The sequence below is a fragment of the Rhizobium sp. TRM95796 genome, from assembly GCF_025779995.1.
Classification (GTDB): domain Bacteria; phylum Pseudomonadota; class Alphaproteobacteria; order Rhizobiales; family Rhizobiaceae; genus Rhizobium_E.
The window spans coordinates 56,674-283,969 of sequence record NZ_JAOXHE010000006.1 but is presented as its reverse complement, the minus strand read 5'-3'; the positions used below and the strand labels follow the sequence as shown (position 1 = coordinate 283,969).

Below are 227,296 nucleotides of genomic sequence, written 5' to 3'. Positions count from 1 at the left end.
GCTGACAGTTGATCATCTTTTTGTCAAGTAGGGGCGCAGAGGGAAGGGCCGCCGAGGCATGCAGGATCTGGATTCCAATTTGAGGCGTTCTCCGAAACAGGATCGCAGTCGGGAGCGCGTCGAGGAAATACTGGCCGCCGCCAAGCAATTGATCGGAGAAAAAGGAATCGACGCGGTCAAGATGCGGGAAATCGCGGCGTTGGCCGGGGGACCGATCTCCTCGCTCTATCAGTATTTTCCCAATAAGTCCTCCATCGTGTCGATGCTGCATAACCAATGGATCTCGGAACTGGATTCGGTTCTCGGCAGCGGTCTTGGAAAAGCTGGAGATCTCGACGAGATCTGCAACGCCGCCGTCGCCCTGCTCGACTATTACTACCGCCGCATTGTCGGCGATCCCGCCATTCTCGACATGGTAAACGCGGTCCAGGCCGACAAGAGCTCCAAGGGCGCCGATATCGCCGCCACGCGCCGCCACGCCGACCAGTTTTCGCAGAGCGCACGACCGTTTATCGCCGAAGAGCAATTCGAGGCGTTTCAGCGCGTGACGTTCCTGATGTTCCAGCTGGCGAGCGGAGCTGTGCGACTGGCCCTTTCGCTCGGGCCCGACGAAGCCGATGCGGTCATCAACGACTACAAGATCATGATCCGGACCCAGCTCGCCGCATTCGCGCGCTGAGATCCGGATCACGGAGCCCGCGCCCGGAAAATCGGCAGAAAAAAACCCGGTGCATCGCTGGGAGGCAATGCGACCGGGCAAATGGCAGGGTCTGCTTGGCGAAACCCTGCGGGGAAACGCGTGCGCCTTTCAGCAAAGGCGAAATTTCTCAGAAGCGGCGCATGCCGCGGACGGTCTTGTCGCGCGCCTGGATCAGAGCGGCGTAGGGGTTATCCCTGAACGCCCGTTCCAAAGCATCGTCGATGTCGCGCCGGTTCAAGCCGATGTCGGCCAGTTGCGCGTCATCGAAGTCGCGCATCGACGCAATCACGCGACGGTTTTTGTACGTCCGATAGATTTGCACAAGCCCGCGCAAGGGGAGTACCGTCCAGTTCTGCAAAAAAATTTTTATGCCGGACTCTGCGCTTGCCGCATATGTGTCGCGCGTCGCCATTGAACTCTCCCCGGTCGGGCCATCGCCATCGTCTGTCTCGATGATGGCCACATAAAAAGAATCCTATTGATCAGTCCAACGAATGTTTCTAATCGTTATCATCAACGGTTCTTATGTGTAGGGGGTGCGCATGTCCACGCCGCTTGATATCGATCAGTTGCAGACCTTCGTCGCGATTGCGGATGCGGGCAGTTTCACCAAGGCCGCCGAACGTGTGTTCAAGACCCAATCGGCGGTGTCGATGCAGATGCGGCGGCTGGAGGAACGCATCCGCAAGCCGTTGTTCGTGAAGGACGGGCGCGGCAACCGTCTGACGCCCGAAGGCGAGAAGCTGCTGAACTATGCCCGACGGATGATCCGCCTCAACAACGAAGCGGTCGCCGCCTTCGACGACAACCGTCTCGAAGGCACGCTCAGGATCGGCACGCCCGATGATTATGCCGACCGTTATATGCCGGAGATCATCCAGCGCTTCGCGCGATCGCATCCAAACGTCGAACTCTATATCGAATGCGAGCCCTCGGTGGCGCTGGCGGAGAAGATGGCGCGCGGCGAACTCGATATCGCGCTCGTCACCCACAATCCGCTGGAGCGCGAATCGGAAGTGGTGCGCACCGAACCGCTCTGCTGGGTGACCTCGGCCAACCATCCGCTGCCGGACAACGCTCCGGTGCCGCTGGCGTTGGGCCGTCGTGATTGCCAGTGGCGGCGGCTCGCCTGCGCCTCGCTCGATTCCATCGGCCGCGAATATCAGATCCTTTTCACCAGCTGGTCGTCCACCGTCGTCGCGGCCGCCGTGCTGGCCGGCATGGCCGTGTCGGTGCTGCCGGAATCGGCGCTGCGCACCGGCATGAAGGTTTTAGGGCAGCCGGACGGCTTCCCGCCGCTCGCGCCGGTGCAGATCGGCATCATGAAGCGCACGGGCCTGTCGACCTCGCTGACCAACGCCATTACCGCCCATATCTCCGCCTGCCTCGACAACATCACGCCCGCCAATGTCGACGACGAGCTCGATCGCGACGTGAAGATGTGGCCTCGCATGCCGCGTCTGAAGGCGGGGCATATGCTGCCCGGCTGGTGAAGTCTGGCGTCGGCGGATGGCGCATATTACGAAGTTATGATCTTATCAGCAGGCCGCAAATCGGCCTGACCGGGGCGCATTTGAAATGACATTCGGCGCCCCGGATCCTAGAGTCGTCGCCGACGACTGCTCCTTTCACATGACGGAAACACCATGGCCGACCGCTCCTTCACCACGATTGAAAATCAATGGATCACGCTCAAGGACGGCACGCGTTTGGCGGCCCGCATCTGGATGCCGGACGATGCCGAGGCCGATCCGGTTCCGGCGGTGTTCGAATTCCTGCCCTATCGCAAGCGGGACGGGACCAGCCCGCGCGACGAATCCACCTATCCGGTCTTCGCCGCAGCCGGCATCGCCGGCGTCCGGGTCGATATCAGGGGTTCGGGGGAATCCGACGGCGTGATCGACGGCGAATACACGCCGCTGGAACTCGCCAACGCCTGCGAACTTATCGCCTGGATCGCCGAGCAGCCCTGGTGCAACGGCTCGGTCGGCATGATGGGCATTTCCTGGGGCGGCTTCAATTCGCTTCAGGTCGCGGCGTTGCGGCCGCCTGCGCTCAAGGCGGTGATCTCCATCGCCTCGACCGTCGACCGCTACAACGACGACATCCATTACAAGAACGGCTGCCATCTCTCGGCGCAATTGTCCTGGGCGGCGACCATGCTCGCCTATCAGTCGCGCTCGCCCGATCCGGAACTGACCGGCAATCGCTGGAAGGAAATGTGGCAGGAGCGGCTCGACGCCGAACCTTTCTTCATGGAGGAATGGCTCGAGCATCAGCGTCGCGACGACTTCTGGAAACATGGGTCCATCTGCGAGAATTTCGACGACGTCGAAATTCCGACGCTGGTGATCGCCGGTTGGGCCGACGGTTACCGCAATACGCCCCTGAAGGCGGTCGAGGGACTTGGCGAGAAGTCCAAGGCGATCATCGGCCCCTGGGTGCATAAATATCCGCATTTCGCCTGGCCCAAGCCGCGGGCCGATTTTCTCGGCGAAGCGATCCGCTGGTGGAGCCGATGGTTGAAAGGCGAGGAGAACGGCGCCGAAGATCTGCCGCAGGTGCGCGCCTATATCATGGACGCCGTCAAGCCGGCGCCGCGCCGCGATTTCGACCCGGGCTTCTGGATCGCCAAACCCCGCTGGACCGCGCCCGAGATGGACGTGCTCCGGCTCGACGGCGCTCGCACGCTGTCTATCGACGGCGCAGCCCGGGCTGAGGAACGGATCGAACTTCGTTCGCCGCTCGCCACCGGCACGGCGTCGGGCGAATATTTCACCCTGAAGCCGGACGCCGAAATGGCGGTCGACCAGAGAGGCGACGACGCCGGTTCGCTGGTGTTCGAAACCGCGCCGCTGACGGAAGCCCACGACTATCTCGGCATGCCCGTCATTCGTCTCACGCTGAAAGCCGATGCGGAGCTCGCCAATCTCTGCGCCCGCCTAGTCGACGTCCATCCTGACGGGACGGCGTTGCGGGTCAGCTTCGGGGTTCTAAACCTGGCGCACCGGATTTCCAATGAGCGCCCCGAGCCGCTCGTCCCCGGCGAAGACACGGAGATCGAGTTGACGCTGGACGCCTGCGGTTACCGGTTCGAGCCGGGCCATCGCATCCGGCTGTCGCTGTCGACCGCTTACTGGCCGATGATCCTGCCGCCGCCGACCGACGTGACGCTCGATATCGACCTCGGCTCGGTCGAACTCATGCTGCCGAAGCTGGGCGAGGCCGAGCGGATCGTCATGAAGGAGCCGGAGGATCCGTCGCCGCTGCCGACCTATATCGAGCATGCGCCTGGCGACACCAGCCGATCCGTGACGCGTGACCTGACCCATGCCCGCACCGAATACCGCATCCATGAGGACACCGGTCTGCACGAACATCCCGGCACGGGATTGTCGAGCCGGCAATTGCGCGAAGAGCTCTGGACGATCGCAGACAACGACCCGACCTCGATGAGCGGCGTCTCGGTGTGGACCTGCGACATGTCGCGGCCCAACTGGTTCGTGCGCACGATCTCGACGGCGCGCATCGCCTGCACCGCCACGGACTGGATCATCGACGCCGAAGTCGTGGCGATCGACGGAGAGGACGAGTTCTTCCGTAAGTCCTACGCCAAGACTGTCCCGCGCGATCAAATGTGAGATCAGGCGGACTCGACCGGGACAGGCGGCGGCAGCGAGTTGACGAAGGGCGCCGGCGCCTCTCCCCTTTGGCGCCGCCGCAGTCGGAACAGGATGTCCGTCTCCCATTTCGACGAATCCGGCTCGGTCAGATCACAGACTTTGAAGATGTTGAGAAGACAGCCGAAATGCAGGCCCTTCTCGTCACGCGTGCTGTCGATCGTGTACTTCATGTAATTGGCCCATTGGATGGCGATCACATGAACGTCGCGCAGACGATCATAGGGGCCGTGCCAACTCGCCTGCAGATAGTCGGCGGCCGGCAGGCTGCCGGCATGAAAGGGGCCGTTGGCGCGCATGGGCCTGTCGGTGAAAAAGCCGAAATCGGCTTCGAGATTTTCAAAATCCCGGAAGGTTTCCAACCGGAGAAACGCGGCGCCGATGTCCTTGACGCCTTGCTTGACCGCTTCTTCCTTCGCCTCGTGGAAGAACACCCGACACTGCTGGCTTATCAACCGCGCCGAAAGCCTCGACCGCAGGGAAATGAAGTTCTGTCGCTTGATGTGGATTTTCTGCGGCATGGACAACATTGGGCGGGTCGCTCTCTTGCGGGGCTGTCGGCTTTAAATCGGCGCGAATATTCCAGTTGCCGAAAATACATTATCTGATAGGCGCCTTTCCCGCTTCCGGCAAGAGCTTTAGGCCCGCATAAGCTTCTTGGCTCAAGACTTGGACAGATGGCCCATCGAGCGGCAGGATGATTCGCGGGTGAAGCAGACATGAAGGCTGTGATTTTGGCGGGCGGGCTCGGCTCCAGACTGGCCGAGGAAACGCATACGCGTCCCAAGCCCATGGTCGAGATCGGCTCCCGGCCGATACTCTGGCATATCATGAAAATCTATTATGCGCATGGCGTGCGCGATTTCGTGATCTGCTGCGGCTTCAAGGGCTATATGATCAAGGAATACTTCGCAAATTACAGCCTGCACATGTCCGACATCACCTTCGATCTCGGCGCGAACAGGTTGGAGTTCCATCGTCAGAACGCCGAATCCTGGCGTGTCACGCTGGTGGATACGGGCGAGAATTCGATGACCGGCGGCCGCCTGAAACGCGTCGCCGCCTATCTCGATCCGAACGAACCCTTCTGCTTCACCTATGGCGACGGCGTGGCGGACACCGACATTTCCGCGACGATCGCGTTTCACAAGAGCCATGGCAAGCTGGCGACCGTCACCGCGGTGCGTCCGCCGGCCCGCTTCGGCGCGCTGCGCTTCGAAGGCGACGACGTCACCGGTTTCGTCGAAAAGCCCGAAGGCGAGGGCGGCTTCATCAATGGCGGCTTCTTCATTCTGGATCCCAGCGTCATCGATCGCATCGAAGGCGACGCCTCCAGTTTCGAGGGCGAACCTCTCGGCAGCCTCGCCGCGGACGGACAGCTGAAGGCCTGGTTCCACAAGGGCTTCTGGCAGCCGATGGATACGCTGCGCGACAAGATTCAGCTCGAAAATCTCTGGGCGTCCGGCAATCCACCCTGGAAGGTGTGGTGATGGACGCAGACTTCTGGCGCGGAAAGCGCGTCCTTCTGACAGGACATACTGGCTTCAAGGGCGCCTGGCTCGCCTTTTGGCTCAAGCGACTGGGGGCCGAGGTTGCGGGACTGGCGCTCGATCCCGCCTCGGATCGCCCGGCGCTGCATCTGCTGCTGGGCGGATCGAGATATGGCTCAGACATCGTCGATATCCGTGACCGCGACGCGGTGAAGGCACGCGTCCAAGCGGTCGAACCCGACATCATCCTGCACCTGGCCGCGCAGCCTTTGGTTCGCGCCGGCTATCGCGACCCGCTCGACACATTCGAAACCAATGTGCAGGGCACGGCCAACCTGTTGGACGCGGCGCGCTCGATCGGCAGCCCGCGCGTCATCGTTTCGATAACCACGGACAAGGTCTACGAAAACGCCGAGACCGGCACGGCGTTCACTGAAACCGATCCGTTGGGCGGACATGATCCTTATTCCGCATCGAAAGCGGCGGCCGACATCGTCACGTCGAGCTACCGACGGTCATATTTTCTCCCGCGCCAGATCGGCGTCGCCACGGCGCGGGCCGGCAACGTCATCGGCGGCGGCGACTGGGCCGACGACAGGCTTATCCCGGATGTGATCAGGGCGTTCGAGTCCGGAAGCGCGCTGGACATCCGACGGCCGCAAGCGGTGCGGCCCTGGCAGCATGTGCTCGAGCCGCTGCATGGCTATCTGCTGCTGGCGGAGAGACTATGGCGCGATCCCGGCGCCGGGCCTGCCTATAACTTCGGTCCGGGTTCTGAAAGCGCCGCCAGCGTGCGCGACCTCCTGGAGCGTTCGTCCGATCATTTCGACCTCTCGCGCATCCGCTGGGGCGATGGCGGCGAGGGGCCGCATGAAGCAGGGCTCTTGACGCTCGACAGTGATCGCGCCCGAACCGAACTTGGCTTTGCGTCGCGCTTCGATCTCGACGAGACGATCGACCGGACCTGGCGCTGGTACAAAGGTCTTGCCGGCGGCGTCTCCGCCGAAACTCTGTGCGGCGACGACATCGACGCCTTCGAGGCGAGGGCGGCCCGCGCCGAGGCCAAGGAAAGGACATCCGCATGACCGGTCGTTTCGACGCCAGCCGCACGCCGCTTTCCGGCCTGATCCTCCTGAAACGCAAGCGGCTCGCCGACGATCGCGGACATCTCAGCCGGTTGTTCGACGCCGAGGGATTGACGGCCTATGGCTGGCTCGGCGGCATCGCCCAGGTCAATGAGACGGTTACGCTGAAGCGGGGGACGGCGCGCGGCTTTCATTTCCAGAAGCCGCCCGTGGCCGACGCCAAGCTCGTCACCTGCCTGCGCGGGGCAGTGCTCGACGTCGCCGTCGACATCCGCAAGGGCTCGCCGACATTCCTGCAGCATTTCGCCGCTGAACTCACCGCCGACAATTGCGCCTCACTCCTGATCCCCGAAGGCTTCGCCCATGGCTTTCAGGCGCTGAGCGACGACGTCCAGTTGCTCTACGCCCATTCCGCCCCCTATCAGGCGGAGTCGGAGGGGGCGCTCAATCTCGCCGATCCTCGACTGGGCGTGGACTGGCCGTTGCCACTCGCAAACCTGTCGGAGCGGGACCGGACCCATCCCCTGCTCGGCGAGGCCTTCGAAGGAATAGAACCATGAAATGCCGGCATTGCGGCGGCGGGACATTCTGGCCGTTTCTCGATCTGGGGACGGCGCCGCCCTCCAATTCCTACCTTTCGGCGGAAAAACTCGCGGAACCCGAACTCTGGTATCCGCTGGTGATCAGGACATGCTCGACCTGCCTGTTGACCCAGACCGAGGATTTCGCCAGCCGCGAGACATTCTTCTCGGACAGCTATGCTTATTTCAGTTCGTTCTCTATCTCCTGGCTCAAGCATGCCGAGGCCTATGTGACGGCGATCAAAGCGCGATTCGGCTTTGCCGATGGGGCGCGACTGGTCGAAATCGCCGCCAATGACGGTTATCTCCTGCAATACGCCAAGGCGGCCGGCTTTTCCTGTCTGGGCGTCGAGCCGACTGCGAGCACGGCCGCCGCCGCCCGAGACAAGGGCCTCGACGTCGTCGAAGAGTTCTTCGGGCTCGCGCTCGCCGAACGCCTGAAAGCCCAGGGCTGGAGCGCCGACCTGATGGCCGCCAACAATGTGCTCGCCCATGTGCCGGATATCAACGATTTCGTCTCCGGCTTCGCCTGCCTGCTTCAGCCGGAAGGCGTGGCGACTTTCGAATTCCCGCATCTGCTCAATATGGTCGAGGAGCGGCAGTTCGACACCGCTTATCACGAACACTACTCCTATCTCTCGCTGCATGCGGTCAAGCGGGTGTTCGACGCAAACGGTCTCCGGATCTTCGATGTCGAGACGACGCCGTGGCATGGCGGCAGCCTCAGGGTCTTCGCCTGCCGTGCGGACGCGCGCTCAAGGCCTGAGCAAGCCTCCGTGGGCATGATGATGGCGACCGAGGAACGAGCGGGGCTGCTTTCGGCTGAATTCTATACGGGATTTCAGGCCGAGGCGGAGCGGGTGCGAAACGATGTCGTGGCCTATCTGATCGATTGCCGCCGGAAGGGCCTCAAAGTCGCGGCCTATGGCGCGGCTGCGAAAGGCAATACGCTTCTGAATTTCGGCGGCGTGAAGCGCGACCTTCTCTCGTTCGTGGTGGATAAAAATCCGGCCAAGCAGGGCGCGTTCCTGCCGGGCAGCCGGATTCCCGTGGTCGACGAAGCGAGGCTGAAAGCCGAAAGGCCCGACAGGGTGGTGATACTGCCATGGAACATCCAGAACGAAATCATGACGCAGCTTTCCTATATCAGAGACTGGGATGGGAAGTTCGCGACAGCCATACCGACGCTTCGGGAGATGTGACGACTCTCGCCGTCATCGACGCCGTCGCCCCGATCCTCAAGCCGGTCGACATCGCAGTCGAGGCTCCCAAGAAGGGTCCGCGCCGGGCTCATGCCTGATCGCAGGCCGCGACTGTCGCTCTGCATTCCCACGCGCAACCGCCCGGCTTGCGCGCAACGCACGCTCGTCGATCTCCTCGGCAATCCCCGAGGGGACGTGGAGATCATTGTCGCCGACAATTCTGACGCGGCCCTGTCGCTGGCTGCCTTGGCTCAGACCATCGACGATCCTCGTCTCATCTATCTGCCGCCGACAGACCGAGCGCTGTCCATGCCTGACAACTGGACCCGCGCCGTCGCCGCCTGCCGGGGCGACTGGATCGTCGTCATCGGCGACGACGATTTTTTCGATCTCGACATGGTCGGTTGCCTCGACGCGATCGAAGCGCGAGCGACCGATGTCGATTGCATCGGTTGGAACCGGCTGTCCTTTGCCTGGCCGGACAGTCGCCGCATCCCCGGCAATATGGCGCTGCAGCTCGGCAACCGCGCCGCCGAGACCCCGCGCGCCCAGTTTTTCGACAGGCTTTTCGGCTGGCGCGGCGCGAGTCATGTTCCGTCGAGCGCCTATTCCATCTATCACGGCGCCGTCAGGCGCGATCTGGCCGAAAGGATCGCCGGGCGCTATGGCCGCCTGTTCGAACATGCCGTGGTCGATTACGAATGGTCCTGCAAGCTCGCCGTCGATGCGACGCGCTTTCTCTATGTCGAGCGGCCCTTTTCGGTGGCGGGCGTCTCCGCGGAAAGCAATTCCGCCGCCGCCGGTGATTTCACCAGGTCGCAAGCCAATTATCGGGCCATGATCGCGGAGCATGGCGTCGGCGAAGAGACGAGCGATCGGACGAAGGATTTTCCCTTCGGCCCCCATCTCGGCGTCGCCGGCTGCATCCTCGGCGTCCAGCACTGGTTCAAGCAGAAATATGGGGTCGCCTATGAGGGATGGCAGGAAAACTTCGTAAAGGCCCTGGTCCGCGACTGTGAAAACGGCGACGGTCGAGACGGCTTCGACCAGCAGGCGGCGGCCTGCCGCTCGGCGCTCGCTGCGTTCGAAGACGGACGGTGGCTTGCTGAATTCCGACCGTGCTATCGCAGCCGCAAACAGGCTCAGGCCTTGACTGGCTTGCGCGGCCGAACGCTTTATATCGACGAAACAGTAGCCGACACGCCGGCCCAAGCGTTGCAATTCACCCGACAGATCGTCGAGCCGCTCGACAGGCTGACATTTCTTTTCGAGCCGGCGGACCGCTCTCCGCCGACAGCCAGTTTCGCTTAAGCCAAAACGGCTAGTCTCCGGCGATCACGGAGTTCTCCCATGCCGGCCCCAAAGCCCGTCCTGTCCATTTGCGTGCCGTCCCGCAACCGTCAGCCCTATTTCAAGCAGACGATCGAGGCGTTGCTGCGATCGGATCGAAGCGATGTGGAATTCGTCTTCGTCGACAATTCCGACCAGCCCCAAATCATGGACGACTTCATGCAGGCGCGGCGCGACGACCCGCGCATTCGCTATGTGACGAGCGGGGAGAAGACCCGCTCGATGCTGGAAAACTGGAATGTCGCCATGGAGGCCTCGACGGGGCGTTGGGTGACCTTCATCGGCGACGACGATTACGCCGATCCGGACGCGGCCGGCGTCATTCTCAAGATCGAGGCGGAGCGGCCGGGCGTCGAAGCCATCGACTGGGCGAAACTCTTCTACACCTGGCCAGACGGCGAAAAACCCGCCTCCGGACAGATCATCCAGACGCTGACGGCGGTGCATGACGTCTCGCATGACCTCATCAAGGATCGCGCCTATCGCTTCCGCCAGGCGAGCAATATCATCGTCTCCGGATTTTCGATCTACCATGGCGCGGTTTCGCGCAAACTCATCGATCGCATCAAGGCCCGCTATGGCGGCGCCTTCTTCGAATTTCCCGTGGTCGACTATGAGAGCATCTACAAGATCATCGCCAACGGCAAAGGCTTCGTCCATTGCGCCCGGCCGCTGTCGGTGCTCGGCGTCTGCCCGATGTCCAACACCGCGGGCATCAAGAGCCTCAAGGATCAGGAAGCGAAGCAGGCGTTGTTCGACAAGGAGCTCGATGCGCCGCTTGACCAGATGGACTGCTTCAAGGACTATCCTTTCAAGAGTCGTTTCGGTCTGATGGCCTGCATCGGCATGGTGCATCACTGGTTCTCCAAGCGCCATGGCGTCGCCTTTTCCGGCTTCGAGGACAATTTCGTCCAGGCCTGCATGAACCAGTGCGCGGCCGCCGCCTCGGCCGAGGATTTCGAGATCACCGTCGCCCGCTACCGCACCGCCTTCTCCAAATGGAAGGGTGGTAAATATCTGCGGCAATTCAAGCCGGTCTATCCCGAACGGCCGGGCAAGCTGCCTCCCTTTTCCGGGTTGACGCCCGACAGATTGCTCGTCGTCAACGCCGACAACCCCCATTGCCGCACATGCGAGGATTATTATCGCTTCGTCTCGTCGGCGCTTCTACCGGTCGGAGAGATCGTCGCCGACTTCCAGTTCGTGGTCGACGAAAAGGCGAAAAAGCGCGCATGATCAGGGTCCGGCATAAAAGCTTTGTTTGCATTTGCGGACCTATAGTTAACGCAGCCGAAAGACGGGCTGTCACCGAGGCGGAGAAGGAACGTTCGACATGCTGACATTCCAGCAAGCCAAGGATCCGCAATTCATGGCGATCCGGGCGCGCAATCTGACCGCCGCCCTGCTCGATCGCAAGATCCTGACGCTGGTCATCGAGGCTGCCTCGGCCTGCAATCTCAAATGCACCTTCTGCGACGCCCATTCCGGCCGCGCGCCGAAATTCCGCGAGCACGCCGGCGTGATGAAGGAAGAGACCTGGGAAAAGATCCTGGCCGATCTCCGCGTGTATGTCGCCGAGCGCGGGCCGCTGGCGATGATCCAGTTTCACGGCAATGGCGAGCCGCTACTCAACAAGAAGATCGGCGCGATGATCGCCAGGGTGAAGTCAGAAGGCTTCGCGCTCAAGACCCGGGTCATCACCAACGGCATTCTGCTCAACGAGGCCAAGGCGCGGGAACTGATCGCCGCCGGTTTGGATGAGATCCATATCAGCGTCGATACGCTGGACCGCGACAAATACAATACGGTGAAAGTCGGCGACTACGCCGAACGGGTGCTCGCCAATCTCCGCGCCGTTATTCCGGTCGTCGAAGCCGAAGGCAGGACCGAACTCTACATCAAATATTTCGCCGCCGAGGAGGACAATTCCTACGGCATCACCCAGGCGGATTCGGATTCTGTGTTCGATGAATTCGCGGAAGCCGCCCGAAAGTCCAATGTCGTGCATCTCAAGCAACAGCCGCTGGTCGATGTCGGCAAGGGCATGCTGGACGGCAAGGACGGCATGGCCGCCCCTTGCGAAATCCCCTTCTACCTTCTCTATGTCATGCACAACGGCAAGGTTTCGGCCTGCTGCTCGGACGTGTTCAACGGCCTGACCGTGGGACATCTGATGGAAGAATTAGCGCCCGCCAAGGCGCATCTGGGCGGTTCGATCCTCGAGGTCGTCGATTCGGTTGCTCTTTACGAGATCCGCCGCAAGCATCTGAACGGCGGCTGCAACGACATCAAGCTCTGCGCCGGCTGCGGCAACCGCACCGCCGTCGACGTCTCGCAACTGCCCGCCGATATCAGGCGGCAGCTGGATGCGGCGATCGTGCCCCCGAGCGCTGCGCAGGCGGCGGAATAGCTCCACATATCACTATGACGTGAAAAAGCCGGGCGTTCGACCCGGCTTTTCTCATTGCCAAGCGTGGCTTGTCTCATACCCGCTTGAGGAACCCATCCGGCGACGCGGTGATGGCGATCTTGTGTTCGATCGTCAGGTCGATGTCGAGGTTCAGCGGCTGGCCGTCGCGGCCCTTGCGGCCCTCGCTTTCGAGGCGCTTGCGATATTCCCAGACGGCGGTCTTGGGATTGTCGCCCTTGCCCCAAGGGCGGTCGGCGGTGAAGCCTTCCGGCAGGTCTTCGACGCCGGTGTCCCACACCACGCAATAGGAGCCCTTGCTGACATAGGGCGCGTAAAGCTCCAGTTCCTCAAGCACATGCTCATGCGTATGGTTGGAATCGAGGAAGACCATGATCCGCTCATAGCCTTGGGCATGCTGTTCGATCTGGGCCATCACCTCCGGGGAGACCGACGAGCCCTCGATCAGGAGGATCTTGTGGCGCATCGGATGAGCGTCGATCGCGGAACGGTTATGGGCGCGGATGTCGATGTCGACGCCGATCACCTTGCGGCGGCTCGCCTTGGGGTCGAGCACCTTACCTTCGACGACGGCGTCGCAATAATCCATGAGCGCCAGCATCGAAGCCGAGGTCACCAGCGAGCCGCCATGGGCGATGCCGGTCTCGATGATCAGGTCGGGTCGGCAGGCCCAGATCAGTTCCTGGATCGCGTAGAGGTCCTGCGGCACCTGGATGACGGGACGTCCGAGCCAGGTGAAATTCTGCGCATAGCCATGCCGGATCGATTCCCGCACCCAAATATTGGACAGGCCGAGAAAATCTCTGTCTTCGCCGATCTTGCGGATATTGTTGGCGACCAGTTGGCGGAAATGTTCGACGGGATCCATGACGGCTTCCTTTCAGGTCTCGACCCAGGCGTAGAGCACCGTTTCCATGAACTGCGGCGAGTGATGCCGCAGCGCGAAACGATAGTCGGGAACGAGCGATTTGATGGCCCGGCTGATGACCGGAATATCCGAGGGGTAGTGATAGACGCAGATGGCGAGTTTGGGCCTGTGACGGCGGATGGTCTCGGCCGCGCCCTTGAGCAGCGGCATTTCCATGCCCTCGACATCCGCCTTGATCAGGCTCACCCGCTCGCCGGCGAGATGCGCGTCGAGAGACAGGATCTTGAACGGGTGCTCGCCGGTGTTCGACAGCGCCAGGCTGGTCATGTCGCCGCTGCTGCTCGCCGCCGATCCGGTTTCGTCACTCTCGCCGAGCGCTGCGGGAATGACGGTAATCTGATCCTCGTCGAGCGCCCATTCGCTGAGCAGTCTGCGGCGGCGATTGGCGAGCGCGCGGAACTGGCGCATGCCCGGTTCGAAACACAGGGCGCGATGAAAGACGCCGTTCTGGCTCCAGAGAAAGCGTTCGAGACTGTCGCCGACATAGGCGCCGGCGTCGACATAGATTTCCTTTTCCGACCCGCAGAACTGCGGCAGGCAGAAATACTGGTCGCGCTCGAACTGGGCTGCGACATGCGCCTTGTCGCCCGTCAGCATGGTCGCCATCACGGCCCGCAGCGTTTCTCGGGATCGGTCGTCGTCCAGCCAGTCGTCGTGAATCTGCTTGTAGGCGTCTATATCGTGCGCAACATAATGGGCGTCGACTGAAACATGCGGGATGCCGAACGCGGCGAGCTTGGCCGAGACTTCGCGTACCGCATGCCGCGCGCTGATGAAGACGAAGGCCGGTTCGTCGGTGGCGAGATGCGCGGGCGCGCGAATTTCCAACCCGTCGACGATCTGTCCATCGAGATCCGGCTTGCCGTCATAGGCGCATTGGAGCGTGACGCCCCGGCTTTGAAGGTCCTTGTGGGCGAAGCGCCCGAGAAAACCGTAGCCATAGAGCGCCGCAGGCCTTGCGCCCGTCAGCACGCTGTCCGGCGTGGACTGCCGCACCTGCGCCGCCCAGTCGGCCAGCCTGTCGAAATCGGGCGTCATGCCTCTGACCTTTCGCGAGGCAGGGCGTAGAGCACCGCGCCCGTGCCGCACCAGGCGTGCAGCCGAAGGAGAAAGCGATAATTCTTAAGCGTCTGCATCAGGTAGAGCGGCGTGCGCCAGACGCCGTCGTCGTTGTGATAGATGGTGGCTGCGATGATCGGGCGGTGTTTGGCCAGTGTTTGGCTGGCGCCCTTGAGGGCGTCGAGTTCGCCGCCTTCGAGGTGGAGCTTCAGGAAGCTCGGCGCGAGATCGAGGTCATCCAGCGCACGGAGTTGCGCCAGCAACCCGCCTGTGACCGAAAGCTGCGAGGCGTAACCGAGGCCATGATGGAAGGCGGCTTCTCCATTGGCCGCGCCGAGCGCGCAGTCGAGGTTGATCGGCTGCTTTTTGATATTCGGAAATGCGGCTGCAAAGCCTTGCTCCATTTCGGCGCGATTGAGCGGATCCGGCTCAATCGCGGCAATGCTATCCCAATCGGGCCGCCGTCGCGCAAAATCCATTGAGACATTCCCGCGATACGCGCCGGCATCCACGAAGCGCTCGCCAGGTCCAAGAAGCGTCTCCACCTCCGGAATGAAATAGCGATTGGATGGATCGATGGGCGCGCCGTCGAAGGTCCACTCCTGGCGCAGTCTGCGCCAGGCGAGAAACTGCAGGTGGTGGGCGCGCGATACGTCGTCTTCGAGACCCTGCAGGACATGGACGATCATTGCCTGATCATGCGCCGCCAGTGTTTCGAACCGCCAGCCGTTGGACAGGGGATGAATGTGACGATAGCGTTCGGAGAAATCGTAGAACGGGGCGACATGCTGAAAGCCATGGTCGTAAAGGGCGCTCTCGATCGGCGCATAAGCCGCCGTCGCCACCGTCACGAGGATCTGCGCCTGGTCCTTCAGCGCGTCCGGCGTCTCCTCCGGGGCGTAGATGGGAATGCCGTCAAAGACGGGATTGCGGCGAGCGGCGTCGGGATTTCGGTCGATGAGGAAGGCGGGTTTGATCCACAGCGCCGTCAGCACGTCCAGCGCCATGCGGCCGAAATCGCCGGCCCCGTACAGGCCGATGCGAAGATCGTCGCGAATGGGCGCGACGTAAGGCGATCCATTGGCGATCTCTTCGAGAAGACCCACCGATCGGACGACGCCGGGCAGGGTGGAAAACGCGCGCGCGCCATGCCGCATCCGGGCGCTGCCTGTCATATCCAATAGCTGCGGCATCCTACGAATCTCTGGTTAACGACGCCCACCATATTCCCACCATCCTTGCACGGAGCTATTCATCGGACTGATATCGCCATTTCGAGAATGGAACCGGAGGATTGCTTGAAAACGGTGCTTGTGACAGGTGGGACCGGCTTTGTGGGGCGCCAGATCGTCAAGTCGCTCCTGGCCCGCGGTCACGCCGTACGGATGACGGCCCGACCGGGGCGCGTGAACCCCAGTGACCTCGTGGGGCGGATCGAGATCGTGCCGACCCTCGATCTCTTCGACGAGAACGAGGATTGGTGGCTGTCGCGGCTCGAAGGTGTCGACGCCGTGATCCATGCCGCCTGGTATGTCGAGCCCGGCCTGTATCTCGATTCTGCGGAAAATATCCGTTGCCTGCGAGGCAGCCTTAGGCTCGCCGATGCGGTCTGTCGCGCCGGCGTGCAGCGGTTCATCGGGGTCGGCACCTGTTTCGAATATCGGCTGCCCAACGCCGCGATCACCGAAACATCTCCGCTCGGTCCAGTCACCGTTTATGCTGCGGCGAAACTCGCCCTCTATCTTGCCGCGCGTCGTCGGTTTGCGGCGGCGGGCGTGGATTTCGCCTGGGCGCGCTTGTTCTATTTGTACGGGGAGGGGGAGCATCCGGCGCGCCTCTTCCCGAGCCTGCATCGCAGGCTCGGGGCCGGCGAGCAGATGATCCTGTCGGCAGGCGACAAGATTCGCGACTTCCTGGATGTCGAGATCGCCGGAGCCGACGTGGCGGGATTGATCGACACCGGCCAGACGGGCGTCGTCAATGTCTGCTCCGGCGAGCCGGTGACTTTGCGGGACGCGGCAGAGCGGATCGCCGATCTCTACGGCGCGCGACACCTGCTAAGCTTCGGCGCCGCGCAGGTGCATCCGCGCGATCCGCAGGCGGTTGCCGGGGTTTGCAACGTCGCCGAACGTTGAACCGTGCACCGGCGGACAAATGAGAAGCGGCGGAGGTTGTCCCCCCCGCCGCGTGTTCTGAAGCTGTCGGGCGTGCTCAGCCGGCGCGACGGGCGTCGACCGAATAGGCGCCGGGGCCAGCCACGGCGAGCAGGATATAGCCGCCGGCAAGCGTGATATTCTTCATCAGCATGATCGAGTTCAGCGCGTTCAGCCAGCCGAGCGCGGCTTCCGGCCAGCCGGGAACGGCGATCGTGCCGCTGTGAAACACGGCGCCCGTGAACACGCAGAAGACGGCCAGAGCGAAGCCGGCAATCTTGGTCTGGAAGCCGACGAGCACGGCGAGACCGGCCACGAGTTCGAACAGACCGGCGAGATAGGCCAGCGCTGTGGCGGCCGGCATGCCGGCTCCGGCGATCATGCCGGCTGTCTGACCGGGATCCATCAACTTGCCGAAGCCGGCCATGATGAACATGAAGGACAGAAGGATACGCGCGATGAGAATGAGGATGTTGTTGGTCATTGGACTCTCCATTTCGATGGAGGGACTAAACCACGTCTTAATTGTTTAAGATATATCCAAGACTGAAGACGTTTTGTCTCTATATTGTGAACAGTCCAATTGGAATCCGAAACGACGCGATCGCTCCGGAAGAGCAACGACCCCAGATGAGAAGAGCCGCTGCGCCTGCGGCGCTCAATGAGACCCTTGAGCAGGAATGATCCGCGGAAAAATGAACACGCCGCGCATGGCGCCGTGGACCGTATCGCCGAAACCCATCGATTCCCCGACGCACATGACCGGTTGTCGTTCTTCCGGACCGCAGATGATATAGGTCGAGAAACAGAAGGACGACGGGGAAGACGACGCGTCTTCCAGCAGTTCGAGAATATGGACGCGATCATTCGGCTCGTAGCAGCGCAGCAACGTCAGAAGCCCGCATTCACCTTGCTCGAGTCCGTGGAAATAACCACTCACCCGGCCGATCTGGAATAAACCGTTCGCCAGATCGCCAACCCAGGCTTCCGTCGAGCAGAACCGATCGATGTCGTGGGCATCGCTGTCGCCGAGATCGGCTACGAGGGATTGACGAAGAAAGCTTGTCGATTTCGAAATCCTGAACACGTCGATTCCTGCCCGATCAATGATTCAACATATGGGTTGAACACCACAAACCGCGTACCCTCGGTCGCATCGACCAATTCAAAATACGAGGGCGCGCCTATGTCTACGATTAAGTCACCACAAACCAGATACGTATAGGCCGGAAACCTACATTGTCACAATATGCCCGGCGCCGCGCATCATGATGATTCGGTGCTCTTTTATAAGTTGTTTTAGCATCCGCACAAGCCATGAATAACACCCTAATCGTCGCTTTGAAATAGGGTTCGGTCATGTTTACTCGGGAAAAACTACCGGTCGTCCCAATCTTTGCTAAAGTTCGAAATCATAATTCCATGATATATAAACAAATTCAATACGCCTCACAGATAAAAATAAGAAAAAATCGAGAAATAATCCAAATTTGCTTCGAAGCGCCTAATGAATATTCAGTTTCTAAATGCTCCACTCAAACGACGAAGACCAAAAAATTAGACGATTCCAAGTTTTTTGGCAGATCGCTTTTACTTGTCTTCATTAGTGAGGCAGCATCGCCGATATATTGATGGTGAGTTTTTCATCAAGTCTAAATGAGAGGCATCCGACATCTTTCGCGCATGGTTGGGTTTCGTCGCTCCTTCTGTCAACATGATCGCCTGCATCCGAGTTCGACGGTGATCCATTCTCAACCTGTCGACGTCGGCGAAAGGCAGGTCTTTCGCCGACGTCGCGAAACACTTGCGGCCCGTCAGGCCCGCATGCGGCGCGCGACCGCCTGCAGTGTGTTTGCGCCGGCGGAGCCGGAGGTGCGGAAGCGGGCGACCAGGTTCTTCAAGCTCTCGGCTTCCTCGCTGAGCGTCATCGAGGCCGCCGTCGTTTCTTCGACCATGGCGGCGTTTTGCTGCGTTACCTGGTCCATCTGGTGCATGGCGGAGTTCATCTCCTTGAGGCCCGTCGCCTGCTCGCTGGCGGAGACCGAAATCATCTTGATCAAGCCATTGATCTGCAAAACCTGCTGCGCGATCGCCTGCAACGTTTCGCCGGTCTGCGCCACCAGATTGACCCCGTCATGAACCTGCGCTTCGGAGGCGCTGATCAGCGTCTTGATTTCCTTGGCGGCGGTCGCAGAACGCTGGGCGAGTTCGCGCACTTCCTGCGCCACGACCGCAAAGCCCTTGCCGGCCTCTCCGGCTCGGGCGGCTTCCACGCCGGCGTTCAAGGCGAGCAGATTGGTCTGGAAGGCGATTTCGTCGATGACGCCGATGATGTTGGAGATCTGGCCCGACGACTGCTCGATGCCGTGCATAGCCCCGATCGCGCTCTGGACGATCTTGCTGGAATGCTCGGCGTCGTTCGAGGCCTTCTGCACCGCGCTCGCGGCGTTTCGGGCGTTTTCGGCGCTCGATTGCACCTGTTCGGTCAGTTCGTTGAGTGCGGCCGCGGTTTCCTCCAACTGCGCCGCCTGCTGTTCGGTGCGACGCGACAAATCGTTGGCGCTGTTGGAAATTTCGGTCGTGCCGCCGTTGATCGCGCCGACTGCGGCGTTGACCATCTGCACCGTCTGCTCGAGGCTCTCCACGGCGGAGTTGAAGTTGTCGCGTAGGCTCTGATATTCCCCGGGGAAGGCTCCGTCGATCCGGCAGGTCAGGTCGCCGCTCGACAGTTTTTCGAGCGCCTTGCCGACTTCCGTCACCACGAGGGTCTGAACGCGGGCGTTTTCAGTGCGTTCATGCTCGGTCCTCGAGCGTTCGGTCTCGCTCGCCTGGCGATGCGCTTCGGATTCGCGCTCGACCTCCTGAGAGCGGGCTAGCTTGTGGCGGAAGCCTTCCAGCGCGCGCGCTACATCCCCGGTTTCATCGGTATGCTGCTGGCCGGAGACCGCATGCGCATAGTCGCCCTTTTCGAGCCTGACGACATCGGCGATGATGCCACGGATCGGACGTTGAACGAAGGCGCGGACGGCGTAGTAGAGACCGCCCAGGACCGCGAGCAGCAGGGCGACGCCGCCGGCGACCATCATGATCGTCTGGTCGCGCACCGGGCCGGCCAGCGCCGATTGCGGAACGTCGATCAGCAGCACCCAACTGACGCCGAGTCCCGGAAGCTCGAAAGGATAGACCAGGCGGTTGAAGCTCTCGCCGTCGGCGCCGTCGAGATCGTCGATTTCGGCCAGCTTGCCGGACTGCATCGCGGACGCCACCACCTCGGGCGCGGCGCCGTCATAGGCCTTCATCATTTGCTCCGGCTGCGGCGCGACGAGCCATTTGCCGTCCTGAGACACGAGCATCACGCGACCGGTGCCGAACGGCTTCAGCGCCGAAAGCGAGTCCGCTAGCATGCGTAGCGAGATGTCCACGCCGCCGACGCCGATCAGCTTGCCGTTGGAAAGCACCGGATAGGAGATCGAGCTCATCAGGGTCGGGACTTCGGTGCCTTCGGCGCGATAGGGTTTGGTGATCGAACCCTTGAGGGTTTTTGCCGAGACCGCATACCATTCCGCCGGATAATCGGCGCGGAACGTCGAATAGAAGGCTTCGCCCGTCTTGCCCTTGGACCAGTAGGGCGTGAAGATCCCCTCCTCATTGGCGCCGAGATCCTTCTGGTTCTTCACTTCGTCCTTGCGGCCGTCGAAGGCCTTTGGTTCTTCGGCGAACCAACTGCCGAAGGCCATGGGGTGCTGTTCGAGATTGGCCTGGAGAATGGCGATCACGCCTTTGCGGTCGAGCGATTTGTCCTGATGCGCGCGGCCGATGACCCCGGTCATGGTGCGGGCGGCGCTCGCGAGTTCGCTGGTCTGCCCGGCGATGAGCGAGGCGATGGATTTTGCTTCGGTCTCCGCCTGGTTCTGGATCAGCGACTGCACGCGATCACGGGTCTGGGAAATCAGGAAGAAATTCGATGCGATCAGCAAGGCTGCGATCGTCGCTCCGGTGACGAGCAGGAGCTTCATGGCGAGTGATTTCGGCGCAAAGGACGTCATTGGCGGTCTAACCTCGGGAGACGACGGGGTGGACACCCTGTCTTCGACAACTGCGCCATGATCAGTCGCAACTTGTTTCCAATTCGCTAAATTTTGCCGCGACCATATTAGATTTCATAAACCTGTCATATAAAATGGCCGGAAAAGCATCGCTCTCCCGGCCGAAATGCGGAAATATTGATATTGCTGCTCAAATATTGCGCAGCTCGGCTATGAAGGGGATGGAAGGCTGGGCGCCGGGCTTGGTGCAGGCCAGCGACCCGGCGACGGCCGCCTGACGCAGGCATGATTCGAAATTGAGGCCGGCATCCAGCCCGGCCGCGAAATAGCCGCAGAAAGTGTCGCCGGCGCCGACCGTGTCGATAGGGTCGATGTCGAGGCCGGCCGCCGTCAGATAGGCCCCCTTGTGCATGGCCGCGACGCCGTCCGCGCCGAGAGTGACGATGAGCGTTTGCTGGAACTGCTTGTGGCGGGCTTCCATGGCCTCCTTGCGCTGCGTCGCCGAAAGGTCGGGACGGCCGACAAGCAGTTCGAATTCGGTTTCATTGGCGATCACGTAGTCCGCCATCGCCGCGAGCCGGGACGCGTCCTCTGTGAAGGGAGCGATATTCAGCAGCGTGCGGACCCCGCGGGCGCGGGCGGCGGCAAGCGCGGCCTCGATGGTCGCCGCCGGAATTTCCAGCTGCAACATCAGGATGTCGCCACGTTTCATCGACCCGACAGCCGCTTCGGCGTCCTCCACGCCGACCGTTCCGTTGGCCCCGGCAATGATGGAGATGACGTTTTCGCCATCGCCGCCGACGAAGATCAGCGCGACGCCGGTCGCGGTGGCGGCGCTCTTGATGCGCGCCAGGTCGACGCCGTCATACCGGAGATAAGTGAGGGCGGGGCCGGCGAATTCATCCTCGCCGCAAGCGCCGGCCATCGCCACCTGTGCGCCGGCGCGCCGAGCCGCCAGCGCCTGATTGGCGCCCTTGCCGCCCGGCGCGGTCGTGAAGCGGTCGCCGGTCACCGTCTCGCCGGGCTTCGGCAGGCGCGGCACATTGGCGATGAGGTCCATATTGATGGAGCCGAGGACTGTGATCATGGTTCTTCCCGCAGGTCGCTTGTTTTTCTTGATGCGCCTTTGTCGCCCGCCGCTCAGTCCTCGTCAACCAGCCTCAGCTTGAGAAGGCCGGTCTTGCTCTCGGCCGCCTTCTGCGCCGGAGGCTCGACCGGCGTCTCCGGCGCGTCGAACTCCATCGCTTCGATTTTCTGCCCGCGTCGCGATACTTTGTCGGTGGCCGCGATCACCATGTCGACGTCCTTCTGAGCCGCAAGGAAATGCCCCTGCAGCTTGCGCACCCGATCGTCGAGGCGACCGACATCCTCCATCAGTCTGATGACCTCGGCCTGGATCACATGCGCCTGTTCGCGCATGCGCTGGTCCTTCAGCATCGACTGGATCAACTGGATCGACAGGAGCAGGAGGGACGGAGAGACGATGACGACCCGGCTGCGATGAGCGGTCTGCGCCACGGCTTCGAACCGCTCGTGCAGATCCGCGAAGATGGATTCGGACGGCACGAACATGAAGGCCGTGTCCTGCGTCTCGCCGGCCAACAGATATTTCGAGGCGATGTCGCGGATATGGACTTCCATGTCGCGGCGAAATTGCTGGGCCGCCGCCTTGACCCGTTCTGGACCACCCTCGCGCATCGCATTCCAGGCTTCGAGTGGAAATTTGGCGTCGATCACCAGCGACGGCTGTCCGTTCGGCATGCGGATCAGGCAATCGGGACGCGCGCCGTTCGAAAGCGTGGCCTGAAAGCGATAGGCGCCTTGTGGAAGCGCATCGGCGATGATCGCCTCCATGCGTCCCTGACCGAAGGCTCCGCGCGTCTGCTTATTCGAAAGGATCGACTGTAGCGAAACGATGTCCTTCGCCAGCGTCTGGATGTTGGTCTGGGCGGTGTCGATCACCGCCAGCCGTTCCTGAAGGCGGCGGAGGTTTTCATGCGTGGCGCGGGTCTGTTCGGTAATCGTGGCGCCGATCCGCTGCGTCATGCCGTCGAGCCGCTGATTGACCGTCTGGTTGAACTCCGCCTGGCGCGCGCCGAACATTTCGGTCATCGCCGCGATACGGCCCTGCATTTCCGTCTGCGCCTTGAGGATCTGGTTGAGCCTGAGCGCGTCGTCCTCCGCCTTCGCCTCGAGCGCGTCCGCGAGCTCTTCCGCCTCCAGCCTCTGGCGTCTCGATCGGAGCAGCAGAAGCCACAATATGGCAATGGCGGCGCCGACGGCGAGAACGGCGTGGGTCGGCGTGATCATGTCCAGCCCGATACCAGGCGTCGTCAGGAATGCGTTCATGGAGCAATCCTAGCAGATTCGCGGATTCAATCCAGATCAAAACGGGAACACGCTTATGGAGGCATCAGCTTAAACTTTCGTAAACCAAATATGGAAAGCAAAGATCACCCGAAAGGCGACGCGACATTGTTTTGATCTTGATCAAGATTGCCGCAGAAACGCCGGCTACTCTCCAGGACATGTTCGATATTCGCGACATGGCTAGGGGTTTCTCCGGGTTTTTTTAAGAAAACTAATAAGACATAGCTAATATGCGATTAACCAATCGGGCCTACCCTCAAAAGCTAACGGGCTGCCGACATACAACTCAATCCGTGGGAATTCCGCATCATGACTTCTTCGTCTCAACACACGACCGCGCTTCGCCAAAGACTGGATTTTCTGGGGGTGGATGCTGCGGCGCAGAAGGAGTTGCAGAAGCTCAGTCCGCTGGTGTCCGAACTCATCGGCCCCGCCCTAGACATGTTCTACGCCAAGGTGCGCGCCAATCCCGAAACCGCCCGGTTCTTCAAGAACGAGTCCCATATCAGCGGCGCGAAGAGCGCTCAGGCGAAGCATTGGGCCATCATCACATCCGGCGCGCTGGATGACGCCTATGTCAATGGGGTGACCGCGATCGGCAAGACGCATGCCCGGATCGGCCTCGAGCCCCGGCTCTATATCGCCGGCTATGCGCTGGTGCTGGAACAATTGATCCATGGCGTTGTGGCCAGGAAGCAGAGCGGCTTTTTCTCGAAGTCCAAGAACAAGTCTGTCGCCGAAGACATTTCCGTGATCGTCAAGGCGGCGTTGCTCGACATGGATTACGCCATCAGCGTCTATCTCGATGAACTGGCGTCGCAGCGCGAACGGGCCGAACGCGAGAGAGCCGCCGCCGAGGCGGAGCAGACCGATGCGATGAGCAAGCTGGGGCGGATGCTGGAAATGCTTTCCGCCGGCGATCTCCAGACGCGTTTCGCCAGCGAGATGCCGGAAAAATTCGGCGCCATGGCCGGCAATTACAACAACGCCGTGGAAGCGCTCCGGCAGTCGATGGAAAACGTCCGCATCGCGGCTCAACAGATACTCGACGGCGCGCAGGAAATCGCCAAGGCGACCAACGACCTTTCCGGCCGGACGGAGCAGCAGGCCGCCAGCATAGAACAGAGTTCCGCCGCGCTCCATGAACTGTCGGAAAACGTCACCTCGACTGCGACCGGCGCTCGTACGGCGTCCAGCGTGGCGCAGGAAACGCTCGGCGTGGTCAAGACCTCGGGCGCGACCGTGCTCGAAGCCGTCGCGGCCATGAGCGCGCTCGAAAAATCCTCGACGGAGATCTCCAAGATCATCACCGTCATCGACGAGATCGCCTTCCAGACCAATCTGCTCGCGCTCAACGCCGGCGTCGAAGCCGCGCGGGCGGGCGAGGCGGGTCGCGGTTTCGCCGTCGTCGCCCAGGAAGTCCGGGAGTTGGCGCAGCGCTCGGCCAACGCCGCCAAGGAGATCAAGGGGATCATCGCCGAAAGTTCGAACCAGGTGCAAACAGGCGTTTCCCTGGTCAATCGCTCCGGCGAGTCGCTCGGCGACATCACGACGCGCATCGTCGAACTGACGAGGATCATTTCCGATATCGCGTCCGCCGCGGACGAACAGTCGTCCGGCCTCAAGGAAGTATCCGCCGCGATCAGCAGCCTCGATACGATCACCCAGCAGAATGCCGGCATGGTGGAGAAAAGCTCGGGCGAAGTGCGCGCGCTCGCCGCCGAAGTCGAGCGGCTCAACGGCGTTCTCGACGAATTCAAGACCGGCGAACCGACCCGCGACGCGAAGCGAGTGACGAGCGCCGCACGTCAGGCCGCCTGACGTTCACTTCGTGCCGAAGGGAAGCGCCCGGCCTGTTGCGCAAGCCGGGCGGCTGTATTATGGAGGCGAAATGACGATCAAGCCGCTCATTATTTTGCCCGACCCGATACTCCGCCAGACTTCGGCCCTGTTCGAAGACGTGACGCCGGAGGTGCGGACGCTCGCCGCCGACATGCTGGAGACGATGTATGACGCGCCCGGCATCGGGTTGGCCGCCATCCAGATCGGCGTTCCCAAGCGTGTCGTGGTGATCGACCTTCACAAAGAGGGCGAGGAAAAGAAGCCGCAGGTCTTCATCAATCCTGAAATCCTGTCGTCGAGCGACGCCAGGTCCAGCTATGAAGAAGGCTGCCTGTCGATCCCGGATTACTACGCCGAGGTCGAACGTCCCGCGACCATCCGCGTTCGCTACGTGGATCTCGACGGCAAGGCGCAGGAAATCGAGGCCGAAGGCCTGTTGGCCACCTGCCTGCAGCATGAGATCGACCACCTGAACGGCGTGCTCTTCATCGACCATATCTCGCGCCTGAAGCGCGAGATGGTGATCAAGAAATTCACCAAGGCCGCCAAGCTCCGCGCCTGATCATTGCTCGCGGATCGTGGTCCTGACCATGTCGCCGCGGATCTGGATCTCCGGTTTCGCTCCCGGCGTGTTGGGCAGCGCGCTGTCGATATAGGATGCGACTGACTGCACCACATAGCTGATGGCCGTACCGGCCGGAAAGATCAGCGTCGCATCCATCATCTTGCCCATCAGCCGGATGGTTTCTGATTTCCGCACCTCGTCGAAGGCGATCCGGGCCCTGAGCGCCGCGCCGGACAGTGAGATCGCATCGGCATGCCCTTCGACATCGACATCTCCGGCATCAGACTTGATATCCAGCACCGAGAAGTCGCCGGCGAGCTTGATCGCCGAGGCGCGCTGGTCGATCAGCACGGCGGCGTCCGCTCTGAGATTGGCCTCGAGCTCCAGCCGGCAATCGTCCCAATCGAAGTCAAAGGGCGCATCGCCGGTGTCGACGATCAGCGAACCGCGTTCGACGCGCATGGAGCCCGTCATGGCGCAACCGTCGTCGAACCAGCTCGAACGCCAGAGAGCGCCCCAGCCGCTTCGGATTCCCAAGAGTTTGGCTTCGAACGGAGCGGCCGCGTCCGTGTTCACCGTCACGCGGCTTGCGGCGCCGCGAACTTCGACGCGGTTGACGCTCGAGAGATCGACGGGATCTGAGGCCCGGGCTTCCGACGTCCAGAGCGACACGGCGGCGTCGAGGGCGATGATTGCCGCGACGCTCGCGGCCAGTCCAAGGAAGAGAGTTTTCTTGCGCATGCTGCGCCTCCTGTTGCGATGAAGAATGGAAACGAGAATGACGATGCAGCTGGAAACGGCGACCTGAAACGCGTTTGAGGTCGCGCAGGATCGCGATTAAGGACAGAAGCATCGCACTTCTGTATTTGCCGATGGACTGCCGATGATTCTGCTGCCGCTTCCCTTTGTCGTCGCCTTGTTCCTTGCGGTCTTTGCGGTTCGCTATGCGCGGACCGCGCGTGAGCGGGGCGATGACGCATTCGCCTTCGTCGCATTGATGACGCTGTTTGCCTTCCAGTCCATTCTGGTGGGCGCGCGTTGGGGATATGGCGCGACGGCGCTGCAGCCCTTCATGGCGGCGATGGCGAGTCTGTTGCCGCCTGCGGCTTTCCTTGCTTTTCGCGGATTGACGGGGGGAGCGGCGCGGCCGGGTCTCGCGGACTGGCCGCATGCGCTCTGGCCGGTATTGGTTTCCGGTCTGCTGTTGATGTCGCGGGATTGGGTCGGCGCGGTGATCATTCTCGATTTCCTCGCCTATGGCGTGCTGCTGCTGGCGATGAGTCGCGGCGGGCCGGACCGGCTGATCTCGTCGCGTCTCGACGGCGTCGTCACGTCCTATCGGGCGCTGCAGATCACGGGGGCGACGCTGATCGCCTCGGCGTTGTCCGACATGCTGATCAGTCTCGATCTCGCTGTGTTCGCCGGCCGGTATTCGGGGGCGATCATCTCGTTTGGAACGACGGTCAGTCTGATCGTCTTGTCGACCGCGGCCGCGCTTGTCGATCCGGCGCGGATGGACAAGCCGGAAGACGACGATGCCGGCGGAGAGGGAGAGCGCGGCGAAACGCCTTCCTCTTCCTCGGCGGCCAACGAGGAAGACCGGGCCATCGCCGCCGCGCTCGACGCGCTGATGGAGAAAAACGCGCTCTATCGCGATATGGAACTCAATCTCGTCAGGCTCGCGCGCAAGCTCGGCAAAACCACCCGCGCCGTTTCTCGCGCCGTCAATCGCTGCCATGGCGTGTCCGTCTCGCAATATGTGAACGGCTTCCGTGTAAAGGAGGCCCAGCGACTGTTGCGCGACACAGAGGAGAGCGTCGTGCAGATCGCGCTCGAGGCCGGGTTCATGACCAAATCCAACTTCAATCGCGAATTTTTGCGCGTCTCGGGCCAGAGCCCGAGCGACTGGCGACGCGCGGTCGGGAGCCAAGGGGCTTGATCTTCTCCGCTCAAGAGGCTTGAAGGGGCGATCAGCCGGAGATCCGCCATGCCGCTCAGAATCATTTTCATGGGAACGCCCGATTTTTCCGCGCCCGTCCTCAAAGCGCTGCAGAGCGCAGGTCACGAGATCGTCGCCGTCTATTCGCAGCCGCCGCGGCCTGCCGGTCGCCGCGGGCTGGAGCTGACGCCGTCGCCGGTCCACAAGGCGGCGGATGAACTGGGTATCCCGGTGCGCACGCCGGTGAATTTCAAGGCCGCCGAGGATGTCGAGGCGTTCAAGGCGCTCGGCGCCGATGTCGCCGTCGTCGTCGCCTATGGCTTGCTGCTGCCTGTGTCGATCCTCGAGGGAACGCGGCTCGGCTGCTACAACGGCCATGCCTCGCTTCTGCCGCGCTGGCGTGGCGCCGCGCCCATCCAGCGCGCCATCATGGCCGGAGATGCAAAGACCGGGATGATGGTGATGAAGATGGACAAGGGGCTCGACACCGGCCCGGTGGCGATGACCCGCGAGATCGCTATCTCCGAGACAATGACCGCCGGTGAACTGCATGACGCCTTGTCGGAGATCGGCGCAGGCCTGATGGTCGAGGCGATGGCTGCGCTCGAGGCGGGAACGCTGACGCTGACGCCGCAGTCCGAAGACGGCGTGCTCTACGCCGCCAAGATCAGCAAGGACGAGACGCGCATCGACTTTTCCAAGCCCGCAGCCGATGTGCACAACCACATTCGCGGCCTGGCGCCTTTCCCGGGCGCTTGGTTCGAAGCCGATTTCGGCGGCAGGACCGAACGGGTCAAGGTGCTGGCGTCCGAGCGCGTTTCGGGGGCGGGGGAGCCGGGAACGGCGCTCGACGACCGCCTCACCATCGCTTGCAATGAAGGCGCGGTGCGCCTGTTGAGGCTGCAGAAGGCGGGCGGCAAGCCGCTCGACGCGGGCGATTTCCTGCGCGGGCTTCCCATCGTCCCAGGCGCGAGGATCGGCTGATGCCGCGTTACAAGATGATCGTCGAATATGACGGCGTGCCCTATGTCGGCTGGCAGCGCCAGGACAACGGCAAATCGGTGCAGGGCGCCATCGAAAAGGCCATCTTCGCGATGACCGGTGAAGAGGTGAGTTTGCGCGCCGCCGGCCGCACCGATTCCGGCGTGCACGCTTTCGGACAGGTCTGTCATGTCGATCTCAGCCGCGACTGGAAGGCGGCGACCGTGGCCAATGCCGTCAACGCCCATCTCGCCATGGAGGAGGAGCGGGTCGCCATTCTCTCGGCCGAGCAGGTCCCGACCACCTTCGACGCTCGTTTCTCCGCCACAAAACGCCATTATCTCTATCGCATCATCAACCGCATGGCGCCGTCGGCCATCGACGCCGAGCGCGCCTGGCATGTGAAGAAGCCGCTCGATGCGGAGCGCATGCATGAGGCGGCGCAGGAATTCGTCGGCCATCACGATTTCACCACCTTCCGCTCGTCGCATTGCCAGGCGAAGAACCCGCGCCGCACGATCGAGCGGGTCGATGTCACGCGCAACGGCGACTATGTCGAAATCCGCGCCTCGGCGCAGAGCTTCCTGCACAATCAAATCCGCTCCTTCGCCGGCACATTGAAGATGGCGGGTGAGGGGAAATGGAGCGCGCTCGACATTCGCGAGGCGCTGCTCGCGCGTGATCGCGCCCGCTGCGGACCGGTCGCGCCGCCGCATGGTCTGTTTTTCATGCAGGTGGATTACGGCGACCTGTCGACGCTTCTGACGCTCGATGACGACGAGTCAGCCGAAGGATAGGCCGAGCGCGTCGATGGCGTAATATTGGGTGAGCATCGAACCTGCCGTGATGGCGATGACGAAAGCCGTGGCCGGCAGCGCCTTGCGTTCGGTCAGCTGCAGCATGACCATGACATGCGCATAGCCGGAGACGAGGTAGAGAACGAGCGCGATCGAGGCTTGTACGTCGATATTCTCAGGCGCAACGACCATTGATGCGGAAATGGCCATCAACATCCATTGCACCGGGACGCTCAGCCAATTGAGCAGAATGACAGCAGGGCGAAAGCGCGAGGCATAGCCTGCGGCGCTCATGGCGGCGTAGAGAATGGCGTAGGGCGCGGTCCAGGACAGAAGGTCGAGAAACAGCAGGCCCGACCAGAAACCATTGCCGAGATGGGTGTTTTCCGGCATGCCCTGTAGATAGACGGCCCGCGTTCCCCAGAGATCGAGGAGAATGGGCGGCAGGCAATAGAAAATCGCCCACCATGACCGCCAGAACCCGCGGTCGCTCAGGTCGAGCCACTGAAAGCCCTCGCTGCGGCCGCGGATCAGCAGCCACAGGCCATTCAGATAATAGAAGACTTCCTCACGCCCCGGCATCTCTGAACCAGTCGGCGATGAACGTTTCATAGATCCGCGTCAGCGCTTCGAGTTCCGACACGCTCACGCGCTCGTCGACCATATGCATGGTCTGGCCGACCAGGCCGAACTCGACCACCGGGCAGTAATCCTTGATGAAGCGGGCGTCCGACGTGCCGCCCGTGGTCGACAGTTTGGGCGTGGTCCCCGTATGCCGCTCGATCGCGCGCGACAGCGTGCCGATCAGCCGCTCGTCGCGGGTCAGGAACACATGGCTCGGTCGCTCCGCCCAGACGAGTTCATAGCGGGCGGGTTCGCGGCCTGGCCGCAGCGCCAATGATGCTGCGCCCTGATCCAGCCGCCGGATGATTTCCGCCTTGACCGTGTCGGCGGTCCAGGCGTCGTTGAAGCGGATGTTGAAGGCGAAACTGACCTTGGCGGGAATGACATTGGTCGCCTTGTTGCCGGCGTCAATCGTCGTCACTTCCATGTTGGACGGCTGGAAATCATCGGTGCCGTGATCGAAGGGCGCTTCCATCAGTTCCGTCGCCATGGCGAGTGCGGCGCGAACCGGATTTTCCGCCAGATGCGGATAGGCGACATGGCCCTGCACGCCATGCACCGTGACCGAGCCGGAGACCGAGCCGCGGCGGCCTATCTTGATCATGTCGCCGAGATTGTCCGGATTGGTGGGTTCTCCCACCAGGCATGCGTCCCAACGCTCGCCCTTGGCATGCGCCCATTCCAACAATTTCACCGTACCGTTGACGGCGGGACCTTCCTCGTCGCCGGTAATCAGGAAAGAAATCGAGCCCCTGGGCGCGCCATGCTTTTCGATATGGCGGGCGACAGCGGCGGCAAAGCAGGCGACGCCGCCCTTCATGTCGACCGCGCCACGGCCGAACATCACGCCGTCATGGATTTCGGCGCCGAAGGGCGGGTGGCTCCAGGCGGCTTCGTCGCCCACCGGCACCACGTCCGTGTGGCCGGCAAACATCAGATGCGGACCTCCGTCGCCCAATCGCGCATAGAGATTGTCGATATCGGGCGTTCCGGCCTCGCTCATCGTCATCCGTTCGACCTTGAAGCCGAGCGGCGTGAGGAGCGTATCGAGCAGCGCCAGCGCGCCGCCCTCGTCGGGCGTCACGGAGGGGCAGCGAATGAGCTTTTGAAGATTATCAATCGGATCGGTGACAGGCATGATGGTCCAGCGTTAGCCGATGAATGCGGCTCTGTCACGGGGAAAAAACGGCGCGCCAGGCAGCGCGCCGCGTGGCGTCGCTGCGCCTCAGTCGCGCAGCAATTCGTTGATGCCCGTCTTGGAGCGGGTCTGGGCGTCGACGCGCTTGACGATGACGGCGCAATAGAGGTTCGGAGCAACAACGCCGTTCGGCATCAGATTGCCGCTGCCCATCGAGCCGGCGACGACGACGGAGTAGGGCGGCACTTCGCCATAGGTGACTTCGCCGGTGGCGCGGTCGACGATCTTGGTCGACTTGCCGATGAACACGCCCATGCCCAGCACCGAGCCTTCGCGCACGATGCAGCCTTCGACGACTTCAGAGCGGGCGCCGATGAAGCAATTGTCCTCGATGATGGTCGGGCCGGCCTGCATCGGCTCCAGCACGCCGCCGATGCCGACGCCGCCCGACAGATGCACATGCTTGCCGATCTGGGCGCAGGAGCCGACGGTGGCCCAGGTGTCGACCATCGTGCCTTCGCCGACATAGGCGCCGAGATTGACGAAGGACGGCATCAGGATGGCGTTGGGGGCGATATAGGCCGAACGGCGGACGACGGCGTTCGGCACGGCGCGGAACCCTGCCTTCTCGAATTCGTTGGCGCTCCAGCCGTCGAATTTCGACGGCACCTTGTCCCACCAGGTGGAATCGCCCGGGCCGCCCTTGATGATTTCCATGGCGTTGAGGCGGAAGGAGAGCAGAACCGCCTTTTTGAGCCACTGATGCACGGTCCAGGAGCCGTCCTCGCCGCGGGTCGCCACGCGCGCCTTGCCGGCGTCGAGCAGGTTCAGCGCGGTTTCGACGGCGTCGCGGATCTCGCCCTTGGTCGAGGTCGAAACGGAATCGCGGTTGTCGAAGGCGGCGTCGATGGTCTTTTCGAGCGAGGCGAGGTCATGGACGGTCATGGGAATTCCTTAAGCTTTGAAGGATTATCCTGCCAGAATAACGAAAAACTGGGCCGGTCGCGGCTCTATAGCGGATGGAAATAGGCATGGCAAAGGGGAAAACCGACGAACTCAGGCGCAAGGACGGCGTATGGGACCCTCTGCGGAGCAGCCGCAGCGACCTCAAGCGCGCCGAGCGCATTCCGGGAACGCCGCAATCCCTGTCGCCAGCCTATCGCCTCGCTTTCGCGGACAATGATTTTCTCTGCCGCGAGGAGTTGCGTCCGGTGCGGCTGCAGCTCGAATTGCTCAAGGTCGAGATGATGCTGACCGAATATGGCATCCGCTCGACGGTGGTCATGTTCGGCGGCGCTCGCATTCCCGCCCCCGGCCAGAAGGCTTGGGCGGCCAAGAACGCCGGACAGAAAGCCAATCTCGAGGCAGCCTCGGTTTTCTACGAAGAAGCGCGCAAATTCGCCCGCCTGTGCTCGGAATGGTCCGCAGGCCATGACTACAAGGAATATGTCGTGGTCACCGGCGGCGGCCCGGGCGTGATGGAAGCGGGCAATCGCGGCGCTGACGATGTCGGCGCGCCGTCGATCGGGCTCAACATCGTGCTGCCGCATGAACAGGCGCCGAACCCTTACGTCACGCCGGAGCTCAGCTTCAACTTCCACTATTTCGCCATTCGCAAGATGCATTTCCTGATGCGCGCCAAGGCGGTGACGGTGTTTCCGGGCGGCTTCGGCACGCTGGACGAATTGTTCGAGACGATCACGCTGATGCAGACCGGGCGCATGGCGAAAGTGCCGCTGATCCTGTTCGGCGAGCAGTTCTGGCGCAGGGTCGTCGATTTCGACGCGCTGGCCGAATTCGGAACGATCGCCCCCGAGGATGTCGAGTTGATCAGCTTCGTCAACACCGCCGAAGAAGCCTGCGCCATCATCAAGCGTTTCTATGAAAAGGAAAACGGCGCCTCCTGACGGAGACGCCGCGAGGTCATGGCTTGAAGCGGGTCAGCCCTGCTTCTTGCCCTTTCCGGCCAGGAATTCCTGGGCGGTGATGAAGCCGTCCTTGTTGGCGTCGCGGCGCTGGAACATGCGGTCGGCGACGCGGTCGAGCTCCTCTTTCGACAGCTTGCCGTCCTTGTTGGCGTCGATCCGGTCGAAATGCTTGATCACGCCATTCGGCAGCCGGGCCGGTTTTACGGGCGCCGCATTCGGTTCGGCCTTCACCTTCTGGCGATAGGCCTTGAGCGCGTCCTTGCCGGCTTCGACTTCCTGCTTCGACAGGAAGCCGTCCTTGTTGGCGTCCACCACCGAAAGGGTGGCGTTCATTGCGGCTTGCATTTCCTGCTTGGAAACCTTGCCGTCCTTGTCGGCGTCGAGCCGCTTGATCATGAAGGCGACGCGCTGTTCGCGCTTGGCGGGATCCTTTGCGGCGCCGGTCGGCGTGGTGGATGCGGCAAACGCGGCGCCGCTGGAGGCTGCGACGGCGAGCGCGAGTGTGGAGGCGATGAGGGTCTTGGCGTTCATGATGTCAACCTTTCTCTGGTCGTGGCCGGGCAGGGGGAGGAACCGGCTTTGTCATCGCCGCGCCTGAGATATCCGGCTGCGACGTTGACGACATGAATAGAGGAAGGGCGCTGAACGGGGCCTGAATGACCCGTTCAGTTTCGGGATCAGACGACAGCGCGTAGAAAATCCGCGAGATTATCGGTGATGTGATCGATCGTCGGATCGTTCTCGTCGGGGATTTCCCACCGTTCGAGGTAATGTTCCTTGCTCTGCGGAACGATCAACACCGTCTTCATGCCGAGCGCGCGCGGGATTTCGAGATTGCGCGGAAGATCCTCGAACATCGCGGCTTTTCGGGTTTCCACCCGGTGCAGGCTCGCGAATTTGTCGTAGGTCGAACCGGCCGGCTTCGGCACGAAATCCGCCGCGACGATATCGAAGATGTCTTCGAAATGATGGAGAATGCCGAGCGCGCGCGCCGCTTCCTCGGCATGTTTGACCGTGCCGTTGGTGAGGATGAATTTTCGTCCCGGCAGCGCCTTGATCGCCTCGCTCAGGCCTTCGTCCACGGCCAGCCCCGAATAGTCGATGCGATGGGCGGCTTCCAGAAAGGCCGCCGGCTCGATGCCGTGATGATGCATCAAGCCGCGCAATGTCGTGCCGTGGTCATAATAATACTGTTTCTGCAGCTTGCGCGCGTCCTCGGGCGCAAGGTCGAGAAGCTCCGCCACGAACGCGGTCATATTGCGGTCGATCTGCGCGAAGAGATCGACGTGATGCGGATAGAGCGTGTTGTCAAGGTCAAACACCCATTCGGTGACATGGGCGAAATCGGATTTTTGAGGCAAGGCGCGTTTGTCGGTCATGCCACGGGTTATGACAGGGATCGGAAAATTGGCAAGTCTCTTCGGCTACGCCGATTAGAACGCCTGCCCGACCAGCACGCCGGCGCCGGCGAGAAGGGCCAGCGTCCTGAACACGCCGAGCCTGAACCTGAAAAGTGCGATGGCCGCCAGCATCGTCAGTGCAAGTTGGACGAGATTCACCGACGTCGGGTCCGGGAGGCTCGTGCGGAAGGGGCCGGCCTCGATCGCGACATGCCGGCCAAAGACGACATGCGTTGCGAACCAGAGCGCCAGATTGAAGATCACCCCGGTGACCGCCGCCGATATGGCGGTCATCGCTCCCGAGAGCGCCCGATTGGCGCGCAGTCGCTCGATCCAGGGCGCGCCGAGGAAAATCCAGAGAAAGCAGGGCGCAAAGGTCACCCAAGTCGTGAGCGTCGCCCCGAGCGCGCCGCCCGCGAGCGGCGACAACGCGCCTGATCCGCGAAATCCGGCGATGAAACCGACGAAGCTCAGCACCAGAACCAGCGGCCCCGGCGTCGTCTCGGCGAGCCCGAGTCCATCCAGCATCTCGCCCGGCTTCAGCCATTGGTAATGATCGACCGCCTGTTGCGCGACATAGGAGAGAACCGCATAGGCTCCGCCGAAGGTGACGACGGCCATTTTCGAGAAGAACAGGCTGATGTCGACATAAACGCTCGATTCGAGGCCGAAGGCGAAGAGAAGTCCGAAAGGGGCGGCCCATAGCGTCGTCCACACGAGCGTGGCGAGAAGCGAGCCGCGCCAACTGGCCGGCCGTCCTGGATGATCCGCATCGATGACGGCCGGCAGATCCGCGCCGGCGGCGTGATGCCCGCCGGCTGAAAACACATCTGGCGCGAAGCGGAAGCCGGTATAGCCGATCAGCGCCGCCGCGAGGATCACCAGAGGAAAGGGCGCCGCGAAGGCGAAGAGCGCAACGAAGGCCGCGACTGCGACGGCGCGCATCACATTGTTCTTGAGCGACCGTTTACCGACACGGATCAGCGCCTCGACGACGATCACCAGCACAGCCGCCTTCAAGCCCATGAAGGCGCTGTCCAGCAGCCCGGTCTGGCCCCAGACGGCGTAGATGGCGGAAAGAGCGAGAATGACCAGGAAACCCGGCGCGACGAAGAGCAGACCGGCCATCAGGCCGCCGCGCCAGCCATGTAGAAGCCAGCCGATATAGGTCGCGAGCTGTTGCGCTTCCGGGCCCGGCAGCAACATGCAGAAATTGAGCGCATGCAAAAAGCGGCTTTCGGAGATCCAGCGCCGCTCGTCCACGAGTTCGCGATGCATCAGGGCGATCTGTCCGGCCGGGCCGCCGAAGCTGAGCACGCCGATCCTGGCCCAGACGCGCACGGCGTCGCCGAAACTCGGATGGGCGGGGCGTGCGGGGAGCTGTTCGAGATCGCTCATTCTGGTCCCGCATTTACCTTGTCGAAATATTTTTCCGACGGCGGAACCTTGACTCTCGCCCGCCTCGAACCTAAATCCAGGCCGCTAGCACTCCACAGGAGGGAGTGCTAACAACCTTTCCCCCGGGCCTGACCCGGTAATGTCATTTGATCGAGGAAACAGACAATGGCAAGCACCAATTTCCGTCCGCTTCATGACCGCGTCGTCGTTCGCCGCGTTGCATCCGAAGAAAAGACCAAGGGCGGCATCATCATCCCCGACACCGCCAAGGAAAAGCCGCAGGAAGGCGAAATCGTCGCCGTGGGCTCCGGCGTTCGTGACGACAAGGGCAATCTCGTCGCTCTCGACGTCAAGGCCGGCGACCGCGTCCTGTTCGGCAAGTGGTCGGGCACCGAAGTCAAGCTCGATGGCGAAGACCTTCTGATCATGAAGGAATCCGACATCATGGGCATCATCGGCTGATTGCCGATCTCGTCAAATTCCAAGCAAACCAATGGGCAATGAGCCCGGGAGTTTTCCAAAATGGCTGCTAAAGAAATCAAGTTTGGCCGTAACGCGCGCGAAAAGATGCTGCGCGGCGTCGACATCCTCGCTGACGCTGTAAAGGTCACGCTCGGCCCGAAGGGTCGTAACGTCATCATCGACAAGTCCTTCGGCGCTCCGCGCATCACCAAGGACGGCGTCTCTGTCGCCAAGGAAATCGAACTCGAAGACAAGTTCGAAAACATGGGCGCCCAGATGGTCCGCGAAGTCGCGTCCAAGACCAACGACATCGCCGGCGACGGCACCACCACCGCCACCGTCCTGGCCCAGGCCATCGTTCGCGAAGGCGCCAAGGCCGTTGCCGCCGGCATGAACCCGATGGACCTGAAGCGCGGCATCGATCTCGCCGTCTCGGAAGTCGTCAAGGATCTCCAGGCCAAGGCCAAGAAGATCTCCACGTCGGAAGAAGTCGCCCAGGTCGGCACGATCTCCGCCAACGGCGACAAGCAGGTCGGCGCTGATATCGCCGAAGCCATGCAGAAGGTCGGCAACGAAGGCGTCATCACCGTCGAAGAAGCCAAGACCGCCGAAACCGAACTCGAAGTCGTCGAAGGCATGCAGTTCGACCGCGGCTACCTCAGCCCCTATTTCGTGACCAACGCAGAAAAGATGATCGCCGATCTCGACGACGCTTACATCCTGCTGCACGAAAAGAAGCTCTCGAACCTCCAGGCCATGCTGCCGGTGCTCGAAGCCGTCGTCCAGACCGGCAAGCCGCTGCTGATCATCGCTGAAGACGTCGAAGGCGAAGCTCTCGCCACCCTCGTCGTCAACAAGCTCCGCGGCGGCCTCAAGATCGCCGCCGTCAAGGCTCCTGGCTTCGGCGACCGCCGCAAGGCCATGCTCGAAGACATCGCCATCCTGACGGGCGGCACCGTGATCTCCGAAGACCTCGGCATCAAGCTTGAAAACGTCACCCTCGACATGCTGGGCCGTTCCAAGAAGGTTTCGATCTCCAAGGAAAACACCACGATCGTCGACGGCGCCGGCCAGAAGTCCGACATCGAAGGCCGCGTCGCCCAGATCAAGGCCCAGATCGAAGAAACCACCTCCGACTACGACCGCGAAAAGCTGCAGGAACGTCTTGCCAAGCTCGCTGGCGGCGTTGCCGTGATCCGCGTCGGCGGCTCCACGGAAATCGAAGTCAAGGAACGCAAGGACCGCATCGACGACGCGCTCAACGCGACCCGCGCTGCCGTTCAGGAAGGCATCGTCCCCGGCGGCGGCACCGCTCTCCTGCGCTCCTCGACCAAGATCACCGTCAAGGGCGTCAACGACGACCAGGAAGCCGGCATCAACATCGTCCGTCGCGCCCTGCAGTCCCTGGTTCGCCAGATCGCAGACAACGCTGGCGACGAAGCTTCCATCATCGTCGGCAAGATCCTCGAAAAGGACAACGACAACTTCGGCTACAACGCCCAGACCGGCGAATTCGGCGACATGATCACCATGGGCATCGTCGACCCGGTCAAGGTTGTCCGCACCGCTCTGCAGAACGCAGCTTCGGTTGCTTCGCTGCTGATCACCACCGAAGCCATGATCGCCGAACTTCCGAAGAAGGAAGCTGCCGGCGGCATGCCGGGCGGCATGGGCGGCATGGGCGGCATGGACATGATGTGATAGGCGCTAGCCTATCACACACGTCCATAAAGCCGCCCATCAACTGGGACGGTTCAGCGCGTCAAGCGCGCTGAACAGGCGGCATGGACATGATGTGATAGGCGCAAGCCTATCACTCTGATCTGCCGATCAGAATTGGGGAGCGGTCTTCGGGCCGCTCCCTTTTCATTTGTTGGAATAAAAAAACGGCCCCAGTTTCCTGAGACCGCTTTGACTCGCTTACGGATGCAATCAAAGGCGTCCGACCCGCTCCGTCAACAGGTCGAAGAAGGCCTGGGCGTCGATATCCTTCATCACCATGGCGTTCTTCTCGCGCTTGGTCACGCGCCACCAGTCCACCACGGTCATGCCCAGCGTCAGTTCAGAAGCAAGTTCGATCTCGACATTGCAGTGGCGACCGGAAAAGATTTCCGGCTTTATGAGATAGGCGATCACGGTCGGGTCATGCAGCGGCCCGCCGTCGGAGCCGTATTTCTCTACGTCGAAACGCTCGAAGAAATCGAGCATATCGGCGAGCGCCACGCCCGCGCGGCTGCCCAGCGCGCGGATCTTTTCGACACGCGCTTTCAACGTCAAAACCTTGTGCGTCAGGTCGAGCGGCATCATCACGATGGGCACGCCGGACTTGAAAACGATGTCGGCGGCTTCCGGATCGACATAGATGTTGAACTCGGCCGCTGGCGTGATGTTTCCGACTTCGAAATAGGCGCCGCCCATCATCACCACTTCCTTCACGCGCGCGATGATGTCGGGCGCATGCTGGAAGGCGGTGGCCACATTCGTCATCGGCCCGAGCGTGCAGAGCGTCACGGTCCCCGCCTCATGCGTCCGGAGCGTATCGATGATGAAGTCGACGCCGTTCATGTCCTGCAGCGGCATGGTGGGTTCGAAGAGTTCGGGACCATCCAGGCCGGTCGGTCCATGGACATATTCCGCCGTCACCGGCGGCCGCTTCAAGGGACGTTCGCAGCCGGCGAAGACCTTCACGTCGGGACGACCGGCAAACTCGCAGACGATGCGGGCGTTGGTTTGCGTGCGCGACAGCGGCACATTGCCGGCGACCGTCGTGACGCCGAGAAGGTCGAGCTCTAGCGGCGAACCGAGCGCGAGCATGATGGCGGCTGCATCGTCCTGGCCGGGGTCTGTGTCGATGATGATCTTTCTCGGATTGGCCATGTCGGCGCCGGTCCTCTTCTTATTGATTTCTCGGCGACTATTGCCTGTGGGCGCCCCGAGCGCAAGCGTCTTGCAACTCTATCGCCAAGTCACCATATGTCGTTCTGCCGGACGCTTGAACGAGGCCCGGCGATTGTCGCTTGCAGCCAAGGACATGAACGGAATGAACACGCGCATTGCCCCTTTCGCCAGCCCGCTTCTTCTGGGCTTCGACGCCATGGAGAAGACGCTGGAGCGTCTCGCCAAGAACAATGACGGCTACCCCCCGTACAATATCGAACGTCTGAAGGCCGACGCCCCCGCCGGCGAGCCCGAACGCCTGCGCATCACGCTCGCCGTGGCGGGTTTCGGCGAAGACGATCTCGACGTCACCACCGAAGAGAACCAGTTGATCATCCGCGGTCGCCAGGCCGAACAGGGCGAGCGGGAGTTTCTCTATCGCGGCATCGCCTCCCGCCAGTTCCAGCGTTGCTTCATGCTGGCGGATGGAATGCAGGTCATCGGGGCCAGCCTCAAGAACGGACTTCTCTCGATCGACCTCATCAGGCCGGAACCCGAAAAACTTGTGCGAAAAATTAACATCTCTGTTTCAGAATGATGGTTGGACGGGATTGGCCCCGCGTCTTCCGAAGCATGAAGGAGGCAATAGAATGGCCGCTAGACCCACACTGGATAGCTTGACACGTAGCGAGTTCGCGCATCTCGGCGCTGGTAAGCTCGGCTATATCCGCAAGATGCGTTCCGAAGACGTGTCGCGCGTTTTCCCCGAAGCCCCGAACCTCAATCCGGGCCTCGATCTCTGGGCGTTGTTCGGCGCCGACGGCACGCCGATCCTGCTGACCGACAACCGCTCCTCGACCTTCTTCAAGGCCGCAGAGGATGATCTGCAGACAGTCAGCCTTCACTGACAGAGAATTGCCGCAGCCCGGTCGATATGCCGGGCATGCGGTCTTCCCGACGGACCCGATCCCATGCTCGCGCCTCAACTGCTGGATGGCGCGACGGGCGGGCAGGGTGTCAATGGCGCGATGGATTATGCCGCGCCGAAAAGGCAGCCGTACGGGATGATGCGGCCGCGCGAAGCGTTTCCAGATTTCGATAGAGTGAAAATCAGAGGCGACGGAAGGTGAGATAGGCCGAGGAGCGGCCTTCGCGCCGGGCTTTCGCTTCGTATCGTGTGCCCGGCCAATTGGGAAAGGGCGCAAGCCAGTCGCCGGCGTTGCGCGCCGTCCATTCGAAACCGGGATGGCGGTCGAAATGTTCGAGCGTCCAGTTCACGTAGGTGTCGATGTCGGACGCGAAGCAGAAATGTCCGCCCGGCTTGATGACGCGATGGAACCGCTCGACATTGACGTCCGACACGAAGCGGCGCTTCCAATGGCGCTTTTTCGGCCAGGGATCGGGATAGAGCAGATCCACCTGGTCGATCGAGGCCTCGGGCAGCCAATCGAGCACCAGCGTCGCATCGTCGTCGAAGACGCGGATGTTGCGAATGTCTTGCTCCTCGACACGCGCCAGCAGTTTCGCCATGGAATTGACGAAGGGCTCGACGCCGATAAATCCCGTCTCCGGATTTTCCAGCGCGCGATGAAGGAGATGTTCTCCGCCGCCGAAGCCGCTTTCGAGCCGGATCTGCGTAACGGGAACTGGAAACAACGCGGCCAGCGAAGATGGAGCAGGCTTGGAGAGATCGAGTTTCAGCGCCGACAGGGTTTGGTCCATCACGCGAAGCTGATTGACTCTGAGCGCCTTGCCCTTGCGCCGACCGAAGAAAGCTTCGGTCGCGCGCGAAGGGCGCTCGTTCTGATCGTCGGACGCGCTCACGAAGCCAAGGCTTCCTTGAGCGGCTTGACGAGATCGAGCTTCTCCCAGGAGAAGGACCCGTCACGGCCCGCCTTGCGGCCGAAATGGCCATAGGACGAGGTCTTCGCGTAGATCGGCTTGTTGAGGTTGAGATGGCGGCGAATGCCGGTCGGCGACAGATCGATCACCTTGCGGATCGCAGCCTCGACCTGATCCTCGGTGACCTTCTTGCCGGTGCCGTGCAGATCGACATAGATCGACAGCGGCTGGGCCACGCCGATGGCGTAGGACAACTGGATCGTGCAGCGATCGGCGAGACCGGCGGCCACGACATTCTTGGCGAGATAGCGCGCGACATAGGCGGCGGAACGGTCGACCTTGGTCGTATCCTTGCCGGAGAACGCGCCGCCGCCATGCGGGGCCGCGCCGCCATAGGTGTCGACGATGATCTTGCGACCGGTGAGGCCGGCGTCCCCGTCGGGTCCGCCGATGACGAATTTGCCGGTCGGGTTGATGTACCAGACGCAGTCCTCGGCGACGGGCAGGTCGCCGAGAGCCTCGTGAATGAAGGGTTCCACGACGCTGCGGACCTTCTGGGAATCCCAGGACGCGTCGAGATGCTGGGTCGAAAGGACGATGGAGGTCGCCTCGGCGGGCTTGCCGTCGACATAGCGCACCGTCACCTGGCTCTTGGCGTCGGGGCCGAGCTTGCCGGCGTCGCCTTCGCCTTTGCGGCGAGCTTCCGAGAGCAGTTGCAGGATGCGGTGGGAGTAGTAGATCGGCGCCGGCATCAGGTCCGGCGTTTCGCTGCAGGCGTAACCGAACATGATGCCCTGGTCGCCCGCGCCTTCCTCGCCCTGCTTGTCGGCGGCGTTGTCGACGCCCTGGGCGATGTCGGCCGACTGCGAATGCAGCAGCACGTCGATCCTGGCGGTCTTCCAGTGGAAACCGTCCTGCTCATAGCCGATGTCGCGGATTGCCTTTCGCGCCGCGGCCTTGAACTTCGACGGATTGATCTGGTCGACGCCGTTCTTGTCCTTTTTCATCAGGCTCGGGGGGAGCCGCACTTCGCCGGCGATCACCACGCGATTGGTGGTGGCGAGCGTCTCGCAGGCGATCCGGACCGACCAGGGGTCGATTCCGGTCTTGATGGCTTCACGATAGACGAGATCGACGATTTCGTCGGAAATACGGTCGCAGACCTTGTCTGGATGACCTTCAGATACCGACTCGCTGGTGAACAGATAGCTGGAGCGCATGCGGGATTCCCCTCAATGAAAGACCGAAGCATGTGTAGTCATTCGCCTGTGGAAAAACAAGCGTAGAAGGACATAAATATATCTTTATATGAGGCTGTTTACGCTTCGTTAACGGAGAGGGGCGCGAGCAGGTTTCACCGCTGCGTCGAAGGCGACGCGGCGTGTAGGGACCAGCGATTTCGGGATGTTCGTTTGCGACAGGGTGGCGCGCGTAGACGCGGCCGGATGCGGGCTTCGCTTCGGAAACCCGCAATCCAGATGCGGCGTTATTCGGTTTCCGCCTCTGCGGCGAGAGCCTTGACGAGGTCGACGAGCTTACGGCGAACCTTCTGATCGGTGATCTTCACGAAAGCGCGGTTGAGCTGCAGACCTTCGGAGGACGACAGGAAATCGACGACGTAGTTCGAGCTGGAGGCTTCAGCCATGCCCGACGCGGTATTGGCCGGATTTCCGTCGGGAGCGTCTTCGAAGAAGAACGACACGGGCACATTGAGAATGCCCGAAATCGCCTGCAGCCGGCTGGCGCCGACGCGGTTGGTGCCCTTCTCGTATTTCTGGATCTGCTGGAAGGTAATTCCCAGGCTCTCGCCCAGCTTTTCCTGGCTCATGCCCAGCATGGTGCGGCGAAGGCGAATCCGGCTTCCCACGTGAATGTCGATCGGATTCGGTTTCTTCTTGTTTTCTATCATTTTTTGGTTCCGGTGATGTGTGCCCTGCAGTTCTGCCGCCAATACGGGAGGATTCGCAAACCGAACGTTGCATGTCGTTAATCGATGACGTGTTCCAGCATTTTCCTGAACTCGTCGATTACACTATGCCTTTCCATGGGTTTTTGGTCAATTGCGTTCGAAAACAAAACCCATGCGAGCAAGCAATACAATCAAAAAACTAGATAATAGCAACAACCCGAAGAGGAGTGTGCGGTAGGCTTTTGGCACAATTGTGTCGATCTTGGCCGGAATGGTTGTATCGATGAAACCTTTTGCGCCAAAAGCGAGACCGGCCGTGACTCTTCCTCTCGGATCGATGACGGCGGAAATGCCGCTATTGGCGTCACGGATCACCGGAAGGCCGGTTTCCACCGCCGCCAAACGCGCCTGCAGGAAATGCTGCCACGGACCGGGACTGACGCCGAACCATTCGTCATTGGTGATATTGAGGATCACATCGGGCGCATCGGGGCCCTCAGCCGTGATCTCCGAGGGAAAAATGATCTCGTAGCAGATCAGCGGCAACAGCTTGAAACCGTCGGGCAGCGTCAGCATGCCGCGCTGGAGGGCGGCGGAGAAGCCGCCCGGCATGGCGGCGACCGCCTGCAGGTTCAGCTTGCGGAAGAAATCCTCGAGCGGCAGAAACTCGCCGAAGGGCACCAGATGCACCTTGTCGGCGGCGCCGATGATCTGGCCCTGGGAATCAATCATATAGATCGAGTTGTAATAGCGCTCCTCGGCCCCGCCGCCTTCCACCCGCACCGCTCCGGCGAACAGGATCTGGCCATCTTCGAGCGCGTCCGAGATCAGCGCCAGCGCATCCGGGCTCTGCGTCAGAATGAAGGGCACGGAGGTCTCTGGCCAGACGATCAACCGCGGCGCCTTGCCGCCCTCGGCCGGCGGCGCCTTGGTGAGATCGAGATGCGCCTGAAACACCGCGGCGCGCTGGTCGTCATCCAGCTTATCGGCCTGCGAAATGGCCGGCTGGACGAGCCGGACCACGCGGTCGGTCTGCGCCGCCTGCGGTGCGATGTAAAGCGCATAACCGCCATAGCCGAGATGCGCGGCAAACAGCAGCGCTGCAAGGCTGAGGCCTGCCGCGCGGCCTCGATACGAGGCGAACAGCGCCGGGGCGGCGAAGACAAACACCGCCGCCATGTTCATCGTGTGTCCGCCGACCAAAGCAAGGCTCTGCATCATCAGCGGGAAGGGGGTCAGGCCCTGGCCGACCGCGTTCCAGGGGAAGCCGGTGAAGACGACGCCGCGCAGCCATTCGGCGAGGCCGAAGCTCGCAGCGAGCGCCACGATGCGCAGAAAGCCGTCGGTCCAGAGCATTCGGGCCAGCGCCGCCGCCAGGCCATAATAGATCGCGAGATAGGCGGGCAGCCCGACAGCCGCCAGCGGCACCGCCCAGGCGAATTCGTCGGCGTCCACCAGAAGGGCATTGGCGGTCCACCACAGGCTCGCGACGAAATAACCGAGCCCGAAGGTCCAGCCGATCAGGAAAGACGGCCAGCGCCTGAGGATGACGCCGCGATCCGGATTTCCGGACGCGCCGTCGATCAGCCAGACCAGAACCGAGAAAGACACGAAGCCGGCTGGAAACAGGCCGAAAGGCGGCAACATCAACGCCGCGAACGCTCCCGCTGCGAGAGCGATCGCCAAACGCCTCCATCCGGCGCTCAACATGACCATCGCCGCGATGCGCTCCATGCCCGTCTTCCCTCAAATGCGAATCAATTGCCGAAGTTTTGCAGCATTCGCCGCACTTTGTCCCGTCTGACGCAGATGCTTGTTTCGACAGGCAAGAATATGCCAATGAAGATTGGAAACGTGATTTGGCCGTCTGCTTGCGTCTTTCCTGCCGCGCAGCGGATCGGGCCTCATTGGGAGCAAGGTTCACATGTCTCAAGATCTCATCGTCCCGGTTATTCTGGCCGGCGGCAAGGGCACGCGGCTCTGGCCCATGTCGCGTTCGGCGCGGCCGAAGCAGTTTCTGGCGTTGACCGGCGACGACAGCCTGTTCCAGCTCACTCTGAAGCGGCTCAAGGATCCCCAGCGCTATGGCAGGCCGATCGTCGTCACCAATTCCGAATATCGTTTCCTGGTCGCCGAACAGGCGCTGGAAGCCGGCGTCGAACTCGAAGCGGTGGTCCTGGAGCCGATCGCCCGTAACACGGCGCCCGCGATCGCCGCCGCGGCGCTGATCGCCGCGAAGAATGGGCCGAGGCTCGTGCATGTGCTGGCCTCGGATCACAATATCCGCGTCGACGACGCCTATGTGACGGCGATCGACACCGCCACGGCCGCCGCGCGCGCCGGACGGCTGGCCACTTTCGGCATCACGCCGACCTCGCCCGCCACGGGCTTCGGCTATATCGAGGCTGGAGCCAAGGAAGCCACGGGCGCCCATGTCGTGCAGCGCTTCGTCGAAAAGCCGAATGAAGAGCGCGCCAAGGAAATGCTGGCGACGGGGAACTATTACTGGAACTCCGGCATGTTCCTGTTCAACTCCGACGTCTTCCTGAGCGAATGCGCTGCCTTCGCGCCCGACGTCCTCGCGGCCGCCAAGGCTTCGGTCGACCATGCCCGCATCGACCTCGATTTCGTCCGGCTCGGCGAAGCCGAGTTCGCCAAATCGCCCGACATCTCCGTCGACTATGCGATCTTCGAACACACCAAGCTCGCCTCGGTCGCGCCGTCGCCGATCCAGTGGTCGGATCTCGGCGCCTGGGACGCGGTGTGGAAGGAAAGCGAATGCGACACGGACGGCAATGTCGCGCGCGGTCCGGTCAATCTCTACAACACCAAGAATTCCTTCGTCTTCTCCGAAAGCGCCCATGTCGCGGTCAACGGCGTCGAGGATGCGGTGGTGCTGGTGTCGGAGGACGCGGTCTATGTGGGCAAGCTCACCGATGCGCAGGATGTCGGCAAGGTCGTCAAGGATCTGATGAAGAACCCGGCGACCGCCAAGCTAACGGAAGAGCATCGCACCAGTTACCGTCCCTGGGGCGGATACACCTCCGTGCTGATGGGCGAACGTTTCCAGGTGAAGCGCATCTTCGTCAAGCCCGGCAAGCAACTCTCGCTGCAGAAGCATCACCACCGCTCAGAGCATTGGATCGTGGTGCGCGGCACGGCGGATGTGCAGATCGGCGAGACCAAGCAGATGCTGCGCGAAAACGAGTCGATCTATATTCCGCAGGGCGAGTTGCACCGTCTCTCCAACCCCGGCAAGATCCTGCTGGAACTCGTCGAGGTTCAGACGGGATCCTATCTCGGCGAGGACGACATCGTCCGTATCGAGGACACGTTCGGGCGGACTTGAGGTCCGCCCGCGCCGAAACAGGCTGTCTCAGCCTGAGGTCGACAACGCGACGAGGCCAGTCCTGCCCTTGTGCAGGAAGTAGGCCTTGTCGAACAGGTTGGCCCCCAGCGCATCGGCCCGCCTGACATCCGTGTAATCGGGCAGGGATTTTCCCGACAGCTCGAAGCGGCGATCTATCTGCGACAGGCAAGCGATGCGCATGCGCTTTTCCTGCGCCAGCGCGCGCAGGCGGGTGACTTGATCCCGCAGTGGCGGCGACCGCCGGTTCTGGTCGAGCAATTGAAGGTAATCCACGATAGCGATATCGCCTGGCTGGGCCGCGCCGAGCCGCGAGATGATGTGATCGGCGTCCAGCCCATCCGTCAGATCGATCTGGAGTCGATCGGACGTCACGACGTCTCGGCGATCGAGCCGCAGCAAGCGCGCTTGAATGGCGGGCTCGGTTTCCTCCAGTGAGAAGATGGAAGCGCGATGACCAGATCGCACGGCGTCGGCGGCCCAGATCAGGCCTGTCACTGTCTTGCCCTGGCCGGGTCGTGCGCCGATCAGCAGCAATCCTCCAGGGGCCGAGACCAGATTTGGTTCAGGGTCCGCCTGCCGGGTGATCGCGGATGAGAGGTGGCTCCAGGCTTGAAAGCCTTCTCGCCGGGCGATCTGGTCGAGCGCATCATGCAGTGGAATATTCTTTGCGCGCGACAGCCGCCGCGCCTGACGTTTGAGCAGATAGATCGGATATGTCATCGGAACCTCGCATAGCGAGCGGATACGCAACCCCTCCTTATGCAGCGCTCGCGGCTGTTCCAACGAAAGACGCCCGGCATGATCATGCTTCCCCGGCGGAGGGAGGGAGGCGCGGGCCGCGCCTGCCTTATGCATAAGCGATTTAACGCCGCTTCGCCAGAGGGCGAATGGTCCCCGCCGACGGTTCGGTCCGCGCCGTTACTTTTTGCGGACCGTGAAGCTCCAGTACCGATCCGGGCCGGCGGCGAGGTTGAAGCCGATTTCGCGGACGCGCACCGAGGAGTAGCCGACACGGCGGATCAGTTCGAGCCACATCGAGCGACCGAGCACCGAGTAATGATTGGGATTGGTCTGATGGTTGGCTGCGGTGTCGGGCGCCGGAACTTCCATATAGAGCACCCCGCCGGGCTTCAGCACGCGATAGGTTTCGGCCAGCGAGAAATAAGGGAAGATGCTGTGCTCCAGCACATGCCGCGACCAGACCATGTCGAAGGTCTCGTCTTCAAAATCCAGGAAGGACAGATCCATTTCGACGGCGTTGTAGCCCTTTTCGCAGCAGATCCGCACATCCTCGCCGATGGCGATGCCGACAGCGTCGAGCTTGTCGGCGGCGAAATGCTTGAGCGCGACGCCTTGGCCGCAGCCGATGTCGAGAACCTTGGCGCCTTGCGGCAACGGATGCTCCTCTTTCAGCGCCTTGTAGGAAGAGGCGGTGATGGAGTCGTGAAGCTCGGTGGCCGTCTCGGGATAGACGTCCTTCCAGAGGCTTTTCAGGAATTTGTCGAAGCGTGCGTATTTCGCTTCCAGTGAATAGGTTTCCGGCTGAATCTCGGAAGAGATGATTCTTTTCGTTGCCTGCGCGGCCATTGGACTTGCCCCTGTGAAGCGATCGCCCTGTCGATCGCTGAGACAAAAAGTAAACAAACATGGTAAATGAAGACTTAAGAAAACTATACAAGTCGTTAATGTAGTTTTTCTTATAAGCGTCCATGCGCGGCGACACATTCCGAAATAGCGTGGCTCCGCATCGGCGCGGTCCTGTGTGCGCACGCGCGACAGACCAAGAAAATCCGTCTCCGAAGAGTCATGCAAACGCACAAGCTTCGCCTGTCTTGTGGACGCAGGCGCGACCTGAAAGCGGTGTAGCTCCGCGCGACATGCGCCTGATCGGGGGAAGCCGAGACCGCGCGCCGAACCGTGTCTTCCGGCGACTGCTCTCTAGTTGTGCGTCGCTCCTCCATCTTCAAAAAATACCGGTGCGCAATGAGAAAACGCCGTGGCGGGAACGGCTTTCGGCCCGAGGCGTTGTGCGGAATGAAAGCCAAACCGGAAAACCGCATGACCCAGGACGCCCTTGAGACGCGCGCAGACAAGAGCCCCGCCGGCGGCTCGGGCGAAGACATGTCCACGATCCTCGCCCGTAACATCGAAGCGCTGACCCAGAGGAAGGCTGAGGACGACCGCAAACGGTCGCGTCAGACCCGAATCGCAGCCGGCATCAGCGCATTTGCCGGCAGCATGACCTTCGTCTATCTGCACATCGCGATTTTCGGGCTGTGGATCGTCGTCAATCTCGGCTGGTTGCCTCTGATTCCCGCCTTCGATCCCACCTTCGTGGCGCTCGCCATGGTCGCTTCTGTCGAGGCGATCTTCATCTCGACCTTCGTGATGATCAACCAGAACCGCATGGCGGCGCTGGAAGACAAGCGCGCCGAACTGAGCCTGCAGATTTCGTTGCTCGCCGAACATGAAACGACGCGGCTGATCAGCATGGTCGAATCGATCTCGCGTCATCTGGACGCGCCGGTGACGGTGGCTGATCACGAACTCACGGACCTCAAGAAAAACTTGCCGCCCGAACAGGTGCTGTCGGAAATCGAAAAACAGACCCGCTGACCGGAATCGATAGGGGGTGTGGCGTTGGAGTGTGGATACGCAACCGTCGATGATCATGGCGCGGCTGAAGCGATGGACGGAGCCATTGTGCGAAAATCGGCGTGGACCGGTTCGCTGACGCCTTGGCCCTCCACGAGCTCAAGGGTCTTGGCTTTCCAATCATCTCTATGGATGCTCGGCGTGCCGCGGATGGCCGTATAGCTCAGCTTGGAAGACGGACGAGGCGGAAGCGCATACTCTTTCGGAGATTCCGACGAGCGGTCGGCGTTCACCGGTGCGAGGACTAACCGACTAAAATGTCGTGACATTCTGCAGTGACGTAGTTTCTGTGAGTTCTGGGAAGTAAATTTGGTGGAGTAGCCAGTTCCACCAGTTTTGGTCTGGAAACAGGCGAAACCTTCAGGGGCTCTGGTCTCAAATAAAACCCGAAAAATCAAATATGTAGGCGAGTTCCGAGTTTTTGGGTCTACACAAAGCCACTGGAAAACAGGTCAAATCGTTGTCGTTATCTGGGATCGGATTGCTGTTCCGTGAGATGAAATTGCCGGTAGCTGAGCCGCCTTTGCATTCTGTCTCGATCCCATTGCAAATAAACGAACGGCCGTTGCCGCCTCACGGACGCGTATTGCTGTATAGTGGACCGTCTTTGCATCATGCCGCATGCGGGGTGTCGTTATCCGAGTTCCTCTGCCAAGCAGCTGACGACGGCCATTTGGCAGACGTTCTAAACTGAAAAGCTACCGGAAATGGGGGCAGAACAATTGGGTGGGCGACCGGCAGACCGCCCTCTGCTGCAGCCTACGGAGGGCCGCCAGCGGCCACGTCTGCAGCTCCATTGGTACTCAAGGGGCTATGCTCACCACCCCATAACAGCATCTATGCTACAGGGCATAATTGCTCAACTTGACCGGCGATTTGCCGGTCATTATGGGTGACTTTCAATGTCATCGCGTCCATCCTGGCATAGCCAAATCGAACGGCGGGAATTCCCAAACTCAGGAGTGGATATTATGCGCTAGCTGACCCCGCTTGTTGATTTCCACTGAGAGCTGACCCGGCGCAGCCAGATATTTCCATTGAGAATTGACCCATGTTTCAACCGTCCCTCGCATGTTTTCAGCGGGGGCTCTGGAGTGATCGACATGGCGTTACTGAGCGTAATCCGACGCTGGCATTTTCGAGAGCATCTATCGATCCGGGAGATTTGCCGCAGGACCGGCTTATCCCGGAATACCATCCGCAAATATCTGCGAGCCGGCGGCGTGGAGCCGAAGTTCAACGTCCCAGAGCGGCCGAGCAAGCTTGATCCGTTTGCAGATCGGTTATCGGCCTGGCTGAAGACGGAGTCGAAGAAGAGCCGCAAGCAGAAGCGGACGATGAAGCAGCTACACGCTGATCTTGTCAGCCTCGGCTACGAGGGGTCCTACAATCGTGTGGCGGCATATGCGCGGGAATGGCGCAATGATCGTCAGAGGGAATTGCAGACGACGGGCCGCGGGACATTTGTGCCCCTGGCGTTCGAACCAGGCGAAGCCTTCCAGTTCGACTGGTCGGAGGACTGGGCGATCATCGGCAATGAGCGCACCAAGCTGCAGATCGCCCACACGAAGCTGAGCTACTCCAGGGCCTTCATCGTCCGGGCATACCTCCTGCAGACGCACGAGATGCTGTTCGATGCCCATAATCATGCCTTCCGCGTCTTCGGTGGCATTCCTGGTCGCGGCATCTACGACAACATGCGTACGGCGATCGATAAGGTCGGTCGTGGCAAGGAGCGCGACGTCAATGTCCGCTTCATGGGGATGGCCAGCCATTATGTGTTCGAGCCCGAGTTCTGCAATCCGGCTTCCGGCTGGGAGAAGGGACAGGTCGAGAAGAACGTGCAGGATGCGCGTCATCGCTTCTTTCAACCGATCCCGCGCTTTCCATCACTGGAGGCCCTGAACGATTGGCTTGAGGAGCGTTGCAAAGAGTTTTGGGCCAAGACACTCCACGGTCAGATGCGTGGCACTATTGCCGACATCTGGGCCGAGGAAGTTCCTGCTCTCATGCCGCTCTCCAGGCCGTTCGACGGGTTCGTCGAATATACGAAGCGGGTCACGCCCACCTGCCTCGTGCATCTGGAGCGCAATCGCTACAGCGTTCCGGCATCCTTCGCCAATCGACCGGTGAGCCTCAGGGTCTACCCGGATCGGATCGTGGTTGCCGCAGAAGGCCAGATCGTCTGCGAGCACCGCCGCGTCATCGATCGTTCCCATGATCGGCCAGGACAGACCATCTACGACTGGCGTCACTATCTGGCGGTGGTGCAGCGTAAGCCCGGAGCTCTTCGTAGCGGTGCACCGTTCATCGAGCTTCCCGATGCATTCCGGACCTTGCAGCAATACCTGCTCAAGAAGCCGGGTGGCGATCGAGAGATGGCCGATATCCTGGCACTCGTCCTTCAGCACGACGAACAGGCCGTGCTGTCGGCTGTCGATATGGCGCTGAAGTCTGGCGTTCCGACCAAGACGCATGTGCTGAACCTGCTGCATCGGCTCGTTGACGGCAAATCCTTCACGCCGCCAACCCTCGACACCCCTCAGGCACTGACGCTCACCAATGAACCCAAGGCTAATGTTGAACGATACGACACCTTGAGAAAGACGGAGGCTCGCCATGCGTCATAATCCAGCAAGCGGCGCGATCGTCATCATGCTGCGGCAGTTGAAGATGCATGGCATGGCCCAGGCCGTCGGGGAACTTACTGAGCAGGGATCGCCCGCGTTCGAGGCTGCCCTTCCGATCCTGTCGCAGCTTCTCAAGGCGGAGACAGCCGAACGAGAGGTCCGATCGACCGCGTATCAACTCAAGACGGCACGCTTCCCGGCCTACCGTGATCTGAACGGCTTCGACTTTACCAGCAGCGAGATCAACGAGGCGCTCGTGCAACAGCTTCATCGCTGTGACTTCCTCGATGACGCCAACAATATCGTTCTGGTCGGCGGACCTGGCACGGGCAAGACGCACATTGCCACCGCGCTCGGCGTTCAGGCCATCGAACACCACCACAAGCGAGTGAGGTTCTTCTCGACGGTCGAACTGGTCAACGCGCTTGAGCAAGAGAAGTCGCAAGGCAAGTCGGGACAGATCGCCAATCGGCTCGTTCACTCTGATCTCGTCATTCTCGACGAGCTGGGATACCTGCCATTCAGCGCTTCAGGCGGGGCGCTGCTCTTCCATCTGCTTAGCAGACTTTATGAGCGCACCAGCGTCATCATCACCACCAACCTCAGCTTCAGTGAATGGGCAAGCGTCTTCGGCGACGCAAAGATGACCACCGCACTGCTCGACAGGCTCACCCACCACTGCCACATCCTCGAAACCGGAAACGACAGCTTCCGCTTCAAGAACAGCTCGGCCCATCAGCCCAAAACATCAAAGGAGAAACGCAGGAACTTGACCCCGACCAACAACACGAACAATACCTAAAGGCGAGTCAATTCTCGGTGGAAACGCCGGGTCAGCTCTCAGTGGAAATCAACATCCAAGCTCACCGAAGCCTTCGCCTATAGCAGCGATGACAACATCACCTCGCGCGGCCGGAGAAACATAACTTACACATATGCAAACGCCCGACCGCACGCCATCTCCTCCTTCACGATCGGCAGCGGCGACAGCGCCGGCTGCTATGTCGTAAACTATGACGCAAACGGCAATATCACCAAGGAAACCAACGACGCTACAAAGGAGGTTCTGCGCACCTTCTCCTGGGATGCGCTCAATCGCCTCTCCACCGTCAATATGACCGGCGGCAGCGCCTTCACCACCTATGTCTACGGCCCCAACGGATCGCGCGCCAAGAAGATCACCAAGAAATCCAGCGCCGACAATGCGGCGATCGTCTATCCGATCACCCTTTATCCCGACGCCACGACCGAAATCTCCATCAGTTCCACCGGAGCCGCAACCTTCACCCGCTATCCGTCGCCCGACTTCAAGGTCGTCGGATCGACAAAGCGCTTCCTCTTGCGCGATCATCTCAACTCCGTCCGCAAGATCCTCGACAGCTCAGGCGCAGAGGTCGAAAAGACCCTCTACGCCGCCTATGGCGAGATGACCAACACCGACATGCAGTCCCAGATCGGCTATATCGGCGAACGATACGACCCCGAAACCGGCCTGCTCTATCTCAACGCACGCTATATGGACCCCATCAAAGGCCGGTTCATATCACCGGACAGCTACGATCCGACCGAACAAGGCGTCGGCACAAACCGTTACGCCTACGCCGGAAACGAACCCATTAATTATAGCGATCCAAGCGGGCATAGCTTCTTTGGCGACATCAAGGATGCGCTCGGTCTCACAGGTGACGACAGCGATGTTGACACAGCGACATCATCGGTCGGCGATCCCGGCGTGAATGCAAGCTCGCGAGATCAAACGTCGGCTTCCGCCGATGTCTCCAACGTCAGCCTCGACGTCGAAGATGACCCGAATGAAGAGCCCACAGAACTGAAAAAATTGGTGGTTATTTCGGACTATGAAGATAAGGATATAGAAGACCCCGATCGCCAGAATTTGGATGCTGTCTCCGGTGCCCGAGATACACCAAGGGACGTGGAAGTTGCTGGCGTAAAGGATGTTTGTTGTGCGTTAAGCCTTTTTCTTAGCGGTATAACAGGTGATCCGGTAATAGGTGCAAAAGATCCCATGGCCCTAGAGTCGGTAAAAGAGGTTGAGCCCGAACTGAATTTTAGCCTGACACGAAAGGGAAAGAAAAAGAAGTAGCGGTAAAACACAAAATTTCGCGCGGAGGTTGATATGGGCGATTCTGTTGAAATTCTAGAAAACCGGGCTCTCGAGCTTATAAATTCAGGAGCTGGCGAAGAAGCTGTTAAGATATATGAAGCAATTGGCAGAAGCAATCATGAATTGTATGGGGCCTCCAACTATAAGATTGGATCCATTTACCAGAATGGAAAGGGAGTTACTCCTAATCTTGAGTTGGCTTTGCACTTTTACGAGAAAGCCGAGCAACAAGGATTAAAAGTAGCTTCATACAGCCTTGGTGTAGTGCGCCAGGAGAGAAAGGATTACTCCAAGGCGTTGGAACATTTTAGAAGTGTTGCTGATTTAAATCCGTCTGCAGCCTACTGGTGTTACCGCATATTGCTAAATTACCCCGATTTGAGGTCGTCCGAAAACGAGGAATTGTACTATCTGGATCTTGCGTGCTCTCTTGGACATCTTGTGGCCAAGCGGGCATATGCGCGCATTTGTCTGACGGGCCAGCGCGGTTTGATTGACTTTTTATATGGAGCGATGATCTACATCAGGTTTCCATTTGAACTGTTCTTCGCTATAAAAAACAAGAAAATATTCTATTTTCAATAATCTTCGGCGAAGAATTCGCACATCACTGATTTCGCTTTGTAATATTCCGCTTTCAACTATTGAATTCTGCAGGATTTCGCGGTTGTGGGCGGCGGAAACTTGCAGTTGCGCGACCTTGCAGATCATGATTCTCTGTGTCCGGCAGGGTGTTCATGGGAGCATTGGCATGCGTCCGAGGGGGGGTAATTGCCCACCCCCTTGCCAACGGTTGAAATTGCTGAATCCATGGCGCGATGGATAGAGGTGATTTGCAGCGTCTTACGAAGGACGAATTGATCGAGCTGGTGTTGCGGATGCAGCACCCGGAGAAGACATACCGCACGTCCTCGAAGCCGCCATCGACTGACCGCAAGAGCGTCGCGAGCAATCGAAGCCTGGCGGCGCCAAGCCTGGGCATGAGGGTCACAGTCGTGCGCTGACCGACAAATTTGACCGCATCGTTGAACATCGCCCCGATCAATGCGCCTGCTGCGGAACTTTGCTGGCGCACGATCTTGCCGCTGTGATCGTCAGCGAACATGACGCGATCGAACTGCCCGACATCAAGCCGTTCGTCGAGCGCCATCAGCGCTTGATGGTGAACTGCCCCTCTTGCGGCGAGCGTATTGCTGCGCCCCCGCCCGCTGCTGCAAAAGGCACGCCATTCGGTCCGCGCCTGCATGCGGTGGCGACCTATCTCAAGACCTTCCAGGCTCTGTCCTATGAGCGGCTTCAGCGCGCGTTGGCCGACCTGCTTGGGCTGACCATCAGCCAAGGCGGCCTCATGAATATGCTGCGCCGGGCGCAAAGGGCTTTCGTCGCCGAGCGCGATATCGCTGTTGCGGCTCTGCGCCAGGCCAAGGTTGTTGCATCGGATGAAACCGGCGTGCGGATCGAGGGCAGCAATTCCTACCAATGGGTGTTCCGCTGCGCCGAGGCTATTGTCCATCAGGCTGCCCCATCGCGCGGCGCTGTCGTTGTCGAGACCCTGATGGACGGCCACCGCCCACAGGTTTGGTGTTCCGATCGCTATTCGGCTCAGCAAGGCCATGGCGCTGCCCATCAGACATGTCTTGCTCATCTGGCGCGCGATGTCGCCTACGCCGAACAGGCCAGCGAGGACCTGCTCCCCTGGCGACTTCGGTTCTGGCTCAAACAAGCCTTTTGCCTGGCCAACGGCATCGCAAGCCTTGCCGCATCGACCATCGCCGCCAAGCGGCGGGCTCTGGAGAAAAGTCTCTATGACATTCTCACGACATCGACGCACTGCGCGTTTGCCGGAAAAGTGCAGAACAAGTTCCGGCGAGCCCGCGATCAGCTCCTGACCTTCGCCCTCCATCCGGGCTTGGTCGAACCGACGAATAACGCCTGCGAGCGCGCTTTGCGACCCGCCGTCATCCAGCGAAGGGTTACCAACGGCTATCGCGCCATGTGGGCTGCAAAGGGAGAGGCCGATATCCGCACCGTCGTCGACACGGCGCGCCTAAAGCCGGGAGCCAATACCTTCGCAACCATCCTCCAAACCATCACAGCCTGAAATCGGCGCGAAATGGGCCGTGGGCAATTACGTCCCAACGACCACCATCGGGTAGGATACAGCGGCTAGCCTGGCAACCTTCGCGCTAAGCTTGGATGTCCGCTTGTCGTTAGCCGGCTCCCAAAAGCCGCTAGTCTATATTCGGCCCAAAATCAGACGTCTGCCGACCAACTTTGGAAGCTGATCCTTTAAATTTGCTTCCTGGTCATGTCTTGCAAAATAGGATCACGTATTCAGGCTACTGAAGGCACATATAGTTGTTTTTATTATTCTAAGTTATCCACATATTCTTTCATATTGTCTTTTATAACCATTTCCACCCCCTGGTCGAACATTTCTTCAAAGCGGCTTTAAGACCCCTTCAAAGGCGCTTCAAAGCCAGTTTCAGACCAAAGCCGGATTTTCCGATTTTGCAGCTCGCATAGGTTGAGTTTACCACCTTTCCTCACTTGCACCTGACCTCACCATCGCAAATCATGAAGACGTGATTTGTTTGACGCTTTTGAGGTCTCTCATGAACACGCATTCGCCTTCGATTGAACTGCTGCCGGTCGGATCTTTGCGACCCTATGCCGGCAATGCCCGCACCCATTCCAAAAAGCAGATCGGCCAGATCGTCGAGAGCATCAGGCGGTTTGGCTTCACCAATCCGGTGCTGATCGGTGATGACGGCGAGATCCTGGCCGGCCACGGCCGGGTGAGGGCGGCCAAGGAATTGGGATTGACGGACGTGCCAGTGGTGCGGCTGTCGCATCTGACGCCGGCCGAGCGGCGCGCCTATGTGCTGGCGGACAACAAACTGGCGCTGAATGCCGGTTGGGACAGCGAGGTCCTGGCGATCGAGCTGCAGGGGCTCATCGATCTCGATTTTGACGTGACGTTGACTGGCTTCTCGCTGGCGGAAGTCGACTTCGCTCTCGATCATGCCCGTGAGGCGTCGCCGGCGACGGTGGATGATGACGCCGATCGGATTGTTGCGCCATCGTCCGGGCCGTCGGTCAGCCGGATGGGCGATCTCTGGCGGCTCGGCCGGCATCGGCTGCTCTGCGGCGACGCGCGGTCGAGCGAAGATGTCGATCGGCTGGTGGAAGGAGAGAGCATGGATCTCATCTTCACCGATCCGCCCTACAATGTGGCGATCGACGGCAATGTCGGCGGACTGGGCTCTATGCGTCACCGCGAATTCGCCTTTGCCTCCGGCGAAATGAGCAGGGAGGAGTTCACCCACTTCCTGACAGTGACCTTGAACAACGCCGCCCGCGTCGCCAGGGATGGAGCCATCGCCTTTGTCTGCATGGACTGGCGTCACATGCGCGAGATGCTCGACGCCGGCGAGGCGGCATTCTCGGAGCTGAAGAACCTCTGCGTCTGGAACAAGACCAATGGCGGCATGGGCACCTTCTATCGCTCCAAGCATGAGCTGGTCTTCGTGTTCAAGGTTGGCTCTCAGCCGCACACCAACAGCTTTGGTCTGGGCGACAGCGGTCGCTACCGCACCAATGCCGGCATCAGCAGCCTCGGGGCTAAGCGCATGGAGGATCTGGCCATGCACCCCACCGTCAAGCCGGTGGCGCTGGTGGCGGACGCCATCAAGGATTGCTCGCGACGCGGCGAGACGGTTCTGGATCTCTTCGGCGGATCCGGCTCGACGCTGATCGCCGCCGAGCAATGCGGAAGGGCCGCCCGTCTCATCGAATATGACCCGCTTTATTGCGACACGATCATCGAGCGCTGGCAGCGATATACCGGCAAGCAGGCGGTGCTGGAGGGCAGGGGAGATCAAGCCACATTCGAGAGATTGCGAGAAGAGCGGCTGGAGGGGCGCGTTCACAGTGACGCCGGCGAGGAGGTCCTAACCCAACCGTCAAGCACCTCACGCTCCCAACCAACTACCACAGCCAACACCCGCAAGCCGAGGAGCCGCCGCCATGGATGAAGAGGCGATCAAAAGACAGATCTTGTTCGGCGAGTATAGCGAGCCTAGGCGTCCGGCCAATCGCGGCCAGTTCCAGAAGGGCAATCCGGCAATCCCAAGGGGCGGCCGAAAAAGGCTGTCGCCGATCAGGCGCTGTTCGATCAGCCGATGCTGTCGGCGGCGCTCGCTCTTGCCGATAGCCATGTGCCGGTCCGGGAGGGCGGGGAGACGCACTCCATTCCCTGGCGCGAGGCGATCATGCGCTCGATCTTCACCAATGCCGCCAAGGGTAATGCCCGCTCTCAAACTCTGGCCGTGCACACCATCATGCGCGCCGACGCGGAGAGGGCGCGCAAGCGCGCCGAGGAGATCGCCTTCTGGCGGGATTATCAGCAGAAGACCTGGGCGGAGATCGAGACCGCCAAGACGAAGGGGCTGCCGCCGCCAACGCCTCTGCCTCATCCTGACGATATCATTCTGCATGAGAAGGAGGGCGTCCGCTTCCTCGGTCCCATTGACGAAGTCTGGCAGGCAAAGTTGGAGGAGACTATTCGCTATAGGGATGTGCTGATCATGCAGGACGCGCTCGACCAGCGTAGCGACAGCCGTCTCGACGGCGAGCCGATGCGTGAACCCGGAGCGGCAGGTTTGTGCGCCCATCTCCTGGAGAAGGGCATTCCGCCACGCATGAGGCTCAGCGACACCGAATGGGTTCTGCGGATGATGAAATATGAGAACATGCCGAAGCGGGTGCTGATGAAGGAGCTCTATGGCGCCTGGCGCAGCCTCGGCAAAGACCTGCCGCGTGGCTATGTCTTTCCGGAGAAAACGGTCATGCTTGAGAACGTGGAGATCATTATGAACGAAGTCCGTGAGATCCTGGCCGCCGAGGCATGATCGCGGCGTCGGCGGCGCGGGGCGGAGGAAAAAGTTTTTTCGCGCAGCAGGGCTGGCTGTCTTGTCCCAACAGCCCGCGCCGCCGGCCCCACCTCGCCAAGACGGGGTGGGATCTGGGATAACTTACTACCGAGCGAACTTCCCGCGCAGGCGACTGGACTTCAGCCGCAAAGGAAGCATTGCTGTGCAGGCGGAGAGGAGCTCGCCTCCGCCTGCCCACGCCCGCCACAACTATGCGGGCTTTCGTCAGTGCAAGCGCTGGATGGTCCGGCGCATGGACTTTGACAGAGGCTTACATGTCGATCATCACCAATATCCGCAAATCGGTTCGCAGCCATATCGCCGGCGCAAGAGCCGCGCAGCTGACGGCGCCGGCAGAGCACATCACCTTATCACCCGCCGCTCCGATGGCGTCTGTAGGCGCCGACACGCCACCGTCGGCATCCCGCAAGGCTGGGAAGAAGTCGCCGAGATCCGCAAAGGACGCAGCCGCCGTCGACAACCAGGAGCAAGTTCGTGGAACGTTGGCGCCATCCGCTTCCAGAACAGATGCCCAGGCAGAGCAGATGGTCCAGGCAACCAAGACCGCCGAGATAAACTGCGCCTCAACGGTCAAAGCCCGTAAGACCGATCTCGTCTGGACCTGCTCAATCGTGACGCCGGTGCCTCGATGGCCGACCTGATGGCGGCGACCCAATGGCAGGCCCATTCGGTGCGCGCCTTCCTCTCCAGCGTCATCCGCAAAAAGCTCCAGCATCAGGTGATCACAGAGAAAGGGGAGGATGGCGTCAGTCGTTATCGGCTGGTTCGCGATGATGATCGGGGCCATGGTGGCGCCGCCGACGAAGTTGATGGGAATGCGCTGGAGAGCGACGCGAAGGCTGCTGCCAAGACTGCGGCTGCCACAGCCCTGCAGAGCGCCGCCACGACCGAGGTTCTCTGACATGGCCAAGCGCAAGCCAATGCTGGAACACCAGCTGCAAGCCCTCGATCGTCTTCCCCGTGCCGATCTCATCGATCTCTGGCGCAAGCGCTATGGCGCGCCGCCGCCATCAGGCGTGCGCCAGCCTTTGTTGATACGTTCGGCGGCCTGGCGCATCCAGGAAGATATGCTCGGCGGACTGTCCGTCAGCGCCACGCGGCTGTTGAAAGCAGCCATCAGAGCTGCCGAAGCCAAGCTTGCCGCCCGGTCGGCTGCTGCTTCGGTTGCGGTGGCCTCTTCAGAACCTGCTGAAGCTGTCCCTGCTGTTCTTGTCTCCGAAGCAGCAGATCGGCAGCCTCACATCCGATCCATTCCTGTCTCCGGCGCGCGGCTGATCCGCGAGTGGAATGGCAAGCGCTATGTCGTCGATGTCTTGCCAGAGGGATATCTGCTGGATGGCAAGATCCACCGCTCGCTGACAGCCATCGCCTATGCGATCACCGGGGCAAAGTGGTCCGGCCCGAGGTTCTTCGGACTATGAGCGAGAAGGGCCGACTGCGCTGCGCCATCTACACCCGCAAATCGAGCGAGGAGGGGCTTGACCAGAGTTTTAACTCGCTCGACGCCCAGCGCGAAGCCTGCGCCGCCTTCATCACCTCGCAGGCGAGCCTGGGATGGCGTCTGATCCCGGAACCCTACGATGATGGCGGCATCTCCGGCGGCACGCTGGAGAGGCCGGCCATCCAGCGCCTGCTCCAGCATATTCGCGAAGGTCGGATCGACATCGTTGTCGTCTACAAGATCGACCGTCTGACCCGATCGCTGATGGACTTCTCCAAACTCGTCGATGTCTTCGACCGCCATTCCGTCTCCTTCGTCTCGGTCACCCAGCAGTTCAACACCACGACATCGATGGGGCGCCTGACGCTCAATGTCCTTCTGTCCTTCGCCCAGTTCGAGCGCGAGGTCACCGCCGAACGCATCCGCGACAAGATCGCCGCCTCCAAACAGAAGGGCATGTTCATGGGCGGCCGCGTGCCGCTCGGCTACCGTCTCGACAATCGCAAGCTGGAGGTGGATGAAGCCGACGCCGATTATGTTCGCCATCTCTTTCGTCGCGTGGTTGAGCTCAAATCGGTGAGCGCGGTCAAACATGAGATCGACGCCGCCTGCGAATCCTATGCGAGGAGTAAACCCGAAATGGAGACGCCGCGTCGCTGGCGGGCCATGACCCATGGCCAGCTGCGCTATCTTCTCTCCAATCCGACCTATATCGGCAAGATCACCCATAAGGGACGCATCCATGACGGGGAGCAGCAGGCGATCGTCTCCCAGGACCTCTTCGATGCGGTCCAGGCCGAAATCAGCGAGATCCGCACTGGGGGCCGTCGCGGGCGCGGAGCGCCCGACATCCATCTGCTCAACGGCATCGCTTTTGACGAAACCAGTGATCGCCTCAGCCCCTCAAGCGCAGCAAAGGGCTTGAAACGCTATCGCTACTATCTCTCTCATCGCCTGCAAAAGAACTCCAGGGGCAGAAAGGATGGATGGAGACTTCCAGCCGACGAGCTGGAGCGCATCGCGCTTTGCCAGGCCAACGCCGTTCTAGAGAATACCAATATAATCTCGACCTGGCTGGAACAGGCGGGAGCCGGAACCGCCATCGCCGCCGCACTGGACCGGCTCAACGATCTCAAGGACGATCTCGCCTCGCCGGATCCGTTCCGCCGTCGGGATTGCATCCGCCTGATCTTCAAGGCGATCACGATCGCTCCCAGCGACATCCGATTTGACATCAATCGGGACGCCCTTATCAAAGCCTTGATTCCCGAAGATCAACAAGGCGCGATAAAACCAACAATCCCCAGCGACGATCCCCAGGATGACGAAACCTCCACCATCACCATTCCGATGACCATGAAGCGCCGCGGCGTCGAGATACGGATGGTGGTTCAAGCAGGCGCCGGGCGAGAGCCGGATCAGGCGCTGATCGATCTCATCGCCCGAGCGCATATCTATCTCAACCGGCTCACCAATGGCTCGGCATCATCGATCGCCGAACTCGCCGATCAGCTCGGTGTGCATCGCGCCGATATCAGCCGCATTCTGCCGCTGGCCTTCCTGTCGCCGCAGCTGACCGAATCGATTCTCTCCGGTCGTCAGCCTGCTGATCTCACCGTCCGCACCCTCTCAAGGCTGGTGGACATTCCTGCAAGCTGGGCGGAGCAGGCAACGCTGCTCGGCGGGTAAAAATACCACCAGACTGTCCCAAACGATCATCCGCAGTCCGTGTCTTCAAGGCGCGGGCTGCCCTCATTGCATGCGGACGTATCTAGACCACCACGCCCACCCGGCAAAATTAGTGGACGCAGGTGAGGGCCGACAGAGACTGCAGCCGGGAAAGGGCGGAAAGAGAGGAGATATCGGCAGGCGTCTGGGGGAGATAAAGAGACAGCGCGAGCTAACCCACGGAAATGTCAAGTCTCTTTGGATCGGTGCAGCTTTGGTGAGTTCTGGGAAGAAAATTTGGTGGAGCTAAGCGGGATCGAACCGCTGACCTCTTGCATGCCATGCAAGCGCTCTCCCAGCTGAGCTATAGCCCCATCCTTGCCGTGTCCGGCGGGTGGTCCCGACCTCGTTTCCGTGTCGGTGGGCGCTGTATATTGTCGCTTATTCGGATTGGCAAGCGATAAAATGAAATCGGGCCGATTTTTTTTATCGGCCCGGAAAAGTCAGCAAAATCAAACTTCGTCTTCGTCGGAGCCGACGCCGATCAGGCCGGTCATGTCGTCTTCGTCCTCATCCTCGTCCTGTTCGAGGAAGGTGTCGTCGTCATCGTCGCCGATATCCACGTCGTCGTCGCCGAGATCCGGAATTTCCTCGGAGCCGGCTGCTTCGTCGTCGGCTTCCTCGAGCGAGACGAGTTCGACTTCCGTGGTTTCGGTGTCGACTTCCGCCACATCCTCTTCCTCGTCCTTCTCCAGAACCTTGGCGACGGAATGCTCTTCGAAGAAGGAGAGCGGGTAGGACTTGCCGGTATAGGGCGACACGACCGGATCGCGGTTCAGGTCGTAAAATTTCTTGCCCGTTTCCGGGTCGATGCGCTTGGTTCCGAGTTCGGGTTTTGCCACGTCTAGACCTCTTGAGTGGTAAGCTTGAAAAGAAGCCGTCCGAAATGCCGGAAACGGCGGGCGCCACGAACGGCGATGGTCATTTTCAGGGATCACGCCCTTATCTTTGTTGGGCGCGTCTGTCAAAGCCTAATCGCCCCGCGAATCAGCGGCGCGCCTCGATTATGGTCGAAAGTCAGGGGCCGCCGATACGGCTTTCTCCGGTCTCCGGCGTCTATGGCCTATCGTCGGGCGTCGCAGCTCTTGCCGATGCCGACGCCTCGGAGGATAAGGATGGACGCCATACCGAGAAAGGCCGATCATGTACACGTTCTTCTTCACGCCCGGCACCTGCGCGCTGGCCGTCCGAATCGTCCTCGAAGAAATCGGGGCGCCACATGAACTGGTCCGTGTGGATTTCTCCACACAACAGCAGACCTCGCCCGACTATCTCGCGGTCAATCCCAAGGGGCGGGTGCCTGCGCTCATCACGGATCGCGGCGTGCTCACCGAGACCGCGGCGTTGCTGCCCTATCTCGCACAGGCATTTCCCGAGGCGGGGCTGGCGCCGCTCGACGATCCCTTCGCCTTCGCCGAGATGCAGGCGTTCAATGCCTACCTCGCCTCGACCGTGCATGTCGCACACGCCCATGGCAGGAGAGGCGCGCGCTGGGCGTCGGAACCGTCCTCGCTGGAGGACATGAAGCGCAAGGTGCCGGAAACCATGGCGGCCTGCATGACGCTGATCGAGCGCGATTTGTTTCGCGGCCCTTGGGTAATGGGACAAGCCTATAGCGTGGCGGACGCCTATCTCTTCACCGTCGCGACCTGGCTGGAAAGCGACGACGTCGATATCGCCGGCTTCCCGCGGATCGCCGAGCACTACCGCCGAATGGGAGAACGTCCCGCCGTGCGCCGGGCGCTCGCCTGAAGCGAAGTTCGGCCGCGATGAGGTAAAGTTTTGTAAGAGTTTCGCCTTCGCCTTTGACGCGCCCCAAGCCTCTGCCTACATCCCATCCAGGACACAATGCGCGTTTCGTCCCGAACTATCCGGTCGCATCCCGGCGATCATGGACGAGCGGACCGGTCGCGCCGGATGCCATGGAGTACCAGGACGATGAAGAAATGGGCGGGCTGGCTGACGCTGGCGATCCTGCTGATTGCGGCAGCCGGGGGGTATATCTGGCTCAACAGGGCCGAAACCGGCGATCCCCTCGCCAATGTCATCACCGCCAAGGCCACCCGGGGCGACATCGAAGTCGCGGTTCTGGCGACCGGCGCGGTGCGGCCGGCAAGGCTCGTGGCGGTGGGCGCGCAGGCGTCGGGCCGTATCACCGATCTGCATGTGACGCTCGGCCAGAAAGTCTCGGAAGGCGATCTGGTCGCCGAAATCGACAGTCTCACCCAGCAGAACGCATTGAAGACGGCGGAGGCCGCGCTCGCCAATGTGCGGGCTCAACGCACCGAAAAGCAGGCCACGCTCACTTACGCCGAATCGGCGCTCGAGAGATCGCGACAGGGGCTGGCCAGCCGCGCCACCTCGCAAGACGCATTCGAGAACGCCCAGACGGCGGTGTTTACGGCGCGGGCGCAGATCGCCGCCCTCGATGCGCAGATCGCCGAGGCGCAAGTGGCGGTCGCCAGCGCAAGGGTGGATCTGGGTTACACCCGCGTCACCGCGCCGATGGATGGAACCGTCCTGCTGGTCGTGGCGCAACAGGGGCAGACGGTCAACGCCGCCCAGACCGCGCCGACCATCGTCGTCCTCGGCCAGATCGACCGGATGCTGATCCAGGCCGAGATCTCGGAAGCCGATGTCGTCAATGTGAAGCCGGGCCAGGACGTCTATTTCACCGTGCTCGGCGACGGCGCCCGTCGCTGGGAAGCCAAGCTCGATTCCATCGACCCGGCGCCGGACAGCCTGCGCTCGGATTCGGAGATCTCGACCTCCAGTTCCTCCAGCAGCGTCGGCAGTTCGTCGTCGACGTCGGAGGCCATCTATTATTTCGGCCGTTTCACGGTTCCCAACACGGACGGCGTTCTCAAGACCTATATGACGGCGCAGGTGCATATCGTGCTCGGGCGCGCCGAAAATGTGATCCTGGCGCCGGCCTCGGCGATCCAGCCGCCGGCAAAACCCGGAGGCAAGAGCCGTGTCGAGGTGGTCGGGCCGAACAAGACGATCGCATTCCGCGAGGTGGAGACCGGCCTGAGCGACAAGCTGCGCACGGAAATCAAGTCGGGGCTGGAAGAAGGCGACGTGATCGTGACCAGCCGCGGCTCGACGACGGCTGCGGCGGCGGACGGCGTCGGTCGCCCTCCGATGAGGCTCTGACCATGACCGACCCGCTCATTTCCCTGACCAAGGTCCGCCGCGAATTCCCCGCGGGCGAAGATGTGATCACGGTGCTCAAAGATGTCGATCTCGAAATCGCGGCCGGCGAATTCGTGGCGATCATCGGACCCTCGGGATCGGGCAAATCGACGCTGATGAACATTCTCGGCTGCCTGGACCGGCCGAGCGGCGGCGGCTACCGCATCGGCGGCAGGCTCACCACGGATCTCGATCCGGACGAACTCGCCCAGCTTCGACGCGAGCATTTCGGTTTCATCTTCCAGCGCTATCACCTGCTCGGCGAACTCTCGGCCCTGTCCAACGCCGAGATCCCGGCGATCTATTCCGGCATGTCGGCGTCCGAGCGGCGCAGCCGCGCCAGGGCGATGCTGGAACGGCTGGGAATGGGCGAGCGCCTGAGCCACCGTCCGGGCCAGCTGTCGGGCGGCCAGCAACAGCGGGTCTCGATCGCGCGCGCTCTCATCAATGGCGCCGACGTGATCCTCGCCGACGAACCGACCGGCGCGCTCGACACCAGGACCGGCGAGGAGATGCTGAAGATCCTCGAAGAACTGAACGCCGAGGGCCACACGGTGATCATCGTCACGCATGACATGGCCGTGGCCCGACGCGCTCATCGCGTGGTGGAAATTTCCGATGGACGCATCGTTTCGGATCGCCGGACGGAAGAGGCGGATGCGGCCGAGGCGGTGTCCGATGGAGATTCCCGACGAAAGGTTTCGGCGGGAAACGCCGTCATGGCCGGGTTGGACCGGTTCGGCGAAGCCTTCCGCATGGCCCTGATCGCGATGAACGCGCATCGTCTGCGCACGTTTCTCACCATGCTCGGCATCATCATCGGCATCGCGTCCGTCGTCAGCGTGGTGGCGATCGGCGCGGGGTCGCAACAATTGGTGCTGCAGGAAATATCGCGTCTCGGCGCCAATACGCTGGAGATTTTTCCCGGCAAGAATTTCGGCGACGTGCGCTCCGAAAAGGTCCAGACTCTCACCCTCGCCGACGCGGAGGCGCTGGCGGCCCAGCCTTACGCGGCCGGCGTCACGCCCACGGTCACCAAAAGTCTCACCCTGCGGCGCGGATCGCAGGAAGCCTCGGCGCTGGTCAACGGCGTCGGCCCCGGCTTTTTCAGCGTCCGCAACGCCGCGCTCGCGTCGGGCCGATTTTTCGATATTGCGAGCGTGAACGCCCGCGCCCAGGACGTGGTCATCGACGACAACACCCGAAAGACGCTGTTTCCGGATGAGGACGCGGTCGGGCAGATCCTGCTCGTGGGCGCGGTGCCCTGCCGCATCATCGGCGTCATCGAACCGCAGGAACAAAGCTTCGGCGGGTCGGGCAATCTCAATGTGTATCTGCCCTTCACCACGGTTCAGGCGCGGCTGACGGGGGAGACGAGCCTGCGCTCGATTCTCCTCAAAGTGTCCGACGACGCCAGCACCACGCTCGCCGAACAGGTGGCGACGGAATTCCTTACGGCGCGCCACGGAACCAAGGACTTCTTCATCTTCAACACCGACCAGATCCGCCAGACGATCACGGCGACCGCCGAGACGCTGACTTTGCTGGTTGCGGCCATCGCGGTGATCTCGCTGGTGGTCGGCGGCATCGGCGTCATGAACATCATGCTGGTGTCGGTGTCGGAACGGGTGCAGGAAATCGGGGTGCGGATGGCGGTCGGCGCGCGGCGCTCCGATATCCTGCAGCAATTTCTGACGGAAGCCGTGCTGGTCTGTTTCGTCGGCGGATTTCTCGGGGTGGCGACGGCCTTCGGGCTCGGCGGACTGGTCTCGCTGCTCACCGACAAATTCGCGTTCATCTACTCGACGCCGTCGATCATCGGCGCTTTCGTCGTGTCCACGCTGATCGGAATCCTGTTCGGTTTCCTTCCGGCGCGCAACGCGTCGCGGCTCGATCCGGTGGTCGCCCTCAGTCGGGCGTGACGCGTCCGTAGCCGCGACAAACGATGCGTCGCCCCGGCATTTTTTGCGCCTGCGCTTGGCAAGGCCCATGTCTCTGCCTATGAAAACACCCGCGTGAGTGCGACAGTTTCATGATTCTTGCCACGATCAGGGTTTGGGAATGCCGACAATAGCCATCGATGGCCCCGCAGCTGCTGGAAAGGGAACGCTGTCCCGGAAAATCGCGGACGCCTATGGCTTTCATCATCTCGATACGGGCTTGACCTACCGCGCCGTGGCCAAGTCCATGCTGGATCAGGGGCTGCCGCTCGACAGCGAGGCGCAGGCGGCGGATGCCGCGCGACGGCTGGATCTGTCCAGCCTCGACCGGACCGTACTGTCGCAGCATGCGATCGGCGAAGCCGCCTCCCGCATTGCGGTGATGCCGGACATGCGTCGCGAACTCGTCGAGGCGCAGCGCCGTTTCGCCCGTCGCGAGCCCGGCGCGGTGCTCGATGGACGCGATATCGGCACTGTGGTCTGCCCCGATGCCGATGTGAAGCTCTATGTGACGGCGTCTCCCGAGGTTCGCGCCCAGCGTCGCCTGGATGAAATCCATGCCAATGGCGGCTCGGGTGATTTCGACACCGTACTCGCCGACCTCGTCAGGCGCGATGCGCGCGACATGGGCCGCGCCGACAGTCCGTTGAAACCAGCGGCTGATGCGCACTTGATTGATACGTCCGAAATGGGTATAGAGGCGGCGTTTCAGGCAGCGAAAGCGATTATCGACGAGCGCTTGAAATAGGTTTTCCTGTATTCCGCGCGCCGGATCTGCCCCGTTTTTGAGGGCCGGACTATGGGGAAGGCCTGTGTTTAACCACTAACCCCGGCGCTTTCGGCGACTTCTGGACAAGACGTCGCCCGTTTGGAGAACCAATGTCCGCAGCTAACTCCCTGAAGGAGGACTTCGCGTCCCTCCTCGAAGAATCCTTTTCCAAGGTCGACCTCGCCGAAGGCTATGTGACCAAGGGCATCATTACCGGCATCGAGAAGGACGTCGCCATCGTTGACGTCGGCCTCAAGGTCGAAGGCCGCATCGCGCTCAAGGAATTCGGCGCCCGCGCCAAGGACGGCACGCTGAAGGTCGGCGACGAAGTCGAAGTTTATGTCGACCGCATCGAAAACGCCATGGGCGAAGCTGTCCTGTCGCGCGAGAAGGCTCGCCGCGAGGAAAGCTGGACCAAGCTGGAAGTCAAGTTCAACGCCGGCGAACGCGTCGAAGGCGTGATCTTCAACCAGGTCAAGGGCGGCTTCACCGTCGATCTCGACGGCGCCATCGCCTTCCTGCCGCGTTCGCAGGTCGACATCCGTCCGATCCGCGACGTCACCCCGCTGATGCATGTTCCGCAGCCCTTCGAAATCCTCAAGATGGACAAGCGTCGCGGCAACATCGTCGTGTCGCGCCGCACGGTTCTCGAAGAGTCCCGCGCCGAGCAGCGTTCTGAAATCGTCCAGAACCTCGAAGAAGGCCAGGTTGTCGAGGGTGTCGTCAAGAACATCACCGATTACGGCGCATTCGTGGATCTCGGCGGCATCGACGGCCTGCTGCACGTCACCGACATGGCCTGGCGCCGCGTCAACCATCCGTCGGAAATCCTGTCCATCGGCCAGCAGGTCAAGGTTCAGATCATCCGCATCAACCAGGAAACCCATCGCATCTCGCTCGGCATGAAGCAGCTCGAGTCGGATCCCTGGGGCGATATCGGCGCCAAGTATCCGGTCGGCAAGAAGATCACCGGCACTGTCACCAACATCACCGACTACGGCGCGTTCGTGGAACTGGAGCCGGGCATCGAAGGCCTCATCCACATCTCCGAAATGTCCTGGACCAAGAAGAACGTCCATCCCGGCAAGATCCTGTCCACCACGCAGGAAGTCGACGTCGTGGTTCTGGAAGTCGATCCGTCCAAGCGCCGCATCTCGCTCGGCCTCAAGCAGACGCTCGAGAATCCGTGGGCTGCATTCGCTAACGCTCATCCGGCTGGCGCAGTCGTTGAAGGCGAAGTCAAGAACAAGACCGAATTCGGCCTGTTCATCGGCCTCGACGGCGACGTGGACGGCATGGTGCACCTCTCCGACCTCGACTGGAACCGTCCGGGCGAACAGGTCATCGAAGAGTTCAACAAGGGCGACGTCGTCAAGGCCGTCGTTCTCGATGTGGACGTCGACAAGGAGCGCATCTCGCTCGGCATCAAGCAGCTCGGCCGCGACGCTGTCGGCGAAGCCGCGACTTCCGGCGATCTGCGCAAGAACGCCGTCGTCTCGTGCGAAGTCCTCGCCATCAACGATGGCGGCATTGAAGTGAAGCTGGTCAACCACGAAGAGCTGGTGTCGTTCATCCGCCGCGCGGACCTGTCCCGCGATCGCGACGAACAGCGCCCCGAGCGCTTCCAGGTCGGTCAGGTTGTCGACGCACGCGTCACCAACTTCTCCAAGAAGGACCGCAAGGTTCAGCTGTCGATCAAGGCTCTCGAGATCGCTGAAGAGAAGGAAGCCGTCGCTCAGTTCGGTTCGTCCGACTCCGGCGCCTCGCTCGGCGACATTCTCGGCGCGGCTCTGAAGAACCGCGGCGGCGAATAAGCTCTGCTGATCTGAGACATGCGAACCCCGCCGGCTTTCCGCCGGCGGGGTTTTCTTTTGTGGAGATTTTCAGGTCTCGCGTCAGAAACCGGCGAGGCGCTGATAATAGGCGAAGGCGCGATCGGCTTCGGTCGAATCCCGATTGACCGTCAGTTCCTGCGACGGCTCCGCCTCAGGCTGCAGGAGACGATCGACGCCGTCGCGCGCCAGGCGCTCGCGACGCTCGTCCGGCGTCTCCGGATTCTGGTCGGCGTCTTCGTCGCTCGACTCGTCTTCCCGATGTCGCCCTTCGCCGTCTTCGGCCTTGCGGGCTTCGAACGCATCCTTGCCGGGCGGCGTCGTCACATATCCGAACGGCACGCCGAACTGCGACGCGGCGGCTGCCCGTTGCGTCGCCTCCGGCTGTGATGTCGTGGTCGAGGTTGGCAGCAGTGTGGAAGAAATCACGTCGCGCGAGCGCGCCGATCGTTCGGCCGCAGGTTCGAGCGCTTCGCCCGATTCCGCCATGGCCGTCATCTCCTTGAGTTCGGCTTGGATTCGGCCCCTTAGGACGTTCTGCAAATCCGGGACGGCGGATGACCTATCCTCCAATGCCGTAGGCGCAGACGTCAGCATCCGAAAGAGCTTCCGCTGCAGGTCATTGTCCTCGACTTTTTCTCCGAATTCCGTCTGCGGATCGAGGGGAGGAACGTCGGGCAGCGCGAGGCGCTCGCCCGCACGGGGCGCGTCTTTCATGGGCGTGACGCTCCCGGTCTTTGTCTGTGCCTCGGCGATGTCCGCCCGCACTGGGGAGGCCTGCTGGAGTTCCGGAGATATGGACGACGGCTTTACTTGAAGCGTCGGCCGCTCTTTATCTGCGGGACTTTGTCGTGTTTCGACGGGCGCTGTCTTCGACTCGGCTTCCGGCGTTGCGGGGAGGGCGATCGGCGTGCTCTGCGGGGCGGCTTCGGTTTTGTTGCTCCGCGCCGGCGCGCCTGTGACTGTAACCTTTTCTTCAGACGCGTCAGGGAGGGGGATCTCCGGACCGGCGACGGATGGGCCCTCTGGGCCGCTCGCCGCCGGTCCCGCGCCCCTTCGCGCAACCGTGTTGGGTCTCGCCACGTCATGGGCCGGCGCCGTCCTCGGCGCGTCGCGCTCGAAGCCGGCCGCATCCGGCGCAAACAGCGTCCTGAATTGCGTCTGCGACGCGTTGTCGGCTTCGCCGTCTCCGGTCTTCGGCGCGGCGTTCTGAAACAGCAGGTTTCCGGTGTCTGTCGACAGGCGATTGCGCTCGCTCATGGCGACCGTTTCGGCGCTGCGGGCCGGGGTGGAACCGGTCTGGAGGTAGGAATCGGTTATGCCTGCGGCAGCCGTCTTCTGCGGCGCCGCCATCGGCGCTTCCGCCTTGGCCGTCAGGCGCGCCGCGACCGGGCCGGAAGGGTCCCTCAGCGCAGGGGCGAGGTCGGAAAGCGGGATCTGCAAAGGCTTCAGACCAGCCCGGGTTTCGATCTTTCCCTGCTCGGCCGAAGGTTTGCGTTCGATCGCCGCCGCCAGCCGAACGAAGAATGCTTCCAGCAATTCGTCCGGAAGGCGCTCGACACCCATCCGCGCCGCGACGGCCGCGGCGAGGGTTTGCAATACGGTTTGATTGAGCGCGGTCGCGGTTTCGGTCTTGACGTTCGCCAGAAGAGCTTCGGGTTCGAGGCCGATTATCGGCTGTGCGATTTGAATGGGCGTCGGGCCTTCGGCGAGCGGCTGCGCGCCCGAGAAAGCCGGCGACATGCGCTGGTCCGAGTTGTTGGTCTTCAAACTGGCAGTGGGCGTCACGCCCGAACTGAAAGGCGTCAGCATCACATTGCTCCCGATGGAGAGGAAGGGGAACATGGGGTGGGACATTAGGGCGGCTCATGTCGCCCCCGGCTATCCCTCCTGCTGACTAGCGGCGGCGCAGTTGCATCGCGCCTGGGTAAGCCTATATCTGTCGGACAGACTAGCAAACTATGCTTAATGGAATGCTAACGCCATGTCCGTTCGTCCGCCACAATCGCTCGCACCCTCCCGTCAGGGAGAAACCGCTCTCGGCCTGTTGGAATATGAGTTGATGTCGGAGCGCGCCGACAGCCTGGGACGGGCGGGGCTCAAGGTCGAAGCATTGCTGGCGCGCCTGGGCCACGCGGACGGCGCTGAACGCGAAAACCTCCTCTACGACGCCGCCGAGGCGGTGCAGGCGCTGTTCATCCAGCGCGAAGTCTGCGGATTGCGCAATGGTCGCGACATCATCGCGCGTTACGCCATACCGGGCGAGGTGATCGCCCGGCTCGGCGTCAAGCGTCCGGCGGCTAATAGCTGAGTTCGATCCAGGCGTTTTCGCCGGCGGCGGGAATCCGCCCCGCCAGCATTTCGTCGTTGAACCGGGCGACCACGCTCTCTCCCGGCGAGCCCGCGACACGGGCTTTCCATACATGCGGCACCGGCTCGCTCTTGTCGATTTCGGCAAAAGCCGCGCCGTTGGCGGTGGCGGCGTCATCCGGTCCGAAGTAGCCGCGTGGCCGCATCACTCCAATGCCGGGACCGTCGCCGCCCTCTGCGGGATAGAGCCTGATGTTGACGACGTCGGATGAACGCGGGAAAGCGGAGCGATAGATCCGGTGGACCGGCAGACCGGGCGCGCGGATGACGAATTCATAGGTCTGGCCCGGCTTCGCCGTAAACGGACCCCAGCGGCCATCCTCGCCGACGGAAGCCTCATAGACGGCTTCGCCTCGCTCGGCTCCGGTCGCCTTGTCCGTCTCGAAGATCGCGACCCGCGCTCCAACGAGCGGCAGATTGGTCGGCGCCGCATTGTCGAAACCCGAAACCACGCCAGACAGCACCGGCGCGTTCTCCGGCGCGATCGCGGTGGATTCCGGCTCCGCGCCGGTGATGGCCTTATACATGATGGCGAAGGCCTCGGGCGAATAGCCGGTCTCCCGATGATCCGCGCCGGCGATCACTTTGTTGCTCGCCCCCTCCAGTTCGGGCGAATCGAAATTCGCTCCCGTCGGCTTGCCGGGATTGCCGATGAATTTGCCGTCCGGCTGGGAATAGAGATCGAACCTGTCGGATCTGATGATGGTGACCGGGACGCCGTCGGGGATCACCGGCGGTTCGTTCAGGGCCTTCAGGAAGGCGCCGGCGCCGTTGTATTCCGAACCCTGCGCGAAGTCCGGCGCAACGAACACGCCGCGGTGCACGCAACCGGTAAGGATCATGGCGGCGACCTTGTCCGCGCCGCCGAAGTTCTTCACGAAGTTCCGGGAGGTCTGGCAGCCGCGCGAATTGGCGATCAACACCACCTTGCCGGCTTTGCTGCTCGCGAGCGCCTCGTCGACCTTGGCCGCCACGGCGCGCGCCGCATCTTCCGTGGAGGACCGGTTCTGCTCCGCCTTTCCGTCATCTCCGCGCGCCGAAGGATGGGGGATGTCGACGGGGAAAAGCCGGTCGCGTGGATAGCCGTTGCTCTCGAAACGCCACATCTGGACCATCCAGAGGCCGGCCGTGTCGCTGTCGCCGTGAACGAAAACGACAGGAGGATAATCGTTGGACTGGGCTGCCATGGGAAAGCCGGAGAGCGTAAGAATAGCCGCAAGCATTTGAAAAGATTTCGAAAACATATCGACCTCCCTGATATGGAGCGTCGACTATAGCTTGTTCGCGGCGTTTCACCCAAGAAATGTCGATCGCGGCGGACTGATTGACCAAGGCCGCCGCCTGATCTCAACTATGCGCGAAAATGTCGGTCTCTTCCCAACCGAGCAGATCGAGCTTGGAGCGGGTCGGCAAAAATTGAAAGCAGGCCTCGGCATGCGCCATGCGGCCGTCCCGCTCCAGACGCGCCGTCAGCTTGTCGCGGAGCGCATGCAGATGCAGCACGTCGGAGGCCGCATAGTCCAGCTGCGCCTGCGACAGCGTTTCCGCCGCCCAATCCGATTGCTGTTGCACCTTGGAGACGTCTATCTCCAGCATTTCCTTGAGATTGTCTTTAAGGCCATGCCGGTCGGTATAGGTGCGGCAGAGCCGCGAGGCGATTTTGGTGCAGAAAACGGGGGACGTCGTCACGCCGAAGGTATGAAACAGCACGGCGATGTCGAAGCGGCCGAAATGAAAGATCTTCTGTCGCGCGGGATCGGCGAGCATGGCCACGAGATTCGGCGCTTCGGTCTGACCTGCGGCGATCTGGATCACGTCAGCGCTGCCGTCGCCGGAAGAGAGCTGCACCACGCAGAGCCGGTCGCGGCGCGGCACGAGACCGAGCGTTTCCGTGTCGATGGCGATCGCGCTGGCATAGCGTGCGGCGGCCTCGGTGGAAATGTCGCCTTTGTGCAGGCGGATGTCGGCGGACATGGCGGCTCCGGTTTTCTGTGTCATCATTCGGATATATGCGATTGCATGAAGAAACGGAATGCTGCTTCGCGCGGCAGCCTCACCGAAAGGTTATCGATGTTGTTCGAAAGCATATTGGATGGCGGAGCCGGTCGTCATACATAGGACGCGGAAACCGGAGTTCACGCGCATGCGCGCCTTGCTGATTGTCGCTCTTCTGTCCGCCGCGCCGGGACTCGCCATGGCCGGCGACTATCCCTTCACCAACCTGCCCGGCGTCGTCGACCCCGACGACAAGCCGCAGCCGTCGCTCAATTGCACCACGGCGCTCAGGGATGTGCATGACGGCGTCGGCGTCCGGAGCTGGCGCTCCGGCCCGGTCGTCGAGCGGATTTATCGCTGCGAGGAAAACGGCGTGACGGTGGAGTCGCGCGACCCGCCGCGCCTGTACGACTGGAACGTCTATAAGGGCGCGGACGGGATCGTCAGAAGGCCTTGAAGGTCATGGTGGTCAGCGAGCGCGAAATGCCGTCGATACCCAGGATGTTGTTGTTGATGAAATGGCCGATGTCCTGCCGGTCCGGGATATAGAGCTTGATCAGCAGGTCGAACTCGCCGCTGGTCGAATAGATCTCCGAAGCGATCTCGCGCTCATAGACGCGGTCGGCGACGTCATAGGCCTTACCCGGCTTGCACTGCAATTGGACGAAGACGCAGGTTGTCATGGGTTCCTCTCCGATCAGAGCGTGTCGCGCATGGGGTGCGCCTTGTAGGTGCCGAGCAGCCGGACCTCGGTCGAGAAGAATTTCAGCTCTTCCATCGCCTGCCTGACGTTTTCATCGTCCGGATGGCCTTCGATATCCGCATAAAACTGGGTGGCGATGAACTTGCCGCCGAGTTGATAGCTTTCGAGCTTGGTCATGTTGATGCCGTTGGTCGCAAAACCGCCGAGCGCCTTGTAAAGCGCGGCCGGAATGTTGCGGACATTGAAGATGAAGGTTGTGATGATCTTCTCATCCCGAGCTTCACGCAGAATAGGCTTTGCCTTGTGCGACAGGACCACGAAGCGCGTGACGTTGTTTTCCGAGTCCTCGACATTTTCCTGAAGGATGTCGAGGCCGTAGAGATCGGCGGCCAGCCGCGGCGCAAGCGCCGCCATGGAGCGGTCGCCCTCTTCTGACACCAGCTTTGCCGCGCCGGCGGTGTCGCCGGCGACCACGGGCTTCCAGCCGTTCAGGCGCACGATCTTGCGGCATTGGCCCAGCGCGTGGATATGGCTGTGCACGGTGCGGATCTCGTCATGCGTCACGCCCGGCAGCACCATCAGCTGGAAGCGGATCGGCATGAAATACTCGCCGACGATATGCAGCCGCGATTCAGGCAGCAGCCGGTGAATGTCGGCGACGCGACCGGCCAGCGTGTTCTCGATCGGGATCATCGCGAGATCGGCGTCGCCGGTTTCCACCGCGATGAAGGCGTCTTCGAATGTCGGGCAGGGAAGCGGGCTCATCTCGGGAAACTGATCCCGGCAGGCCATGTCGGAATTGGCGCCGTAATCGCCTTGGAACGCGATGCGGTTTGTGGTGGTGATCATGATATGCGCTTCCGCCCAATCTTCTTGCTGTTATTTCGCGGCGAGGATCGCCCGGGCCTTTTCGAGGTCGGCGGGAGTATCGACGCCGAGCGGGGCCGCGTCAACCATTTCGACATCGATGCGCATGCCCGCCTCCAGCGCCCGGAGCTGCTCGAGCGATTCCCTTTTTTCGAGAGTCGAAGGCGACAAAGCGACGAATTTTTCGAGCGCGGCGCGGCGATAGGCGTAGAGGCCGATATGGTGGAAGAGCGGGCCTGCGCCATGGGGCGCCGTGGCGCGGGTGAAGTAGAGCGCGCGCAGGCGCGTCTCCGACAGCGGCGAGCCAACCACTTTGACCACGTTGGGATTGATCTTTTCTTCTTCGTCCTTGATCTCGACCGTCAGTGTGGCGATGTCGGTTGCCGCATTCGCCAGCGGACGCAGGCTGGCGCGGATCGATTCGGGCTCGATGGTCGGCAGGTCGCCCTGCACATTGACGATGAACTCGGCTTTGCCCTCGGGGTCGGCGTGCCCGAGCGCCTCGAAAATCCGATCTGAGCCCGACTGGTGATCGACCCTGGTCATCACCACGTCGAAGCCCGCGCTTCGCACGGCCTCGAACACGTCGGGATGGTCCACCGCGACCGTTACGCGACCGACGCCGCTTTCCGTGGCGCGTCGCGCAACCTGTACGATCATCGGCGCCCCGCCAATATCGGCGAGCGGCTTACCCGGCAAGCGCGTGGAGGCCATCCGCGCCGGAATAAGGATGAGAGTGTTTTCATACGCAGGATTCGTCATGCCGGGCCTTCATTTTCCACGAGAATAGTGTCAATTAGTCTCACCGTTGACGGTTGACTACTGTTGCGCATGGGAGCCAAAAGACATAGGTTCCGCGCGATTTCAAGGTGCGCCGGACGGGATCTGGCAACAGGGGAGCTCTGCGAGATGAATTCTTACGTGAATATGGGTATCGGCGCGTTGTTGGGGACTGTTTTCGTGCTGATGTCGGTTTCGATCGCCTCGGAGGGCCTGTTCCATTCGGAAGTGCCGGAAAAGCCGGGCTTTGAGATCGCCGCCGCCGAACCCACCGAAGGCGGAGAGCCGGCCGCCGACGCCGCCCCCGCCATGGTTCCGATTGCCGATCTCATGGCGACCGCCGATGCGGCGCGCGGCGAAGCCTTGTTCAAGAAATGCGCGAGCTGTCATAGCACCGAAAAGGGCGGCGGCAACAAAGTCGGCCCCAACCTCTACGGCGTCGTCGGTCGTCCCATCGCGCATCTCGCCGATTTCAGCTATTCCGGTGCGATGAAGGAATTTTCGCAGGGCGGCAAAGAGGTCTGGAGCTTCGACCACCTGAACCACTTCCTGCTCGCGCCGAAGAAGTACATCAAAGGCACCGCCATGGGCTTCGCCGGCGACAAGAAGGATCAGGAACGCGCCGACATCATCGCTTTCCTGAACTCCAAGTCGGACGCGCCTCTGCCTCCGCCGGCCAAGTAAGCCGAAGTCGAAGACTGATCTGAATTACAAGGCCCCGGATTGTCCCCGGGGCCTTTTGATTTGCTGCGAGCCGCGTTTTCGAGGCTTGACGGGAATGAGACGGCGTTTAACGCCGAATTTCACGATGTTCGCGACAGATGGCGGCGGCGTGCGATCAGGTCATGGAGCCGTCGGGCCGGTCCTGCGCCGTTTGCTTACTCGTTGCGGGCCTGAAACGTCAATGTCCGTCGAATGGGAGAGGCAGGCGTAGGACGCCGGCAGGGGCCGACGTCCGACCTCAGGAGTCAAAGCCTGATGTCGTCGCTGCGATCACGCCCTTCGGTCGTCTCGGCCGGTATCGTCGGCTCCGGATCGAGCGAAGGTTCACGGCGCTGTTGCCGCGCAGCGTCGGGCTCTGGGCTGGATGATCCGGGCGGCGTCGACGCCGGCGGTTGAGAATCGGTTTCCTTCACGGGCGGGACCTCATCGCGTCCGGCGGCGGGCTCTTGCGCCGCCGGTTTCGGTGGCGTGACGGCCGCCGGCTCTTCCTCGACCGGGGCCCAGCGCTCCATCCGTTTCGCCCAATAGTTTTCCCAGGCCCTGCCGAGCCGCGTACGGGCCCGCGGGAAGGGCGCGAGCAGGGCGAACAGCAGGCCCAGCACCGCCGGCGAAAAGTCGAGCGCCAGCTGGAGCGCGATATAGCCCATCAGGCTGCCGGCATAGGAGACCACCGACCAGAAGGGCCGCATCGGCACGAAGACCGGCACGTCGCCGGCGGCCTGGGCGGGCGTCTGCGCCGGTTCGCGCCGATCGCCATGGAAATAGCGGTCGATAAACGGGATCGTCTCGATGCGGTTCTCCGGCGGAATCCGGAATTCGGTACTGTTCTTTTTCGCCCGGATCTCGTTTTCGGCGCTGCGCATCGACTCCTCCACCGAATCGATCAGCGTGTTGATCTGGGCGAGAATGACGTCCTTTTTGGCGAGCGTGCAGGCCGACCAGCCGGAGAAGAAGGCGTCGGAATTCACCGTGGCCCGGGTTTCGGTGATGAAAGTGCGGACGCTCGGGATGGCCGAGGAATTGTCCGTTTCCATGATCTGCTTGCGGATCTGGTCGGCTTGTGCGGCGAGTTCCGGCTGGATGACCTCGATCTTGGCTTCCGGACGGCGGATGCGGGCGCGCAGATCCTCGACCTTGGCTTTGATATCCTGATTGGCGTTCTTGCGGGTGGTGACGATGTCGACGATCGTCTGGGTGCGCGAGGCGGAGTCGGTGTAGAAGGTCCAGAGCGAGCCCTTGCCGGCGCCGCAGCCCTGGCCCGTGCGCTCCTCGTTCAGAGCGGCCGCCTGAAGCTGGTTCGACATATATTGAAGCGCGCCCGCCAGGCGGTTGGCTTCGATGGCGCGCTCGCCGTCGACCCGGCGCTCATAGGCGTCGAGCACGTCGGCATACCAGAGATTGTGGGCGCGTACCCCTTCGGCGCCGCCGACGCCGATAATGCCGAACACGGTGTGGATGGCGAGCGTCAGCGGCACCAGCACGATCAGGCCGACCGTGAAGCCGAACAGGCGCGAGACCATGTTCGACGCCAGACGGATGCGCAGGAAGACGAAGTTCCATCCCGCCCAGATGATCAGCGCCGCAAGCGCCGACAGGCCCACCGGAATGCCGTATTGCACCAGCGGCGGATCGAGCGGATCGACGATTTCGTGATAGAAGCCGATCGCCGTCGTGGCGAAGGAGCCGATCATCGCAGCGCCCGTGACGAAGGAGGCGATCTGGTACCAGCCATGCGATGGGAGATTGCGGAGTTCGGCCTTGCGGCGCGTTTCCTCCCGACGTGCGGCGAGATACTCCTCGCGCTCATCCGGCGTCATGCCGTCGAGCCGCCGGGATGGACGGAACCACGTCATCGCCATGTAATAGCAGCAGATGAAGATCGACGTGAAGATAAGCCAGACTTGCCATTCCTCGATCGCCTGGGAGTCCTTCTGAAGCGTGCGCCATATCGCGACGGCCAGCGCGAAGCCGCCGGCATAGACGGCGATGACGGCGAGCACGGATAGAAAACGCATCTCGCCGCCGCGCATCCACAGCCCGATCGCCAGTCCCGCCAGGCAGACGACCAGGAAGGCGATTTCGACGCCGCCGAGCGGCGTCGCCAGCGACAGGATCCGCCAACTCAGAAATATGCCCAGTAGAAAGGCCGAGACGGCATAGAGGACGCCGTGCCAGCGGGTGAAGAAGCCGTTGATCACGGCGACCCATCGGTCGATTTGCGTGCCCATTTACTGATGTCCCCAAAAAAGAAAGTGAATCTCTATTTGAAACTCTTTTTGTGGTTTGCAATAGAATTCGTTCAGGCAACGCCTGAGAGACGGGAATCCCGTAAGCTTGGCGCAAGGCAGAATAATCGAAGCGCCACACACGTTTCGGCAAAGCGCCGAACGATCGGCACGGGCGGCTTCATATGGGGAAAGTCATGAGCTATACGGAAACTACCACCACGTCGTGGTTCACACGCCTGAAAAACGGTGTGATCGGCACCCTGATCGGCGTCATCGTCATCCTTGTGTCGATCTATTTCCTGTTCACCAACGAGGGCAGGGCGATCAACACCTATCGCGCGTTGGTCGAAGGCGCCGGGCTGGTGGTGTCCATCGACGCCAACAGCATCGACAGCGCCAATGACGGCAAGCTCATTCATGTTTCAGGGCCAGTGTCGGTGCAATCCACCGTCGAAGACCCCGATTTCGGCATTTCCGCGCCGGGGGCGGTGGGCGTCGCCCGCCAGGTGGAAATGTATCAATGGGTGGAAAAATCCGAGTCGAAGTCGGAAAAGAGTGTCGGCGGCAGCGAGACCACCACCACGACCTATTCCTATGAAAAGGAATGGAAGGGTTCGTCGGTCGATTCCTCCGACTTCAAGGTGTCCGGTCACGAAAACCCGCCCTTCGCCGTGGACGGAGCCCGCTCCGTCGTCGATCAGGCGGGCCTGGGCGCCTTCCGGATCACCGGCGACGAGGCGGCCAATCTCGGCGACAGGACGAAGATCGCGCTGACGGCGGAAGACGCCGAGCGCATCGGCGCCAATATCGCCACCAGCCGTCCCGTCAAGCTCAATCAGGGCGGCCTCTATGTCGGCAATTCCGCGACTTCCCCGCAAGTCGGCGACATGCGGGTCACCTTCGAGCGCATCGATCTCAAGGAGGCGAGTTTCGTGGGACGCCAGCAAGGTGACGAGATCCTGCCCTACACCACCTCGAACGGTCGTGAGATCTTCCTGAGCGAGGCCGGCCGCCAGGACGCGGCGGCGATGTTCGATCATGCCCAGACTGAAAACACCATCATCACCTGGATCATCCGGGCTGCCGGCATGATCGGTCTGTTGATCGGATTCAATCTGCTGTTCGGCCTGTTCAGCATCATCGCCGACATCCTGCCGTTCCTGGGGTCTATCGTCGGCTTCGGCACCGGTGTGATCGCGCTCATCCTCACCTTGATCGTCGGTCCCACCGTGATCGCGATCGGCTGGTTCGCCTATCGGCCGCTCCTGGCGCTCGCCATCATCGGCGGCGGCGTTGCGATCGCCTTCGGCATCGGCTATCTCCGGCGGAAATCGGCGCCGGCTGCAGAGCCGAATTTCGGCCGCGCCTGACGGAATGAAAGGGAGACTGGATGTTCGTTGCGGGAAAGATCCTTTGGCTCGTCGCCCAACCCCTGTCTCTCGCGTTCCTGTTCAAGCTCCTCGCCATCGCCGCCCTTGCTTTCGGGCGGCGATGGCTGGCTTTCGCGCTTACCTCGATCGCGGCCGGCATCATGTTCGTCACGCTGTTCACCTCCACCGGCGCCTGGGCGCTCCAGCGTCTGGAAGCCGTCTATCCGCGACCGGACCTGCCCGAACCGCTCGCCTGCATGATCGTGCTGGGCGGCGCCTTCGACCTGGAAGTGACCGCCGGCCGCGGCGGCATGGAGATGAACCAGTCCGCCGACCGTTTCATCGAAGCGGCCCGCATCGCGCGTCTGCGCCCAGAGGCGAAAATCCTGGTGTCCGGCGGCGACGGGTCCTTTTCTGGCGACTACGCCGGCGACGCCGAACTCGCGCCGGCCTTTTTCGCGGCCATGGGCGTCGATCCCAGCCGCCTTGTCCGCGAAGACGCATCCCGCAACACCGCCGAGAATGTCGCTTTCACCAAGACGCTGCTCGCGCGCGACGGCCTGTCGTCCTGTCTGTTGATCACGTCCGCCTATCACATGCCGCGCGCGGTTTCGTTGTTCGAGGCGCAGGGCGTGACCGTCACGCCCTGGCCGAGCGATTACCGCTCCAGCGGCCGCGTGGCCCTCGGTCTCGATTTCACCCAGCCGACGCTGAATGCGCAACTGACCGCGACGGCGCTCCGCGAATGGCTCGCCATCATGCGCGCCAAGCTGGGCGGATCAAGCCCGCGGCTACAGCCCGCGTGAGCGGTGATTTATTCGGTCGATAGTGTCACCAGCTTGCGGCCGTCGATGCGGGCCACCATCAGGCATTTTGCGGCGTTGACCTTCTGGCAGCGATTGCCGGCGATGCGGAATTCCAGAATGCGGATGCCGTAGCGATAGCTGACTTCGTAGCCGAAGCCGCGGACCTGGCCGATATAGGCCATCCGTCCATCATCGGTCTGGACATAGATACGGATCGGGCAACCGAGCGTGTTGCACTCGACGCCGATGCTGTTGTCGCAGGCGATCGCCGAGGATTTGACCACCGCGTCGGTCAGGCCGTCCTTGTTGACGTCGCCCGTCCAGATCGCCTCGGGCATGAATTTCACGCTTTGGCAGGACACGGCATAATCCTGCCGCTCGCGATCGCGCACGGCGTCCGCTTCATCGGCGACGACAGTCATCGGGGCGCTCGACAGAGCGGCGACCAGGGCCAAAGGCCGTGCGATGTTGAATAGTCCCGTTCTCGCCATTCTTGAGATCTCCTCGGCTCGGCGGCGCCATCAGACAATATCGGCCTTGCGCGAAGCAATTGACATCGCGCATGAGAAGCGCCTGATGAGACGGGGAGCCCGACGATGTCGATTCTTGAATTTCTCGATTACCTGGCGATTGCGGTGTTTGCCGCCACCGGCGCGCTGTCGGCCAGCCGCAAGCAGCTCGACATCGTCGGGTTCATTTTCCTGGCGGCGCTGACCGGCATCGGCGGCGGCACGTTTCGCGACGTCATCCTCGGTCAGTTGCCGGTGTTCTGGGTGAGAAATCCCAATTACATGCTGGTCTGCCTGGGGTCGGGCATCCTCGTCTATTTCACCGCCCATCTTCTGGAAAGCCGTTACAAGCTGTTGCTCTGGCTCGACGCCATCGGGCTGTCGGCCTATGCGGCGCTCGGCGCGGCCAAAGGGTTGGCGGCCACCGGCTCGCCCGTCGTGGCCATCGTCACGGGCATGTTGACCTCGGCGTTCGGCGGCGTGCTCCGCGATATCGTCGCCGGCGAGCCCTCCGTGCTGTTGCGCCCGGAAATCTACATTTCGGCGGCCTTGGCGGGCGCGGCGGTGTTTACCGGAGCTTCGGCGCTGGGGATGAGTCAACTCAGCTGTTTTGCCGCGGCGATGGCCACATGCCTCGTCATTCGCGGCGGGGCGTTGGTTTTCGGCTGGACCTTCCCGGTATACAGAGCGCGGCCAGGCAGAAACCCAAACGATATCTTGTAGAAACGACGAAGCCGCCGGAAGCGGCGGCTTTGGTATCCGAGATATTCCGCCTGTCAGGCTCTCGTCTTCTCGCGAAGGCGAATCACCACGTCCACATGCGCGATTTCCATTCCCTCCGGCGGGGCCGGCAGATTGTTGATGGAAATGTTGTTCTGCGGAATGTCGAGCACCTCGTTGCGGCCTTCCACGAAGAAGTGATGGTGGTCGGAGACATTTGTGTCGAAATAGGTGCGGCTGCCTTCCACGGCGAGCACGCGGATCATGCGGGCTTCGGTGAACTGGTGCAGCGTGTTGTAGACGGTGGCCAGAGACACGTCGATGCCGGCGTCCTGCGCTTCGGCATGCAATTCCTCGACGGTCAGGTGGCGGTCGCCCTTGGCGTAGAGCAGAGAGGCGAGCGCGACGCGTTGCCGCGTCGGCCGAAGCCCCGCCTCCCGCAATTTCGCTTCCGTCATCGTCTTAGCTTCCATGACCATCAATGCCTGCTCCGCGAGCCGCCTATATTTAGACTATTTTGGTCAACGATATAGCCTCTCGCTGCGCTGCTTTCAACAGGATTCGGGCCTCAAGCCCCTGCCGCGCTCGGGAAAGCCGTGTTTTGGGTTGGCTTTTTATCCTCTCTTCCTATATTGGCGGCAGCAAGATCCGCCCGGGCGTTCGTCGCCCCGGCGACCAAGACATGGAAATACACAAGGGGGGATTGCCGTTAATGGCCGTTCAGAAGTCCAGCTACACCTATGAGGAAATTCTCACCTGCTCGCATGGCGAGATGTTCGGGCCCGGCAATGCGCAGCTGCCCTTGCCCCCGATGCTGATGTTTCATCGCATCACCGAGATTTCCGAAACCGGTGGACCCAACGACAAGGGCTTCATTCGCGCCGAATTCGACATCACGCCGGATCTCTGGTTCTTCCCCTGCCATTTCGAGGGCGATCCCGTCATGCCGGGCTGCCTGGGTCTCGACGCCATGTGGCAGCTGACCGGCTTCTATCTCGGCTGGCTCGGCGAGCCCGGCAAGGGCCGCGCCATTTCCACCGGCGAAGTGAAGTTCACCGGCATGGTGACGCCGAAGACCAAGCTGGTGGAATACGGCATCGACTTCAAGCGCGTCATGCGCGGCCGTCTCGTGCTCGGCATCGCCGACGGCTGGATGAAGGCCGATGGCGAAGTGATCTACAAGGCGAGCGACCTGCGCGTGGGTCTCTTCCAGGAAAAAGCGGCCTGAGCGAATTCCTCGCTCCGGCTCCATGACCAATAGATGAAGGTTTGAAATCATGAGACGTGTCGTCGTCACAGGTCTGGGAATCGTGTCGTCCATCGGCAGCAACGCCGCTGAGGTCACCGACTCCCTGCGCAACGCCAAGTCCGGCATCACCCATGCGCCCGACTTCGCCGAACATGGTTTCAAGTGCCAGGTCTGGGGCGCTCCCAAGATCGACCTGACCGGCATGGTCGACCGCCGCGCCACCCGCTTCCTGTCGACCGGCGGCCAGTGGAACCATGTCGCCATGCTGCAGGCCATCGCCGATTCCGGCCTGGAAGAAGGCGACATTGGCAATAACGAGCGCACGGGCATCATCATGGGCTCCGGCGGCCCCTCGACCAAGCAGATCGTCGAGGCCGCCGACATCACCCGCAACAACAACAGTCCCAAGCGCGTCGGCCCCTTTGCGGTGCCGAAGGCCATGTCGTCCACGGCGTCGGCCACGCTGGCGACCTGGTTCAAGATCCATGGCGTGAACTACTCGATCTCCTCGGCCTGCTCGACGTCGGCGCATTGCATCGGCAACGCTGCGGAAATGATCCAGTGGGGCAAGCAGGACGTGATGTTCGCCGGCGGCCACGAAGACCTCGACTGGTCGATGTCCAACCTGTTCGACGCCATGGGCGCGATGTCGTCCAAGTTCAACGATACGCCGGATGTGGCTTCGCGCGCTTACGACGCCAATCGCGACGGCTTCGTCATCGCCGGCGGCGCGGGCGTGCTGATTCTCGAAGAGCTCGAACACGCCAAGGCGCGCGGCGCGAAGATCTATTGCGAACTGACCGGCTATGGCGCGACTTCGGACGGTTACGACATGGTGGCTCCGTCCGGCGAGGGCGCGATCCGCTGCATGCGCCAGGCGCTGTCGACCGTGAAGAACAAGATCGACTACATCAACACCCATGGCACCTCGACGCCGGTGGGCGACAGCAAGGAAATCGGCGCGATCCGCGAAGTGTTCGGCGCCGACGCCCCGCATATCCAGTCCACCAAGTCGCTGACGGGCCATTCTCTTGGCGCCGCCGGCGTGCAGGAAGCGATCTATTCGATCCTGATGATGCAGAACCGCTTCATCGGCGAAAGCGCTCATATCGAGACGCTGGATCCGGAGTTCGAAGGCATGCCGATCGTGCGCAGCCGCATCGACGACGCCAAGATCGATACGGCGCTGTCGAACTCCTTCGGCTTCGGCGGCACCAACGCCACGCTCGTTTTCGAACGCTTCGACGGATGAGTGCGATGACGGGGATCATGCAGGACAAGCGCGGCCTCATCATGGGGGTCGCCAACAATCACTCCATCGCCTGGGGCATTTCCAAGGCGCTGGCAGCAAAGGGCGCCGAACTGGCCTTCACCTTCCAAGGCGAGGCGTTGGGCAAGCGCGTCCGTCCGCTTGCGGCGGAGATCGGTTCCGATTTCCTGCTCGAATGCGATGTCGAGAATGTCGCCTCGGTGGATGCCGTGTTCGACGCGCTGGCCGAGCGCTGGGGCAAGCTGGACTTCATCGTCCACGCCATCGGCTTTTCCGACAAGTCGGAGCTCAAGGGTCTCTACGCCAACACCACGCGCGAAAATTTCGTGCGCACCATGGTCATCTCCTGCTTCTCCTTCACGGAGATCGCTCGCCGGGCGGCCGAGATGATGAATGACGGCGGCTCGATGCTGACGCTGACTTATGGCGGCTCCACCCGCGTCATGCCCAATTACAATGTGATGGGCGTCGCCAAGGCAGGGCTGGAAGCGTCCGTTCGCTATCTCGCCAATGATTATGGTCCGCGCGGCATTCGTGTGAACGCGATTTCGGCAGGTCCCGTGCGCACGCTGGCCGGCGCCGGCATTTCCGACTCTCGCGCCATGTATAGCTGGCAGCAGAAGCATTCGCCGCTGCGCCGCACCGTGACGATCGACGAGATCGGCGGTTCTGCGCTGTATCTTCTTTCGGACCTGTCGACGGGTGTGACCGGTGAGATCCACTATGTGGATTCCGGCTACAACATCACCTCGATGCCGGTGCTGGAACAGTTGCGAAGCGCCGATCAGGAATCCTGATCCGCAGGCGGGTCTCGAGAGTCTGCAGGGTTCAGAAAAGAAACCCGGCCCGCCGGGAGACGCGAGCCGGGTTCTTTATGGACGCGTGGGCGGTCCGCCGCCTTCGGACCATTCCTGTCGCAGTCCGGAGGAGTGGATGCGACGATGGGAAGGCGCCCACGACGCCAACGGGATGACAGTTATCGAGCTAACGGCGCTCCATCCCGATATATCCGCACCGAATGGCGATGCTGACGGCCTGCAGGCCGTTCTTGGCGCCGAGCTTGAATTGAGCCGACTGCATCGCAGCCTTTACTCGCTCGAACTCCAGACCGATCTCTTCGGCGATGCGGTTGGTATTGTAGCCATTCGCGGCAAGACGCAGAATATTCAGTTCGGCGTCACTCAGATCAGGCGTGCTGCGCATCGACAATGCGCGGTTTTGATTGTTCATAACTCTACCATCTACTTGGTCTGTTTTAATTCCTCCCCAATGCGGCGCTGGACGAGCTGGGCTCGGCAGCTGGAAACGTTCGTCTTGTCGGTGGAGTGTAAGCGTCCCGTTTCGATACGGGCTGTCCTAATTCAAGACGCGGCGGAATTCATTGACTGCGCGCGCCATTATTTTGAGCTTTTGCCGACGGATTAGGCTCTTCGGGTCTAACCTCAGGCGTTGCCGGCCTGGTGTTTCCGGTAGTCTCGAGGCGTCTGTCCGAACCAGCGAACCGTCGAGCGCGAAAAGGCGCTCGGCGCGGAGTAGCCCAGACGATGCGCGATTTCCCCGGCGCTGAGCTCGGTATGCGACAGGAGCCGCTCCGCCAATTCCCTGCGCACTTCGTCGCGGAGATCATGGATGCTGGTGCCCGCTTCCGCCAGTCGGCGTTGCAGCGTTCGCTCGGAGACGCGGAAATAACCGGCGGCTTCGGCAAGGCCGATCGCGTTGTCCGTGACCCGCGACAGGATGAATTCCTTGAGCTCGTCACGAAAGCTCAGTGTGTCGCTGCGCTCCGGACGAAGGCTGCGGCATTGCAGATCCATCAACCTGAAAAGCTTCTCGTCGCCGTAAGGATTACGGAAATCAAACAGCTCGGCCGGAAGACGCAACCAGTTCATTCTCTGTCCAAAGACCACTTTCCGGGACATTTTTTCCCGATAAAGCGACGGATCGGAAGGTTTATTTCGTTCCAGCCCCACTTCGACCAAATCCGTTTGCGGTCCGAGAAAAGTGCGCAGCCGTTGCAGCACCAGCGCCAGGCCCAAATCGACATACTGATCACGCTTCACGATCAGCGGCGAGAATGTATAAGTGAGCTCCGCGCAGGTGCGGTCGACGACGAAACGACAATAGGATGTGTCGGCGATGAACTGCTGATGCGCGCCCATGAAGCGAAAGAAATCCAGCGCCGTCGGCGCCATCATCAGGCCGTAACCATAAGGACCGGTCGAGCCCGGCACGAACTTGTCGGTGGCCTTGAGCCCGAACGCCTCATCGTGAGCGAGAAGCGCGCAGGTTTCCAGAAGGCGGCACATTCGGTCGATGCTGACGCGGCCGGTCAGATCGGTGAACGAATTGGGATCGAGTTCGAGCGCTTTGCAGATCGGCACGATGTCGATGCCATACTCGGCCGCCGTTGCCCCGATCGACGATGCGAGGCCGGACGGCGCTGAATATTTATCCACTTCGGTGCGAGATCCCCGATACATGGCGCGTTCTGCTAATTTATTGGCGTAAGATGAGAATATCCTAAGTTACTGATCCTGTCCATGTGTGATTTTTCGAGGACGCGCAAAACAAATATATAAATCAATTAGATGTATTTATTTGCCAACAAAATCGGGCGCTGCCGATTCAGCGCCCGCTACGGTTTCTCTCAGATAGGCGAGGAGAGGCCTGTGGACAGACCCGCCCGCCGCGCCTATCGACGCGCTTTCAGAACCTTGTATCGGGCGTTGCGCGCCACTTCTTCCGAGCTCTTGAAGAGTTCGGCGAGTAGTGATTCGTAGGGCAGGCCGCGATTTGCGACGAGCAGCAACTCGCCGCCCCCCTTCAGCGCCTTGGCGGCGGTCTTGATGAAGGTCTGGCCCAGACCCGGTTCGGTCGCATGCCCTTCGTGGAAGGGCGGGTTCATGATGATGAGATCGTAGTGATGCTTGACCTCTTCCCGCGCCAGGTCGTGCCAGAAGAAACGCACGTTGGAAGCGGAACCGACGGCGGTCAGGTTGCGCCGGGCGGCCGCCAGCGATGCGAAGTCCGCCTCATAGAGATCGACCCGCTCGACGCCTGGCGATTTCTGCAGCAGCGCATCCGACAGATAGCCCCAGCCGGCGCCGAAATCGGCGACCGCCTTGCGATAGCCTTCCGGCAGGTAGCGGGCCAGGAAGCGCGATCCGGCGTCGACTTCCGCATGCGAGAACATGCCGGGCGCGGTCACGAATTTGCCTTCGACCACCACGTCCGGCGTCGACAAGGCTGCGGCCAGCGGCGCTATGTCGTCGGGCCGCGTGAACCAGAAAGCCTGGGCGTGATGCTTGGCCAGATGTTCGGTCTCGACGCCGAGCCCATTCAGCCGCTTGCGCAGCGATTGCGAGCCGTCTTCCTTGGCCCCGGCGAGCACGATGCGCGCGCCGGGATTGGATCGACGGAGCGCATCCACGACAGAGTTCTCGTTGGCTCCGCGATGCCGGCTCATCAGGATCAGGACATAGTCGTAGCCATCGCCCTCGACTTCCGCCTGAACATTGACGCCTCGACGCTTCAGCGCCTCGTACAGCGGCTTGAACGGCTGGACGGCGAGGATATTGGGGCAAAAGCCCTCGGGCAGGTCGTAGCCGGTCTCGGCGCCGAGGAAGAGCGTGCGTTCGCCATCGATCGGCGGCGTCAACATGTCGATCACGAAGGGGTGGAAAAGGGTTTTGACAGCGTCTCTTGTCATGTGGGTGTCTGGCCTCCGGGGCTTCACGCTCGCGCCTGCGCGCAGGTTCGCCGCGATGATAGATAGCAAAAGGGCGCGAGACGAAGCCCGCGCCCAAAGTCATGAGGGACAGAGACGCTTATTCGGCGTCTTCGCCGTCCTTCTTCTTCTCGGCGGCGACTTCCTTGCCGGTCGTCTGGTCGACGACCTTCATGGACAGGCGCACTTTGCCGCGCTCGTCGAAGCCGAGCAGCTTGACCCAGACCTTCTGACCTTCCTTGACCACGTCGCCGGTCTTGGCGACGCGTTCGGAGGCGAGCTGCGAAATGTGGACGAGACCGTCGCGCGGACCGAAGAAGTTCACGAAGGCGCCGAAATCGGCGATCTTGACGACCGTGCCTTCATAGATCTGACCCACTTCCGGTTCGGCGACGATCGAATGGATCCACTTGCGGGCCGCTTCGATTTCCTTACCCGAGGCCGAGGCGATCTTGATCGTGCCGTCGTCTTCGATATTGATCTTCGCGCCGGTCTTTTCGACGATCTCGCGGATCACCTTGCCGCCCGTGCCGATGACTTCGCGGATCTTGTCGACCGGGATGCTCATCGTTTCGATGCGCGGAGCAAATTCGCCGAGCTGGCCGCGGCTCTCGGAAATGGCGTTGGCCATCTCGCCGAGAATATGCTTGCGGCCGCCCTGGGCCTGGCCGAGAGCGACCTTCATGATCTCCTCGGTGATGCCGGCGATCTTGATGTCCATCTGCAGCGAGGTGATGCCGTCGGCGGTGCCGGCGACCTTGAAGTCCATGTCGCCGAGGTGGTCTTCGTCGCCGAGGATGTCGGAGAGAACCGCAAAGCGGTCGCCTTCGAGGATGAGGCCCATGGCGATGCCGGCGACCGGCTTGGCCAAGGGAACGCCGGCGTCCATCAGCGCGAGCGAGGTGCCGCATACCGTGGCCATCGAGGACGAGCCGTTCGACTCGGTGATTTCGGAGACCACGCGCAGCGTGTAGGGGAACTGCTCAGCCGTCGGCAGCATCGGGCGAATGGCGCGCCAGGCGAGCTTGCCATGGCCGATTTCGCGGCGGCCGGGCGAACCCATGCGGCCGGTTTCGCCAACCGAGTAGGGAGGGAAGTTGTAGTGCAGCAGGAAGCGTTCCTTGTACATGCCGGTCAGGGAATCGACATACTGCTCGTCTTCGCCTGTGCCGAGCGTGGCGACGACGATCGCCTGCGTTTCACCGCGGGTGAACAGCGCCGAACCATGGGTGCGCGGCAAGATGCCGACTTCAGACACGATCGGACGAACCGTTTCCAGGTCGCGGCCGTCGATGCGGCTCTTGGTGTCGAGGATGTTCCAGCGGACGATCTTGGCCTGCAGCTCCTTGAACACGGAGCCGATGACGTCGGACGGATAGGTGCTGGCGCCTTCGGCGTCGACGAAATGCGCCTTGACCTTGGCCTTGACGGCGTCGACGGCGCTGTAGCGAACGGCCTTTTCGGTGTTCTTGTAGGCGGCGCGCAGTTCGTCTTCCACCAGCTTGAGCATTTCGGCTTCGAGAGCGGAATGATCCGGAGCGGTGAAATCACGCGGCTCCTTGGCGGCGGCTTCCGCAAGCGAGATGATCGCGTCGATCACCGGCTGGAAACCGCGATGGCCGAACATGACCGCGCCGAGCATGATCTCTTCGTTGAGTTCCTTGGCTTCCGATTCCACCATCAGCACGGCGTCGGACGTGCCGGCGACCACGAGGTCGAGCGCGCTTTCGTCCATCTCGTCGAGATGCGGGTTCAGAACATATTCGCCGTTGATGTAGCCGACGCGGGCGCCGCCGACCGGACCCATGAAGGGAACGCCCGACAGCGTCAGGGCCGCCGAGGTCGCGACCATGGCGAGCACATCCGGATTGTTTTCGAGGTCATGCTGCATCACCGTGACGACGACCTGGGTGTCGTTCTTGTAGCCCTCGGCGAACAGCGGACGGATCGGACGATCGATCAGGCGGGAAACGAGCGTTTCGTTTTCGCTCGGACGTCCCTCGCGCTTGAAGTAACCGCCCGGGATCTTGCCGGCGGCATAGGTCTTTTCCTGGTAGTTCACGGTCAGCGGGAAGAAGTCCTGGCCGGGCTTCGGTTCCTTGGCGGACACGACGGTGGCGAGAACGACGGTTTCGCCATAGGTGGCTAGCACGGCGCCGTCAGCCTGGCGAGCGATCTTGCCCGTTTCCAGGATCAGCGGGCGGCCTGCCCATTCGATTTCGACCTTGTGGGTTTCGAACATAGTTGGTCCTTCGTGTGTGCGGCCTTTCGCGGCTTGCGCGGCGGGACGCCAGTAGTGCACATCACGGGCAAGACAGCGGCGGGTTTCCCGATGGAGCGAAACCGACTGCAATCCTGCCCCATGATGGGCGGTGAGTGTGCCGGGCGACAGCCTATCTGCGCCCGGTGGCTCCGGCTTCTGGCCGGAAAAGCAGACGGCGGAAGGCTTGCGCCTCCCGCCGGTAGTCTTAGCGGCGAATGCCGAGGGCCGAAATCAGCTTCTGATAACGGGCCGCGTCCTTCTTCTTGAGGTAGTCGAGAAGCGAACGGCGGCTGGAAACCAGGGTCAGAAGGCCACGACGAGAGTGGTTGTCCTTCTTGTGGCCCTTGAAGTGTTCGGTCAGGTTGTTGATGCGCTCGGTGAGGATCGCGACCTGGACTTCCGGAGAGCCGGTGTCGCCTTCCTTGGTGGCGTATTCCTTGATGAGGGCGGCCTTGCGCTCAGCAGTGATCGACATCGGTAAATCCTTTCATTTTTTGGATTTGAAAGACGCCCAAAGCCGGGATGTCGTCCAGCATTGGCCAGTGAACAGGAGCGGGAGTTCCCCAAACCTGCGCGGCGTATAAACGAAAACGTCACAAAAGGGAAGAGCCGCTCGCGCGGCCCTTCGATCTGCATCTGTTCTCAGCCGAACACGCGCTTGGGCCTGAACTCGCCTTCTTCGATCGCCCCGATGGCCAGCAATTCGCCCTTGATCGTGGCGTAGGCCTCGGGGGCGGGGAGCGGCGCATCGCGCCCGCGCAGAATGATGGGGTTGCCGGACTTGATGCGCCGCGCCTGATCCTCGTTGACGGGAAGATGGGGAAGGGCGGCAAGCGCCTCGGCCGTGTCGATGAGAAAGGCGTCGAGAGCCGCGAGCCTTTCGTCCATATCCTCGATTTCCTCGAGCGCGACGAGGTCGGCCAACGGCGTCATCTTGTCTTCGTCGAAAGGGGCGACATAGGTGCGGCGCAATTCCGAAATATGGCCGTAGCAGCCGAGGTCGCGACCGAGATCGCGGGCGAGGGACCGCACATAGGTGCCCTTGCCGCATTCGACTTCGAAATAGGCGCGATCAGTTTCGGCCTTCAACAAAGTGAGGCGGTGGATCTCGACCTCCCGGGCCGGAATATCCACGATTTCGCCGTCGCGGGCCAAATCATAGGCCCGCTCCCCGGCAATCTTGATGGCCGAGAATTGCGGCGGGATCTGCTCGATGACGCCGGTGTAATGCGCAAGACGCTCGCGTATGTCGGATTCGCCGGGGCGGTTGTCGGAGGTCTTCGAGACCTCTCCTTCGAGATCGTCGGTCGTTCGCTCCTCACCCCAGGCGACGGTGAACTCATAGATCTTGCGGCCATCCATCACGTAAGGCACGGTCTTCGTGGCGTCGCCGAGAGCGATGGGCAGCATGCCCGACGCCAGCGGATCGAGCGTGCCGGCATGCCCCGCCTTCTGGGCCTTGAACAACCACTTGATCTTGGAGACCGCTTCGGTCGAGCCGAAATCCACCGGCTTGTCGAGGATGAGCCAGCCGGAAATCGGCCGGCCCTTGGGTTTTCTGGGCTTGGACATCTAAAGCTTACTCGTCTGCGTCGGCGTCGTCACGATCGAGATCGCGGGCGACCTCGGGCGATTTCAGCAGTTCGTCGATCTTGCGGAAGTTCTCGAAACTGGTGTCGTCGCGGAAACGGACTTCCGGCATATATTTCATCTGGCGGAGCGCTGGCGACAGTTTGCCGCGAATGAAGCGGGCGTTGCGATTGAGTGCGGCGACGACGGCGTCGTGGCTCGCGGCGCCGAGCGGCGCGACATAGGCCGTGGCGATCTTGAGATCCGGCGACATGCGGACTTCGGTGATCGAGACGACCGCGCCGTCGATCACGGGATCCAGAACATCTCCGCGCTGGAGAATCTGCGTCAGAGCGGAACGGACTTGTTCGCCCACTCGCAACATTCTTTGCGAGGGAGCCGAGGTGGTGGCTTTGGTCATGGTGTTTCCGGCTAGCGGGCGATCTTGGTCGCCACTTCTTACAAGCTGGGTCCAATGAACCTTTTATCGCTGAACGTCAAGGCAGGCAGTCTGTTTAGGTTGGGCGGCGGGCCCTGCCTGGCGCTTATTCGGCCGGCGCAAGATCGAAAGCGGGCTCCAGGCGCTGGTCCGACGCCTTTCGGGCGGCCCGGTGCAGCTTGGAAAATGTCAGCAGGGCGTCGCTATAGGCGGCCTTGTCGGAAAAGGCCCGTTCCGGGAAGTAAGCGGTGAAGCCGTCCCCGACCAGTTCGATCCGCTTCTTGCCGACATTGATCTCGCGGATCGAGGTCCAGGGCATCCATATAGTGGTTTCGCCGGAAGACGTCTCGACGCCGGTCTCGTAGACGTCGATATCGATGAAGGCGCCCGGGGCGATCTCCGAAGCGAGCGAAAGCTTCTTCAAGCCTTCGAGATAATAGGCGCGGCCCAGGATGAGGGCGGAAATCAACAGCAGGAATGGCAGAAGTTGCAGCAGGATGACGGACAGGGGCGGCACCGAGTCCAGGCCGACGAGGTCCGGCAGGATGAAGCGCCTGTAGGCCTCCAGCGCGGCCCCGATGGCAAGGCCGAATGCGGTGGCGACGCCGACCGTGAAGAGATTGAGGCGGGGCGCCCGCGTCGAGGACAAGCGGTTGCCCGAAGACAGGATGACGTCCGCATGCTCATTCGGCTGGCGTTCGAACGAAGCCGATAATACCCGTTGCCAAGCCTGGTAACGCATTGATGATTTCCCCTGAACGATGAATTGGCGGCGTCAGGCATTGATAGGGGTGGATCATCATGTTCCAGGCGCCAGACGCCGCAAGAGAGACATTACCCCTCTTGCATCGCGCGAGGCTTGCGCCGGGATTGCAAGATCTTGCAGTGCAGCGGCCGGGAGGCGGTCGAGGAAAACGCAGAAGCCGTCAGTTCGACCCTCGATAAGGCGCTCTGCACAAATAGAAATGGCGGCCGAAGCCGCCATTGATTGTTTCTGACCGACGCCTGTTACAGCGTGCGGGTGATGTGCTCGACGCGGAAGCATTCGATGACGTCGCCCGCGCGGATGTCTTCGTAATTCTCGAAGGCCATGCCGCATTCCTGACCGACCTGCACTTCGGAGACTTCGTCCTTGAAGCGCTTGAGGGTCTTGAGCTTGCCTTCGTGGATGACCACGTTGTCGCGCAGCAGGCGAACGCCCACGCCGCGCTCCACCTTGCCTTCGGTGACCTGGCAGCCCGCGACCTTGCCGACCTTGGTGATGTTGAACACCTCCTTGATCGTCGCATAGCCGAGGAAGGTTTCGCGGCGTTCCGGCGACAACAGGCCGGACATGGCCGCCTTCACGTCGTCGGTCAGGTCGTAGATGATGTTGTAGTAGCGGATCTCGATGCCGGCGCGTTCCGCAGCGTCGCGCGCCTGAGGATTGGCGCGGACGTTGAAGCCGATGATCGCGGCGTTGGATGCTTCGGCGAGCGAAATATCCGATTCCGTGATGGCGCCGGCGCCGGAGTGAACGATCCGGGCCCGGACTTCGTCGGTCGAGATCTTGTCCAGCGCGCCGGCAATGGCTTCGATGGAGCCCTGCACGTCGCCCTTGATCACGAGCGGGAATTCCTTGACGCCGGCGGCGGTCAGCTGCGTCATCATCTGTTCGAGCGAACCGCGCTGGCCGGCATGGCGGGCCACAGCCTTTTCACGCGTCAGACGCTGGCGATATTCGGCAATCTCGCGGGCGCGGCTTTCGTTCTCGACCACGGCGAACTTGTCGCCGGCCTGGGGCGTGCCCTGAAGACCGAGAATTTCGACCGGCATGGCCGGACCGGCGTCCTTGATGTGATCGCCGCGATCGTTGACGAGCGCGCGCACGCGGCCCCACTGGTCGCCGGCGACGATGATCTGGCCCGGCTTGAGCGTACCCTTCTGCACGAGAACGGTGGCGACGGAGCCGCGGCCGCGATCGAGCTTGGCTTCCACCACCGAACCTTCGGCCGTCCGGTTCGGATTGGCCTTGAGGTCGAGGATTTCGGCCTGCAACAGGATGGCTTCGAGAAGCTTGTCGAGGTTGAGGCCGGTCTTGGCCGAGACCTCGACGTCGAGCACTTCACCGCCCATGCTTTCCACGAAGACTTCGTGTTGAAGCAGTTCGGTGCGCACCTTCTGGGCGTTGGACGTCGGCTTGTCGATCTTGTTGATCGCCACGACGATCGGCACGCCGGCCGCCTTGGCGTGATTGATGGATTCGATCGTCTGCGGCATGACGCTGTCGTCGGCCGCGACCACCAGAACCGCGATGTCGGTCACCTGGGCGCCGCGGGCGCGCATCGCCGTAAAGGCGGCGTGGCCGGGCGTGTCGATGAATGTGATCTTGTGACCATTCTTCTCGACCTGATAGGCGCCGATGTGCTGCGTGATGCCGCCGGCTTCGCCGGAGACGACATTGGCGTTGCGGATGGCGTCGAGCAGCGAGGTCTTGCCGTGGTCGACATGGCCCATGATGGTGACCACCGGAGCGCGCGGCAGCATTTCGCCTTCGTCGTCCTCGCGGTTGAAAATGCCGGTCTCGACGTCGGATTCGGAGACGCGCTTGACGGTGTGGCCGAATTCGACGGCGATCAGCTCCGCCAGGTCGGCGTCGATGATGTCGCCGGGCTTGAGCATCTGGCCTTCCTTCATCAGGAACTTGATGACGTCGACCGAACGCTCGGACATGCGCTGAGACAGTTCCTGGATGGAGATCGTCTCGGGCAGGATCACTTCGCGCATCACCTTTTCACGGGTTTCCTGCATCTGGCTGCGGCGGAACTTCTCCTGCCGGCGGCGCATGGCCGACAGCGAGCGTCCGCGCTGCGAACCGTCGTCGTCGTCTCCCGTCACGACGACCTTCGCCGGGGCGCGCCTGTTGTCTTCGACCTTGCGGGTCGGCTTCGGCGCTTCGACGCGCGAGGCGACCTTACCGCGAGCGGGACCGCCACGACGTTCTTCTTCGTCATCCTGCGGGCGACCACGACCGGCCGGACCGCGAGCGGGACCAGTCGGCGTCTTGGCGGGCGCGGCGGGTTGCGCGGCGGCCGGAGCGCGGCTGTCGGGACGACGGACCTGCGGAGCGGCGTCCGCACGACGGGGCTGTTCGGCAGACGGCTGGGCGACGACCGGGGCCGGCTGCGCCGGAGCGGCGACGTCGGCGGCGGGCGGAGCCTTGGCTTCCTCGACGGCGCGTTCGGCTTCGATCTTGGCGCGTTCGGCGTCTTCGACGGCGCGGCGCGCCGCTTCTTCAGCCAGGGCCTTTTCACGACGCGCGGTTTCTTCGGCCCGCTGGCGCGCTTCCTCGGCGTCGCGGACTGCGGCTTCGGCGAGCGCGCGACGGCGTGCTTCGATCTCGCCCGGAGACAGATCCTTCAACACATTGCCGGTGCGCTGCTGCGGACGGCCCTGATCGGGACGGCGTTGCTGATTGTCGGGACGACGCTGCTGATTGTTCTGGTCCGGACGGCGCTGCTGGCCCTGGTCGGGACGGCGCTGTGGCTCGGACTGGATGCGCGGCGCGGGTTGCTGCGCGGCGGCCTGCGGCTGCGGCGGGCGCGGCGCTGCGGGAGCGGCTGCGACGACGGGCGTTACGGGCTTTTCGTCTTCAGGACGCGTGGGACGGCGCTTGCGCGTTTCCACGACAACAGCCTTCGTGCGCCCGCGACCCATGTCCTGGCGCACCGTTCCCTGGCTCAGGCCCGACGGTTTCAGCGTCAGAGTCTTCTTGCCTGTTACATGGAGGGTCTTGTCGTCGTTGTTGTCCGTCATTCCGGTCCCGTTTTTCCAGAGCATAACCGTGCGTTCACGGGCGCCCTTCGCCTTACTGATATCGCGGCATCATTCGATTGAAGCAATAGGCCGACTGCCGCCACGATAGGTATCGAGCAGTTTCGCGCGCTTCACTACACCCTCACCGGCCTGCCCTGCAAGCGCTACGGCGTGGATAAATGCATTATCGCCCAAGAGTTCCTGCATTTCCTGGTAAGAAAGCAGCTGGAAGACGGGGGGCTCCTCTTCTTCCATCGTCAATGCCCAGGCCTTGCGCGCCTGAGCGATTTTGCGCACGCCGTCGGCGGCCGCATCGGTGGCGTGAAACACGGCCAGCGCCTCGCCGGAGCGTACGGCGTTGTCCACGCGCGTGGCGCCCGACAGGAATTTCCCTGACTTTCGCGCCATGTTCATCATGCCCGTCATATGGGTCACGAGAAGACGGTCGACAAGGTCGGCGAGTTCCGGGCCCGCCTTGACCTCTTTCTTGAAGGCGCGCGCAAACAGTCCTTTGCGCACCGCCTTTTCCACCAGCGCCCGCTCGGCCTTGATCGAGCAGCCGCGTCCCGGCAGCGTCTTCTTGAGATCCGGCGTCACCGCCCCGTCAGGGGCGACGACGAACCTTATCATCTCTTCGGCCGGCAGAGTTTCGCGGGTCACGAGGCACATGCGCTCGCTCACGAAATCATCGTCCTGTTCGGCGCTGTCGGCCTTCATCGGCTGTCGTTCCTTCGGCTTCAGCCTTCGATCTGCTCTTCGGCGTCGTCTTCGCCTTCGTCGCCGCTTTCGGCGGCGAGCGCTTCCTGCTCGCGAGCGAGATCTTCTTCGGTGATCCAGCCGGCGGCCAGGCGGGCCTGAACGATCATCGCTTCGGCGTCGGTGCGGGAAATATCGAGCTTCGAGAACAGGCCTTCATAGCGCTTGGTCTCGCCGTTCTTCTTTTCCGTCCAGCCGACGAGGTCGTCGGCGGCGCAGCCGGCGAAGTCCTCGATGGTCTTGATGCCGTCCTGGCCGAGCGCCACCAGCATGCTCGCGTTCAGACCGTCGATCTTGTAGAGCTCGTCCTCGACGCCGAGTTCACGGCGCTTGGCGTCCATTTCCGCTTCGAGACGGTCCAGGAAGTCGCGGGCGCGGCTCTGGATCTCTTCGGCGGTCTCGTCGTCGAAACCATCGATCGAGGAGATTTCCGAGGAGTCGACGAAGGCGAGTTCCTCGACCTGCGCGAAGCCTTCCGACGCGAGCACCTGGCCGACCATTTCGTCGACGTCGAGGGCGTCCATGAACAGCTTGGTGCGTTCGTTGAATTCCTTCTGACGGCGTTCGGATTCTTCCGCCTCCGTCATGATGTCGATGTCCCAGCCGGTCAGCTGCGAGGCGAGACGGACATTCTGGCCGCGGCGGCCGATGGCCAGCGACAGCTGCTCGTCCGGAACCACCACTTCGATGCGCTCGGCGTCTTCATCGAGCACCACCTTGGCGACTTCCGCCGGCTGCAGCGCGTTGACGATGAAGGTGGCGGGATCGTTCGACCAGGGAATGATGTCGATCTTTTCGCCCTGAAGCTCGCCGACCACGGCCTGGACGCGGGAGCCGCGCATACCGACGCAGGCGCCGACCGGATCGATCGACGAATCGTTGGAGATCACGGCGATCTTGGCGCGGGAGCCCGGATCGCGGGCGACCGAACGGATCTCGATGATGCCGTCGTAGATCTCAGGCACTTCCATGGTGAAGAGCTTGACCATGAACTGCGGATGGGTGCGCGACAGGAAGATCTGCGGACCGCGCTGTTCGCGGCGCACGTCGTAGACGAAGGCGCGGACGCGGTCGCCCGGACGCATGGCTTCGCGCGGGATCATTTCGTCGCGGCGGATGATGCCTTCGCCCTTGCCGAGGTCGACGATCACATTGCCGTATTCGACGCGCTTGACGGTGCCGTTGATGATCTCGCCGATGCGGTCCTTATATTCGTCGAACTGCTTGTCGCGTTCGGCCTCGCGCACCTTCTGGACGATGACCTGCTTGGCGGACTGGGCGGCGATGCGGCCGAAATCCATCGGCGGCAAGGGATCGGCGATGAAGTCGCCGATCTGGGCGTCGGGGTTGCGGTCGCGAGCGAGCAGAAGCGGGATCTCGCGGGAATAATCCTCCGCATGTTCGACCACTTCCAGGAGACGCTGCAGCTTCATCTCGCCCGTCTTGGGGTTGATGTCGGCCTTGATGTTGGACTCCGTGCCATAGCGCGAGCGCGCCGCCTTCTGGATCGCGTCGGCCATCGCGGCGAGCACGATCTCGCGGTCGATCGACTTTTCACGCGCAACCGCGTCGGCGATCTGAAGGAGTTCCAGCCTGTTTGCACTCACTACCATCGTCTTAAGTCTCCGTTCTGATGGTCAGTTTCTATCGAGGCGAAGGCGATCAGCCTTCGTCCTCCATGTCTTCATCGTCTGCGTCGTTCTGATTGGCGGCGGCGCGGGCGGCCTTGTCGGCCTTGAGCGCGTCACGGATCAGGTCGTCGGTGAGAATGAGCCGGCCTTCGGCGAGCGAGGCGAAGGGAATGGCCACCTGCGGCTCTTCGCCATAACCGATCTGGTCGCGTTCGAGCACGAAGCCGTCGTCGTTGACGTCGAGGATCTTGCCTTTGAAGCGCTTGCGGCCTTCGACCATCACCGAAGTCTCGCACTTGATGATGTGGCCCTGCCATTTCTGGAAGTCGCCCTTGCGGACCATCGGACGGTCGATGCCTGGCGAGGAGATTTCGAGATTATACTGCTTGTCGATCGGATCTTCGACGTCGAGCACCGGCGAGATCGCCATGGAGATCGCTTCACAGTCGTTGACGGTCATCGTGCCGTCCGGCCGCTCGGCCATGACCTGCAGGGTCAGGCCGTTCTGGTTGGATAGCTTCACCCGGACGAGCTGGTAGCCCAGCTCCATAATGACCGGCTCGATGATCTGCGCCACGCGCGCATCGATGCCTGTTTCGACTATCAGTCTCGGTTCGATAACCGTATCGTTCATAAGCGCTCGTTTCCCCCGGCAGACCGGAGCTAACAAAAAAGAGCGGGTCCTTGCGGGGCCCACTCTTCATCGACGTGATCAAGATTTGAGGTTTGTTTACTCTTTCGCGCAGCGAAAAGCAAGAGGCGGCCAGTTCGAGTGATCATAACGCGATCAGCGGATCTTCTTCAGCAGAGTTTCGTCCGGATAGCATGTGGGCGAGAGGCCCGCTTTCTGCTGCCACATTCCGATGGAGCGGCGAGTCTTGTAGCCAGGCAGGCCATCGACCTTTCCGACATCGTAACCCTTGGCGGCGAGCCGCTTCTGCATCGCCAGGACATCCGAACGGAGCATATGGCCGACCGAACCCCATTCTGCCCGGAAAGCGCCTGAGCCATAAGCAATGCGATCGGCGAGATTGCCGATGAACAGAGCATAGAGGTCGGAATTGTTGTATTCCTTGATCACGTAGAAATTCGGCGTGACGATGAACTCCGGACCATGGCGCCCGCCCGGAACCAGCATCATGCCGGTGCGCTTCATCTCGTCGCGCGGGAAATCCTTGCCGGTGACGCGGGTGATCCCGGTCGCGGCCCAATCGGCAATGGGTTTGGAAAGATCCGGCCCTTCCTGGGCGCAGGAGACTTTCGCCGGGATGGACGCCTCAAAACCCCAACTGCGATGCGCCTCCCAGCCCTTCAGCCGGAGATAATTGGCGATCGAGCCGAGCGAGTCGGGTACGGAATTCCAGATGTCCTTCTTGCCGTCGCCGTCGAAATCCACCGCATATTTCAGGTAGGAGGTCGGCATGAATTGCGGCTGGCCCATCGCGCCCGCCCAGGAGCCCTTCATCACTGCGGGATCGACGCCCTGCTCGACCATCGTGAGCGCTGCGATCAACTCCTTGCGGAACAGCGGCTTGCGTTCGGACATGAAGGCCATGGTCGCCAGCACGTCCATTTCTGACGCGGTGATCTTGGCCCTGCCATAGCCGGTTTCGCGACCCCAGATCGCCAGCACGATCTCGCCGGGCACCCCGAATTCGCGGTCGATGCGGGCGAGAAGCCGCTTGTGCGATCCCGCATAGGCGCGGCCGGTCGCGGCGAGGCCCGCCAGACGTTTCTCGTTGAAATAAGGTCCGGGGCTCGAAAATTCGGCCTGCGTCTGCGCCTTCTTTTTCGGCGGCTTGGTTCCCGGCGCCACGAGATCGGGCAGTTTCCAGTTGATGCGCACGCCGGCAAAGGCGCGTTCGAAGGATTGCCGGGAGATCCCCTGGGCGGCGGCTTCCGGCCAGATTTCCGTCTCGATCCAGGCGTTGAACTGCTTTTCCACGGCAGCCTGTGAGACTGCGGAGGCGGGTGACGCCGTGGCGGCGATGGCCAGGGAAAGGCCGAGCATCACGCCTCTCGCCAATGCAGACGCATCCCGGAAGCGGGCGGAAAAATTCATCGCAATCCTCCTCAGATCGACGTGCGTGAGCGCAGCGCCGCCGTCAGCGTGCCTTCGTCGAGATAATCGAGTTCGCCGCCCACCGGCACGCCATGTGCAAGCCGGGTGATCTTCACATCCAGTCCAGCCAACTGGCTGGTGATGTAATGAGCGGTGGTCTGGCCCTCCACCGTCGCGTTCACCGCGATGATGACTTCCTTCACCGCGCCGCCCATGACCCGCTCGATCAGCCCGCGTATGTTGAGGTCATCGGGGCCGACGCCGTCGAGCGGCGACAGCGTGCCGCCGAGCACGTGATAGGCGGCGTTCATGGCCCCGGCGCGTTCGAGCGCCCAGAGATCGGAGACGTCCTCGACGACGATGATCACGGAATGGTCGCGCCGGTCGTCGGTGCAGACGGTGCAGGGATCGATCGTGTCGACATTGCCGCAGCAGGAGCAGATCCGCACCTTCTGATGCGCCTCCGCCATCGCGCCGGCCAGGGGACCCAGCAACTGGTCCTTCTTCTTGACGAGATGCAGCGCCGCCCGCCGGGCCGAACGCGGGCCGAGGCCCGGCACTTTCGCCAGCAGCTGGATCAGTTTTTCGATTTCGGGGCCGGTGACTCGTTTTGCCATGCCGAGGCTTTTAGCGCATCTATCGAGGATCTGTGAATCACCCGGAGGAAAAAACCATGCGCCTGCTCGCAGTTTCGATCGGCGACGCCAAACCCGTGGCTGGAAAGACCTCCGGCAAGAGCGGCATCGACAAACGCCCCGTCGACCATCCCGTGATGATCGGCCGTGAGGGATTGGCCGGCGACCGGATCATCAACCGCAAATATCATGGCGGCGCCGACCAGGCGGTCTATATCGAGGGGTCGGTGGACTACGACTGGTGGCGGTCGGAGTTGGGGCGGGACCTGCCTGCCGGAACCTTCGGCGAGAACCTGCTGATCGAAGGCCTCGACAATCGCCACGTCGCGGTGGGCGACCGTTTTCGGATCGGAGACGTGCTGCTCGAAATCACATCCGCGCGCACGCCCTGCGCCACGTTCGCAGCCCATATGGGCGATCCGCTGATGGTCAAGCGCTACGCCGCCGCGGCGCGCCCCGGCGCCTATGCCCACGTTCTCGAAGAGGGCGTGGTGCGAGCAGGCGACACTGTCGATTACATGCCGGTCGCCGGAGACCGGATCGGCATGCCCGAACTGATGCGCACCCATGGCAAGCGGTTGGACGAGGATGCCAAGCGCCGCTTTCTCGCCGCGCCGATCGGTGAAAGGCTGCGGGCGATGATTCTCGCGAAATAGCGGCTCTATCCCGTTCACTTCGCCAACGAAGCCTTGACGAGACAGCGCGCGGCCTCGCCGGCCTCGCGCATATAGCCGGGGTCACGATGCAGCATCACCACCGCAAAACACCCGTCGATCAAAAGACGGATCTGGCGGGCGAGCGCCTCGGCGTCGGCCAGCCCGGCGTCATCGAAAACAGATTGAAGCCAAGCCTCCAGCCGCTTCTTGTGGGCTGCGCCGCTCACGATCGCAGGATGGCCCGGCAGGTTGGCGAGTTCCACGGAGGTGCGAAGGAAGCCGCAGCCTTTCCATTTCGGATCGGCGGCGGCGACAGCGAGGTGATCGAACAGGCCGGCGATCCTTTCAGGCAGCGCGCCCTTTGAAGCCTCGAACCGCTTTTGAAACGCGCCCAGGCTCGGCTGGTCGCGATAGTGCAGATACGCGGCGACCAGGTCGTCCTTGCTCTTGAAGTGATAATAGAGCGACTTTTTGGTAATGCCGGCTTCAGCCGCCACCGCATCGACGCTGACGGCGCGAATGCCCTCCCGGTAAAACAGCCGGTTGGCGGCGGCGACGATTTTTCCACGGGTGTCTGTTTCAGCCATAGCCCAAAGTATACCGACCAGTGAGTATACACAAGCTGCGATTTCCGCCACTCTGGAAGAGGCGAGGGGAGGTGCCGAATGGAGCCAGAAGCAGTCGAGATCGTCTGTGAGGACGGAATGCGCCTCGGCGGCCACTGGTGGCCGAGACGGCTCCGCGATGAACAGGGCGTGGTGATCATCAATTGCGCCACCGGCGTTCAGGCGCGTTTCTACCATGCCTATGCCCGCTTTCTCGCCGAACACGGTTATCATGTGCTGACCTATGATTATCGCGGCATCGGCCTGTCGCGTCCGGAGCGGTTGCGCGGATCGGGCTATCGCTGGCGCGACTGGGGAGAAAAGGATTTCGCGGCCGTTCTCGCCTATGTCCGTCAGACGGCGCGGGATCTGCCGGTTCTGGTCGTCGGGCATTCCATAGGAGGCTTTCTTCCCGGCTATGCCGACAATGCCGGCCAGATCAGCCGAATGCTCACAGTCGGCGCTCAATACGCCTATTGGCCTGATTATCGCGCTCAGAGGCGCTGGGCGCTGTTTCTCAAATGGCATGCCCTGATGCCGGCGGTGACGATCGCGGCAGGATATTTTCCGGGACGCCGGTTCGGCTGGCTCGAAGATCTGCCGCGCGGCGTCGCGCTCGAATGGGCGCTGCGAGGAAAAGCGATCGAAAGAGGAGCGTCAGAAAAAGAAAAGCGGAATATGCGGGGGCGGTTCGCCGCCGTTTCAGCGCCGATCCTGGCGGTGAGCGTGTCGGACGATGATTTCGCCACCCCGGCCGCGATGCGGCGCGCTCTCTCCTATTATGCCGGTTCTGAGCGGCAGGCCGTGATGCTGGAGCCCGATGATCTCGGCCAGGCGTCGGTCGGCCATTTCGACCTGTTTCGCGCCCACCACGCCGCAGGCTTCTGGCTCGACACGCTGTTGTGGCTGGGCCAGGGCGTCAATCCCTGGCCCAATCGCCGGATAGAATGATCAGAACGGGAACTTCATGCCGGGCGGCAGCGGAATGCCGGCTGTCAGCGCAGACATCTTTTCCTGGGCTTGGGCTTCGCCCTTGTCCTTGGCGTCCTTATGGGCGGCGACGATCAGGTCTTCGAGGATTTCGACATCGTCTTCCTTGAACAAGGACGGATCGATCTTGAGCGAGGTCATGTGACCCTTGCCGTCGAGCACGACCGTCACCAGTCCACCGCCGGCCTTGCCTTCGATGCTCATGGCGGCGATCTCGGCCTGGACCTTCTCCATCTTGGCCTGCATCTCCTTGACCTTGCCCATCATGCCCATGAGGTCTTTCATCATTCGCTCCTGTTTTTATTCGTCGAAATCGTCCAGCGCCTCGTCAGTGGCGACGGCGTCTTCATTGTCGTCATCGGGCGCAGCCGTGACGCGCACATCGGTGATCTTCGCGCCCGGATAGCGCGCCAGAATGGCGGCGACATCGGGGTCGGCGCGCGCATCGGCCACGCGGTCGTCGCGCTCCTTCGCTTCGGCCTCAACGAGGGTGAGACCGCCCGGTTCCCGCGAGATCACCACCAGCCAATGCTGTCCGGTCCATTCGCGCAGGCGCGTCGAAAGCTCGCCGACCAGGCTTTTCGGGGCGTCGGGCGACAGCGCCAGTTCGATCTTGCCGGGCTCCATGCGCACCGGCCGCACGAATTGACGCAACTGCGCCTTCAGCTTCATGTCGCGCTTATCGCCCGCGAGTTGGGCGACGTCGGCGAATGTCCGCAGATTGATCTTGGGCGCATCGTCCGCGCGCGCCGCCGGCGAAGGCCTGAGATCCTGCATCGGCTGCGGCGAGGATGAGGGAACAGCGCGCAACATGGTCGCGCCGCCGGACGGAGACGATGGAGCCATGGATTGATAGTTTCTGTTGTCCGACACCGCCATGGCCTGGGCGCCGCCGCCATTGCCGCCGCGCGGCGCGGGCGCCGGGGCGGCCACGTCGCCGTTGATCATGCCGGCCAGCCGGCGCGCGGCGTCTTCGGGCGACGGGAGCGAGCCGGCATGGGCGAGACGGATCAGCACCATCTCCGCCGCGCCGAACGGGCGAGAGGCGTTTTCCGTTTCCGGAATGCCCTTGAGCAGCATCTGCCATATGCGCGACAGCGCGGTGACGGCAATGGATTTGGCGAACTCCGCCCCTTGCACCCGCTCGATTTCGGAGAGCGACGGGTCGTTGGCGGCGTCCGGAATATATTTGAGCCGTGTGACGAGGTGGGTGAAGTCGGCCAGATCGTTCAGCACCACTACCGGATTGGCGCCCGCGGCGTATTGTTCGGAAAACTCGTTGAGCGCGGCGGCCACATCGCCCTTGACGACATGGCCGAAGAGATCGGCGATGCGGGCGCGATCGGCGAGACCGAGCATGGCGCGCACCGCGTCCGTCTCCACCACGCCCGCGCCATGCGCGATCGCCTGATCCATCAGCGATAGGCCGTCGCGCGCCGAGCCCTCGGCGGCGCGGGCAATGAGTGCAAGGGCCTCGGTCTCGGCCCGGACGCCTTCCTTCTCCGCGATCGTGCTGAAGAGCTGGGTGAGGTCGGCCGCCGAAATGCGCCTGAGGTCGAAGCGCTGGCAGCGCGACAGCACGGTCACCGGCACCTTGCGGATTTCGGTGGTGGCGAAAATGAATTTCACATGTTCCGGCGGCTCTTCCAGCGTCTTCAACAAACCGTTGAACGCGGCCGTCGACAGCATGTGCACTTCGTCGATGATATAGACCTTGTAGCGGGCCGAGGCCGGCTTGTAGCGCACCTGCTCGATGATTTCGCGGATGTCGTCGATGCCGGTATGGGAGGCGGCGTCCATCTCGATCACGTCGACATGGCGGCCTTCCATGATCGCCTGGCAATGCAGGCCCGGCTCGCGCAGGTCGATCGTCGGCTTGTCGATCGTTTCGGTCTTGTAATTGAGCGCGCGCGCCAGAATGCGGGCGGTGGTGGTCTTGCCCACGCCGCGGACGCCGGTCAGCATATAGGCTTGCGCGATGCGCCCTGTCTCGAACGCGTTGGTGAGCGTTCGGACCATCGCCTCCTGGCCGACCATCAGGTCGGAGAAGTCCTTCGGGCGATATTTCCGGGCGAGAACCCGGTAGCCGGTCTTGTCAGTCTCTGCGCTCAAGCTTCATCCGCCTTTGATCGCGATCTTTTCGCCGGCGCAGGCTAAAGCATCCGATCGGAAAATGGAAATTCCGCCGGGCCGTTCCTGCTTGTGATCCACGGGAAAAGAGAGGGTGGGAGGCCGGCACGATGACCCGTACCGAAGCTCGTTGTGGCTGCTTCCTTCCGGACCTGACCAAGTTGGCGAGTGGCGCGTCCACCACCAGCCTCCCGCCGTCCATATCGTCAATATCTTTTCTGATTGCAAGCCAATCTTGAAATTATCTGATATCTGGAGAGGAAAAAGAAGATCAGGATAGGGAAAGGGTCCCCATGGCGTTCACGCTGGATGAGAGATTGTCGAATGATTCCGTGTTGATCGTTCGCATCGGACTATGTGAGCTCCGGATGATGAACGATCGTCGTTGGCCTTGGCTCATCCTGATTCCCCAGCGCGACGGTTTGTCGGAATTGTTCGACCTCGCGCCGCTCGACCAGGCCATGCTGACCTTCGAAACCAATCTGGTCGGCGCGGCCCTGAAGAAAGTCACCGGTTGCGACAAGGTCAATATCGCGGCGATCGGCAATATCGTCCGGCAACTGCATGTGCATGTCGTCGCCCGCAATGCGGGCGATCCCAACTGGCCGGCGCCAGTCTGGGGCTACGGCGTCCGCGAGCCCTATGGCGCCGAAGAGATCGACGCCTTCGCCAACCGCATCCTGGAGGCGATCTGATGCGCAGCCGCAGCATTTTCGACAGTCCCCGGCCGCATCCCGAAGCCTCGAGCCTCGTCGCATTCTCCGGCAATCGTCTCGATCGCCGCTCCGAGCATCGCGATGACGACTGTATCGAGGCTGCGATTCGCATCGACGGCGCGCTGTTTTATGCGTTGGCGGGAGCCAAGCTCGTCCTCAAGCATGAGAACCAGGTGATCGATCCCTTGTTCGCGCCTTATGAACTGCCGGACTTGAAGCCGGACTTCGACGAAGCGATCCTGCTCGGTTTCGAGGAAAGCGGCGCGCCTCGGCTCGCGGCGCCGGTCGGCGTCGATCCCGAAACACCCCTCGACCATCTCAAATTCGCCGATTGCAGGGCCCTGATGCGTGAGGCGCTGTTGAATGACGCGGCGCTCGGCGAGGCGGCTCAGGCCTCGGCGATGATGGCCTGGTCGCTCGGCGCGCGCTTCTGCGGCCGCTGCGGCGCAAAGACCGAGCCGAAGGCCGGCGGCTACAGGCGCAAATGCACGGGCTGCGGCGCCGAGCATTTCCCGCGCACCGATCCGGTGGTGATCATGCTGGCGATCGACGTCGAAGGCGATCGGTGCCTGATGGGGCGTTCGCCGCATTTTCCGCCCGGCATGTATTCCTGCCTCGCAGGCTTTCTGGAGCCCGGAGAAACCATCGAGGCGGCGGTTCGCCGCGAGACGCTGGAAGAGTCGGGCATTGAAACCGATTGCGTGCGGTATCACGCCAGCCAAGCTTGGCCGATGCCGCATTCGCTGATGATCGGCTGCTACGCCGAAGCCGCCACGCTGGCCATTTCTCGCGATACCCGGGAGCTGGAAGATTGCCGCTGGTTTTCGCGGGACGAGGTGGTCGCGATGATCGCAGGCGTCCACCCTGAAGACATCACCGTTCCGGTCAGCGGCGCGGTGGCCTATCGATTGATTCGCGACTGGCTGGATTGGCCATCGGTTTGACGCCGCAGATCTTGAAGATCGTCGCGCCAGGATTGCAGACGCTACCGAGGAGGATTGTATGAGCAAGACGAAAGACGCCGGAGCAGAGTTGCTCGAAACGCTGAAGCGACAGGAGAAGCTGGCCGTGTTCCAGCATTTCAGTGAAGACGACGCCTTCGATCTCGGCTGCATGACCATGGCCATCGCCCGGACGCAGCACGCGCCCGTGGTCGTCGATATTCGCACGCCCAACCGCATTCTCTTTCATGCCAGCCTGCAGGGTTCGACTGCGGACAACGACGAATGGGTGCGGCGCAAGAGCAATATCACCCTGCGCTTCAGTCAGTCCTCCCTGCTCTACGGCCAGTCGCTTGCGGAGAAGCAGCGCAGCGTCGGGCCGGACATCGGCCTCGATCTCATGGACTATGCGGCGCATGGCGGTAGTTTTCCGATCCGCCTCTCACGCGGCGGCCTGGTCGTCGCGGCGCTCACCGTTTCGGGCCTGCCGCAACGCGACGATCACCGCATGGCGGTGGAGGCGATCGCGGCCTATCTGAAGATCGATCTGCCGCAGATCTGAGACCCGTTCAAAGGCTCCGACGATATTCGCCGGGGGTCATCCGCGTGTCCTCGCGGAACACTTTGATGAATTGCTGGACGCTGCCGAAACCAACGGCGGCGGCCACTTCGGAAAGGCCCAGACGCGGTCCCGCCAGCAGCAGCTTCGCCTTGGCGAGCCGGCGACCGGTGACAAACTTCACCGGCGAGACGCCGAACGCCGATTTGAACGAGCGGGAGAAATGGAAGCGGCTCAATCGCACGAGACCCGCCAGCCGGTCGAGCGATACGTCTTCGGCCAGATGGGCGTCGATATATTCGGTGAGCATCTTCATCTGCATCCGATTGAGCCCGCCGCGGCGGAAGGAGACGTGACGCGTCTCCGCGACCATGAATTCGGCGATCTCCAGCGTGGCCAGCAGACCGAGCGTCTCGAGGTGCAGATTCGAGCCGCCTTCGATCAGATGCCGCTCGATCTTGCGCATCGTCGAGGCCAGGCGCTCGTCTTCGAAATAAACCTGCGGCTTGAAGGCGCTTTCCGAGAAGTCGCGCTCCAGTTCTTCGGCAATCAGCGCAGGTTCGAAATTGACGATGGTGAAGCTGTTTTTGCGGTTGACCGGCGCCGCCCAGCCGGAAAGCGAGTTTCCGCCCGGAATATAGGTCATCTTGTTGCGCAGATCGCGTCCGGAGATCGGCTCCAGTCCGTCGACATGCATTTCGCCTCTCTCGAGGACGAGATCATGGGCGGCGAAATAATGCGTCGCGCCGGTCCAGGTAAATTCATACTCGGTCGGCAGCATGATGCTGGTGTGCTGAAGCGCGAAGCCGCGCCAGTTGACCACACGCTCGAAGTCTGGCGTCGATTCGGGTTCGCGGAAATCGAGATCCAATATGTTTGCGTCTTGCATGTCACGGCTCTCCCGTGGCGAGGGTAATGACGATATCTTGCGCGAAACGTGTCGGCGCGCAAGGCAAATGACAAATGTCAAAGCAAAAAGCCCGCCTTTCGGCGGGCTTTTTAACCTATTGAAAATAGGTGGGAATTTGGTGCCCAGAAGAGGACTCGAACCTCCACGCCTCGCGGCACAGGTACCTGAAACCTGCGCGTCTACCAATTCCGCCATCTGGGCGACGAGGGAGCGTGTAGCCGCGTGACCGTTTTGTGTCAACAGACAATTTGCAGAAATGTGCGCTGCGAAAAGGCGATCGAACCCGAGGGTCGAGATTTCCAGACTTCCGCGGCGCAAAAAAATTTTGCGTCCATGATCTGAAGCAAATGCTAAATGTCCGATGTGTGATATTTGGAACCAAGACGGGTACATTTGTGTTGCAAAAGGCTGAGCGCAGGAAGAATATTCCCGCGAATAACAAGGGACGGCCAAACGTCTGGCGCAAGGGACACCTAGAAGCGGAACGCTTCACAATAAGAGAGGATCTGAAATGCCGAATTTGCGCAAATTCATCATCGCCGGCGTTCTCGCGCTGGCAGGAGCCGCTCCCGTGACGATCGCGGAAGCCCAGCCGTCCATGCAGCCGCTCCAGGTCGAAAAGACCACGGACGTCACCAAGGCGAGAGTGGTCTGCAATCGCTGGAATTGCCGCCGCGTCTATCGTCCCGGCCCGCGCGTCGTGATACGGCCGCGTTATTATCGTCCGCGCACCGTCTATGTGGCGCCGCGGGTGATCGTGCGACCGGCTCCGCGGGTAATCGTCCGCACCGGCGGCAACGCCCATGTGCGCTGGTGCCTCAACCGCTATCAGTCCTACAATCCCGCGACCAACCGCTTCCTGGCCTATGACGGCTATTACAAAGTCTGCCGTTCGCCCTATCGCTGAGGCGCGGCTCAACAAGACTCGAGGGAGCGGCGCGCAAAACGCCGCTCTTTTTATTGGTCGCCCGTCGACGCCGACGTTGCGTTCTTGTCGGCGCGATCGGTGTGGCCGAGGTCGCGCTCGGGCTCGACAATGTCCCGGATCCGCTGCTTGAGTTCCTTGGGGCCGGGAAAGCCGCCGTCGCGCTTGCGCTCCCAGACGAGGTCTTCATCGACCCGGATCTCGAAATTTCCGCCTGTGCCCGGAATGAGCGCCACCTCGCCCAGGGTCTGGCCGAATGTCTGCAAAAGCTCCTGCGCCATCCAGCCGGCCCGGAGAAGCCAGTTGCATTGGGTGCAGTAGAGAATGGTGATGCGAGGTTTTTCAGTCATGGCGCGGTGATACCATCACCCAAGCGCCCTTGCAAAGCCGCGGGCGGGCGCCGACATCTGCCGAAAATCTATTTGGAGACGCCTGATGATCCTCACTGCCGCCAGCCGCGCCCTGGCCGATCTTTTCGCGCCGGAAATCCGGGGCGTGTTCTGGAAAGCGCTCGGCCTGACCATTCTGGCGCTCGCGGCGCTGTGGCTCGGCCTGCGGGAAGTCTTCATGGACGTGATCATGCCCTGGGTCGCGGCCTATCTGCCGGACCTGCCGTCCTGGGCCGGATGGCTGACCTTCGTCGCCGATCTGCTGGCGGCGCTGGGACTCGCCGCCGCGCTCGCCATGCTCATAGCGCCGATCAGCGCCATCGTCGCCGGCTTCTTCCTGGATGACGCCGCCGAGATCATCGAGAAGCGCGACTATCCCGGTGAAGCGCCAGGCGTAGCGCTGCCGCTCGGACAGTCTCTCTGGTCGTCGGTGCAGTTCTTTCTGGTCGTCGTCGCAGCAAACATCCTGGCGCTGTTCCTGCTGCTCGTGCCGGGCGTCAATCTGGTGATCTTCTTCGTCGTCAACGGCTATCTCATCGGCCGCGAATATTTCGAATTCGCCGCGTCGCGCCATCTCGGCGTCGAGGGCGCGCGTCAATTCCGAAAGAACAATCGCGGTTCTGTCATGATGGCCGGCCTGCTGGTCGCGCTGTTCCTGTTCATCCCCATCCTCAATCTGCTGACGCCGCTGTTTGCCGCCGCCACGATGATCCATCTGCACAAGGCGCTCAGGGCAACATCGCCTGCGGTTCGCTGATTGCCTCAAAACACCTGCGGCGGCAATTCTACGAGGGGCGCGGGCACATCCCAGCTCTTCTCGGGCGATTTGCAGATATCGGCGATCACGCATTTCTCGCATTCGGGTTTGCGCGCCTTGCAGCAATAGCGGCCATGCAGGATCAGCCAGTGATGGGCGTGGAAAAGATAGTGGTCGGGGATGATCGACAGGAATTTGTCCTCGACCTCGTCGGGCGTCTTGCCCGGCGCGATCTTCAGGCGGTTGCCGATGCGGAAGATATGCGTATCGACGGCGAGCGAGGGTATGCCGAAGGCCATCGACAGCACCACATTGGCCGTCTTGCGGCCCACGCCCGGCAGCGTCACCAGTTCCTCCCGGGTGCGCGGCACCTGTCCGCCGAAATCGGCGACCAGCTTCTGGGACAGCGCGATGACGTTCTTCGCCTTGTTGCGGAAGAGGCCGATCGTCTTGATCGCCTCGCGCAGCCGCTCTTCGCCGAAGTCCAGCATCTTTTCCGGCGTGTCCACCAGCGGAAAGAGCGGGCGTGTGGCGCGGTTGACGCCGGCGTCGGTCGCCTGCGCCGATAGCGCCACCGCCACCAACAGCGTATAGGCGTTGGTGTGATAGAGCTCGCCCTTCGGTTCGGGCCGCTGGATGGAAAAGCGACGGAAGATTTCCTCGATCTCCTCGGGCGCGTAGGGACAGCGGAATTTCTTCGCCCGCACGGGCTTTTTTGTCGCTGGCCTGGCGGCGGCGGTCGTCTTGCTGTTTGTCATATTTGCCCTATAGTTTGCCCATGACTCTAGCCACTGTCGAAAGCGGGTTCAACGGGGAGCCGGCGGTGTTCACCGCCGAGCTCAGGCCGCATCGTTCTCTCGGCCCTATCGGTTTTCGGGTGTTGATAGGTCTTTCTGCCGCGGTGACGCTGATCAACGTGGTGTTCTTCCTCGCCACCAATGCGCTGCCGGTCGCCATGTTCTTCGGGCTGGACCTCGCGCTTCTTTACGGCGCTTTCTGGCTGAACTATCGGGCTGCGCGGGCCAGGGAGATCGTTCGGTTGAGCCGCAACCAACTCGATATCCACAAAGTCACCCCGGCCGGGTTCGTGCGCAAGAGCCAATACAACCCGTTCTGGGCGCGCTTCGATGTGGCGCGGCATGCAGAATTCGGCATTACCGACATGGCGGTCGTCGAGCGCGCCAGGCGCACGACGCTCGGCAAGTTCCTCGGCCCCGAAGAGCGCGATAGCTTCGCAAAGGCTTTCACCGCAGCGCTCGCCGACATCAAGCGCCGCGTCTGACCGCGTTTGCGGAAATCGGGTGGCGGCCTTCCTGCGCCCGTGCCACAACAGGGCGAGAGAGGATGAGCCCATGACCATCGCCCCGCATTTTGATGCCGCCACGGCGTTCGACGTCACCCCGGAGGGAGACGACTACACCACCGTCTGCAGCGTCATCGCCCATTTGACCGATCACTACCGCGCCCAGCCGACGCTCGAAGATATCGGTCGCGCCATCGGCCGCGATCCGCTGGAATTACAGAAGACCTTTACCCGCTGGGCGGGGCTTTCCCCGAAGGCGTTCCTGCAGGCGGTCACCCTCGATCACGCCAAACGGCTCCTAGGCCAGGAGCGTCTGCCTCTGCTCGACGCCTCCTTCGAATTGGGGCTATCCGGCCCCGGTCGCCTGCATGATCTCTTCGTCACCCATGAGGCGATGTCGCCGGGCGAATGGAAGACGCAAGGACGCGGGCTTGAGATTCGCTACGGCTTCTTCCCCTCGCAATTCGGCCGCGCTTTGCTGATGGCGACGGATCGCGGATTATGCGGCCTCGGCTTCTCCGACGCCGCCGGCGACGAGGCGGCGCTGTCGGATATGACGCAACGCTGGCCGGAGGCGCATTTCATCGCCGACGAGCCGGCGTTGTCGCCTTACGCCGCCCGTATCTTCGATCCGGCGCGCTGGCGAGCGGAAGAGCCATTGCGCGTCGTCCTCATCGGCACCGATTTCCAGGTGCGGGTCTGGGAGCAATTGCTGGACATCCCGCTCGGCGGTCTCTCGACCTATTCCGACATCGCCTGCAAGATCGGCGCGCCAAAAGCTTCTCGCGCCGTCGGCGCCGCCGTTGGGCGCAATCCCGTTTCCTTCGTCGTGCCCTGCCATCGCGCCATCGGCAAATCCGGCGCGCTCACGGGTTATCACTGGGGATTGACCCGCAAGCGGGCGATGCTGGGCTGGGAAGCCGCCCAGCTCTGATCAGAGCGGGAATTCGACGCTGAAGGCGAAGCGCGCCGAGCCGCCCGGCTCGAGCGTCATCGTGAAGGGCCGTGCTTCCAGCGCATCGCCGTCGCCGACCATGGGCGCTGTGCCATGCCAAGGCTCGATGCAGAGGAAGGGTGCGCCGGGCTTGGTCCAGAGCGCAAGATTGGGCAGGTTCTCGAACCGGAATCTGAGGGTCGGCCCGCCCTCGGCGGCGTAGGTCAGCACGTTGCCTGCGCCTTCGGGGAACACCAGCGCATCGTCGGCAAACAGCGCGTGGTCGAGCACGAGATGGCCATCCTTGAAGGGCGAAGGGAAGAGACCAGGCTTGCGCAGCCCGCCATCGAGCGTCGATAGCCCCGGCTCTGCAGCATTTTCCAGGCTCACCATATGCGGCCTGCCCTCGGCGCCCGGCAGCGGCCAGACGAAGGCGGGATGGTAGCCGAGGCCGAATGGCATAGCCTCGTCGCCGAGATTGTCGACCACGGTCTCGACCGTCAGCACATGGCCTTCCAGCGCATGGGTGAGCGATAGCCGGAAATCGAAGGGGTACACGGCGCGGGTGGCGTCGCTTGCCGTCAGTTCGTAGCGGCAAGCGGTCTCCGTTGCGTCCGCGAGCGTAAACTCGCTGCGGCGGGCGAAGCCATGCTGGTTCATCTCATAAGCCTTGCCGCCGATGCCGACCCGATTGTCGATCGCCTTGCCGACGATCGGGAAGAGGATCGGCGAGCGGCCGTTCCAATAAGCGGCGTCGCCGTTCCAGAGCCAGTTACGGCCGTCGCGCGAGGCCACGCTCTGCAACTCCGCGCCGAGCGACGACACTTCGACGGCAAGCGCATGATTTTCGATGCGGGTCAGGCTCGGCATGGTGATCTTCCTCGGGCGGGTTGTGAAAAAGAAAAGGCGGGCCGGAGCCCGCCTCGAAACCTCAGTGGGCGCCGGACATGTCGCCCAGCACATCCTTGGATTTGACGGTCGAATCCGCATTCAGTTTGTAGACCATCGGCACGCCGGTGGCGAGGTTGACGCCGAGGATCTTCTCGCGGTCGAGACGGTCGAGCACCATCAGCAGCGAACGCAGCGAGTTGCCATGCGCCGCCACCAGCACCGTCTTGCCCGAAAGCACCTGCGGGAGGATGTCGGTCATGTAATAGGGCCAGACGCGCGCGCCGGTGTCCTTCAGGCTTTCGCCGCCGGGAGGGGGGACGTCATAGGAGCGGCGCCAGATATGCACCTGCTCTTCGCCCCACTTGGCGCGGGCGTCGTCCTTGTTGAGGCCGGAGAGATCGCCATAATCGCGCTCGTTGAGCGCCTGGTCCTTGATCGTTTCGAGGCTGCTCTGGCCCACGCAATCCAGAATGATCTGGCAGGTGCGCTGCGCGCGGGTCAACGCCGACGTATAGGCCACGTCGAACTTGATGCCGGTGGCGGCAAGTGCTTCACCGCCAGCCGTGGCTTCGCTGACGCCGAGCTCGGTCAGGTCGGGGTCGCGCCAGCCGGTGAAAAGGTTCTTCAGGTTCCATTCGCTCTGGCCGTGACGGACGAGCACCAAAGTTCCGCTCATGGGATTCCTCTCTTCGATGTTTATAAATCAATCCAGCCCGAGCACGTCGAGCATGTCGTAAAGTCCGGGCTTCTTGTCATAAGCCCATTCGGCGGCCTTCAGCGCGCCCTTGGCGAACAGCGACCGGTCGCTCGCCCGATGAGACAGCGTCACCATTTCTGAATCGCTCGCCAGGATGACGGAGTGATCGCCGATGACCCCGCCGCCGCGCAGCGTGGCGAAGCCGATCGATCCGGCCTCGCGCGGACCGGTATGGCCGTCGCGCACCTTCACGGCATTGGCGAGCAGGTCGATCCCGCGGCCCTTCGCCGCTTCGGCGCCGAGCAGCAGGGCGGTGCCCGAGGGCGCGTCGACCTTCTTGTTGTGGTGCATTTCCAGCACCTCGATATCCCAGTCGGCGGCTGCCAGCGCGGCGGCGGCGCGGCGCACCAACACGCCCAGCAGATTGACGCCGAGGCTCATATTGCCGGATTTGACGATGCGGGCATGGCGGCTGGCGGCGCGGATCTTGTCCTCGTCTTCTTCCGAACAGCCGGTCGTGCCGATCACATGGACGATGCGGGCCTGCGCCGCGAGAGCAGCAAATTCGATCGTGGACGCCGGCGTGGTGAAATCGATGACGGCATGCGCATCGAGAAAAGCCTTTAGCGGATCATTGGTCACGGGCACGCCGATCGGGCCGATGCCAGCGATTTCGCCTGCGTCCTTGCCGGTGGCGCTGGAGCCTTCGCGCTCGATCGCGGCATGCAGCTTGAGGCCCGGCGTCGACTGCACAGCGCGAATGATCGTCTGCCCCATCCGGCCGGCGGCGCCCGCCACCACGACCAGCTTCATATTGGTATTCGTCTCGGTCATCATTCTATCCCTGCCGCGATCCGCGGCTCGTCTCGTCTTCCCTGCAGCCGGTTGAGGCGAGCGTAGAGACCGCCTTCCTCCTTCGCAAGCATTTCATGCGTGCCCTGTTCGGCGATATGGCCATCTTCCATGACGATGATCTTGTCGGCGCCGGCTATGGTCGACAGCCGGTGGGCGATCACCACGACAGTGCGGCCCTTCATGGCATTGTCGAAGGCTTTCTGGACGGCGGCTTCCGATTCATTGTCGAGCGCCGAGGTCGCCTCGTCGAGCAGCAGGATCGGCGCGTTCCTGACCAGCGCGCGGGCGATCGACAGGCGCTGGCGCTGGCCGCCGGAGAGATTGGCGCCGTTTTCGCCCACCGGCGTGTCATATCCCCTGGGCAGGGCGCTGATGAAATCATGCGCATAAGCCAGCCGCGCCGCTTCCTCGATCTCGGCGTCGGTGGCGTCAGGCCGGCCATAGCGGATATTGTCGCGGATCGTGCCTTCGAACAGCAGCGCCGCCTGCGAGACATAAGCGAGCTTTTCCCGCAGCGACTGTTTGGTCACATAACGCAGATCCTGCCCGTCGATCAGGATGCGTCCCGCGCGCGGATCATAGAAGCGCGGAATGAGACTGATGATGGTGGATTTGCCCGCGCCGGAGGGCCCGGCGAAGGCGGTGGTGCGACCGCCCTCGGCGGTGAAGGACACCCCATGCAGGATCTCTTCCTCGCCATAACCGAAGACGACGTTGTCGAATTCAATGCGGCCTTCGGTGACGGTGAGCGGCTTGGCGTCCGGCTCTTCTCGCATCGGGATCGGCGTATCCAGGATGTCGTAGATCATCTTGGCGTTGACGTAAGCGCGCTCCATTTGCACCTGCACCCGGATCAGCCGCCGCGCGGGATCATAGGCGAGCAGCAGCGAGGCAATGAAGGCGATGAAGGCGCCCGGCAACTGTCCCTGATAGATCGATTGATAGGCCGCATAACCGATGACCAGCGACACCGCCGCCCCGGCGAAGGAATCCGTCAGCGGCGAGGTGCGTTCCGACAGGCGGGCGATACGGTTGCTGCGCCCCTCCGCCATCTCGATCAATCGGAAAACCCGTTGGCGCAACTGGTCTTCCATGGTGAAGGCCTTGACGATGGCCAGCCCCTGGATCGTCTCTTGCATCGCGCCGATCACATGCGCGTTGAATTCCACCGCTTCCTTGGAGGCGACGCGCAGTTTCTTGGCGATGGCGCGCATGGCGAGAAACAGCGGAGGCGCCGCGGCGAAGAACACCAGCGTCAGCAGCGCATCCTTGGAGATCATCACGCCGACCAGGGCCACGAAGGTTAACGCATCGCGCGCGATCGACGTGATGGTGAGGTTGAGCGTGTCGCGGATGCCGTTGACGTTCTGCGCGACCGTCGCCGACAGACGCGACGAGCGGGATTCCGAGAAATAGCCGATATCCAGCGCCATCATATGGCTGAACAGGCGCTTCTGGTACCGCGCCACGATGGAATTGCCGATTTTCTGCAGCGCGACCGCCTGCCCATAGGAAGCGAGACCTTTGAGCGCGAAGGCGACGAAGATCGCCAGGCAGATGATCCAGACGAGATCGGCGCGCTTGTTCTCAAACGTCTCGTTGATCACCGATTCCATGATCCAGGCGGTGAAGGCCGTCGACCCCGCCACCGTCACCAGACAGGCGATTGCGAAGGCGTAGCCGGCGATGTGATCACGCGCGTTCTCCGCGAAGACGCGCTTGATCACCGGGAAGATCTTCGCCCTGTCCACCGTCTGGTTCGGCTTTTTTTCGCTCAACGCTTTTTATCCTCGCCTGATGCGTCCGGGGCTATAGCCCCGGCGCGGGCGCTTGAACAGTCATTTCCGCCAGCGACGACCGGCGGTGGACACGCCGAAGCGCTCGGGCGCGCGGGCATAGGCCGAGAGACCGGCCAATGCGGCGAGCGGATGCGTCACCACATAGGTCGGGATCGAGCCGAGCAACGCCTGATGCGGCGCCTTGTCTTCGAAGGCGGCGCGGAATTCGGGCTTTTCGAGCGCCGGCAGGATCTTCTGAGGAATGCCGCCCGAGAGATAGACGCCGCCGCGCGCCATGAAGATCATCGCCATGTCGCCGGCCACGCGGCCGAGATAGGTCACGAACAGCGACAGCGCTTCCGTCGCCGCCTTGTTGTCGCCGGCCAGACCATGGGTCGAGATGTCGGCGGGATCGGTGAAGATCGGCTCCTGGCCATCGGCGATGCAGATGGCGCGGTAGAGATTGACGAGGCCGCGGCCGCAGAGGATCTGCTCGGCGGAGATGCGGCCGTCCAGCTCTTCGACATGCGGGAAGATCTGGTAATCGCGCTCGCTGCGCGGCCCGAGATCGACATGTCCGCCCTCGCCGGGCACGGGGATCCAGGCGTCCAGCGCATGCAAGAGGCCGCCGACGCCGAGGCCGGTGCCGGGGCCGAGCACGACCTTGGAATGCTCCTCGAGAGGCTCGCCCGGCCCGAGCTTGACCTGATCGCCGTCGCCGAGATTGGAGACCGCCAGCGCCTGCGCCTCGAAATCGTTGACGACCATGACGTCGACGAAGCCGAGTTCGGATATCATCGCCTTGGGACGGACCACCCAAGGGCAATTGGTCAGCGGAATTTCATCGCCGTTGATCGGTCCCGCCACCGCGAGGATCGCCGAGCGCGGCGCAGCCGAGGCCTCGGGCAACACCCCCTGACGGATCGCGTCGTCGATCGTGTCATATTTGGCGGTTTGCAGGATCGGGAAGACCTGCGGCTCGGCGGCGGCGTCCGTCAGCAGCATGAAGCGCGCATTCGTGCCGCCGATGTCCCCCACCAGAATAGGGAAGGGGAAATGTTCGTCTTGTCTCGCCATGAAGTGTCCGCCTGGAATTATGCCGTGTCGAAGCAGGTGATGAGAAGTTCTGCCGTGGCGCGGTTCAGCGCCATCGGTATGTCATAGACCGTGGCGAGCCGTGTCAAGGCTTTGACATCCACATCATGCGGCATGGAGGTGAGGGGGTCCGTAAAGAACAGCAGCATCTCGACCTTGCCTTCGGCGATCATCGCGCCGATCTGCTGGTCGCCGCCGAGCGGGCCGCTCTTCAGGCGCTGGACCGCGAGCGTCGGACATGCGTCGAGAATCCGGCCTCCGGTCGTCCCGGTCGCCACGATGTCGAACCGCATGAGTTCGGCCTGATGCTCGCTGGCGAAAGCGGCCATGTCGTCTTTTTTCTGGTCATGCGCGATGAGCGCTATGGTTTTGCGAACCGTCATCGGCCTCTCCCTGTCCGAGCCTGAGCCTATATCGGATTTGTCCATGAGTTCAAAAAGGAATTTCAATCGATTTGAGAAGTGCAAAGTCGAGCAGGAGAAAATTTCCGTGGCCAAGGGCGAAAATGCCGGACGGATCGGCTAAACAAGGGCAAATCAGTTTCCGACCAGCGAGGATCGCCATGAGCATGATCGACACCGTCCTGTCCAAAGCCGACGCCAATCTCGATTCCAGCCTCGAGAAAATGTTCGCTCTGTGCCGCATCAAGTCGATCTCGACCGATCCGGCCTATAAAGACGAGTGTGCGGCGGCCGCCCAATGGCTGGTCGACGACCTCAAGGCGCTCGGTTTCGAGGCCTCCGTGCGCGCCACCCCCGGCCATCCGATGGTCGTCGCCCATCATGCCGGCGAGCGGGAAGATGCGCCGCACGTGCTGTTTTACGGTCACTACGACGTTCAGCCGGTCGATCCCGTCAATCTCTGGGAAACCGATCCGTTCCAGCCCCAGATTCGCGAGCTCAACGGCCGCAAGGTGATTTCGGGTCGCGGAACCTCCGACGACAAGGGCCAGCTCCTGACCTTCGTCGAAGCCTGCCGCGCCTATAAGGAGGCGCATGGCGCACTGCCGGTGAAGGTGAGCATCCTGTTCGAAGGCGAAGAAGAATCCGGTTCGCCCTCGCTCAAGCCCTTCCTCGAAGCCAACGCCACTGAGCTCAAGGCGGATTTTGCGCTCGTCTGCGACACCAATATGTGGGATAGCCAGACGCCGGCCATCTCCGCCGGCCTGCGCGGCCTCGTGGGCGAGGAGATCGTGGTCAAGGCCGCGGATCGCGATCTGCATTCGGGCTATTTCGGCGGCGCGGCCGCCAACCCGATCCATATTCTCGCCGACATCCTCGCCGGCCTGCACGACGAGACCGGCAAGGTCACGCTGCCGGGCTTCTATGACGGCGTCGAGGAGACTCCCGATCACGTCAAGGCCATGTGGGAAACCCTGGGCATGACGTCGGACAAGTTCCTCGGCGAAATCGGTCTTTCCGTCCCCTCGGGCGAAAAGGGCCGCAGCGTCATGGAGCTCACCTGGGCGCGGCCGACGGCCGAGGTCAACGGCATCACCGGCGGCTATACCGGCGAAGGCTTCAAGACCGTCATCGCGGCCCAGGCTTCAGCCAAGGTCTCCTTCCGCCTCGTCGGCAAGCAGGACCCGGACAAGGTCCGCGAGAGCTTCCGCGCCTTCGTGAAGTCCAAGATCCCGGCGGATTGCTCCGTCGAGTTCCATCAGCACGGCGGCTCGCCCGCCATTCAGCTGCCCTATGATTCGCAGATGCTCAACAAGGCGCGCGAGGCGTTGACGGCGGAATGGGAAAAGCCCGCCGTGATGATCGGCATGGGCGGCTCCATCCCGATCGTCGGCGATTTCCAGCGCATGCTCGGCATGGAATCGCTCTTGGCCGGCTTTGGCCTGTCGGACGACCGCATTCATTCGCCGAACGAAAAATACGAGCTGCGCTCCTTCCACAAGGGCATTCGCTCCTGGATCCGCATCATGGCGGCGCTGGCCGCCTGAGCGACATTGCATCGTCTTGAAACATCGTCGCCGCGATCGCGAGGTCGGGGCGGCGGCATGCATTCGGCGGCAAAGCTCTCGCTGAGCCCGAGAGTTAACGACCCGTTAAATCGCCACATTTAAAGTTCAGGCCGTCGACAACGACACGGGCAAGCGAAACATCGGATCTGATGGCGGGAAAATCCAGAAACGGCACACGAATCGAACCTTCCTTCGAGGGGGGCTCACGCGCGCGTCGCGACGACGAGCTGCGCGCCGATCCCCGCGAGAGGGGAGGGCGTGCGCCGGTGAAGAAGCGGACGAAAACCGTGCGCGGACGCTCCCGTTCATCCGGCGGCGGCTTTTTCGGGCTGATCCGCAGGGCGATCTATTGGTCGCTGGTTCTCTGCCTCTGGGGCGGCATCGCCGCCGCCGGCGTGCTGATCTATTACGGCTCACGAATGCCCAACGCCGAAAGCTGGGCGATGCCGGACCGGCCGCCAAACATCAAGATCGTCGACGTCAACGGCGAACTGCTGGCCAATCGCGGCTCGACGGGCGGCGAGGCCATCCCCCTCGAAGCCATGTCTCCCTATATTCCCGAGGCGGTGATCGCGATCGAGGATCGGCGCTTCTATTCGCATTTCGGCTTCGATCCGATCGGTTTCTCCCGCGCCATGGCGCGCAACATCATGTCGGGGCGGATGGTGCAGGGGGGCTCGACCATCACCCAGCAGCTCGCCAAGAACATGTTCCTGACGCCGGACCGGACGCTGGAGCGCAAGGTGCAGGAAGTGCTGCTCGCCTTCTGGCTCGAGAGCAAATACACCAAGGACCAGATCCTTGCGATGTATCTCAACCGCGTGTTCTTCGGCTCGAATTCCTATGGCGTAGAGGCGGCCTCGCGCCGCTACTTCAACAAATCCGCCCGGGATGTGAATCTCACCGAAGCGGCGATCCTCGCCGCTCTGCTCAAGGCGCCTTCCGCGCTGTCGCCGGCCAAGAATCCCAAGGGCGCCATGGAGCGCGCCAGGCTCGTGCTCGCTGCAATGGAAGAGCAGGGCTATATCAGCGCCGACGACATGAAAATGGCCACCAGCCAGCAGCCGCCCAAGGCTAAGAGCTACTGGTCCGGCGCCGAGCATTACGCCGCCGACATGGTGATGGACGAACTGCCTGCATTGATCGGCGACGTGAAAGAGGACGTCGTCGTCGACACCACGCTCGACCGGACGCTGGAGCGCGCTGCGGAAAAAGCGGTGCAGGCGGCGCTTTCCAAGGATGGCAAACGGCTGGGCGTCTCTCAGGGCGCGCTGGTGTCGATCGACGGCGCCGGCGCAATTCGCGCCGTGGTCGGCGGCCGCGACTACGCCAGAAGCCAATTCAACCGCGCCTTCAAGGCCAAGCGTCAACCAGGTTCCGCCTTCAAGCCCTTCGTCTACGCTGCAGCCCTCGAGCGCGGCCTGACCCCGGCCTCCGTTCTCAACGACGCGCCTGTTCGCATCGGAAAATGGACGCCTGAGAATTACGACAACAAATATCGTGGGCCTGTGTCTCTCGCAAACGCGCTCTCCAACTCGCTCAACACCATCGCAGCCCAACTGGTGATGACGGCGGGGCCGGCCAATGTCGTGAAATTCGCCCATCGCATGGGCATCGAGTCCGATATCCAGGACAACGCCTCCATTGCGCTCGGCACATCGGAAGTGTCGCTGGTCGAATTGACCGCCTCCTACGCGCCCTTCATGAACGGCGGCTACAAGGCGACGCCGCACCTCATCCGTCGCATCACCACGGCCTCCGGCAGGGTGCTTTACGAGAACAAGTACGAGACGCCGCCCAAGGTGTTGTCGCCGCAGATCGCCGCCGAAATGAACATGATGATGGCGGGCGTCATCACCAAGGGCACGGGCAAGAAGGCGAAACTCGCCGGATGGCAGGCGGCCGGAAAAACCGGCACGACGCAGTCCTTCCGCGACGCGTTGTTCGTGGGCTACACCTCCAACCTGGCCACCGGCGTCTGGTTCGGCAATGACGACGGCGCCTCGATGAAGAAGGTCACGGGCGGCGGCCTGCCGGCCGAGGTCTGGAGCCAGTTCATGACCGCCGCCCATCAGGGGCTCAAGCCAGAGCCGCTGCCGGGCATCGGCGGCGATTCCTCCGACCTCATTGCTTCGACCGGCGGCGACGAGCAGCGCCGCGACAGCCTGTTCGACATGATCAGTCATGCCCTGGGCGGGGCCGATGGCGAGCAGCAGCAGCCGGGCGGTCGGCGGCAGGTCGACCCGCAGGGATTGCCGACGCAAGACATAGAACAGGTCATCCGCCAGGAACGCAACGACGCCGATCCGGGCCTGACGCCGCCCATGGATGTCGGTGAAAACGCCGGCGGACAGCCCCAGCGGCGCGCCAATTCGACCCTGCTCGACGTCATCATGCAACAATAGCCGCGGCCGCATGCGCGACCTTGCCTAAAGCTCCGCGCAAGCTCGCGGCAGGAGCTTGCCTAACCGCCGTGATTTTCTGGCTTCTTTGCAGGAAAATTGGTTTGGCGAGCCTGTGTGGACGCCTTGCACAGGCAAAAATGCCTCCTTATATACCCCGCATACAAGGAGCTCCGGCTCCGAAAAATTCGCAAATGTACCCATCCAAACGGGGGTTGCGAGGGAACGCCGCCTGAAGGGTCCCTGCAGCCTGCTACAAGGAGAGAAGTGAAAATGGCAAAAGTTATCGGTATCGACCTCGGAACCACCAATTCCTGCGTCGCCATCATGGATGGCAAGGATGCAAAGGTGATCGAAAACTCCGAAGGCGCCCGCACCACCCCGTCGATGGTGGCCTTTACAGAAGAAGGCGAGCGTCTCGTCGGTCAGCCTGCCAAGCGCCAGGCGGTCACCAACCCTGAAAACACCGTCTTCGCCGTGAAGCGCCTCATCGGCCGCCGTCACGACGATCCGACCGTGGAAAAGGACAAGGGCCTCGTTCCCTACAAGATCATCAAGGCCGGCAATGGCGACGCATGGGTCGAGAGCCGCGGCACGGGCTACTCGCCCTCGCAGGTCTCCGCCATGATCCTTCAGAAGATGAAGGAAACCGCCGAAGCCTATCTCGGCGAGAAGGTCGAAAAGGCCGTCATCACCGTTCCGGCCTACTTCAACGACGCCCAGCGTCAGGCAACCAAGGACGCCGGCAAGATCGCCGGTCTCGAAGTCCTGCGCATCATCAACGAACCGACGGCGGCCGCGCTCGCCTACGGCCTCGACAAGAATGAAGGCAAGACGATCGCCGTCTACGACTTGGGCGGCGGCACCTTCGATATCTCCGTCCTCGAAATCGGCGACGGCGTCTTCGAGGTGAAGTCCACCAACGGCGACACCTTCCTGGGCGGTGAAGACTTCGACATGCGTCTGGTCGAATATCTTGCGACCGAGTTCAAGAAAGAGCAGGGCATCGAGCTCAAGAACGACAAGCTCGCCCTGCAGCGCCTCAAGGAAGCCGCCGAAAAGGCCAAGATCGAACTGTCGTCCTCGCAGCAGACCGAAATCAACCTGCCGTTCATCACGGCGGACGCCACCGGTCCGAAGCACCTGACGATGAAACTGACCCGCGCCAAGTTCGAAAGCCTGGTAGACGATCTCGTGCAGCGCACGGTCGCGCCGTGCAAGGCTGCGCTCAAGGACGCCGGCGTTTCGGCTGCCGAGATCGACGAGGTCGTGCTCGTCGGCGGCATGAGCCGCATGCCCAAGGTGCAGGAAATCGTCAAGCAGCTGTTCGGCAAGGAGCCGCACAAGGGCGTCAATCCGGATGAAGTCGTGGCCATGGGCGCGGCCATCCAGGCCGGCGTTCTCCAGGGCGACGTCAAGGACGTGCTGCTGCTCGACGTGACCCCGCTGTCGCTCGGCATCGAAACCCTCGGCGGCGTCTTCACCCGTCTGATCGATCGCAACACGACGATCCCGACCAAGAAGAGCCAGGTCTTCTCGACTGCCGAAGACGGCCAGCAGGCCGTGACGATCCGCGTCTATCAGGGCGAGCGCGAAATGGCGGCCGACAACAAGATGCTCGGCCAGTTCGATCTCGTCGGCATTCCGCCGGCGCCGCGCGGCGTGCCGCAGATCGAAGTCACCTTCGATATCGACGCCAACGGCATCGTGCAGGTTTCGGCCAAGGACAAGGGCACCGGCAAGGAGCACCAGATCCGCATCCAGGCTTCCGGCGGTCTGTCCGACGCCGACATCGAGAAGATGGTCAAGGACGCCGAAGCCAATGCCGAGGCCGACAAGAAGCGTCGCGAGGGCGTCGAGGCGAAGAACCAGGCCGAAAGCCTTGTTCATTCGACCGAGAAGTCCCTCAAGGACTATGGCGACAAGGTGACCGAAGCCGACCGCGGCGCGATCCAGGCCGCTATCGAGGCTCTGAAGTCTTCGATCGAAGGCGCGGATATCGATCCTGAGGACGTCAAGGCCAAGACCCAGAACCTCCTGGAAGTGTCCATGAAGCTCGGTCAGGCGATGTATGAGGCCCAGCAGGCCGAAGGCGGCGCCGGCGACGGCGCCGAAAAGGACGACGACGGCATTGTCGACGCGGATTATGAGGATGTCAGCGACGACAAGAAGAAGTCGGCCTGAACCTGAAATGCCGGCCTGCAAGCCCAGCTTGCAGGCCTCTTCAAATCCGCTTCCCTTCGGGTCGGGCCCGATCGGAGGCGGTTCCTCAATCCACGTGGTGATGCGCGGCTAGCGCGCATGGTTTTCAAACATGGCAAAAGCTGATTTTTACGAGACGCTCGGCGTGAGCAAGACGGCGGACGAGAAGGAGCTGAAAAGCGCCTTCCGCAAGCTCGCGATGAAGTGGCATCCCGACAAAAATCCGGGCGATGCGGCCGCCGAGAAGAAGTTCAAGGAAATCAACGAGGCATACGAAACCCTCAAGGATCCGCAGAAGCGTTCCGCCTATGACCGCTTCGGTCACGCGGCATTCGAGCAGGGCGGCGGCGGTGGTCCGGGCGCAGGGTTCGGCGCGGGCGCCGGAGGCTTCTCCGACATCTTCGAGGATATCTTCGGGGAAATGATGGGCGGCGGGCGACGTCGCGGCGCCGGCGGAGGCGCCCAAGGCCGCGAGCGCGGCGACGACCTCCGCTACAATATGGAAATTTCGCTCGAGGAAGCCTTCGCGGGCAAGGTGGCGCAGATTCGCGTGCCGACCTCCATCACCTGCGACGTCTGCACCGGCACCGGCGCCAAGCCCGGCACGAAGCCGACGACCTGCGGCACCTGCCACGGCTCCGGCCGGGTCCGGGCGACGCAAGGTTTCTTCTCCATCGAACGGACCTGCCCGACCTGTCACGGCCGTGGCCAGACCATCAGCGATCCCTGCACCAAGTGCCACGGCCAGGGCCGCGTCACGGAAGAGCGTTCGCTGCAGGTCAACATTCCGGCCGGCATCGAGGACGGCACCCGCATTCGCCTGCAGGGCGAGGGCGAGGCCGGATTGCGCGGCGGGCCCGCCGGCGATCTCTACATCTTCATGTCGGTCAAGCCGCATTCCTTCTACAAACGCGACGGCGCCGATCTCTACTGCATGGTCACCATCCCCATGGCCACGGCCGCGCTCGGCGGCAAATTCGAGATCTCGACGCTCGACGGCACCAAGTCGCGCGTCACTGTTCCCGAGGGCACGCCGACCGGCAAGCAGTTCCGCCTGAAGGGCAAGGGCATGCCGGTTTTGCGCTCGCACCAGACCGGCGATCTCTATGTGCAGATCGTGGTGGAGACGCCACAGAAGCTGACCAAGCGCCAGCGGGAGCTTCTGGAGGAATTCCAGAAGATCTCGTCCAAGGAAAACAATCCGGAATCGACGGGCTTTTTCGCCAAGATGAAGGATTTCTTCGACACGCTGAGCGACTGACGTCGCAGCGATGTTCGAAAAGGATGCGGCGGGCCGTCAACGGCCCGCCGTTTTCATTTGAGAGCGGCATGGAGCCGCGCGAGCTCCACCAGCTCCGCCATGGCCTGATCCTTGGCGGCCTGCGGCGTCAGATTGTGATCGGCGTCAGGAATCATCACCAGCTTCACGTTCGGAAAGGCCGCAAGCTTTTCGCCATTGTCGCCGAAATGCTTGCGCAGGGCCTCGACGCCCACATCCCCTTCGCTATAGGCGAGAATCGCCGAAGTGTCGCGCAGGGCGTAGGTGCGGAACATCTCGACGGTCTCGTGATGCACGGGGCCGGCCGAATCGATGAAGCGCAACACAAGCTTCAGCTTCGCCAGCAGGCGCCTGTAGAGCGCCAATGAGATGTTGCGCGCCGCCGCGGGCACGTCGATATCGCCCTTCACGAGGCGCTTGAACGTATCGACCCTTGCGAGCCTCTGGCCGTAATCATCCAGGCTGCGGGGCACGAAAGTCAGCGCGCCGTCCACCGGTTTGGTCGGGTCCCAGTAATAAGTATAGGGATTGACGGCCATGAAGGCGCTGACGCGCGGATCGGCATGGGCCGTTCTCAAGGCGACATAGGCGCCGCTGCACCGTCCGGACAGGATCAGCGGTCCCGCGCCCAATCGCGCTTCGAGAACATCGATCGCTTGGCGCGCATCGACAATCTGGTCCGGAGAATAGAGGACCTGGGGCGTGGCGCCCGAAACCGGCGGGCTGTCCCCGACATTGGCGGCGTCATAGCGCAGCGAGGCGATGCCGGCTTTCGCGAGACTCCGCGCCAGGTCCGTCCCGCTTCGGCCCCAGCCCGAGGCGCGATCATAGGCGGTGCTGAGAATGAGCGCGCGAAGTCCGTTCGGTGCATTCACGGGCTCGCAGAGGATTCCGTGCAGCCGCTCGCCGTCGCCGAAACGTAAGCCCGTCTCGACATAGTCGTCCGTATTCACAGTATCGGCGCCGGCCGGTCGGGCACTGCGTGTCTGTGTCGGCCCCGTCTTGTCGAGCGCCCAATCCACAATGCGCGCGATCGTCTGAAGCGGCATGACCTGGATGGTCGGGTTGGCGACCAGCGTCTCATAACCGGTGAATGGTTCGACATCGGCGGACGCGCCTTGTTGGCGGAGCGCCTCGCCGAGCTGCGCTTCCGCGCCGGACGAAGGCTTCGAGAGCAAGAGATAGTGCAGAGCCGCCGCTTTCGGGGCCAAGCCGAAATTTATCGCCTTCAACGCTGTCGCGATCGCCTCCGGCAATTTGAAGCCGGCGATACTCACATGGACCTTGTCGCGTTGATCTTCGCGAAGGCCGAGAGCCTGATCGATGGCCGTCGACATCAGAGCCGTTTCCCGGAGGTAGAGTCTGCCGCTCAGCATCGGCGCCAGCATCACGATCGCGCCGATCTCGCCGAGCTGATCGGCCGTCTTTTGGGCAAGCGCCGCGCCGGGACCTTGGCCGATCAATATGAGGCGGTCGAGCCCGGTGAGCGCCCTGAGTTTCGCTGCGGCGGCGATGATCGAAGCCTCCCAGGCCTCCATGCCTTCATGATCTGCCAGGTCACGGGAATCGCCTGTGCCCGGATAGTCGAACCGCAGGCTGGGCAGGCCGGCTTCAGAAAGGTCTTCGGCGAGAATACGGTAGAATTTGCGGCTGCAGAGTTCTTCGAACCCCCAGGGCGAGAGCAGAAGGACTGCGGCGTCACGCCGGGCGACACCTTCGGCTTCCGGCTGGTAGAGCCCCGCATTGCCCTCGAAGGACACGGCGTGGGCCGCCTGACGGCCTGCGCCGGGAGCTTCCAAGGCGAGGCTAGGCTGCGGCGACGACGCATCCAATGTGCGCGGCGCCACCCAGCGCACGATTTTGCCGGCGGCTTTTCCGGCTTTTCCCGGCGCGCGGCCCGCGAGCGCGCGCAGCATTGCGCCGTCTTCCCTCGGGATCGCCCGCGTAAATCTGAGGGCGACGGGATAGACGACGACGCCGATCGCGATGGCGAGCACGAGACCCGTGATGCCCGGAACGAAATCGGAGACGACATAAGCCACGCCGCCCACCAGCGCCGAGGCGATCGTCACCTTGGCGAGCACGCTGTAAAGACCGTGGAGGTTCTTGCCGAAGCCGGTCATCCGGATCATCGCCATGCACATCAGGGTGAAGGCCGCAAGGCGAGCGATGGCCGCGCCTTCGCCTCCGAAAGCGGGAACGGCGACGAAGCAGCCGACGACGATCACCACGCTGCCGATCAGGCCCGCGAACAAGCGGCTCTTCATCATGTCGAGCGAGAAGAGATACTGGGTGAGAATCTGCATCATTACATAGGCCGGAGCCGACAGCGCGATCAGCGCCACCATCGGACCGGCCGGCGCGAATTCCTCGCCGAACACCGAAGTGACCAGCGGGGTTGCGACCCCGGCCAGTCCGAGGCTCATCGGCAAAGTGAGGTAGAACAGGGCGCGAATGACGGATGTAAACACATCGGCGTTCATCTGTTGGCCGTTGCTCGACTGGCGTTGGGCGGCGTAATAGGGCAACAGACTTCCCGTCAGCTGCACCGGAAGCTGTAGCGCCAGATTGGCGAGCGACAGGCTGACGGCGTAAAAGCCGACCATCTTCACGTCCCAGAACTGCTGCAGGAACAGGATCTCGATCCGGTTGAGAAACACCGAGTCGATCACATAGCCGGCCGACAGCGCCAGCGACGACGACACCAGGAATTTAGCCGGCGTGTCGCAGAAGTCGCGGCGCTCGAACATCAGCGTCAATGTGTAGAGAAACATGACCGCTTGGCCGGCCGCATAACCGAGCAGCGCGCCCTCGACGCCGTGAAAGACCGCGCCGGCCGCCACCGTGGTCAACTGCACCACCGACGCGATGGCGGTAAGCTTGAAAAAGGCTCCGAGCCTTTGTTCGCCGATCAGGTAATTTTTGGTGAAGGCCCCGATCGACTGAAGCACGAACAGACCGCCGGTCAGCAGCGCGACCTCGGGGCCCGTGTCGATCCAGTGAAGCTCCTCCGAGCCGAGGAAGATCACGCCGTAGAGCGCGGCCAGCACCACCGTGGAAATGAGCGTCGGGGTGAGCAAAAGGGCCGCGAAGCCGCGCCGCCGCTTTTCGTCATAGCCCTCGACCTTGAGTTTGGGCAGCATGCGCATCAGCAGCACGCCCGTGCCGAGCTCGGCGACGAGAGCGCCGGTGGTGGCGAACCATAGCGAGAAGGCGATCACGCCATTGGCTTCCGGGCCGAGCAGGCGCGCGGCGACGATCGAGCAGACAAAACCGGTGACAAGCAGCAGCATACCGGCCGCGGCATTGAGCATCGAGTTCGCCATGATGTTTTTAGACATGCGTCAGCCTTGTATTCCGTGTCTGCTCGCGTGGTCTATGCGCTAGAGCTGAAATTTTGGTCAATGCATGAGGTTTGCAGGCTCGCACGCGCGGACTTTACCCCATCTTAAGCGGGCCTGTCTTAAGTCAGAGTCAAGAAACCCTTAGGAAAAGTCGAGACCTTGAAGATCGTTCTCCTCGTCACCTCACCCGGCGATCTCATGTGCGGCGTCGCGGATTACACGGAGAAATTGGCGCAGGCGTTTCTCGATATCGGCGCGGAGGCGGTGATCGAACGCCCGCGCAGATGGTCGGCCGGCGAGATCGCCAGAATTCGACGCCGACACCACGGGCATGGGGCCGCGTTGCATCTCCAATATCCTTCACTCACCATGGGAAACTCCCTCGCTCCCGCCATGTTGCCCGTCATAGAGCCCGATGTTTACGTGACGCTTCACGAGTTTCGCCTCTTCAGCCTGCCGCGTAAACTGATCTTCCTGCCTTACGCGTTAAAAGCCAGGACCATCCTGTTTTCCAACGAAGCCGAGCGCGATGGTTTCCACAGCGCCTTTCCTTTCGGTCATGCGCCTCTCCACGTGCTGCCGATCGGCAACAACATCCTCAAAGTCGATGAAGTCGTGGAGCGACGCGAACGGCTCGTCTATTTCGGGCAGATTTCCCGCAAAAAGGGCATCGAGATCTTTTTCGACACCGTCGCCGATCTCAAACGCAAGGCGGCGCCGATCGACGTTCGGATGATCGGGGCGATGGTCGAGGACGACGGCGAATTCCGGGCCATGGTCGAGGATCGGAGCCGCGATCTGGGCGTCACGCTTCGTATCAACCTGCCTCCCGACGACGTGTCCCGGGAGTTGCTCGCCGCGAGCATCGCGCTCCTGCCGTTCCCGGACGGCGTCTCCGACAAGAGGGGGTCGGCGCTCGCCTGCCTCGACCATGGCGTCACACTCCTGACGACGCAGTCCGACAAAACGCCGGCTTGGCTGAAGCAAACGACGCTGGCCATTGCCGACGCCGCCGACGCGTCGGGCGTCGTCGATCGGCTTCTGTCGGGCCAGATGGAGCGTCGGCCTGCCCCCGACATTCTGGCGCGGGAACTGAAAGCGAGAGATTGGCGTGAAATCGCCCGGGCGCATCTGGAGCTCTACGAACGGACCATGCGCTGAGTTACGAAAGAGCGCGCTCGTAGAGATCGAGATAATCACGGGCGACCGCCGTCCAGCTATACGGCGCCGCCTGGGCCATGGCCTCCTGGCGCAAGCGGGCGCCTTCCGTCTGCAAATCCGCCCACACCGATTCGAGCGTCTGGGCTGCAGCGGCGGGCGCGCTGAAGTCGGCGAGTTTGACGATGTCATGCCTCTTTGCCAGCGCTTCATAGGCGGCGTTCGGCTGAAGGACCGGGATCAGTCCGGCGCTCATGGCTTCGATGGCGACCAGCCCGAACCCTTCATAATTCGAGGCGGATGCGAAGATCGAAGCGCGACCGATGATCTCCGCCACGGCCTCGTTCGTCAGGCCGACATGAAGATGGACGGCGTCTCGCACGCCGAGGCGCGACGCCCCGTCTTCCAAGTCGCGTGCGGTCAGATCGGAATTCAGGCCGACGATGTCCAGCGTCCAGGAGGGATCGCTCCGCCGGAGCACCGCGAGCGTTTCGATCAGCAGGTCCAGCCGCTTGTTGACGGAAAAGCGGCCGATGCTGACGATCGCCTTGCGGGGCAGGGACGAACTGCGATCGGCGAATTTGTCGAGATCGGCTCCATTTTCGATTAGACGCAGGTTACGGCGCGCCACCGGCGCGAACATGTCCATATCGGATCGGCTGCATCCGACGATGTAGCGGTAGCGGCTCGACGAAAAGCGTGTCAGCGTATTGAACCAGATCGACTTGATGGCGGCGAATTTCTTCGTGTGGAAGAAGCCGCCATGGGTCGTGGCGATCATCGGCTTGCGATGCAGCGCTTTCGTCAAGGCGAGAAAATCGAAGAAGAAGTCGATGGCGTGGACATGCACGAGATCGGCGTCGCGAATATGATCGAGCACCGACGGCGCGATGGGGTAGCGGCTGGATCCGCGCCATGGTATGCGCACGATCTCGATATCGCCGAGCATTTCCCGGGCGGCAAGCGCACGCTCGGGATCGCTGAACAGCGAATTCAGCGTGACGACACGGATGCGATAGCCGGCGTCGACCGCGCGGCGGCAGAGATTCAGCACCACGTCTTCCAGCCCGCCGCGATTGGGCCAGAACTGACGCACCACATGCACCACGAGCCGACCCTGCGCGGCCGCAGGCTCGTTCGTTTGCGGCTTCAGGTCGCGCGCGCTCATCGGAGCGAAGGGCAATTCCGGCCCTCGGCGGAGAAATCGGTGAGCGTGGGCGTCATTGCCGCCAGTTGCGGCCGATCGCCGTTCGCCGTCGGCTGAATGTTCAGCGGTTCGCTTTCAGACCACCAATCGCCGGCGACCCAGTAGGTCCAGCCCGTCCAGACCTCCTTGTCCGCCTCGACGACGTCGATCATGGCCTGAAGGCCCGCAACGCAGGCCGGTTCGCCCGGTGCGCCGAACTCGCCGAGAAAGCCCTTAAATCCGTTGCTCTTCAGCCATTTCGTGAAATCCTTGATCGCTGTGACGGCGTCATCGGCGCGCGAGCAGTTGCCCTTGGTGCCGGAGAAGTCGTCGTCGAGATACTGATGAACCTCGAAGGCGAAATTGTCGCTCGGGTCTTTGTATTTGAGCAGCGCCACGCCGTTTGGTTCGCCGTCGATCTCCTTCATCCAGCTATGGGCGCCGGTCCAGGCGGTGCCCGGCGCCAAGATGAGATTTCCGGCCTTCGCCTCGAGGCGGATTGCAAGGGTGGCGGCATTGGCGGCCTCGACCCATTGCGCCACCGGCATCTTGTTCGGCTCGTTCATGAGCCCGAAATAGATCGCGGGATCATTGGCGAAGAGTGTCGCGAGCTTGACCCAGAAATCCGCGAAAGCCGCATGCGGAACATCCGGGGAGCCGATCAGCTTTCCCTGATAGCGCGCGTAATTGTGCGGGTCGAGAATGACGCGCATGCCATGCGACTTGATCAGCTCCACGCTTTCTCGAAGCCGGCCCTCTTCCGCCGGGTCGAACGGCGCCATCAGCTTGGGCTGAAGCCGTTCCCACATGAAGGGCAGGCGCACGGTGTCGAAGCCCTTGGCGGCGAAATAGGACACCGTCTTGTCGGAAGGCCAGACATAGGCCTTGTTGACCTTGCCGCCGAGTTCGCCGAACTCCGCGCCGGAGAGGTTGATCCCCCGGAAACATCCTTTGGCCGCCAGAGCAGCGCCCTGGAAACCGAATGTCGCCGCCAAGGCCAGGGCCGCAAAGCTCATCATCCGCATGTCGGTCATCCCTTCCGTGTCCGGTCCGCGTTCGCCGCGGCGCGTGCCGATCCGTCCGTCATCAACTACGTGGCGTCAGTATATATCGGGTCTCGTCTGCCGATCAAAATCTGAAATCTCCGCCCTCAAGATGCCGGATCGCGCCGCTGGGCGGGCCGGGCGGAGGCTCACCTCTCGGCGTCAGCGTCAGGCGCTTTTCCTGGCCGGGGACGAGATGCATCCAGTTGTCGGAGGCGCGCCAGCCGGGCAGGTCGAAATGCACCGATTGCGCCAGCCGATCCGTCGAGAGATAGAGCGCCCAGTCCTCCGCCTCCCGCGCGAGCCGCGCCGAAAGCGCCGCCTTGTGCAGGGCGGCGCTCCGCCCTTGCGGGAAATGATAGGCGGTCGCGATCTCGTCGCCGGTCGTCCGGTCGAGGAGCTGCGCGACCGTCACGTCATGCGCTGGAGGTCCGAAGCGGAACGAATAGGCGGCGTCGAAAAAGGCGCCGAACAGCTCGGTCGCGGCAAATGTCGCCGTGCCTCTCGACGGCAGGTCGAGATCGATCTTGCCGCTGACGACGGGTGTATGGCCGTCGCGAAGGCAGGCGAGCGTCAGCGTCAGGCTGCGGGCAAGTCCGGTTTCGTTGATCACATGAGCGTAGAGTCCGCTCGTCCCCTCGTCCGACAGGACCACGGTCACCGGACGAAAGGCCCGGCGCAGACCATGCCAGACCGGCTTTTCGAGGCCGGTCGCGTCGATGACGCCCCAGCCCGGGCCGGGCAGCAGATCCTGCAGCGTCCAGACCAGCGCGCCCGATGTCGGAGAGCCTGGCCGACGCCATTCGGCATACGCGGCTTCGACCACTTCCACGGTCGTCGCGCGCGACAGGGTCAGATAGCGACCAACATCCTCGCGCCGCAGCCGCGCCGGATCGAGACCATAGAGGAGTTGCAGATAGTGATCGCGGATGTCCTCGAAATCCCACGAGGCCCCTCGGTCGCGCGGCACGCGCGCCTTCCAGCGCGGATCATGCACGGGCATGACGGGCAGATGCTCCTCCAACGTCTCGGCCTCGGGCACATGCGCGAAAGCGAGGCTTTCGGCCGAAAAGCGCACCCCGGCGCGGCGGGCGTCGTCGAGCGGACGGCAATAGGCGCCGACGCCGTAGTAATGCGTGACGCCTTCATTGGGCGAAAAGGGCATGGCTCCGCCAAACGGCGAATTCGGCGCATAGATGACGTCGGGGCGCAGCTCTTCATAGACCGAAGGCAAGATCTCGTCGGTAACAGGCCCGCTCCAGAAACGTTCGGGCATGCCGAGCATGGCCGCCTGCTGGAACATCTCCGAGCCGCCGCAGAGCACCGTGAGCGAGGGCGAGCCCTGGATGCTCGACAAGAGATCGACCGCCTCCTGTCGCACCAGATTGGCGAAGGCCGGGTCGGAGGCCGGGTAATCGAAATTGGCGAACATGAAGTCCTGCCAGACCATCAGGCCCAGTTCGTCGCAGAGCGCGAAGAAATCGGGCGTCTCATAGGTCATGGTGCCGCCGATGCGGATCATGTTCATGCCGGCGTCGCGCGCCTTTTCGAGCCACGGTCGATAATCCTCGCGGGAACCCGGCAGCCTGACGATATCGGCGTTGGTCCAGACGGCGCCCCGGCAGAATATTGGAATGCCGTTGATCTCGACGCCGAAGCCCTTGCCATCGGATCCCTGATCGAGCGCGATATTGCGGAAGCCGACGCGGCCGATCTGGTGCGCCGCGTCATTGATGACGAGATCGACGTCATACAGATGAGGCTCTCCATGGGTGTGCGGCATCCACGATTTTATCGCCGGAATTTCGAGACGCGCGTTCAGCAGCCCTTCCGCTGAGATGAGCACCGGCGCGGAGACGCCGCCGCAGGCGATGCGCAGATCGACGGCGCGGGCGGCGAAGCGGAAACTGACATCGAGAACGCCGGCGCCACTTTCATCGAGGCCGGCGGATAGGCGAAGGCCATCGATCTCGTTTTCGGCGGAGCGGACGAGATGGATGGGACGGAAAGGGCCGACCGCCTCCACATCCGGGCACCAGCCGGGCATATGCCCGAGCGCGGTGGCGCGGATCAGCCGCATGCCGGGCGGCGTGATCATTTGCGGACGCCAGCGCGCGCGCGGACCCGACGCCTTCAGCCGCGGGTTCAGCGCGCGGAAGCAGATGGCGATCTGGTCCTGTCCCTGTCCCTTGAGAACAACCGAAACGTCATGGGCGATGAACTGGCTGACGCTTTCCAGCACCAGCCGGCCGTTGACATAGACTTCGGCGATGGTCGCGAGACCGTCGAGCAGCAGTCGGGCCGGGCCGGGCGGCTGGCCGTCGAGGGCTGCGAGATACCAGAAATCGCGGTCGTTGAGACTGACGGGATGGGCGCGATCGAAGCGGCCGGCATTTTCCAGCGCTTCAGCCACCGTTCCGGGCACGGGGGCCGGGATCTGGCGCGCCTTGTCGGGAATGTCGGACGGCGTCGCATAGGCGCCGGCATCGGAGACGACCAGCGCCCATTCGCCGGCGAGCGAGTGCCGGATGTCCGAAATGACTGCCCTGCCGCTCATGTCGTTCCCCGTCAAAATCATGCCCCGGACGTTGCGCCGGGGCATGATGTCTCCTGATATGGTTAAGGATCAGTTGATATGCGCGGCGATGGTTTCCCTAAGGTGATCCCAAGCCTCCACCGCCGGCGCCAGCGCCTGTCCCAGCGTGTCGTATTTCTTGCGCGTCAGCGCGCGCGCCAGCTGGAACTGCGCCGTCTTGGCGGTGTTGGCGATGGTCATCGCGGCGTCGGAAGAGGCCTTGAGATCGCCGCCGGGAGCCAGCCAGTCGAAATGCGTCGCCGCCAGTTCGAAATTCGCGCCCAACTGCCGAAGCGTGTTGAAGGCGTATTTGTGAAAATACTCGAACGGACGATCGGCGAGCGCGCTGACCTGCATCGGAAACACCCGCGCGAAGGCGGCGACCGGATTGTCCTCCGGCATGCGTTTCAAGTGCCGCCGGAGCAGGCGATGCGCCTCCTGCCGGACATGGACGGCGTCCGGCAGTTTCGCCGGCAGTTTGGCGAATTCGGTATAGGGCAGGAAGGGCGCTGCGCCTTCGGGCAAGAACTTGCCGAACACGCCGTCGAAATCCTCTCCCTCCAGGCGGTGGAAGCCGCCATTGTGGAAGTAGTCGATCGACTTGTCTTTCTCCGACAGCCGATTGATGGCGATCGTGGTCTTGCCGTGTTCGGTGCGATAGGCCACGCCTTGCGTGTCGGGCATGTAGTAGCTGTCCATCTCCAACAGGCAGAGACGGCCCCGCGCGATCTGTTCGGAGACGTGATCCTCGACGCGGTCGAAGATCGCCAGTTCCGTCACCCTCACGTCATAGAGGCTTTCGAGATCCTCCAGCGGAACCTTGAAGAAGGTGAACTGGTCGCCCTCGAAATCCTGAGCCAGCGTGAAGCCGAGCATGGCCTCGGGCTGGGCGCCCATGGCGTGCAGCGCCTCGATCCACAGATCGACATAGCAATTGGTCTCCGGCCAGGCCCGTTCGGCCGAATGCAACGCATGCGGCCTGTAGGCGAGGGGATCGAGATGGGGGAAGACGGCGGCCATCGCCTCAGCCCCACAGAACCTTGCGGACGTCTTCCGGCCACAGCTTGGTGTCGAGACCATGCTTGGCGAAAAGCGCCAGCGCGATCCGCTCCAGGCCGAAGCCGACGCAGGCGGTGTGGGCCACCGAGCCGTCCTCGAGGTTCAGACCCCATTTGGAGCCGAACGCGTCCTGGTGGTAGTTGAAACTCATGCAGGCGGTCTTGTTGGCCTGCGAGGTCACCGGGATCAGCAGTTCGAATTTCAGGTTCTGGTCGCGCTGGTTGTTGGCGAGCAGGCGGCCGGCGCGGCCGAAGAACGGGTCGTTGGCGATGTCGATTTCGACGTCGAGTCCGACCGACTTCATCATCTCGACGCCGCGATCCATCCAGGTCTGGCGGAAATCGGTCACATGGGCTTCAGTGCCCATGCAGACATATTCGCGCATGCGGAACAGCTGCTGGCGGGCGGGGTCCTTGGACGGTTCATGCCGGAAGCAGTAGGACTGCAGGTCGTAGAGCCCGCCCTTCATCGCGATAGGGCCGCGCTTGGCGATGGTCGGATAGAGCGGATAGCAGGCCGCCGGCGTGAGCGCGATGTCGGTCGCCTTCTGCTCCTTGGTCCAGTCCTTGCCTTCCTCCATGCATTGCAGCAGGCTCAGATGGTCGTGGTCGTTGCCGCAGAAGGAATGAACCGTGCCGGCCAGCTGAGGGAAGCTCTTCATGTAACCGCTGGTCTCGAAATAAGCGCGGTTCATGCCGGGCGGAAAGCGGATGGCCTCGGCGCCGTCGCCGCCGCCGGTGCGGTCGATCAGCCGCTCGAAAGCGGCGATGACGTCTTCGAATTCGCCGGAGCGGCCATAGAGACCGTCGACGCCGGTGTCGATCAGCAGTCCGGATTCAAAAAGGCGATCAAGAAAGGAAACCTGCATATCCATTGTCATTATCCCAGTAGGCTCGTGTCCTGCTTGTGGATCAGGAGCATGGTGGATGTGTTGCCGAGGATCCGGTCGTTGGAGATCATCAGGCGGGCGGAATGCGCATCGCGAAGGTGGCGGCCGAGGCTGTAGGGCGTGCCATTCTTGTAGCCGAGGATGCCGCAGATCAGCATCGCATGGTCGATGATGGTCAGAACCGACTCCGAAGAGGCAATCTTGACATTGTTCATCGCCACGGAGAAAGCGACCGAAGACAGCTTTTCGGGGTCGGCTTTCGCCTCTTCATAAGCCTTGATGGCGGCCACGACGTTGGACTTCATCATCTGCAGAAGGTTGGAAACCTCTGCCAGGCGGATGGCGCCCGGCGGAACCACGCCCGGCTGCTTGCGGGCGGCAGAACGGACGAAAGCCTGGGCGCGATTGACCGCATCCACCGCGATGCCGTACCAGACGCCGCTCCAGAGGATATGGCTGTTGGCGAGCATGGATTGCGCCGCGATCTCGGCGAAAGGCTTGGGGAAGATCTGCTCCTTGGGCGCTTCGCCCTTGAACAGGAAGCCTTCCGAGCAGGTGCCGCGCATGCCGAGCGTGTCCCAATCCTGGGTCTTGTCGAGCGTGTATTGGTCGCGGGTGAAGGCGGTCATGACCTGGTCGGTCGGCGCCGCGTCCTTGTGGGCGCGCGAGGTGATCAGGATGGCGTCGGCCTTTGTGGCGTAGGAAATGACGGTCGCGTCCTTTTCCAGCCGGCAGATGTCGCCGTCGACCTCGATCGCGCAGATCGAATTGCGCAGATTGCCGCCGATGCCGCCTTCGGTGGTGGCCGAAGCAATCAACATCTGCTCGGAGACGACGCGGCGCATGAAACTGCGATGCCAGTCGCTGTCCATGCCGTGCTCCACCAGGCTGGAAAGCTTGATGTGATGCATGGCAAAGACCATGGCCGCCGACGAGCAGGCCTGGGAAATGATCGAGCAGAGTTCGGTGATCTCGCCGGTCGAGGCAGCGTCGCCGCCGAGCTCCGTCGGGATCTGGATGGACAGAAGGCGCTCCGCCTTCATGGCGTTGACGGCTTCCTCCGGAAAGCGACCGTCATGGTCCACTTCGGCCGCATGGGCCCTGGCGACAGCCGCGACGCGCTGGGCGCGCTCGACAAGGCTGCCGGCCGACAGGTTGACCGGAATGTTCATCATGCCACCTTTCTGCCGTCCAGAATGGAATCCACCGTGCGAGCGATGGCTTCGATGCTCTGGAAAGACTTGCGGTTGAGAAGACTGTCGGGGAATTCGATGTCGAAGTTTTCCTCCAACGCCAGCATCACCTGCACGGAGGCGAAAGAGGAAAGACCGGCTGCATAGAGATCGGCGCCGTCGGCGAGGTCCTCTGCGGCGATCGGCAGGTTGGCATGCTTCTTCAGAATCTCGCGAATGGTCTCGGTCATTCCGTACATCCTCCAAGGAATTGTGTGGTTCCGGCGTTCATTCCGGATTGGCACACACCATACGCAGGAGGATATAAGATCTAGCTAATTCATATGGTTAGAAGAGGCTGACCTCGATTGCTCGAATGCTCATGAGCGGAGTGAGAAAACGTTAACCATTCCGCTCGCTTTGATTAACGGAACTCGATCGGCACGGTCATTTTCCAGCTTTTTTTGCCGGTTTCCGTAGGAATGGCTGGAAAAGGCGCGGCTCTATCCAACAAGGCCAGAGCCGCTTGGTCGAGTTTGGGGTCGCCGGAACTGCGGGAAATGCGGGCGCCTGATACTCCGCCGTTCGCCGTTATGGTGAATGAAAGCACAAGGCTTCCTTCGCCGCGGACCCGGACGCGTTTTTGCGCTCGGCTCAGCTTCTTTTGAACGAGACCCTTGTAGTTGCTGGCCGCCGCATTGCCGACTTCCCGATTTGCGGCGCCTCTCGAGGCGTCCTTGCTGGATTGCCCTCTGCTCTTGGCGTCTGTCCGGCCGCGATCGGCGTTGTATTCTTGCTTGGCGTTCTGGCCCTTGCGCTTCTTCTGGTCCTTCTTGGCCACCGTTTTCTTGACGGGTTTTGTCTTGGGCTTTTCCTTTTCGACCACCGGCTTGGGATCGGGCTTCTTGAGTTCCGGCTCCTTTTCGACCGGCTTGGGCGGCTCCGGCTTTTTCTCTTCGACCGGCTTCGTTTCGACTTTTGGTGGATCGATCGGTTTGGGCGGCTCGGGTTTGATCTCTTCGATCTCTTTCGGCGGCTCCTGAACGACCGGTTTGGCGATCTCAGCAACTTTCGCCTCGGCAGGCGTCGTCGCAGTCAATATCTCGGGGAGTGCCGCGCCGAGCATCGGCATCGGCGCGTCCTTGAGCACTTGTTCGGATGTCGCCGGAACAACGGGCGGCGGCTCCGGCTCTACTTTTGCAATCGGCGGCGGCTCGACCGGCTTCGGTACAGGGGCAGGATCGGGTTTGGCTTTCTCGACCGTTTCCTGTTGTGGTTCTTCGACCTCCAGATCCTTGGCGGTTTCGTCTCCCGAAACCCGCGCGTCGACGTCGGAATCGTCGCCCTGGACGATCAGCGAAATCACCGTTTCTCCTTGGATCAGCGCGTCGTCCGGAGCTTTTGCGACAAACACGCCCAGCGCCAGGGCGACGCCGGCATGGAGGAACACGGACAGCGCAAAGCCGCTGCGCAACAATCTGCGATGTGCGCCGCTCCGCGGCTTGTCTGGTTCGGGCGCTGGATGGGGAATGTCCGCATGCAGGGGTTCGAGGCCGACGGCGGAAGACGGATATCGATCGATCCCGGTTTCCGATCCGAGATAGGGCGAGATGCCGTCGTCGCGTGCGAAGGAGCAGCGGGGCACATTGTTGAACTGATGCGAAACCCCCGACCGATCGGCCTGATTGGAATTGGCGGGCTTGAAGCGGAGCGAGCTGAGCTGGACGATCGCGCTGTCAGCTGTCTGCGTCATGACCCACTCCTTTCGGACACGGAGCAATCCCCCCGGCCCGTATCTGCGCGCGATCGAATATTCGACGGCGCGATCGATAAATTTTAACTTGACTATCCCGCACTGGTATTGCGTGGATTAAGAAATATGACTACGGAAGTCAACAAAGATCTGAACAAAGAGGCTGATCATGCCGAGTGGAGACAGAGATCCGGCGGGGCGCGAAAGCGCAGCCCAAGCCGCCCCTCTCGACGTCAATGTGCGGGAATACGACACGAAAACCCTGTTCATGGGCGACCGTGAAATCGTCATCCATCACGCCGGCTCGGCCTATCGGATGAAGATCACCAAACAGGGCAAACTCATTCTCAACAAATAAGCGCCGCCGCTGCGGACATTGCATAGAAGGAATCGAACATGAGCAACATTGGGCCGACGCCGTCCGAAATCCGCGCCTATCGGGCGGAAAATTCAAAGCTGCGCGAACGCGATATCGCCAAGAATCTCGGCGTCTCCGAGGCGGCGTTGGTGGCGGCGGAAGTGGGGATCTCCGCTGTTCGCATCGACGCCAATCCCAATCGCATGCTCGAACGCGCGCCGGAACTCGGCGTCGTGATGGCGCTCAGCCGCAACGAAAGCGCCGTGCACGAAAAGATCGGCGTCTATGAGAAGATCGAGATCGGCGAGCGCACCTCGCTGACCCTCGGCGAGAACATCGATCTGCGCATTTTCAACTGGGTCTGGGCGCATGCCTTCGCCGTGACCAAGACCGACGGCGATACGGTGCGCCGCAGCCTGCAATATTTCGACAAGTCGGGCGAGGCGATCCACAAGATCCATCTTCGTCCGGAATCCAATCTCGAGGCCTATGAGCGCCTGGTCGCGGATTTCCGGCTGGAAGATCAGTCTCAGGATTTCACGGCCGAAGTCTTCACGAAGCTTCCTTCCGGCCGCAAGGACGGTTTCGACGTTGCAGCACTCCGCGACCAGTGGAGCAAGATGACCGACACGCATGAATTCTTCGGCATGTTGCGCAAGCTCGACGTTGACCGCTGCGCCGCCGTGCGCGCAGTGGGCGAGGACTTCGCCTGGAAACTGACCGATGGGGTGATCGCCGAATTTTTCCAGAAGTCGGTCGAGACCCAGGTCAATCTGATGTGCTTCGTCGCCAATCGCGGCATTGTGCAGATCCATACCGGTCCGGTGTCGAACATTCAGCCGATGGGCCCATGGATCAATGTCATGGACCCGACCTTCCACCTGCACCTGCGCATGGACCACATCGCGGAAGCGTGGGCAGTCCGCAAGCCCACCAAGGACGGCCATGTCACCTCGATCGAGGCTTATGACGCCGATGGCGAAATGATCATCCAGTTCTTCGGCAAGCGCAAGGAAGGCAATGCCGAGATGGCGGAATGGCGCTCGCTCGTCGAAAGCCTCTCGACCACCAGCGCCGCCGAGGCCGCATAAGGGAAAGCCATGTCGTTTTTCATGAACGCAATCCGTTGCGCCGGCATCGCCTTTTCTCTCGCCCTCCTGCCGCTCGGGCAGGGGATGGCGGGCGAGAAGATCGCCGACCCCTCTCGTATAGTGTCGATCGGCGGAGCGGTGACCGAGATCGTTTATGCGCTGGGAAAGGGCGATCTTCTGATCGCCCGCGATTCCACCAGTCTTTTCCCGCCCGAAGCAATGAAGCTGCCGGATGTGGGCTATATGCGGCAACTGTCTCCGGAAGGCGTGCTGTCGGTCAATCCGTCTGCGATCCTCATGATCGAGGGCAGCGGCCCCAAGCCCGCCATCGATGTCATGAGGAAGTCCTCCATTCCCGTGGTGACCGTACCCGAAGGCTATGACGCAGAAGCGATTACAGCCAAGATCCTCGCCGTCGGCGCCGCGCTTGGCGCAGACTCCGAAGCCGAAGCGCTGGCTAAGAAAATCTCGGCCGATATCGACGAAGCCGTGAAGGCAGCCGATGCGGTTCCAGCGGACAAACGCAAGCGGGTCCTGTTCGTGCTCACCCTTCAGGGCGGAAAGATCATGGCCGCCGGCGATCACACGGCGGCGAACGGCATTTTGAAACTGGCGGGCGCGGTCAATGTCGCCGGCGATTTTCATGGCTACAAGCCGATCAATGACGAGGCGGTCATCTCCGCAGCGCCAGACGTGATCCTGATGATGAGCCGCGCCGGTCCCGGCGCGTCCGATGAAGAGGTTCTGTCTCATCCGGCCATCAAGCTCACGCCCGCCGGCAAATCGGGCTCGCTGCTGCGCCTGGATGGCGCCTCCACTCTCGGCTTCGGTCCGCGCACCGCGGATGCGATCCGCACCGTCTCGAAGGCGCTTTATGGCGGTTGAGGCTGTAACGATGACCCGAGTCCCGGCGCGGTCGCGGCGGACCCGCAAGGCGCTCGCCATGCCGCTGCGGCAACGCCTGGGCCTGGCGGCGCTCGTGGCGTTGGCTCTCGCCGTTACCGTTTTTTCGATCGGGGTCGGCGCAAGCTCTGCGTCGCTACCCCGGTTCCTGTATGATTGGCTCTCCGGCGCGCCGCAAGACGGCGTCGAGGCGCTCCGCGACCGGATCGTGATTCTCGACATCCGGTTGCCCAGAGCCATTCTCGGCTTGATGGCCGGCGCGGGCCTCGCGGTCTCCGGCGCGATCATGCAGGGCCTGTTCCGCAATCCGCTCGCCGATCCCGGCGTCGTCGGCGTCTCCGCCGGCGCGAGTCTCGGCGCTGTCGGGTCGATCGTGCTGGGAGCGAGCGCGCTTGCGCCGCTTGCCTCTCTTCTGGGACCGTTCCTCATTCCGATCGCCGCCTTCGTCGGCGGCTTGACGGTGACCATGCTTCTCTACGCGATCGCATCGCGTGACGGCGAGACGCAGGTCGCCACCCTGCTGATCGCCGGCATCGCCATCGGCGCACTCGCCATGGCCGGAACGGGTCTGCTCGTCTATATGGCCGAGGACCAGCAATTGCGCGACATCTCCTTCTGGAGTCTCGGATCTTTGGCTGGAGCCACTTGGGACAAGGCGTTGATTGCGCTGGGGGTCGTCGGGCCCTCGTTGATCACGCTGCCTTTCCTCGCGCGCGGCCTGAACGCCTTCACATTGGGCGAGGCCGCCGCCATGCATATGGGCGTTCCGGTCGAGACGCTGAAGAAGGCTTGCATCTTCCTCGTCGCCGCCATGACCGGCGTTGCGGTCGCCTTCTGCGGGGTGATCGGCTTTGTCGGCATCATCGTGCCGCATATCCTGCGCTTGGCGATCGGGCCCGACCACCGCTTTCTTCTGCCTGCCTCTGCGCTGCTGGGCGGGACGCTGTTGATCGGCGCGGATATCGCCGCGCGTATCGTGGTCGCCCCGGCCGAACTGCCGATCGGCATTCTCACGGCCTTGATGGGCGCGCCTTTCTTCCTGTGGATCCTGTTTCGCGGCCGCGCGAGCCGCATCCTGTGACGGCGTCATGATCAAGCTTCAATCCGTATCGGTCGACCTCGGCGGTCGACGCGTGGTCGACGATGTCAACTTCGAGGCGAAGCCCGGGCGCCTGACCGCGATCATCGGGCCGAACGGCTCGGGCAAGACCACGACGCTCAGAGCGATTTCGGGCGACCGACGCCATGTCGGCGAAATCTCGATCAATGGCCGTAGTCTTGCCAGGCTGGCGGTGGGCGAACAGGCTCGGCTCCGGGGCGTGATGTCGCAGTCCATCCAGCTCGGCTTCCCATTCACGGTTCGGGAAGTCCTGGAAATGGGGGTTGTCGCAGGCGAAGTCCATTCGCGCGAGGAGGCTGACCGCCTGATCGCGGAGCGGCTCGCGGCGGTCGATCTCACCGGCTTCGAGAACCGCTCGGCGTTGGCCTTATCCGGCGGCGAGCAGTCGCGCATGCATATGGCCCGCGTTCTCTGCCAGATCAGCAGTCCCGAGATTGATGGGCAACCGCGCTGGCTGTTGCTGGACGAGCCCGTCGCGAGCCTCGATGTGAAGCATCAACTGGCTCTGATGCGGACGGCGCGGGATTTCGCCAAAAGCGGCGGCGGCGTCATCGCGGTGATGCACGACCTCAACCTCACCGCCCTGTTCGCCGATCATGTGCTGATGCTCAGACAAGGGCGTCTGGCGGCGGAGGGCGCGCCGGCGGATGTTTTCAAGGAAGATATCCTCGAAGCGGTCTATGGTTGCGCATTGTCGGTGCGCGTCGAGGGCGGACGACTCAGTATCTTCCCCACCGACGAGGCGGCCTGACGGCGAACGAAAAAAGACGCGGCCGGCGAGCCGCGTCTTTCGATCATTCTATTCTTCCCGGGATCAGAGGATGTGGAAGTCCGATTTGTGCAGGTCGGCCAGATCGACATCCGACAGCAGCAGCTTGCCGCCACTATAGGAGATGAGCACGCCGTCAGCGGTGTCCTTGGCGGAATCCAGCACATCGGCATAGTTCTTGAACAGGCCGTCGGCGAATTCGATCACGTCCTTGCCCGCAGCGCCTTCGGCGAAATCGGTGATCGTGTCTTTTCCATCGCCCTTGGCGAAGACAAAGGTGTCGGCGCTCGAACCGCCCGTGAGCGAGTCCCTGCCGGCGCCCCCGACGAGACGATCCACACCGGCGCCGCCGTTCAGGATATCGTTTCCGGCGTCTCCCTTGAGCGTATCGTTGCCCGCACCGCCCGTCAGGGTGTCGTTGCCCGTCCCGCCGCTGAGTTTGTCGACGCCCGAACCGCCGGAGATTTTGTCGTTGCCTGCGCCGCCGCCCAGCGTATCGTTGCCGTTGCCGCCGCTGACCGTATCTGCAAAGCCAAAGCCGGTGAAGACGTCACTGCCGGTCGAGCCTTTGAAGACGATGGAATCGGAGGCCAACAGCGTCTTCAACGATCCGACCCGTGAATCCATCAGGTCTCCCATCAGCTTGCCGTCTTCAGTGGACGTCGCGAAATCGGAAAATCCGGAGATGACGACATCCTTCGAGTTCGAATAGGTTTCAGTCGCCTCGTTGTAGGATGTATCCGTTCCGAAGGTGATCGACTTCAGGTCGCCGCTGACCACATGGGTGCTGAGATCATAGGTGAAGCCGCCGTCGGACGTGAACACCACGCTGGCGCCGCCATTGCCCTCCTCGTTCGCCATCGTGACATAGCCCTCGCCCTTGAAAGGGTCGGACGGATCGGGCTTGTTGAACCCGCCTCGGCCGGAAGACACGAAGGTCGTGTCGAACGTCTGGATATAGGCGTTGAAATTCACGCCCTTGCCGTCCTTGTTGGCGTCGGCGACGGAAATGGTGAGAGCCATGGTCTACCCTTCTCTAAAACATGATTGCGACACTCAACTATTAAACATGAATAAAGAAGTCAACATATTTGCGTCGGCGATGACGTCACAGGAACGTGCCAAAAACAAAAAAGGCGAGGGCAAGCCCCCGCCTTCGCATCGATGATATTCAATGTTTGTATCAGAAACCCGTGCCGCCTCGGAATTCCCGTACGGCCGTGCCGATGATGATGCGAATATCCTGCAGGATCGAGAAGGTCTTGATGTATTCGATATCGTAGGCCACGCGACCGCGGGCCGCTTCTTCCGTATTGGTAGGGCCGCGATAGCCGTTCATCTGCGCCAGCCCGGTCAGGCCGGGCCGGACGAGGTGGCGGATGTGATAGTCTCGCACCAGATCTTCATAGAGCACGCCGGTTGCGAGCATTTTCGGGACATGGCAGCGGGGGCCGACAATCGACATGTCGCCCAGGAAGATGTTGATCAGCTGCGGCAGCTCATCGAGGTTGGTCTTGCGCAGAAAGGCGCCGATGCGCGTCACGCGCGGATCATTCTCGGTCGTCTGACGCACGCCGCTCACATCGCACATGTCGCTACGCATGGAGCGGAATTTGTAGATGCGGATCAGTTTGCCGCCACGACCCCAACGCTGCTGGCTGAAGAACACCGGGCCGCGATTTTCGATCACGATGGCTGCGGCGATCATGAGAAAGAAGGGAAGCAGGACCAGAAGCGCCAGTCCGGACACGGTGACGTCCATGCCCCTCTTCAGAGCGAACTGGAACGGTTTGTCCAAAGCGCCATGAATCCAGCTGGAGCCTCGAGACGCCGAAATGGCGTCCAGTTCGGCCGGTGCGCCCGCGGCGGCAGTCGTGCTGCGAAGGGGCAGGGTCGTGCTGAGTGTTCCAGGATTCATACTGATAACCTGAATGAGAGGCGCCTGATCACGGGATGGCAAAGCGATAAACCAATCGGCCGTGTTTGTCACCTGGGATTAACATTGTCGTAAGGTTGATTATCCAAGTGAAATCAACCCGCTCTGCTCCGATTCAGACCATCAAACGCGCGAAAATGTGGCGTAGTTCCCTAAAAAGCAGCGCATTGCAAAACAATTTTTTAACACTTCACAAAACATGTCGGGATTTCAACGGCAAGCCATGCGTTCAGCGCTGGGGTGAGCTGCAAATTGGGAATGGCTTTCGAGGGCTCCTGTCGCGTTTTGGATCATTGTCCACATGCAACAAGACAGACGGGCTCACTCGGCCCGTGACTTTGCGCCGGAAAAATAGCTGTTGAGGATAGAATCGAGATTGGACTGGTAAGCCTTCTGCACCTCGATGCCGCTCTCGAACATCTGGCTGAAAAGATTGCTGGAGGGGGCGGTCTCGACAGGATCCGGCGTTGCGGGTTTCGTCTGCTGCGGAGACATCGCCGCATTCATCGCGCCGAGCATCTGGAGGAAAGGATTGGCCGCGAAAGGATCCGCCGGCTTTTCCTGCTTGGCCGCCGCCGGCGCCATCATGGCCTGCATGGCGTCGAGAAAAGGATTGGGGAACGACGAAGTTGGCGTCTCGGGCTGTTGCGCCATTCCGGAGGCGCGCAGCCACGGCTCCATCAGTTTGGCCCCGTCGCCGGCGGTGATCGCGTCGCCAGCGGCGCGGAACTGGTCCGCCACCTGGCGCAGGAAGCCGCCGACCATGGCGTTGGCCATGACCGGCAACATCTGCTTCAGTACTTCCTGGCCGATGCCGGACATTTGCGCCGCCTGCGCGGCGATGGCCCGCGACACGTCCTTGGAGCCGAACAGCTGGCCGAGGATGGCGTTGCCGTCAGCCACGCCTTGGGGGGTGAACGCCTTGCCCATGTCCTCGAAATATTTGGCGTAGCCGCCGGACATCGCCGATTGGAGCAGGGCGTTGAAATCGTAAGGATTTGCAGCGCTGCGCTTGAAGCCGGAGGAAAAGGCGGGCATCAACGCCGTCATCGCCTTCTGCATCTGCTCCTGCGCCAGCCCGAATTGGCGGGCCATGGCCTCCGTCGCCTGACCGTTCTGCGCATTCATCATCAGATCGAACAAAGGCAGCATGGAAGTCCTTTCAAGAAAGCGAAGCGCTCTGCGTCAATGCCACTATAACGTGGATTCGCATTCTTGAAACAGGAAAGGTCGAAGCCGACCGACGTTAAAGCGGTCGCGAATTCCGATATTCGCTCCCATACTTTATCGCTCGGCTTTGGCGCGTATCGTCATCCCGAAACTCGCCATCGCTTTCGGTCGAGATGCTTCAATACCTGTAGTCGGAGAATACGGGTTCGACCGAGCCGTTCCATTCGCCATCGAACCGGGCCAGAAGTTCATCGGCCAATGTCGGCTTGCCGGCGACGATCTCTTCCAACGGGGAGAGATAGATGGTTTCGTCGGCGCCGGCCTCGTTCAATACATGGCGGGCTTTGAGACCCTTGCGCGAGATGTCGAGCGCGTCGCGTGCGATGTCGCCGAGGCGCCGCGCGCCGAGCATGGCGTCGAGGCCCTGTTCCGGAACGGCGTCGCGGGCGGCCTGCACGGCGTCGAAGCTCCAGTCGCGCGTCAATTGGACGGCGTCTTCCAGCGCTGCGGAGTCATAGAGCAGTCCCACCCAGAAGGCCGGCAACGCGTTGATGTGGCTTTCCGGTCCGCAATCCGCGCCGCGCATTTCCAGGAAGCGTTTGAGGCGCACATCGGGGAACAACGTCGAGAGGTGATTGGTCCAGTCGCCCATATTGGGCTGCCACTCTTTCAGTTCGCCCTTGAGCGCGCCGGCCATGAACTGACGAAAGGTGACATGGGTGCAATCGTGATAGGCGCCGTCGCGGACCACGAAATACATCGGCGTGTCGAGCGCCCATTCGACGTAATCCCGATAACCGAACGCCTCGGAGAAAGCGAACGGAAGCAGGCCGGCGCGGGCGTTGTCGGTGTCGCGCCAGATATCGCCGCGCCAGGATTTGAAGCCGTTCGGCTTGCCTTCGGTGAAGGGGGAGGCGGCGAAAAGCGCGGTGGACAGCGACTGCAGCTTCAAACCGACCTGCATCTTGCGGCGCATGTCGTCTTCGGACGAAAAATCGAGATTCACCTGAATCGTGCAGGTGCGATACATCATGTCCAGGCCGCGGCTTCCGACCTTGGGCATGTAGCGCGACATGATGCCGTAGCGCGATTTCGGCATTTTCGGCGTCTCGTCCCAGCTCCATTTTGGGCTGCCGCCGAGGCCGAGAAAGCCGATGCCCATCGGGACGGCGATGTCCCGCATCAGATCGAGATGTCCGCGCGTCTCGGCCGCGGTCTGGTGCAGTGTTTCGAGCGGCGCGCCGGACAATTCGAATTGTCCGCCGGGTTCGAGCGAGATCGCGCCCATGCCCGAGGGGGAGGCGAGGCCGATGATATTGCCTTTGTCGACGATCGCGTCCCAGCCGAGCCGGTCCTGCATGATGTCGAGAATGGCCTTGATGCCCGTCTCGCCTTCATAGGGCACGGGACTGTTGTCGGCGGTGCGGAACACGAATTTCTCGTGCTCGGTTCCGAGACGAAAGGCGCTTTCAGGCTTCTCTCCGGCCGCGATATGTGCGGTCAGATCGTCGATCGAGGTGACAAGTGTGTCGTCCGTAGTGTCGCGCGCCATGTGAGCTTCTTCTGCAGGTGAGATCGACGGTCGCCCGCACGCCGCCGGGCAGAGTGCTTGACCTGTCTTTACAGGATTTGCAAGCAAAAAGGATGAAAGGCTGGCTCAGATTTTTTGATCAGCGCCAGTCTCCGATCATGGCCTGGATGACGGCGAAAGCCGCGACCGCAGCAGTGTCGGCGCGCAGGATTCGTGGGCCGAGCGGAATCGGCGTCACGAAGTCTAGACTGCGCAGAAGCCGCTGTTCTTCTTCCGAAAACCCGCCTTCTGGGCCGATGAGAAGCGCGAGTTTTTTCTCAGCTATGGCTCGAAGCGCGCTCATCGGGTTGTTTGTGTCCGCGCCTTCGTCGCAATAGATGATGCGGCGGTCGCGCGGCCAGGTTTCGATCAGCGCCGTCAGCCTGACGGGTTCGCGGACCTCCGGAATCGCCAAAATGCCGCACTGTTCGGCGGCTTCCACGGCATTGGCCCTGAGGCGATCCAGCGAAGTGATCTTGCCCTGGACATGCTGGGTCATCACCGGCTGTATCACGCCGGCGCCCATTTCGACCGATTTCTGGATCAGATAATCGAGCCGGCCGACCTTCAGCGGCGCAAAGAGATAGTGCAGATCCGGTTGTTCCGGCTGCGGCCGGGTGACTTCGACGGGCACGATCTGGATCTTCTTGCGGTTGGGAAACGTGAGCTGCGCCTTCCATTCCCCGTCGCGGCCGTTGAATATCAGGATTTCCGCGCCGTCCTGCAGTCGCAGCACATTGGCGAGATAGTTGACCTGTTCGTCATTGGCAGGGATGGGGCTGTCCGCCGAGATCGGCGCATCGAGAAAAAGCCTCTGCATTCGGAAATTGGCGCGCATCGCGTCCTCACTGGATCAGTCTGTGCAGGGCGGCGGCGATGCCGGCGGCGAGCGCGCCGGAAACGGGGGCCGTCACCACCCATGCGGCAAGGATGGACATCAGATAGGAGCGCCGCACCAGATAGCGATAGCTGTTGTCCACAGCCTGCGCCGTCTCCTCTGAGGCGGCTTTCCCGGCCAAAACCTCTCGCGCAGCCTTCTTGTCGCCGTTCAGCGCCTTGGCTTCGATATACAGGCGGCGCTGGGTGGAATGGGCGACATGCCATTCACGAAACAGGCCGACGCCGAAAACGGCGCCGACGGCGATATGCGTGGAACTGACCGGCAGGCCGAGCGCCGAAGCGACGATGACGGTCATCGCGGCCGAGAGCGCGACGCAGAAGGCTCTGATCGGGTTGAGCTTGGTGATTTGGCTGCCGACGATGCGGATGAGTCTCGGCCCGAACAGCAGGAGTCCCACCGAAATGCCGAATGCGCCGAGCGCCATCACCCAAAACGGCGCGTCCTGATTGGCGGTCACGGACTGGATGCCGGAGGCCTCCACCACCGCAAAGAGCGGACCGATCGCATTGGAGACGTCGTTTGCGCCATGAGCGAAGGACAGAAGCGCTGCCGAAAACACCAGCGGCGTTCGAAACAGCGATTTGATCGATGGATCCACGGCGTCGAGTGCGCCTGCCTGACGGGCGACGACGCGGCGATAGGGGACATAACCGATCAGTCCGACCAACGGGCCGGCCGCGATCGCCTGCCAGGCGCTCAGGCCGAGTTCGTCGTCGAAGCCGAGCAACAGCAGGTAACTGACGAAAGAACCGGTCATCACCGCCAGCAGTATCGGAACCCACCGCTTCGCCGCCGAGAGCCGATCGTCCGCATAGAGGATCGCGGTCTGGATGAACGAGAGAAAGGCGACGGCGATCAGGCCGCCCGCGATGGGAGAAAACAGCCAACCCGCAGAAATCTCGGCGAGTTGCCCCCAATTCACCGCCCTGAAGCCCACGATCGCAGCGCCCGCGCCCATGATGCCGCCGACGATCGAATGGGTGGTCGAAACAGGCGCATTCAGCCAGGTGGCGATATTGATCCAGGCGGCGGCGGCAAACAGCGCGCTGACCATGATGACGACGATCATGTCCGGATTGGGCGTCAGGCTTGCGCTGACGATGCCGTTCTTGATGGTCGCCACCACCCGGTCGCCGGCGAGAAATGCGCCGGCGATTTCCCAGACGGCCGCCAGCACGAGCGCGTTGCGCAGCGAGATCGCCCGCGCGCCGACGGCCGCGCCGACATTGTTGGTCACGTCGTTCGCGCCGATATTCATGGCCATATAGGCGGCCATCACGGAGGCGACCGCGATGAACAGCATTCCGGCGCTTCCCGCGGTCATGCTGACCGCGGCGCTGGCGGCGCAGACGATGAAGACGAAGGCCAGCGCTGGGGTCGCCGCGCGGTTCATCACAAATTGCGCCGCGCTCTCCATCATCCCGATTTTGTCGAGATCCTGGTCGAGCGTCGGCTTCGTATAGGTTGATTTCGCCATCCAAAATGCCTTGCAGCGTGGTCATGCCCGGATGACGATCATGCGTCACCGCGCTTGCGTGATGATGACCTTTCAGGCCGAAGGGGAAAACGACGTTGCAAATCTCAGGATGAGATCCCGAAGTTCCGGCTCCGCCACGCGCGCCGCCGCTGTCGAGGGCGAAACCCAGTCCAGCTGGCGCTTGCCTTTTTCCTTGAAACTGTCGACGCAACCGGTAACCCGCATGGGAAAAACTTCGACGCCGCAGGGCACGCAAAAGTCATCCTGCATGCGTTTCTGATAGCTGTAGATTCCGAGGGGAACCGCACCGGCCTCGCCTGTGACGCCCGCTTCCTCCAGCGCTTCCTGTCTCGCCACCTCGTGCCCGGCCTTGGAACCCATCGGCCATCCCTTCGGAATGACCCATCGGCCGGTATCGCGACTCGTCAGAAGCAGGATTTCCAGCTCCCCGACCGAAGTTTCGCGATAGCACAGCGCGGCATATTGCCGGCGCTGGGGACGGCGTAGCATGAGTTGCATCGACCTCGCGATGCCCGACAGGATTGTCAACGGATGGGAACCTCCAGCTCGAATCGATAAAGACGTCGACAGACTATATCAGCGATTCTTCAAGGAATGGCGACGGAGGTCGACATAGTGATGTTCTGAAAACGCTGCTTCACAGATTTTTTCGGTCTGCGACGTCGAAACCGGTCTTATGGAGCTACAAAGGCAATATTATGGTTCCCTCTCGTCGGCCGGACGCTCGGCTGCGCCTCGCGAGCCGGCTGCTCCCTTTGTAATAAATGTTTCAGCCTGCCAGAATGCTCCTGTCGAGTTCCGAGACCTTCCTCTTTCCGCACAGCGCCATGGTGACGTCCATCTCCTTGTAGAGAATATCCAGCACCCGGCGGACGCCGGCGCGGCCGCCTGCGCCGAGCCCGTAGAGGAAGGGGCGGCCGACATAGACGCCCCGGGCGCCGAGGGCTACGGCTTTCAGGACGTCCTGGCCCGAGCGGACCCCGCCGTCCATGTGAACTTCGATGCGGTCGCCGACAGCGTCGACGATGCGCGGCAGCACGGAAATCGAGGAAAGGGCGCCGTCGAGCTGGCGACCGCCATGGTTTGACACGATCAGCGCGTCCGCGCCCGAATCGGCGGCGGCGCGCGCGTCTTCCTCATCCAGAATGCCCTTGAGGATCAGCTTGCCCCCCCACTTTTCCTTGATCCAGGCGACATCCTGCCAGGACAGGCGGGGGTCGAACTGTTCGGCGGTCCAGGCCGACAGCGAGGAGAGGTCGGAGACATTCTTGGCGTGACCGGCGATGTTGCGGAAGGTGCGGCGCTGTGTCTTCAGCATGTCCATGCACCATAACGGCCGCGTCGCCATCTGGTAGATATGCTTGGGCGTGAATTTCGGCGGCGCCGACAGGCCGTTGCGCAGGTCCTTGTGGCGTTGGCCGAGGATCTGCAGATCCAGCGTCAGCACCAGAGCCGAGCATTTGGCCGCCTTGGCGCGGTTGATCAGATTTTCGACGAATTCGCGGTCGCGCATCACATAGAGCTGGAACCAGAAAGGCTTGGTGGTCACAGAGGCGACATCCTCGATCGAGCAGATCGACATGGTCGACAGCGTGAAGGGCACGCCGAATTCCTCCGCCGCCTGCGCTGCCAGCATTTCGCCGTCGGCATGCTGCATGCCAGTCAACCCGGTGGGCGCCAGCGCGACCGGCATGGTCGCAGCCTGCCCGGCCATGGTGGTTTCGAGCGATCGGCCGGTCATATCCACCAGAACGCGCTGGCGAAGCTTGATCTTCTCGAAGTCGCTTTCGTTGGCGCGATAGGTTCCTTCGGTCCAGGCGCCGCTGTCGGCATAGTCGAAAAACATCTTCGGCACGCGCCGCCGCGCCTTTTCCTTCATCTCGGCGATGGTGAGGACCTTGTCGATGCTCATGGGGTCTTTCCTTTTGCAGGGCGGGCGGTCGCTTTGGTCGCCGCGCGCTGGACGTTTCTCATTTCTGCGATGCGCTGGCGCTCATGGGCGCGGGCGGATTCGACGGCGGTTTCAGCCACATAATCGATATGCGCCTCCGCCGCGGCCCGCGCCGCTTCGGGATCGCCCGAGAGGATGGCGTCGACGAGCATGTGGTGTTGACGGAACAGTTTCTCACGCGCCGGGGCCTGATCGAAAATCAGGCGGCGATGGTGGAAGATGCCGAGGCTCAGAAGCCTGTAGCAGGCGCGCAGTGTGTGCATCAGAATGATGTTGTGCGCGGCTTCGCCGATGGCGTGGTGCAGTTCGATGTCGCGTTCAGCCTCGGCCTGGAAATCCTCCTCGGCGCGCGCCTGCGTCATGCCCTCGAGAATGGCGGTCAGGCGGCTCCTGTCGGCTTCGCTCGCCCGCTTGGCTGCAAGCTCAGCCGCCTGACCCTCCAGCATGCGCCGATATTCCAGATAGTCGCGCGTCGGCCGTTCATGCCGGGAAATGAGTTCGGAAACGGCCGGCGAAAAGATCTGGCCGATGAGATCGGCGACATAGGTGCCGCCGCCGTGGCGGCTCACCACCAATCCGCGGTCTTCCAGTGTCTTCAAGGCCTCCCGGAGCACCGGCCGCGAGATTTCCAGGCGTTCGGAAAGCTCGCGTTCGCCAGGCAGCCGGTCTCCGCTCGACAGCACGCCATCCAGCAACAACAGCTCGATCTGCCGCACGGCTTCCTCGGCCGTATTGCGATGATCGATCGATCTGAAGATGTCGTCTTGCATGTCAATTCCCTTGTCGAGCTTGCGGTAACAGTTCTGTGGTCAAGTGGTCAAATAAATTATCCAATTATCGCTGGCTCGATTGTCGGATTGTCGCATTCGGCGTCCGGCGATTGACAAAGCGCATGACGGCGGAGGAGGATCGCCAGACAGGGGAGACATGGGATGGGCAGCGGGGCGTTCACCTTTCCACAGGCGCCGGACAGGGCGCGGGCGCTGGGCGAGATTCACGCTCGGCCCTATGTGCTCGTGCCGTCGCCACGCGTCATCGTGCAACTGGCCTTCATGCTGGACGGCGGCTCCGGCGTCGATCACGCCGTCATGGCCGATCTCTCTCGCCAGCGAGGGCTGTCGCCGCCCGGTCGCGACGCGCGTCACCATGCCATGCCCTGGGGGCCGGGCACGCTGCGCTGGGAACAGCATACGGAATTTTCGACTTGGTTCTGGGACGGGCCGCTGCCGGACAAGTTCGGCGGCGACATCATAGGCCATCCTTTCGGCGACGGCTTTCGCCCGCCCGGCTCGCTCATCTCCGGCATCCGGCTGGAAATCCGTCCTGAAGGGCCGGAGACGGATGCGGCCATCGCCAGCTTCGATCCTGCGAGCCTCTGCCACAGCGAGGTCAAGACCGGGCAGGCGGCGATCTATACCGATTTCCGCCAGAACGGCGACGGCCTGACGATGATCCTGCTGGTCGATCGCGGCCTCACCCGCGCCGGCGTCGGCGCGCTCGCCCAGCGCCTTCTCGACATAGAGACCTACCGCACGCTCGCCATGCTCGGCCTGCCGCTCGCCCAGACTTTATCGCCGGAAATCCGCCGCATCGAGGACGGACTGACCGCCGTCACGCAGACCATGAAATCCGGCGCAGGCGCGGGCTCAGACGCCGCGCTCGGCGAAATCACCAAGCTCGCCGCCGATCTCGAAGCCAATGCCGCGCTGTCTCTTTATCGCTTCGGCGCGTCGCGCGCTTATTACGGCATCGTGCAGGAACGCATCCGCATGCTGGCCGAAACGTCCACGCCCGGCTCGGAAACGCTCGGCTTTTTTCTCGAACGCCGCCTGGCGCCCGCCATGCGCACCTGCCAATCGGTCGAGGAGCGACAAGCCAACCTGTCGCGCAAGCTCTCCCGCGCCACCGGCCTCGTGCGCTCTTGGATCGATGTCGAACTCGAGCGGCAGAACGCAGACCTCCTTTCGGCGATGAACCGGCGGGCGGAATTGCAGCTGCGATTGCAGCAGACCGTCGAAGGGCTTTCGGTCGCGGCCATCTCCTATTATATCGTCGGCCTCTTCGGTTACGTCGCCAAGGCGCTCGGGCATGATCTCGTGCCCATCGATGCGAGCGTGCTGACTGGCCTGTTTGCGCCCGTCGCCATTCTCGCCGTATGGCTCATGGTGCGGCGTATCCGATCGAAACACGGTGACGAATAGGCGAGACGCATGGCGCGACAGGCGAAGGCGAAGCTGGACAAAAAAGGGCTTTCCAGCCTCGGCATCGACAAGCTCGTCGATATTCTTCTCGAGGAAGCGGGCTCCAACAAGGCGCTGAAGGCGCGGCTTCAGGCGGCGCTGGCCGGGACATCGGGTCCTGAGGAGATCGCCGCGCTGATCGACAAGCGCCTGACGGCGCTGGAAACGGCCAAGACCTCCATCAACAGCGCCCGCGCCAAGGATCTCGGCGTCGAGATCGCCGGCCTCATCCGCAATGTCCAATCCGAGCTCGCCGCGCTCGATCCGAGAGCGGCGACCGAACGCATGTTTCGCATCATGGGTTTGCGCGTCAGCATCGAGCGACGGCTCAGGTCCGACAGCGTGCGGCTGATGAAGATCATCGCGGAAGCGGAGACGGCGGCGCGCGATCTCGTGCTGGGCTTGCCGGAGAGAGACCAGGTCGCGCTGGTTCCGCTGATCGAGCAGGAGCGCAAGCGAGACCGGTATCACGAACGCGCCGGTCTATTCGAAGCCATTTTGGTCGGTCTGTCGCGTCCCGCCTCCGACGCTTGGGAACAACTGCTGCTCAAGAGCATGTCGGGCAAGGAGCCCGGCCTCATGCTCCCGCGCCTGCTCCAACAACTCTACCGCGCTCGCCGCGACGCCGATAGCTATATCCGGTTGGAGGCGGTAAAGCCGGAGCGCTATCAGGACCCCTACGGCACGGCTCTGTTACTGCATGAGGCCAAGCGCCACGAGGAGGCGCTGACCTGGGCGCGCAAGATCATCAAGGGTCCGAGGCTGATCTATTCCGACGGCGAATTCCATCAGGTTGCCGGCAATCATCAATTGCGCGAGCTGCGTCTGCTGGAAGCCGACATTCTCGATGGCCTCAAGCGCAAGGACGAAGCGCGCGAGGCGCGATGGAAATTCTTCCTAGAAAGCTTCGACGCCGACATGCTTCGTCGGCACATCGCCAAGCTCGACGACTTCGACGAATTCGACGAGATGGACAGGGCTTTGAAACTCGTGGCGTCCAGCGACCGCATCTATGAGGCGCTGCGCTTCTATCTCGACTGGCCGCGATTGGATCTGGCCGAACAGCATGTGCTGCGCCACAGGAGCGCGTGGGACGGGCGGCGCGAGCGCGCGCTCGAACCGGCCGCCGAACAGCTCGGCGAAAGCTCGCCTTTGGCCGCCACCGTGCTTTACCGGGCGCTCATCACCAGCGTACTCGATCGTTCGCTGATGGATTCCTATGCCGACGCCGCCATGTGGACGCTCAGCCTCGATGCATTCGACGAAAAGCTTCCGCCTGACGCGCCGATCGTCAGCCATGACGATTTCATGGAGGGGCTGGAGACCAAGCATGCCCGCAAATACGGCTATTGGCGGCTGTTGAGCGACGCGCGACTCTATAGCGAGGATCTGTCCCAGTAGGGCTGCGGACCGTAGAGATCCGCGAGAAAATCGATGAAGGCGCGGACCTTGGCCGGCAGATATTGGCGAGAAGGGTAGACGGCGTAGAGGCCGACATCCGACGATCCCTCCCAATCCGGCAAGACCTGAACAAGTCTGCCGGAGCGCAAATCCGGCCCGATATCCCAGGTGGATCTGAAGGCGATTCCCAGGCCCGACAGAACCGCCTCGCGCACCACTTCACTGGAGTTCGTTGACAAAGGCCCGACGGGCCTGAGCGCCACCGGCCCATCCGGTCCGCTCAGATGCCAGTAGGCATTGTTGTGGGCGGGGATGCAGACATGCGTTTCCAGATCCTCGATCGCCGCGGGAGCGCCGTGGCCGGCGATGTAGTCTGGCGTCGCGCAGAGGATGCGCCTGACAGCCGCGAGCTTGCGCGCCACCAGGCTGGAACTCGGCAATTCGCCGATGCGGATGGCGATATCGAAACCCTCGGCGACGAGATCCTGGAAAGCGTCGGTCAGCGTCAGTTGCACCTCGACATCGGGATAGAGCGAAAAGAAGCGGGTAAGATAAGGCGCGATATGCATGCGGCCGAAGGAGGTGGGCGCGGAAACACGCAGACGGCCCGTCACGGCGCTCGACCGTCCGGCGAGAAAGGCTTCCGCCTCCTCCAGCCCGGCCAGCGCCGCCAGCACCCTCTCGTGAAATCCTTCTCCCGCCTCCGTCAGCGAAATCTGACGCGTGGTGCGGTGAAACAGGCGCGCGCCCAGCCGTTCCTCCAACCGCTTGATGCGCTTGGAAATGATCGGCGTCTGCAAGCCGAGCTCACGGGCCGCCTCCGACATCGAGCTAGAGGCGACAACGCGCGTGAAGATTTCGAGATCGCCGAGATTGGTCATCGCATTCTCCCCAAGTCGGCCATAGTTTAAGCCGATTGTTTCCAGTTGAGGCAAGAGTGCATTGTCGTGGATTGGACCAAGGTCTGGTCGATTGCGACGATGAAGCAGTTGACGCGCAGAGCCGGATCAGGACACTGGCGAAACAAGGGGAGGTCCGACCATGACATCGCTCGCATTCCTGCCGCCTGACACGGCGGTGCTGTCCAAGCGCGACATGATCGTCGCAGATCTCAAGGATCTCATCGGCAAGGATTGCATCCTCTCCGATCCGCGCGAGCTGACTCCGTTCGAAACCGACGGCTTCATCGCCTGCCGCAATCTGCCGCTCGCCGTGGCGCTGCCGCGGACGACGGAGGATGTCGCGGCGCTGATGAAATATTGCGCGCGCTATTCCGTGCCGGTGGTGCCGCGCGGGGCGGGAACATCGTTGTCCGGAGGCGCGATCCCGCAGCAGGATGCGGTGGTCGTCGCGCTCACCCGCATGAACCGCATTCTGGACGTGGATCTGCCCAATCGCTGCGCCCGCGTGCAGGCCGGCGTCACCAATCTGTCGATTTCCGATGCGGTCGGCGGCGATGGTTTCTTTTATGCGCCCGATCCGAGTTCGCAGCTCGCCTGCACCATCGGCGGCAATATCGGCATGAATTCGGGCGGCGCCCATTGCCTGAAATATGGCGTCACCACCAACAATCTCCTCGGCGTCAGGATGGTGCTGTTCGACGGGACCGTCATCGAGCTCGGCGGCAAGGCGCTGGATGCCGGCGGTCTGGATCTCCTCGGACTAGTCTGCGGGTCGGAGGGGCAGGTGGGCGTCGTCACCGAAGCCACCGTGCGGCTGCTCGCCAAGCCCGAAGGGGCGCGTCCGGTGCTGTTCGGCTTTCCGAGCGCGGAGGAGGCGACCGCCTGCGTCTCCGACATCATCGGCGCGGGCGTCATCCCCGTCGCGATCGAATTCATGGACAAGCCGGCCATCGATATCTGCGAAGCCTTCGCCAAGGCGGGCTATCCCATGGATGTCGAGGCGCTGCTGATCGTCGAGGTCGAGGGCTCCGAGACCGAGATGGACGCCATGCTGAAGAGCATCATCGACATCGCCCGCCGCCACGGCGTCAAGACCGTGAAGGAATGCCAGTCGGCCATGGAGGCCGCCGCGATCTGGAAGGGGCGCAAGTCCGCTTTCGGCGCCACCGGCCGCATTGCCGACTATATCTGCATGGACGGCACCGTGCCGCTGTCGGAACTCACCAATGTGCTCAAGGGCACCTATGACATCTGCGCCCGCTACGGCCTGCGCGTCGCCAATGTCTTCCATGCCGGCGACGGCAATATGCATCCGTTGATCCTCTACAACATCAACGACCCCGAAGAGGCGGCCAAGGCCGAAGCCGCCGGCAACGACATTCTCCGCCTCTGCGTCGATCACGGCGGCTGCCTGACCGGCGAACATGGCGTCGGCGTCGAAAAGCGCGACCTGATGCGCCATCAATATGCCGAGGCCGATCTGGTCCAGCAGATGCGCGCCCGCGACGCCTTCGATCCGCAATGGCTGATGAACCCCTCCAAAGTGTTCCCGCTCGAAGGACGCCAGCGATGACGCGCCTTGACCCTCGCCACGAAATCGAATGCATCGAGATGGTCCGCGCCTGCCTCTCCGGCAAGACGACGCTGGAAATCACCGGCGGCGCCACCAAGCGCGGCATAGGCCATTGCATCCATGCGGGCGCGACGCTCTCCATGCGCGGCATGACCGGCATCGTCTCCTACAATCCCGCCGAGATGGTGATGACCGCCAAGGCGGGAACGCCGCTTGCCGAGATCGAGGCGGCGCTGGCGGACAAAGGCCAGATGCTCGCCTTCGAGCCGCCGGATTACCGGGCGCTTCTGGGGGCGACGGGAGAGCCGAGCATCGGCGGCCTGTTCGCTTGCAATCTCTCGGGACCACGGCGGTTTCAGTCGGGCGCTGCGCGCGATCATCTGCTCGGCCTTCGCATGGTCAACGGCCGCGGCGAGACCGTCCAGGCCGGTGGGCGTGTGATGAAGAATGTCACAGGCCTCGATCTCGTCAAGCTGATGGCCGGCTCCTTCGGCACGCTCGGGCTGATGACCGAACTGACCTTCAAAGTGTTGCCGCGCCCTGAAACGAGCGCAAGCCTGATCCTGTCCGGCCTCGATGACGAAGCTGCCTCCGCCGCCATGGCAAAAGCCATGGCTCTGCCGCTCGAAATTTCAGGCGCGGCTTACCTTCCGGAAAGCTGCAAAAACAGGTTTTTGGCTGGCGCGCTTCCGGAAGGCGCGGCGGTGGTGTTCCGCCTTGAAGGACTGGCTTTCTCCGTCGGGGAGCGAATGGCAAAGCTGAAATCGGCTTTCGCGGGCCTCTGTCCCTTAGCCGAACTGGATCTTGAACAGAGCGAAACGCTCTGGCGCGAAATCCGCGACGTCAAACCCTTCCATGCCGATGGATCGACGCGTCCGGTCTGGAAAGTCTCCGTGGCGCCCATGGCCGGAGAAAAGCTGTTGTCGATGCTGCGCATGCAGACCGGCGTCGACGGTTACTACGACTGGCAGGGCGGTCTCGTCTGGCTGAGAATGGAAGCCGAGCCCGAAGCCGAACTGCTGCGCGCCGGCATCCAGCATTTCGGCGGTGGACATGCGACGCTGATGCGGGCGACAGACGCCCAGCGGGATGCAATCCCGGTCTTCGAGCCGCAGCCGCCGGCGCTCGCCGCTCTCACCGAGCGCGTGCGGGCGAGCTTCGATCCCATGGGCCTGTTCAATTCCGGCCGCATGACCGGCCCAGCCGCAAGCGCGAGGGCCGCCTGATGCAGACCAATTTCTCCCTCGCCCAGCTCGCCGATCCCAAGACGGCGGAGGCCGAGGCGATCCTGCGCAAATGCGTGCATTGCGGCTTCTGCACCGCCACCTGTCCGACCTATGTGACGCTCGGCAACGAGCTCGACAGCCCGCGCGGGCGCATCTATTTGATCAAGGACATGCTGGAAAACGACCGGCCGGCCGACGAGACGGTCGCGACCCATGTCGATCGCTGCCTCTCCTGTCTCGCCTGCACCACCACCTGTCCGTCAGGCGTGGATTACATGCATCTCATCGACCATGCGCGCGTGCATGTCGAGACAACCTATAAGCGCCCGCTGATGACGCGATTGCAGCGCGCGCTTCTCGCTTGGCTGATGCCGTCGCCCAGACTGTTTCGCAGCGCCATGACGGCGGCCAAACTGGCCAAGCCCTTCGCAGGCGTGATGAAGCGCGTTCCGGCCCTGCGCCCGTTCGGGGCGATGCTGGATCTCGCGCCCGCTCGCCTTCCCGCGCCGTCACCTTACGCCGTGCCGGGACGATTTGAGGCGGAAGGCGAGAAGCGGAAGCGGGTCGCGCTTTTGAGCGGCTGCGTCCAGTCGGTGATGGATCCCGGCATCAACAAGGCGGCGATCGAATTGATGACGCGTTTCGGCGTCGAGGTCGTGCTGGCGAAAGGCGAGGGGTGCTGCGGCTCGCTCCGCCACCATATGGGCCATGAGGAGCCGGCTCTCGCCTCGGCGCGCCGCAATATCGACGCCTGGATCACTGAAATGGACGGCGAGGGACTGGACGCGATCGTGATCACCGGCTCGGGCTGCGGCACGACCATCAAGGATTACGGCCATATGCTCAAGTCCGATCCCGAGTATGCAGCCAATGCGAGCCGTGTCGCCTCGATCGCGCGCGACGTAACAGAGATGCTTGATCTTCTCGACCTGCCGGAGTTGGAACAGCGGGGAACCCGCGTCGCCTATCACGCCGCCTGTTCTCTGCAGCACGGCCAGAAGATCACGCTGCAGCCCAAGGCGCTCCTGCGTAAAGCGGGGTTTACCATCGTCGATCCCACCGAGGGCCATCTCTGCTGTGGCTCGGCCGGAACCTACAATATGCTACAGCCGGAGATTTCCGCGGCGCTCAAGGAGCGCAAGGTCCGCAATCTCAAGGCCGTCAAGCCCGACGTGATCGCCGCCGGCAATCTCGGCTGCATCACCCAGATCGCCGACGCCGCCGGCGCGCCGATCCTGCACACGGTGGAACTGTTGAACTGGGCCTATGGCGGTGAAAAACCCGCCGCGCTCGGTTGAGCGCGACGGGTTTGAAATGGTTTAAGGCGATAAGGCTCAGCCGCCGAAGGCTGCGAAGAGCTGGCGGAAATGATCGACGCCCTTGTCGGCGAACTGCACCTTGCCCTGCTTGTTGCCGGGACCGACAACGATGACTTTCGTGCCGATGGATGCGCGCGAATAGAGATGTTCGACATCCTTGTTCATCATGCGGATGCAGCCCGACGACATGTTCAGCCCGATCGTCCAGGGCTGGTTGGTGCCGTGGATGCGGAAACCGGTGTCAGACTTGCCCTTGTAGAGATAAAGCGCGCGCGCGCCGAGCGGATTGTCGATGCCGCCTTCCTGGAATTCCGGCAGGATATGGCCCTTCTTGCGCTCGCGCGCGATCATTTCCTTCGGCGGCACCCAGCGCGGCCATTCCGCCTTGCGCTGCACCTTGACGACGCCCGACCAGCCGAAGCCTTCTCGGCCGACGCCGATGCCGTAGCGCGTTGCCTTGCCCTTGCTTTCGACGAGGTAGAGGAACTTGTTGTTGGTGTCGATGATGATCGTGCCCGGTTTTTCATTGGTGTCGAGCTTGACGACGCGGCGCTGGAATTTCTGCGCCGGCTGCTTCTGTACGGCCGCCAGATGCACGTCGTTCGCCGCCCGCGCCGGCTGGACGCTCTGGGTCGGCGTAAAGGCCTGAGCCGCGCCTGCGGCGAGAAAAGCGGACATCGCCACGCCTATGGCGGCGGCGGTAAAGGTCTTGAAGGCCATCGAAACTCCCCCGAAGTTTGGAATTTGTTGAGAAACTACCTGTTGTCGCGGTAAATTCAAGCGTTGCGGCCGCGTTCGGTTGCCGAGCGCGGCTTCACGATGCCGTGAAGTGCAGATTACATGACGATGACCCGCGTGCCGACCTTCACACGCTCATAGAGATCGACCACGTCTTCGTTGCGCATGCGGATGCAGCCGGAAGACACGGCGTAACCGATCGTCCAGGGCGCATTGGTGCCATGGATGCGATAGAGGGTCGAGCCCAGATACATCGCCCGGGCGCCGAGCGGATTGGCTTCGCCGCCCTCCATGCTGGCAGGCAGATAATGCCCCTTCACCGCCTCGCGTTCGATCATTTCCTTGGGCGGATGCCATGTCGGCCATTCCGCCTTGCGGGTGATCCTGTGTTCGCCCGCCCATTCGAAGCCCGGCTTGCCGACGCCGACGCCATAGCGGCGCGCCTGACCGTCGCCCATCACCAGATAGAGAAAGCGGTTGTTGGTGTCGATGATGATCGTGCCCGGTTTGTGCCTGGTCTCGTAGGCGACCATCTGCGGCAGGAATTGCGGCTCGATGGCGTTCACGGCCGGGCGGTCCGGGTGATAGGCGGCCTGCTGTATCTGCGTCTGCGGTTCGACCGCCATGTGTTGCTTCAGGCGACGCGGTTGGGTCATGCGTATCGGCTGGCCCTGTTGCACCCGCCGCACCACTTGGCCGCGCACGGGGCCGCCGAGTTGCATCATCCACTGGCCGGCGATGCCGGATTCGATGATGACGGGGCGCACCACCTTATACCGATCATCCGCCAGCGCCGTGGAGGAGACGAGGGAAAGGGCAAGTGTCAGAAGCAATCTCGATCTGGTCATGAACGCGACTCGCGGAAAGGTTTGACGAAAGAAGCTTCACCATCCGCGCGCCCGGCAAGCGAATGGTTAACGCCCGTTCATTCCAATTCGACCGAAGCGGGAAACCTTTCGTCAGGGTTAGCGCCGGGTTTTGAAACATGGTTAGGCAATGCTAAACAGGCGGAAACAACGGATTCGGAGGCGGATATGGCGGGCGCGGGCCTGATCGAAGGCGAGGATGGCCGGCATCGATGCAGCTGGTGCCGCGGCCTCGACGACTATATGCGCTACCATGACGAGGAATGGGGCTATCCCGTGCGCGATGACCGGCGGCTGTTCGAGAAAATCTGTCTCGAAGGCTTCCAGTCGGGACTGTCCTGGCTGACCATCCTGCGCAAGCGCGACAATTTCCGCGCCGCCTTCGCCAATTTCGAGCCCGAGCGCATGGCAGCTTTCGACGAGGCCGATATCGAACGACTGCTGGCGGACGCCGGCATCGTGCGCCATCGCGGCAAGATCGTTTCCGCCATCAACAATGCCCGCTGCGCGCTGGACCTGAAGGCCGAATTCGGCTCGCTGTCTGCCTATTTCTGGAGCTTTGTTCCGCCCGAAAGCGAACGCCCCGACATCATGACGCTCGAATGGGCCCGCGCCAATCCGACCTCGCCGACCTCCATTCGTCTCTCCAAGGATCTGAAGAAGCGCGGCTGGAGTTTCGTCGGCCCGACCACCATCTACGCCTTCATGCAGGCCATGGGCCTGGTCAACGATCATATGGACGGGTGCTGGCGCCGCGACGCCGCCGAAGAGAAACGGTCGCTGCATGCAATGGACGGATGAAGCCGTCATTCTCGGCGTCAAGCGTCACGGCGAGGGCTCCGTCATCGCCGAGGTGATGACGCGGACGCGCGGACGCCATCTCGGCGTGTTGCGCAATGGCCGCTCGCGCAACATGCAGCCGCTGCTGCAGCCGGGCAATCTCGTCGAGGCGACGTGGCGCGCCAGACTGGAAGAGCATATCGGCCATTTCTCGATGGAGCCGCTCAATTTCCGCGCCGCGCAGCTGATGGAAAACGCGATCAGCCTCAACGGGGTGCAGGCCATCGGCGCGCTGCTGCGGCTTCTTCCGGAGCGCGATCCGCATCCGCATCTCTACGACATGCTCAACATCACGCTCGATCATCTCGGCGCGGCGGCGGAGGCCGGCGAACTCTATGTTCGTTTCGAATTGGCAGTGCTGGAGGATCTCGGTTTCGGACTGGATCTGTCTCAATGCGCCGCCACGGGGTTGCGAGAAGAACTCGATTTCGTCTCGCCGAAATCGGGCCGGGCCGTTTGTCGTGACGCGGGGCTGCCTTATGCCGATCGGCTGTTTCGCCTGCCGGAATTTCTCAAGGCCCAGTCGAAGCGCGCGGCCGATCGCGACGGGCTGATCGACGCTCTCCGCATGACGCAGTTCTTCCTGCATCGCCATGTCTATGAGCCGCGCGGGCTGGAGCCGGTTTCGGCGCGCGACGGCTTCGTGCAATCGCTGCTCGCCAAGCTGCCTTCGGCGCTCGATCGGGGGTGACGCCGCCCCGAAAGGCGGCGTCAGATATGTCGGCGGTCAGGCGATCTTGCCGCCGCCCTGCTTGGTGATGGCGACCACCGACGGACGCGGAGGCATGCCGTCCTTGAAATCGGGCCAACGGGTGGCGGGCGTTTCGAAGGTCGGAAGGCCGGCGTCGCCGGGATGCTGAACCGCGACGAAGAACGTGTCCGACGTCGGGTTGAAGCAGGGGCCGCACATTTCGGCGCCCACCGGCACGCGGAAGAACAGCTTGGAGGTGCCGCGCATCGGTCCCTCCGTTTCCACCGCCCAGACGCCGTCGGTGCGGCCGGTGTCCTTCTTGTTGTTGCCGTCGGTGGCGACCCAAAGACGGCCGTCGACGTCGATGGCGCAATTGTCGGGCATGCCAAACCAGCCATTGGCCGTGGTGGCTGTCGAGAAGGAGGCGCCGACGTCCGCCACCGAGGGGTCGCCGCATTTCAGCAGCACTTCCCAGGTCGACTTGGTCGAGGCGAAATCGCCGTCGGTTTCGGTGATCTCGATGATGTGGCCGAACTTGTTCTTGCCGCGGGGATTGGCGGCGTCGACCTGCTCGTCCTTGCGCTTGGAATTGTTGGTCAGCATGCAATAGACCTTGCCGGTCTTCGGATTGGGCTGCACGTCTTCGGGGCGGTCCATCTTGGTCGCCCCCAGCGCGTCGCCGGCGAGGCGGGCATTGATGACGACGTCGGCCTGCGAGCGGAAGCCGTTCGCTTCGGTGAGAGGGCCCTGGCCGTGAATGAGCGGCAGCCATTCCACCACGCCGTCCTCATGGAACTTCGCCACATAGAGCGTGCCCTCGTCGAGCAGCTTCATGTTGGCGGCGCGGTCGTCCGGGTTGAACTTCCCGGCGGTCACGAATTTGTAGACATAGTCGAAACGCTCGTCGTCGCCGCAATAGACCACGACGCGACCGTCCTTGTTGACGATGGATTCGCAACCTTCATGCTTGAAGCGGCCGAGCGCGGTGTGCTTGACCGGCGTCGAGGTCGGATCCATCGGATCGACTTCCACCACCCAGCCGAAGCGGTTGGCTTCGTTCGGCTCCTTGGAAACGTCGAAGCGATCATAGAAAGCATGCCATTTGTAATTGTCGCCCGGAATGCCGTAACGCTTGAACGCGGCATGCTCCGGGTGGCTTTCCGGCATCTCGCCGCCGAAATAACCGTTGATGTTTTCTTCCGCCATCAGCCAGGTGCCCCACGGCGTGACGCCGCCGGCGCAGTTGTTGATCGTGCCGAATACGCGGGTTCCGGTCGGATCGTCCTTGGTCTTCAGGCGGTCATGACCGGCGGCGGGGCCGGAGATCGACATTTCGGTCATGGCGGTGATGCGGCGGTTGTACTTGCCGTCCAGCACCGGCCGCCATTCGCCGTCGACCTTGCGGATCTCGACGACGGTGCCGCCATGGGCGGCCATTTCGATGTCCACGAGCTCCTTGGTGAACTCGCCCATAATCACGGCGTCTTCTTCCTTGCCATCGACCATCTGCTTGCCGACCTTGGCGAAGTTCGGGAACATCAGTTCGGCGTTGGTGTATTCGTGATTTACCACGAGCAGACCATGGTCGGCGGCGCCGTCGAGCGGCACGAAGCCGACATAGTCGTTGTTGTAGCCGAACTGGCGAAGCTGAGTGGCGGCCGTTTGGGCCATGGGGTCGAATTCCGGGCTGTCGGCGAACAGCTTGTCGCCCCAGCGCAGCAGGATGTCGGCGTCATAGCCGCGAGCGACGTGATGGGTCTCGTCGACGCCGGCCTCGACTTCGTCGAAATTGAAGCTCGGCGACGCAGCCTGCGCCTCGGAGGCCGCGCCGAGCGCCAGCGGGCTTACGGTGGAGGCGATCGCCGCCACTGCGAGCGAACCGCCGAGGAAACCTCGCCGCGAGAAGCGACGATGGATGATATCGCCCATCGTCGGATTGGCGGAACAGTTGCTGCCGTAATCTTCCTGCGCTTCCCGGATCTCCTGGGGCGTTTGCGACAAGGCGGTGTTGTCCTGACCGATGATCTCGTTCATTGTCTCTCTCCGGTTGAATTCCGCGTCAGCATTATCCTCGGATCAATGACGGCTCTGTGACACCGGAACGCATAAAGCGGCGTCGTCAACCGTTGTAACGGCTGTCGGCGCTTTTGCCAGCCTCGGGGTGAAACAGGCATGTTGGAATTGATGGCTCTGGCGGGGCTTCTCATCGCGGTCCTGGCGATGTTCAGGATCAAGGATCTCAACCGCAAATTCGAACGCGACATCTCCGTCCTACGCGAAGAGATTGCGCGGCTTCGTCAACCGCCGACCGCAATCCCCGACGAAGTGAGGGCCGAGGACGCTGCCCAGGCATCCGATCGCACGAGCGCCGCGACGAATGTCGGCGCCGGCATCAATCCGCCGGTTCAGGCAGAGCCCATCGAAGAAACGTCGGTAGAGCCAGCCGGGCCTGAACCGCATAAGAACGTCACGCCTGCCGCCGCCCGCGAAAGCCTCGAAAGCCGGCTCGCGGGTCGCTGGTCGGTCTGGGTGGGCGGCCTGGCGCTCGCCTTCGCAGGCGTCTTCGCCGTCAAATATTCGATAGAACAGGGACTGGTGAGCCCGGCGGTGCGTCTCACGCTCGCGGCTCTGTTCGGCCTCGCGCTGGTCGCCGCCGGCGAATGGGTTCGGCGTCGGACCACGCCGCTCGTCCAGAGCGCCTTTCAGAACGCGCTCATCCCCGGCGTTCTCACCGCGGCGGGGTCCCTGACCCTTCTCGGCGCCGTTTTCGTCGCGCACGCCGTCTATGGATATGTCGGACCGGGTTTCGCCTTTTTCCTGTTGGCTTTGGTGTCGCTCGCCACACTCGCTCTGGCGCTGATCCACGGGCAGGGTCTCGCGGGCCTGGGCCTGCTCGCCTCCTTCGCAACGCCTGCGATGGTCGATAGCGACGCGCCGAGCCCCTGGTTCCTGTTCGGCTTCCTGGCGATCGTCTGGCTCAGCAACGCCGTCGCCTCTCGCATGCGCGACTGGCGCGTCGCCCCAGCGCTCGCCAATGCCGGCCTGTCGCTCTGGTGCATGGGGCATGTGGTCTTCTATCCGATGGAAACGATGGTCGCTCCGGGTTTCGCCCTGCTGGTGATGATCGCCGGCATGGCCTTCGTCTGGCCGGGACCCAAGACGCCGCAGCCTTACATCGTCAGGGTGAACCGCTCGGCCTGGGAACTCTATCTCTTCCCCAGCCATGGCGCGGCGATCCTGATCGCCTCGCTCGGCATACTCGCCAATGTCATGGCCATGGTGTCGGCCGGAATGGGCAATGACCGCGCAGAATGGGTAGCCGCCGCGCTCATTCTGGCGCTGGCTCTTCTCGGCGCGGGACGAAAATACGGCGCCTACGCCGTCGTCCTCTCCGCGCTCACCGCGTTCGGCGCCATCCGCGCCATGGCGGAAAACGCCGTCTCCACCACCATCGACGCCGCCGGTGAGAGCTATCACGCGCCGTTCGAGCCCAATCTGGTCATCGGCTTCGCCTTCGGCCTCGGTTTGATATTCGTGGCGATCGGCGGCGCGGTCAATTGGCGGTTGGGCGAGCGTCTCCTGCCGAGATCCGTCTTGTGGAGCGGCGTGGCGGCGATCACGCCGTTGTCTCTGGCCGGTCTGAGTTACGTCTTCCTCGGCAATTACGCTTTCGATCCGTCGCATGGCGTCTATGGGCTCTTCCTCGCCGTCCTCTATCTCTCCGTCGCCTGGAGGTTGGGCAACCCAGCCGGCAAAGACCGCTATCACATCAATCGCGATCTCTGGGCAGCCGCTTCCTGGGCGTCGCTGCTCTTCGCCCTGGCGATGCTCACCGAAGGCGTCGCGACCACGCTGGGGGCTGCGTTGATCGGCTTCGCCTATCTCCTGGGCCAGCGGATCAAGCCTTGGCCCATCCTGCCCTGGGCCATGGCCGCATCAACTGTCTTCGTCGCCGGTCGCATCGCCTGGCAGCCCACCATCGTCGGCGCGAGCCAACTCGGCAAGACGCCGATCTTCAACGCTCTGCTGATCGGTTACGGCGGCCCGGCGCTGCTGCTCATTCTCTCCGCCTGGATGATGCGGAAGAGCACGGATATCCGCCTGCGCAGCGTTCTCGAAGCGCTGGCCAGCCTGTTTGCGCTGCTGACGCTCGGCGTTCTCGTCCGTCATGCGATGAACGGCGGCGTTCTCGACAGCAGCGTGCCGACGCTTTCGGAGCAGGCGATCTATACGCTGCTGACCATCGGCGCGTCCGCGACGCTGATGGCGCTCGACCTGCGCCAGCCCAGCATCGTCTTCCGCACGGGATCGATGGCGGTGGGTTACATCTCGATGCTCTCGGTGCTCTCGGCGCATTTTTTCGGCCTCAACCCTTATTTCACCGGCGAGCCGACGGGCGATATCCCGTTCTTCAATCTGCTCTTTCTCGCCTTTCTGCTGCCCGGCCTCGCTTATGGCGCAGCGGCGCACTACGCGCGAGCGCGGCGTCCGCTGCACTACGTAATGTCGCTCGCGCTCACGGGGTCGGCCTTGCTGTTCGGCTATGTGACGCTATCGGTGCGGCGGCTCTATCACGGAGCCGACATTTCCGAGTGGAAGGGTTTTCTGCAGCCCGAACTCTACACCTATTCCGCCGTCTGGCTGGTTCTCGCCGCGGTGCTTCTGGCCATCGGCTATCGTTTCAGGGCGAAGAGCATCCGTCTCGCTTCGGCCGGTCTGATGCTGGTGGTGGTGCTGAAGGTCTTTCTGATCGACATGGCCAATCTCGAGGGCTTGTTCCGCGTGCTGTCCTTCGTCGGCCTGGGCGTGGTGTTGATCGGCATCGGCCGCTTCTACCAGACGATATTGGGGGGACTGCAGAACACGGCGGAAACAGCGCCGTTGCTGGACACGGAATCGGATCTCAAAAACGCGGTTGCGGATCAGGCGGAAACGGATAAAACCGCCTGATGACCGATCCCGCATCCCGTTTCGCGCCGCATGAGGCGCTCGCCGCAAGGCTGTTGCCGCATGCAGTTGCGAGCGACGACGGCGCCCATGACATCGCCCATATCGGCCGCGTCTTCGCCAACGCCATGCGCATTCATGCCGGAGAGGGCGGCGACGGCGAGTTGATCGCCGCTGCCGTCCTCTTACATGATTGCGTGTCGGTGGAGAAAAATTCGCCTCTCCGCGCGCAGGCGTCGCGGCTGGCGGCTGAGAAGGCGAGCGGGATTCTCGTTGAACTGGGTTGGGACGAGGCGAGGATCGCCACTTGCGCCCACGCGATCGCCGCCCACAGTTTTTCGGCCGCCATAGAGCCGGAAACGCTGGAAGCCAGGATATTGCAGGACGCCGATCGTCTCGACGCCATCGGCATGGTGGGCGTTGCCAGGTTGTTCTATATTGGCGGCCGCATGGGGTCGCAGCTCTATGATTCCGGCGATCCGCGCGGCGAGAACAGGCCGCTCGACGACAAAACTTTCGCGCTGGATCATTTCCCCGCCAAGCTCTTCACGCTGGCCGATGGGTTCAAGACCAAAACGGGCCGACAGATGGCGACTGAGCGTCATCGCCGGCTGCACCTGTTCCGCGATCTGTTTCTGGAGGAGATCCACGCATGAATGTCGCCTCGCTGCATGTTTATCCCCTGAAGAGCGGTCGTGCGATCACCCTGGACGAAGTCGCGGTCACAGCCTGGGGCCTCGCGGGCGACCGCCGCTACATGGTCTGCGATCCCCAGGGAGTGCTGGTGACCCAGCGCGAAGTCCAGGCGCTGGCCCAGGTCTCCGCACGGGTGGAGCAGGGGCGTTTGACGCTCGAAAAAGAGGGTGAGGCGGCGCCGATCACCGCGGTCTTCGACCCAGATCGTCGTATGGTCGTGCGGGTTTGGGATGATCCTCTCGACGCCAGCCTGACGACCCCGGAGGTCGATGCCGAAATCAGCCGATGGCTCGGCCGCGACGTCCGATTGGTGCATGCCGACGCGCTCAGCCATCGCGTCTGCGATCCCGTGTGGTCGGGCGAGGGCGTCGAGACCGGGTTCGCGGATGGTTATCCCATTCTCGTGACCACCACCGGTTCGCTGAAGGCTCTGGCCGAAGAGGCGGAACGCCGGGGCGGCGCGGGGTTCGGCATGGATCGGTTCCGCCCCAATATCGTCATCGAAGACGAACGGCCTTTCGCGGATGATTTTTGGGAAGCGATCGAAATCGCCGGCATCCGCTATGATCTCGTCAAACCCTGCACCCGCTGCATCATGACCACGCAGGACCAGATGACCGGCGAGCGCGGCGGACCCGATCCGATGCCGGCCATGCGCCACACCCGTATGTCTGGCGACCGTCGCGTGGCGGGCGTGCTGTTCGGCTGGAACGCTGTGCCGCGCGCCGAGGGCCGGGTGACCGTGGGCGATGTCGTGACGGTGTTGTCGGAACGCCCAGAAGGCTGGCCGCTCAGGACGCGTTGATCCGGATCGACGCGACCTGGTGCACCGCCTGGTAGTCCGGCGACAATTCGCCATAGGGCGCCACCGTCCAGGACCATTCTCGGCCCGAAGGCGGAAGCTCCACGCCTTTCATGAGATCGTCGCGTTCCAGCACCCTTCCGGATTTGTCGAGCACTTCGTAGGACCGGTCGGTCAAGAGCAGGCTGGGGCATGCCAGGCTCTTCAACCCCTCGACATGCGCGGCGATCAGACGGGGGGACGCATCACCCGGCAGCGTCGCATCGGCGGCCGCCATCCGGCCGATGCCCACGCCGATCTGGCTGAGCAGATTGGCGGAGATCACCAAATCCAGTTCGGGGATGTCGTTGAGAAAATAAAGGGGGCGCGGCTGAACGCCCGGCTTCTCTTTCAACTGCTCGACGCCCGAAAGGTCTCGGGTTTGGAAGTCGAGATTGGCGAGACGATTCAGCCTCGCCCATAACCGCACACTCGCCAGGTGCTGCAGATCGTAGAGATAGACCCGGTCGAACTGCCGCGAGAGCAGTGCGATCGGCACATCGCGCAGCAATCCAGAGCCGAGCACCGCGACCGACCGCCTTTTTGATAATGTCGACACGATCGTCGCGACCTCTCGATGGCAGGCCTCCTCATGGGGTCGCCAATGCCTCGCCGCCCGCCTCGACCGCGCCCACAGGCTGACGGAGGACGCAATCTCCTGTCTCCGCCGCCTCGGCGTCAACGGATAGGTCGCAGCAAAATTGAGTGCTTCCAATATCATGAGTCGGATTATCCCCCGCCCGGCATGGACAGGATGGTCATAATCCCAACCCTCCAGGCAACGCAAACCGCAAAGTGACATGCGCGATATACGGGAATTATCTTGAGCCGCACCTATCTCCGTGAAATGATGTATCGTTCACGGCGAAAGCAGCAGCGCCGAGCCAGCCGGCGCGACCGTGGGAGATGGGCTCCCCGGCTGTGGCGAGAGCCTCGCCTGCGAACGGGAGGTGCATGCCATGTGGCAATTGCCAGTGCGCATCACGCGAGAAGTGAAAAGGACGCGGACGAGTTGGCAGCTCATTGTCCGCGTCCAATTCATATTCTGAGCAAACGGAGGGCGGGCGAGAGCTCGCCTTCCGCTCCGTCAGATTATCACCGTTCCGCCGAAACTGCAACTATTGTGGATCGCTTGAATGGATGCGTTGCACTCATGGCGCGAATGTTATTGATGCGATCAAAGTAAAATGACAAGATCTATCGTTCGCAGCGGAAGCAGCAGCGCCGAGCCAGCCGGCGCGACCGCGGGAGATGGGCTCCCCGGCTATGGCGAGAGCCTCGCCTGTGAACAGAAGATATGTGTCATGTGGCATTTGCCGGTGCGCGTAACGTTGGAAATAAAGAGGACGCGGACGAGCTGGTCCCTCGTGATCCGCGTCCAACTTTATAGATAACGAAACGGAAGGCGGGCGAAAGCTCGCCTTCCACTCCACATATAGTCGAATTCCCTTCATTCCGCAATGATGGCCGCTCTGTCAGGCCCATCTGCCCCTTGCCGCTCTCCGGATGATCCGTTAGAGCGAGGGCCTTGAGAAAACCGACCTCCGGATCAGCCCACCATGAATGACAAGCCCAAGAAACCGCAGAAGCTCAAGGCCCGCCTGCCGCGCGGATTCGTCGATCGCGAGGCGGCCGATATCAGGGCTGTCAACGAAATGACGGCGAAGATCCGCGAGGTCTATGAGCGCTACGGTTTCGATCCCATCGAGACGCCGCTGTTCGAATATACCGACGCGCTGGGCAAGTTCCTGCCGGACAGCGACCGGCCTAATGAAGGCGTGTTTTCGCTTCAGGACGACGACGAACAGTGGATGAGCCTGCGTTATGACCTGACCGCACCGCTCGCGCGTCACGTGGCGGAGAATTTCCAGGACATCCAACTGCCCTACCGCACCTACCGGGCCGGCTATGTGTTTCGCAACGAGAAGCCCGGCCCCGGCCGCTTCCGCCAGTTCATGCAGTTCGACGCCGACACGGTCGGCGCCGCCGGCGTGCAGGCCGACGCCGAAATGTGCATGATGATGGCCGATACGCTGGAAGCGCTCGGCATCAAGCGCGGAGACTATGTCATCCGGGTGAACAATCGCAAGGTGCTCGATGGCGTGATGGAAGCCATCGGTCTCGGCGGTGAGGAAAATGCCGGGCGTCGCCTCACGGTTCTGCGCGCCGTCGATAAGCTCGACAAATTTGGCCCGGAAGGCGTTTGCTTGCTTCTCGGCGAAGGCCGCAAGGATGAGAGCGGCGATTTCACCAAGGGCGCTGGGCTGAATGACGAGCAGATCGGCAAGGTCTTATTCTTCGTTAGTATCACCAATTATGCCGAAAGCGCCGCCGAACTCGCTGCAATGATGGCGGGAACAAGCAAGGGCGAAGAAGGTGTGCAGGAACTCAACACCATCGGCGCCTTGGTTTCTTCCGCTGGCTATGACGCAACGCGCATCAAGATCGACCCCTCCGTCGTCCGCGGCCTCGAATATTACACCGGTCCCGTCTATGAGGCCGAACTCACCTTCGACGTGACCAACGAAAAAGGCGAAAAGGTCGTCTTCGGCTCAGTCGGCGGCGGCGGGCGGTATGATGGGCTCGTCTCGCGCTTCATGGGCCAGCCCGTGCCGGCGACAGGCTTTTCTATCGGCGTCTCCCGCCTGATGACGGCGCTCAAGAATCTCGGCAAACTCGGCGCCGATGAGGTGGTCGCCCCCGTGGTCGTTTGCGTCATGGATCGCGATGTCGAAAGCCTCGGCCGCTACCAGAAAATGGTGCAGCAACTGCGCCATGCCGGCATCCGCGCCGAAATGTATCAGGGCAACAAGAAGAATTTCGGCGACCAGTTGAAATACGCCGACCGCCGTAGTGCGCCGCTCGCCATCATTCAGGGTTCGAGCGAACGCGAGGCCGGCGAAGTGCAGATCAAGGATCTCATCGAGGGCAAGCGTCTGTCGGGCGAGATCACCGACAATGTCGCTTGGCGCGAAGCGCGCGTGGCGCAGGTGGCCGTGCCGGAGGGTGAACTGGTCGAGCGCGTCCGCGACATGCTGGCCGCCCAGGCCGAAGATCGCCGTCGGGCGAAGGGCGATTGAACCGATGTGTGCGGCTTACCCCCCTCTGCCCTGCCGGGCATCTCCCCCACAAGGGGGGAGACTGGCAAGCCGACAGCGCCGCAGCCTCCCTCTCTCCCCCCTTGTGGGGGAAATGTCACGAAGTGACAGAGGGGGGTATTCCGCAAGCTCAGGAGATGTCGTTACATGCCCCTGATCAACAGCCCCGCTTTCGCCGCCGATCTCTTCGCGCTTTTCACTGAACTCGGCACCGAGCGCGTTGACACGCCGATCATCCAGCCCGCCGCGCCCTTTCTCGACATGGCTGGCGAGGACCTGCGTCGGCGCATCTTCCTCACCGAAAGCGAGACCGGCGAAAGCCTGTGCCTCAGGCCGGAATTCACCATTCCCGTCTGTCTCCAGCATATCGAGACGGCCACCGGCACGCCCAAGCGCTACGCCTATCTCGGCGAAGTCTTCCGCCAGCGCCGCGAAGGCGGCAATGAGTTTTATCAGGCTGGCATCGAGGATCTCGGCGATCAGGATTTCGCCCGCGCCGACGCTCGCACCGTGGCCGACGCGATCGCCTGCCTGACGCGCACGCTCAAGGGCAAGGCCTTCGCCGTCACCATCGGCGATCAGGCTGTGTTCGAAGCGGTTGTGGCAGCGCTCGGCCTGCCCACGGGCTGGCAGAAGCGGCTCGTGCGCGCTTTCGGTCAAACGGATCTGCTCGAAGCCATGATCGCCCGGCTCGCCCGTCCCGAACCGATCGCCGGGCTTGATGCCCAGGTCGAGGCGATGCTGGAGGCGGGCGACGACGAAGGGCTTGCGGCCCATATCGAAGCGGAGATGGAGCGCACCGGCTATCTCACCAACGCCAGCCGCTCGCCTGCGGAGATCCTCCGCCGCCTCAAGGAAAAGCGGACGCTGGCCGGCGCTTCGCTGGATGCCGACAAGCTCGATGCGCTCAAGGAATTCCTGTCGCTCAATGTCAGCCTGCGCTATGCGCCGGGCGTGCTGGCCGATTTCGCCCGCGCCGCCGGTCTGCCGCTGGAGAAGGCGATTTCAGGCTTCGATGCGCGCGTGGCGGCCTTCGCCCAGGCGGGCGTGTCCTTGGCCGACATCACCTGGCGCGCCGCTTTCGGCCGTCCGCTCGACTATTACACCGGCCTCGTTTTCGAAATCACCGAGCGCGGCGACCACCGGGTGCTCGCTGGCGGCGGGCGCTATGACCGCATGCTGACGCTGCTCGGCGCCGCCGATCACATTCCCGCCGTGGGCTTCGCCCTCTGGCTCGACCGCATCGAAGCGGTGAAGGGAGAGACAAGATGATCACCATCGCGCTGCCCTCCAAGGGCCGGATGAAGGACGACGCCTCGGCGATTTTTGAGCGCGCCGGCATGAAGATCGTCCAGGTCGGCAATGACCGCTCCTATCGCGGTCGCGTCGAAGGCGTCGACGATGTCGAGATCGCCTTTCTCTCCGCATCCGAGATCGCCCGCGAAGTCGGCGCCGGAACCGTCGATTTCGGCGTCACCGGCGAAGACCTCATGCGCGAAGACGTCGCGGACGTCGACAGCCGCGCCGAATTCTGCGTCCGGCTCGGCTTCGGCCATGCCGATGTCGTCGTCGCCGCGCCCGAGATCTGGCTGGATGTCGATTCCATGGCCGATCTCGCCGATGTCGCTGCCGATTTCCGCGCCCGCCACGGCCGCCGCCTCGCCATCGCCACCAAATATTGGCGACTGACGCAGCAGTTCTTCTCCCGCACCCATGGCATCCAGCTCTACCGGATCGTGGAGAGCCTCGGCGCCACCGAAGGCGCGCCGGCGGCCGGCCAGGCCGACATCATCGTCGACATCACCTCGACCGGGTCGACCCTCAAAGCCAATCACCTCAAGATCCTTTCCGATGGCGTCATCCTCCGCTCCCAAGCTTGCCTCGTGCGGGCGCGCAAGCCGGAGCATGAGGGCGATCGTAGGATCGTCGAGATCGTTGCTGCCGCTAGGGCGGCGCTTTAGGATAATTCGCGGTCAGCCTCGCGCCACCCTGTTGTGAAATGGGTTAACCATTATGGGGCACGATTACAGTGCATTTGGTCGATTCGGCCTTGAACCGGATCGCTCACCGGAGTGATGGCCTGATGAAAGCGCAGTTGAAGCCGAGAATTAATCTGGAAGGGCGCACGCCCCTTGAGACGGTGATCCCGCTCGAGACGCCGTTCATCGTATTCGTCGATCCCGCGAGTTCCTGCAATTTCAAATGCACCTTTTGTCCGACCGGCCATCGCGAGCTGATCGCCGAGACCGGCCGCTATCAGGGCGCGATGAAATATGAGGTCTTCACCAAGGTGATCGACGACCTCGCCGCCTTCGGCAAGCCGATCAAGGTGCTGCGCATGTACAAGGATGGCGAGCCCTTCCTGAACAAGCGCCTCGCCGACATGATCCGTTACGCCAAGCAGTCCGGTTATGTCGATTATATCGACACCACCACCAACGGCACCTTCCTGACGCCGGAGCGGCTCGCGCCGGTCATCGAGGCCGGCCTCGACAAGATCAACATCTCCGTCGACGGCATGACCAATGACACCTATCAGAAGTTCACCGGCTTCAATTTTGATTTCCCGAAATTCGTCGAGGGCGTGAAATGGCTCTATGACAACAAGGGCGACATGGAAGTGTCGATCAAGATCCCCGGCGAGCTCATCACCGAGGCGCAGCGCCAGGAATTCTTCGACACCTTCGGCGATTATTGCGACCGCATTTTCATCGAGAATTTTGCACCCTGCTGGCCGGAGTTCAATGTCGAGGAACGCTCCGGCATCAAGATCGGCGATGTCGGCATTTACCAGCAGGAACTGCGGCCCACCGATACCTGCCCCTACATCTTCTACGCCATGAGCGTGAATGCCGATGGCCTCGTGTCGTCCTGCTTCCTCGATTGGGGCCGCAAGCTGATCATCGGTGATGTCCGCACCGAGCCGCTCAAGGACATCTGGATGTCCGACAAGATGAATTCGCTCCGGCTGCAGCATCTCGAAGGCCGCCGCTGCGAAAACAAGGTCTGCGGCTCCTGCGGCCAGCTCACCCACTGCCTGCCCGACAATATCGACGATCATCGCGAAATGCTGCTCGAGCGCTTCCGCGCCAAGGTCAAGATCAATCCGGCGGTTCCCGCTCCGGGCGGCCTGAACATGCCGACGCCCGTCGCCGCTGAATGAATATCCTGCATGTGACGGCCCATCTGGGCGGCGGCGTCGGCAAGGCGCATGCCGCCCTGAGCGCCGCCATGCCTTCTTCCGTCCAGCAAACTTATCTGCTCCTGGAAGAACCACGTGACAGGCGCTACGCGGATGCCATAGCCGAAAGCGGCGCCGAGGTGCGGTTTGCCAGAGGGATGGAAGATGTTGCGGCGCAGGCGGCCGCCGCCGATATCGTCCAGTTCGAATTCTGGAATCATCCCTGTCTCTACGAATGCCTGGCGTCCGACCTCTTGCCGCCGCTGCGGTCCGTCTTCTGGTCGCATGTATCAGGCCTGTTTCGTCCGGTGATCGACCCCCGCCTATTCGCCGCCGCCCATCGCTTCGTGTTTACGACGCCGGCCTCACTGGCGCTCGGCGAGGGACTGCCGGACAATGTGAGGGCGCGGCTGTCGGCCATCGGCAGCGGCTTCGGCTTCGCGGCCGGCGCTGAGCCCACACCAGGCGGCGCGCCCATCTGCTATCTCGGCACGGTCGATTTCGTGAAGATGCATCCCGGCTTCTTCGATGCGATCGACGCGATGCGCCATGACGTGCACGTCGCGGTCTGGGGCGCTGCCGATCCGCAAGGCGAGGTCATGGCCCGCGCCCGCGCCATGCGCCATCCCGATCGGGTTGTCTTCATGGGACAGACCGACAATCCCCAAGCGGCGCTCTCAGCCTCGCGTATCTTCTTCTATCCCCTGCAGCCTGATCACTATGGCACCGCCGAGAATGCCCTGATCGAGGCGATGTCGCTGGGTCTCGCTCCCGTCGTGCTCGCCAGTCCGGCCGAACAGGCGATCGTCAGCCATGGCGAGGATGGCCTCGTTGCAGCGGCCATTGAGGATTGCGCGACCTTGATGGACGAGTTGCTGGGCAATCCCGCAAGATGCGACGCCCTTGGCTGCGCCGCCGCGCAGCGGGCGCGGGATTTCTCACCGGAAAATTCGGCGGACGCCTTCGTCCGTCTCTGGTCCGAGGTGCTGCGAGAGGACAAGCGGAAGCCGGACTTTGCCGCGATCATTGGCAGGACGCCGTTGGACTGGCTGCGCAGCACGCAAGGCGGATCGATCACAACGCCGGCCATTGAAAGCGCCGCGAAGGGCACGCTCACCCATTTTCGCGCCGCCTTTCCCGATCATCCCTGCTGGAACGATCTGGTCGGCTGAAGCGCCTCAGATCGCGACACCACCGCACATCAAGCCGATGGGCGCGAGGAAATTGCGGATCACCCGATAGAATTCGATCGCGTTGCGCGCGCCGCCGATATGGCGATCGACCATCAGGGTCGTGCCATGCAGGCCACGACGGCGTTCGAGCGGGCGAGGGCCTGTGAACTTGGGCTGGAAGAGATGCGCATGCCGGCCGCCCTCCCATACCGCGAGCGCCTGGCCGTACGCGGCGCATTTGGCCTCGAAGCGGACGAGGTCGGTCTCGCCGACGCAATCGATCAGGATCGCCCGGATCACATGCTCCGGCGCCCCGCTCCAGGCTGCGCCCATCTCGGTAAACAACGCGCTCTGGATCTCGATGATCCCTCCCGTCACGCCGAGACCGGCGTGAAACGGAAAGTCGTGACGCTGTGTGAAATGGGCAGGAGGCGCGTAGGGGCGCTGGTCGACGATCGAGAGCGGTCGCGGCCCGAACACGAAACTCTCGCCGATCAGCATGACGCGCGCCGCCCATTCCCATTGCGGCATGTCGTGATCGCGTCCGGCCGTGCGGATCGTCGCGGCGATGTTCATAGCAAGCTCGCGCGACAGGATGCCGTGATAGAGGCCGAACGGCGCCTTCGGCGTGGCGAGGCTGCCTTCCCAGAGAAAGAACGCCTTGAGGAGATTGGTTTTCTCATAGGGGAAGGGGTCGAAGCCCGTCGGCAGGCCGATGGATTCTTCGCGTGACGGGTCTGCGTCGGCGCTGATCGGGATGGCGTTCCAGGCGAGCGCATCCACCTTGCCGATCTTGGCCTTCACCGCATCGGCGATCCGCCCGGCCTCGGCTTCGAAGCCGTCACGCGGCTTGACCAGCGAGATCCACGCGCCTTTGGTCGCCTCGACTGCGTCCGTCCATAGCGCCAGCGACGAGGTCGGCGCGGAAGCCGGGGTGAAGATACGCACCCGCGGGTCCTGTGCGGCCAGCGCGTCGAGTTCGAGCGTCAGCGCCGTCCGCCGATCGGGCGCGGCGAGGAGGATTTCGAGATCGGCGCCGCGGCTCTCGGCCAACGACGATAGCAGTTCGGCTGGACTTTCGTCGCGGGTTTCCACCGGTATGATCAGCGAAAGTGTGGCCAAAACCTGCTCCAAAAAAAGAAGTAGGACAGACCAGCCTTGGAGAGATGCGAAGGCGGTTCGCATCCCACACGCGGCTTGTGGCCGTGGCGGCTGTCCATGACGCTGTTGGTACGGGCTCTATCTTGAGCGAAGCTTAGGCCTTTTTCAGCAGGCTTGCATGAGCCTTGACGCCAGAACGAAACGTCAGAACGCCGCCACGCGGTCGAGGTCGCCGAGCGGCTGGATACGCGCGAGCAGCGCGCGCGCTTCCTCGACGTCGCGGTTCATCTGGGCGATCAGCGGATCGAGCCCGTCATATTTCTCCTCCGGGCGCAGGAAGCCGAAGAAGGACACCGAACAGTTCTGCCCGTAGAGATCGCCGGAGAAATCGAACAGCATGGTTTCGAGCAGCGCCGCGCCATTGTCCGTCACGGTCGGGCGGTAGCCGAAGCTGGCGACGCCGTCATGGATCACGCCATCGGCCTTTCGGAAGCGCACCGCGTAGACGCCCGGCCGCAAGCCGCATTCCGGCGGCAACGCCATATTGGCGGTCGGAAAGCCGATGGTGCGACCGAGCTTCTTGCCATGAATGATCGGCGCCTCGACCGTATAGCGATAGCCGAGAAGCCCCGCCGCCTGGGAGACGTCGCCGTCGCCGATCAGCGCCCGGATGCGGCTCGAGGAGACGACTTCCGCATTCTCGTCGCGAAAGGCGTCGACCAAGGTCACGCCGAAGCCGTGGCGGCCGCCCGCTTCGAGAAGGAACGCCGGGCCGCCCTCGCGCCCCTTGCCGAAATGGAAATCGAAGCCGGTCACCACATGCCGCGCGCCGATCCAGTCCTTGAGGATGGACTGGATGAACTCCTCAGCCGAACGGCCGGAAAAGGCGCGGTCGAAGGGATATTCGAGCACGGCGTTGAATCCCATGGCTTCGAGAAGCCGCGCCTTGAGAGGCGCGGGCGTCAGCCGGAAGACAGGTTTGTCGGGATTGAAGACTGTGCGCGGATGCGGCTCGAAGGTCAGCGCAAGCGTCGGCGCGGCATCCGCTCCGGCGATCTCCATTGCGCGCGACAACACAGCCTGATGGCCGCGATGCACGCCGTCGAAATTGCCGATCGCCAGCACGCCGCCTTCAAGCGATTCGGGCAGTTCGCCGCGATTTTCGTTTCGGTGAAACACGGTCATGCGCGGCGTATCCCTCTCAGGCGAGGCGCGGCATCCACCAGCGCGGTGCGGCCTGGTGAGCGGCGAGGAAGGCGTTCATCCGGTCGACATCGGTCACATCGCCGGTCATGTAATCGCGGGCATGGATGCCGGCGGAGATGTAGAGCAGATCGAGACCCTGGCCGATCGCGCCTTTGACGTCGGTCGGCATGCCGTCGCCGACAGCCAGCACGCGGGTCCGATCCACCGCGCCACGCACGGCCTCGGCTTCCGCCAGCGATGCGGCGTAGATCGGCGCATAGGGCTTGCCGGCGATGCTGGTGGCGCCGCCAAGGTCGGCGTAGAGCGCTGCGAGCGCGCCGGCGCAGGGAATGAGCCTTTGACCGCGCTCGACGACCAGATCGGGGTTGGCGCAGATCATCGTCAGCCCGCGCGCGGCGAGCGCCGCAAGCCGGTCGCGATACATGTCGGGCGTCTCGGTTTCGTCGTCCTTGAAGCCGCTGCAGACGACGATTTCGCCCTCTTCATCAGCCACGACATTGACGTCGAGGCCTTCGAGAAGCGGCGTATCGCGTTCGGCGCCGATAAAGGCGATGTTCTTCGGTCCCTCGGAGATCAACTTGCGGGTGACGTCGCCGGAGCTGACGATCCGGTCATAGGCGTCGCGCGCCACGCCGATGGCGTCGAGCTGGACGACCACATCCTTGCCGGGACGCGGCGAATTGGTGATCAGCACCACCGTTGCGCCCGCGTCGCGCGCGGCTTTCAGCGCCAAAGGCGCTTCCGGAAAGGGGCTGACGCCATTGTGCAGAACGCCCCAGACGTCGCAGAGGATCACGTCGTAATGCGATACGACGTCTCTGAGGGACCCGATGCGCTCTGCCATGCCATTCTCCAGAAATTAGAACCGCGCCCCAAATCGCAAAATGAGGCGCGGAACACAAGAGAGAATATGCCGAAGCCGTGCGGACGCCGCCGCCGACAGACCCTGTCAGAGACTTCGGATATAGGTTGAAAGCCTGTCAGCCGCCTGCTCGATGATCGCGGGATCGCGCAGGAAGCAGGCGCGTAGAAAACTCTCGCCGCCGGGGCCGAAGGCCGCGCCCGGAGCCAGACCCACACCGGCCTTGTCGACGATGTCGAAAGCGGCTTTTCGCGAATCCGTCACGCCGTCGATCTTCAGGAAGGTGTAGAGCGCTCCGTCGGGCTTCAGCGTGGCGACGCGGTTGGTGGCGATCAGCGCATCGCAGAGAATGTCGCGCGACGTCTTGGCCTTTTCGAAATTCGCTTTCACGACGTGGTCGCCTTCGTCCAGCGCGATGACTGCGCCGCGCTGGGTGAATTCGGCGACGCCCGAGGTCGCGTATTGCACCAGATTTTCGAACACCTGGCCGGTCTCCGGCGGCGCGACGATCCAGCCGATCCGCCAGCCGGTCATCGACCAGTTCTTCGAGAATGAATTGACGAACAGGATCTTGTCGCTCTCGGTCATCACATCGAGAAAGGACGGCGCGCGGGCGGCGGAGAAGGAATAGAGCGCATAGATCTCGTCGGCGATGATCCAGAGATCATGGGCGCGGGCGAGGGAGAGCAGAGCTTCGAGATCGGCGCGCGTCGCCGTCCAGCCGCAGGGGTTGGACGGCGTGTTGATGAACAGCGCCCTCGTCTTCGGCGTGATCGCCTGTTCGACCGTGGCGATATCGAGGCTCCAGGCTCCGTCGACGAAATCGAGCACCGCCGGAACCGCCTTGCCGCCGGAGATTTCAAGGGCTGCGGCGAAATTCGGCCAGGCCGGAGAGAGGTAGATCGCTTCGTCGCCGGGCTTCACCACCGCCTCGATGGCCAGCTTGATCGCCTGCATGCCCGAGCCGACCACATAGAAATGCTCGGCCGGCAGCCGCGTGTTGAAATGCCGGGCGTAATAGTCCGACAGCGCCCGGCGCAATTCCGGAATGCCGCGCTGATAGGTGTAGAAGGTCTGTCCGGCATTCAGCGAGGCGATGGCCGCATCCGCGATGAATTGCGGGGTCGGGCTGTCGCCTTCGCCCACCCAGAGCGGGATAAGATTGTCTCGCATACGGGCGTAATTGACGATTTCGACGATACCGCTTTCCGGGGCTGCGAGCGATTGCGGTGACAGGCTTCCAAGCAGGGACATCAGGTAGGCTCCATTGGGTCAGCCCTCATAGCCCGATTTGCCATGCAAATCTCATGAGAATTGTTGAACGGAGCTTCAGCGCCGGTGACGGGTCGGCAAAGGCTGCGTGACCTCTGCCAACCTGCAAATCAATGCCAGGCGTCGGGCGTGTCGGTCTTCTTGCGCGCCATGAAGTCGAGCAGTTCCTCGTCCACGGCTTGATCGAGCGGCGGAGCCTGGTATTCGTCGAGCATGCGCTTCCAGCGCTTGTTGGCCCGCGTCGCCATATCGGTGGAGCCGCCTTCCTCCGACCACTTCTCGAACGGCTCGTTGTCGGAAACGTCGGTGTCCCAAAAGGCGGTCTGGTAGTTGCGCAATGTATGGCCGCTGCCGAGAAAGTGGCTGCCCGGTCCGACTTCCTGGAACGCATCCATCGCCAGCGCATTGTCGTCGACCTCCACGCCCTTGAGATAGGAATGCAGCGCGCCGCAGAAATCCATGTCCATGACGAATTTCTCAAAGGACATCGACAGGAGCCCGTCGAGGAAGCCGGCGGAATGCAGGATGAAATTTGCGCCGCAATGGACGGCGGACATCATCGACATCACGCCCTCCTGCATCGCCTGCGCGTCCGGGAGTTTGGAATTGGAGAAGTTGCCGGCGCAGCGCAGCGGCAGTTTCAGCCTGCGCGCCAATTGTCCCACCACCATCGAGCCGATCGCCGGCTCCGGCGTGCCGAAGGTGGGCGAGCCTGAGCGCAGCGACATCGACGACAGGAAGTTGCCGAAGATCACCGGCGCGCCGGGGCGTTCGAGCTGGGTCAGTGCGCAGCCAGCCAGCGTCTCCGCCCAGGCCTGGGCGATCGCGCCGGCATTGGTGACGGGGCCCATCGCGCCGCCGAGAATGAAGGGCACTATGACGGCGGCCTGGTTGGCGCGGGCATAGGCGCGCAGCGCTTTGGTCATGGTTCCATCCCAGACCAGCGGCGAGTTGACGTTGACATTGCCGAGGATCACGCAATGCTGGTCGACGAAGTCGCGGCCGAACACGATCCGCGCCATGTCGATGGATTCTTCGGCGCGCGATTCCGCCGTCACCGAGCCCATGAAGGCGCGGTCCGAATATTTGATATGGCTGTAGACCATGTCGAGATGGCGCTTGTTGACCGGCAGGTCGACCGGTTCGCAGATCGTGCCGCCGGAATGATGCAGCCAGGGACTGGAATAAGCCAGTTTGATGAAGTTGCGGAAGTCCTCGATCGTGCCGTAGCGTCGGCCGCGATCGAGATCCATCACGAAGGGCGAGCCATAGGCGGGTGAAAACACGACGTTGCGGCCGCCGATCTCGACATTGCGCGCTGGATTGCGCGCATGCTGTGTGAAGGACGACGGCGCCGAAGAGACGATTTCCAGCAGCATGCCGGGTTCGAATGTGACGCGCAACCCGTCTATCTTGGCGCCTGTCTTTCTCCAGAGCTCCAGCGCGTCTGGATCGTCGCGGAATTCGATCCCGATCTCGGCGAGAATGCGTTGACCTATCGCCTCGATGCGGAGCAGCGATTCCTCGCCGAGAATGTCATAGGTCGGGATGTTCCTGACGATGTAGGGGACACCGAGCGGCCGCGCGGCGGGATCGCGGCGCTTGCCGCGCTCGCGCCTGGTTTTGGGTTCCTGATCGAGGACGGCGTCGGTCTGGCTCATGCGTTTGTTCCCTTTATGTGTGAGACGAGCCTAAGCCCAGTCAGCGTAATTGTATCCTTCCCAAATTTCGGGGCTTGATATAAAATCTCCTTATGCAAAACCTCAAGCGCCTGTTGCCGTCGGCCAATGCCCTGATCGTGTTCGAAGCGGCCGGTCGGCATGAGAATTTCACCCGGGCGGCCGAGGAGTTGGGCATGACGCAGGCCGCCGTGTCCTATGCGGTGCGAACGCTGGAGACCCAGCTGGGCGTCGCCCTGTTTAGCCGCAGTCACCGCGCCGTGAGCCTGAGCGAAACAGGCGCCCGCTTTCACGCCGATGTCTCGGCGGGGCTGGCGCGTATCCAGAAATCGGCTGAACAGGTGCGCGCGAAGGGAAGAGAGGCCAATGTCACGCTCGCCGCCTCCACCGCCTTTGCTTCGATGTGGATGCTGCCGCGGATCAACCGGCTTCGCGACGATCTTCCCGACATCGATCTGCGCATACAGACATCGGTGCGGGATCTCGATCTTGAGGAAGAAGGAATTCCTTTGGGGATTCGCGGCGGTCATCCGTCACAATGGCCCGCCTACCATGCGGCCGTGCTGGCGCCGGAAGTGGTGAATGCTGTCGCGAGCCCCGTTTATGTCGACTCCATCGGCGGGCCGCCGGCGCTCTCCGACATGCCCAGCCTGAGGCTGATCCATCTCGAAGAGCCGGTCCGCGAGGCCTGCGACTGGCGTGAATGGTTTCGGAGCGCCGGCATCGACTACGCCAAGCCCTATCGTCCGCTGATCATCAATGACTATGTGCTGGTCATCCAGGCCGTGCTGGCGGGAGAGGGGATCGCCCTGGGCTGGAGCCACCTCATCGATCCCCAGATCCGTTCGGGCGCTCTCGTTCCTGTGGGCGAGCACGTGCTGGAAACGGGGCAGGCTTTTTACGTCGTCTGGCCGCGCGGCGTCGAACTTGGCGCATCGGCGCGGCGCGTCAGGGATTGGCTGCTCGATAGCGGCGGGCCTAGTCCCCGCTGACGCGACGGCGTTCAACGCCATCTTCGCCGTCATAGCGTTGGCTGATGTAATCCAGCGTCGCGCGCGCAGGGGCGGGCTTGCCGTAGAAATAGCCCTGGCCCATGTCGCAGCCGAGGCCCTTCAATTTCAGCGCCTCGGCAAAGTCCTCGATACCTTCGGCGACGACCGTCAACTCCAGTCCATGGCACATCGTGACGATCGCCTTGACGATGTGTTCCGACGCGGAATCGGTCAGCATGCGCGACACGAAGGCGCGGTCGATCTTTACCTTGTCGAACCGGAAATCGCAGAGTCGGCTGAGACTCGATTGTCCCGTCCCGAAATCGTCGAGCGAAATGCGCACGCCGGCGGCCCGGAGTTCGGAGATGATCTTGTCGGCGGTTTCGGGATCGGACATCACCGCCGTTTCGGTGATTTCCAGTTCCAGCCGACGAAGATCGAGGCCGGTTCGGTTGATGACGGCGAGTATGTTGAACGCGGTGGCGGGATCGAGAAGCTGAGCCGAAGACAAGTTGAAGGACAGGAACAATTCCTTCGGCCAGGACAGCGCGGCTTCGGCAGCCTTGCGGAGCAGCGTTTCCGACAGCGAATCGATGAATCCGCGTTCTTCCGCGAGCGGCACGAACACCGCCGGCGACACGAAGCCGAGATCTTTGTCCTGCCAGCGCGCCAGAGCTTCGAAGCCGAGCACGGAATCGTCTTTCAGCGATACGATGGGCTGGAAGTGGACATCGACGTCGTCGGCGATAATGGCGTTGCGAAGCGCCTGCTCGATTTGCGTCGCCCGTTTCATCTGTTCGGCCATCTCCGTCGAATAGACGGTGATCTGACCGCGTCCGCGTCGTTTCGATCGATACAGCGCCGTCTCGGCGCTCTTCAACAGATCCTCGAATTCGGCTCCTGCGAAGGGATGGATGGCGAAACCGAACGAAGCGGAAAGCCTGACATTGCGTTCGCCGAGATCATAGGGCGCCGACAGCACCTCTTTCAGCATCGAGCCCATTTTCTCGGCGCTTCGACGTTCGAACACGAGAGGCAGCAAAAGCGCGAATTCGTCTCCTTCGTAACGCACCACCGTCGCGCCGTCGGGGATGCAGGCTTTCAGTCGATGGGCGACCTGACACAGAATCTGGTCGCCGGCCGAGGGGCCGAACAAGTCGTTGATGGGTTTGAAGCCGTCGAGATTGGCGATGCCGACTGTGAAGGGCGCCGGGTCCGAAGCGCGCTCCATGATCAGTTGTCGCAGCTTTTCTCTCAGTCTGTACTTGTTTCCAAGTCCCGTCAGGGCGTCGGTGAAGGCGAAGCGGTGTAAATCGCTCTGATTGGCTGGCAAATCACCCGTGTCAGCAACGGTCATTAGTGTGTCCTACTTCGATGCGCCCTTGTTGCTTTAAGACTGCCGCCGAAATGTTAACAAACACCTCCGGCTTTCCGTTGATTTTCGCCTTCCAGCGATAAAGGAAGCCTTATCCCGTCGATCTCGCGTGGATGGGCGTCCTGGCCGGCTCCTTTTCCGGCCGAATGCCCGGCGAATAGTGTCTTTGCAACAAAAGGCCGATGCTCTCGGAGCTGATCGGCTTGACCGCCATGTCGAGAAAGCCCGCCGCGAGCAACTCGTCGACGGTCTCCCCCGACGACGGCGGCGTCATGGCGAGAAACGGTGTTTCGCCCTGAAGCGCGCGCGCCCTTTTCATGAAGTCCGCAGCGCTCATGTCGGGCAGCGTGATGTCTGCGAGAACCAGCCCGATCTTGCGCTGCGCCAAGAGGTCGAGTGCGGCTTGGCCCGTTTCCGCCAGAACATAGGTCAACCCCAGGCTGTCCAGGATCTGCGCCAACGCCAAGCGGTTGACCTCTCGATCTTCGAGCGCGAGCACATCCACCGGCTGGTCCAGCAGACCCTGCGCCGTCACGTCGCCTTGCTCCTCGTCCTGGCGCCTTTCGCGCGCCGCAATGAACAGCGCGAGGTCGCTCAGCAGCGCGCTCACGGAAGACAGGACCCGCACCGGCGTCTTGCCCTTGGCCGCGATCGGGGCGAATTGAACTGCGCTTTCGTCCAGCAGAATGAGGTCGAGTTGGACGCCCGCTTCATCCAGCGCCGGCAGGAATTTGTCGAGTTCGGTCGGCGACCGGACGACGCAGAGCTCCACGCCGATATCCGAGGCTCCGGCGACCAGCCGTCTTTCGTCGACAGAGCGTGTGGTCGCCAGGGCGACCCGCAGCAGTTGATCGCCTTTCGCCGACCCGAGATCGGTCATGTCGCGCGCGCGATCGAGAACGGCGCTCGCATCGGCGATCATCGCCGGATCGACCTCCGGCTCCGTCGTCGTCTCGAACGTCATGACGATGTAGTGCGCTCCGGGACGCCCGATGCGCCTGGAACGATGCAGGATACGGGTGAAGGCCTCGTCCTCGCCGCGAATTTCGACGAGCGTCTTTTGATCTTCGCCGCTGCTGAGGAGTTTCCAGTTCGCCTCTTCGAGAGCGCCTGCTATGCCGGGCTCGAAAACGTCCCACACGGATCGTCCTATCAGTCGCTCCGGCCTGAGGTCGAACAGTTCCGAAAATCGCTTGTTGACCGCGGCATAGTTCAGGTTGCGATCCTTCACGGCGACCCCGATCGGCAGGGCGTCGAGGATTTCCTCGGTCAGCCGCACGCGTTCCTTGTCCGCGTTCCAGATGCGTTCTTTTTTCTTGTGGTCGGTCACGTCTTGAAGCGCCGTTAGTCCCAGGCCGGAGGAAAAGCGGCGGCTGACGACATGGAACCAACGGTCGCCGGGGCCATGTTCGATCTTGTCCACGCGCTCCTTCCAGCCGGTGGCGACCCGATCGCTCACCCAGTCTTCCTTGTGAACATCCTTGACGCTGTGTTGGGCGCCGAAACGGCATCCGGCGTCGTATAGGGCGGCGTAAAAATCTCGCACCCTCGAGCCGGGCCGGATCACGCTTTCCGGCATCGGAAAATAATGCAGCAGGCGAACGCTGGCGAAAGCGATATTGTCGAGCCTGTCCGTCACGAACAAGGCCGCGCCGAGGCCCTCGCAGAAAATCTCGAGCAGATTGCATTGCAAAAGGGCGTCGAAGGACGCGGCATCGTCCATGTCAGGCTCCCGCTGGCGGCGGTGTCATCGATGCATGCTGGCGACGCCTGAACGGGCTCTGCACAGACTCTCCTTCGATCGCCCCAGCTGGCGGTCAGAACCTGCGCCGCATCGGCTTTCGCCGACGCCCATGATCATTTCAAGACCTGAACGAATGTCACATGAAGATTAATTCGAGTTTAATCGAATTGAACGCGCTTACAAAAAAGCAAAAAAAATTCATGCGCTTATCGGCTTGCGGCTCATTCGGCCGCTTCCTGCCTGGGCTTGATGAGCGGCTCCGGCTGAACCGGCTGGTTCGAGTACAGCATCTCGCGGCCGGCCGAAATGCCGTCCTGCGCCTGGATGGCGAGCCGCATTTCGTCGCGCTTGCGGATGTCGTCCTTGATGGCCGAGGCGTCCGCTTCCGTCATGCCCAGAGCTTCGAGGGTCTTCTGACCGAACAGCAGGCCGGACTCCAGGGTCTCGCGCAGTTCATAGTCTACGCCTTTGGCGAGAAGCGACAGGCTGTGGCCGCGATCGTAGGAGCGCACGAAGATCTTGGCGTCCGGATATTCCGATTGCACGAGATCGACGATACGGTCCGTGAGTTCGCGGTTGTGCGTGCAGATGGCGATGATCTTGGCCTTGGCGATGCCGGCCGACACCAGCACGTCCTTGCGCGTGCCGTCGCCGAAATAGATCCGGAAACCGAAGCGCGAGGCCTGGCGGATGCGGTCGGCGGAATGATCGATGATCGTCACCTCGCGACCGGCGGCGAGCAGGATCTGCGCGGCGATCTGGGCGAAGCGGGAGAAGCCGACGATGAACACTTCCGCGCCGGCGCCTTCGAAATCTTCTTCCAGTTCCTCCCGCCGCTCGCCCTTCGGCAGCAGCTTCGGCAAAGCGGCGACCAGCGGCGTCAGCGCCATGGTGACGGTGACGATGGCGATGAGCAGCGAGGCGGAGCTTTGGGGAAACACCGCCGCGCCGGCAGCAGTCGTAAACAGCACGAAGCCGAATTCGCCGCCTTGGGAGAGCAAAAATCCGATCTTGGCGCTGTCATTATAGGAAGAGCGGCCGATACGGCAGAGCGCATAGATCGTCGCCGTCTTCACGCTCATGATCACCGGCACGCTGATGAGGATGATCAGCCAGTTGTCCAGCACCACTTTCAGGTCGAGCGACAGGCCGACCGCCATGAAGAACAGGCCGAGCAGGATGCCGCGGAAGGGTTCGATATCCGCCTCGAGCTCGTGCCGGAAAGAGGATTCCGCCAGCATCAGCCCGGCGAGGAAGGCGCCCATGGCCATGGAGAGCCCCGCCATTTCCATGAGAGCGCCGGCGCCGAGGACGACGAAGAGAGCCGCGGCGATCATCGCCTCGCGCGCGCCGGTGCGGCCGATGATCTGGAAGAGCGGCGTCAGGAGATAGCGGCCGGCGAGAATGAGCGCCGCGACCGCGCCGATGGCGATCGCCGCGCCGGTCCAGGTGAAGCTTTCGCCGCTGTCGGGCGCGATGAAGCTGGTCAGCGCCAGAAGCGGCACGATGGCGATATCCTGGAACAACAGAATGGAGAAGGCGCGTTGCCCATGCGCGGTGTTGAGGTCGCTGCGCTCTTCCAGAATCTGCAAAGCGAAAGCCGTCGAGGATAGGGCTAGGCCGAAGCCGGCGACGATGGCGCCCTGCCAGCCGAGAAGGCCGGCCCAATGAACGAGCGAACTGAGGATCGCGCCGGAAATCAGCACCTGCGCGCTGCCCAGGCCGAAGATGTCTCGCCGCATCTGCCACAGGCGTGTCGGCTTCAATTCCAACCCGATGATGAACAACAGGAACACCACGCCGAGCTCGGCGAAGGACAGGATCTCCTCGCCATCGGTGATGTGGTTGAGAACGGGGCCGATCAGCACGCCCGCCGCGAGATAGCCGAGCACGGTGCCGAGGCCGAGCCGTTTGAACAGCGGTGCGGAGACGACGGCGGCGCCGAGGAGCAGAAGCGCTTCGCTGATGACGGCGTGGGATTGGCTCATGAAGACTGGGTCCAGTTCGGGATTCGTTGCCGCCATATAGCCGGGCTGGGCGCTTCCCCGTCAAGATAAGCCTGCCCGCCCTTGATGATTTCGCCCGACAGCCATAAATGGGTCGGAGCAGAAAGGCCGATCATGCAAGAGCCCATTGATTCCCGTCATCTACTCGAACGCGCTTCGGAGCTCGTCGATCTCGCCCGCAAAGCCGGCGCCGACGCCGCCGACGCCGTGGTTGTTCGCTCCCGCTCCCGGTCGGTTTCGGTCCGCCTCGGCAAGGTCGAGGGCGTCGAATCCTCCGAGAGCGACGATTTCTCCCTGCGCGTCTTCCTCGGAAAGCGCGTGGCCAGCGTCTCGGCCAATCCCGGCTTCGACCTGAGGACGCTCGCCGAGCGGGCGGTGGCGATGGCCAAGGCCTCGCCCGAGGATCCCTTCGCCTGCCTGGCCGACGAGGCTGATTTGGCCCATGACGCGCTGGATCTCGGCCTGTTCGATCCGACCGAAGTGGAATCCGCCGCGTTGACCGATGCGGCGCTCGCCGCCGAGGCGGCCGCGTTGGCTGTCCCCGGCGTCACCAATTCCAGCGGCGCCGGCGCCTCCGCTTCGATGGGCGGGCTGGTGCTGGTCACCTCGCACGGCTTTTCCGGCTCTTACATGGCCACCCGCTTCGGCCGGGGCGTCAGCGCCATCGCCGGCGAGGGCGTCAACATGCAGCGCGATTACGAAGGCGACAGCCGCCTGCATTTCGCCGATCTCGACGATGCGGAAGAGATCGGCCGCAAGGCCGGCGAGCGGGCGGTGCGCCGTCTCAACCCGCGCAAGGCCGATACGGGTTCCGGGCTCACCGTCATCTACGATCCACGCGTGTCGCGCGGTCTCGTCGGTCACATCGCCTCCGCCATCAACGGCGCGGCGATCGCCCGCAAGACGTCGTTCCTCAAGGACAAGATGGGCCAGCAGATCCTGGCCCGCGGCCTCAACATCACCGACAATCCGCTCATCCACAAAGGACCGTCGTCGCGACCCTTCGATGGCGAGGGCGTGCGCGGCGACGCCATGGTGATGGTCGAAGACGGCGTGCTCCAGCATTGGTTCCTGGCCACCTCGGCTGCCCGGGAGCTCGGTCTCAAGACCAATGGCCGCGGCGTGCGCGGCGGCAACTCGGTCTCGCCGTCCTCCACCAATCTGGCGCTCGAGCCCGGCGATGTTTCGCCTGAAGACCTGATCAAGGGCGTGGCATCCGGTTTCTATGTGACCGAGATGATCGGCCATGGCGCCAATCTGGTGACCGGCGAATATTCGCGCGGCGCCTCCGGGTTCTGGATCGAGAATGGCGAACTGACATATCCGGTCTCGGAAGTGACCATCGCCTCGAACATGAAGGACATGTTCCTTTCGATGGTCCCGGCCAGTGATATCGACCGCAAATATGGCGTGGCCGCTCCGACCGTGCTGATCGAGAACATGACGATCGCGGGCAAGTGAAAGCGAAGGTCCTTTGACATTTTCCCACGCAGACGATCTGGAGCTTCTGCGCGAGGCGGCGATTGCCGCCGGCCGTGTCGCGCTCGGCTTCTTCCGCAACGATGTCGAAGTGTTCTGGAAGAATGACGGCGCCTCGCCGGTCACCGCGGCCGACCATGCGGCCAATGACGTGCTGAAGGCGCGCCTTCTCGCCGCCCGGCCCGATTACGGCTGGCTGTCGGAGGAGAGCGAGGACGATGTATCGCGCCTCGGCGCATCCCGCGTCTTCGTCATCGATCCGATCGACGGAACCCGCGCCTTCATGACCGGGCGCGAGACCTGGGCCGTGAGCGCGGCGGTGGTGGAAGCGGGACGACCCGTGGCCGGCGTCCTGTTCGCCCCCGCGCTGAATGAACTCTATCTCGCCGATGCCGGCGGTCGCGTCGAGAAAAACGGCGCGGCGCTGCGCGTCGGCGGGAGCGATCCGGCGGGCCGCTTCACGATCAGCGCCGCCGACGACGCCATGGCGCATCTCGATGCGGATGTCCGCTCCCGCCTGGACAAGGTGGGACGTATTCCCTCGCTCGCCTATCGCCTGGCCATGATCGCCGATGGCCGTCTCGATGCGACCCTGGTGAAGCCCCATGCCCATGACTGGGATCTGGCGGCCGCGGAACTCATCCTCGTCAATGCGGGCGGCGTGCTGAGCGATGCCGAGGGAGCCGCCATCGTCTACAACAAGCCTGACCCCAGCCACGATCTGCTGGTCGCGGCGCGGGTCGATTTGCATCGGCAGGTGGTCGCCTCTCTCTCTTCCTGACGGAGACAATGTGGGATGGAGCGCAAATCCCGGCTTGCATCCATTGACTTTGCATCGGATTGCCGCAATTCCATGTCCACGTGCGCATCCATTTGGTCCTTAAAAACTCAATAAGAAAAAGGAAGCATCCATGTCCGACGCAGCGGGATCCAAGCAACTCCTTCATCTGGTTTTCGGCGGCGAACTCACCACGCTTGGCGCGACGGAGTTCAAGAACCTCGACGAGCTCGACATTGTCGGCATCTATCCGAATTATGCTTCGGCATTGACGGCGTGGAAATCGAAGGCGCAGCAGACGGTCGACAATGCGCATATGCGCTATTTCATCGTGCATCTGCATCGCCTTCTCGAGCCGTCCCAGGGCTGACGGGATGATCAAGGGAACAGGCGAATGAGCAGCCTCCGCGCCCGGGCAGCCCTTTGGGCCTACCGCTGGGCGGGCGTGGCGGCCTATCCGGCGATCAACACGCTCGTGGCCATTCGTTCGGCGCGCGGCAAGGAAGAGCGGGCGCGCCGGTCCGAGCGCTACGGATATCCAAGCGCGGCCCGTCCGGAAGGGCCGGTGGTCTGGGTCCATGCCGCGAGCGTGGGCGAAACCAACGCCATGGTTCCGCTGATCAAGGAAATTTCCCGGCGCGGCATCACGGTGCTCCTGACCACGGGCACCGTCACCTCGGCCAGCGTGGCGAACGCCCGTCTCGGCGGATATGTCATCCACCAATATGTGCCGCTCGACCTCAAGACCGTGGTCGAGCGTTTTCTCGATTATTGGCAGCCGGATCTGGCGCTGTTCGCCGAATCCGAGATCTGGCCGAATACGATCATGGCGCTCGGCAAGCGTCATATCCCGCAGATCCTCGTCAATGCGCGCATGTCGGACCGATCCTTCCGGCGTTGGTCGTCTTTTCCGAACGTCGCTTCGGCGCTGTTCGAAAATCTCGCTCTGGTGATTGCCCAGTCCGAACTCGACGCCACGCGTTTTCAGGATCTCGGCGCCCTGCCTGTGCTGGTGTCCGGCAATCTCAAGGCGGACAGCGACATGCCCGAGGCGGACGCCTCGGCGCTGATGCGTCTGCGCCAGCAGATCGGCGCGCGCCCGACCTGGGCGGCCATCTCCACCTTCGACGGCGAAGAGAAGGCGGCGGGTCACGTGCACAAGGTGCTGAAGCCGCGGCTGGATCTCCTCAGCATCGTCGTCCCGCGCCATCCGGAACGCGGCGACGACATCGAAGCGCTGTTCAAGGAACAGGGCCTGACGGTTGCCCGACGAAGCCGCGGCGAACAGATCGGCGCGGACACGGATGTGTATCTCGGCGATACGATCGGCGAAATGAGCCTCTATCTGCAACTCACCGAAGTGGCGTTCGTGGGACGCTCGCTGACGGCGGAAGGCGGACAGAACCCTCTGGAGCCGGCGATGATGGGCTGTGCGGTGTTGTCGGGCGGCCATGTCGGCAATTTCCGGGAAAGCTACCAGATGCTGGCGCGCAACGGCTCGGCGCGCATGGTGCGCGACACGGAAATGCTGGCCAAGGGCGTCTATTATCTGATCACCAACGAACCGGCGCGGCACCAGATGATCGATGCCGGCCTGCAGACGGTGCACCAGATGCGCGGCGCGCTCTCGGCGACGTTGCGCGGGCTCGAGCCCTATATCAATCCTTTGACCATGAAGGCCCGGCTGATGCCGCGCGCCAGCGCCAATGGCGGGTGACACGATGACCAGATTTTCCGCGATCCTGTTCGACAAAGACGGCACGCTTCTCGACTTCGACAAGACCTGGGAGCCGATCAACCGGCGCGCCAGCCTGTTCGCCGCCGATGGCGACCCGGTGCTGGCGGATCGTTTGATGATCATCTGCGGCATGGACCCCAAGACCGGCAAGGTCTCGGCCGGCAGCCTGTTCGCCGCCGCCGCTCCGAGCGAAATCGCCGCCGCCATGGCGCAGGGCGGCTCTCCCTATGAGGCGGACGAACTCACCGGTCATCTCGATCGCTTCTTTCTCGACGGCGCCGCGAATTCCGTTCCGGTCACCGATCTTCCCGCGCTGTTTGCGCGACTGAAGGGCAGGGGGCTTAAGCTCGGCGTCGCCTCCTCCGACAATGAAGCCTCCATTCGCCTGATGGCGGAACGGTTGGGCGTCATCGATCTGCTCGACTATATCGCCGGCTATGACAGCGGCCACGGCGTCAAGCCCGGCCCCGGCATGATCGAGGGTTTCGCGCGACACGCGGGTGTTCCCGCCTCCGAGATCGTCATGGTCGGCGACAACACCCATGACCTGCATATGGCGCAGAACGCCAAGGCCGGTCTCGCCGTGGGCGTGTTGACCGGCACCAGCGGTCGCGACGCGCTCGCGCCCGATGCGGACCATGTCCTGGCGAGCATCGACGAACTGGAAGCGCTGCTCGATCGCATCTGATGCCGGAGATCGTCTCGACCGCGCCGCTTATCCTTGCTTTTCCTGAATTTTTCGCGTTCTCTGATGTCGCTTATCACCTTCAACGCGAAAGACAGGGTCTCGCGACGACGCGGGACGGAAGCGATGGTATCGGATTCACCGCCCTTCTGGTGGCGGAAGACCGGATGGGAGGCCTTGGCGCTTGCGCCGATCTCCTGGATCTATGGGGCCGTTGCGGCGCGAAACCTGCGTCGCGGCGCGCGCGCGCCTCTTCCTGTTCCCGTTGTCTGCGTGGGCAATTTTACCGTCGGCGGGGCCGGCAAGACGCCGACGGTGATCGCGCTCGCGAAAGCCGCGACGTCGCTGGGGCTGAAGCCCGGCGTGCTGAGCCGAGGCTATGGCGGCAGTATCGACAGGACAACCGTCGTCGACCCGCTCCACCATCGCGCCCGCGATGTCGGCGACGAACCGCTGCTGATTGCGCGTGAAGCCCTGACGGTGATCGCCCGCAAGCGCCTCGACGGCGCGAACCGTCTGATCGCCGAAGGCGCCGACCTCATCATCATGGACGACGGCTTCCAGAGCGCGCGCCTCAATTTCGACTATGCGCTGATGGTGATCGACGCCCGTCGCGGCATCGGCAACGGCCGGATCGTCCCATCCGGCCCGGTGCGCGCGCCCACGTCGCTGCAACTCAAATATGCGACCGCGCTTCTGAAAGTCGGCGACGGCGCCGCCGCCGATCCCTTTATCCGGCTCGCAGCCCGGATCGGCAAACCGGTGATGGAGGCGAAGATCGCGCCGCGCCAGGCGGACGACCTCGCCGGCAAGCGCGTGCTGGCTTTCGCCGGCATCGCCGATCCCGAGAAATTCTTCCGCACCGTCCGTGAGATCGGCGCCGATCCCGTCGCCACCCGCTCCTTCGGCGACCACCAGCATCTCACGGACGACGAGATCGACGACATCCTGTCGACGGCGGAGGCGGAGCAATTGCAGATCGTCACGACCGCCAAGGACGCCGTCCGCCTGATCGGTCATCACGGCCGCGCGGAGCATCTGGCGCAGCGCCTGCGCGTGATAGATGTCGTTATGGCCTTCGACAATCCCCAGGCGCCGGCGCTGATCATTCGCGAAACGGTTGAGGCTGCGCGACGAAGGCGGTCGGCCGCCAGGACAAGACCGGTCGTGTAGATTTGCGCCGCGGCGCTTTTTGGACGACCGGAAAATCTCCTGTTGCAGCCAGAGCCGTTTACGGCAAGCAAGGATTGGATTTAATCGAGCGCGCTATAATGACATTCAATTCGATTTTCTGCCGTCTCCGCGGATCTTTTTCGAGCATGGCGCGCCCGGCGCGCCGGGCCGTTCGAGGATCCGGCGATGAGTGACGCCTTCGCATTCATGTTCGCCTTTTACGGGCTCCTGCTCGGCCTGGCCGTTGCCGAAATCGCCTCCGGCTTCTCACGCGCCTACGCCAACAGGCGCATCAGGCGGCTCGGGGTCGTCGCCCCGATGTTCGGCGCGCTGCTTCTCGTCGATCTCATCACGTTCTGGATGAATGCCTGGGCGTATCGCGACTTGGAAAAGATCAACTACGCCGTCGCTTTCGCCGTGGCGATCGTCGCCCTGCTCTACTATTTCGCTGCGACACAGGTGTTTCCGAGCGCGGGCGAGACGGATACGCTCGACGATCACATCATGATCCATCGGCGCGAGGTAGGCTTCTGCGTGCTCGCCAGCAATCTGATGACCCAGATACCGCCGGCGATATCGATGGTGACGGAGGGCTGGCCGCTGTCGAATATCGTGATCTGGTCAGGTCTCAACCTGTCCTACTACGCGCTTCTGGCGACCGCCGCCCTGGCGAAGAGCAAGAAGGTCGTCATCGCGGCTTTGGGGGTCGCCATACTGCTGGTGACCGGAGCGACGGCGATCCTGGCCTGAACGTCCGGGGCTTCCGGATGCGATGAGGGGTTGGCCTCAGTTTTGCGCGATGTGTCCCGCGCGCTTTTCCGCGTCCAGGGACGCGGCGGCGTCCGCATAGGCCTCCTGGCGGTCGACGCTCCAGTATTTCAGTTCGTCGAGAGGAATCTGCCGGCCGGTCACCGCGCAGACCACATAGCCGCCCGGCAGCAGGATCTGGAAATCGCCGTCGAGATAGCGAATTTTGGCTTCGCGGCTTCCGCTGCCTTCAAACCGGTTCATATGCAACCCTGCTGATTATCCGTGTCGCGCCGATATACAGAGGCGCGCCGCTTTTCGCCACAAAAATCAGCTTCGGCCGAACAGCCGTTCGATGTCGGCGAGCTTCAGTTCGATATAGGTCGGGCGGCCGTGATTGCATTGGCCGGAACCCGGCGTCGCCTCCATTTGCCGCAGCAGCGCGTTCATTTCCTCCACCCTGAGGCGGCGCCCCGAACGCACCGAGCCGTGGCAGGCCATCGTCGCCGCCACATGTTCGAGCCGCGCATGCAGGCCGCGCGACGTGTCCCATTCGCCGATCTCGTCGACGAGATCCTTCACCAAGCCCTGAATGTCGGTTTCGCCGAGCATGGCCGGCGTCTCGCGGATCAGGATCGCGCCGGGCCCGAACCGTTCATAAACGAGGCCGAGCCTTCTCAGATCCTCCGCATGCTCCATCAGCCGGTCGCAATCCTCTTCGGGCAGATCGACGATCTCGGGGATCAGCAGCGCCTGGGTCGGCAGGTCGCGATCGCGCAACGCCTTTCGCATGTCTTCGAACACCAGCCGCTCATGGGCGGCGTGCTGGTCGACGATGACGACGCCGTTTTCCGTCTGCGCCACGATATAATTTTCATGCAATTGCGCCCGCGCCGCGCCGAGCGGATGCCGCGTCAGGTCCGGCTGGCCTGTCTCGGCCGCAGCCATAACAGGGGCGTCAGTGCGGGCGGACGGCGCGGCGAAATCGGCAAACCCCTGTTGGCGAAGCGGGGAGGCAGTTGGTTGCTCCGCAAAGCCCATGGGCTCGAAGGGCCGCGATGGTGATTGCTGGGCCGTCCAGTTCTGCGCGGGCGGCGCGCGATAGCCTGAAAAGCCGGGACGAAAGGCGTCCATCATCGATCGCGTCGCGGTCGTCGAGGAGCGGTCTCCCTCCCGCAGCAGCGCCTGCCGGATCGCCCCGACGATCAGCCCGCGCACCAGGCCCGGATCGCGGAAGCGGACGTCGGATTTCGCCGGATGCACATTGACGTCGACCAGGGCCGGATCGAGTTCGATGTCGAGGACCGCCGCCGGGTAGCGGCCCGAGGGCACGGTTTCGGCATAGGCGCCGCGCAGCGCCGAGATGATCAGCTTGTCATTGACCGGACGGCCATTGACGAAGGCGAATTGATGGGCGCTGTTGCCGCGATGGAAGGTCGGCACGCCGGCGTAACCCGACAGGCGAACGCCTTCGCGTTCGGCGTCGATCTCGATGGAATTGTCCTCGAAATCCTTGCCGATCACCTGGGCGATGCGCGCCAGTTTGTCGCCGGGCGTCGCGGAAAACTCGAGGAGAGACCTGTCCGTGCCCGACAGGGTGAAGCGGATATGCGGGAAGGCGATGGCCATCCGCCTGACCACTTCGGTGATCGCGCCGGCCTCGGCTTTCTCGCTCTTCAGGAACTTCAGACGCGCCGGCGTGGCGAAGAACAGGTCGCGCACCTCCACCACCGTGCCGGCATTGGCGGCCTTGGGGCGGATGTCCGACATCCTGCCGCCATGAACCGCGACTTCGAACGCGTCGCTCGCATCCTTGAGCCGCGAGACGATCGACAGCTTGGCGACCGAACCGATCGACGGCAAAGCTTCGCCGCGAAAGCCGAGCGTGCGGATATCCTCAAGCCCCCGCTCGAGCTTGGAGGTGCAATGCCGCCTGACGGCCAGCGCCAGATCCTCCGGCCCCATGCCCGAGCCGTTGTCGACGATCCTGAGCAGCGACTTGCCGCCGCCGCTGGTGGCGATCTCGATCCGGGTCGCGCCGGCGTCGATGGCGTTTTCGATCAATTCCTTGGCGGCGCTGGCGGGGCGTTCGATCACCTCGCCGGCGGCGATCTGGTTGATCAGCGTTTCTGGCAGGAGCTTGATGGTCATTGCCCCTTTTCCCGGATTCGCGGCTCCCGCGAAAGCAAAATCCTACTCGGCCGCGTCTTTTTGCCGGATGGGGATGCGCATCAGATTGGCGCGCAGGGCTGCCGGCTTCACCGGCTTGTTGAGCAGGACCGCGCCCAGCCGGTCGGCCGCGGCCCGCACCTCGGCCGTCCGGTCGGCGGTCACCAGGATGGCGGGCAGATCCGGCAACCGAGCCCGCACCGCCTCGATGGCTTCGATGCCGGTGGAGTCGTCGAGATGATAATCGGCGATGACCAGATCAACGCCGGCGCCGGGCCGCGCGAGAAGCTCTTCCGCCTCGGTCCGGCCCGAGGCCTTGGCCACGCGCGCGCCCCAGCCCTCCAGAAGCAGCCCCATGCCGTCGAGGATGGCCGGCTCGTTGTCGATGCAGAGAATGGCGAGATGGTCGAGCCGCGCCAGACCCGGCTTCGGGCCGTCGCCGGCGTCCGTCCTTTTCGCGTCGGGAAGCTGCTCGCTCAGCGGCAGCCGCACCCGGAACACGGTTCCCTTGCCGGGCGTGGACTGGAGTTCGACCGGATGGTTGAGCACGCGACCGATGCGATCGACGATCGACAGGCCCAAACCCAGCCCGGACGCCGTCCGGGCGCCTTCGTCGAGCCGGGCGAATTCCTTGAACACGGTGCGGAATTTGGATTTGGGAATGCCGATCCCGGTGTCATGCACCTCGATCCACACTTCCTGACCACGCTTGCGCGCGCCCACCAGAACGCGACCGGTCACCGTGTACTTGATGGCGTTGGAGACGAGGTTCTGCACAAGCCGGCGCAGCAGCATGCCATCGGACGTCACCTTCAGCGAGGTCGGCAGGAAGGTGAGTTTCAGCCCGCGCGCCTGGGCCAGCGGCTGATAATCCGTTTCGATGCGCTTCAGGAAAGGCGCGAGCGGCAGCGCGGTCATGCGCGGCTTCATCGCGCCGGTGTCAAGCCGGGAAATGTCGAGCACCGCGCCCAAAATGGATTCCACCGATTCCAGCGCGGAATCGATGTTGAGCACGAGGTCGCTGTTGGGCGAATGGCCGAGCCGCTCCACCAGCGTCGAGGAATAGAGGCGCGCGGCGTTCAAGGGCTGCAGGATGTCGTGGCCCGCGGCGGCGAAGAAACGGGTCTTGCCGAGATTGGCCTCTTCGGCGGCGGCGCGGGCTTCGGCGAGCTGCTGGTTGACCGTGGTCAATTCCTGTGTGCGGGCGCCCACCCGCGCCTCCAGCGTCTCGTTGGCGACTTCGAGTTCGCGCGCCGCCTTCACTTGCGCCGTGATGTCGGTGACGGTGGTGACGATGCCGCGATCCGGCATGGCGTTGGAGCGCAGCTCGACGATGCGCGCGCCCTGATCGAGATGCAGCACGAAGCTCGTCTCGGGCGTCAGGATCGTCTCCATCACGTCGACCTCGCTGCCTATGGCGATATCGCCGCGCTCGGCGAGTTGTGCGACGATGGCCGAGAGCGGAAAGCCCACCTGGCCCACGCTTTCGGGCAGATCGAGCAGCGCCCGGAATCGCCGGTTCCAGATCGACAGACGGTTTTCGCCGTCGAACACCGCCACACCCTGGTCCATCTGCGCGAGCGCGGTCTGCAGCACGCCCTGATTATACTCGATGGCCTCCGAGGCCTGGTCGAGCAGAAGCGCGGTGTCGTCGGGCTGGGCGTCGTGGCGGCGCATGGTCAGCGTCATCACCAGCCGCGCCGAGGACGAGCCGATCGCCGAGCCCAGCAATTGTTCGGAAAAGTTCAGGAGATCGGCGTCCGCCACCTGGCGCGGATCGAGCGGTTTGCCGCGCCGGGCCTCGAAATTGGCGAAGGAGCGCTGCATCCGCTCCTCGCCGAGATAGCGGCCGATGACGGTCTTCAGATCGCCGACCGTCAGCCCCGTGCGCCAACTGCGCATCAACAGGCGTGGATTCTCAGATTGTGGAATATAAACCGCCGCCTGTTGTCGCTCGATCAGCTTGGCGTTGCGGCTCAAGGAGCCGATCACGAAACAGGCGGTGTTGACGATCAGGCTGAGCAGCACCGAATTGATGAAGGGATCGCTGCCATGTCCTGAAAAGAATTTCGACGAGGGCAGGATCGCGTCGAGAATGAGCCCGGCGTCGGGCGAGGTGTCGGTGCCGCCGAGCGACGGGATGAACAAGAGCCAGGTCCAGACCATGAAGCCCGAAGTGATGCCGGCGATGGCGCCGCGCGCATTGGCGCGCCGCCAGAACAGCCCGCCCAGCATCGCCGGCGCCATCTGCCCGATCGCGGCGAAAGCGATGAGGCCGATCGAGGCGAGGTCGTTGGAGGCGCCCGCCGCCCGGTAATAGAGATAACCGAGCAGCATGACCCCAAAGATCGATCCGCGCCGAACCATCAGCACCAGCCGGCCGAGATCCTCCGTCGTGTCGCTCCGCGCGCCGACGAGGTTGCGCCGGAGAAGGACCGGCAGCACGATATCGTTGGAGATCATGATCGCCAGCGCCACCGAGGCGACGATCACCATGGCGGTCGCCGCCGAGAAGCCGCCGATGAACGCGATCAGCGTGATCGTCTTCAGCCCGGATTGCAGCGGCACCGTCAGCACATAGAGATCGGCGTCTCCCGCGCCGTTGAACAGGATGACGCCGCCGAGCGCGATCGGCAGCACGAAGAGATTGATGGCGATCAGGTAGAGCGGGAAGAAGATTGCCGCGAGCTTCAGTTCGCCATGGCTGCGGTTTTCCACCACCGTGACATGGAACTGCCTGGGTAGCATCACGATGGCGAAGGCCGACAGCGCGGTCAGCGTGATCCAGCGGCCGGGCGGCGTCTGATAGGCCAATGCCGCCGCGGCTTCGGCATGGCGTCCCGCCGCGGCGAACAGATCGGCCGGACCGTCGAACAGGAAGAAGGCGACGGTGACGCCGACCGTGCCGATGGCGATCAGTTTGACGACGGATTCCGTGGCGATCGCCACCATCAACCCGTTCTGGTGCTCGGTGGCGTCGGCGTGGCGGGTGCCGAAGATCACGGCGAACAGCGCGAGCGACAGCGACACGATGAGCGGCAGGTCGATCAACTGGTGCGAGTCGAGCCCGATCGCATAGCCCGACGTATCGACGAGCGCGGCGACGGAGGCGGATACGGCCTTGAGCTGGAGCGCGATATAGGGCACGGCGCCGGCCAGCGCCACAAGCGCCACGATCATGGCGACCACCGGGTTCTTGCCGTAGCGGGCGGCGATGAAATCGGCGATGGAGGTCAGGCGTTCGCGCTTGGCGATCACGATGATCCGTCTGATCAAGGGCAGACCCAGGGTGAACATCAGCATCGGGCCGATATAGATGCCGAGGAATTCCCAGCCGCGCTCGGCGGCCAGGCCGACGCCGCCGAAATAGGTCCAGGATGTGCAGTAGATGGCGAGGCTGAGCGCATAGACCAGTGGACGGCTGCGCTCGATCGCCTCCGGCGCCCGCGCCTTGCGGTCGCCGAACCAGGCCACCGCGAACAGCAGCCCCAGATAGCCGATCGTCGAGCCGAAAAGCACCCAGCCTGGAAGCATGCCCTCTCCTTGATGCGCCTCCCGCGCCTTGAGGAGCATAGGCCTAAGCCGGGTCGTGGAAAAGTCATTCCTTCGGCTAGGATGTTCCGCAATGGAGCGTCGGCTGTCTTGCGGTTAACCGATTATTAGCGTTTACTTTATTCGGGTGGACAAGCAAGGAGAGGCCCATGTTGAACGAATTCAAGACCTTCATCGCGCGCGGCAACGTGCTCGATCTCGCCGTCGGCGTGATCATCGGCGCGTCCTTCGGCGCCATCGTCAAGTCGCTCGTCGAAGATCTGATCATGCCCGTCGTCGGCGCCATCATCGGCAATGTCGACTTTTCGAACTATTTCATTCCGCTCTCGAGCACCGTGACGGCAACTTCTTTGGCCGCGGCGCGAGAACAAGGGGCGGTATTCGCCTATGGCAACTTCATCACCATCCTGATCAACTTCCTGATCGTCGCCTGGATCATCTTCCTGCTCATCAAGGTCGTCAATCGCGCCATGCCGAAGAAGGAAGAGCCGAAGCCCGCCGGGCCGCCCGAGGATGTCGTGCTGCTGACCGAAATTCGCGATCTCCTGAAGGCGAAGTAAGCGCTCAGGCGCGGAAGGCGATCGCGGCGTCCAGCGAACGCTTGAGTTCGTCCTTGATGTCGGCCGACATGGCGAGAATGTCGGCCGCTTTCATGAAATCGAGCACGGCGATCTTGCCGACATTGGGCCGCAGGAGAATGTCCGGTTTACGGATCTTGAGCTTGGCGGCGATGATCGACTGCATCATCAACTGGCTCGCGCCGAACACGCTTTCGATGCGGCGGGGAATCTGCTGGTCCTCGCCGACGGGCGCGCCGACCACATCGACGCCGATGACGATGTCGGCGTCGTCGAACAGATAGTCGAACGGCACGGGATTGTAGATGCCGCCATCGATCATCACCCGTCCATCCAGCATGACCGGCATGAACACGGCGGGAATGGCCGCCGAGGCGGCGAGCGCTGGAAAAAGCGCCCCTTGCTCGATCAGCACTTCGCGTTCGCCGTAATAGTCGGTGGCGATGACGCCGAGCGGAATGGCGAGCCCGGAAAAATCCTCCGGCAGGGACTCCGGCAGGAAGGCCTTCAGAATACGTTCGAGATTATATTGGCCGACGCGAAAGCCGCCGCCGGAGACGAACTGCTGCAGCGTCGTCGGCCTCAGCGACCAGATACGGTTCATCACCGCGCGCGGGTCGCCGACCGTCTTCAGCGTGAAGTCGCGGATCTCGGCGCCGGATAGCCCAGCCGCCATGCCGGCGCCCATGATCGCGCCGATGGAAGAGCCCGTGATCCGCACCGGGCGTATGCCGAGTTCGTCGAGCGCTTCTATGACATGGATATGCGCAAGTCCCCGCGCGCCGCCGCCGCCGAAGGCGATCGCCACTCTCGGCGCAGAGTTGCCCTGCGTAATCATCTCGTCCTCACCGGTCGGGAGAGTAGCGGTAGAAATGCATGCGCGTGTCGCCGAATTCCCGTATCTCCAGGAACGCGAACGGCTCGGGAGCCACGGGATCGACCGTGGATCGTTCTTCGAGGATTGCGAGCGCGCCGGGCTTCAGCCAGCCGCCGGCGGCCGCCGAGCCCATCGCTTTTTCGCCCAGACCCTTCTCATAAGGCGGATCGGCGAAAAGGAAGTCGAACGGGTCGATCGTGCCGCTCGAGCCGAGATCGGTCGCGTCGCGCCGGAGAATGCGCGTGCGGCCCTGCAGCCCCAGCGCCTCGATATTGCTGCGGATGAGACCGCGGCCCTCGACCGACATTTCCACGAACATCGCCTGCGAACAGCCGCGCGACAAGGCTTCCAGCCCCACCGCGCCGGTGCCGGCGAACACGTCCATGACGCGGCCGCCGTCGAGCGCCTCGGGATATTTGTGGTTCAGGATGTTGAACAGGCTCTCGCGCGTCCGGTCGGTGGTCGGCCGGATGTCCTGGCTTTTCGGGGTCGCGAGCGGCCGCCCTCGAAATTCACCGCCGACGATCCGCACCGCCGCCCCTTACGCCTTTTCCGCCCGGTCCGCCCTTGCGGGGGCCGCCTCTGTCATCGCTGCGGCCTTCGCCCGAGCGCGCGTCAGGGCGACGTCCGCCCGGCTTGCGCGTGTCGTCGCGACGGCTGTCGTCCCGGGGACGATCCTGTCTCGGCCTATCGTCCCTGGGCTTGTCGGAGCGCGGCCGGTCGTCCCGGCGCTTGTCGCCATCGCGGGCGAAATCCGGCTTGTTCTTCGCGAAGGAGCGCTTGGGCGCATCCCCACGCTCCTGGAAGTCCGGCTTCCCGCCCGGTCTTGCGGAGCGGGCGCGGGGGCGCTCGCCCGTTGCGCCGTCTTCGCGTGGACGGCGCGACGGCCGGGCGTCGCGCTCGTCCCGGCCGGCGTCGCCGCGTTCGTCGCGTCGCGCTTTCGCAGCTGCCGGGCGCTTGGGCTTGGACGGCTTCTTGTCCGTTTCCTGCTTGGGCTTGCGCACGCGCAGGATCTGACGTCCAGCCCGATCGGTAATCGTGTCGCTGGCGGTTTCGGTCTCCGCCGGGCGGCCGCCCGGAGCGATCCAGACATTGGCCGTGCGGATCGTGCCCAGCGGCGGACGCTTGGGCTTTTCGCTGCGACGGTCGTCATCGCGTCCCCGGCGTTCCCGATCGCCGCCGCGATCCCGATCGCCGCCGCGATCACGATCGCCTCGGGGGCGATCGCTCTTGTCGCGGTCGCCCTTGGCCCAGTCGCCTTTGCCGCGCGCCTCGCCCCTCGGCGGACGCTTGGTGTCGATGCTGGCGAGGTCGCGGTCCCGGCGTTCCTCGCGGCTTTCGCGGCGCGGTCGTTCCGAGGCTTCCGGTTTGTCCGCCTTCGGCTCTTCGGCGGCGTCCTTCGGCAGATTGTTGATCGGCGCTTCGAAATTGGCGTTGGCTTCGGCAATCAGGCGCGGCCCGAGCTGTTCGCGCAGCGTGCGGCTGCGCACTTCCACCACGTCGCCTTCTTCGAGTTCGCCGAGCTGGAACGGGCCGTAGGAGATGCGGATCAGGCGGTTGACGTCGAGACCGAGCGCGCCGAGAACATTCTTGATCTCCCGGTTCTTGCCTTCGCGCAGACCCATGGTGATCCAGACATTGTGGCCCTGCTGGCGGTCGAGGGTGGCTTCGATCGCGCCGTAGAACACGCCGTCGACGGCGATGCCCTCTTTCAGGCTGTCGAGCTTTTCCTGGTCGATCGCGCCATAGGCGCGCACGCGGTAGCGGCGCAGCCAGCCGGTGGTCGGCAGTTCCAGCATGCGCGCCAGACCGCCGTCATTGGTCAGCAGCAGCAGGCCTTCGGTGTTGATGTCGAGGCGGCCGACGGAGATCACCCGCGGAAGGTCTTCCGGCAGATTGTCGAAGACGGTCGGACGGCCTTCGGGATCGTAATTGGTGGTCACCAATCCGGCGGGCTTGTAGTAGATCCACAGCCGAGTCCGCTCGATGGCGCCGATCGGCTGGCCGTCGACCTCGATCTTGTCGTCGGGCGTACAGTTGACGGCGGGCGTGGTCAGCACCTTGCCGTTCAGCGACACCCGGCCTTCGAGGATCATGCGCTCGCAATCGCGGCGCGATGCGACGCCGGCGCGCGCCATGATCTTGGAGATGCGTTCGCCTTCGCCCGTGACTTCGAGATGGGCGGGGTTCTTGTCCTTGCCGCCCGGGGCCTTCGCCGACCGGGCGCCTGCGCCCTTGCCGGAGCCGAATTTTCCGCCCTTGTCTCCGCCCGTTTTGGCCCGCATCGGTTTCCGGCCAGCCGGTTTCTTGGTGTCTTTCATCTGTCCTTGCCTTTGTTCTTACGCTCTCCTATCAGGACATCATGCCCGGGTTAAGAGGAAATACCGTGTGAAGCCGGCAAATCCCTTCATGGAGATCGCATTCGAGGAGGCGCGCGCCGCCGCAAGCCGCGGGGAGGTGCCGGTCGGCGCGGTGATTGTCAAGTCGGGGCGGCTTCTGGCCCGCGCCGGAAACCGCACGCGCGAGAAGAACGACCCTACCGCGCATGCCGAAGTCGAGGCGATCCGCATGGCTTGCGCCGAGGTCGGCGACGAGCGTCTGATCGACGCCGATCTCTATGTGACATTGGAGCCCTGCACGCTTTGCGCCGCCGCCATTTCTTTCGCGCGCATCCGTCGGCTCTATTACGGCGCCGCCGATCCCAAGGGAGGAGCCGTCGACAGCGGCGTGCGCTTCTTCAACCAGCCCACATGTCATCATGCGCCCGATGTCTATTCCGGATTTTCCGAGACCGAGGCGGCGCGAATGCTCAAAGACTTCTTTCGGGGCAGGCGCGGCTGATCAGGCCGCCTCCGCCTCGTCGGCGTCCTGCAGGACGATGCGATTGCGGCCGCTCGTCTTGGCGCGATAGAGCCGCCGATCGGCGATGCGGTACTGTTCGAGCGCCTCTCCCGGACCCTCGAACATGGCCGCGCCGATGCTGAGCGTCGTCTTCACCGCGCGCCCCTCATACGCCAGGCCCATGTCTTGCACCGCGGAGCGGATCTGATCGGCGATGTAGAACGCTTCCTCGTCGTCGGCTCCATCGAGGAAGATCGCGAATTCCTCGCCGCCGACCCGGCCCCAGAAATCGAAGGGTCGGAGCGAACGCGCAATCGCCCGGGCGATGCCTCGCAAGGCTTCGTCCCCGGCGAGATGGCCATGCGCATCGTTGATCTTCTTGAAATGATCGGCGTCGCAGAGCAGCAGCGCGGCGCAACCGTCCTTTCCGCAGGCGGTTTCGAACATGGCGAGGAAGGTGTCGCGGTTCAGCCCGCCCGTCAGGCCGTCGATCCGCGCCTTGTGCGCCAGAAGATCATGAGCGCGGGTGAGTTCGCCATGCAGTCGGTCCAGGTCGGCATGCGCCCTTGCGAGTTCATCGCGCGCCTGTCGGATTTTTTCCGTCTGGGAAAACTGATAGGCGCTGGCCGGCCAGGCGATGACCAGCGGGCAGACGATGCTCATGACGAAGCCGGGCCCATCCGGCGCGCCGCCGAGAAAGGGCACCACGAACAGACAGATGGATACGGAGATGATCGCGGATATCACCGCCACCGCGCTCGACTTGACGAGTATCTTGTTGCTGACCTTCATGCCCCAGCGATAGGCGCTGAAAGTTAACAGGATTTTTAACCGCTAAAATTCGCGAGAATAGTTTACGTCTTCGTAAACATTGAATGAACGGTCTCGGGAAATTTACGAGCGGCTGCATAGGTTTCGACGCAAAAAAAACGGCCCGAAGGCCGCTTTCCGTCAGTCGAACACCTGCCACCATTTCTTGCCGCTGCCGGCAATCTCGGCCTCCTTCTTGCGTTCCTTTTCCTTCTTGGCTTCCGGCGTGCCGAGATCCGTCAGCTTGGAGGGATCGTCGACGCGGCGATAGTCGAGCGGCGGATCGCTCATGAAGCGGCGCTGGTCGGAATAGCGGCCATCCTGGATCTTGCGGGCTTCGCGGAACGCCTGTCGCTGCTGCTCGGGAGACAAGCCCTGGCCATTGGCGGTCGATACGGCGATCGGCGAGCGGTAGCTCGAATTGTCGGCATTGGCGTCGGCCTCGGCGCGCAGGCGCTTGCGCAGCTCCTCGGGGCTTTCCACCCATTGCGGATTGTCCTTGGTGGCGATGTTCTTTTCCGGCTCCACCAGCGCATTGACGTTGCTGGGCTTCACCAGCTGGCCGCGCGGCTGGTAGGCGAGATCGGGCTGTTTCTGCGGCCTGAGCGAAATCGCGTCGCCGAGGTCGTCGAACAGCTGTTCATTGGACGACTTTCCCGTGCCGTAGGTCGGCCCCATGCAGCCGGACGCCGCCAGCCCGATAAGGGAAAGCGCCGCAAATGCGCCAGCCACGCGATACAACTTTGTCATGCCGTCCAAGCCTTTCCGGCGAAAGATGCTCATTGGAAGTGGTGTGGAATAGTCGGTTTAACGAAAATTCCGGCCATTTTCAGGCAGCTTTTACCGGAGATGGGCCGCAAGCGCAAATGATTCCGATCCGGAATTGCATCCTGTCAACTCGCAAGGCCGTTGTCCTCTACGGAAAACGGCGCCCGGAGGCGCCGTTTCGAGTCGTGATCAGCCGTTGAGCGCGGCCAGTTCGCGGAGCGCCTGCGCATCGCGCGCCGACACATCCGGATAATCGGGATCGGAGCCGACATCGCGGGTGATCTTCCAGGAGCGGGCGCATTTGACCCCTTCCGCCCGCTTGGGCTCCACGGACACCTGAGCCACGTCTTCCGAACGGAAGGCGTCGGCGGGGCCTTCGCCCGTCACGAGCGCAATGTCGGAGGTGATGCAGATCTCAGCGAAGTCCAGCCCGTCCAGCGCCGCCATCAGCTCGGCGTCGGCGATATGGACGACGGGGGCCGCTTCGAGCGAGGAGCCGATGCGCTTGTCCTTGCGTTCGATCTCCAGCGCGCCTGTGACGGCGCGGCGCACCGCGCGCACCTTCTTCCACTTCTCGGCCAGCGCCTCGTTCGACCAGTCGGCCGGGATCGCCGGGAACTGTTCGAGATGCACCGATTGAGCCGAGGGATCGCGCGACAGCCAGGCCTCTTCCATGGTGAAGGGCATCATCGGCGCAAACCAGGTGACCAGGCAGTCGAACAGCTTGCGGATGACGAACAGGGCCGAGCAGCGCTTCGGGCTCGACGGCGCGTCGCAATAGAGCGTGTCCTTGCGGATATCGAAATAGAAGGCCGACAATTCGACATTGGCGAAATCCGACAGCGAGCGGACGATGCGCTTGAAGTCGAATTCGTCATAGCCCTGGCGCACCACCGCATCGAGTTCGGCGAGGCGATGCAGCATCAGCTTTTCGAGTTCCGGCAGCTCGGCGTAAGCGATGTCCTCGCCCTTGTCATGGGCGAGCGTGCCGAGCATCCAGCGGATCGTGTTGCGGATCTTGCGATAGGCGTCAATATTGGTCTGGATGATCGTCTTGCCGAGACGCTGGTCTTCCCAGTAATCGGTGTTCATCACCCAGAGGCGCAGGATATCGGCGCCCGACTGGCCCATCACTTCCTGCGGCGTCACGGTGTTGCCGAGCGACTTCGACATCTTGCGGCCGTCTTCGGCCATGGTGAAGCCATGGGTGATGACCGTGTCATAGGGCGCGCGGCCGCGCGTGGCGCAGCTTTCGAGCAGCGAGGAATGGAACCAGCCGCGATGCTGGTCCGAGCCTTCGAGATAGACGTCGGCGGGCCATTTCAGGTCCGGACGGTCTTCGAGCGTAAAGGTGTGCGTCGAGCCAGAATCGAACCAGACGTCGAGAATGTCGGTGACCATCTGCCACGTCTCGCCGTCATGCTCGGAGCCCAGGAAGCGCTCCTTGGCGCCCTCGGCGAACCAGGCGTCGGCGCCTTCGGTCTCGAAGGCTTCCAGAATGCGGGCGTTGACCGCCTCGTCCTTCAAGACATTGCCGTCCTTGTCGGCGAAGACGCAGATCGGCACGCCCCAGGCGCGCTGGCGCGACAGAACCCAATCGGGACGCTGCTCGATCATGGCGCGCAGACGGTTCTGGCCGCCCGCCGGCACGAAGCGGGTCTGGTCGATGGCGTTGAGCGCGCGCGAGCGCAGCGTTGCGCCATCGCCGAGGTCCTTGTCCATATAGACGAACCATTGCGGCGTGTTGCGGAAGATCACCGGCTTCTTGGAGCGCCAGCTATGCGGATAGTCATGCTTGATGCGGCCGCGGGCAAAGAGGTTGTTTGCGGCGATCAGCGCCTCGATGACGCGCTTGTTGGCGTCGCCCTTCTTGCCGTTGTCGTCCATGACGCGGGCCGCGCCGCCTTCGGCCGAGGGGCCGAAACCGGGGGCTTCATCGGTGTAGAAGCCGTCGTCGCCGACGGTGAAGGGGATCTTGGACGAGATGCCGCGCGCTTCCAGCGCCCGGGCATTGGCCATCCAGGCGTCGAAGTCTTCGCGGCCATGGCTCGGCGCGGTGTGCACGAAACCGGTGCCGGCGTCGTCGGTGACATGGTCGCCGTCGAGCAGGGGCACGGCGAAGTCGTAGCCGAGTGAGGCGAGCGGATGGCTGCAGGTGATGGCGGCAAGTTCATCGCCGCTCACGCCGCGCAGGCGGGTGAATTCGAGCTTGGCCTTGGCAAAGGCCTCCGCCGCCAGCTTATCGGCGAAGATCAGTTTTTCGCCCGGCTGCGGACCGAAATCGTTGGCGGCCGCCGTAACTTCATACAGGCCGTATTCGATGCGGGACGAGAAAGAGATGGCGCGGTTGCCCGGAATGGTCCAGGGCGTGGTGGTCCAGATGACGACGGAGGCCACGCCAGCAAGAGACTCCGGTAATTCAAACTTTCCATCGACTACTGGAGCACGGCGAATGTCTTCGACGACCGGGAACTTCACCCAGATTGTATCGCTTTCGACCTCGTGATATTCGACCTCGGCTTCCGCAAGCGCCGTGCGCTCGACCACCGACCACATGATCGGCTTGGAGCCGCGATAGAGCTGGCCCGACATGGCGATCTTCAGAAGCTCGCCGGCGATGCGGGCTTCGGAATGATAGTTCATGGTCGTGTAGGGATTGTCGAAATCGCCTTCGATGCCGAGGCGGCGGAATTCTTCCGACTGGACATTGATCCAGCCCTGCGCGAAGTCGCGGCATTCGCGGCGGAATTCGTTGACCGGGACCTCGTTCTTGTCCTTGCCCTTTTCGCGGTACTTTTCCTCGATCTTCCATTCGATCGGCAGGCCGTGGCAATCCCAGCCCGGCACGTAATTGGCGTCGTAGCCGCGCATCTGGAACGAGCGGGTGATGACATCCTTCAGCACCTTGTTGAGCGCATGGCCGATATGGATATTGCCGTTGGCGTAGGGCGGGCCGTCATGCAGCACGAATTTCTGCCGGCCGGCGGCGGAGGCGCGCAACTGCTTGTAGAGATCCTGCTCCTTCCAGCGCTTGGCGATCTCCGGCTCCTTCTGCGGCAGGCCGGCGCGCATGGGAAAATCCGTCTGCGGGAGAAAAAGCGTCGAGGAATAGTCGTTCTTGTCTGCGGTGTCGTTCATCGTCATACCGTCTTATGCGCTCGCGCCCGGTCGCGGGGGAGGGGCGGACAGCGCCTGCGAAAAATGGGAACTATCGTGGATTGGAGTGGCGCAAACGCCAGAAGTCCCGGACCTTTGCTCTCGCCGGTCAGGCTGCAAAGGCCGGGCTAATAATTCGCGATATGATCCAAAGCCGCGCGCGATCCATGATGGGCGCTGTCTTAGGCGGTTTTTTTGGCAAAGGGAAGGGCGGAGGCCGCAAATGTTTGGCGCGTCAGGCCTTCCGCGCCGCCATTTGCGCCCAGCGTCCCGGCGTCGTGCCATAGGCGCTGCGAAACCAGCGGGTCAGATGCGCCTGATCCGCGAAACCTGTTTCGGCCGCGACATCGGCAATTTTCGCGCCCTCGCCGATACGCTTGCGCGCTGCCTGCAGCCGCCGCATGACCAGAAACCGGTGCGGGCTCGATCCATGCACCCGGCGAAAGGCGCGGGCGATCTGGTAGCGGTCGAGCCCCGAAACGCGCTCGAGATCCTCGGACGTAACCGGCTCGAACGTATGCGCGATCAGATAATCCCGGATGCGCCGCATATCGGGCGACGTCTTGCCGGGACCCTTGACCAATCCCCCCAGCGCCGCCAGCCTTGCGGCGAGTTCACCGAGACAGCCGTCGAGCGCGAGCGGGTCGATGTCGTCCTCCATGCCGCCGAGAAGTCCTGCGAGCAAGCGCGCCACGGCCGGATCATCGCCGACCGGCTGCTTGAGGAAGGGCAGTGACCTGATGCCCTCGGGCAGCGCGTCATAGAGCCTCGACGGCTCCAGATAGAGCATGCGGTAGCGCAGGCCCGCCTCGTCGCCGGCCTGGCCGTCATGCAGTTCGTCGGGATGCAGCGCCAGCCACTGGCCGGGCAGGCTGACGCGGCGCTCGCCCCGATAGGCGAATGTCTGCGCGCCGCGGATCGTCAGCCCCAGCGCATAGCTGTCATGGCGATGCGCCGCATAGGTGAAGCGCGACATCACCACCTCGATGCGCTCGAGCGCCCCGGCGTCGGGCGCGCGGCGAATGTGATCGCCTTCCGCGCACAGACGTTCAAGACCGGGGGTCTCCGCCCTTGCTAAGCGCCAGTCTTCATTGCCAGCCAAGGGAGCACCCATGTTCGACACCAAAATCGTCCTGATCCTGCGCGAGGACCTGCCGTCCTGGCAAGCGCTGAATGTCGCCGCCTTTCTGATGAGCGGCGTGACGGCGGGGACGCCGGAGATTATCGGCGAGCCCTATCTCGACCGCGACAACAGGCGGTTCCTGCCCATTAGCGGCCAGCCGGTCATCGTGCTCGAAGCCGATGGCGAGACGATCCGCAAGGCGGCGGCGCGGATGAAAGAACAGGGCATCGAGGGATCGGCCTATATCGAAGAGATGTTCTCGACCGGCCACGACGCCGCCAACCGCGCCGTCTTTTCGGAATTCGGCGCCGATGACGCCAAATTCGTCGGCCTCGGCTATCGCGCGCCCAAGAAGATCGCCGACAAGATCTCCAAGGGCGCTCGCATGCATCGCTGATCCCGGGTCAATCCAGCCGAGCGAGGATCTGGCGCATCGCCATCATCCCGGCGATCATCGCCAGCAGGAAGATGTACACCGAGGCTTCGCCCAGACCGATGGCCGGAATGGCGCCACCGGGGCAGAAGCCGGCTGCACCCCAGCCGAGCCCGAACAGCGCCGCCCCGCCGATCAGCCTGCGGTCGAGCGCCGTCTTGGTCGGCTGGGCGAATTGCGCGTTGAGAACGGGCGCGCGGCGCATCCGGAAAATCAGCGCATAGCCGGGAATGGCCACCGCGAGCGCGCCGATCATCACGAAGGCCAGGCTCGGATCCCAGGTCCCGTAGATATCGAAGAAGTTCATCACCTTGGCCGGGTTGATCATGCCGGAAATCGCGATGCCCAGGCCGAAGATCGCGCCGAAGACGAGGGCGAGTAGTTCTCTCATTATACCGCTCCGATCAGATGACGGATGACGAAGACGCTGAGAAAGGCCGTCGCCATGAAGGTCAGCGTGGCGACGGCGGAGCGTTTCGAAAAACGGGCGATGCCGCAGACGCCATGTCCCGAGGGGCAGCCGCCGCCCAGCACCACGCCGAGGCCGACGGTGAAGCCGCCGGCCGCAAGCGCCCAGGGCATGGCCGGGGAGGCGAAGCCGATCTCGCCGCCGCCCTTGAGCCAGAGGATCGGCGACAGCGCCGCGCCGGCGAGAAACGCCGCTCGCCACGGCCAGTCAGCCGACAGAGGCGGCAGGACGCCGGCGAGAAGGCCGGTCATGCCGGCGATGCGGCCATGAAAGGCCATCAGCAGAACCGCGGACAGGCCGATCAGGCCGCCGCCGATCAGCGATTGCAGGGGAGTGAAGTCGGTCATGGCTCTGGTTTCGTCTCACTGTTGTCCGCCGCTGCGGTCTTGTCCGTCAAATCCGCCGGCAGCGGCAGATAGACCGTCCGGTCGAAGAAACGCCTTGTGCGCTTTTCGGCCTCGGTCAGGGCGCCGTCGCGCGACACGACGAGATTATAGCGACCGGGACCGCTGAACTCGTTGGAAAATTTCACCCTGAGACCGAAGGCGTCGAGTGAAAACGGCTTCAGCGCATTGATGTCGCGCGCATGGTCGGCGAGATCGCCCCAGCGGGTCTTCTCCGCGAGGAGCGCGAGCATTCGCGCCGCCTCCTTGGTCATCCGCGCGCGCATTTCCGGCGTGGTGAAGATGAATTTGACGCGCGCCGACAGAAGTTCGCCGTCCGGCCGGCCTTTGACCATCAGGAAGAAGCTGGATTGCTTGTCCGGCGGACCGTCCGCGCCGAACACCTGTTCCCCCCAGCATTCATAGGTCTTGCTGGTGAAGACGCCCGGCGCCCAGCCGCTCATCGCAAAGCCGGCGTCGGAAAAGCCTTGGCAAAGCGCCTTGCCGTCGATGGTGAGGCGCCGGAGAAACGCGCTTTCCGCGTCCTTCATCTCACGAAGAAAGACGATGGGATCGAGCGGAATGGCAAGATTGCGTAGTCGTTTGGTCTTGGTGGAAGAGGTCTCGACGCCGGTCGTTTGCGGCGGGGATGAAATCCCCAGCGCGTCGAGCATCCGCCTCAGATTGGCGCCGTCCCTCGCAAGCAGAACCGTCGCGCCGATCGCGCCGGCGATCACTGCGAGTGCGAACCAGAAAAACAGGGTTCCGCGTCTGCGGCTGGGAGACTTTTCCATCAGGCGCTGAGTTCCAAACCGGCGCGACTGCCCGCCGGCTTTCATTTAAGGGGACGCGGCATGTCTGGCAAGGCCGGCGGCGTCATGACGATTGCTCTAAATCATTCCAGCGATTAAGAAACCAGGCCATGTCGTCTTGCTCGGGAGAAACGCCCATGACCCATCAGAACGCCGCCCAACGCGCAGATCTTCCGCGGCCTGACGTCAGCATCGAGCAGGCGGCCGCGATTTTGCGAGACGACTATGGCCTAGAAGGGCGGATCGTCGAACTCGGCAGCCAGCAGGATCGCAATTTCCGCATTCGGACTGAGGCCGGCGACGCCTTCGTGCTGAAAATCTCCCGCGCGGAGTATTCGCTCACCGAACTCGAGGCCCAGAACGAGGCGATGCGCGTCATAGCAGCCAAAGCCCAAGGCTTTGAAGCGCCGCAGCCGGTCGCAGCGGGGTCGGGCGCTGAAATATTGCAACTTGTCATAGGAGATCAGGCTTGCCGCGCCCGCCTGCTGACCTATCTCGAAGGCGAACCGCTGACCCGCCGCAAGCATCTGTCGAACAAGACGCGACGCGCGCTGGGTCGCGTTTCGGCGGAGGTGGCGGCGACGCTCGCCGATTTCGACCACCCCGGCCTGGACCGCGCTCTGCAATGGGACATGCGCGCCGCCCACAGCGTCACGCTCGCGATGGCGTCGGCTATTCCCGATCCCGCCCGTCGCGCCGCAGTGCTGACGGGGACGGAGGCCGCCGAGGCGCATCTCGCCCCGTTGCGCGACAAACTCAGGCTGCAGGCCGTGCATCACGACGTGACCGACGACAATGTCGTCGCCCGCATCGGGGATGACGGTCATCCGGTTCCTGTCGGCGTGATCGATTTCGGCGATCTCATGCGCGGCTGGGTGGTCGGCGATCTCGCGGTCACCTGCTCCTCGCTCCTGCATCACGCTGCTGGCGATCCCTTCTTCATTCTGCCTGCGGTCGAGGCTTTCCATGCGGCCTATCCACTGACAGACAGCGAATTGCGGGCGCTCTGGCCGCTGATCGTGCAGCGCGCCTGCGTCCTGGCCGCTTCGGGCGAACAGCAATTGGCGGTGGAGCCCGACAACGCCTATGTCGCCGGCAATATCGATCATGAACGCGAGATCCTTCGCGTCGCCGTCAGCCTGCCCATCGCGGTGGTGCAGGCGGCTATCCTCGACGCCGTCGGCGCCTTGCCGGCGGCCCCGGCGTCCGACGTGGCGCCGCTTCTCGAACAGGTCGATGCCGCCACGGTGACCGTGCTCCGGCTCGATCCGCTCTCCGAGGTCTACCGTTCCGGCAACTGGCTGGAAGCCGATATCGATCGGCGGTTGCTGACGGAGGCCGCAGCAGAAACCGGCTTCGCAGCCACCTGCTACGGCGAACGCCGCCTCAGCCGCGCGACCCATCACGCGCCGCAGGCGCCGGCATCGACAGCGCTCGGCGTGGATCTCGCAGCTCCCAAGGGCGCGCGCCTTCAGGCGCCCTTCGCCGGTAGCCTCGTCCAGTCCGAGGGGGTGTTGGCCTTTATTGGGCAGGATCTCACGCTGTGGCTGACCGGCGCCGAGCCGCTGGCGCCCATCGGCGGGACGGTCCGGACCGGAGAGGCGATCGCCGCTGTCGTCGAAGGCGGCGTGATCGGCATCCAGTTGAGCCGCCTCGGCGAGATAAAGCCGCAGGCTTTTGTCGCCGACCATCAGGCGACCGCCTGGAAACATCTCTGCCCGTCGCCATCTGCGCTTCTGGGCATGGATCTGGACGCGCCGGAGTTGGCCAACGATGATCTGATGGCGGTGCGTCAGGCGCATTTCGCCAAGCCGCAGAAGAACTATTACCAGAACCCGCCGCAGATCGAACGCGGCTGGCGCGAGCAGATGTACGGCACCAATGGCCGCGCCTATCTCGACATGGTCAACAATGTCGCCATCCTCGGTCATGGCCACGAGAAGCTCTCGGCGGCGGTGGCGCGGCAATGGAGCCTGCTCAACACCAATTCCCGCTTCCACTATGCCGGGATCGCTGATTTTTCCAAACGCCTGGTCGATCTCGCGCCCGAACGTCTTGACACGGTCTTCCTCGTCAATTCCGGATCGGAGGCCAACGATCTCGCGCTCCGGCTTGCCTGGGCGCATTCCGGCGCGCGCAACATGCTCTGCCTGCTCGAGGCCTATCATGGCTGGACGGTCGCCTCCGACGCTGTCTCGACCTCGATCGCGGATAATCCGCACGCGCTGACCACGCGTCCCTCCTGGGTCCACGCTGTCACCTCGCCCAACACCTATCGCGGCCCCTATCGGGGATCGGATTCCGCCCCCGGTTATGTCGCCGAAGTGGAAAAGGCGCTCAAACGGCTGGACGAAAAAGGTGAGGCCCTGGCGGGCTTCATCTGCGAAAGCGTCTATGGCAATTCCGGCGGTATTCCGCTGCCCAAAGGCTATCTCAAGGCCGTCTACGAGATGGTCCGCGCCCGGGGCGGCGTGACCATCGCCGACGAGGTGCAGGTCGGTTTCGGTCGTCTCGGCCATTACTTCTGGGGTTTTGAGGAGCAGGGCGTCACGCCAGATATCATCACCATCGCCAAGGGCATGGGCAACGGTCATCCTCTGGGCGCCGTCATCACCAGCCGCGCCATTGCCGACAGTCTGGAGAAAGAAGGTTATTTCTTCTCCTCCGCCGGCGGCAGCCCGGTGTCATGCGTGGTCGGCATGACCGTGCTCGACGCGCTGTTCGAGGAAAAACTGCAGGACAATGCGCGTGAGGTGGGCGATCATCTCAAGGCCCGGCTGGAGGCGCTCGGCCAGCGTTTCGATCTCGTCGGCGCTGTCCATGGCATGGGCCTCTATCTCGGCCTGGAATTCGTCCGCGACCGGCAGACGCTCGCGCCCGCGACGGTCGAGACGGCGCGGATCTGCGACCGCCTGCTCGAACTCGGCGTGATCATGCAGCCGACCGGCGATCACCTCAACGTGTTGAAGATCAAGCCGCCGATGTGCCTGTCCAAGGCCAGCGCCGACTATTTCGTCGACATGCTCGCCCGCGTTCTCGACGAAGGCTGGTGACCTGATGCCCCGCGCCAACCGCGTGACGCCCTTCGGAACCTTCGAGGCGTCGCCGGCGCGGGGTCTGCTCATGGGCAATCGTGGCGATCTGCATGACAGGGAAGGCCGCATCGCCAAGACCTGGCGGAGCAGAGCCTGGATCAGCTGCACGCTTGAACCCCGGTCTTCGGGCTATCGGGTGACCTTCGACCAGAGGGGCCATTACACGCCGCTGTTTTTTCTCGACGAAGCGGTGGCTCTGTCAGCGGGTCATCGTCCCTGTGCGCTCTGCCGCCGCCCGGCCTACAATGCGTTCCGTGCAGCATTGGCGGAGGGGCTTGATGTCAGTGTGCGTACTCTTTCGGCGCCCGCGATGGATCAGATCCTGCATCAGGCGCGTCTGCCGCGAGATGCAGCGGCGGACGTTGGAAATATCTCAGATCTGCCGGACGGCGCCTTCGTTCTCCATCGCCAGGCGCCGCATCTCCTCTGGAATAACAGGCTTCATCCCTGGAGCCATGCCGGCTACGGTCCCGCGAGCGCCTGCAATCCCGAAAGCGAGGTCCAGCCGCTGACGCCGGCGCCCATTCTCGCTGCGCTAAAGGCGGGCTATCGCCCGCTGACGGAGATCGGCACCGGTTGATGGCGCGCTTCAAATAAATGAAAATTCCTGTTCCAATTTCATTTTTCGGCGATATGCTGATGAAGACTTGAAAACAGGGGCGGGATGATGCTGACCAACGATCCGGTCTGGTCCTATGAAGCGCGGCGGCAAAACATGCCGAAAACCAAAGTCGATCAAGGCGCCGTCGATCTTCTGGTGATTGGCGGGGGCTTTTGCGGGCTGACCGCCGCCCTCCACGCCGCGCGCCAGGGTCTCGGCGTATGCCTGGTGGATGCCGGTCGGATCGGCGACGGCGCAAGCGGGTTGAATGGCGGCCAGGTCATCCCCGGGCTCAAATATGATCCGGATTGGCTTCTCAGGCATTTCGGCGAAAAGCGCGGCGCTGCGGTCGTCGATTTCGTCTCGCGCACGGCGGACGCCGTCTTCGATCTCATCGACCGTGAAAAGCTCGATGTCCCACGTTCGCGTTCGGGCTGGATTCAGGCCTGCCATACGGAAAAAGCTCTGGCCGCCGCGACTGCGCGCTACAAACAATGGCGCGGCTACAGCGATCAGGTCGAGATGCTGGATGCAAAGGGCATCCAGTCCGCAATCGGCGCCGACAACTATCTCGGCGGCTTTCACGACCGCCGCGCCGGCGTGATCAATCCGCTGTCGCTCGCGCTGGAATTGGCGCGGCTTGTCCGCGAAACCGGCGTCGATATCCGGGAAAACAGCCGTTGCGTCAGTCTTGCGCGCCGAGACAATGTCTGGATCGCCCGGCTCGCCGATGGGGTCGAGATTCGCGCCGGCAAGGTGCTGCTGGCCGCCAACGCCTATTCCGATGGCTTGATCCCGGGTCTCGCCGCCACGCTCGTGCCGCTGCATTCCCTGCAGATCGCCACCGCGCCAATCGCCGAGGAAGACCTCAGGCCGATCCTGCCGGCCGGGCAGGCGGTGTCGGATTCCCGGCGCATCCTCGTCTATTACCGCCGCGCCACCGGCAACCGGCTCATTCTCGGCGGTCGAGGGCCGATGCGCCTGCCGCGCGGCCAACAGGATTGGGCGCATCTCGAACGGGCGCTGGTTCGCCTGTTTCCGTCCTTGCGCGGCGTGGCGATTGAGCGGCGCTGGTTCGGTCGCGTCGCGGTCACGCTCGATCATCTGCCGCATGTGCACGAGCCCGAGCCGGGTCTGGTGACTATGGTCGGCTGCCAGGGGCGCGGCGTCGGCCTGATGACCGCGTCCGGACCACGTCTTGTCGACTATCTCCTGAGCGGCGATCCGGAGCGGCTGCCTTTGCCGCTGACGCCGATCGCGCCCATTCCCTTCCACCGTTTTCGCCAGATCGGCGTCGGCGCGATGATTGCCTGGTACCGCATGTTGGATGCTCTCGAGCAGTGAAGCGTGCTTGACTCTTTCTAAAAAATGAAAATGATGAATCGGATTTCATATTTGGATAGGCGCCATGACGGTGATTGAGGAGACTGAGCGGCACGGAGGCGCATCGCGTGCGGTGTTTCGCGCCGTGCTGCTGACGCCCGGCTCCTTCGTCGCCTTCGTACTCATCCTCTTTTCGCTGGCGCTGGTGCTGTTTCTCTCGCTTCGCGTCAATGACGGTTCGCTGACCGGCGCCGGCGCGACGCTGGCCAACTACGTCACCATCGCCACCGATCCGCTCTATGCCATGGTTGCGTTGCGCTCCCTGGTCATCGCCGGACTGGTGACGGCGGCGACCGTGGCGACAGCCTATCCGGTCGCCTATTTCCTCGCCTTCTACGCGGGCCGCCACCGCAGCCTCATCCTGTTTCTGGTCACGCTGCCGTTCTGGACCAGCTATCTGCTGCGGGTCTTCGCCTGGAAGGTCGTGCTCGCCTACAACGGCGTCTTGAATTCGGCGCTGGTCGGCAGCGGCCTGCTCAGCGAGCCGTCTCTGGCGTTTCTCAACACGCCCGCCGCCGTGGTGCTGACGCTCGCCCATGCCTATGCGCCTTTCGCGATCCTGCCGATTTTCGTTGCGCTCGACACGATGCCACGTTCCCTACTGGAAGCCGCCGCCGATCTCGGCGCTAAGCCCATGACCGCCTTCCGCCGCATCGTGCTTCCTTATTCGATGCCGGGCGTTCTCTCCGGCGCGCTCGTCGTCTTCGTGCCCACCGTCGGCGATTATGTGACGCCGGCGCTGGTGGGCGGTCCGCAAAGCGTGATGATCGGCTCGCTGATCCAGGCCCAGTTCGGCAAGGCCAATGACTGGCCGTTCGGCGCGGCGCTGGCTGTTTCCGTGATGGGACTGATCCTGGCGCTTATCCTCGTCGCCCGCTGGGTCGACCGCCGCTATGGGAGCCGCCAATGACCGCGCGCGCTCCTCGTCTCGACGCCGGTGGTCTGCTCTGGGTGTATGTCACGGCCTATCTGGTCTTTCTCTATCTGCCGGTCTGCCTGATCCCGCTCTTTTCGTTCAACGATGCGGTGCAGGCGTCTTTCCCGCTTAAGGGCTTCACGCTCGATTGGTACAAGGCGCTTATCGGCAATGAGGCGCTGGCGGCCGCTGTCGTCAACAGCCTGATCGTCGGCTTGACCTCGGCCTTTCTCGCAACGCTTTGCGGCGGCGCGATCGCCTATATGGATGTGTTCGGCCAGTCGGTCTTCGCCAATCTCGTCTCGGCCATCGCCCGCCTGCCTATTCTAATTCCCGGCGTCATCCTCGGCATTTCGCTGCTCATCCTGGTCAATCTCGCCGGCCTCGGCCCCTCGCTGACGGCCATGGTGGCGGGGCATGTGCTCGCTGGCCTGCCGACCACCGTGATGGTCATGCGCTCGCGCTTCCAGAACATCCCCCGCAGTATTCCCGAAGCCGCAGAGGATCTCGGCGCGCGGGAATTCCTGGTGCTTTGGAAAGTCATGCTGCCACTCTCGGCCTCCGCCATCGGCTCGGCCTTCATGCTGGCTTTCCTGACCAGCTTCGACGAATTCATCATCGCATTTTTCCTGGCCGGCTCTGATCAGACGCTGCCGCTGTTCATCTGGAGCCAGCTGCGCTTTCCGAAATCGCTGCCGATGGTCATGGCGCTTGGTAGCGTCATCCTGGCGGTGAGTATCGCCATCGCCGCCGCTGCGGAACTGCTCCGCCGGCGCGGCCAGACGTGAATGGTCCAATCATAATAACGAAGAGGAGAACGCGCATGAAAACTGGAAGACTGACCAAGATCCTGAGTGGCGCGCTCGCGGCGGCTCTGATCACGACGAGCGGGTTGGCGCAGGCCGCCGACAAGCTGTCTTATTTCACCTGGTCCGGCTATGAACTGCCGGAATTCAGCAAGTCCTATCTCGCCGCGCATCCCGATGCGATCGAATATGCGATGTTCGGCGATGACGACGACGCCTTCACCAAGGTCAAGGCCGGCTTCCGGCCCGATGTCGCCCATCCCTGCTATGACAAGATCGCCCGCTGGAACAAGGAAGGCCTGCTGCAGCCGATCGACACCAAGCGCATCAAGAACTGGGACAAGATCTTCCCGACCTTCCGCAATCTCCCGGACCTCCAGGCCGGCGACGGCAAGGTCTGGATGGTGCCTTGGGATTGGGGCAACACCTCCATTCTCTACCGAACCGATTTGGTCGAAAACCCGGAAAAGAGCTGGTCGCTGCTCTGGGACAAGCAATATGCCGGTCGTATGGCCACGATCGACGCCGTGCATGACACGCCGCTGGTCGCCGCCCTTCTTGCCGGCGTCAACCCCTTCGACATGAGCGCGGCCGATCTCGACAAGGTCGCCGAGAAACTGCGCGAGCAACGGCCGCTGATGTCCACCTACACAACCGACATGACTTCGGTGGAGCAGTCGCTGGCGAGCGGCGAACTAGTGGCCGCCATGACCTGGAACGCGTCGGCCGTGGCGCTGAAGAAGCAGGGCGTGCCGGTGGAGTTCATGAAGCCGAAGGAAGGCATGCTGACCTGGACCTGCGGCTATGTGATGCTGAAGGACGCCAAGAATGTCGATCTGGCCTATGATTTCATCAACAGCCGCCTCGAAGCCGAATCCGGCAAGAAGTTGATCGAGGATTACGGCTATGGCGCCTCAACCGAGACCGCTTTCGCCGCGGTTCCGGCCGAGACGCTCAAGACGCTTGAACTGCCGTCCAATCCGGACGACATGCTCAAGACCACGGTGTTCACCGGGCCGATGAAGCAGAATGACCAGCTCGCCAAGATGTTCGAGAAGGTCAAGGCGGGCGGCTGAGCCCAGCGCGTCGCCGCCGTCCCCAGGGGCGGCGGCGTTCATACAGAAAGGACCTGCCCTTGGAAGAGATGACGGCAAGACAGATGCGCGATGCGGCGGAAGCCGATGTCATCGTCGGCAGGCGTGTGCGCGCGCTCAGGCTCGAGCGCAACATGTCGCTGACGGAGCTCGCCGCCCGCACCGGCATTTCGATCGGCGCGCTCAGCCAGATCGAGCGCGGTCTGAGCTCCCTGCGCGTCAAGGTCATCTGGCCCTTGGCGGCGGCGCTGTCGGTGGAGCCGGGCGCGCTGATCGGCGAGGGGACCGACAATGCCAACGATCTCTATTGCGTCCGATCCCAGTCGCGCCGCCCTTTGCCGGTCCATTCGGAAGGCATCGCCAAATGGCTGCTTTCGCCGCCGGGATCGCAACTGACCGGAATGCTGGTGACGGTGGAGCCGGGCGGCGGCACCGCCGAAGCCTATGCCCATAGCGGTCATGAATTCGGTTATGTGCTGACGGGTGATGTGGAGCTGGAGATCGATGGCGGAACCTATCAATTGAAGCAGGGCGACAGCTTCGCCTTCAAGAGCACATTGATGCACGCCTTCACCAACAGAGGCGCCGTCCGCGCCGAGATCCTCTGGGTCAACACCAACAAGCCTCCGGAGGCCGACAATGGCTGATCCTCTGCTGTCGCTCTCCAAGATTCGAAAAGTGTTTCCCGGCGGCTTGGTCGGCCTCGACGATATCGATCTCGACATCGCGCCCGGCGAATTTCTGAGCCTGCTCGGGCCGTCCGGCTGCGGCAAGACGACCACGTTGCGGGTGATCGCCGGCTTTGAAAGCCCGACGTCAGGCTCGGTGCTGCTCGAAGGGCGCGATATCACGCCGCTCCGGCCCTATGATCGCCCGGTGAACACCGTCTTTCAGGACTACGCTTTGTTTCCGCATATGGATGTGACGGAGAATATCGCCTTCGGTCTGTCGCTGCGAAAGATCCCGTCCGCCGAACGCCGCAAAAAGGTTCAGGCGGCGCTGGAGATGGTCGGCCTACCGGACAAAGCCGAAGCCCGGGTTGGCGCGCTCTCCGGCGGCCAGCGCCAGCGCGTCGCGCTCGCCCGCGCCATCGTCTGCGAGCCCAAACTTCTCTTGCTCGACGAGCCGCTGTCGGCGCTGGATGCGCATCTGCGCGAGCAGATGCAGGTAGAGCTGAAGCGGCTGCAGCACGAGATCGGCGCGACTTTCGTGATGGTCACCCATGACCAGACCGAAGCGCTGTCGATCTCCGATCGCATCGTGGTGATGAACAAGGGCCGAATAGAGCAGGCCGCTTCTCCCGCCGAACTCTATGACCGGCCCGCCACCCGTTTCGTCGCCGGCTTTATCGGCACCATGAACCTTTTGCCGGCGCGGGTGGTCGGTGTCTCCGCTTCTGGGGTCGACGTCGACGTCGATGGCTGGACCTTGACCATACCTTCCGATGGGGCGTCGACAAACAGGCTCGGAGACGATGTCACAATCGGCGTCAGGCCTGAGGACCTGTTCGTTTCGCGTGACGCGGGCGCCGGAGATTTGCTAGGAACGGCGGTCAGCGTCGTGTTCCACGGCAAGTCGCTTCGACTGCGCGTCGAAACGAGCCGGGGCAAGACGCTGTCCGTGGATGTGCCGCGGCAAGGGGAACAAAACATCGTCGAACCGGGCGCGACCGTGGCTCTGTCGCTGCGTCCCGGGGCGGCCTGCCCGCTGATGGCGGGTTGAAAGCTGAAGCAAGAGGAAATCAATCATGAGCAATCACGAACTCTTCTACATCGACGGCGAATGGGTTGCCCCTGTCGTCCCCGCCACGCTGGATGTGATCAATCCCGCCACGGAAGAGGCCTACACCAAGATTTCCGCCGGCTCGAAGGCCGATGTCGACAAAGCCGTCGCCGCCGCGAAGGCCGCCTTCAAGACCTTTTCCAAGACCAGCCACGCCGATCGTCTGGCGCTTCTGAAGAAGATCCTCGAGGTCTATAACGAGCGCTTCGAGGATATCGGCAAGGCCGTGTCGGATGAAATGGGCGCGCCGATGTCCTTCGCGCTCGACGCCCAGGCCTGGGCCGGCCGCGCCCATATGGAAGCCACCATCAAGGCGCTAGAGGACTACTCCTTCAGCGAAAAGCGCGGCACCACCACGGTCGTGAAGGAGCCGATCGGCGTCTGCGCGCTGATCACGCCGTGGAACTGGCCGCTGAACCAGATCGTCTGCAAGGTCGCCCCCGCCATCGCCGCCGGCTGCACCGTCGTGCTCAAGCCGTCGGAAATCGCCCCGATCAGCGGAATCGTCTTCGCCGAAGTCATGCATGCGGCCGGCGTTCCCAAGGGCGTGTTCAACCTCGTCAATGGCGATGGTCCCAATGTCGGCCAGGTCATGGCCGGCCATCCCGATGTCGACATGGTCTCCTTCACCGGCTCGACCCGCGCCGGCATCATCGTCGCCAAGACGGCGGCCGACACGGTCAAGCGGGTCGCCCAGGAACTCGGCGGCAAATCGGCCAACATCATCCTGCCCGACGCCGATCTCGAAGAGGCCGTCACCAAGGGCGTTC

205 protein-coding genes, 2 tRNA genes, 1 other RNA gene and 2 pseudogenes (1 of these 210 cut by a window edge) are annotated in these 227,296 nt (G+C 62.7%); 102 read left to right on the top strand and 108 right to left on the bottom strand.

Annotated features, from left to right (window positions below):
* Positions 1-58 precede the first annotated feature (58 nt).
* Entirely contained in the window at positions 59-679 is a 621-nt protein-coding gene (locus tag OCK01_RS15430) for a TetR/AcrR family transcriptional regulator (RefSeq protein WP_263824694.1), read from the top strand.
* Between the two features lie 148 nt (positions 680-827).
* Here the strand turns inward: OCK01_RS15430 and OCK01_RS15425 are convergent, their stop codons facing one another.
* Entirely contained in the window at positions 828-1,163 is a 336-nt protein-coding gene (locus OCK01_RS15425) for a DUF1127 domain-containing protein (protein ID WP_263824693.1), read from the bottom strand.
* A 79-nt stretch (positions 1,164-1,242) separates the two neighbouring features.
* Here OCK01_RS15425 and OCK01_RS15420 point away from each other — a divergent pair, with 79 nt between their 5' ends.
* Positions 1,243-2,193 (top strand): LysR substrate-binding domain-containing protein, encoded by a 951-nt coding sequence (locus tag OCK01_RS15420; RefSeq protein ID WP_263824692.1) that lies wholly within the window; start codon positions 1,243-1,245, stop codon positions 2,191-2,193.
* Between the two features lie 153 nt (positions 2,194-2,346).
* Entirely contained in the window at positions 2,347-4,341 is a 1,995-nt protein-coding gene (locus OCK01_RS15415) for a CocE/NonD family hydrolase (RefSeq protein ID WP_263824691.1), read from the top strand.
* 2 nt (positions 4,342-4,343) lie between these two features.
* Here the strand turns inward: OCK01_RS15415 and OCK01_RS15410 are convergent, their stop codons facing one another.
* Positions 4,344-4,901 (bottom strand): GyrI-like domain-containing protein, encoded by a 558-nt coding sequence (locus tag OCK01_RS15410; protein WP_263824690.1) that lies wholly within the window; start codon positions 4,899-4,901, stop codon positions 4,344-4,346.
* A 198-nt stretch (positions 4,902-5,099) separates the two neighbouring features.
* Between OCK01_RS15410 and rfbF the strand changes: the two genes are divergently transcribed.
* From rfbF to OCK01_RS15375, 7 genes are all read left to right on the top strand, one after another.
* Positions 5,100-5,870, top strand: coding sequence for a glucose-1-phosphate cytidylyltransferase (rfbF, locus tag OCK01_RS15405; protein ID WP_263824689.1), 771 nt, complete (start codon positions 5,100-5,102; stop codon positions 5,868-5,870).
* The gene (gene rfbG / locus OCK01_RS15400) at positions 5,870-6,955 is read left to right on the top strand and encodes a CDP-glucose 4,6-dehydratase (protein ID WP_263824857.1); all 1,086 of its coding nucleotides are present in this window, start codon (positions 5,870-5,872) and stop codon (positions 6,953-6,955) included. Before rfbF ends, rfbG begins: the two co-directional genes overlap by 1 nt.
* Entirely contained in the window at positions 6,952-7,515 is a 564-nt protein-coding gene (locus OCK01_RS15395) for a dTDP-4-dehydrorhamnose 3,5-epimerase family protein (protein WP_263824688.1), read from the top strand. Before rfbG ends, OCK01_RS15395 begins: the two co-directional genes overlap by 4 nt.
* Entirely contained in the window at positions 7,512-8,738 is a 1,227-nt protein-coding gene (locus tag OCK01_RS15390) for a class I SAM-dependent methyltransferase (protein WP_263824687.1), read from the top strand. The genes OCK01_RS15395 and OCK01_RS15390 overlap by 4 nt, the downstream gene beginning before the upstream one ends.
* Before the next feature lie 90 nt (positions 8,739-8,828).
* Positions 8,829-10,049 carry a glycosyltransferase family 2 protein gene (locus tag OCK01_RS15385; RefSeq protein WP_263824686.1) on the top strand — a complete coding sequence of 407 codons (1,221 nt, stop codon included), beginning with the start codon at positions 8,829-8,831 and terminating at the stop codon, positions 10,047-10,049.
* Positions 10,050-10,088: 39 nt separating this feature from the next.
* Positions 10,089-11,324, top strand: coding sequence for a glycosyltransferase (locus OCK01_RS15380; protein WP_263824685.1), 1,236 nt, complete (start codon positions 10,089-10,091; stop codon positions 11,322-11,324).
* A gap of 97 nt (positions 11,325-11,421) precedes the next feature.
* Positions 11,422-12,498, top strand: coding sequence for a radical SAM/SPASM domain-containing protein (locus OCK01_RS15375; protein ID WP_263824684.1), 1,077 nt, complete (start codon positions 11,422-11,424; stop codon positions 12,496-12,498).
* 73 nt (positions 12,499-12,571) lie between these two features.
* Here the strand turns inward: OCK01_RS15375 and OCK01_RS15370 are convergent, their stop codons facing one another.
* The 3 genes from OCK01_RS15370 to OCK01_RS15360 are packed head-to-tail and all read right to left on the bottom strand — an operon-like array spanning position 12,572 to position 15,678.
* A complete protein-coding gene (locus OCK01_RS15370) occupies positions 12,572-13,384 on the bottom strand; it encodes a cephalosporin hydroxylase family protein (RefSeq protein WP_263824683.1) in 813 nt (270 codons plus the stop codon).
* Between the two features lie 12 nt (positions 13,385-13,396).
* Positions 13,397-14,482, bottom strand: coding sequence for an FkbM family methyltransferase (locus OCK01_RS15365; protein ID WP_263824682.1), 1,086 nt, complete (start codon positions 14,480-14,482; stop codon positions 13,397-13,399).
* Positions 14,479-15,678: an FkbM family methyltransferase gene (locus tag OCK01_RS15360; RefSeq protein ID WP_263824856.1), complete on the bottom strand. Its 1,200-nt coding sequence runs from the start codon at positions 15,676-15,678 to the stop codon at positions 14,479-14,481. Before OCK01_RS15360 ends, OCK01_RS15365 begins: the two co-directional genes overlap by 4 nt.
* A 132-nt stretch (positions 15,679-15,810) precedes the next feature.
* On the opposite strand from OCK01_RS15360, the gene OCK01_RS15355 reads away from it, so the two are divergent.
* Positions 15,811-16,638: an NAD-dependent epimerase/dehydratase family protein gene (locus OCK01_RS15355; protein WP_263824855.1), complete on the top strand. Its 828-nt coding sequence runs from the start codon at positions 15,811-15,813 to the stop codon at positions 16,636-16,638.
* 76 nt (positions 16,639-16,714) lie between these two features.
* Here OCK01_RS15355 and OCK01_RS15350 read toward each other — a convergent pair whose 3' ends face one another.
* The 5 genes from OCK01_RS15350 to OCK01_RS15330 form a co-directional block, all read right to left on the bottom strand.
* Positions 16,715-17,140 (bottom strand): DoxX family protein, encoded by a 426-nt coding sequence (locus tag OCK01_RS15350; protein WP_263824681.1) that lies wholly within the window; start codon positions 17,138-17,140, stop codon positions 16,715-16,717.
* Between the two features lie 174 nt (positions 17,141-17,314).
* Positions 17,315-17,743: a hypothetical protein gene (locus OCK01_RS15345; RefSeq protein ID WP_263824680.1), complete on the bottom strand. Its 429-nt coding sequence runs from the start codon at positions 17,741-17,743 to the stop codon at positions 17,315-17,317.
* Between the two features lie 727 nt (positions 17,744-18,470).
* Complete coding sequence (locus tag OCK01_RS15340; protein WP_263824679.1) at positions 18,471-20,702, bottom strand: methyl-accepting chemotaxis protein; 2,232 nt, start codon at positions 20,700-20,702, stop codon at positions 18,471-18,473.
* Between the two features lie 190 nt (positions 20,703-20,892).
* Positions 20,893-21,789, bottom strand: coding sequence for a ribokinase (locus tag OCK01_RS15335; RefSeq protein WP_263824678.1), 897 nt, complete (start codon positions 21,787-21,789; stop codon positions 20,893-20,895).
* Positions 21,790-21,842: 53 nt separating this feature from the next.
* Positions 21,843-23,051 (bottom strand): DNA recombination protein RmuC, encoded by a 1,209-nt coding sequence (locus tag OCK01_RS15330; protein ID WP_412179016.1) that lies wholly within the window; start codon positions 23,049-23,051, stop codon positions 21,843-21,845.
* A 330-nt stretch (positions 23,052-23,381) separates the two neighbouring features.
* Between OCK01_RS15330 and OCK01_RS15325 the strand changes: the two genes are divergently transcribed.
* A complete protein-coding gene (locus OCK01_RS15325; protein WP_263824677.1) occupies positions 23,382-24,893 on the top strand; it encodes a globin-coupled sensor protein in 1,512 nt (503 codons plus the stop codon).
* Between the two features lie 70 nt (positions 24,894-24,963).
* Positions 24,964-25,476 (top strand): peptide deformylase, encoded by a 513-nt coding sequence (def, locus tag OCK01_RS15320; RefSeq protein WP_182827500.1) that lies wholly within the window; start codon positions 24,964-24,966, stop codon positions 25,474-25,476.
* On the opposite strand, the gene OCK01_RS15315 is transcribed toward def, so the two are convergent.
* The gene (locus OCK01_RS15315) at positions 25,477-26,220 is read right to left on the bottom strand and encodes a hypothetical protein (RefSeq protein ID WP_263824676.1); all 744 of its coding nucleotides are present in this window, start codon (positions 26,218-26,220) and stop codon (positions 25,477-25,479) included.
* A gap of 142 nt (positions 26,221-26,362) precedes the next feature.
* Between OCK01_RS15315 and OCK01_RS15310 the strand changes: the two genes are divergently transcribed.
* From OCK01_RS15310 to truA, 3 genes are read left to right on the top strand one after another with little or no spacing between them, the layout of a single operon-like run.
* Positions 26,363-27,418 (top strand): helix-turn-helix domain-containing protein, encoded by a 1,056-nt coding sequence (locus OCK01_RS15310; RefSeq protein WP_263824675.1) that lies wholly within the window; start codon positions 26,363-26,365, stop codon positions 27,416-27,418.
* Between the two features lie 48 nt (positions 27,419-27,466).
* Positions 27,467-28,402, top strand: a complete 936-nt coding sequence (gene fmt, locus OCK01_RS15305) for a methionyl-tRNA formyltransferase (protein WP_263824674.1) — start codon at positions 27,467-27,469, stop codon at positions 28,400-28,402.
* A complete protein-coding gene (truA, locus tag OCK01_RS15300) occupies positions 28,402-29,196 on the top strand; it encodes a tRNA pseudouridine(38-40) synthase TruA (RefSeq protein ID WP_263824673.1) in 795 nt (264 codons plus the stop codon). Before fmt ends, truA begins: the two co-directional genes overlap by 1 nt.
* Here the strand turns inward: truA and OCK01_RS15295 are convergent.
* The 3 genes from OCK01_RS15295 to dapD all read right to left on the bottom strand — a co-directional run bounded on the left by OCK01_RS15295 (position 29,182) and on the right by dapD (position 31,903).
* Positions 29,182-29,778, bottom strand: coding sequence for a hypothetical protein (locus OCK01_RS15295; protein ID WP_263824672.1), 597 nt, complete (start codon positions 29,776-29,778; stop codon positions 29,182-29,184). The two genes, truA and OCK01_RS15295, sit on opposite strands and share 15 nt — an antisense overlap.
* Positions 29,765-30,958: a succinyl-diaminopimelate desuccinylase gene (gene dapE, locus OCK01_RS15290; RefSeq protein WP_263824671.1), complete on the bottom strand. Its 1,194-nt coding sequence runs from the start codon at positions 30,956-30,958 to the stop codon at positions 29,765-29,767. The genes OCK01_RS15295 and dapE overlap by 14 nt, the downstream gene beginning before the upstream one ends.
* Before the next feature lie 87 nt (positions 30,959-31,045).
* On the bottom strand, positions 31,046-31,903 hold the full coding sequence (gene dapD / locus OCK01_RS15285; protein ID WP_263824670.1) for a 2,3,4,5-tetrahydropyridine-2,6-dicarboxylate N-succinyltransferase: 858 nt from the start codon (positions 31,901-31,903) through the stop codon (positions 31,046-31,048).
* Between the two features lie 86 nt (positions 31,904-31,989).
* Here dapD and OCK01_RS15280 point away from each other — a divergent pair, with 86 nt between their 5' ends.
* The gene (locus OCK01_RS15280; protein WP_263824669.1) at positions 31,990-32,865 is read left to right on the top strand and encodes an LOG family protein; all 876 of its coding nucleotides are present in this window, start codon (positions 31,990-31,992) and stop codon (positions 32,863-32,865) included.
* 33 nt (positions 32,866-32,898) lie between these two features.
* Here OCK01_RS15280 and OCK01_RS15275 read toward each other — a convergent pair whose 3' ends face one another.
* The 3 genes from OCK01_RS15275 to chrA all read right to left on the bottom strand — a co-directional run bounded on the left by OCK01_RS15275 (position 32,899) and on the right by chrA (position 35,684).
* Positions 32,899-33,417, bottom strand: a complete 519-nt coding sequence (locus OCK01_RS15275) for an EF-hand domain-containing protein (RefSeq protein WP_263824668.1) — start codon at positions 33,415-33,417, stop codon at positions 32,899-32,901.
* Positions 33,418-33,563: 146 nt separating this feature from the next.
* Positions 33,564-34,265: a pyrimidine 5'-nucleotidase gene (locus OCK01_RS15270; protein ID WP_182827492.1), complete on the bottom strand. Its 702-nt coding sequence runs from the start codon at positions 34,263-34,265 to the stop codon at positions 33,564-33,566.
* A gap of 54 nt (positions 34,266-34,319) precedes the next feature.
* Positions 34,320-35,684 carry a chromate efflux transporter gene (gene chrA / locus OCK01_RS15265; RefSeq protein ID WP_263824667.1) on the bottom strand — a complete coding sequence of 455 codons (1,365 nt, stop codon included), beginning with the start codon at positions 35,682-35,684 and terminating at the stop codon, positions 34,320-34,322.
* Positions 35,685-35,849: 165 nt separating this feature from the next.
* Here chrA and groES point away from each other — a divergent pair, with 165 nt between their 5' ends.
* Positions 35,850-36,146, top strand: coding sequence for a co-chaperone GroES (gene groES / locus OCK01_RS15260; protein ID WP_137153803.1), 297 nt, complete (start codon positions 35,850-35,852; stop codon positions 36,144-36,146).
* Positions 36,147-36,206: 60 nt separating this feature from the next.
* A complete protein-coding gene (gene groL / locus OCK01_RS15255) occupies positions 36,207-37,847 on the top strand; it encodes a chaperonin GroEL (protein ID WP_182827491.1) in 1,641 nt (546 codons plus the stop codon).
* A 231-nt stretch (positions 37,848-38,078) separates the two neighbouring features.
* Here the strand turns inward: groL and OCK01_RS15250 are convergent, their stop codons facing one another.
* On the bottom strand, positions 38,079-39,023 hold the full coding sequence (locus OCK01_RS15250) for a nucleoside hydrolase (RefSeq protein WP_263824666.1): 945 nt from the start codon (positions 39,021-39,023) through the stop codon (positions 38,079-38,081).
* Positions 39,024-39,186: 163 nt separating this feature from the next.
* Here OCK01_RS15250 and OCK01_RS15245 point away from each other — a divergent pair, with 163 nt between their 5' ends.
* Together OCK01_RS15245 and OCK01_RS15240 are read left to right on the top strand one after the other, a co-directional pair.
* On the top strand, positions 39,187-39,621 hold the full coding sequence (locus OCK01_RS15245) for an Hsp20 family protein (RefSeq protein WP_263824665.1): 435 nt from the start codon (positions 39,187-39,189) through the stop codon (positions 39,619-39,621).
* Positions 39,622-39,673: 52 nt separating this feature from the next.
* The gene (locus OCK01_RS15240) at positions 39,674-39,931 is read left to right on the top strand and encodes a DUF1150 family protein (RefSeq protein ID WP_182827489.1); all 258 of its coding nucleotides are present in this window, start codon (positions 39,674-39,676) and stop codon (positions 39,929-39,931) included.
* A gap of 202 nt (positions 39,932-40,133) precedes the next feature.
* Here the strand turns inward: OCK01_RS15240 and trmB are convergent, their stop codons facing one another.
* From trmB to lnt, 4 genes are all read right to left on the bottom strand, one after another.
* Positions 40,134-40,847 (bottom strand): tRNA (guanosine(46)-N7)-methyltransferase TrmB, encoded by a 714-nt coding sequence (gene trmB, locus OCK01_RS15235; RefSeq protein ID WP_263824664.1) that lies wholly within the window; start codon positions 40,845-40,847, stop codon positions 40,134-40,136.
* Positions 40,844-42,085: a methionine adenosyltransferase gene (gene metK / locus OCK01_RS15230; RefSeq protein ID WP_263824663.1), complete on the bottom strand. Its 1,242-nt coding sequence runs from the start codon at positions 42,083-42,085 to the stop codon at positions 40,844-40,846. The genes trmB and metK overlap by 4 nt, the downstream gene beginning before the upstream one ends.
* Positions 42,086-42,351: 266 nt before the next feature.
* Entirely contained in the window at positions 42,352-42,774 is a 423-nt protein-coding gene (locus OCK01_RS15225; protein ID WP_182827487.1) for a helix-turn-helix domain-containing protein, read from the bottom strand.
* Positions 42,775-42,921: 147 nt separating this feature from the next.
* Positions 42,922-44,508: an apolipoprotein N-acyltransferase gene (gene lnt, locus OCK01_RS15220; protein ID WP_263824662.1), complete on the bottom strand. Its 1,587-nt coding sequence runs from the start codon at positions 44,506-44,508 to the stop codon at positions 42,922-42,924.
* 190 nt (positions 44,509-44,698) lie between these two features.
* On the opposite strand from lnt, the gene OCK01_RS15215 reads away from it, so the two are divergent.
* Entirely contained in the window at positions 44,699-46,123 is a 1,425-nt protein-coding gene (locus tag OCK01_RS15215; protein WP_263824661.1) for a mannose-1-phosphate guanylyltransferase/mannose-6-phosphate isomerase, read from the top strand.
* A gap of 27 nt (positions 46,124-46,150) precedes the next feature.
* Here the strand turns inward: OCK01_RS15215 and OCK01_RS15210 are convergent, their stop codons facing one another.
* Positions 46,151-46,864, bottom strand: a complete 714-nt coding sequence (locus tag OCK01_RS15210; RefSeq protein WP_263824660.1) for a DNA helicase — start codon at positions 46,862-46,864, stop codon at positions 46,151-46,153.
* A gap of 198 nt (positions 46,865-47,062) precedes the next feature.
* The gene (locus tag OCK01_RS15205) at positions 47,063-47,731 is read right to left on the bottom strand and encodes a class I SAM-dependent methyltransferase (RefSeq protein WP_182827483.1); all 669 of its coding nucleotides are present in this window, start codon (positions 47,729-47,731) and stop codon (positions 47,063-47,065) included.
* Between the two features lie 534 nt (positions 47,732-48,265).
* On the opposite strand from OCK01_RS15205, the gene OCK01_RS15200 reads away from it, so the two are divergent.
* From OCK01_RS15200 to OCK01_RS15145, 12 genes and pseudogenes are all read left to right on the top strand, one after another.
* On the top strand, positions 48,266-48,760 hold the full coding sequence (locus OCK01_RS15200; protein WP_263824853.1) for a DUF1003 domain-containing protein: 495 nt from the start codon (positions 48,266-48,268) through the stop codon (positions 48,758-48,760).
* A gap of 1,142 nt (positions 48,761-49,902) precedes the next feature.
* Positions 49,903-51,429 carry an IS21 family transposase gene (gene istA, locus OCK01_RS15195; RefSeq protein ID WP_263824659.1) on the top strand — a complete coding sequence of 509 codons (1,527 nt, stop codon included), beginning with the start codon at positions 49,903-49,905 and terminating at the stop codon, positions 51,427-51,429.
* A complete protein-coding gene (gene istB / locus OCK01_RS15190; protein WP_263824658.1) occupies positions 51,419-52,231 on the top strand; it encodes an IS21-like element helper ATPase IstB in 813 nt (270 codons plus the stop codon). Before istA ends, istB begins: the two co-directional genes overlap by 11 nt.
* 312 nt (positions 52,232-52,543) lie before the next feature.
* Positions 52,544-53,533: an RHS repeat-associated core domain-containing protein gene (locus OCK01_RS15185; protein ID WP_412179015.1), complete on the top strand. Its 990-nt coding sequence runs from the start codon at positions 52,544-52,546 to the stop codon at positions 53,531-53,533.
* 33 nt (positions 53,534-53,566) lie between these two features.
* Positions 53,567-54,139 carry a tetratricopeptide repeat protein gene (locus tag OCK01_RS15180; RefSeq protein ID WP_263824657.1) on the top strand — a complete coding sequence of 191 codons (573 nt, stop codon included), beginning with the start codon at positions 53,567-53,569 and terminating at the stop codon, positions 54,137-54,139.
* A 233-nt stretch (positions 54,140-54,372) separates the two neighbouring features.
* A pseudogene (gene tnpC, locus OCK01_RS15175) lies at positions 54,373-55,655 on the top strand (IS66 family transposase).
* A gap of 514 nt (positions 55,656-56,169) precedes the next feature.
* Complete coding sequence (locus tag OCK01_RS15170; protein ID WP_263824656.1) at positions 56,170-57,591, top strand: site-specific DNA-methyltransferase; 1,422 nt, start codon at positions 56,170-56,172, stop codon at positions 57,589-57,591.
* A gap of 90 nt (positions 57,592-57,681) precedes the next feature.
* Positions 57,682-58,467: pseudogene (locus OCK01_RS15165) on the top strand (DUF5681 domain-containing protein); the annotation flags it as partial.
* A gap of 296 nt (positions 58,468-58,763) precedes the next feature.
* A complete protein-coding gene (locus tag OCK01_RS15160; protein ID WP_263824655.1) occupies positions 58,764-59,150 on the top strand; it encodes a hypothetical protein in 387 nt (128 codons plus the stop codon).
* Positions 59,138-59,410 (top strand): DUF3489 domain-containing protein, encoded by a 273-nt coding sequence (locus tag OCK01_RS15155; RefSeq protein WP_263824654.1) that lies wholly within the window; start codon positions 59,138-59,140, stop codon positions 59,408-59,410. Before OCK01_RS15160 ends, OCK01_RS15155 begins: the two co-directional genes overlap by 13 nt.
* A 1-nt stretch (position 59,411) precedes the next feature.
* A complete protein-coding gene (locus tag OCK01_RS15150; RefSeq protein ID WP_263824653.1) occupies positions 59,412-59,930 on the top strand; it encodes a DUF2924 domain-containing protein in 519 nt (172 codons plus the stop codon).
* A complete protein-coding gene (locus OCK01_RS15145) occupies positions 59,927-61,639 on the top strand; it encodes a recombinase family protein (RefSeq protein WP_263824652.1) in 1,713 nt (570 codons plus the stop codon). Before OCK01_RS15150 ends, OCK01_RS15145 begins: the two co-directional genes overlap by 4 nt.
* Before the next feature lie 277 nt (positions 61,640-61,916).
* On the opposite strand, the gene OCK01_RS15140 is transcribed toward OCK01_RS15145, so the two are convergent.
* Positions 61,917-61,992 (bottom strand) — tRNA-Ala (locus OCK01_RS15140).
* Positions 61,993-62,130: 138 nt separating this feature from the next.
* Entirely contained in the window at positions 62,131-62,520 is a 390-nt protein-coding gene (locus OCK01_RS15135) for a TIGR02300 family protein (protein ID WP_182827482.1), read from the bottom strand.
* Positions 62,521-62,821: 301 nt separating this feature from the next.
* On the opposite strand from OCK01_RS15135, the gene OCK01_RS15130 reads away from it, so the two are divergent.
* The 5 genes from OCK01_RS15130 to rpsA all read left to right on the top strand — a co-directional run bounded on the left by OCK01_RS15130 (position 62,822) and on the right by rpsA (position 69,396).
* The gene (locus OCK01_RS15130) at positions 62,822-63,430 is read left to right on the top strand and encodes a glutathione S-transferase family protein (RefSeq protein WP_263824651.1); all 609 of its coding nucleotides are present in this window, start codon (positions 62,822-62,824) and stop codon (positions 63,428-63,430) included.
* 186 nt (positions 63,431-63,616) lie between these two features.
* Positions 63,617-64,834, top strand: a complete 1,218-nt coding sequence (locus OCK01_RS15125; protein WP_263824650.1) for an efflux RND transporter periplasmic adaptor subunit — start codon at positions 63,617-63,619, stop codon at positions 64,832-64,834.
* A 2-nt stretch (positions 64,835-64,836) separates the two neighbouring features.
* Complete coding sequence (locus OCK01_RS15120; RefSeq protein WP_263824649.1) at positions 64,837-66,795, top strand: MacB family efflux pump subunit; 1,959 nt, start codon at positions 64,837-64,839, stop codon at positions 66,793-66,795.
* Positions 66,796-66,934: 139 nt separating this feature from the next.
* The gene (gene cmk, locus OCK01_RS15115) at positions 66,935-67,561 is read left to right on the top strand and encodes a (d)CMP kinase (protein ID WP_182827479.1); all 627 of its coding nucleotides are present in this window, start codon (positions 66,935-66,937) and stop codon (positions 67,559-67,561) included.
* 131 nt (positions 67,562-67,692) lie between these two features.
* Positions 67,693-69,396 (top strand): 30S ribosomal protein S1, encoded by a 1,704-nt coding sequence (rpsA, locus tag OCK01_RS15110; protein ID WP_182827478.1) that lies wholly within the window; start codon positions 67,693-67,695, stop codon positions 69,394-69,396.
* A gap of 81 nt (positions 69,397-69,477) precedes the next feature.
* Here rpsA and OCK01_RS15105 read toward each other — a convergent pair whose 3' ends face one another.
* Positions 69,478-71,226 (bottom strand): hypothetical protein, encoded by a 1,749-nt coding sequence (locus tag OCK01_RS15105; protein ID WP_263824648.1) that lies wholly within the window; start codon positions 71,224-71,226, stop codon positions 69,478-69,480.
* 172 nt (positions 71,227-71,398) lie between these two features.
* Here OCK01_RS15105 and OCK01_RS15100 point away from each other — a divergent pair, with 172 nt between their 5' ends.
* Positions 71,399-71,725 carry a DUF6665 family protein gene (locus OCK01_RS15100; protein ID WP_263824647.1) on the top strand — a complete coding sequence of 109 codons (327 nt, stop codon included), beginning with the start codon at positions 71,399-71,401 and terminating at the stop codon, positions 71,723-71,725.
* On the opposite strand, the gene OCK01_RS15095 is transcribed toward OCK01_RS15100, so the two are convergent.
* A complete protein-coding gene (locus OCK01_RS15095; protein ID WP_263824646.1) occupies positions 71,715-73,028 on the bottom strand; it encodes an alpha/beta fold hydrolase in 1,314 nt (437 codons plus the stop codon). The genes OCK01_RS15100 and OCK01_RS15095 overlap by 11 nt on opposite strands.
* 103 nt (positions 73,029-73,131) lie before the next feature.
* Positions 73,132-73,758 carry a ribonuclease D gene (locus OCK01_RS15090; RefSeq protein WP_263824645.1) on the bottom strand — a complete coding sequence of 209 codons (627 nt, stop codon included), beginning with the start codon at positions 73,756-73,758 and terminating at the stop codon, positions 73,132-73,134.
* A 169-nt stretch (positions 73,759-73,927) separates the two neighbouring features.
* Here OCK01_RS15090 and OCK01_RS15085 point away from each other — a divergent pair, with 169 nt between their 5' ends.
* Positions 73,928-74,236: a hypothetical protein gene (locus OCK01_RS15085; RefSeq protein WP_182827472.1), complete on the top strand. Its 309-nt coding sequence runs from the start codon at positions 73,928-73,930 to the stop codon at positions 74,234-74,236.
* Here the strand turns inward: OCK01_RS15085 and OCK01_RS15080 are convergent.
* From OCK01_RS15080 to OCK01_RS15070, 3 genes are read right to left on the bottom strand one after another with little or no spacing between them, the layout of a single operon-like run.
* The gene (locus tag OCK01_RS15080; protein ID WP_263824644.1) at positions 74,223-74,462 is read right to left on the bottom strand and encodes an Lrp/AsnC ligand binding domain-containing protein; all 240 of its coding nucleotides are present in this window, start codon (positions 74,460-74,462) and stop codon (positions 74,223-74,225) included. The two genes, OCK01_RS15085 and OCK01_RS15080, sit on opposite strands and share 14 nt — an antisense overlap.
* Before the next feature lie 14 nt (positions 74,463-74,476).
* On the bottom strand, positions 74,477-75,331 hold the full coding sequence (locus OCK01_RS15075; protein WP_263824643.1) for a prephenate dehydratase: 855 nt from the start codon (positions 75,329-75,331) through the stop codon (positions 74,477-74,479).
* Positions 75,332-75,361: 30 nt separating this feature from the next.
* Positions 75,362-76,111 carry a 3-deoxy-manno-octulosonate cytidylyltransferase gene (locus OCK01_RS15070; protein ID WP_263824642.1) on the bottom strand — a complete coding sequence of 250 codons (750 nt, stop codon included), beginning with the start codon at positions 76,109-76,111 and terminating at the stop codon, positions 75,362-75,364.
* 147 nt (positions 76,112-76,258) lie between these two features.
* Between OCK01_RS15070 and OCK01_RS15065 the strand changes: the two genes are divergently transcribed.
* Positions 76,259-76,813, top strand: coding sequence for a c-type cytochrome (locus tag OCK01_RS15065; protein ID WP_263824641.1), 555 nt, complete (start codon positions 76,259-76,261; stop codon positions 76,811-76,813).
* Positions 76,814-77,097: 284 nt separating this feature from the next.
* Here OCK01_RS15065 and OCK01_RS15060 read toward each other — a convergent pair whose 3' ends face one another.
* A complete protein-coding gene (locus OCK01_RS15060) occupies positions 77,098-79,080 on the bottom strand; it encodes a hypothetical protein (RefSeq protein WP_263824640.1) in 1,983 nt (660 codons plus the stop codon).
* Positions 79,081-79,274: 194 nt separating this feature from the next.
* On the opposite strand from OCK01_RS15060, the gene OCK01_RS15055 reads away from it, so the two are divergent.
* Both OCK01_RS15055 and OCK01_RS15050 read left to right on the top strand, forming a co-directional pair.
* Positions 79,275-80,450, top strand: a complete 1,176-nt coding sequence (locus OCK01_RS15055; RefSeq protein ID WP_263824639.1) for a TMEM43 family protein — start codon at positions 79,275-79,277, stop codon at positions 80,448-80,450.
* A 20-nt stretch (positions 80,451-80,470) separates the two neighbouring features.
* Positions 80,471-81,256, top strand: a complete 786-nt coding sequence (locus OCK01_RS15050; RefSeq protein ID WP_263824638.1) for a YdcF family protein — start codon at positions 80,471-80,473, stop codon at positions 81,254-81,256.
* 8 nt (positions 81,257-81,264) lie between these two features.
* Here the strand turns inward: OCK01_RS15050 and OCK01_RS15045 are convergent, their stop codons facing one another.
* Positions 81,265-81,747: a hypothetical protein gene (locus OCK01_RS15045; RefSeq protein WP_263824637.1), complete on the bottom strand. Its 483-nt coding sequence runs from the start codon at positions 81,745-81,747 to the stop codon at positions 81,265-81,267.
* Between the two features lie 105 nt (positions 81,748-81,852).
* On the opposite strand from OCK01_RS15045, the gene OCK01_RS15040 reads away from it, so the two are divergent.
* Positions 81,853-82,488, top strand: coding sequence for a trimeric intracellular cation channel family protein (locus OCK01_RS15040; RefSeq protein WP_263824636.1), 636 nt, complete (start codon positions 81,853-81,855; stop codon positions 82,486-82,488).
* A gap of 53 nt (positions 82,489-82,541) precedes the next feature.
* On the opposite strand, the gene irrA is transcribed toward OCK01_RS15040, so the two are convergent.
* Positions 82,542-82,964 (bottom strand): iron response transcriptional regulator IrrA, encoded by a 423-nt coding sequence (gene irrA / locus OCK01_RS15035; RefSeq protein WP_263824635.1) that lies wholly within the window; start codon positions 82,962-82,964, stop codon positions 82,542-82,544.
* Between the two features lie 233 nt (positions 82,965-83,197).
* Between irrA and fabA the strand changes: the two genes are divergently transcribed.
* The 3 genes from fabA to fabI are packed head-to-tail and all read left to right on the top strand — an operon-like array spanning position 83,198 to position 85,801.
* Positions 83,198-83,713, top strand: a complete 516-nt coding sequence (gene fabA, locus OCK01_RS15030) for a 3-hydroxyacyl-[acyl-carrier-protein] dehydratase FabA (protein WP_182827462.1) — start codon at positions 83,198-83,200, stop codon at positions 83,711-83,713.
* Positions 83,714-83,762: 49 nt separating this feature from the next.
* Positions 83,763-84,986 carry a beta-ketoacyl-ACP synthase I gene (gene fabB / locus OCK01_RS15025; RefSeq protein WP_263824634.1) on the top strand — a complete coding sequence of 408 codons (1,224 nt, stop codon included), beginning with the start codon at positions 83,763-83,765 and terminating at the stop codon, positions 84,984-84,986.
* A 5-nt stretch (positions 84,987-84,991) separates the two neighbouring features.
* Positions 84,992-85,801, top strand: coding sequence for an enoyl-ACP reductase FabI (fabI, locus tag OCK01_RS15020; RefSeq protein ID WP_263824633.1), 810 nt, complete (start codon positions 84,992-84,994; stop codon positions 85,799-85,801).
* A 187-nt stretch (positions 85,802-85,988) separates the two neighbouring features.
* On the opposite strand, the gene OCK01_RS15015 is transcribed toward fabI, so the two are convergent.
* The 14 genes from OCK01_RS15015 to recR all read right to left on the bottom strand — a co-directional run bounded on the left by OCK01_RS15015 (position 85,989) and on the right by recR (position 101,863).
* Entirely contained in the window at positions 85,989-86,234 is a 246-nt protein-coding gene (locus OCK01_RS15015; protein WP_182827460.1) for a LuxR C-terminal-related transcriptional regulator, read from the bottom strand.
* Between the two features lie 212 nt (positions 86,235-86,446).
* Complete coding sequence (locus tag OCK01_RS15010) at positions 86,447-87,484, bottom strand: helix-turn-helix domain-containing protein (protein WP_182827459.1); 1,038 nt, start codon at positions 87,482-87,484, stop codon at positions 86,447-86,449.
* 212 nt (positions 87,485-87,696) lie between these two features.
* Positions 87,697-88,713 carry a class I SAM-dependent methyltransferase gene (locus OCK01_RS15005; RefSeq protein ID WP_263824632.1) on the bottom strand — a complete coding sequence of 339 codons (1,017 nt, stop codon included), beginning with the start codon at positions 88,711-88,713 and terminating at the stop codon, positions 87,697-87,699.
* Between the two features lie 118 nt (positions 88,714-88,831).
* Complete coding sequence (gene pnp / locus OCK01_RS15000; protein ID WP_263824631.1) at positions 88,832-90,973, bottom strand: polyribonucleotide nucleotidyltransferase; 2,142 nt, start codon at positions 90,971-90,973, stop codon at positions 88,832-88,834.
* Between the two features lie 226 nt (positions 90,974-91,199).
* Positions 91,200-91,469: a 30S ribosomal protein S15 gene (rpsO, locus tag OCK01_RS14995; protein ID WP_137156911.1), complete on the bottom strand. Its 270-nt coding sequence runs from the start codon at positions 91,467-91,469 to the stop codon at positions 91,200-91,202.
* Between the two features lie 167 nt (positions 91,470-91,636).
* Entirely contained in the window at positions 91,637-92,566 is a 930-nt protein-coding gene (truB, locus tag OCK01_RS14990; protein WP_263824630.1) for a tRNA pseudouridine(55) synthase TruB, read from the bottom strand.
* A gap of 7 nt (positions 92,567-92,573) precedes the next feature.
* On the bottom strand, positions 92,574-92,984 hold the full coding sequence (gene rbfA, locus OCK01_RS14985) for a 30S ribosome-binding factor RbfA (RefSeq protein ID WP_182827456.1): 411 nt from the start codon (positions 92,982-92,984) through the stop codon (positions 92,574-92,576).
* 124 nt (positions 92,985-93,108) lie between these two features.
* Complete coding sequence (locus OCK01_RS14980; protein ID WP_263824629.1) at positions 93,109-93,744, bottom strand: hypothetical protein; 636 nt, start codon at positions 93,742-93,744, stop codon at positions 93,109-93,111.
* A gap of 266 nt (positions 93,745-94,010) precedes the next feature.
* Positions 94,011-96,797: a translation initiation factor IF-2 gene (gene infB, locus OCK01_RS14975; RefSeq protein ID WP_263824628.1), complete on the bottom strand. Its 2,787-nt coding sequence runs from the start codon at positions 96,795-96,797 to the stop codon at positions 94,011-94,013.
* A gap of 69 nt (positions 96,798-96,866) precedes the next feature.
* Positions 96,867-97,514 carry an RNA-binding protein gene (locus OCK01_RS14970; protein WP_263824627.1) on the bottom strand — a complete coding sequence of 216 codons (648 nt, stop codon included), beginning with the start codon at positions 97,512-97,514 and terminating at the stop codon, positions 96,867-96,869.
* A gap of 20 nt (positions 97,515-97,534) precedes the next feature.
* Positions 97,535-99,166: a transcription termination factor NusA gene (gene nusA / locus OCK01_RS14965; protein WP_263824626.1), complete on the bottom strand. Its 1,632-nt coding sequence runs from the start codon at positions 99,164-99,166 to the stop codon at positions 97,535-97,537.
* Positions 99,167-99,215: 49 nt separating this feature from the next.
* A complete protein-coding gene (rimP, locus tag OCK01_RS14960; RefSeq protein ID WP_263824625.1) occupies positions 99,216-99,818 on the bottom strand; it encodes a ribosome maturation factor RimP in 603 nt (200 codons plus the stop codon).
* Positions 99,819-99,971: 153 nt separating this feature from the next.
* Positions 99,972-101,246, bottom strand: a complete 1,275-nt coding sequence (locus OCK01_RS14955) for a lytic murein transglycosylase (RefSeq protein WP_412179014.1) — start codon at positions 101,244-101,246, stop codon at positions 99,972-99,974.
* Between the two features lie 11 nt (positions 101,247-101,257).
* Complete coding sequence (gene recR / locus OCK01_RS14950; protein WP_263824624.1) at positions 101,258-101,863, bottom strand: recombination mediator RecR; 606 nt, start codon at positions 101,861-101,863, stop codon at positions 101,258-101,260.
* A gap of 56 nt (positions 101,864-101,919) precedes the next feature.
* Here recR and OCK01_RS14945 point away from each other — a divergent pair, with 56 nt between their 5' ends.
* Positions 101,920-102,537, top strand: a complete 618-nt coding sequence (locus OCK01_RS14945; protein ID WP_263824623.1) for an MOSC domain-containing protein — start codon at positions 101,920-101,922, stop codon at positions 102,535-102,537.
* A 14-nt stretch (positions 102,538-102,551) separates the two neighbouring features.
* Here the strand turns inward: OCK01_RS14945 and OCK01_RS14940 are convergent, their stop codons facing one another.
* On the bottom strand, positions 102,552-103,124 hold the full coding sequence (locus tag OCK01_RS14940) for a TetR/AcrR family transcriptional regulator (RefSeq protein ID WP_263824622.1): 573 nt from the start codon (positions 103,122-103,124) through the stop codon (positions 102,552-102,554).
* Positions 103,125-103,202: 78 nt separating this feature from the next.
* On the opposite strand from OCK01_RS14940, the gene OCK01_RS14935 reads away from it, so the two are divergent.
* On the top strand, positions 103,203-104,093 hold the full coding sequence (locus OCK01_RS14935) for an alpha/beta fold hydrolase (protein ID WP_263824621.1): 891 nt from the start codon (positions 103,203-103,205) through the stop codon (positions 104,091-104,093).
* Here OCK01_RS14935 and OCK01_RS14930 read toward each other — a convergent pair whose 3' ends face one another.
* The 3 genes from OCK01_RS14930 to ffs form a co-directional block, all read right to left on the bottom strand.
* The gene (locus OCK01_RS14930) at positions 104,094-104,417 is read right to left on the bottom strand and encodes a YbaB/EbfC family nucleoid-associated protein (RefSeq protein ID WP_182827448.1); all 324 of its coding nucleotides are present in this window, start codon (positions 104,415-104,417) and stop codon (positions 104,094-104,096) included.
* A gap of 15 nt (positions 104,418-104,432) precedes the next feature.
* On the bottom strand, positions 104,433-106,244 hold the full coding sequence (locus tag OCK01_RS14925; protein WP_263824620.1) for a DNA polymerase III subunit gamma/tau: 1,812 nt from the start codon (positions 106,242-106,244) through the stop codon (positions 104,433-104,435).
* A gap of 112 nt (positions 106,245-106,356) precedes the next feature.
* Positions 106,357-106,454, bottom strand: an RNA gene (ffs, locus tag OCK01_RS14920) — signal recognition particle sRNA small type.
* A 101-nt stretch (positions 106,455-106,555) separates the two neighbouring features.
* Here ffs and OCK01_RS14915 point away from each other — a divergent pair.
* Genes OCK01_RS14915 through OCK01_RS14905 form a run of 3 tightly spaced genes read left to right on the top strand, consistent with a single transcriptional unit; the run spans position 106,556 to position 108,481 of the window.
* On the top strand, positions 106,556-106,957 hold the full coding sequence (locus tag OCK01_RS14915; protein ID WP_263824619.1) for an HIT domain-containing protein: 402 nt from the start codon (positions 106,556-106,558) through the stop codon (positions 106,955-106,957).
* Positions 106,957-107,922 carry an NAD(+) diphosphatase gene (gene nudC, locus OCK01_RS14910; RefSeq protein ID WP_263824618.1) on the top strand — a complete coding sequence of 322 codons (966 nt, stop codon included), beginning with the start codon at positions 106,957-106,959 and terminating at the stop codon, positions 107,920-107,922. Before OCK01_RS14915 ends, nudC begins: the two co-directional genes overlap by 1 nt.
* Before the next feature lie 58 nt (positions 107,923-107,980).
* Positions 107,981-108,481, top strand: coding sequence for a heme-degrading domain-containing protein (locus tag OCK01_RS14905; RefSeq protein ID WP_263824617.1), 501 nt, complete (start codon positions 107,981-107,983; stop codon positions 108,479-108,481).
* Positions 108,482-108,488: 7 nt separating this feature from the next.
* Here the strand turns inward: OCK01_RS14905 and OCK01_RS14900 are convergent, their stop codons facing one another.
* Both OCK01_RS14900 and OCK01_RS14895 read right to left on the bottom strand, forming a co-directional pair.
* A complete protein-coding gene (locus OCK01_RS14900) occupies positions 108,489-109,367 on the bottom strand; it encodes a helix-turn-helix domain-containing protein (RefSeq protein WP_182827443.1) in 879 nt (292 codons plus the stop codon).
* A gap of 137 nt (positions 109,368-109,504) precedes the next feature.
* A tRNA-Leu gene (locus OCK01_RS14895) sits at positions 109,505-109,589 on the bottom strand.
* A 310-nt stretch (positions 109,590-109,899) separates the two neighbouring features.
* Here OCK01_RS14895 and OCK01_RS26570 point away from each other — a divergent pair.
* On the top strand, positions 109,900-110,295 hold the full coding sequence (locus OCK01_RS26570; RefSeq protein ID WP_263824616.1) for a BA14K family protein: 396 nt from the start codon (positions 109,900-109,902) through the stop codon (positions 110,293-110,295).
* 50 nt (positions 110,296-110,345) lie between these two features.
* Here OCK01_RS26570 and OCK01_RS14885 read toward each other — a convergent pair whose 3' ends face one another.
* Positions 110,346-110,663: a SelT/SelW/SelH family protein gene (locus tag OCK01_RS14885; protein ID WP_182827441.1), complete on the bottom strand. Its 318-nt coding sequence runs from the start codon at positions 110,661-110,663 to the stop codon at positions 110,346-110,348.
* A gap of 85 nt (positions 110,664-110,748) precedes the next feature.
* Between OCK01_RS14885 and OCK01_RS14880 the strand changes: the two genes are divergently transcribed.
* Positions 110,749-111,459, top strand: a complete 711-nt coding sequence (locus OCK01_RS14880; RefSeq protein WP_263824615.1) for a sulfate transporter family protein — start codon at positions 110,749-110,751, stop codon at positions 111,457-111,459.
* 5 nt (positions 111,460-111,464) lie between these two features.
* On the opposite strand, the gene nth is transcribed toward OCK01_RS14880, so the two are convergent.
* Positions 111,465-112,217 (bottom strand): endonuclease III, encoded by a 753-nt coding sequence (gene nth / locus OCK01_RS14875; protein WP_263824614.1) that lies wholly within the window; start codon positions 112,215-112,217, stop codon positions 111,465-111,467.
* A gap of 20 nt (positions 112,218-112,237) precedes the next feature.
* Here nth and OCK01_RS14870 point away from each other — a divergent pair, with 20 nt between their 5' ends.
* On the top strand, positions 112,238-112,741 hold the full coding sequence (locus tag OCK01_RS14870) for a DUF2244 domain-containing protein (RefSeq protein WP_263824613.1): 504 nt from the start codon (positions 112,238-112,240) through the stop codon (positions 112,739-112,741).
* 70 nt (positions 112,742-112,811) lie between these two features.
* Complete coding sequence (locus OCK01_RS14865) at positions 112,812-113,696, top strand: bifunctional helix-turn-helix domain-containing protein/methylated-DNA--[protein]-cysteine S-methyltransferase (RefSeq protein ID WP_263824612.1); 885 nt, start codon at positions 112,812-112,814, stop codon at positions 113,694-113,696.
* Here OCK01_RS14865 and OCK01_RS14860 read toward each other — a convergent pair whose 3' ends face one another.
* The 7 genes from OCK01_RS14860 to OCK01_RS14830 form a co-directional block, all read right to left on the bottom strand.
* The gene (locus OCK01_RS14860; protein ID WP_263824611.1) at positions 113,697-114,566 is read right to left on the bottom strand and encodes an aldose 1-epimerase family protein; all 870 of its coding nucleotides are present in this window, start codon (positions 114,564-114,566) and stop codon (positions 113,697-113,699) included.
* Positions 114,567-114,627: 61 nt separating this feature from the next.
* Positions 114,628-115,263, bottom strand: coding sequence for a 2,3-bisphosphoglycerate-dependent phosphoglycerate mutase (locus OCK01_RS14855; protein ID WP_182827435.1), 636 nt, complete (start codon positions 115,261-115,263; stop codon positions 114,628-114,630).
* Between the two features lie 27 nt (positions 115,264-115,290).
* Positions 115,291-116,118, bottom strand: a complete 828-nt coding sequence (dapB, locus tag OCK01_RS14850) for a 4-hydroxy-tetrahydrodipicolinate reductase (protein ID WP_263824610.1) — start codon at positions 116,116-116,118, stop codon at positions 115,291-115,293.
* Positions 116,118-117,917, bottom strand: coding sequence for an ABC transporter ATP-binding protein (locus OCK01_RS14845; protein WP_263824609.1), 1,800 nt, complete (start codon positions 117,915-117,917; stop codon positions 116,118-116,120). The genes dapB and OCK01_RS14845 overlap by 1 nt, the downstream gene beginning before the upstream one ends.
* 60 nt (positions 117,918-117,977) lie before the next feature.
* Positions 117,978-118,994, bottom strand: a complete 1,017-nt coding sequence (locus OCK01_RS14840; protein ID WP_263824608.1) for a glucokinase — start codon at positions 118,992-118,994, stop codon at positions 117,978-117,980.
* A gap of 17 nt (positions 118,995-119,011) precedes the next feature.
* Positions 119,012-119,395, bottom strand: coding sequence for a methylglyoxal synthase (locus tag OCK01_RS14835; RefSeq protein WP_263824607.1), 384 nt, complete (start codon positions 119,393-119,395; stop codon positions 119,012-119,014).
* Between the two features lie 49 nt (positions 119,396-119,444).
* Entirely contained in the window at positions 119,445-119,582 is a 138-nt protein-coding gene (locus tag OCK01_RS14830; protein WP_263824606.1) for a hypothetical protein, read from the bottom strand.
* Here OCK01_RS14830 and OCK01_RS14825 point away from each other — a divergent pair.
* The 4 genes from OCK01_RS14825 to dnaJ all read left to right on the top strand — a co-directional run bounded on the left by OCK01_RS14825 (position 119,575) and on the right by dnaJ (position 126,846).
* Positions 119,575-120,960, top strand: a complete 1,386-nt coding sequence (locus OCK01_RS14825; RefSeq protein WP_263824605.1) for a M20/M25/M40 family metallo-hydrolase — start codon at positions 119,575-119,577, stop codon at positions 120,958-120,960. The genes OCK01_RS14830 and OCK01_RS14825 overlap by 8 nt on opposite strands.
* A 170-nt stretch (positions 120,961-121,130) precedes the next feature.
* A complete protein-coding gene (locus OCK01_RS14820) occupies positions 121,131-123,386 on the top strand; it encodes a transglycosylase domain-containing protein (protein WP_263824604.1) in 2,256 nt (751 codons plus the stop codon).
* Positions 123,387-123,656: 270 nt separating this feature from the next.
* Positions 123,657-125,567 (top strand): molecular chaperone DnaK, encoded by a 1,911-nt coding sequence (dnaK, locus tag OCK01_RS14815; protein ID WP_263824603.1) that lies wholly within the window; start codon positions 123,657-123,659, stop codon positions 125,565-125,567.
* A 130-nt stretch (positions 125,568-125,697) separates the two neighbouring features.
* Positions 125,698-126,846 (top strand): molecular chaperone DnaJ, encoded by a 1,149-nt coding sequence (gene dnaJ / locus OCK01_RS14810; protein ID WP_263824602.1) that lies wholly within the window; start codon positions 125,698-125,700, stop codon positions 126,844-126,846.
* A gap of 53 nt (positions 126,847-126,899) precedes the next feature.
* Here the strand turns inward: dnaJ and OCK01_RS14805 are convergent, their stop codons facing one another.
* Positions 126,900-130,205 carry a polysaccharide biosynthesis C-terminal domain-containing protein gene (locus OCK01_RS14805; protein WP_263824601.1) on the bottom strand — a complete coding sequence of 1,102 codons (3,306 nt, stop codon included), beginning with the start codon at positions 130,203-130,205 and terminating at the stop codon, positions 126,900-126,902.
* 162 nt (positions 130,206-130,367) lie between these two features.
* Between OCK01_RS14805 and OCK01_RS14800 the strand changes: the two genes are divergently transcribed.
* Positions 130,368-131,369: a hypothetical protein gene (locus tag OCK01_RS14800; RefSeq protein ID WP_263824600.1), complete on the top strand. Its 1,002-nt coding sequence runs from the start codon at positions 130,368-130,370 to the stop codon at positions 131,367-131,369.
* A 1-nt stretch (position 131,370) separates the two neighbouring features.
* On the opposite strand, the gene OCK01_RS14795 is transcribed toward OCK01_RS14800, so the two are convergent.
* From OCK01_RS14795 to OCK01_RS14760, 8 genes are all read right to left on the bottom strand, one after another.
* Complete coding sequence (locus OCK01_RS14795; RefSeq protein ID WP_263824599.1) at positions 131,371-132,534, bottom strand: glycosyltransferase family 4 protein; 1,164 nt, start codon at positions 132,532-132,534, stop codon at positions 131,371-131,373.
* A complete protein-coding gene (locus OCK01_RS14790; RefSeq protein ID WP_263824598.1) occupies positions 132,531-133,586 on the bottom strand; it encodes a glycoside hydrolase family 5 protein in 1,056 nt (351 codons plus the stop codon). The genes OCK01_RS14795 and OCK01_RS14790 overlap by 4 nt, the downstream gene beginning before the upstream one ends.
* A gap of 94 nt (positions 133,587-133,680) precedes the next feature.
* Positions 133,681-136,152, bottom strand: a complete 2,472-nt coding sequence (locus OCK01_RS14785; protein ID WP_263824597.1) for a glycosyl hydrolase 2 galactose-binding domain-containing protein — start codon at positions 136,150-136,152, stop codon at positions 133,681-133,683.
* A 69-nt stretch (positions 136,153-136,221) separates the two neighbouring features.
* Positions 136,222-137,190 (bottom strand): DUF1839 family protein, encoded by a 969-nt coding sequence (locus OCK01_RS14780; RefSeq protein ID WP_263824596.1) that lies wholly within the window; start codon positions 137,188-137,190, stop codon positions 136,222-136,224.
* A 4-nt stretch (positions 137,191-137,194) separates the two neighbouring features.
* Complete coding sequence (locus OCK01_RS14775; RefSeq protein ID WP_263824595.1) at positions 137,195-138,103, bottom strand: amino acid--[acyl-carrier-protein] ligase; 909 nt, start codon at positions 138,101-138,103, stop codon at positions 137,195-137,197.
* A gap of 5 nt (positions 138,104-138,108) precedes the next feature.
* Positions 138,109-139,290, bottom strand: coding sequence for an acyl-CoA dehydrogenase family protein (locus tag OCK01_RS14770; protein ID WP_263824850.1), 1,182 nt, complete (start codon positions 139,288-139,290; stop codon positions 138,109-138,111).
* Complete coding sequence (locus tag OCK01_RS14765) at positions 139,290-139,541, bottom strand: acyl carrier protein (protein WP_182827426.1); 252 nt, start codon at positions 139,539-139,541, stop codon at positions 139,290-139,292. Before OCK01_RS14765 ends, OCK01_RS14770 begins: the two co-directional genes overlap by 1 nt.
* Before the next feature lie 173 nt (positions 139,542-139,714).
* Positions 139,715-141,043 carry an energy transducer TonB gene (locus OCK01_RS14760; protein ID WP_263824594.1) on the bottom strand — a complete coding sequence of 443 codons (1,329 nt, stop codon included), beginning with the start codon at positions 141,041-141,043 and terminating at the stop codon, positions 139,715-139,717.
* A 169-nt stretch (positions 141,044-141,212) separates the two neighbouring features.
* On the opposite strand from OCK01_RS14760, the gene OCK01_RS14755 reads away from it, so the two are divergent.
* From OCK01_RS14755 to OCK01_RS14735, 5 genes are read left to right on the top strand one after another with little or no spacing between them, the layout of a single operon-like run.
* The gene (locus tag OCK01_RS14755; protein WP_182827424.1) at positions 141,213-141,401 is read left to right on the top strand and encodes a hemin uptake protein HemP; all 189 of its coding nucleotides are present in this window, start codon (positions 141,213-141,215) and stop codon (positions 141,399-141,401) included.
* Between the two features lie 38 nt (positions 141,402-141,439).
* Complete coding sequence (locus OCK01_RS14750; protein WP_263824593.1) at positions 141,440-142,492, top strand: hemin-degrading factor; 1,053 nt, start codon at positions 141,440-141,442, stop codon at positions 142,490-142,492.
* Positions 142,493-142,501: 9 nt separating this feature from the next.
* Complete coding sequence (locus OCK01_RS14745; RefSeq protein ID WP_263824592.1) at positions 142,502-143,377, top strand: heme/hemin ABC transporter substrate-binding protein; 876 nt, start codon at positions 142,502-142,504, stop codon at positions 143,375-143,377.
* Positions 143,378-143,435: 58 nt separating this feature from the next.
* Complete coding sequence (locus OCK01_RS14740) at positions 143,436-144,476, top strand: FecCD family ABC transporter permease (protein WP_263824849.1); 1,041 nt, start codon at positions 143,436-143,438, stop codon at positions 144,474-144,476.
* Positions 144,477-144,483: 7 nt separating this feature from the next.
* Positions 144,484-145,266: a heme ABC transporter ATP-binding protein gene (locus OCK01_RS14735; RefSeq protein ID WP_263824591.1), complete on the top strand. Its 783-nt coding sequence runs from the start codon at positions 144,484-144,486 to the stop codon at positions 145,264-145,266.
* A 63-nt stretch (positions 145,267-145,329) separates the two neighbouring features.
* Here the strand turns inward: OCK01_RS14735 and OCK01_RS14730 are convergent, their stop codons facing one another.
* The 9 genes from OCK01_RS14730 to OCK01_RS14690 all read right to left on the bottom strand — a co-directional run bounded on the left by OCK01_RS14730 (position 145,330) and on the right by OCK01_RS14690 (position 155,080).
* Entirely contained in the window at positions 145,330-146,307 is a 978-nt protein-coding gene (locus tag OCK01_RS14730) for a calcium-binding protein (RefSeq protein WP_263824590.1), read from the bottom strand.
* Between the two features lie 160 nt (positions 146,308-146,467).
* The gene (locus tag OCK01_RS14725) at positions 146,468-147,046 is read right to left on the bottom strand and encodes a sugar transferase (RefSeq protein WP_263824589.1); all 579 of its coding nucleotides are present in this window, start codon (positions 147,044-147,046) and stop codon (positions 146,468-146,470) included.
* 495 nt (positions 147,047-147,541) lie between these two features.
* Positions 147,542-148,372, bottom strand: a complete 831-nt coding sequence (locus OCK01_RS14720) for a DUF937 domain-containing protein (protein WP_263824588.1) — start codon at positions 148,370-148,372, stop codon at positions 147,542-147,544.
* A 196-nt stretch (positions 148,373-148,568) separates the two neighbouring features.
* Positions 148,569-149,942, bottom strand: coding sequence for a glutamate--cysteine ligase (locus tag OCK01_RS14715; RefSeq protein ID WP_263824587.1), 1,374 nt, complete (start codon positions 149,940-149,942; stop codon positions 148,569-148,571).
* A gap of 118 nt (positions 149,943-150,060) precedes the next feature.
* Entirely contained in the window at positions 150,061-150,798 is a 738-nt protein-coding gene (locus OCK01_RS14710) for a 16S rRNA (uracil(1498)-N(3))-methyltransferase (RefSeq protein WP_263824586.1), read from the bottom strand.
* Between the two features lie 7 nt (positions 150,799-150,805).
* A complete protein-coding gene (locus OCK01_RS14705) occupies positions 150,806-152,338 on the bottom strand; it encodes an inorganic phosphate transporter (protein ID WP_263824585.1) in 1,533 nt (510 codons plus the stop codon).
* Between the two features lie 72 nt (positions 152,339-152,410).
* Entirely contained in the window at positions 152,411-152,857 is a 447-nt protein-coding gene (locus OCK01_RS14700) for an NUDIX hydrolase (RefSeq protein WP_263824584.1), read from the bottom strand.
* Between the two features lie 271 nt (positions 152,858-153,128).
* A complete protein-coding gene (locus tag OCK01_RS14695) occupies positions 153,129-154,265 on the bottom strand; it encodes an alpha-hydroxy acid oxidase (RefSeq protein ID WP_318530242.1) in 1,137 nt (378 codons plus the stop codon).
* 2 nt (positions 154,266-154,267) lie between these two features.
* Positions 154,268-155,080: a FadR/GntR family transcriptional regulator gene (locus tag OCK01_RS14690; RefSeq protein ID WP_263824582.1), complete on the bottom strand. Its 813-nt coding sequence runs from the start codon at positions 155,078-155,080 to the stop codon at positions 154,268-154,270.
* A 162-nt stretch (positions 155,081-155,242) separates the two neighbouring features.
* Between OCK01_RS14690 and OCK01_RS14685 the strand changes: the two genes are divergently transcribed.
* On the top strand, positions 155,243-156,511 hold the full coding sequence (locus OCK01_RS14685) for a DUF3422 family protein (RefSeq protein ID WP_182827413.1): 1,269 nt from the start codon (positions 155,243-155,245) through the stop codon (positions 156,509-156,511).
* A 9-nt stretch (positions 156,512-156,520) separates the two neighbouring features.
* Positions 156,521-157,951: a DUF6880 family protein gene (locus OCK01_RS14680; RefSeq protein WP_263824581.1), complete on the top strand. Its 1,431-nt coding sequence runs from the start codon at positions 156,521-156,523 to the stop codon at positions 157,949-157,951.
* Here the strand turns inward: OCK01_RS14680 and OCK01_RS14675 are convergent.
* A complete protein-coding gene (locus tag OCK01_RS14675; RefSeq protein WP_263824580.1) occupies positions 157,927-158,832 on the bottom strand; it encodes a LysR family transcriptional regulator in 906 nt (301 codons plus the stop codon). The genes OCK01_RS14680 and OCK01_RS14675 overlap by 25 nt on opposite strands.
* Before the next feature lie 160 nt (positions 158,833-158,992).
* On the opposite strand from OCK01_RS14675, the gene OCK01_RS14670 reads away from it, so the two are divergent.
* Genes OCK01_RS14670 through glcF form a run of 3 tightly spaced genes read left to right on the top strand, consistent with a single transcriptional unit; the run spans position 158,993 to position 162,950 of the window.
* Positions 158,993-160,426: an FAD-linked oxidase C-terminal domain-containing protein gene (locus OCK01_RS14670; RefSeq protein ID WP_263824579.1), complete on the top strand. Its 1,434-nt coding sequence runs from the start codon at positions 158,993-158,995 to the stop codon at positions 160,424-160,426.
* Positions 160,423-161,652 (top strand): glycolate oxidase subunit GlcE, encoded by a 1,230-nt coding sequence (glcE, locus tag OCK01_RS14665; RefSeq protein WP_263824578.1) that lies wholly within the window; start codon positions 160,423-160,425, stop codon positions 161,650-161,652. Before OCK01_RS14670 ends, glcE begins: the two co-directional genes overlap by 4 nt.
* Positions 161,652-162,950, top strand: coding sequence for a glycolate oxidase subunit GlcF (glcF, locus tag OCK01_RS14660; protein WP_263824577.1), 1,299 nt, complete (start codon positions 161,652-161,654; stop codon positions 162,948-162,950). The genes glcE and glcF overlap by 1 nt, the downstream gene beginning before the upstream one ends.
* Positions 162,951-162,986: 36 nt before the next feature.
* Here glcF and OCK01_RS14655 read toward each other — a convergent pair whose 3' ends face one another.
* Positions 162,987-163,691 carry a L,D-transpeptidase gene (locus tag OCK01_RS14655; RefSeq protein ID WP_263824576.1) on the bottom strand — a complete coding sequence of 235 codons (705 nt, stop codon included), beginning with the start codon at positions 163,689-163,691 and terminating at the stop codon, positions 162,987-162,989.
* 116 nt (positions 163,692-163,807) lie between these two features.
* Positions 163,808-164,557, bottom strand: a complete 750-nt coding sequence (locus tag OCK01_RS14650; protein ID WP_263824575.1) for a L,D-transpeptidase — start codon at positions 164,555-164,557, stop codon at positions 163,808-163,810.
* A 186-nt stretch (positions 164,558-164,743) separates the two neighbouring features.
* On the opposite strand from OCK01_RS14650, the gene OCK01_RS14645 reads away from it, so the two are divergent.
* Entirely contained in the window at positions 164,744-165,376 is a 633-nt protein-coding gene (locus OCK01_RS14645) for a DNA-3-methyladenine glycosylase I (protein WP_263824574.1), read from the top strand.
* Positions 165,360-166,106, top strand: a complete 747-nt coding sequence (recO, locus tag OCK01_RS14640) for a DNA repair protein RecO (protein WP_263824573.1) — start codon at positions 165,360-165,362, stop codon at positions 166,104-166,106. Before OCK01_RS14645 ends, recO begins: the two co-directional genes overlap by 17 nt.
* A gap of 36 nt (positions 166,107-166,142) precedes the next feature.
* On the opposite strand, the gene OCK01_RS14635 is transcribed toward recO, so the two are convergent.
* The gene (locus OCK01_RS14635) at positions 166,143-168,140 is read right to left on the bottom strand and encodes a PhoX family protein (RefSeq protein ID WP_263824572.1); all 1,998 of its coding nucleotides are present in this window, start codon (positions 168,138-168,140) and stop codon (positions 166,143-166,145) included.
* Positions 168,141-168,278: 138 nt separating this feature from the next.
* On the opposite strand from OCK01_RS14635, the gene OCK01_RS14630 reads away from it, so the two are divergent.
* From OCK01_RS14630 to OCK01_RS14620, 3 genes are read left to right on the top strand one after another with little or no spacing between them, the layout of a single operon-like run.
* The gene (locus tag OCK01_RS14630) at positions 168,279-171,056 is read left to right on the top strand and encodes a DUF2339 domain-containing protein (RefSeq protein ID WP_263824571.1); all 2,778 of its coding nucleotides are present in this window, start codon (positions 168,279-168,281) and stop codon (positions 171,054-171,056) included.
* Positions 171,056-171,709 (top strand): HD domain-containing protein, encoded by a 654-nt coding sequence (locus OCK01_RS14625; RefSeq protein WP_263824570.1) that lies wholly within the window; start codon positions 171,056-171,058, stop codon positions 171,707-171,709. The genes OCK01_RS14630 and OCK01_RS14625 overlap by 1 nt, the downstream gene beginning before the upstream one ends.
* Complete coding sequence (locus tag OCK01_RS14620; protein ID WP_263824569.1) at positions 171,706-172,554, top strand: MOSC domain-containing protein; 849 nt, start codon at positions 171,706-171,708, stop codon at positions 172,552-172,554. The genes OCK01_RS14625 and OCK01_RS14620 overlap by 4 nt, the downstream gene beginning before the upstream one ends.
* On the opposite strand, the gene OCK01_RS14615 is transcribed toward OCK01_RS14620, so the two are convergent.
* Positions 172,541-173,149, bottom strand: a complete 609-nt coding sequence (locus tag OCK01_RS14615) for a hypothetical protein (protein WP_263824568.1) — start codon at positions 173,147-173,149, stop codon at positions 172,541-172,543. The genes OCK01_RS14620 and OCK01_RS14615 overlap by 14 nt on opposite strands.
* Before the next feature lie 1,000 nt (positions 173,150-174,149).
* On the opposite strand from OCK01_RS14615, the gene hisS reads away from it, so the two are divergent.
* The 5 genes from hisS to OCK01_RS14590 all read left to right on the top strand — a co-directional run bounded on the left by hisS (position 174,150) and on the right by OCK01_RS14590 (position 180,041).
* Complete coding sequence (gene hisS, locus OCK01_RS14610) at positions 174,150-175,670, top strand: histidine--tRNA ligase (RefSeq protein WP_263824567.1); 1,521 nt, start codon at positions 174,150-174,152, stop codon at positions 175,668-175,670.
* Positions 175,671-175,835: 165 nt separating this feature from the next.
* The gene (locus tag OCK01_RS14605) at positions 175,836-176,960 is read left to right on the top strand and encodes an ATP phosphoribosyltransferase regulatory subunit (RefSeq protein ID WP_263824566.1); all 1,125 of its coding nucleotides are present in this window, start codon (positions 175,836-175,838) and stop codon (positions 176,958-176,960) included.
* Complete coding sequence (hisG, locus tag OCK01_RS14600) at positions 176,957-177,649, top strand: ATP phosphoribosyltransferase (RefSeq protein WP_263824565.1); 693 nt, start codon at positions 176,957-176,959, stop codon at positions 177,647-177,649. The genes OCK01_RS14605 and hisG overlap by 4 nt, the downstream gene beginning before the upstream one ends.
* Positions 177,650-177,771: 122 nt before the next feature.
* On the top strand, positions 177,772-178,851 hold the full coding sequence (locus OCK01_RS14595) for a radical SAM protein (protein ID WP_263824564.1): 1,080 nt from the start codon (positions 177,772-177,774) through the stop codon (positions 178,849-178,851).
* On the top strand, positions 178,848-180,041 hold the full coding sequence (locus OCK01_RS14590; RefSeq protein ID WP_263824563.1) for a glycosyltransferase: 1,194 nt from the start codon (positions 178,848-178,850) through the stop codon (positions 180,039-180,041). The genes OCK01_RS14595 and OCK01_RS14590 overlap by 4 nt, the downstream gene beginning before the upstream one ends.
* A gap of 6 nt (positions 180,042-180,047) precedes the next feature.
* Here OCK01_RS14590 and OCK01_RS14585 read toward each other — a convergent pair whose 3' ends face one another.
* From OCK01_RS14585 to OCK01_RS14565, 5 genes are all read right to left on the bottom strand, one after another.
* Complete coding sequence (locus OCK01_RS14585) at positions 180,048-181,163, bottom strand: hypothetical protein (protein WP_263824562.1); 1,116 nt, start codon at positions 181,161-181,163, stop codon at positions 180,048-180,050.
* 183 nt (positions 181,164-181,346) lie between these two features.
* Positions 181,347-182,327, bottom strand: coding sequence for a bifunctional riboflavin kinase/FAD synthetase (locus OCK01_RS14580; protein ID WP_263824561.1), 981 nt, complete (start codon positions 182,325-182,327; stop codon positions 181,347-181,349).
* A gap of 16 nt (positions 182,328-182,343) precedes the next feature.
* Entirely contained in the window at positions 182,344-183,192 is an 849-nt protein-coding gene (locus tag OCK01_RS14575; RefSeq protein WP_263824560.1) for a TIGR01459 family HAD-type hydrolase, read from the bottom strand.
* A 105-nt stretch (positions 183,193-183,297) separates the two neighbouring features.
* Positions 183,298-184,464, bottom strand: a complete 1,167-nt coding sequence (locus OCK01_RS14570) for a pyridoxal phosphate-dependent aminotransferase (RefSeq protein ID WP_263824559.1) — start codon at positions 184,462-184,464, stop codon at positions 183,298-183,300.
* Between the two features lie 128 nt (positions 184,465-184,592).
* Complete coding sequence (locus OCK01_RS14565; RefSeq protein WP_263824558.1) at positions 184,593-186,143, bottom strand: trimethylamine methyltransferase family protein; 1,551 nt, start codon at positions 186,141-186,143, stop codon at positions 184,593-184,595.
* A gap of 92 nt (positions 186,144-186,235) precedes the next feature.
* Here OCK01_RS14565 and OCK01_RS14560 point away from each other — a divergent pair, with 92 nt between their 5' ends.
* Positions 186,236-187,153, top strand: a complete 918-nt coding sequence (locus OCK01_RS14560; protein ID WP_263824557.1) for a LysR substrate-binding domain-containing protein — start codon at positions 186,236-186,238, stop codon at positions 187,151-187,153.
* On the opposite strand, the gene OCK01_RS14555 is transcribed toward OCK01_RS14560, so the two are convergent.
* The 3 genes from OCK01_RS14555 to OCK01_RS14545 all read right to left on the bottom strand — a co-directional run bounded on the left by OCK01_RS14555 (position 187,140) and on the right by OCK01_RS14545 (position 192,260).
* Positions 187,140-188,510: a putative bifunctional diguanylate cyclase/phosphodiesterase gene (locus OCK01_RS14555; protein ID WP_263824556.1), complete on the bottom strand. Its 1,371-nt coding sequence runs from the start codon at positions 188,508-188,510 to the stop codon at positions 187,140-187,142. The two genes, OCK01_RS14560 and OCK01_RS14555, sit on opposite strands and share 14 nt — an antisense overlap.
* 109 nt (positions 188,511-188,619) lie before the next feature.
* On the bottom strand, positions 188,620-190,251 hold the full coding sequence (locus OCK01_RS14550; RefSeq protein ID WP_263824555.1) for a response regulator: 1,632 nt from the start codon (positions 190,249-190,251) through the stop codon (positions 188,620-188,622).
* Positions 190,252-190,493: 242 nt separating this feature from the next.
* Positions 190,494-192,260, bottom strand: a complete 1,767-nt coding sequence (locus OCK01_RS14545) for a monovalent cation:proton antiporter-2 (CPA2) family protein (protein WP_182827387.1) — start codon at positions 192,258-192,260, stop codon at positions 190,494-190,496.
* Positions 192,261-192,392: 132 nt separating this feature from the next.
* Here OCK01_RS14545 and OCK01_RS14540 point away from each other — a divergent pair, with 132 nt between their 5' ends.
* The 7 genes from OCK01_RS14540 to OCK01_RS14510 all read left to right on the top strand — a co-directional run bounded on the left by OCK01_RS14540 (position 192,393) and on the right by OCK01_RS14510 (position 198,881).
* Positions 192,393-193,739, top strand: a complete 1,347-nt coding sequence (locus tag OCK01_RS14540; protein ID WP_263824554.1) for a TldD/PmbA family protein — start codon at positions 192,393-192,395, stop codon at positions 193,737-193,739.
* A 13-nt stretch (positions 193,740-193,752) separates the two neighbouring features.
* The gene (locus tag OCK01_RS14535; protein ID WP_263824553.1) at positions 193,753-194,538 is read left to right on the top strand and encodes a 3'(2'),5'-bisphosphate nucleotidase CysQ; all 786 of its coding nucleotides are present in this window, start codon (positions 193,753-193,755) and stop codon (positions 194,536-194,538) included.
* A 130-nt stretch (positions 194,539-194,668) separates the two neighbouring features.
* Positions 194,669-194,905 (top strand): DUF4170 domain-containing protein, encoded by a 237-nt coding sequence (locus OCK01_RS14530; protein ID WP_263824552.1) that lies wholly within the window; start codon positions 194,669-194,671, stop codon positions 194,903-194,905.
* Positions 194,906-194,929: 24 nt separating this feature from the next.
* Positions 194,930-196,252 (top strand): lipid IV(A) 3-deoxy-D-manno-octulosonic acid transferase, encoded by a 1,323-nt coding sequence (waaA, locus tag OCK01_RS14525; protein WP_263824551.1) that lies wholly within the window; start codon positions 194,930-194,932, stop codon positions 196,250-196,252.
* 4 nt (positions 196,253-196,256) lie between these two features.
* A complete protein-coding gene (locus tag OCK01_RS14520; RefSeq protein WP_263824550.1) occupies positions 196,257-196,961 on the top strand; it encodes an HAD family hydrolase in 705 nt (234 codons plus the stop codon).
* Positions 196,962-197,084: 123 nt separating this feature from the next.
* Positions 197,085-198,131: a tetraacyldisaccharide 4'-kinase gene (lpxK, locus tag OCK01_RS14515; protein WP_263824549.1), complete on the top strand. Its 1,047-nt coding sequence runs from the start codon at positions 197,085-197,087 to the stop codon at positions 198,129-198,131.
* A gap of 186 nt (positions 198,132-198,317) precedes the next feature.
* Complete coding sequence (locus OCK01_RS14510; protein WP_263824548.1) at positions 198,318-198,881, top strand: hypothetical protein; 564 nt, start codon at positions 198,318-198,320, stop codon at positions 198,879-198,881.
* A gap of 36 nt (positions 198,882-198,917) precedes the next feature.
* Here OCK01_RS14510 and OCK01_RS14505 read toward each other — a convergent pair whose 3' ends face one another.
* The 3 genes from OCK01_RS14505 to OCK01_RS14495 all read right to left on the bottom strand — a co-directional run bounded on the left by OCK01_RS14505 (position 198,918) and on the right by OCK01_RS14495 (position 204,581).
* A complete protein-coding gene (locus OCK01_RS14505) occupies positions 198,918-199,142 on the bottom strand; it encodes a DUF2093 domain-containing protein (RefSeq protein ID WP_182827380.1) in 225 nt (74 codons plus the stop codon).
* Positions 199,143-199,208: 66 nt separating this feature from the next.
* On the bottom strand, positions 199,209-201,029 hold the full coding sequence (gene mutL, locus OCK01_RS14500) for a DNA mismatch repair endonuclease MutL (protein WP_263824547.1): 1,821 nt from the start codon (positions 201,027-201,029) through the stop codon (positions 199,209-199,211).
* A 42-nt stretch (positions 201,030-201,071) separates the two neighbouring features.
* A complete protein-coding gene (locus OCK01_RS14495; protein ID WP_263824546.1) occupies positions 201,072-204,581 on the bottom strand; it encodes a PAS domain-containing hybrid sensor histidine kinase/response regulator in 3,510 nt (1,169 codons plus the stop codon).
* 167 nt (positions 204,582-204,748) lie between these two features.
* On the opposite strand from OCK01_RS14495, the gene mscL reads away from it, so the two are divergent.
* Positions 204,749-205,159 carry a large conductance mechanosensitive channel protein MscL gene (gene mscL, locus OCK01_RS14490; protein WP_182827379.1) on the top strand — a complete coding sequence of 137 codons (411 nt, stop codon included), beginning with the start codon at positions 204,749-204,751 and terminating at the stop codon, positions 205,157-205,159.
* Between the two features lie 4 nt (positions 205,160-205,163).
* On the opposite strand, the gene OCK01_RS14485 is transcribed toward mscL, so the two are convergent.
* The 3 genes from OCK01_RS14485 to OCK01_RS14475 are packed head-to-tail and all read right to left on the bottom strand — an operon-like array spanning position 205,164 to position 208,375.
* Positions 205,164-206,015 (bottom strand): patatin-like phospholipase family protein, encoded by an 852-nt coding sequence (locus OCK01_RS14485; protein ID WP_263824545.1) that lies wholly within the window; start codon positions 206,013-206,015, stop codon positions 205,164-205,166.
* A 7-nt stretch (positions 206,016-206,022) separates the two neighbouring features.
* Positions 206,023-206,586 carry a 16S rRNA (guanine(966)-N(2))-methyltransferase RsmD gene (gene rsmD / locus OCK01_RS14480; protein ID WP_263824544.1) on the bottom strand — a complete coding sequence of 188 codons (564 nt, stop codon included), beginning with the start codon at positions 206,584-206,586 and terminating at the stop codon, positions 206,023-206,025.
* Positions 206,567-208,375, bottom strand: coding sequence for a pseudouridine synthase (locus OCK01_RS14475; protein WP_263824543.1), 1,809 nt, complete (start codon positions 208,373-208,375; stop codon positions 206,567-206,569). Before OCK01_RS14475 ends, rsmD begins: the two co-directional genes overlap by 20 nt.
* Before the next feature lie 88 nt (positions 208,376-208,463).
* Between OCK01_RS14475 and OCK01_RS14470 the strand changes: the two genes are divergently transcribed.
* Positions 208,464-208,895, top strand: a complete 432-nt coding sequence (locus OCK01_RS14470) for a nucleoside deaminase (RefSeq protein ID WP_263824848.1) — start codon at positions 208,464-208,466, stop codon at positions 208,893-208,895.
* On the opposite strand, the gene OCK01_RS14465 is transcribed toward OCK01_RS14470, so the two are convergent.
* From OCK01_RS14465 to OCK01_RS14450, 4 genes are all read right to left on the bottom strand, one after another.
* Positions 208,896-209,687 carry a GGDEF domain-containing protein gene (locus OCK01_RS14465; RefSeq protein ID WP_263824542.1) on the bottom strand — a complete coding sequence of 264 codons (792 nt, stop codon included), beginning with the start codon at positions 209,685-209,687 and terminating at the stop codon, positions 208,896-208,898. It lies immediately after the preceding gene.
* A gap of 159 nt (positions 209,688-209,846) precedes the next feature.
* Entirely contained in the window at positions 209,847-210,455 is a 609-nt protein-coding gene (locus OCK01_RS14460) for a hypothetical protein (RefSeq protein ID WP_182827375.1), read from the bottom strand.
* Positions 210,456-210,662: 207 nt separating this feature from the next.
* The gene (ileS, locus tag OCK01_RS14455) at positions 210,663-213,611 is read right to left on the bottom strand and encodes an isoleucine--tRNA ligase (protein ID WP_263824541.1); all 2,949 of its coding nucleotides are present in this window, start codon (positions 213,609-213,611) and stop codon (positions 210,663-210,665) included.
* Positions 213,612-213,864: 253 nt separating this feature from the next.
* On the bottom strand, positions 213,865-214,743 hold the full coding sequence (locus tag OCK01_RS14450) for an AraC family transcriptional regulator (RefSeq protein ID WP_263824540.1): 879 nt from the start codon (positions 214,741-214,743) through the stop codon (positions 213,865-213,867).
* On the opposite strand from OCK01_RS14450, the gene OCK01_RS14445 reads away from it, so the two are divergent.
* Positions 214,742-215,149 (top strand): DUF2000 family protein, encoded by a 408-nt coding sequence (locus OCK01_RS14445; protein WP_263824539.1) that lies wholly within the window; start codon positions 214,742-214,744, stop codon positions 215,147-215,149. The two genes, OCK01_RS14450 and OCK01_RS14445, sit on opposite strands and share 2 nt — an antisense overlap.
* A gap of 7 nt (positions 215,150-215,156) precedes the next feature.
* Here the strand turns inward: OCK01_RS14445 and OCK01_RS14440 are convergent, their stop codons facing one another.
* The 3 genes from OCK01_RS14440 to OCK01_RS14430 are packed head-to-tail and all read right to left on the bottom strand — an operon-like array spanning position 215,157 to position 216,831.
* Complete coding sequence (locus OCK01_RS14440) at positions 215,157-215,576, bottom strand: YeeE/YedE family protein (RefSeq protein ID WP_263824538.1); 420 nt, start codon at positions 215,574-215,576, stop codon at positions 215,157-215,159.
* The gene (locus tag OCK01_RS14435; protein ID WP_263824537.1) at positions 215,576-216,001 is read right to left on the bottom strand and encodes a YeeE/YedE family protein; all 426 of its coding nucleotides are present in this window, start codon (positions 215,999-216,001) and stop codon (positions 215,576-215,578) included. The genes OCK01_RS14440 and OCK01_RS14435 overlap by 1 nt, the downstream gene beginning before the upstream one ends.
* Positions 215,998-216,831, bottom strand: a complete 834-nt coding sequence (locus OCK01_RS14430) for a DUF6030 family protein (protein ID WP_263824536.1) — start codon at positions 216,829-216,831, stop codon at positions 215,998-216,000. The genes OCK01_RS14435 and OCK01_RS14430 overlap by 4 nt, the downstream gene beginning before the upstream one ends.
* Before the next feature lie 155 nt (positions 216,832-216,986).
* Here OCK01_RS14430 and OCK01_RS14425 point away from each other — a divergent pair, with 155 nt between their 5' ends.
* The 9 genes from OCK01_RS14425 to OCK01_RS14385 all read left to right on the top strand — a co-directional run.
* The gene (locus tag OCK01_RS14425) at positions 216,987-219,902 is read left to right on the top strand and encodes an aminotransferase (RefSeq protein WP_263824535.1); all 2,916 of its coding nucleotides are present in this window, start codon (positions 216,987-216,989) and stop codon (positions 219,900-219,902) included.
* 4 nt (positions 219,903-219,906) lie between these two features.
* Positions 219,907-220,524, top strand: a complete 618-nt coding sequence (locus OCK01_RS14420; RefSeq protein WP_263824534.1) for a hypothetical protein — start codon at positions 219,907-219,909, stop codon at positions 220,522-220,524.
* Positions 220,525-220,611: 87 nt separating this feature from the next.
* Positions 220,612-221,889: an NAD(P)/FAD-dependent oxidoreductase gene (locus OCK01_RS14415; RefSeq protein ID WP_263824533.1), complete on the top strand. Its 1,278-nt coding sequence runs from the start codon at positions 220,612-220,614 to the stop codon at positions 221,887-221,889.
* A gap of 64 nt (positions 221,890-221,953) precedes the next feature.
* The gene (locus OCK01_RS14410; protein WP_263824532.1) at positions 221,954-222,838 is read left to right on the top strand and encodes an ABC transporter permease; all 885 of its coding nucleotides are present in this window, start codon (positions 221,954-221,956) and stop codon (positions 222,836-222,838) included.
* The gene (locus OCK01_RS14405; protein WP_263824531.1) at positions 222,835-223,632 is read left to right on the top strand and encodes an ABC transporter permease; all 798 of its coding nucleotides are present in this window, start codon (positions 222,835-222,837) and stop codon (positions 223,630-223,632) included. The genes OCK01_RS14410 and OCK01_RS14405 overlap by 4 nt, the downstream gene beginning before the upstream one ends.
* Positions 223,633-223,667: 35 nt before the next feature.
* Positions 223,668-224,726 (top strand): ABC transporter substrate-binding protein, encoded by a 1,059-nt coding sequence (locus OCK01_RS14400; RefSeq protein ID WP_263824530.1) that lies wholly within the window; start codon positions 223,668-223,670, stop codon positions 224,724-224,726.
* A gap of 68 nt (positions 224,727-224,794) precedes the next feature.
* A complete protein-coding gene (locus tag OCK01_RS14395) occupies positions 224,795-225,391 on the top strand; it encodes a cupin domain-containing protein (RefSeq protein WP_412179020.1) in 597 nt (198 codons plus the stop codon).
* On the top strand, positions 225,384-226,466 hold the full coding sequence (locus tag OCK01_RS14390; protein WP_263824529.1) for an ABC transporter ATP-binding protein: 1,083 nt from the start codon (positions 225,384-225,386) through the stop codon (positions 226,464-226,466). The genes OCK01_RS14395 and OCK01_RS14390 overlap by 8 nt, the downstream gene beginning before the upstream one ends.
* Positions 226,467-226,491: 25 nt before the next feature.
* On the top strand, positions 226,492-227,296 hold the 5' portion of the coding sequence (locus tag OCK01_RS14385) for an aldehyde dehydrogenase family protein (RefSeq protein WP_263824528.1). It continues 623 nt past the right edge of the window; the window shows 805 of its 1,428 coding nt (coding positions 1-805); it begins with the start codon at positions 226,492-226,494; its stop codon lies off the right edge, out of view.

What these genes read in the sequence shown, in the direction of transcription:
- OCK01_RS15430 (WP_263824694.1), top strand. Translation starts at nt 59, where the DNA reads ATGCAGGATCTGGATTCCAATTTGAGGCGTTCTCCGAAACAGGATCGC.
- OCK01_RS15420 (WP_263824692.1), top strand. Translation starts at nt 1,243, where the DNA reads ATGTCCACGCCGCTTGATATCGATCAGTTGCAGACCTTCGTCGCGATT.
- OCK01_RS15415 (WP_263824691.1), top strand. Translation starts at nt 2,347, where the DNA reads ATGGCCGACCGCTCCTTCACCACGATTGAAAATCAATGGATCACGCTC.
- OCK01_RS15410 (WP_263824690.1), bottom strand. Translation starts at nt 4,901, where the DNA reads ATGCCGCAGAAAATCCACATCAAGCGACAGAACTTCATTTCCCTGCGG.
- rfbF (WP_263824689.1), top strand. Translation starts at nt 5,100, where the DNA reads ATGAAGGCTGTGATTTTGGCGGGCGGGCTCGGCTCCAGACTGGCCGAG.
- rfbG (WP_263824857.1), top strand. Translation starts at nt 5,870, where the DNA reads ATGGACGCAGACTTCTGGCGCGGAAAGCGCGTCCTTCTGACAGGACAT.
- OCK01_RS15395 (WP_263824688.1), top strand. Translation starts at nt 6,952, where the DNA reads ATGACCGGTCGTTTCGACGCCAGCCGCACGCCGCTTTCCGGCCTGATC.
- OCK01_RS15390 (WP_263824687.1), top strand. Translation starts at nt 7,512, where the DNA reads ATGAAATGCCGGCATTGCGGCGGCGGGACATTCTGGCCGTTTCTCGAT.
- OCK01_RS15385 (WP_263824686.1), top strand. Translation starts at nt 8,829, where the DNA reads ATGCCTGATCGCAGGCCGCGACTGTCGCTCTGCATTCCCACGCGCAAC.
- OCK01_RS15380 (WP_263824685.1), top strand. Translation starts at nt 10,089, where the DNA reads ATGCCGGCCCCAAAGCCCGTCCTGTCCATTTGCGTGCCGTCCCGCAAC.
- OCK01_RS15375 (WP_263824684.1), top strand. Translation starts at nt 11,422, where the DNA reads ATGCTGACATTCCAGCAAGCCAAGGATCCGCAATTCATGGCGATCCGG.
- OCK01_RS15370 (WP_263824683.1), bottom strand. Translation starts at nt 13,384, where the DNA reads ATGGATCCCGTCGAACATTTCCGCCAACTGGTCGCCAACAATATCCGC.
- OCK01_RS15365 (WP_263824682.1), bottom strand. Translation starts at nt 14,482, where the DNA reads ATGACGCCCGATTTCGACAGGCTGGCCGACTGGGCGGCGCAGGTGCGG.
- OCK01_RS15360 (WP_263824856.1), bottom strand. Translation starts at nt 15,678, where the DNA reads ATGACAGGCAGCGCCCGGATGCGGCATGGCGCGCGCGCGTTTTCCACC.
- OCK01_RS15350 (WP_263824681.1), bottom strand. Translation starts at nt 17,140, where the DNA reads ATGACCAACAACATCCTCATTCTCATCGCGCGTATCCTTCTGTCCTTC.
- OCK01_RS15340 (WP_263824679.1), bottom strand. Translation starts at nt 20,702, where the DNA reads ATGACGTCCTTTGCGCCGAAATCACTCGCCATGAAGCTCCTGCTCGTC.
- OCK01_RS15335 (WP_263824678.1), bottom strand. Translation starts at nt 21,789, where the DNA reads ATGATCACAGTCCTCGGCTCCATCAATATGGACCTCATCGCCAATGTG.
- OCK01_RS15330 (WP_412179016.1), bottom strand. Translation starts at nt 23,051, where the DNA reads ATGAACGCATTCCTGACGACGCCTGGTATCGGGCTGGACATGATCACG.
- OCK01_RS15325 (WP_263824677.1), top strand. Translation starts at nt 23,382, where the DNA reads ATGACTTCTTCGTCTCAACACACGACCGCGCTTCGCCAAAGACTGGAT.
- def (WP_182827500.1), top strand. Translation starts at nt 24,964, where the DNA reads ATGACGATCAAGCCGCTCATTATTTTGCCCGACCCGATACTCCGCCAG.
- OCK01_RS15315 (WP_263824676.1), bottom strand. Translation starts at nt 26,220, where the DNA reads ATGCGCAAGAAAACTCTCTTCCTTGGACTGGCCGCGAGCGTCGCGGCA.
- OCK01_RS15310 (WP_263824675.1), top strand. Translation starts at nt 26,363, where the DNA reads ATGATTCTGCTGCCGCTTCCCTTTGTCGTCGCCTTGTTCCTTGCGGTC.
- fmt (WP_263824674.1), top strand. Translation starts at nt 27,467, where the DNA reads ATGCCGCTCAGAATCATTTTCATGGGAACGCCCGATTTTTCCGCGCCC.
- truA (WP_263824673.1), top strand. Translation starts at nt 28,402, where the DNA reads ATGCCGCGTTACAAGATGATCGTCGAATATGACGGCGTGCCCTATGTC.
- OCK01_RS15295 (WP_263824672.1), bottom strand. Translation starts at nt 29,778, where the DNA reads ATGCCGGGGCGTGAGGAAGTCTTCTATTATCTGAATGGCCTGTGGCTG.
- dapE (WP_263824671.1), bottom strand. Translation starts at nt 30,958, where the DNA reads ATGCCTGTCACCGATCCGATTGATAATCTTCAAAAGCTCATTCGCTGC.
- dapD (WP_263824670.1), bottom strand. Translation starts at nt 31,903, where the DNA reads ATGACCGTCCATGACCTCGCCTCGCTCGAAAAGACCATCGACGCCGCC.
- OCK01_RS15280 (WP_263824669.1), top strand. Translation starts at nt 31,990, where the DNA reads ATGGCAAAGGGGAAAACCGACGAACTCAGGCGCAAGGACGGCGTATGG.
- OCK01_RS15275 (WP_263824668.1), bottom strand. Translation starts at nt 33,417, where the DNA reads ATGAACGCCAAGACCCTCATCGCCTCCACACTCGCGCTCGCCGTCGCA.
- OCK01_RS15270 (WP_182827492.1), bottom strand. Translation starts at nt 34,265, where the DNA reads ATGACCGACAAACGCGCCTTGCCTCAAAAATCCGATTTCGCCCATGTC.
- chrA (WP_263824667.1), bottom strand. Translation starts at nt 35,684, where the DNA reads ATGAGCGATCTCGAACAGCTCCCCGCACGCCCCGCCCATCCGAGTTTC.
- groES (WP_137153803.1), top strand. Translation starts at nt 35,850, where the DNA reads ATGGCAAGCACCAATTTCCGTCCGCTTCATGACCGCGTCGTCGTTCGC.
- groL (WP_182827491.1), top strand. Translation starts at nt 36,207, where the DNA reads ATGGCTGCTAAAGAAATCAAGTTTGGCCGTAACGCGCGCGAAAAGATG.
- OCK01_RS15250 (WP_263824666.1), bottom strand. Translation starts at nt 39,023, where the DNA reads ATGGCCAATCCGAGAAAGATCATCATCGACACAGACCCCGGCCAGGAC.
- OCK01_RS15245 (WP_263824665.1), top strand. Translation starts at nt 39,187, where the DNA reads ATGAACACGCGCATTGCCCCTTTCGCCAGCCCGCTTCTTCTGGGCTTC.
- OCK01_RS15240 (WP_182827489.1), top strand. Translation starts at nt 39,674, where the DNA reads ATGGCCGCTAGACCCACACTGGATAGCTTGACACGTAGCGAGTTCGCG.
- metK (WP_263824663.1), bottom strand. Translation starts at nt 42,085, where the DNA reads ATGCGCTCCAGCTATCTGTTCACCAGCGAGTCGGTATCTGAAGGTCAT.
- OCK01_RS15225 (WP_182827487.1), bottom strand. Translation starts at nt 42,774, where the DNA reads ATGATAGAAAACAAGAAGAAACCGAATCCGATCGACATTCACGTGGGA.
- lnt (WP_263824662.1), bottom strand. Translation starts at nt 44,508, where the DNA reads ATGGAGCGCATCGCGGCGATGGTCATGTTGAGCGCCGGATGGAGGCGT.
- OCK01_RS15215 (WP_263824661.1), top strand. Translation starts at nt 44,699, where the DNA reads ATGTCTCAAGATCTCATCGTCCCGGTTATTCTGGCCGGCGGCAAGGGC.
- OCK01_RS15210 (WP_263824660.1), bottom strand. Translation starts at nt 46,864, where the DNA reads ATGACATATCCGATCTATCTGCTCAAACGTCAGGCGCGGCGGCTGTCG.
- OCK01_RS15205 (WP_182827483.1), bottom strand. Translation starts at nt 47,731, where the DNA reads ATGGCCGCGCAGGCAACGAAAAGAATCATCTCTTCCGAGATTCAGCCG.
- OCK01_RS15200 (WP_263824853.1), top strand. Translation starts at nt 48,266, where the DNA reads ATGTCCACGATCCTCGCCCGTAACATCGAAGCGCTGACCCAGAGGAAG.
- istA (WP_263824659.1), top strand. Translation starts at nt 49,903, where the DNA reads ATGGCGTTACTGAGCGTAATCCGACGCTGGCATTTTCGAGAGCATCTA.
- istB (WP_263824658.1), top strand. Translation starts at nt 51,419, where the DNA reads ATGCGTCATAATCCAGCAAGCGGCGCGATCGTCATCATGCTGCGGCAG.
- OCK01_RS15185 (WP_412179015.1), top strand. Translation starts at nt 52,544, where the DNA reads ATGACCGGCGGCAGCGCCTTCACCACCTATGTCTACGGCCCCAACGGA.
- OCK01_RS15180 (WP_263824657.1), top strand. Translation starts at nt 53,567, where the DNA reads ATGGGCGATTCTGTTGAAATTCTAGAAAACCGGGCTCTCGAGCTTATA.
- OCK01_RS15170 (WP_263824656.1), top strand. Translation starts at nt 56,170, where the DNA reads ATGAACACGCATTCGCCTTCGATTGAACTGCTGCCGGTCGGATCTTTG.
- OCK01_RS15160 (WP_263824655.1), top strand. Translation starts at nt 58,764, where the DNA reads ATGTCGATCATCACCAATATCCGCAAATCGGTTCGCAGCCATATCGCC.
- OCK01_RS15155 (WP_263824654.1), top strand. Translation starts at nt 59,138, where the DNA reads ATGGCCGACCTGATGGCGGCGACCCAATGGCAGGCCCATTCGGTGCGC.
- OCK01_RS15150 (WP_263824653.1), top strand. Translation starts at nt 59,412, where the DNA reads ATGGCCAAGCGCAAGCCAATGCTGGAACACCAGCTGCAAGCCCTCGAT.
- OCK01_RS15145 (WP_263824652.1), top strand. Translation starts at nt 59,927, where the DNA reads ATGAGCGAGAAGGGCCGACTGCGCTGCGCCATCTACACCCGCAAATCG.
- OCK01_RS15130 (WP_263824651.1), top strand. Translation starts at nt 62,822, where the DNA reads ATGTACACGTTCTTCTTCACGCCCGGCACCTGCGCGCTGGCCGTCCGA.
- OCK01_RS15125 (WP_263824650.1), top strand. Translation starts at nt 63,617, where the DNA reads ATGAAGAAATGGGCGGGCTGGCTGACGCTGGCGATCCTGCTGATTGCG.
- OCK01_RS15120 (WP_263824649.1), top strand. Translation starts at nt 64,837, where the DNA reads ATGACCGACCCGCTCATTTCCCTGACCAAGGTCCGCCGCGAATTCCCC.
- cmk (WP_182827479.1), top strand. Translation starts at nt 66,935, where the DNA reads ATGCCGACAATAGCCATCGATGGCCCCGCAGCTGCTGGAAAGGGAACG.
- rpsA (WP_182827478.1), top strand. Translation starts at nt 67,693, where the DNA reads ATGTCCGCAGCTAACTCCCTGAAGGAGGACTTCGCGTCCCTCCTCGAA.
- OCK01_RS15105 (WP_263824648.1), bottom strand. Translation starts at nt 71,226, where the DNA reads ATGCTGACGCCTTTCAGTTCGGGCGTGACGCCCACTGCCAGTTTGAAG.
- OCK01_RS15100 (WP_263824647.1), top strand. Translation starts at nt 71,399, where the DNA reads ATGTCCGTTCGTCCGCCACAATCGCTCGCACCCTCCCGTCAGGGAGAA.
- OCK01_RS15095 (WP_263824646.1), bottom strand. Translation starts at nt 73,028, where the DNA reads ATGTTTTCGAAATCTTTTCAAATGCTTGCGGCTATTCTTACGCTCTCC.
- OCK01_RS15090 (WP_263824645.1), bottom strand. Translation starts at nt 73,758, where the DNA reads ATGTCCGCCGACATCCGCCTGCACAAAGGCGACATTTCCACCGAGGCC.
- OCK01_RS15085 (WP_182827472.1), top strand. Translation starts at nt 73,928, where the DNA reads ATGCGCGCCTTGCTGATTGTCGCTCTTCTGTCCGCCGCGCCGGGACTC.
- OCK01_RS15080 (WP_263824644.1), bottom strand. Translation starts at nt 74,462, where the DNA reads ATGACAACCTGCGTCTTCGTCCAATTGCAGTGCAAGCCGGGTAAGGCC.
- OCK01_RS15075 (WP_263824643.1), bottom strand. Translation starts at nt 75,331, where the DNA reads ATGATCACCACCACAAACCGCATCGCGTTCCAAGGCGATTACGGCGCC.
- OCK01_RS15070 (WP_263824642.1), bottom strand. Translation starts at nt 76,111, where the DNA reads ATGACGAATCCTGCGTATGAAAACACTCTCATCCTTATTCCGGCGCGG.
- OCK01_RS15065 (WP_263824641.1), top strand. Translation starts at nt 76,259, where the DNA reads ATGAATTCTTACGTGAATATGGGTATCGGCGCGTTGTTGGGGACTGTT.
- OCK01_RS15060 (WP_263824640.1), bottom strand. Translation starts at nt 79,080, where the DNA reads ATGGGCACGCAAATCGACCGATGGGTCGCCGTGATCAACGGCTTCTTC.
- OCK01_RS15055 (WP_263824639.1), top strand. Translation starts at nt 79,275, where the DNA reads ATGAGCTATACGGAAACTACCACCACGTCGTGGTTCACACGCCTGAAA.
- OCK01_RS15050 (WP_263824638.1), top strand. Translation starts at nt 80,471, where the DNA reads ATGTTCGTTGCGGGAAAGATCCTTTGGCTCGTCGCCCAACCCCTGTCT.
- OCK01_RS15045 (WP_263824637.1), bottom strand. Translation starts at nt 81,747, where the DNA reads ATGGCGAGAACGGGACTATTCAACATCGCACGGCCTTTGGCCCTGGTC.
- OCK01_RS15040 (WP_263824636.1), top strand. Translation starts at nt 81,853, where the DNA reads ATGTCGATTCTTGAATTTCTCGATTACCTGGCGATTGCGGTGTTTGCC.
- irrA (WP_263824635.1), bottom strand. Translation starts at nt 82,964, where the DNA reads ATGGTCATGGAAGCTAAGACGATGACGGAAGCGAAATTGCGGGAGGCG.
- fabA (WP_182827462.1), top strand. Translation starts at nt 83,198, where the DNA reads ATGGCCGTTCAGAAGTCCAGCTACACCTATGAGGAAATTCTCACCTGC.
- fabB (WP_263824634.1), top strand. Translation starts at nt 83,763, where the DNA reads ATGAGACGTGTCGTCGTCACAGGTCTGGGAATCGTGTCGTCCATCGGC.
- fabI (WP_263824633.1), top strand. Translation starts at nt 84,992, where the DNA reads ATGACGGGGATCATGCAGGACAAGCGCGGCCTCATCATGGGGGTCGCC.
- OCK01_RS15015 (WP_182827460.1), bottom strand. Translation starts at nt 86,234, where the DNA reads ATGAACAATCAAAACCGCGCATTGTCGATGCGCAGCACGCCTGATCTG.
- OCK01_RS15010 (WP_182827459.1), bottom strand. Translation starts at nt 87,484, where the DNA reads ATGTATCGGGGATCTCGCACCGAAGTGGATAAATATTCAGCGCCGTCC.
- OCK01_RS15005 (WP_263824632.1), bottom strand. Translation starts at nt 88,713, where the DNA reads ATGACAAGAGACGCTGTCAAAACCCTTTTCCACCCCTTCGTGATCGAC.
- pnp (WP_263824631.1), bottom strand. Translation starts at nt 90,973, where the DNA reads ATGTTCGAAACCCACAAGGTCGAAATCGAATGGGCAGGCCGCCCGCTG.
- rpsO (WP_137156911.1), bottom strand. Translation starts at nt 91,469, where the DNA reads ATGTCGATCACTGCTGAGCGCAAGGCCGCCCTCATCAAGGAATACGCC.
- truB (WP_263824630.1), bottom strand. Translation starts at nt 92,566, where the DNA reads ATGTCCAAGCCCAGAAAACCCAAGGGCCGGCCGATTTCCGGCTGGCTC.
- rbfA (WP_182827456.1), bottom strand. Translation starts at nt 92,984, where the DNA reads ATGACCAAAGCCACCACCTCGGCTCCCTCGCAAAGAATGTTGCGAGTG.
- OCK01_RS14980 (WP_263824629.1), bottom strand. Translation starts at nt 93,744, where the DNA reads ATGCGTTACCAGGCTTGGCAACGGGTATTATCGGCTTCGTTCGAACGC.
- infB (WP_263824628.1), bottom strand. Translation starts at nt 96,797, where the DNA reads ATGACGGACAACAACGACGACAAGACCCTCCATGTAACAGGCAAGAAG.
- OCK01_RS14970 (WP_263824627.1), bottom strand. Translation starts at nt 97,514, where the DNA reads ATGAAGGCCGACAGCGCCGAACAGGACGATGATTTCGTGAGCGAGCGC.
- nusA (WP_263824626.1), bottom strand. Translation starts at nt 99,166, where the DNA reads ATGGTAGTGAGTGCAAACAGGCTGGAACTCCTTCAGATCGCCGACGCG.
- rimP (WP_263824625.1), bottom strand. Translation starts at nt 99,818, where the DNA reads ATGAACGATACGGTTATCGAACCGAGACTGATAGTCGAAACAGGCATC.
- OCK01_RS14955 (WP_412179014.1), bottom strand. Translation starts at nt 101,246, where the DNA reads ATGAATTTTTCCGCCCGCTTCCGGGATGCGTCTGCATTGGCGAGAGGC.
- recR (WP_263824624.1), bottom strand. Translation starts at nt 101,863, where the DNA reads ATGGCAAAACGAGTCACCGGCCCCGAAATCGAAAAACTGATCCAGCTG.
- OCK01_RS14945 (WP_263824623.1), top strand. Translation starts at nt 101,920, where the DNA reads ATGCGCCTGCTCGCAGTTTCGATCGGCGACGCCAAACCCGTGGCTGGA.
- OCK01_RS14940 (WP_263824622.1), bottom strand. Translation starts at nt 103,124, where the DNA reads ATGGCTGAAACAGACACCCGTGGAAAAATCGTCGCCGCCGCCAACCGG.
- OCK01_RS14935 (WP_263824621.1), top strand. Translation starts at nt 103,203, where the DNA reads ATGGAGCCAGAAGCAGTCGAGATCGTCTGTGAGGACGGAATGCGCCTC.
- OCK01_RS14930 (WP_182827448.1), bottom strand. Translation starts at nt 104,417, where the DNA reads ATGAAAGACCTCATGGGCATGATGGGCAAGGTCAAGGAGATGCAGGCC.
- OCK01_RS14915 (WP_263824619.1), top strand. Translation starts at nt 106,556, where the DNA reads ATGGCGTTCACGCTGGATGAGAGATTGTCGAATGATTCCGTGTTGATC.
- nudC (WP_263824618.1), top strand. Translation starts at nt 106,957, where the DNA reads ATGCGCAGCCGCAGCATTTTCGACAGTCCCCGGCCGCATCCCGAAGCC.
- OCK01_RS14905 (WP_263824617.1), top strand. Translation starts at nt 107,981, where the DNA reads ATGAGCAAGACGAAAGACGCCGGAGCAGAGTTGCTCGAAACGCTGAAG.
- OCK01_RS14900 (WP_182827443.1), bottom strand. Translation starts at nt 109,367, where the DNA reads ATGCAAGACGCAAACATATTGGATCTCGATTTCCGCGAACCCGAATCG.
- OCK01_RS26570 (WP_263824616.1), top strand. Translation starts at nt 109,900, where the DNA reads ATGCCGAATTTGCGCAAATTCATCATCGCCGGCGTTCTCGCGCTGGCA.
- OCK01_RS14885 (WP_182827441.1), bottom strand. Translation starts at nt 110,663, where the DNA reads ATGACTGAAAAACCTCGCATCACCATTCTCTACTGCACCCAATGCAAC.
- OCK01_RS14880 (WP_263824615.1), top strand. Translation starts at nt 110,749, where the DNA reads ATGATCCTCACTGCCGCCAGCCGCGCCCTGGCCGATCTTTTCGCGCCG.
- nth (WP_263824614.1), bottom strand. Translation starts at nt 112,217, where the DNA reads ATGACAAACAGCAAGACGACCGCCGCCGCCAGGCCAGCGACAAAAAAG.
- OCK01_RS14870 (WP_263824613.1), top strand. Translation starts at nt 112,238, where the DNA reads ATGACTCTAGCCACTGTCGAAAGCGGGTTCAACGGGGAGCCGGCGGTG.
- OCK01_RS14865 (WP_263824612.1), top strand. Translation starts at nt 112,812, where the DNA reads ATGACCATCGCCCCGCATTTTGATGCCGCCACGGCGTTCGACGTCACC.
- OCK01_RS14860 (WP_263824611.1), bottom strand. Translation starts at nt 114,566, where the DNA reads ATGCCGAGCCTGACCCGCATCGAAAATCATGCGCTTGCCGTCGAAGTG.
- OCK01_RS14855 (WP_182827435.1), bottom strand. Translation starts at nt 115,263, where the DNA reads ATGAGCGGAACTTTGGTGCTCGTCCGTCACGGCCAGAGCGAATGGAAC.
- dapB (WP_263824610.1), bottom strand. Translation starts at nt 116,118, where the DNA reads ATGACCGAGACGAATACCAATATGAAGCTGGTCGTGGTGGCGGGCGCC.
- OCK01_RS14840 (WP_263824608.1), bottom strand. Translation starts at nt 118,994, where the DNA reads ATGGCGAGACAAGACGAACATTTCCCCTTCCCTATTCTGGTGGGGGAC.
- OCK01_RS14835 (WP_263824607.1), bottom strand. Translation starts at nt 119,395, where the DNA reads ATGACGGTTCGCAAAACCATAGCGCTCATCGCGCATGACCAGAAAAAA.
- OCK01_RS14825 (WP_263824605.1), top strand. Translation starts at nt 119,575, where the DNA reads ATGAGCATGATCGACACCGTCCTGTCCAAAGCCGACGCCAATCTCGAT.
- OCK01_RS14830 (WP_263824606.1), bottom strand. Translation starts at nt 119,582, where the DNA reads ATGCTCATGGCGATCCTCGCTGGTCGGAAACTGATTTGCCCTTGTTTA.
- OCK01_RS14820 (WP_263824604.1), top strand. Translation starts at nt 121,131, where the DNA reads ATGGCGGGAAAATCCAGAAACGGCACACGAATCGAACCTTCCTTCGAG.
- dnaK (WP_263824603.1), top strand. Translation starts at nt 123,657, where the DNA reads ATGGCAAAAGTTATCGGTATCGACCTCGGAACCACCAATTCCTGCGTC.
- dnaJ (WP_263824602.1), top strand. Translation starts at nt 125,698, where the DNA reads ATGGCAAAAGCTGATTTTTACGAGACGCTCGGCGTGAGCAAGACGGCG.
- OCK01_RS14805 (WP_263824601.1), bottom strand. Translation starts at nt 130,205, where the DNA reads ATGTCTAAAAACATCATGGCGAACTCGATGCTCAATGCCGCGGCCGGT.
- OCK01_RS14795 (WP_263824599.1), bottom strand. Translation starts at nt 132,534, where the DNA reads ATGAGCGCGCGCGACCTGAAGCCGCAAACGAACGAGCCTGCGGCCGCG.
- OCK01_RS14790 (WP_263824598.1), bottom strand. Translation starts at nt 133,586, where the DNA reads ATGACCGACATGCGGATGATGAGCTTTGCGGCCCTGGCCTTGGCGGCG.
- OCK01_RS14785 (WP_263824597.1), bottom strand. Translation starts at nt 136,152, where the DNA reads ATGAGCGGCAGGGCAGTCATTTCGGACATCCGGCACTCGCTCGCCGGC.
- OCK01_RS14780 (WP_263824596.1), bottom strand. Translation starts at nt 137,190, where the DNA reads ATGGCCGCCGTCTTCCCCCATCTCGATCCCCTCGCCTACAGGCCGCAT.
- OCK01_RS14775 (WP_263824595.1), bottom strand. Translation starts at nt 138,103, where the DNA reads ATGGATATGCAGGTTTCCTTTCTTGATCGCCTTTTTGAATCCGGACTG.
- OCK01_RS14770 (WP_263824850.1), bottom strand. Translation starts at nt 139,290, where the DNA reads ATGAACATTCCGGTCAACCTGTCGGCCGGCAGCCTTGTCGAGCGCGCC.
- OCK01_RS14765 (WP_182827426.1), bottom strand. Translation starts at nt 139,541, where the DNA reads ATGACCGAGACCATTCGCGAGATTCTGAAGAAGCATGCCAACCTGCCG.
- OCK01_RS14760 (WP_263824594.1), bottom strand. Translation starts at nt 141,043, where the DNA reads ATGACGCAGACAGCTGACAGCGCGATCGTCCAGCTCAGCTCGCTCCGC.
- OCK01_RS14755 (WP_182827424.1), top strand. Translation starts at nt 141,213, where the DNA reads ATGCCGAGTGGAGACAGAGATCCGGCGGGGCGCGAAAGCGCAGCCCAA.
- OCK01_RS14750 (WP_263824593.1), top strand. Translation starts at nt 141,440, where the DNA reads ATGAGCAACATTGGGCCGACGCCGTCCGAAATCCGCGCCTATCGGGCG.
- OCK01_RS14745 (WP_263824592.1), top strand. Translation starts at nt 142,502, where the DNA reads ATGTCGTTTTTCATGAACGCAATCCGTTGCGCCGGCATCGCCTTTTCT.
- OCK01_RS14740 (WP_263824849.1), top strand. Translation starts at nt 143,436, where the DNA reads ATGCCGCTGCGGCAACGCCTGGGCCTGGCGGCGCTCGTGGCGTTGGCT.
- OCK01_RS14735 (WP_263824591.1), top strand. Translation starts at nt 144,484, where the DNA reads ATGATCAAGCTTCAATCCGTATCGGTCGACCTCGGCGGTCGACGCGTG.
- OCK01_RS14730 (WP_263824590.1), bottom strand. Translation starts at nt 146,307, where the DNA reads ATGGCTCTCACCATTTCCGTCGCCGACGCCAACAAGGACGGCAAGGGC.
- OCK01_RS14725 (WP_263824589.1), bottom strand. Translation starts at nt 147,046, where the DNA reads ATGGACGTCACCGTGTCCGGACTGGCGCTTCTGGTCCTGCTTCCCTTC.
- OCK01_RS14720 (WP_263824588.1), bottom strand. Translation starts at nt 148,372, where the DNA reads ATGCTGCCTTTGTTCGATCTGATGATGAATGCGCAGAACGGTCAGGCG.
- OCK01_RS14715 (WP_263824587.1), bottom strand. Translation starts at nt 149,942, where the DNA reads ATGGCGCGCGACACTACGGACGACACACTTGTCACCTCGATCGACGAT.
- OCK01_RS14710 (WP_263824586.1), bottom strand. Translation starts at nt 150,798, where the DNA reads ATGCGCGCCAATTTCCGAATGCAGAGGCTTTTTCTCGATGCGCCGATC.
- OCK01_RS14705 (WP_263824585.1), bottom strand. Translation starts at nt 152,338, where the DNA reads ATGGCGAAATCAACCTATACGAAGCCGACGCTCGACCAGGATCTCGAC.
- OCK01_RS14700 (WP_263824584.1), bottom strand. Translation starts at nt 152,857, where the DNA reads ATGCAACTCATGCTACGCCGTCCCCAGCGCCGGCAATATGCCGCGCTG.
- OCK01_RS14690 (WP_263824582.1), bottom strand. Translation starts at nt 155,080, where the DNA reads ATGCAAGACGACATCTTCAGATCGATCGATCATCGCAATACGGCCGAG.
- OCK01_RS14685 (WP_182827413.1), top strand. Translation starts at nt 155,243, where the DNA reads ATGGGCAGCGGGGCGTTCACCTTTCCACAGGCGCCGGACAGGGCGCGG.
- OCK01_RS14680 (WP_263824581.1), top strand. Translation starts at nt 156,521, where the DNA reads ATGGCGCGACAGGCGAAGGCGAAGCTGGACAAAAAAGGGCTTTCCAGC.
- OCK01_RS14675 (WP_263824580.1), bottom strand. Translation starts at nt 158,832, where the DNA reads ATGACCAATCTCGGCGATCTCGAAATCTTCACGCGCGTTGTCGCCTCT.
- OCK01_RS14670 (WP_263824579.1), top strand. Translation starts at nt 158,993, where the DNA reads ATGACATCGCTCGCATTCCTGCCGCCTGACACGGCGGTGCTGTCCAAG.
- glcE (WP_263824578.1), top strand. Translation starts at nt 160,423, where the DNA reads ATGACGCGCCTTGACCCTCGCCACGAAATCGAATGCATCGAGATGGTC.
- glcF (WP_263824577.1), top strand. Translation starts at nt 161,652, where the DNA reads ATGCAGACCAATTTCTCCCTCGCCCAGCTCGCCGATCCCAAGACGGCG.
- OCK01_RS14655 (WP_263824576.1), bottom strand. Translation starts at nt 163,691, where the DNA reads ATGGCCTTCAAGACCTTTACCGCCGCCGCCATAGGCGTGGCGATGTCC.
- OCK01_RS14650 (WP_263824575.1), bottom strand. Translation starts at nt 164,557, where the DNA reads ATGACCAGATCGAGATTGCTTCTGACACTTGCCCTTTCCCTCGTCTCC.
- OCK01_RS14645 (WP_263824574.1), top strand. Translation starts at nt 164,744, where the DNA reads ATGGCGGGCGCGGGCCTGATCGAAGGCGAGGATGGCCGGCATCGATGC.
- recO (WP_263824573.1), top strand. Translation starts at nt 165,360, where the DNA reads ATGCAATGGACGGATGAAGCCGTCATTCTCGGCGTCAAGCGTCACGGC.
- OCK01_RS14635 (WP_263824572.1), bottom strand. Translation starts at nt 168,140, where the DNA reads ATGAACGAGATCATCGGTCAGGACAACACCGCCTTGTCGCAAACGCCC.
- OCK01_RS14630 (WP_263824571.1), top strand. Translation starts at nt 168,279, where the DNA reads ATGTTGGAATTGATGGCTCTGGCGGGGCTTCTCATCGCGGTCCTGGCG.
- OCK01_RS14625 (WP_263824570.1), top strand. Translation starts at nt 171,056, where the DNA reads ATGACCGATCCCGCATCCCGTTTCGCGCCGCATGAGGCGCTCGCCGCA.
- OCK01_RS14620 (WP_263824569.1), top strand. Translation starts at nt 171,706, where the DNA reads ATGAATGTCGCCTCGCTGCATGTTTATCCCCTGAAGAGCGGTCGTGCG.
- hisS (WP_263824567.1), top strand. Translation starts at nt 174,150, where the DNA reads ATGAATGACAAGCCCAAGAAACCGCAGAAGCTCAAGGCCCGCCTGCCG.
- OCK01_RS14605 (WP_263824566.1), top strand. Translation starts at nt 175,836, where the DNA reads ATGCCCCTGATCAACAGCCCCGCTTTCGCCGCCGATCTCTTCGCGCTT.
- hisG (WP_263824565.1), top strand. Translation starts at nt 176,957, where the DNA reads ATGATCACCATCGCGCTGCCCTCCAAGGGCCGGATGAAGGACGACGCC.
- OCK01_RS14595 (WP_263824564.1), top strand. Translation starts at nt 177,772, where the DNA reads ATGAAAGCGCAGTTGAAGCCGAGAATTAATCTGGAAGGGCGCACGCCC.
- OCK01_RS14590 (WP_263824563.1), top strand. Translation starts at nt 178,848, where the DNA reads ATGAATATCCTGCATGTGACGGCCCATCTGGGCGGCGGCGTCGGCAAG.
- OCK01_RS14580 (WP_263824561.1), bottom strand. Translation starts at nt 182,327, where the DNA reads ATGACCGTGTTTCACCGAAACGAAAATCGCGGCGAACTGCCCGAATCG.
- OCK01_RS14575 (WP_263824560.1), bottom strand. Translation starts at nt 183,192, where the DNA reads ATGGCAGAGCGCATCGGGTCCCTCAGAGACGTCGTATCGCATTACGAC.
- OCK01_RS14570 (WP_263824559.1), bottom strand. Translation starts at nt 184,464, where the DNA reads ATGTCCCTGCTTGGAAGCCTGTCACCGCAATCGCTCGCAGCCCCGGAA.
- OCK01_RS14565 (WP_263824558.1), bottom strand. Translation starts at nt 186,143, where the DNA reads ATGAGCCAGACCGACGCCGTCCTCGATCAGGAACCCAAAACCAGGCGC.
- OCK01_RS14560 (WP_263824557.1), top strand. Translation starts at nt 186,236, where the DNA reads ATGCAAAACCTCAAGCGCCTGTTGCCGTCGGCCAATGCCCTGATCGTG.
- OCK01_RS14555 (WP_263824556.1), bottom strand. Translation starts at nt 188,510, where the DNA reads ATGACCGTTGCTGACACGGGTGATTTGCCAGCCAATCAGAGCGATTTA.
- OCK01_RS14550 (WP_263824555.1), bottom strand. Translation starts at nt 190,251, where the DNA reads ATGGACGATGCCGCGTCCTTCGACGCCCTTTTGCAATGCAATCTGCTC.
- OCK01_RS14545 (WP_182827387.1), bottom strand. Translation starts at nt 192,260, where the DNA reads ATGAGCCAATCCCACGCCGTCATCAGCGAAGCGCTTCTGCTCCTCGGC.
- OCK01_RS14540 (WP_263824554.1), top strand. Translation starts at nt 192,393, where the DNA reads ATGCAAGAGCCCATTGATTCCCGTCATCTACTCGAACGCGCTTCGGAG.
- OCK01_RS14530 (WP_263824552.1), top strand. Translation starts at nt 194,669, where the DNA reads ATGTCCGACGCAGCGGGATCCAAGCAACTCCTTCATCTGGTTTTCGGC.
- waaA (WP_263824551.1), top strand. Translation starts at nt 194,930, where the DNA reads ATGAGCAGCCTCCGCGCCCGGGCAGCCCTTTGGGCCTACCGCTGGGCG.
- OCK01_RS14520 (WP_263824550.1), top strand. Translation starts at nt 196,257, where the DNA reads ATGACCAGATTTTCCGCGATCCTGTTCGACAAAGACGGCACGCTTCTC.
- lpxK (WP_263824549.1), top strand. Translation starts at nt 197,085, where the DNA reads ATGGTATCGGATTCACCGCCCTTCTGGTGGCGGAAGACCGGATGGGAG.
- OCK01_RS14510 (WP_263824548.1), top strand. Translation starts at nt 198,318, where the DNA reads ATGAGTGACGCCTTCGCATTCATGTTCGCCTTTTACGGGCTCCTGCTC.
- OCK01_RS14505 (WP_182827380.1), bottom strand. Translation starts at nt 199,142, where the DNA reads ATGAACCGGTTTGAAGGCAGCGGAAGCCGCGAAGCCAAAATTCGCTAT.
- mutL (WP_263824547.1), bottom strand. Translation starts at nt 201,029, where the DNA reads ATGACCATCAAGCTCCTGCCAGAAACGCTGATCAACCAGATCGCCGCC.
- OCK01_RS14495 (WP_263824546.1), bottom strand. Translation starts at nt 204,581, where the DNA reads ATGCTTCCAGGCTGGGTGCTTTTCGGCTCGACGATCGGCTATCTGGGG.
- mscL (WP_182827379.1), top strand. Translation starts at nt 204,749, where the DNA reads ATGTTGAACGAATTCAAGACCTTCATCGCGCGCGGCAACGTGCTCGAT.
- OCK01_RS14485 (WP_263824545.1), bottom strand. Translation starts at nt 206,015, where the DNA reads ATGATTACGCAGGGCAACTCTGCGCCGAGAGTGGCGATCGCCTTCGGC.
- OCK01_RS14475 (WP_263824543.1), bottom strand. Translation starts at nt 208,375, where the DNA reads ATGAAAGACACCAAGAAACCGGCTGGCCGGAAACCGATGCGGGCCAAA.
- OCK01_RS14470 (WP_263824848.1), top strand. Translation starts at nt 208,464, where the DNA reads ATGGAGATCGCATTCGAGGAGGCGCGCGCCGCCGCAAGCCGCGGGGAG.
- OCK01_RS14465 (WP_263824542.1), bottom strand. Translation starts at nt 209,687, where the DNA reads ATGAAGGTCAGCAACAAGATACTCGTCAAGTCGAGCGCGGTGGCGGTG.
- OCK01_RS14460 (WP_182827375.1), bottom strand. Translation starts at nt 210,455, where the DNA reads ATGACAAAGTTGTATCGCGTGGCTGGCGCATTTGCGGCGCTTTCCCTT.
- ileS (WP_263824541.1), bottom strand. Translation starts at nt 213,611, where the DNA reads ATGAACGACACCGCAGACAAGAACGACTATTCCTCGACGCTTTTTCTC.
- OCK01_RS14445 (WP_263824539.1), top strand. Translation starts at nt 214,742, where the DNA reads ATGTTCGACACCAAAATCGTCCTGATCCTGCGCGAGGACCTGCCGTCC.
- OCK01_RS14450 (WP_263824540.1), bottom strand. Translation starts at nt 214,743, where the DNA reads ATGGGTGCTCCCTTGGCTGGCAATGAAGACTGGCGCTTAGCAAGGGCG.
- OCK01_RS14440 (WP_263824538.1), bottom strand. Translation starts at nt 215,576, where the DNA reads ATGAGAGAACTACTCGCCCTCGTCTTCGGCGCGATCTTCGGCCTGGGC.
- OCK01_RS14435 (WP_263824537.1), bottom strand. Translation starts at nt 216,001, where the DNA reads ATGACCGACTTCACTCCCCTGCAATCGCTGATCGGCGGCGGCCTGATC.
- OCK01_RS14430 (WP_263824536.1), bottom strand. Translation starts at nt 216,831, where the DNA reads ATGGAAAAGTCTCCCAGCCGCAGACGCGGAACCCTGTTTTTCTGGTTC.
- OCK01_RS14425 (WP_263824535.1), top strand. Translation starts at nt 216,987, where the DNA reads ATGACCCATCAGAACGCCGCCCAACGCGCAGATCTTCCGCGGCCTGAC.
- OCK01_RS14420 (WP_263824534.1), top strand. Translation starts at nt 219,907, where the DNA reads ATGCCCCGCGCCAACCGCGTGACGCCCTTCGGAACCTTCGAGGCGTCG.
- OCK01_RS14415 (WP_263824533.1), top strand. Translation starts at nt 220,612, where the DNA reads ATGCTGACCAACGATCCGGTCTGGTCCTATGAAGCGCGGCGGCAAAAC.
- OCK01_RS14410 (WP_263824532.1), top strand. Translation starts at nt 221,954, where the DNA reads ATGACGGTGATTGAGGAGACTGAGCGGCACGGAGGCGCATCGCGTGCG.
- OCK01_RS14405 (WP_263824531.1), top strand. Translation starts at nt 222,835, where the DNA reads ATGACCGCGCGCGCTCCTCGTCTCGACGCCGGTGGTCTGCTCTGGGTG.
- OCK01_RS14400 (WP_263824530.1), top strand. Translation starts at nt 223,668, where the DNA reads ATGAAAACTGGAAGACTGACCAAGATCCTGAGTGGCGCGCTCGCGGCG.
- OCK01_RS14395 (WP_412179020.1), top strand. Translation starts at nt 224,795, where the DNA reads ATGACGGCAAGACAGATGCGCGATGCGGCGGAAGCCGATGTCATCGTC.
- OCK01_RS14390 (WP_263824529.1), top strand. Translation starts at nt 225,384, where the DNA reads ATGGCTGATCCTCTGCTGTCGCTCTCCAAGATTCGAAAAGTGTTTCCC.